This is a genomic window from Mycobacterium shinjukuense (genome assembly GCF_010730055.1).
In the GTDB taxonomy this organism is placed as follows: Bacteria; Actinomycetota; Actinomycetes; order Mycobacteriales; family Mycobacteriaceae; genus Mycobacterium; species Mycobacterium shinjukuense.
The window spans coordinates 1,612,598-1,843,283 of sequence record NZ_AP022575.1 but is presented as its reverse complement, the minus strand read 5'-3'; the positions used below and the strand labels follow the sequence as shown (position 1 = coordinate 1,843,283).

The following is a 230,686-nucleotide window of genomic DNA, read 5'->3' as shown; positions in this document are numbered from 1 at the left end:
CTTTGGTGCGTAATTCGGGGGCCGCGTTCTCGATGGCGACCGGCTACACCTGGGTGTTGACGCTGATCGCCACGGCCGTGGTGGCCGGCATCGTCTGGATGGGACGTCGGCTGGTGTCACCCTGGTGGGCCCTGGGGCTCGGGATGATCCTGGGCGGCGCGCTGGGCAACCTGGTCGATCGTTTCTTCCGGGCGCCGGGGCCGCTGCGCGGGCACGTGGTGGACTTCTTGTCGGTCGGTTGGTGGCCGGTGTTCAACGTGGCCGATCCGTCCGTGGTTGGCGGCGCTGTCCTGCTTGTCGTGCTGTCCATGTTCGGCTTCGATTTCGACACGGTGGGTCGGCGCAAGGCCGACCAACGCTGATGACCGCCGACGACGATGCGGAGCGCAGCGATGCGGTGGGGGCACGCCCACACAACTGGGTGGGGACACGCCCCCACAAGCGGGAGGTACCCCCACCCGATGGCGGGGGAGAGCGGCGCTTGTCGACCGATCGCCTGATGCCCGTGCCGGAGGGTTTGGCGGGCATGCGGGTCGACGCCGGGCTGGCGCGCCTGCTGGGACTGTCCCGCAGCGCCGCGGCGGCCATCGCCGAAGACGGCGGGGTGGTAGTGGACGGCGTGCAGGCGGCAAAGTCCGACCGCCTGAAATCCGGTGCCTGGTTGCAGGTGCGGCTGCCCGAGTCGCCGGCGCCGTTGGAGAACACCCCCGTCGAGATCGAGGGCATGACCATCCTGTATTCCGACGACGACATCGTCGCCGTCGACAAGCCCGCCGCGGTGGCGGCGCACGCGTCGGTGGGCTGGACCGGAACCACGGTGCTGGGTGGCCTGGCGGCGGCCGGGTACCGCATCACCACCTCCGGCGTGCACGAGCGGCAGGGCATCGTCCATCGGCTGGACGTCGGCACCTCCGGGGTGATGGTGGTCGCGATCTCCGAGCGCGCCTATACGGCGCTCAAGCGGGCGTTCAAGCATCGCCTGGTCGACAAGCGGTATCACGCGCTGGTGCAAGGACATCCGGATCCGTCCAGCGGAACAATCGACGCGCCGATCGGCCGGCACCCCGGGCATGAGTGGAAGTTCGCGGTCACCAGGAAGGGCCGACACAGCATCACCCACTACGACACCCTGGAGGCCTTCGTCGCCGCCAGCCTGTTGGACGTTCAACTGGAAACTGGTCGGACACACCAGATCCGGGTGCATTTCGCGGCACTGCGTCACCCGTGCTGTGGGGACTTGGTCTATGGCGCCGACCCGAAGCTAGCGAACAGGCTTGGTCTGGAACATCAATGGCTGCATGCACGTTCGCTGGCGTTCGCGCATCCCGCCGACGGCCGGCGGGTGGAGATCGTCAGCCCTTACCCGCCGGATCTGCGGCACGCCTTGGACGTGTTGCGTGCGGAGGGGTGATGACGGGCTAGCTGCGCCGGTCGGGCTTGCGCGCCTCGACCAGAACCCTGGTGGGGTGAGTGACGAAACGCCCCTCGGCCTCGATGCGTTCATGCAGGTGACGCAACCGCCCGTAGTAGGGCTCGGCGGTGAAATCGGGCACCGTCCAGATCAGCTTGCGCAGAAAGTAGACCACCGCGCCGATGTCGAAGAACTCGGCGGTGAGCCGTTCCATGCGCATGTCGACGATCTGCAACCCGGCGGCTCGCGCCTGCGCGCCTTGGGCGGACAGCTCGAACTGGGCCCACAGCTGCGGCTGGGGCCCGATGACGTGCTCCACGAGCTCGGATACCGTCGCGGGTCCGGGGTGCTGAGCCAGGTAGGTGCCTCCAGGTCGCAATAGTCGGGCAATCTCGTCCCACCACACGGCAATGGGATGGCGGCTGACCACCAGGTCGAACGCCTCATCGGCGAACGGCAGGGGAGGAGCGTCGGGTGCCGCGACGACCACCACGCCACGTGGATGCAATCGCCGGGTGGCCAATGCCGCATTGGGCGGCCACGACTCGGTGGCCGCCATGGTTGGCGGGAACTTGTCCACCCCCGCCAGCACCTCTCCGCCGCCGGTATGGATGTCCAGGGCCGCCGACGCGGCTGCCAGGCGTTGACTCATCAGCCGTTGGTAGCCCCACGACGGGCGTTCCTCGGTCGCGCGGCCGTTGAGCCAGGAGAAATCCCAGCCTTCGACAGGGGCTGCCATGGCTTCGGCTACCAGGTCCTCGAACGCGCGACGCATGACCGTCATTGTCAGCCCGCACGGCGTGTTGCAGACGAACGTGGTGCCGTTGAAGTCGAACCGCACCGTGCCCGATGCCCCCAGCGTCGATGCCTTCACGGCCGTACCGGGCCCCGCTGCCGGACGGTTCGACGACCAGGATCTGCTGTCTGCCCTTCGAGTCGAGAACGGCCGTCTTCGGGTCGAACTGGTGGTAACTGCGCGGTCAAGGGGCTGAACTCGGCCGGGCCTGTGAGGAGGGCCGGGACCGACGGTGGTGGGATCGGTGATGGCCAACTCGACCAGCAGGGTCTGGTAGGCCGCCAGCATGCCGGGTCGTGGATCGGTGTTCTGCGTGCAGGCATCCCGCCGTGTCATCCCGGCGTTCTGGGTGGACCTCAACGCCGCCCAGTCGGCGCCGTCCCGGGCCGCCGCCTGCCGGAGCTGGCCCGCAGCCGCGGTCGAGGCGGTCAGCTGGGGTCATCGCAGACCAACCGATGGACCTTGCCGTCGGTCTGGGCGCAGTTGGCTGACCGACCCCGCGGTCGGCGATGCCTGTGGCGGTGTGTTTCGAGCTACCGGCGCCGAGCACCAGGGTGGCGGCGATGGTGGCGATGGGCCTCACATGTGCTGTTTACCGGCTGCGACCGTGACCGTGGAAGCTTGACACGCCCAGGTACGCCTCACGCTCAGGTACGCCTACGTTCGTGCCGCGCTCAGACTGCGGCCGCGCTGGCTTCGCCGGATGTGACGTCTGCGGCCAACGGGGCGATCACTGCGAGAATGTCGGTGACCGTCTCGGAGGGGACCCCGGCCGCGGTCAGCGCCTCGGTTAAGTGCCCGGCGACCAGGGTGAAGTGGTGCATGGTGATGCCGCGCCCCTGATGCACCTGCTTCATCGACGCACCGGTGTAGGGTTCGGGCCCGCCGAGGGCTGCGGCAAAGAACTCCACCTGCTTGCCTTTGAGTCGGTTCATGTTCGTTCCGCTAAAGAAGCCCGACAGCTGATCGTCGGCAAGAACACGCTCGTAGAAGTCGTTGACGACGGCCTCGATTGCCTCTTGCCCACCGATCTTGTCGTAGATGCTGATCGGCTGGCGTTTGCCGAAGCGCGACGTCAGTGTTTTCGTGAATCCCATCGTGTGAGGCCAACATGCCGACGTTGCCCGGCCATTAGGGTGCGGTCACGCCCCGTTTACCCGCTGTAACAACTCGATTGCGGTGGTGCGCCGCCCACGGTCAGGTAACCGTGTGGCCTGGTCCACATCGCGGCGATCCGTGTCCATTCGTTGACGGATGTCCTAGGTTTGCTTCATGACCTTCAGTCACATCAACCACACCGCCATCAGGAGCGACAACCGATGAACCTTGGTGACCTCACGACGTTCGTCGAGAAACCGTTCGCGGCGGTGTCCAATATCATCAACACCCCCAACTCTGCGGGGCGGTATCGACCGTTTTATTTCCGGAATTTGCTCGACGCGGTGCAGGGTCGCAAACTCAGCGACGCGGTTCAGGGCAAGATCATCCTCATCACCGGCGGGTCGTCGGGTATCGGCGAGGCGGCCGCGAAGAAGATCGCCGAAGCGGGTGGCACGGTAGTCCTGGTGGCGCGCACCCTGGAGAACCTGGAAAGAGTCGCCACCGAAATTCGCGACAACGGCGGGACCGCCCATGTCTACCCGTGCGATCTGTCCGACATGGACGCCATCGCCGCCATGGCCGACCAGGTGCTCGCCGATCTGGGCCGGGTCGACATCCTGATCAATAACGCGGGGCGGTCGATCCGGCGCTCGCTGGAACTGTCCTACAACCGAATCCACGACTACCAGCGCACCATGCAACTGAACTACCTCGGCGCGGTCCAACTCATCCTCAAGTTCATCCCCGGCATGCGGGAACGCCACTTCGGGCACATCATCAACGTCTCCTCGGTGGGTGTGCAGACCCGCGCGCCGCGCTTCGGCGCCTACATCGCCAGCAAGGCCGCGCTGGACAGCCTCTGTGACGCCCTGCAAGCCGAGACGGTGAACGACAACGTCCGATTCACCACCGTGCACATGGCGCTGGTCAGGACGCCGATGATCAGCCCAACCACGCTGTATGACCGGTTCCCGGCGTTGTCGCCGGATCAGGCTGCCGGTGTGATCACCGATGCGATCCTGCACCGCCCCCGGCGGGCCAGCTCACCGTTCGGGCAGTTCGCCGCCGTGGCCGATGCCGTCAACCCGGCGGTGATGGATCGGGTACGCAACCGCGCGTTCACCATGTTCAACGACTCCGCCGCGGCCAAGGGCGGCGAATCCGGCGCCGAAGCACCCGAGCTGGACAAGCGCAGCGAAACGTTCGTGCAGGCGACCCGCGGAATACATTGGTGACGTCATGAGCCTGCCGAAACCGAGCACCACGTCCACCGTCGTCGTCACCGGAGCGTCCTCCGGCATCGGGGTTGAACTGGCAAAAGGCTTGGCCCGCCGCGGTTTCCCGTTGACCCTGGTCGCGCGGCGCCGCGAGCGTCTCGATGAGCTGGCTGACCAGTTGCGCCACGAGCACAAGGTCGGGGTCGAAGTTGTGCCACTCGACCTGGCCGATCCGCATTCGCGGGCTCGGCTGGCCGATCGCCTGCGCAACGACACGATCGCCGGTCTGTGCAACAGCGCGGGATTCGGCACCAGCGGGCGCTTCTATGAGCTGCCGTTCGAACGGGAAAGTGAGCAAGTCACCCTCAACGCGCTGGCGTTGATGGAACTCACCCGCGCGGCCCTGCCCGGCATGGTCGAGCGTGGTGCCGGCGCGGTGCTCAACATCGCGTCGATCGCGGGTTTCCAGCCGATTCCCTACATGGCGGTGTACTCGGCCACCAAGGCGTTCGTACTGACGTTTTCCGAGGCCGTGCAGGAGGAGTTGCACGGCACCGGCGTATCGGTGACAGCCTTGTGTCCGGGCCCGGTGCCCACCGAGTGGGCCGAGATCGCCAGCGCCGAGCGGTTCAGCATCCCGATCGCGCAGGTTTCGCCGCACGACGTCGCCGAAGCCGCGATCGCGGGGATGCTCGCCGGCAAGCGCAGCGTGGTGCCCGGCGTGGTGCCCAAGGTCATCAGCACCGGCGGCAGGCTGGCGCCGCGCAGCCTGCTGCTGCCCGCGATCCGGATCGGCAACCGGCTGCGCGGCGGCCCCAGCCGTTGATGTGACGGCCGGTGCCGAAACTGTAGTTAGCGCGCAAAAGTGCGAGTGACGAGCACGACAACCACAGGCTCGACGGAGACAGCCGGCGCGGGGCTCGATGGCACCGCTCCTCAGCGGGTCGCTTGCCGCGGCCCGCATCGTCGCCGGCGCGGGGCTTGATGGCACCGCTCCTCAGCGGGTCGCTTGCCGCGGCCCGCATCGTCGCCGGCGCTAGGCTCATCCGATGGCTTCAGTTGAGATGACCGCCGACATGCCGATGAGCCCGCAGGACATGTGGGACCACGTGTCGGATCTGTCAAGGTTGGGCGATTGGCTGGTGATTCACGAGGGGTGGCGCAGCGAGTTGCCTGACCAATTGAGCGAAGGCGTCCAGATCGTTGGTGTCGCCCGTGCCAAGGGCATGCGCAACCGGGTGACGTGGACGGTGACGAAGTGGGACCCGCCGCATGAGGTGGTCATGTCCGGGGCCGGGAAGGGCGGAGCAAAGTACGGGGTCACCCTTACCGTCACGCCCAGCCGGGACGGCTCCACCCTCGGTCTACGCCTTGAGCTGGGCGGGCGCGCGTTGTTCGGCCCGGTGGGGTCGGCCGCCGCCCGTGCCGTCAAGGGAGATGTGGAGAAGTCGCTAAAGCAGTTCGTCGAGCTGTACGGCTGACCGGCCGCACGACACACTTCGCGACACGCCCGCACGCCGTCGGTGGTCGGTCATAGACTGGCGTCCCTATGACAGGTCCGTCTGCTCGTCGCGCCAGCGTCCCCCGCAACCGGGTGGGGGTACCGCCCACTTGTGGGGGAGTGCCCCCACATCGCGCGTCCTTCGTGCACCTGCACAACCACACCGAGTATTCGATGTTGGACGGTGCCGCGAAGATCACTCCCATGTTGGCCGAGGTGGAGCGGCTGGGAATGACCGCGGTGGGGATGACGGATCACGGAAACATGTTCGGCGCCAGCGAGTTCTACAACTCGGCGACCAAGGCGGGAATCAAGCCGATCATCGGCGTGGAGGCGTATGTCGCGCCCGGCTCACGCTTTGACACCCGGCGCATTTCCTGGGGCGACCCCAGTCAGAAGGGCGACGACGTCTCGGGCGGCGGGGCCTACACACACCTGACGATGATGGCCGAGAACGCGACGGGTCTGCGCAACCTGTTCAAGCTGTCCTCGCTGGCTTCGTTTGAGGGCCAGCTGAGCAAGTGGTCGCGCATGGATGCCGAGCTCATCGCCGAACACGCCGATGGGATCATCATCACCACCGGCTGCCCGTCCGGGGAGGTGCAGACCCGCCTCAGGCTTGGCCAGCACCGGGAGGCGCTGGAGGCGGCCGCCAAGTGGCGCGAGATCGTGGGTCCGGACAACTACTTCCTAGAGCTGATGGATCACGGGCTGACCATCGAACGCCGCGTTCGTGAGGGCCTGCTCGAGATCGGTCGCACGCTGGGCATTCCGCCGCTGGCCACCAACGACTGCCATTACGTCACCCGCGACGCCGCCCACAACCACGAGGCGCTGTTGTGCGTGCAGACCGGCAAGACCCTGTCCGATCCCAACCGGTTCAAGTTCGACGGCGACGGCTACTACCTCAAGTCGGCCGCCGAAATGCGCGAGATCTGGGATGACGAAGTGCCCGGCGCGTGCGACGCCACGTTGCTGATCGCCGAGCGGGTGCAGTCGTACGCCGAGGTGTGGACACCGCGCAACCGGATGCCGGTTTTTCCCGTGCCCGCGGGGCACGACCAGGGGTCCTGGCTGCGCCGTGAGGTGGACGCCGGGCTGGCCCGGCGATTCCCCGACGGTCCGCCGCAGAACTACCTCGCGCGGGCGGCCTACGAGATCGACGTCATCTGTGCGAAGGGTTTTCCGTCGTACTTCCTGATCGTGGCCGACCTGATCAACCATGCGCGCTCGGTGGGCATCCGGGTCGGCCCCGGTCGTGGCTCGGCGGCGGGCTCATTGGTCGCCTACGCCCTCGGCATCACCGATATCGACCCGATCCCACACGGCCTGCTGTTCGAGCGGTTCCTCAACCCCGAGCGCACGTCGATGCCCGACATCGACATCGACTTCGACGACCGCCGCCGCGGTGAAATGGTGCGCTATGCCGCTGACAAGTGGGGCCACGACCGGGTCGCCCAGGTCATCACCTTCGGCACCATCAAAACCAAAGCGGCGCTGAAAGATTCGGCGCGCATCCACTACGGGCAGCCCGGGTTCGCGATCGCCGACCGGATCACCAAGGCGCTGCCGCCGGCGATCATGGCCAAAGACATTCCGCTGTCGGGCATCACCGATCCGGCCCACGAGCGCTACAAGGAAGCCGCTGAGGTGCGTGGTCTGATCGAAACCGACCCGGACGTACGCACCATCTACCAGACGGCACGCGGCCTGGAAGGCCTGATCCGCAACGCCGGCGTGCACGCCTGTGCGGTGATCATGAGCAGCGAACCGCTGACCGAGGCCATCCCGCTGTGGAAGCGTCCGCAGGACGGGGCGATCATTACCGGTTGGGACTACCCGGCGTGCGAGGCCATCGGCCTGCTGAAGATGGACTTTTTGGGGCTGCGCAACCTGACCATCATCGGCGACGCGATCGACAACATCAAGGCCAACAGGGGAATCGACCTCGATCTGGAATCGGTGCCGCTGGACGACAAGCCCACCTACGATCTGCTGGGCCGCGGCGACACCCTGGGCGTGTTCCAGCTCGACGGTGGCCCGATGCGCGACCTGCTGCGTCGCATGCAACCCACCGGTTTCCAGGATGTCGTCGCCGTCATCGCGCTGTACCGGCCCGGCCCGATGGGCCAAAATGCCCACAACGACTACGCGGATCGCAAGAACGGCCGTCAGGAGATCCGGCCCATCCACCCCGAGCTGGCCGAACCGCTGGAGGAGATCCTGGCCGAAACCTACGGTCTGATCGTCTATCAAGAGCAGATCATGCGCATTGCGCAGAAGGTGGCCGGCTACTCGCTGGCCCGCGCCGACATCCTGCGCAAGGCGATGGGCAAGAAGAAGCGCGAGGTGCTCGACAAGGAGTACGAAGGGTTCGCGGACGGAATGAAGGCCAACGGATTTTCCGCCGGCGCCATCAAGGCGCTGTGGGACACCGTCCTGCCGTTCGCCGACTACGCGTTCAACAAGTCACACGCCGCCGGCTACGGCATGGTGTCCTACTGGACCGCCTACCTCAAGGCCAACTACCCCGCCGAGTACATGGCCGGCCTGTTGACCTCCGTCGGCGACGACAAGGACAAGGCGGCCGTTTACCTGGCCGACTGCCGCAAGCTGGGCATCACCGTGCTGCCACCCGACGTCAACGAGTCCGGCCTGAACTTCGCGTCGGTGGGCACCGACATCCGCTATGGCCTGGGCGCTGTGCGCAACGTCGGCGCCAACGTGGTGGCGTCGTTGATCAACACCCGCAGCGACAAAGGCAAGTTCACCGACTTCTCGGACTACCTGAACAAGATCGACATCTCGGCGTGCAACAAGAAGGTCACCGAGTCGTTGATCAAGGCGGGCGCGTTCGATTCGCTCGGGCATGCGCGCAAGGGTCTGTTCCTGGTCCACTCCGACGCCGTGGACTCGGTGCTGGGCACCAAGAAGGCCGAGGCGATGGGCCAGTTCGACCTGTTCGGCGGTACCGATGCCGGCACCGACGCGGTATTCACCATCAAGGTCCCCGACGACGAATGGGAGGACAAGCACAAACTTGCCCTGGAACGGGAGATGCTGGGACTGTACGTGTCCGGGCATCCGCTCAACAGGGTGGCACACCTGTTGTCCACCCAGGTCGACACCGCCATCCCGGCGGTCCTCGACGGTGATGTCCCCAACGACGCCCAAGTGCGGGTGGGCGGCATCCTGGCCTCGGTGAACCGGCGGGTCAACAAGAACGGAATGCCTTGGGCATCAGCACAATTGGAGGATCTGACCGGCAGCATCGAGGTGATGTTCTTCCCGCACACCTATTCCAGCTACGGCGCCGACATCGCCGACGACGCGGTGGTGCTGATCAACGCCAAGGTGGCGATCCGCGACGACCGTATCGCGTTGATCGCCAACGACCTTGTGGTGCCGGACTTTTCCAACGCTGCGGCGGATCGGCCGCTGGCCGTTAGCCTGCCCACCCGCCAGTGCACCTTCGACAAGGTGAGCGCGCTCAAGCAGGTGCTGGCACGCCATCCCGGCACCTCCCAGGTGCATCTGCGGCTCATCAGCGGAGACCGGATCACCACGCTGCAGCTGGATCAGTCGCTGCGGGTGACGCCGTCGCCGGCGCTGATGGGGGATCTGAAGGAGCTGTTGGGTCCGGGGTGTCTGGGCGGCTAGCAGGGCCGGCCTCGTCTGGACGAAAGAACAACACTCAATACCAGGGCATCACAAGTCGAAGAATCCCGACTCGTTGTTACCCGTGTTGAAGCCTCCCGAACTGTTCATCCCAGAGTTGGCCACGCCCGAGTTTAAGCTGCCCGAGTGGGCCACACCCGTGTTGTCCATGCCCGTGTTGAAGATGCCCACGTTGAAGTTGCCTGAGTTATTGATACCCTGGTTAGAGTTGGCCGAGTTATTAATACCCTGGTTAAAGTTGCCCGAGTTATTGATACCCCGGTTGGCGTCGCCCGAGTTATTGATGCCCGCGTTGAAGTCGCCCGGGTTATTGATGCCCGCGTTGCCGCTGCCTTGGTTCTGGAAGCCGGCGTTAGAGTTGCCCGAGTTAAAGAATCCCGAGTTACCGGTGCCCGTGTTGCCGAAGCCCGAGTTCGCGACCGTCTGGTTGACCGGGCTGCCGATGCCCGTGTTTAGGTCGCCCGAGTTGAACAGGCCCGTGTTGGTGGCGCCCGAGTTACCCCATCCCGTGTTATGGAAACCCGAGTTGAAGTCGCCAAAATTGCGGAAGCCCGAGTTGAAGCTACCCATGTTGCCGAAGCCCGAGTTGAAGCTACCCATGTTGTTGAAGCCCGAGTTGAAGCTACCCAGGTTGTTGAAGCTCGAGTTGAAGCTACCCATGTTGTTGAAGCCCGAGTTCCCGTCGCCCATGTTGTTGAAGCCGGAGTTCCCGGTGCCCATGTTGTCGAAGCCCGAGTTCCCGAAACCGAAGTTCCTGAAGCCAGCGTTCCCTAAGCCGGTGTTGGTGAAGCCCGCGTTCCAGAAGCCCGTGTTGGTGTCACCGGAGTTCGAGAAACCGAAGTTACCATCTGCCGAGTTAAAGAAACCCACATTGTTGTTGCCGGAGTTAAAGAAACCGATGTTGTTGTTGCCCGAGTTCCCGAAGCCGATGTTCCCGATGCCCGAGTTCAGCGCTCCGATGCCCACCAGGTTGTTGCCGGTGAGCCCGAAGCCAATGTTGTTGCTGCCGTTATTCCCAAAGCCCAGGTTGTTGCTGCCTTGATTCCCAAAGCCCACGTTAGACGAGCCGAGGTTTCCGCTACCCACGTTGAAGTTGCCGAGATTTCCGCTGCCGAAGTTGGTGTTGCCGCTGTTTCCGCTGCCCAAGTTGAAATCGCCTTGATTTCCGTTGCCGAAGTTTGCGTCGCCGATGTTCCCTAGGCCCCAGTTCCCGTTCCCCTGGTTGCCACTGCCCCAGTTTGCGTCGCCGAAGTTCCCGAAGCCCCAGTTTGCGTCACCTTGGTTTCCGCTGCCTAAGTTCAAGAATCCTAGGTTTCCGAAGCCGAAGTTCGTGTTGCCGGTGTTTCCGCTGCCCAAGTTGAAGAAGCCCTGGTTTCCGCTGCCCAGGTTGGCGTTGCCGGCGCTATTCCCGCTGCCCAGGTTGGCGTTGCCGGTGTTCCCGTTGCCCAAGTTCCACAAGCCGGTGTTTCCGTTGCCCAGGTTGTAGTCGCCGATGTTGCCGATCCCCAAGTTCCCGACACCGGTGTTCCCGATACCGAGGGCCGGGATGGCGAGCGCAGCCGGGCTGGCCACCGGCGCCGCAAGTGCGGCGGGCACCGGGCTCATCGCAGCCACGCCGGGCACCCGCGCGGCCGCCGCAGCCACCCGTGCCACCGCCGGGGTACCGGCAGCCAGGTCGGCTACCCGCGTGGCCGCTGCGGCGACTCGTGGCGTCGCCGGGCTAGCCGCGGTGCAGGGCAGGGCACGTATCACCTGCTGCCACGGCGCCAACTGTGACGCCACCGCCGAGGCCCCGCCGTGATAGCCCACCATCGCCGCCACATCCTCGGCCCACAACGCCTCGTAGGCGGCCTCGGTCGCAGCGATCGCCGGAGCATTCTGGCCAAGCAGGTTCGAGATCACCAGTGACACCAACCGATGGCGATTAGCCGCAACCAACACCGGATGCACCGTGGCCGCTCGCGCGGCCTCATAGACGGCAACGACCGCCTTGGCCTGAGCGGCCGCACCCTCGGCCCGGGCCGCCGCCGCACTCAGCCAGCTCGCATACGGCGCGGCCGAGGCCGCCATCGCCATCGCCGTCGGACCCTGCCACGCCGAACCCAGCAGCCCTGAGGTCACCGACGCGAACGAGGACGCCGCGGAACCCAACTCGGCGGCCAACCCATCCCAGGCCGCCGACGCCGCCAGCATCGGAGCCGATCCCGCACCGGCATACATCCGCGCCGAATTCACCTCCGGAGGCAACACCATAAAATTCATCACGCCCATCCCTTCTCAGCCGGTTTGGCATAGCGAGCGAAGATCACTGCAGGGGCCCCGGTAATCAGCCATCGCCGGCTACTCACTCACAGCCCTGCACATGTCCGCCAAGCGACGCCACGACCCACGTCCACGCAGTATCAGCGGCCGCCAGTTTCCGCATGACCGCAGCCACCATGGCGCGCCTCCCATCACCAACACTTGGGCCGATCGCTCGGTAACTCGAGCACCTTGGCAGTAAAAACTGTATGCCCATCGCGGCCCGATATCGGTGCTTTCACCAAACCCATGTCACCAGCTCGCACAGGGTCTCAAAACTCACACCCAACCAACAACCCGATCGGGCGGCCAGCTCCCTCAGAACCTCTTAACCACCTTCTCCTGGTGGCGGGCGACACTGGATTGGCGTAGGCAAACACCGGCCTCGGGAAGCCGCTTCCCGCTGGGCGCGGTCTCGCCGGCGAAATCTTCCGCTACGATCTGGCCGAGCTGCACCACCACCGGAAGTCGGCAGGGGAGCAGTCGAAGGCGTCGCCGAACTCGATCAGCATGTTCAGCGACATCATCAGCCAGGCCGGCGAAATCCGCGCCGTCGCGGACTACTGGCGCGCCGCCACCGGCGCAGATCCGAACTCGCCGATTCACCTTTCCACTCCAACCCCAGCCGGGGCGCAGAACCTTAACCCAATTACCACACCGGGAACCGCCGTTAGTGAATCCAACCCGACACTTGACTGTCTCCGTTGAGGTACCCCGAGGCCTCGTCGTCGAAGTTGGCGAAGCCCGACATGAAATGGCCGAAGTTGAAGAAGCCCGAGACTGACGTTCCCACGTTGACGAAGCCCGAGTTGGCGCCGGTGCCGGTGATCGTGGGCACCGAATTTCTAAAACCAGAGATATAGTCGCCGACGTTGATGATACCCGCGTTGAAGTTGCCGACGTTAGCCAGGCCCGAATTACCAGTGACGAATGCAGCGTGCTCGTCGCGGGCGTTGTTATCGGAGCCCGAGTTGAAGGTGCCGGCGTTTGCGTAGCCCGAGTTATTGGTGCCCGCGTGGTTCCAACCTGAGTTCGCCACGGGTTGGTTGACCGAGTTGAATAATCCGGTGTTGAGATTGCCAGAATTGACGAAGCCGGTGTTGATGTTGCCCGAGTTGAAATAGCCGGTGTTCACGTTGCCCGAGTTGAAGTCACCGGTGTTGGAGTTACCCGCATTAAAGCTGCCGGTGTTTGTGTGACCCGAGTTGAACGCGCCGAAGCTGCCGCTGACCAAGTCTCCGCCGGAGTTTCCAATTCCCGTGTTGGTGGTGCCCGAGTTGAACCACCCCGTGTTGGTGGTGCCCGAGTTGAACCACCCCGTGCTGGTGGCGGCCGAGTTGAACCAACCTGTGCTGATCTCGCCAGAGTTGCCAATACCGGTGCTCAGCCGGCCTGAGTTGCCAAAGCCCGAGCTGCGGTCGGCTGAACTGCCGAACTCCACGCTCAAGGCTCCGACCCCATTGCCGGAGTTCCCCATACCGATGTTGTCGTTGCCCGAGTTGAAGAAACCGACGTTACCGTTGCCCGAGTTACCGAAGCCAATGTTCCCGACGCCCGAATTGAGGGCGCCGACACCAATCTGATTATCGCCGGTGAGGCCGAAGCCGATGTTATTGTTGCCGGTATTCCCGAACCCGATGTTGTTATTGCCAGTGTTGCCGAAGCCGAAGTTTGCGCTACCAAGGTTCCCGCTGCCGATGTTCGCATCGCCGGTGTTGCCGTTACCGAAGTTGCCATGGCCGGTATTCCCAAACCCGACGTTTGAATTGCCGGTGTTGCCGCCGCCCAGGTTCAGGTTGCCGATATTTCCGCTGCCAAAGTTGCTGTCGCCGGTATTCCCGCTACCCAGGTTATTGCTGCCGACGTTGCCGCCGCCGAGGTTATTGCTGCCGAGGTTGCCGATACCCAAGTTCAGCGCGCCGGTGTTTCCGCTGCCGGGGTTGAAGTTCCCGGTGTTGCCGCCGCCCAGGTTGAAGCTGCCGATGTTGCCGCTGCCCAGGTTGAGATCGCCGATGTTGGCGTGGCCGACGTTGGCGTTGCCGATGTTGGCGCTACCCAGGTTGAAGGTGCCCAGGTTGGCGATGCCCAGGTTGCCGCTGCCGAGGTGGTAGCCGCCGATGGTGATGTTGCTCAAGTCGAGCGGCGGAAACGCCGCGGCGAGCGCGGGCGGGGTGCTCGACGCCGCACCGCTGGCCACCGGCGGCGCGAACGGCGTCAACGCCGAGGCGGCCGCCGACACCTCGCCGTGGTAGCCCAGCATGGCCACCACGTCCTGGGCCCACATCTGGTCGTATGCGGCCTCGACGGCGGCGATTGCCGGGGCGTTTTGCCCCAGCAGGTTCGCCGTCACCAGCGACACCAACTGACTCCGGTTGGCCGTCACCGCGGCCGGATGCACCGTCGCGGCCAACGCCGCCTCAAACGCGGATGCCACCGCCCGGGCCTGGCCCGCCGCCTGCTCGGCCTGGGCCGCCGCTGTGCTCAGCCACCCGGCGTAGGAGCCCGCCACGCCCGTCATCGCGGCCGACGCGGGACCCTGCCAGGCCTCGCCGGCCAGCTGTGAGGTCACCGCCGAAAACGAGGACGCCGCCGCACCCAGGTCGCCGGCCAGCCCATCCCAAGCCAACGCCGCTCGCAGCATCGGCCCCGACCCCGCACCAGCGAACATCAGCCCCGAATTGACCTCCGGCGGCAACACCGAAAAATTCATCACAACCATCCCGTCAGCGGGCCGTGCTCACCGGGCCGCAGGACGCGCTCTGGGCCCAACCGCAGCGAAGCCTACGTAACAGGCGACCGTTTCGGACCGCTGCAGGTTAAATCCATGTAACGTGTGCAAAGTGGCCGGCGACTGTGCCTTCGTCGGGCGTCCAGTGGTTGGTCAGTGAGTTCGCTTGGCCGCGAACGGATTTGGCATGAGTGCCACAAGGACCGGTATCGGCACGGCGGCGGGAAATCGGCCGCCGCCGTGATTTCGGCGTCGATCCCCGTAGTTATCCAGATACCCTGGTAACCAACGGAATTCAATCTGGCAATCGATTCCAGATGGCGCCGCGGCTGACCCGCGGCTGCATGCCTGTGGCGCCGGCGTTACCGCGGGGCCGGTGGACCAGCGCCGTGCCTCCGGCGCCCAACGGGTCAACGACGAGATTCGCTCCGGTCAGGACATCTCGCCGACGTCCACACCTGACTCCGATGCCCCAGGGGTATTTCGCGCCTCATGATCGCGGACGTACGCTCACCGATGTGATGTGGGCACAGCTGATCCGGTGTGAAGGAGAACGGTAATGACCACGACCGAGCGCGCGGCCACCATGTGCGAGGCCTTCCAGCGCACCGCGGCGATCGATCCGGACGCCGTCGCTCTGCGGACTCCCGGCGGGGCCCAGACGTTGACGTGGCGCGAGTACGCCGAGCAGGTGCGGCGTGCGGCGGCCGGTATGGCGGGTTTGGGGGTCAAGCGAGGCGACACCGTTTCGCTGATGATGGCCAACCGGGTCGAGTTCTACCCGCTCGAGGTGGGGGCCCAGCACCTTGGGGCCACGTCGTTTTCGGTGTACAACACGCTGCCCGCCGAGCAGCTGACCTACGTGTTCGAGAACGCCGGGACCAAGCTGGTGATCTGCGAGCAGCAATATGTCGACCGCATTCGCGCCAGCGGAGCGGCCATCGAGCACATCGTCTGCATCGACGGCGCGCCCGAGGGGACGCTGTCCGTGGATGAGCTGCACGCGGCCGCCTCCGAGGACTTCGACTTCGAGTCGACCTGGCGCGCGGTGCGGCCCGACGACGTGATCACCCTCATCTACACGTCCGGCACCACGGGCAACCCCAAGGGTGTCGAGATGACCCACACCAACCTGCTGTTCGAGGGATACGCCATCGACGAGGTGCTCGGACTCGAGTTCGGCGATCGGGTGACGTCCTTTCTGCCGACGGCGCACATCGCCGACCGGATGACCGGGCTGTACCTGCAGGAGATGTTCGGTACCCAGGTCACCGCGGTGGCCGATGCGCGTGCGATCGTGGCGGCGTTGCCCGACGTGCGGCCCACCGTGTGGGGCGCGGTGCCCCGAGTCTGGGAAAAGCTCAAGGCCGGAATCGAATTCACCGTCGCCCACGAAACCGACGAGATGAAGCGGCAGGCGTTGGCGTGGGCGATGTCGGTGGCCGCCAAACGCGCCGACGCCCTGCTGGCGGGGCAACCGATGCCGGATCAGGTGGCCGCCGAATGGGCCAAAGCCGACGAGCTTGTGCTGTCCAAGCTGCGCGAGAAGCTGGGCTTCGCAGAGCTGCGGTGGGCGCTGTCGGGAGCGGCGCCGATCCCCAAGGAGACGCTGGCGTTCTTCGCCGGGATCGGCATCCCGATCGCCGAGATCTGGGGAATGTCCGAGCTGAGCTGTGTGGCCACCGCCAGCCATCCCCGCGACGCGCGGCTGGGCAGCGTGGGCAAGCTGCTTCCCGGGCTGGAGGGCAAGATCGCCGAAGACGGTGAGTACCTGGTCCGCGGTCCGCTGGTGATGAAGGGCTACCGCAAGGAACCGGCCAAGACCGCCGAGGCGATCGACGCCGACGGCTGGCTGCACACCGGCGACATCTTCGACGCCGACGCGGACGGCTATCTGCGGGTGGTGGACCGCAAGAAGGAGTTGATCATCAACGCGGCCGGAAAGAACATGTCGCCGGCCAACATTGAGAACACCATCCTGGCGGCCTGTCCCATGATCGGTGTGATGATCGCCATTGGTGACGGGCGCCCGTACAACACCGCGCTGCTGGTTTTCGACGCCGACTCGGTCGGCCCGTACGCGGCCCAGCACGGCCTGGACGCTTCGCCCGCGGCGTTGGCCGCCGACCCGGAGGTGATCGCTCGGATTGCCGCCGGGGTGGCCGAGGGCAACCAGAAACTGTCGCGGGTGGAGCAGATCAAGCGGTTCCGGATACTGCCCACCCTGTGGGAGCCCGGCGGCGATGAGATCACACTGACGATGAAGCTCAAGCGCCGGCCGATCGTCGCCAAGTACGCCGCCGAGATCGAGGAGCTCTATGCCCCCGAGCCCGGGCCTGACGTCCACGAGCCGGCCGCCGCGCCGGCGACCCAACCGGCGTGACGCGAACGCGGCCATGACCGCCCGCGAACTCGGCCGGATCAGGGTGCGAAAGATGTTGCAGCGCACCGGCATCCTCGACGAGTCGACCACGCCGCTGGCCACCGATCCGCCCGAGGTGGCCCAGTTGATGGCGGCCGCCTGGTATGAGGGGCGGCTGCGCGCGCTGGCCGACGAACTCGGGCGTGACCCGGTCAGCGTGCGCGCCGAGGCCGCGGGCTACTTGCGCGAGATGGCGGCCTCGCTGGATGAGCGGGCGGTGCGGGCGTGGCGCGGCTTCAGTCGCTGGCTGATGCGGGCCTACGACGTGCTGGTCGACGAGGACCAGATCGCGTCGCTGCGCAAGCTGGACCGCAAGGCCACGCTGGCGTTCGCCTTCTCGCACCGGTCCTACCTGGACGGGCTGCTGCTGCCGGAGGCGATCCAGGCGAACCGGCTCTCGCCGGCGCTCACCTTCGGCGGGTCGAACATGAACTTCTTCCCGATGGGCGGCTTGGCCAAGCGCACCGGGACGATCTTCATCCGTCGGCAGACCAGGGATATCCCGGTCTACCGGTTCGTGCTGCGCGCCTACACCGCGCAGCTGGTGCAAAACCACGCCAACCTGACCTGGTCGATCGAAGGTGGGCGGACCCGGACCGGCAAGCTACGGCCGCCGGTTTTTGGGATTCTGCGCTACATCACCGACGCCGTCGACGAAATCGACGGTCCCGAGGTGTATTTGGTGCCCACCTCCATCGTCTACGACCAGCTGCACGAGGTGGAGGCCATGACCACCGAGGCCTACGGCGCGGTGAAGCGGCCCGAAGACTTCCGGTTCATGGTCCGGCTGGCCCGGCAGCAGGGTGAGCGGCTGGGCCGCGCCTACCTCGACTTCGGCGAACCGCTGCCGCTGCGTAAACGCCTCGAGGAATTACGCGCCGACCCCTCGGGCGCCGGCACCGAGATCGAACGCATCGCGCTGGATGTGGAACATCGGATCAACCGCGCCACCCCGGTCACCCCGACCGCGGTGGTCAGTCTGGCGCTGCTGGGCGCCGACCGGTCGTTGTCCATCAGCGAGGTGCTGGCCACGGTGCGACCGTTGGCAAGCTACATCGCGGCCCGCAACTGGGTGGTGGCCGGTGCGGCCGACCTCACGAACCGCTCGACGATCCGCTGGACGCTGCACCAGCTGGTGGCCTCCGGTGTGGTCACCGTCTACGACGCAGGCACCGAGGCGGTGTGGGGTATCGGCGACGACCAGCATCTGGTCGCGGCGTTCTACCGCAACACCGCGATCCACATCCTGGTTGATCGCGCCATCGCCGAGCTGGCGTTGCTGGCGGCATCGGAGGTGGCCGAGTCGTCCGGCAGCGGCTCGGTGTCCCCGGCGACCGTGCGTGACGAGGCGCTGCGGCTTCGCGAACTGTTGAAGTTCGAGTTCTTGTTCTCCGCGCGTGCGCAGTTCGAAAAGGACCTCGCCGACGAGGTCCGGCTGATCGGGCCGGTGGCAGACCCCACCAAGTCGGTCGCGGCGGCCGAGGTGCGGAGGTTGCTCCGGTCAGCCGACGTGCTGTTGGCGCATCTGGTGTTGCGACCATTCCTGGACGCGTACCACATCGTCGCCGACCGGCTGGCCGCCCACGAGGACGAGTCGTTCGACGAGGGCGCCTTTCTCACCGAATGTCTCGAGGTGGGTAAGCAGTGGGAGCTGCAGCGCCGCATCGCCAGTGCCGAGTCTAGGTCGATGGAGCTGTTCAAGACGGCGTTGCGGCTGGCTCGGCATCGTGAGCTGGTCGACGGCTCGGACGCCTCGCGGATTGCCAAACGCCGGCGGGAGTTTGCCGACGAGATCGCGACGGCGGCCCGGCGGGTCAACGTGCTCGCGGAACTGGCCAGGACGCGGTGAGCCGGCAGCGGTGGACGCACCGTCTCGGCGGGCATACCCTGAATGTGATCGAGGTCACTTGCCTACCACCTGAGGAGGCGGCGCAATGGTCGCGACCACCACGCACTTCGCGAAGCAAAAGGCACCCTGCGGGCACCTGGCTGACGGCGACCACCACGTCGAACGCGACGACGAAGGCCTCGACTACGACGACTTGACGTTCTCCTGCGGTTGCCGCGAAATCCGGCATTTCTACCACGACGGATCCATGCGGGTACGCACGATTCGACACGACGGCAAGGTGTTGCGGGACGAGCACAGCGGCGATCACGAGGCCTGAGCCACCGCGATGACCGCCACCCATGACGTCGTGGTGATCGGCGGCGGGGGCGCGGGTCTGCGCGCCGCCATCGCGGTGGCCGAAACGAATCCGCGCCTGGACGTGGCGATCGTCTCCAAGGTGTACCCGATGCGCAGCCACACCGTCTCGGCCGAGGGGGGTGCGGCGGCGGTGGCGGGCGACGACGACAGCCTCGAGGAACACGCCTACGACACCGTGTCCGGCGGCGACTGGCTGTGCGACCAGGACGCGGTCGAGGCCTTCGTGGCCGAGGCGCCGCGGGAGCTGTTGCAGCTCGAGCATTGGGGCTGCCCGTGGAGCCGTAAACCGGACGGGCACATCGCCGTTCGCGCGTTCGGCGGAATGAAGAAGCAACGCACCTGGTTCGCCGCCGACAAGACCGGATTTCACCTGCTGCACACGTTGTTCCAACGAGTTCTCGCCTACCCGGACATCGTGCGCTATGACGAGTGGTTTGCGACGTCGTTGCTGGTCGACGACGGCAGGGCATGCGGTCTGGTCGCCATCGAGCTGGCGACCGGGCGCGTCGAGACGATCCTGGCCGACGCGGTGATCGTGTGCACGGGCGGATGCGGGCGGGTGTTTCCCTTCACCACCAACGCAAACACCACGACCGGCGACGGGATGGCCCTTGCGTTTCGGGCCGGCGCGCCGCTGAAGGACATGGAGTTCGTGCAATACCATCCGACCGGGCTGCCGTTCACCGGCATCTTGATCACCGAGGCCGCACGCGCGGAGGGTGGCTGGTTGCTGAACAAGGACGGCTACCGCTACCTGCAGGACTACGACCTGGGCACACCCACGCCGGAGCCGAAGCTGCGCAGCATGGAACTCGGACCCCGCGACCGGGTATCGCAGGCCTTCGTGCGCGAGCACGACAAGGGACGGACCGTCGAGACCGAGTACGGACCGGTCGTCTACCTCGACCTGCGCCACCTCGGCGTCGACCTGATCGACGCGAAGCTGCCCTTCGTGCGGGAGCTCTGTCGCGACTACCAGCACATCGACCCGGTCACCGACCTGATCCCCGTGCAACCCGTGGTGCACTACATGATGGGCGGCGTTCACACCGACATCGATTGCGCCACACCGCTTCCCGGCTTATACGCGGCTGGTGAAACCGCATGCGTCAGCATCAACGGCGCCAACCGGCTGGGGTCGAACTCGCTGCCCGAGTGCCTGGTGTTCGGTGCCCGAGCCGGCCGCGCGGCGGCCGAGTACGCGGCATGCGCGTCGAAGGCCCACGCCGCATCATCGGCCGTGCGCGCCCAGGCCCGTGCCGAGGCCGCCCGGCTGGAACGCGAACTCGCTCGTCACACCGAGGGCAGCGACCGGATCGCCGACATCCGCGCGGACATGCGGGCCACGCTGGAGGCCGCCGCCGGCATCTATCGCGACGGACCCACCCTGACCAAGGCGAGCGAACAGATCAGCGTGCTGCGGGAACGCTTCACCACGGTCGGCATCGACGATCACAGCCGCACCTTCAATACCGAGCTGACGGCGCTGCTGGAGCTGTCCGGGATGCTCGACATCGCGCAGACGATCATCGAATCCGCTGCGCGTCGCGAAGAATCCCGTGGCGCGCACCAGCGGACCGACTTTCCGCACCGCGACGACGAGCATTTCCTGGCGCACACTTTGGTGTATCGCGAACCTGACGGGACGGCGCGGGTCGACTACCTTCCGGTCACGATCACGCGCTGGCCTCCCGGCGAACGCGTCTACGGGAGATAGCGATGGCCGACCAGATCATCATGGAGGTCTTCAGGTATCGACCGGAGCTCGAGTCCGAGCCCGCCCTGCAGGCCTACGAAGTCCCCTTCGGCGGCGAATGGGCGATCCTGGACGGGCTGAACTACATCAAGGATCACCTCGACGGAACGCTGACCTTCCGATGGTCGTGCCGGATGGGCATCTGCGGCAGCTGCGGGATGACGATCAACGGTGACCCCAAACTGTCCTGCGCGACGTTTCTGGCCGACTACCTGCCAGGGCCGGTGCGCGTCGAGCCGTTGCGCAACTTCCCGGTGATCCGCGATCTGGTCGTCGACATCAGCGACTTCATCGCCAAGCTGCCGCGTGTCCAGCCCTGGCTCATCCGGGACACCGAGCTGTCCGTCGACGACGGCGAATACCTGCAGAGCCCAACCGAATTGGACGAATTCAAACAGTTCAGCATGTGCATCAACTGCATGCTGTGCTACTCGGCGTGCCCGGTGTACGCGCTCGACCCGGACTTCCTCGGGCCGGCGGCGATCGCTTTGGGTCAGCGCTACAACCTGGATTCGCGCGATGAGGGTGCGGCCCGCCGCGGCGACGTGCTGGCCGCGGCCGACGGCGCGTGGGCCTGCACCCTGGTGGGCGAATGCTCAACGGCGTGCCCGAAGGGGGTGGATCCGGCCGGCGCGATCCAGCGCTACAAGCTGACCGCGGCGACCCAGTCGGTGAAGAGGTTGCTGTTCCCCAGGGGCCTGCGATGACGGCCGCCTATCGTCAGCCGGTCGACCGGTTTTGGTGGGCGAAGCGGCGGTCGTATTTGCGGTTCATGCTTCGCGAGCTCAGCTGCGTCTTCGTGGCCTGGTTCGTGGGGTATCTGGTGTTGCTGGTGCACGCGGTTGGTAGCGGACAGGATGCCTACCTTCGATTTCTGGACCGCAGCGCTCATCCGGTCGTGGTTGCGCTCAACGTCGTCGCGTTGGTCTTCCTGCTGCTGCACGCGGTCACCTGGTTCGGTTTGGCGCCGCGGGCGATGGTGGTCCACGTTCGTCGCCGCCGCGTCTCCGCTCGCACGGTCCTTGCCGGGCACTACGCGGCATGGCTGGTCGTCTCGGCGGTGGCTGCCTGGTTGGTGATGTCATGAGCGGTCCGGCGCCCCGTCGAAGGTCAGTGGAGCCCTTCCTGTGGCTGCTGTTCAGCGCCGGGGGCATGGCGGCCGCGCTGGTGCTGCCGGTGCTACTGCTGTTGTTCGGATTGGTCTTTCCGCTGGGGTGGCTGGATGCGCCGGATTACCCGCACCTGCTGGCCATCGTGCGCAATCCGCTGACCAAGCTGGCCCTGCTGGGCCTTACCGTGTTGGCCCTGGTCCACGCGGCGCATCGATTCCGGTTCGTGCTCGAGCACGGGCTGCACGTGGGCCGCTTCGACCGCGTGATCGCCCCGTGTTGTTATGGCACGGCCATAGCGGCATCGGCGGCGGCTGGCTGGTTGGTGCTCACCGCGTGATGCCGCAGCGGGACGGCTGCGGTGCCCGCGAGGTGTTCGGTGAGGAGAAGGCCATCTGGTGGCAGCGGGCCCCGGCGGTCTGGCCGGACTACGCCGACTCCCAGAGCAAGACCGAGCGCCAGATTCCGGTGTTCATCTTGACCCCGGTGAGCTGAATTGCCTGAGGGCTGGCATGGCACCATTGACCGGTGTCCGCCGAACTGAGCCAGAGCCCCAGCAGGTCGCCGCTGTCCGCGGTCGACATCGACGGCGCGGCGAAGCGGATCGCTCCGGTGGTCACACCCACGCCGTTGCAGCTGTGCGAGCGGTTGTCGACGATCACCGGTGCCACCGTCTATCTGAAACGGGAAGACCTGCAGGTCGTGCGCTCGTACAAGCTGCGCGGGGCCTACAACCTGCTGGTGCAGCTGTCCGACGAAGAGCTGGCCGCCGGGGTGGTGTGCTCCTCGGCCGGTAACCATGCGCAGGGCTTCGCCTATGCGTGCCGGTCGCTGGGCGTGCACGGCCGGGTTTATGTGCCCGCCAAGACGCCCAAGCAAAAACGCGACCGGATCCGCTACCACGGCGGGGAGTTCATCGAGCTGATCGTGGGCGGATCGACCTACGACCTGGCCGCCGCGGCCGCGCTCGACGACGTTGAACGCACCGGGGCCACGCTGGTGCCGCCGTACGACGACGTGCGCACCATCGCCGGTCAGGGGACCATCGCCGTTGAGTTGCTGGCCCAGCTCGAGGAGGAGCCCGACCTGGTGGTGGTGCCGGTGGGCGGTGGCGGCTGCATCGCCGGGGTCACCACCTACCTGGTCGAGCGCACCACCAACACGGCGGTGCTGGGCATCGAGCCGGCCGGCGCCGCCGCGATGATGGCGGCACTGGCCGCCGGCGGGCCGGTGACCCTCGATCATGTCGACCAGTTTGTCGACGGCGCCGCGGTGAGCCGGGCGGGCACGCTGACCTATGCCGCGCTGGCCGCCGCCGGTGACATGGTGTCGATCACCACCGTCGACGAGGGGGCGGTCTGTACCGCGATGCTTGACCTGTATCAGAACGAGGGCATCATCGCCGAACCGGCGGGCGCGCTCTCGGTCGCCGGCCTGTTGGAGGCGGGTGTCGAACCCGGGTCCACCGTGGTCTGCTTGATCTCGGGCGGCAACAACGACGTGTCCCGCTACGGGGAGGTGTTGGAGCGCTCGCTGGTCCACCTGGGCCTCAAGCATTACTTCCTGGTGGACTTCCCGCAGGAGCCGGGCGCCTTGCGGCGGTTCCTCGACGAGGTGCTCGGCCCCACCGACGACATCACCCTGTTCGAGTACGTCAAGCGCAACAACCGGGAAACCGGTGAGGCGTTGGTGGGTATCGAGCTGGGATCGGCTGCGGATCTGGATGGGCTGCTGGCCCGGATGCGGGAAACCGAGCTGCACATCGAAGCCCTCGAGCCCGGCTCGCCGGCCTACCGCTACCTGTTGTAGCGGGCGAGGTATGACGGCAGCGGGGTAGCGGGGTCGAGATCACCGGCCGGTTGCGGCGTGCCGGGCGTCAGGGCCAACGGCACCACGCCGGCCCAGTGCGGCAGCGCGCTGTCTTGCGGGTCGTCGACGACGCCGCCGTCGCGCACCTTGGCCGAGACCTCGACCAGCTCGACCGCCAGCACCGCCGTGGCCGCGAGCTCCCGCGCGTTCGGGGCCCGGCAGTCGGCGGCGCGTCCCGACCGGATGTGGTCGAGCAGGGCGTGCAGGGCCCGTCGTTTCTCCCCCGGGTCGTCGACCATGCGCGCGGTGCCCACCACGACGACCGACCGGTAGTTCAGCGAATGATGCATCGCCGCCCGCGCCAGCACCAGCCCGTCGACGAGGGTGGCGGTGACGCACACCGGCAGGCCAGACAGCCGGGCGGCGAGCATGGGACCGCTGCCGGTGGAGCCGTGCAAGTACAGGGTTTCGCCGAGACGGGCGTGCGTCGTCGGCAACACCACTGGCCTGCCGCCCCGGACATAGCCGAGATGGCAGATCAGGGCCTCGTCGAGGATGCAATGGACGGTCCGGCGGTCGTAGTGCGCGCGGTCCCGGTAACGGGTGGGGGTGGTCCGTGACGTCGGTTGGTATGCGGCCTTCATCGGCTTGCCTTTAGTTTGTACTAGTACATAATGATTGATGTGCCAGTACAATACAAGATACGGGGCACGGGCGCGCAGTCGATCGCAGCGAGCGTCGAAGAGGCCATCTCTCGGGGCGCGCTGGCACCCGGGGCCACCCTGCCGCCGATCCGGGAAGTCGCCGCGCAACTGGGCGTCAATGTCAATACCGTGGCCGCGGCCTACCGGCTGTTGCGTGATCGCGGGGCCGTCGAAACCGCGGGACGGCGTGGGACCCGGGTGCGAGCCCGGCCCGCGACCACGCCCCGCTCGCTGCGCGGGCTTGACGTTCCCACGGGCGTGCGTGACCTGTCGACCGGAAGCCCTGACCCTGCGCTGCTGCCCATCGCCCAGGCGCACCGGCCGGCGCAGTCGCGGCCGCCGGTGATGTATGGCGAGCCGGCGATGTCATCCGAGCTGGTCGAGCACACCCGCGCCGCCTTGACCGCAGACACCGTCCCGGCCGCCCATCTCGCGGTGACTAGCGGCGCGCTGGACGGCATCGAGCGGGTGCTCACCGCACATCTGCGACCCGGCGACCGTGTTGCTGTCGAAGATCCGGGTTGGGCGAATCTACTCGATCTGCTTGCGGCGCTGGGGCTTTCGGCCGAACCGGTGCGGGTCGACGACGACGGGCCACTGCTGCTGGACATGGCCCGCGCGCTGCGCCGCGGAGTGCGGGCGGTGATCGTCACTAGCCGAGCACAAAACCCGACCGGGGCCGCCTTGTCCGCGGATCGGTGCGGCGCACTGCGCAGCCTGCTGGCCGGCCGGTCCGATGACGTGCTGGTCGTCGAAGACGACCACTGCGCCGGCATCGCCGGCGCGCCACTGCACCCGTTGGCCGGCTCGACACGGCGGTGGGCCTTCGTCCGGTCGGCGTCCAAGGCCTATGGCCCGGACCTGCGGCTGGCCGTGCTGGCCGGGGATCGGCGCACCGTCGAGCGGGTGCACGGACGGCTGCGTCTGGGCCCCGGCTGGGTCAGCCACCTGCTGCAGGACCTCGCCGTATGGCTGTGGTCGGACGAGCACGCCACGCGACTGATCGGCGAGGCCGAACGGCGCTATGCCGGCATCCGTGCGCGGTTGTGCGCGGCGTTGGCCGAGCGCGGCGTTGGTGCCCACGGTCGATCCGGGCTCAACGTCTGGATCCCGGTTCCCGACGAGGCGGTGGCCATCACCCGCCTGCTCGGAGCCGGCTGGGCCGCGGCGCCGGGCACCCGGTTCCGGATCGGCACCCCGCCGGGAATCCGGGTCACCATCGCGGACCTGGCGCCCGATGAGATCGACCCGCTGGCCGACGCGGTCGCCGAGGCGGTGCGCGGCATCGGCCGCCGCAGCGTGTAAGTACGCTGCGCGTGCAGACGCAAAAGACCCCAAAACAAGCGGTTTTGGGGTCTTTTGCGTCTGCTCGCGCGCTATGGGGAGCGCAGGATGGCAAACGAATGCCCGGGTAGCGTGGTGGCCCGGTCGCCGATCTGCGGCGGATCCCAGGCCAGCACCAGCTCGCCGGTGACCGGAACGCGAGTCGGCTTGTCGTCGAGATTGCAGGCAATCACCAACCGGCCCCGGCGTATCACTATCCAATGCCGGACTTCGTCGTAGTCGACAACGAGGTGGTCCAGCCAGGGGTCGGCCAGATCGGCTTCGCTGTGCCGCAGCGCAATCAGATCGCGATACAGCCCGTGCAGCCGGGCATGGTCGCCGGCACCGGCCTCGTCCCAGTCCAGCTTGGAGCGCGCAAATGTCTGCGGGTGCTGCGGGTCGGGGATCTGGTCGGCGGCCCAGCCGTGCTCGGCGAACTCCGCCTTGCGACCTTCCGCGGTGGCGCGCGCCAGCTCGGGCTCGGGATGCGAGCTGAAGAACTGGAACGGGCTCGACGCACCCCATTCTTCGCCCATGAAAAGCATTGCAGTGTAGGGCGATCCGAGCACCAGTACGGCTTTGATCGCCAACTGGCCGGGCGTTAGTTGCCGCGACGGGCGGTCCCCGAGCGCGCGATTGCCCACCTGGTCATGGGTGCAGGTGTAAGCAACCAGCCGGGTGGCCGGAATCCGCGATGTGTCCAATCGGCGCCCGTGGTGCCGCCGCCGAAACGACGAGTAGGTGCCGGCGTGAAAGAAGCCGTGGCGCAACGTGTGCGCCAGCGTAGCCAGTGACCCGAAGTCCGCATAATAGCCCTGGCGTTCGCCGGATACCGCGGTGTGGATGGCGTGATGGATATCGTCGTCCCACTGTGCGGTGATCCCGTAGCCGCCGCGATCGCGCGGGGTGATCAGCCTGGGATCGTTGAGATCGCTTTCGGTGACGAGCGACAACGGACGGCCCAACTGGCGCGACAGCCATCGGGTTTCGGCGGCCAGCTCCTCGAGAATGTGAACGGCGGTGGTGTCCACCAGCGCGTGCACCGCGTCCAGCCGCAGACCGTCGGCGTGGAAATCGCGCATCCAGCGCAACGCGCACCCGATGATATAGCGTCGCACCTCATCGGAGTCGGCGCCGGCGATGTTGATGCCTTCGCCCCACGGGTTGCTCGCCGAAGACAGGTACGGCCCGAACCGCGGCAGGTAGTTGCCCGATGGACCGAAGTGGTTGAACACCGCGTCGATCAGCACACCCAAACCGCGTCGGTGGCACGCGTCGACAAACCTGACCAAACCGTCGGGGCCACCGTAGGGTTCGTGCACGCTGTACCACAGCACGCCGTCGTAGCCCCAACCGTGAGTGCCGGCAAAGGAGTTGACCGGCATCAGCTCGACGAAGTCGATCCCGAGATCGACCAGGTAATCCAGCTTTTCGATGGCCGAATCGAACGTGCCCGCCGCGGTGAAGGTGCCGACGTGCAGCTCGTAGATCACCGCACCGGTAACGGACCGACCGGCCCAGCCGGCGTCGGTCCCGGCGGCCCCGGACGGCCCGGGCGGCTGCCACAGCTGCGAACGTGCATGGACGCCATCGGGTTGGCGGGCCGACCGTGGGTCCGGGAGCACGGTGGGGTCGTCGTCGAGCAGGTATCCGTAGCGGGCATTCGGCGGCGCGGGCACCGCCGCGTGCCACCAGCCGTCGTCGCAGCGCCGCATCGCATGCACCACACCGTCCACGTCGAGGCGTACCAGCTCGGGTTTGGGCGCCCACACCCGGAATTCAGCCACGATCGCGCTCCAAGAGCACCACGGGCAGATCCGCGAAGAGCTCGACGGCCGGTGTGGGACCGCTGGCGACGCATCCGGTGAACGTGTCGGTCCACGAGCCGTCGGGCAATGCCAACGTGGTACGGCCCCAGCCGGTGTGCTCCAGCCGCACCGTCCAGCGGGTCGTGGCCACCAGGACGTGCTCACCGCGGCGGAACGCCACGATGTGGTCGGCCGCCGGGCCACTGGCCAGCAGCGGAACGTAGTCGCCACCGCCGAAGCACTCCGGATGGGTGCGCCGCAACCGGAGTGCGGCGGAAACTACCCGAATTTTGGGATGCCGCAATGCTTTCAGCGCGGCCCGGCGGGCGGCGTAGTCGACCGGGCGGCGGTTGTCCGGGTCGACCAGGCTGTCGTCCCACAGCTCGGTGCCCTGGTAGACATCGGGTATGCCGGGAACGGTCAGCGCCAACAGCTTTTGGCCCAGCGCGTCGCTTTCGGCATGCGGGTTGAGCCGGACGACCAGAGCGGTCAACTCTGTCGCCAGCGGTCCATCCAGCACGGCATCGAGCCAGCGGTGCACCGCGTCCTCGAACGAGCTGTTGGGGTCGTTCCACGAGGTGTGCCAGGCCGCTTCCCGCATCGCCTTCTCGGTGTAGGCGTGCAGCCGGTCGCGCAGCTGGCCATCGACCTGGCCGCTCACCGGCCATACCCCGAAGATGTTCTGCCACAAAAACTGTGCGGTTGCGACATCGGGCGGCGGGGCAATGGTGTGGGCACGGGCGATGAACTCGGCCCACAGCGAGGGCACCTGTGACAGCACCCCGATGCGGGCGCGCACGTCCTCACCGCGTTTGGTGTCGTGGGTGGACAGCGTCGTCATGGTGTGCGGCCACGACCGGGCCCGGATGGCCGCCCGGTGGTGGAACTCGGCTGCGCCGACACCCAATCGGCGCGCATCCCCGCCCACCTCGTTGAGTGACACCAGCCTGGCATCGCGGTAGCACAGGCAATCCTCGACGGCCTTGGCGGTCACCGCGCCGCACAACTGCTGCAGCCGCACGGCCGCTTGCCCGCCGCGGGCCAACGCGGTGGCAATGATCTGCAGGCCGGAACCCAAATGCGGCAATGCCGCTTGGGTTTTCGCCATCGCCTCGGGCAGGATCGCAGCCAGGCCGGGGTAGTCGCAACGATAGACCCCGACGTGGCTGAGGAGCGCGGCCACCGCGGTGGGCACTAGCGGGTGGTCGGCGCCGGCAGTCGCCGCCAGGGCACGTCGCAGCCTGCGCAGCTCGCTGCCCAGGGTGCCGATGGCGGCCCGGATCTTGAGGTCGGCCCGCATGGCCGGCAGGAGATGATAGGCCGCACCGGCGGATTCGGCCAGCTCGGTCAGCGTCGACTCGCCACTGGGATCGATGAAGACACCGCCGATTTCCCGCAGCACGTCGTAGCCAGTGGTGCCGGCCACCGGCAGCGTCGGCTCCAGCGCCTCGTCGACGGCCAAGATTTTTTCGATCACGATCCAGGCAGTCGGACCCAGCAGGTCACGCAGCCAGGCCAAATACCCGCAGGGGTCGGCTAAGCCGTCGGGGTGGTCGACGCGCACGCCGTCGACCAGCCCCTCGCGGAACCAGCGGGCGATTTCGGCGTGGCTGGCGTCGAACACCGCGCGATCTTCCTGGCGCAGGCCGGCCAGCGTGGAGATCGCGAAGAAGCGGCGATACCCGCATGGGCCGCGCCGCCAGCCCACCAACCGGTAGTGCTGGCGATCGTGCACTTGCGCGCCGGTGCCCTCCCCGGTGCCCGGGGCGATTGGCAGCACCAGATCACCCAGCCGCAGCACATTGCCGTCGACGGTCAGGTCGGCGACATCGTCGTCGGAATCCAGCAGGGGCAGGACGATTCGGCCGCCGTCAAGGTCCCAGTCGATATCGAAGTACGTCGCATACTCAGAATTCCGGCCGTATTGCAGGACGTCCCACCACCAGGCGTTCTCTTCGGGCCGGCCGACCCCGACATGGTTGGGCACGATATCGACGACCAGTCCCATGCCGCGGGCCCGCGCGGCCGCGGACAGCCGCGCCAATCCGTCCGGACCGCCGAGCTCGGAGGACACCGTCGTTGGGTCGGTGACGTCGTATCCATGCGACGACCCTTGGGCCGCGGTCAGAATGGGTGAGAGGTACAGATGCGACACCCCGAGATCGTCGAGGTAGTCCAGCAGGTTCTCGGCATCGGCGAAGGTGAATCCGGAACCGCTCGACGGGCCGCACAGCTGTAACCGGTAGGTGGATGATACCGGAACAGTCATGTGTCACAATGTCTTGCGCAGTATGAGCACGGAGCGTGCCGGTAACGAGATCTGCTCGCCGTCCTGGACGACTCGCTGTGCGGCGCCGGTAGGACTGGTGGTGTCTAGTTCCAGGGTCCACTCGTGGGCATAGTCGCCATGGGGCATGACGAAGTTGACCTCATGGTCGTGGGCATTGAAACACAACAGGAACGAGTCGTCGATTACCCGTTCGCCGCGGCGATCGGGCTCGGGCAGGGCCTGGCCGTTGAGGAACACCGCGATGCTCTTGCCGAAGTCGTTGTCCCAGTCCTGGGCGGTCATCTCCTGGCCGGCCGGCGTCAGCCAGGCGATGTCGCGGACTTCGGCACCGCTGCGGATGGGTTGGCCCTTGAGGAAACGGCGGCGGCGAAACACCGGATGTTTTTTACGCAAGGTCGTCACCGTGCGGGTGAAGGTCAGCAGATCCGCATTCTTCTCCACCAAGGACCAGTCCATCCAAGATAGCTCGGAATCTTGGCAATAGGCATTGTTGTTGCCCCGTTGGGTGCGCCCGATCTCGTCGCCGTGCAGGAGCATCGGGGTGCCCTGGCTGACCATGAGGGTGGCCATGATGTTACGCATCTGGCGAAGGCGCAGCGCCACGATGTCCGGGTCATCGGTGGGACCCTCCACGCCGCAGTTCCAAGACCGATTGTGGTTCTCGCCGTCGTTATTGCCCTCGCCGTTGGCCTCGTTGTGTTTTTCGTTGTAGGACACCAGGTCGTTGAGGGTGAACCCGTCGTGGCAGGTGACGAAGTTGATGCTGGCGCTGGGGCGGCGGCCGGTGGCCTCATAGAGGTCTGAGGAGCCGGTAAGCCGGGAGGCGAATTCGCCCAAGGTCGCGGGTTCACCCCGCCAGTAGTCGCGCACCGTATCGCGGTATTTCCCGTTCCATTCGGTCCACAAGCCCGGGAAGTTGCCGACCTGATAGCCACCTTCGCCGACGTCCCACGGCTCGGCGATCAGCTTGACCTGGCTGACCACCGGATCCTGTTGCACGATGTCAAAGAACGCCGACAGTCGGTCGACGTCGTAGAACTCGCGGGCCAGGGTGGCCGCCAGGTCGAAGCGAAAGCCGTCAACGTGCATCTCGAGTATCCAGTAGCGCAGCGAGTCCATGATCAGCTGTAAGGTGTGCGGATGACGGACGTTGAGACTGTTGCCAGTACCGGTGAAATCCTTGTAGTAGCACAAATTTTCGTCGACAAGCCGATAGTAGGCGGCGTTGTCAATGCCGCGGAAGTTGATGGTTGGACCGAGGTGGTCGCCCTCGGCGGTGTGGTTGTAAACCACGTCGAGAATGACCTCGATGCCGGCCTCGTGGAACGTGCGGACCATGGCCTTGAACTCTTGAACGGCGCCGCCGGGTTGCCGGGTCGAAGCGTACTGGTGATGCGGGGCGAAGAAGCCGAATGTGTTGTAACCCCAGTAGTTTCGCAACCCCAGTTCGAGCAGCCGATGGTCATGTAGGAACTGGTGCACCGGCATCAGTTCGATGGCGGTGACGTTCAGTGACTTCAGGTGATCGATGATCGCCGGATGGGCCAGTCCCGCGTAGGTACCGCGCAATTCGTGCGGGATACCAGGATGCGTCCGCGTCATGCCCTTGACGTGGGCCTCGTAGATGATCGTCTCGTGATACGGCGTGCCCGGCGCACGGTCGGATGCCCAGTCGAAGAACGGGTTGATCACCACGCTGGTCATGGTGTGGCCCAACGAGTCCACCATCGGGGGAGTGCCGGTCTGCGATGGGTCCTCGGCCGCGACCGCCAGGTCATAGGAGAACAGGGCCTGTCCGAACGTGAAATCGCCGTCGAACGACTTTCCGTAGGGGTCAAGCAATAGCTTGCTGGGATCGCAGCGATGACCGGCGGCGGGGTCGAACGGCCCGTGCACCCGAAACCCGTAATGCTGCCCCGGCGAGACGGTCGGCAGGTAGCAATGCCAGATGTATCCGTCGACTTCGTCGAGATCGATCCGGGTTTCGGTGCCCGCGTTGTCGATCAAACACAGCTCGACCTTTTCGGCGACTTCGGAAAACAGCGAAAAGTTGGTACCGGCACCGTCATACGTGGCCCCGAGTGGATACGCCGTGCCGGGCCAGACCGTCGCCAGCGAGGGCGCGGTATCGGCGGGGTCGGCAGCGTGCTCGCTCCCTCGCTCGGTCCAAGTCATCACTTGACCTTATCCGCCCGTCGTCACCACCAGCCGGTGTTCGCCGCGATCTGCCGGCCCAGCTCGGGGGCCATGGTCCGCATGTAGGTGGGGGTCAGATGATGAGCGTCGCGGTAGATCAGCACGTTTCCCTCGACCGCGCGACAGTCGTCCGGGCGGCATATCGCGTCGGACATATCGAGCGGCTTGAGCAGTGGGAACTGCGCGACGAAGTCTACGGTCGTGTTGTGATCGGACAGCACGTCGGACCGCTTGACCCCGCACGAGGCTGCGTTGCCGCCCTTGGCCAGACAATCGGCGGGGTTGAACGGTTGTCCGTCCTTGACCAGCCACGGCGTATCCCGGACGGCGAGGATGGGAATGTTGTTGTCGGACAACGCCTGCCAGATTCCGATGTATGTCGCGGGCATCACGTCGCCAGGTTTGATGTTCCACGGGCGAGTCGATGTGGTGAACACGTAGTCGGGACGGTCGGTGACCAGCTTGGCCATGGTCGCTTCCACCCATTCACGGCACTGCGGGTACGGGGCGTTGTTGCCCATGATCAATGGGACCTGCTCGGTGGACAGTGGGCAACCCATCTTGAGGTAGGTCACCACCTTGAAGTGGTGCAGCCGACCGAGCAGGTCCAGCGCGGTCAGCCAGTGTTCGGCGTGTGATCCGCCGGCGAGTGCGATCGTCCGCGGGGCGTCCTCGTCGCCGTAGGTGCAGTTCACCACGGCCGGGTTGACGAAGTCGCTGATGCAGCCGTCCTTGGTCGACGCCGGCAGGTCGTCCTTGACTTCCAACACGGTGGGCCGCATCCGCAGCTTCGGCACCCGCACATGCGCGGTCAGGGCACGTGCACCGGGATAGTCCTGGGCGCTGAGTCCGCTCAGCTCCTTGCCCGCGGCGCGCAGCACGATGACGTGCTCCCGCCAGGTGAACGAGGTGGCGGTCAGCGTGATGCCCAGCAGCACCACCACCGACCCCAGCGCGACGGTGGGGCGTTGCAGCCGTAATCGCCACGGGATCGCCGCGGCCGGCGCGCGGGATGCCGCGCTGGGCGTCCGATACCGCAGCGGATCCTCGACATGCCGCATGGTCAGGTAGGCCAGCAGCCCCGATGCCAGCAGGATCGCCGTGCCCTCGATCAGGTTGGCGTGCCGGTGCCCGGTAAAGCAGAGCCAGAAGATGAGCAGCGGCCAGTGCCACAGGTACAGCGAGTACGCCATGGCGCCCAGCGTCACCAGCGGGCCGAGGCCCAGCAGTCGATTCGGCAGCGGCAGCCGATCGCTGCCGCCCAGGTTGGCCCCGGCCAGGATCAGCAGCACGGTGGCCCCGACCGGCACCAGCGCCCAGGGGCCCGGGAACTCCTTGACACCATCGATCAGGGCACCGCACGACAGGATCGCCGCCAGCGCAACGGTGGCGACGAGGGTGCGTAGCCACCCGGGCCAGCGGATGTGCGGCACCAGCGCGCCGACCAGGGCGCCCAGCAGCAACTCCCACGCCCTCGCGAAGCTGTTGTAGTAGGCGGCCGGCTGGTCGGCCCGATGAGCCACGACCGCGTAGCACAACGATGCCACCGTCAGCGCGCTCAGCAGCACCACGAAGAAGGTCCGCAGGTGGTCGCCGAGCGGGCGCTTCAACAGATAGGCACAGGCGGTGACCAGCAGCAGGAAGGCGAGGGCGAACTGGCCCTGCACCGACATGGACCAGATGTGCTGCAACGGGCTGACGGCTTCGCCGGCGCGCAGGTAGTTCGACGCGGTGTTGGCCAGCTCCCAGTTTTGGTAGTAACCGAGACTGGCCAGACTCTGATCGGCGAACGTCTCCCACCGCGTCTGCGGCTGCACCAGCACGGTCAGCAGCGCACACCCGGCCAGGACCACGACCAGCGCGGGAAACAGGCGCCGGATCAACCGGACCACCTCGGTGACCGGTGACAACGACATGTCGGCGCGGAGCGCGGTGCGAAGCATCTTGCCGCCGAGGAAGAATCCGGACAGCGCCAAGAATACGTCCACTCCGCCGGAGACCCGGCCGAACCAGACGTGGAACATGGCGACCAGTGCGATGGCGATTCCGCGCAAGCCGTCGAGATCGTGTCGATAGAAACCTGTCGCACGGGTTCCCATCGCGACCGGTGTCGCGGTGCCGATCGGTGGGGGAGGCGGTGACAGGCTCTGCATGATCGACCGCTAATTTACCGAAACCCGCCACGTGCTCCCTCGCTGAGCAGCGGGGGAGCACGTGGCGGGTGTTCGGGAACGACGACGGTTACCGCGTGGTACCCGCGGGCGCCTGCTGGACCGGGGCCTGCTGGACCGGGGCCTGCTGGACTGGGGCCTGCTGGACCGGGGCCTGCTGGACTGGGGCCTGCTGGACCGGGGCCTGCTGGACCGGGGCCTGCTGCGGCGGCATCTGCTGGATCGGCGCCTGCTGGGCCGGCGCCTGCTGGGTTCCGAGAATCCGGACCAGGTAGGGCGCCATGCCGGCGGTGCGCACGGGCGACACCTGCACGACGTCGCCCACTTCGAGCATTTGCCCGTTGCCGAGGTACAGCGCGACGCTTTGCGTGCCCTCGGGACCGTAGAAGATCAGGTCGCCCTTGCGTGCCTGCTGCGGCAACACCTTCTGGCCGACCTTGTACATCTGGCCGGAGGAACGTGGCAGCTTGAGCCCGGCGCCGGCGTATGCGTACTGGACCAGGCCCGAGGCGTCGAATCCGACGGTGTTGATGCTGGCGCCGGTGCCCCGAGTGGGGCCGGTGACCCCGCCGCCCGCCCACGAGAACGGCACGCCGCGCTGGGAAAGCCCGCGTGCGATCACGACGTCGGCGGCCTGCTGGTAGTCCACCGGCCGGGTGGCCGGGTCCGCGGCCGCCACGCCGGGGGCGGCCACCAGCGGGGCCACCGTCATCACCAAACCGATGGCGAAGGCGTAGACGCGATTCATGTGGGTTTCCAACCTCCTTGGCCCTGGCGGGTCCTGCGGGCCCCGGCGCGGTGACCGCACACCGTGGCCGACGTTTCATGACGTCCGCGGCGGCCGCCACATCGGGGCCTAACGGTTACACCGCTGTATTCACACCAGTCACTGCAGACACTTTGACAACAGAAAACGGCGGTGTCCATGTTTGCCCGGATCCGCGGAAGATTCTTTGTCGTAACGTGACCGGAAGGTGACTGGCGCGCCCAATGTTGCGTGGGCAGTTGTGATTTCGCTCTCACAGCCCGCCGTCGTGGCCGGCGTCAGTGCCAATACCGTTCGCTGAAGCCGGTCATCGCGTAGCCGGCCACCGAGGTGAGGGTGATGACGCCGATCGCGATGATCGGCCAAAAGGACATGTACCAGCCCCGCACCATGGAAACGAACGGGCCGATGACGGCCGCGGCCACGGCCGCACCGATGCCGCCCCACATCACCGGGTAGATGTAGTAATTGACGCCGAAGGGCACCGGCTGGCACGAATCCGGGGGGCACACGCTTTCGGTGAAGGCGAAAAGCCGCGATGGCCAACTGGTCATCGCGACCATGACCAGCAGCACCCCCAGAATCGCGACCGTACAGACCACGTCCCACGGGGCTATCCGCAGCCTGATCACCCGGGGACCCTCGGAGCCGTCCGGCACCGACGGCGAGGCGGTGCCAGGGTGGGTGTCGTCGGGCTGATTCGTCGGTGCCATGCCATGCATGCTCCCCGATGGCGTGGGTTTCTGCGAGCCGCAGCGGCGAACGGCCTCATGGTAGGGCTGCATTACCCTCGGTCTCCATGGCTGCGGCTGCATCATTGGGGCCGGGGTTGACGCCCCAGCAGATCAGCGCTATCGACGCCGCCCATCTGTGGCACCCCTACAGCACCATCGGCGCCGAATCGGTGCGGCCGGTGGTGGCCGTCGGCGCCCACGGCGCCTGGCTGACGTTGATCCGCGACGGCGTGCCCATCGAGGCCCTCGACGCGATGAGCTCGTGGTGGACCGCGATCCACGGGCACGGCCATCCCGTCCTCGATGCGGCGCTGACCACCCAGCTGCGCGCGATGAACCACGTCATGTTCGGCGGCCTGACCCACGAACCGGCGGCCCGGCTGGCCAGGCTGCTGGTGGACATCACCCCGGCGGGCCTCGACACGGTGTTCTTCAGCGACTCCGGCTCGGTATCGGTGGAAGTCGCGGTGAAGATGGCGCTGCAGTACTGGCGCGGCCGCGGCCTGCCCGGCAAACGGCGGCTCATGACCTGGCGTGGCGGCTATCACGGCGACACGTTCATGGCAATGAGCATCTGCGACCCCGACGGCGGCATGCACTCGCTGTGGACCGACATCCTGGCCGCCCAGGTGTTCGCGCCACAGGTGCCCCGCGACTACGACCCCACCTACAGCGCGGCGTTCGAGGCACAGTTGGCGCGGCACGCCGGCGAGCTGGCCGCGGTGGTCGTCGAGCCGGTCGTGCAGGGTGCCGGCGGCATGCGCTTCCACGACCCGCGCTACCTGGCCGACCTGCGCGATATCTGCCGCCGGCACCAGGTGTTGCTGATCTTCGACGAGATCGCGACCGGCTTCGGCCGCACCGGCGAATTGTTCGCCGCCGACCATGCCGGGGTGAGCCCGGACGTCATGTGCGTCGGCAAGGCGCTCACCGGCGGATACCTCGGCCTGGCCGCCACCTTGTGCACCGCCGACGTCGCGCACACCATCAGCGCCGGTGCGGCCGGCGCGCTGATGCACGGGCCCACATTCATGGCCAATCCGCTGGCCTGTGCGGTGTCGGTGGCCAGCGTCGAAGTGCTGCTTGGCCAGGATTGGCGGTCGCGGATCGCCGAGCTGGCCGCCGGGTTGACCGCCGGCCTGGACGCCGCCCGGGCCCTGCCCGCGGTGACCGACGTCCGGGTGTGCGGAGCCATCGGCGTCATCGAATGTGACCGTCCCGTTGACCTGGCCGTCGCCACCCTGGCGGCGCTAGACCGCGGGGTATGGCTGCGGCCTTTCCGCAACCTGGTTTACGCGATGCCGCCCTACATCTGCTCGCCGGCCGAGATCGCCCAGATCACCTCGGCGATGGTCGAGGTCGCCCGGCTCGTAGGCTGAAGGCCCATGAACGCCCCCCGGCAGGCGCCGACCGACCCGTCACCGTTGGCCTGGCTGGACACGGTGGAACACCGGCGCCGCGAGGCCGGGCTGCGGCGCTGCCTGCGGCCCCGCCCGGCGGTCGCCACCGAGCTGGACCTGGCCTCCAACGACTACCTCGGTTTGTCCCAGCATCCCGGCGTCATCGACGGTGGGGTTCAGGCGCTCCGGGTGTGGGGTGCCGGCGCCACCGGGTCCCGCCTGGTCACCGGGGACACCGAGCTGCATCACGACTTCGAGGCCGAGCTCGCCGACTTCGTCGGCGCATCCTCGGCGCTGCTGTTCTCCTCGGGGTATGCGGCCAACCTGGGGGCGGTCGTCGGCCTGTCCGGCCCGGGTTCGCTGGTGGTGTCCGATGCGCGGTCGCATGCGTCCCTGGTGGATGCCTGCCGGCTATCCCGGGCGCGGGTGGTGGTGACGCCGCACCGCGACGTCGACGCCGTGGATACGGCGCTGCGAACGCGCCACGAGGAGCGCGCCGTCGTCGTCACCGACTCGGTGTTCAGCGCCGACGGCACGCTGGCCCCGGTACGCGACTTGCACGACGTGTGTCGTCGCCATCGCGCGCTGCTCGTCGTGGACGAGGCGCACGGCCTTGGCGTGCGCGGCGGCGGGCGGGGGCTGCTGCACGAAGTCGGGCTGGCGGGGGCACCCGACGTGGTGTTGACCGCGACGTTGTCCAAGGCGCTGGGCAGCCAAGGGGGAGTGGTGGTCGGGCCGGCGCCGGTGCGGGCTCATCTGATCGACGCGGCGCGTCCGTTCATCTTCGACACCGGCCTGGCGCCGGCGGCGGTGGGCGCCGCGCTGGCCGCGCTGCGAATCCTTCGGGCCGAGCCGTGGCGGCCGGAAGCCGCGCTTGGGCATGCGCGCGAACTCGCCAAGATTTGTGACCTGCCCGACGTGCCGGACTCGGCGGTGGTGTCGGTGATTCTTGGAGATCCGCAGGTGGCGCTTGCCGCCGCGGCGGCCTGTCTGGATGCCGGTGTGCGGGTGGGCTGCTTCCGGCCCCCGACGGTGCCCGCCGGGACGTCGCGGCTGCGGCTGACCGCGCGCGCCTCCCTGGATGCCGACGACCTCCAGCTGGCGCGGCGGGTGCTGACCGACGTTCTTGCCGTGGCGCGCCGTTGACCGTCCTGTTCGTCACCGGGACCGGCACCGGGGTCGGCAAGACGATCGCCTGCGCGGCGCTGGCGTCGGCCGCTTGCCAGGCCGGCATCGAGGTGGCGGTGTGCAAACCCGTGCAGACCGGCACCGACCGCGGCGACGACGACCTCGCCGAGGTGGGTCGCCTCTCCGGGGTGACCCGGTTGGCCGGGTTGGCGCGCTATCCGCAACCCCTGGCGCCGGCCGCCGCCGCCGAGCAGGCCGGGACGGCGTTGCCCACCCGCGAGCAGATCCTGCAGGTCATCGCTGGCCTGGACCGTCCCGGGTGGTTGACCCTCGTCGAAGGCGCCGGGGGGCTGCTGGTCGAACTCGCCGACGCGGGTGTCACGCTGCGTGATCTCGCCGTCGATGTGGGTGCCGCCGCGCTGGTCGTAGTCACCGCGGAGCTGGGCACCCTCAACCACACCGCGCTGACGTGCGAGTCGCTTGCCGCACAACGGGTTTCGTGTGCCGGCTTGGTGATCGGCAGCTGGCCGGACCGACCCGGGGTGGTGGAGACCTCGAACCGGGCGGCGCTGGCGCGGTTGGCCGCGGTGCGGGCCGCCCTGCCCGCCGGGGCCGCCTTGTTGGAGGCCGCGGAGTTTGCGGCCATGAGCGCGGCGGCGTTCGACCGCGACTGGGTAACGACGTTGGTCCGCTGATGGTGCATTCGCTCGAGCTGGTCTTCGACCACGAAACCGAGGCGGCGATCCGTCGGATGTGGGCGGACCTGGCCGCCGCCGGCGTACCCAGCCAGGCGCCGGCCAGCCGTCCACACGTGACGCTGGCCGTGGCCGAGCACATCGACGCCGACGTCGACGAGCTGCTGCGCCCGGTGCTGCCGCGGCTCCCGCTGTCCTGTGTGGTCGGTGCGCCGGTGCTGTTCGGCCGGGCGAACGTGGTGTTCGCCCGGCTCGTGGTGCCGACGAATGAGCTGTTGGCCCTGCATGCCGAGGTGCACCGGTTGTGCGGTCCGCATCTGCGGCCGGCGCCGATGGCCAACAGCCTGCCCGGTCAGTGGACCGCGCATGTCACGCTGGCCCGTCGGGTGGGCGGCGGACAGCTGGGCCGCGCGCTGCGCATCGCGGGACGGCCGACGCAGATCGACGGTCAATTCGCCGGCCTGCGTCGCTGGGAGGGCAACACGCGCGCCGAGCATCTGCTGGGGTGACGCGGGAACGCCGGCGACACGCTTACGTTCCGCGTTGTGCCGATTCTTCGACGTGACCGGCGTTGGCTCGCCTGCAGTACGCAGCTAAGGCTAAGGAGGCCGGCCATGTCGTTTGTGATGGCCGCATCGTGTTGGGCCTGCCCGGGGCGACCGGGCAGATGCAACCGCCGGCTCCACCTCACCCACGCGGCGTTTGTGCACGTGCGCACCGCTACCCTAGCCTGAACACCGTTTCATCCAGGCCGCTGGGCGCGGCGGATGGGTTCCGCTTGCCTGGCCATGAGAAGACACGACACGATGCGGGGGTGCCCTGGTGACTCAGGCGACGACTCGACCAATCACCGACAGCTGCACGGACATCCTGGCGGTGGCCCGCCAGCAGGTGCTGCAGCGCGGCGAGGGCCTGAACCAGGACCAGGTGCTGCGGGTGCTGCAGCTACCCGACGACCGGCTCGAGGACATGCTGGCGCTGGCCCACGAGGTGCGGATGCGCTGGTGCGGCCCCGAGGTCGAGGTCGAAGGGATCATCAGCCTGAAAACCGGAGGCTGCCCGGAGGATTGCCATTTCTGCTCGCAGTCGGGGCTCTTCACGTCGCCGGTGCGCAGCGCGTGGCTGGACATTCCCAGCCTGGTCGAGGCGGCCAAACAGACCGCCAAATCCGGTGCCACCGAGTTCTGCATCGTGGCCGCGGTACGCGGACCCGACGACCGATTGATGGCCCAGGTCGCGGCGGGCATCGAGGCGATTCGCAACGAGGTCGAGATCAACGTCGCCTGCTCGCTGGGGATGCTGACCGCCGAGCAAGTGGACCAACTGGCGGCGATGGGGGTGCATCGCTACAACCACAACCTCGAGACGGCGCGCTCGTTTTTCGCCAACGTCGTCACCACGCACACCTGGGAAGAGCGCTGGCAGACGTTGTCGATGGTGCGCGACGCCGGCATCGAGGTGTGCTGTGGCGGCATCCTGGGCATGGGTGAGACGCTGCGGCAGCGCGCGGAGTTCGCCGCCGAGCTGGCCGCGCTGGGCCCCGACGAGGTCCCGCTGAACTTCCTCAACCCGCGGCCCGGCACACCGTTCGCCGACCTCGAGGTGATGCCGGCCGGTGAAGCGCTGAAGGCGGTGGCGGCTTTCCGGCTGGCATTGCCGCGGACCATGCTGCGCTTCGCCGGTGGTCGCGAGATCACCCTGGGCGACCTGGGCGCCAAGCGCGGCATCCTGGGCGGCATCAACGCCGTGATCGTCGGCAACTACCTGACCACCCTCGGCCGCCCCGCGGAAGCCGACCTGGAGCTGCTCGACGAGCTGCAGATGCCGATCAAGGCGCTCAACGCCAGCCTGTAAATAAGGTGGAGACGTGGCTGGAAAACAAGACGCTCCGGTCACTGCCGGCGCGTACAACGTCTATACCGGGGAACTAGCGGGTACGGCCACGCCGACAGCGGCTCGGTTGGGTCTGGAGCCACCCCGGTTCTGTGCGCAGTGCGGTCGTCGGATGGTCGTCCAGGTTCGTCCCGACGGGTGGTGGGCGCGCTGCTCGCGGCACGGACAGGTGGACTCGACCGACCTGCAGGCACAGCGGTGACCGAGCAGCCGGGGCCTGACGGGCCGGTCCCGTCCAGGCCCCAGCCCGCCGGCATCCGCGCCACCTCGCGGACCCGCGCGATCATCGTCGTGGCGTCGGGCTTGTCGGCCACCGGTGTGCTGATTGGCGGGCTGTGGGCGTGGATCGCACCGTCGATCCACGCGGTGGTGGCGATCACCCGCAAGGGCGAGCGGGTGCACGAGTATCTGGGCGGCGAATCGCAGAACTTCTTCGTCGCGCCGTTTCTGATGCTGGGCCTGTTGGGTGTGGTGGCCGTGGTGGTGGCGGTGCTGGCGTGGCAGTGGCACCAACAGCGGGGGCCGGTGATGGTCGTCGGGCTCTCGTTGGGGCTGGTGGCGGCGGCCGCGACCGCGGCGGGAGTGGGGGCGCTGTTGGTTCGGCTGCGCTACGGCGCCCTGGATTTCGACACGGTGCCGCTGGCCGGCGGTGACCACTCGGTGACGTACGTCAGGCAGGCGCCGCCGGTGTTCTTTGGCAACCGGCCGCTGCAGGTGGCCGCCACTCTAATGGCGCCGGCCGCGGTCGCCGCACTGGTGTACGCGCTGCTTGCGGCCGGCAGCGCACGCGACGACCTGGGTGCCAGTGCGGCGACCGAGCAGCCATCGGAGCCGTCGACGGATTCCTCCGAGGCTGCGCTGTCATAGCGGGTCTCAGAGCGGGTGCCGGTGCACCTTCTTGCCGGTGATGACCTTGGCCGCGATCGTGGCCAGCCGCGCCATGCCCGCGTAGGTCATCGGGTTGAACATCGTCGGCCACTTGGTCCGGATGAGATGGTCGGTCAGCGGCCGGCCGGCGAACCGGTCGGTCAACCAGCGCAGTGTCATCGGCGCCGACAGCGGGTGCAGCAGCATGTGTTCGTTGAACGCATCCCGGTGGTAGGTGACGTTGGCACCGCCGGCCGAGTAGGCGGCTGCCAGCGCGTCGATGTCCTGGACGTCGATGAGATAGTCGTGCACGGCCTGCACGATCAACACCGGCGCCGTCGGCACCGCGCGGCCGAGTTTGATGTCGCTGAAGACGTGCGACACCTCCGGAGTCGACAAAATGTCGTCGAGCGGCTGGTCGAGGAAGCTGCCCAGGTCGACGCCCGCCACCTGGATGACCGCACCGGTGGTCGTCATCTTCTCTAGGCGCTTGAGCAGGGCCAGCCCTTCGTCGTTGGTGTGCTCTTTGATCACCCGGTCGAGGTCGGGGTAAGCGTGCGCGAGCGCGGCGACCACCAGCGCCGGCAGGCCGGTAAACAACGTGCCGTTGAGCCGGCGGAAGGTGTGGCCCAGGTCGGCGACCGGCGAACCGAGCACCGCCCCGACGATGTCCAGCTCGGGCGCGTAGGCGCCGCACATCTCGGCGGCCCATGCGGTGGCCAGACCACCGCCGGAGTAGCCCCACAGCCCGACCGGGGCCGACGGCGACACCGCGACGCGGTCCGAGCTCAGAGCGGCCCGAACGCCGTCGAGGATGCGGAAGCCCGGTTCGTACGGCGCCCCCCACAAACCCCGGATCCCTTCGTGGTCGGGCACCGAGACCGCCCACCCCTCGGCGACCGCGGCGGTGAGCAGCAGCAGTTCTAGCTGGGTCAACGACCCGAGGGCCTGCGCCCTGCGCCGCAGCGCATAGGAGGGGAAGCACCGAGCCGACATGGCGTCGATCGCGCATTGGTAGGACAGCAGGGGGCAGGTCTGGCCGGCAGCGTGCTCGGCAGGGACGATCACCGTGGTGACCGTCGCCTCGGGCCTGCCATACATGTCCGTCGTCCGATACAGCAGCTGGGTGGCCGTCATGGATTGCGGGATCAAACCCAGAAACGCCAGCTCGACGTCGCGCGAGCGGAGCACGGTGCCGGGCGCGGCGTGCTGGAACCCCGCAGGTGGGTCATAAAACGGGTCGTCCGACGGCAGCAGCGGGCGCACCTTCCGCCGCAGGTCCTCGTGCTGCGGCCGGCCGATCCAGTTGGCGCCGGTCGCAGTTGCCAGATTGCCGAACTCCACCATCGAGGCTCCCTTCATGGCCGGTCGGCATGTCCGCGCACGAACAATCCCGAGCGGCGGGATGAGAGCGCAGTTAGCCCAGTCGCAGTGGGGCGCCGGCACCTCAACGGCGGCCAGCGCCTCTTAGTCAAATCTCAGATAGCCTTATCTAACTCTTAGACAAACTACCGGCATTGGCGGCCGCTCGGAACAAGCGCGCAACGTGCCGCTCATCACAATTGGGCATCGCGACCCGCTCAGACCGGCCGCTAACTGGGAGGCCGCAATGCGGCGAACTCGTCGGTGACCCTCAGCTGGGAGTCGGTGAACCGGTACAGCGCTGCCGGGCGCCCACCGCTGCGCCCGGACTGGGCGATGGTGCCGGTCTGGGTGATCACCTTGCGACGGGCCAGGACCCGCTGCAGGTTGGTGGCATCGACCTGATAACCCAACGCGGCACCGTAGATGTCGCGCAGCGTTGACAGAGCGAATTCTTGTGGCGCCAAGGCAAATCCAATATTGGTATAGGACATTTTGGCGACCAGTCGGGCGCGGGCGTGGGTCACCATCGGGCCATGGTCGAACGCCATCGGCGGCAGTGAACTCACCGGGTGCCAGCGGGTGTCCGCCGGCAACTCCGGGGTGGCGGGGGAGGGCACCAACCCCAGGAAGGTCGACGCGATCACCCGGGCACCCGGCACCCGATGAGGGTCGGAGAATACCGCGAGCTGTTCCAGATGTGCCAACTCCCGCAGGTCGACCTTCTCGGCCAGTTGGCGTCGGACCGAGGTGGTCATGTCCTCGTCGGTGCGCAGTCGGCCACCCGGCAATGACCAGGTGCCTTTTTGCGGATCCCGGGCACGCTCCCATAACAGCACGTTTAGCTGCGGTTTCTCCGTTCGCGGGCCGGCTGTAACCAGGCGGACCTGAAACACGACCGCCAGCACCTCGTGCGCGGTGCTACCATTGGGCATGTTTTCGATTGTAAGTCGAAAACCTCCTGACTGTGAAAGGAGCCGCCGTGACGGTCTTGACCCGCATGGACACGCTCGTCGATGACCTGACTGAACGCATCGCCAACACCCCAACCGGCTACACCGGGGTCGACGCTGACGAGCAGTGGGCCGCCGAGGTTCGCCGACTGGCGCGATTGCGCGGGGCCACCGTGCTGGCGCACAACTACCAACTACCCGCGATCCAAGACGTCGCCGACCACGTGGGCGATTCGCTGGCGCTGTCCCGGATTGCCGCCGAGGCGCCCGAGGACACCATCGTGTTCTGCGGGGTGCACTTCATGGCGGAAACCGCCAAGATCCTCAGCCCGGACAAGACCGTGCTCATCCCGGATCAGCGGGCCGGCTGCTCGTTGGCCGATTCGATCTCCCCCGAGGAGTTGCGGGCCTGGAAGGACGAGCATCCCGGCGCCGTCGTCGTCTCCTACGTCAACACCACGGCGGCGGTCAAGGCGCTCACCGACATCTGTTGCACGTCGTCGAACGCGGTCGACGTGGTCGCCTCCATCGACCCCGATCGCGAGGTGCTGTTCTGCCCGGACCAATTCCTCGGTGCGCATGTGCGGCGGGTGACCGGCCGCACGAACCTGCACGTCTGGGCCGGCGAATGCCATGTGCACGCCGGTATCAACGGTGAGGAGCTCACCAACCAGGCCCTGGCGAACCCCGATGCCGAACTGTTCGTGCACCCGGAGTGCGGGTGCGCCACCTCGGCGCTCTACCTCGCCGGTGAGGGCGCGTTCCCGTCGGATCGGGTGAAGATCTTGTCCACCGGCGGGATGCTCGAGGCGGCCCACCAGACCAGCGCCCGCAAAGTCTTGGTCGCCACCGAGGTCGGCATGTTGCACCAGCTGCGCCGGGCCGCGCCGGGCGTCGACTTCCGGGCGGTCAACGATCGCGCGTCGTGCAAGTACATGAAGATGATCACCCCCGCGGCGCTGTTGCGGTGTCTGGTGGACGGCGCCGACGAGGTTCATGTCGACCCGACAACCGCCGCAGCGGCACGGCGAAGCGTGCAGCGGATGATCACGATCGGCCAGCCCGGCGGTGGCGAATGAACGCCGGCCCCGCCTGGAAGGACGCGGCCGACGTCGTGGTGATCGGAACCGGTGTCGCCGGCTTGGCCGCCGCGCTGGCCGCCCACCGAGCCGGCCGCGACGTTGTCGTACTCAGCAAGGCGGCCCAGACGTCCGGGGTGACCGCGACACACTACGCGCAAGGCGGCATCGCGGTGGTGCTGCCGAACAGCGCTGATTCGGTCGACGCACACGTCGCCGACACCGTGGCCGCGGGCGCGGGCCTGTGCGATCCCGACGCGGTGTATTCGATCGTCGCCGACGGCTATCGTGCCGTGACCGAGCTGGTCGGTTATGGGGCGCGGTTCGACGAAGCGGCCCCGGGCCGGTGGGCGCTGACCCGCGAAGGCGGACACTCGCGCCGTCGGATCGTGCACGCCGGGGGCGACGCCACCGGGGCCGAGGTCCAGCGCGCGCTCGACCACGCCGCCGGGGCGCTCGACATTCGCACCGGTCAGGTGGCGCTGCGCGTCCTGCGGGACGATGGTGCCGTCACCGGCGTACTGGTGGGCAGCCGCGACGGATTCGGCATCATCAGCGCACCGTCGGTGATCCTGGCCACCGGCGGGCTCGGGCAGCTGTACAACGCGACCACCAACCCCGAGGGCTCCACCGCCGATGGCGTCGCGTTGGCGCTGTGGGCCGGGGTCGCGGTCAGCGACCTGGAGTTCATCCAGTTCCACCCGACGATGCTTTGTGCCCCCGGTCGCGGCAGCGGTGGCCGGCGACCGCTGATCACCGAGGCAGTCCGCGGCGAGGGTGCGATTTTGATTGACCGGCATGGTAATTCGGTGACGGCTGGCTTTCATCCGATGGGCGACCTGGCCCCGCGGGACGTCGTCGCGAGCGCCATCGACGCACGGCTGAAGGACCGCGGCGATCCGTGCGTCTACCTCGATGCCCGCGGCATCGAGGGCTTCGAATGGCGGTTCCCGACCGTTACCGCCGCGTGCCGGGCCGCCGGCATCGACCCCGTCCGTCAGCCCATCCCGGTCGTGCCGGGGGCGCATTACAGCTGCGGTGGCGTCGTCACCGATGTGTCCGGTCAGACCGAGCTGCCCGGATTGTTCGCCGCGGGTGAGGTGGCCCGCACCGGCATGCACGGTGCCAACCGCCTGGCGTCGAACAGCCTGCTGGAAGGCCTGGTGGTGGGCGGCCGCGCCGGAAGGCTGGCGGCCGCACACGCGGTGGCGGCTGGGCGTCCGCAGGCGATGCTGCCCGAGCCGATCGCGCACACCGCGCTGCCACGAGGCGAGCTGCAACGCGCGATGAGCCGCGACGCCTCGGTGGTGCGTACCGCCGACGGGCTATGCCGCCTGTCGGCATCGCTTGCCGGCGCGCATGTTCGCAACGTGGCAAGTCGTCGTGATTTCGAGGATGTGGCGTTGACGCTGGCCGCCCGGACGGTGACCGCCGCCGCCCTGGCCCGCAGCGAAAGCCGCGGATGTCACCACCGCGCGGAGCACTCGTGTGCCGCACCGGACCAGGCGCGCAGCATCCTGGTTCGGCTGGCCGACGATCACAACGAGGTCCGCGTGGAGGCGCTGGCGGCGGTGGGTTGATGCTGTCCGACGGGGAGCGGGCGGCCGTCCATGACACCATTCGGCGCGGTCTCGACGAGGATTTGCGCTACGGGCCGGACGTGACCACGATCGCCACGGTGCCCGCCGATGCGGTGGCCACCGCGGCGATGGTGGCCCGGGAGCCCGGCGTGATCGCCGGGGTAGACGTGGCGTTGTTGGTGCTCGACGAGGTGATCGGGACGGCCGGCTACCAGGTGCTCGACCGTGTCGAGGACGGTGCCCGGGTGCAGCCGGGGCAGTCGCTGTTGACCGCGCGAGCCGAAACCCGCGGCCTGTTGACCGCGGAGCGGACCATGTTGAACCTGGTCTGTCACCTGTCGGGCATCGCCACCGCGACGGCGGCCTGGGTCGAGGCGGTGAACGGCACCAAGGTCAAGATCCGCGATACCCGCAAAACCCTGCCCGGCCTGCGTGCGCTGCAGAAATATGCCGTGCGCGTCGGTGGGGGCGTCAACCACCGGCTGGGACTCGGCGATGCGGCCCTGATCAAGGACAACCACGTCGCCGCCGCGGGATCGGTGGTCGCCGCGCTGCGGGCGGTGCGGGCAGCCGCACCCGATTTGCCCTGCGAGGTTGAAGTGGACTCGCTCGAGCAGTTGGACGCCGTACTGGCCGAAAAGCCCGAACTGATCCTGCTGGACAACTTCTCGGTGTGGCAGACCCAGGTGGCGGTGCAGCGACGGGACGCCCGCGCGCCGGCCGTGTTGCTCGAATCATCCGGCGGGCTCAGCCTGCAGACGGCTGCGACCTACGCCGCAACGGGTGTGGATTACCTCGCGGTGGGTGCGCTGACCCATTCCGCGCGCGCGCTCGACATCGGCCTGGACATGTAGCTACTCGGCCGGTGGATGCTGGGGCGGGGCGGGCGTCCGATTGACCCGCACCCTGATCGTGGGAAAGCGCTTGCCGCGCGAACGCTGGAACGCGTAGTCCCATTCCAATCCCTGCCACAACTGCCAACCACGCCAGCGGGCGAGCAGGCACAGCGCGGCACCAACACAAGTTGCCACCACCGTGCCCGTCGACGCGTTCCCGGTGTAGGTGAACAGCACCACCGTCAGACTGGCCGCCACCGCGCAGGTGGCATAGAGGGTGTTGCCGCCGAAAATCTGTGGGATCCGTCGGACGGTCAGGTCGCGCAACGCCCCGCCGCCGACCGCGGTGATGGTGCCCAACAGCACAGCCGCCAGCCAGCCCAGCCCGACGTCGAGCGTTTTCTGTGCGCCCGCGGCCGCCCAGCAACCCAGGGCCAGCGCATCGACCACCGGGAAGACCAGACTCCAGATCCGGCCATGCACCGGAGCGAGGAAGGCGACGATCGCCCCGGCGCCCGCGGTTATCGCATACAGGTAGTCGGTCAGCGCGATCGGCGGGCCATGCTGCAGCAGGGTGTCCCGGATGATGCCGCCGCCGAGGCCGGACATGATCGCCAGCGCGACGAATCCGACGGGATCCATCCGCAGTTCGCGCGCCACGATTCCACCGAGCACGGCGTTGCCGAAGACGCCGGCGAGGTCGATCACCCGAAGAAATTCACCAACCGTGCCGGCCACAGCACAACGGTAATCACTGCCGCGTTGAACGCGATGACCCGTTGATGACCTGTCCTACCGGTGCAGCCCGATCCAAGCGCCGCGCGGATTCTTCAGGAACATCCCGGGCTTGCCGGTGTGCTCGATGGCGGCGCGCACTCGGTTGTGGACAAGCTGGGGATCCTGGGAATGGCCGTTCCCGGCGTCATGGATGACGCAGACCGATCCGTGTTTTCCGGCGCACGCCCACAGCGCGATCTCATCGAGCCGGTAGGACAGGCCGGAGTCGAGGATTACCAGGTCCGCGGCTGCCATTTGTTCCGCCGTCGGCGTGGGCTCGGGGCGGTAGTCGATGTTTGGGTTGCACCGCCATTCCTCGTCGGATTCGAAGCCGAAATGGAGCGCTTCGCCAAGGCAGAGGAACTGCGTGATACGTCCGATGCCGACGCCGGTTTCCAGGATGACCTGGGGTTGCAGCATCCGCTGCAGTGCCCCGACGAACGTGCAAAACTCCACCTCCGGTGACCAGGCGTTCCACGCGGTCCAGCCGCGCGCAGCGTGGGGGGTGAACTCCTGCTCGTCGTGCGGGGCCGAAGCCAACTCCGGCCGCGCAAGCGAACGCAGAAACGGTGATAGGTCGACAGTCACGTCGACACCTTAGCCAGCCACCATGCGCGCAACCTGGGAGCGCCCAACGGGTTTCCTGGGCGGCACATCACGCTCGCCGATGCGCTCAGCCGATATCGGCGACGAAGACCCCCATCCGACGCAGCTGCACGCGGGCCATGAAGGGCAACCCCTCACCGTCGGCGCCGGCGGGCAGAATCCGGGGATTGGTGAGGTGCAGCCGGCGGCGGGCGACATGCACGTCGGCCTCGCCCGCGGCCAGGACGTTTTTCACCCAGTCTGTTTTGCCGTGTCCCAGGGCGATCGCCAACACGTTGCCCTTGCGGTAGGGGGTCACCAGAGTTTTGTACCGTTTGCCCGACTTACGACCGCGGTGCTCGATGGTCGCGGTCCCGGGCAGATAGCGCGCAATTGGTTTGAGTGCCGGGTTGATGTATTTGATCTGGAAGTTCTCGAACCACGGCGGGTATACCATCGGGACGCCCGGGGCGTTGTTGGGGTGATCCTTTGCCGACATGCTGGCTCCCTTCGATTTACCGCACTGTACCGGTCGGATATGACTTGAGCTGCTCTGGGAGAATGGTCCGCGTGAGTACACCGCCCGCGCTGCTGGCCCGCATTGATTTGCGGGGCGAGGAGTTGACGGCTGCGCGGTTGCGCGCCGCGGTCCCGCGTGGTGATGCCGAGGTGGAGAGTTTCTTGCCCGCGGTGCGGCCGATCGTGGACGCCGTGGCCGCGGGTGGCGTCCGGGCCGCGCTGGACTTCGGGCAGACGTTCGACGGCGTGCGGCCGCCGACCGTCCGGGTGCCGGATGCCGCGCTGCAGGCGGCGCTGGACGACCTGGACGGCGACGTCCGGGACGCGTTGCAGGTGATGATCGAGCGGACCCGCGCGGTGCACGCCGGCCAGCGGCGCAGCGACGTCACGACGGCGCTGGGCCCGGGCGCCACGGTCACCGAGCGGTGGGTCCCGGTCGAGCGGGTGGGCCTCTACGTGCCCGGCGGTAACGCGGTCTACCCGTCCAGCGTGGTGATGAACGTGGTGCCGGCGCAGGTCGCCGGTGTCGATTCGCTGGTGGTTGCCAGCCCGCCGCAGGCGCATTGGGGCGGATGGCCGCACCCGACGATCCTGGCGGCGGCCCGGTTGTTGGGTGTCGACGAGGTCTGGGCCGTCGGAGGGGCGCAGGCGGTGGCTTTGCTGGCCTACGGCGGCACCGACACCGACGGCAGCACAGAACTGGCGCCGGTCGACATGATCACCGGGCCAGGCAACATCTACGTCGCGGCCGCAAAACGGCTGTGCCGCTCCCGGGTGGGCATCGACGCGGAAGCCGGGCCGACCGAGATCGTCATCCTCGCCGATCACACCGCCGATCCGGTGCATGTGGCCGCCGACCTGATCAGCCAGGCCGAACACGACGAGATGGCGGCCAGCGTGCTGGTCACCCCGAGTGCGGAGCTGGCCGACGCCACCGACGCCGAACTGGCCGCGCAGCTGCAAACCACGGTGCACCGCCAGCGGGTGACGGCCGCGCTGAGCGGGCGTCAATCGGCGATCATTCTGGTCGACGACGTGGACGCCGCCGTCTCGGTGGTAAACACCTACGCCGCTGAGCATCTGGAGATCCAGACCGCCGACGCGTCACGGGTTGCCGGTCGGATACGTTCGGCCGGCGCCATTTTCGTCGGCCCGTGGTCACCGGTCAGCCTTGGCGACTACTGCGCGGGGTCCAATCATGTGCTGCCGACCGCGGGTTGCGCTCGACACTCCAGCGGCCTGTCGGTGCAGACTTTCCTGCGCGGCATCCACGTCGTCGACTACACCGAGGCCGCCCTCAAAGACGTCTGCGGACATGTGATCACGCTGGCCAAGGCCGAGGACCTGCCGGCACACGGTGAAGCAGTGCGGCGGAGGTTCGAGCGATGAGCGCAGCGAACCCCGCGCTGGACGACCTGTCGCTGCGCGACGACCTGCGGGGCAAACTACCTTACGGCGCACCGCAATTAGCGGTGCCGGTGCGGTTGAACACCAACGAGAACCCGCACCCGCCCACCCAGGCGCTGGTCGACGACGTGGTGCGGTCGGTTCGGGAGGCGGCCGTCGACCTGCATCGCTACCCCGACCGTGACGCGGTGGCCCTGCGCGCGGATCTGGCCTCCTACGTGACCACCCAGACCGGGACGGCGATCGGCGTCGACAACGTGTGGGCTGCCAACGGTTCCAACGAGATTCTGCAACAGCTGCTACAGGCTTTCGGCGGGCCGGGGCGCACCGCACTCGGTTTCGTGCCGTCCTACTCGATGCACCCGATCATCTGCGACGGCACCCGCACCGAATGGCTCGAAGCGCTTCGCGCCGACGACTTCAGCCTCGACGTCGACGTCGCCGTCGCCGCCGTGGCCGACCGCCGGCCCGATGTGGTCTTCGTCGCCAGCCCCAACAACCCGTCCGGGCAGAGTGTTCCGTTGACGGATCTGCGCAGCCTGCTCGATGTGGTGCCGGGAATCTTGATCGTCGACGAGGCCTATGGTGAGTTTTCTTCGCAGCCCAGCGCGGTGTCGCTGGTCGCGGAGTATCCGACCAGACTGGTCGTCACCCGCACCATGAGCAAGGCGTTCGCCTTCGCCGGCGGCCGGCTGGGCTACCTGGTCGCCACCCCGGCCCTGGTCGAGGCGATGTTGCTGGTTCGGCTGCCCTATCACCTGTCGTCGGTCACCCAGGCCGCGGCACGGGCCGCACTGCGGCACGCCGACGACACCTTGGGCAGCGTCGCCACCTTGATCGCCGAACGTGAACGGGTCGCAACGGCGTTGACCGGCATGGGCTTTCGAGTCATCCCGAGCGATGCCAACTTTGTGCTGTTCGGGGAGTTCGTTGACGCGCCGGCCACTTGGCGGCGTTATCTGGACGCGGGAGTGCTGATCCGCGACGTCGGGATTCCCGGCTATCTGCGCGCCACCACCGGCCTGGCCGACGAGAACGACGCGTTCCTGCAAGCCAGCGCCCGGATCGCCGCCACCGCACTGGTCCCAGCCACCCCCAGCCGCATAGGAGCGCCGTGACAACCACCGTGGACCGCAGCGCGCGCATCGAGCGTCGCACGCGCGAATCCGACATCGTCGTCGAACTTGACCTCGATGGCACCGGTCAGGTCGACATCGACACCGGCGTGCCGTTTTACGACCATATGCTTGCGGCCTTGGGCAGTCACGCCAGCTTCGACCTGATGGTGCGCGCCACGGGCGATGTCGAAATCGAAGCCCATCACACCGTCGAGGACACCGCGATCGCGCTGGGCCAGGCGCTCGGCCAGGCCCTCGGTGACAAGAAGGGCATCCGCCGCTTCGGCGACGCGTTCATCCCGATGGACGAGGCGCTGGCGCACGCCGCCGTCGACGTGTCCGGCCGGCCCTACTGCGTGCACACCGGGGAGCCGGATCACCTTCGGCACACCACCATTGCTGGCAGCTCGGTGCCATACCACACCGTCATCAACCGGCATGTGTTCGAATCCCTGGCGGCCAACGCCCGCATCGCGCTGCACGTGCGAGTCTTGTACGGTCGCGACCCGCACCACGTCACCGAAGCGCAGTACAAGGCCGTCGCCCGTGCGTTGCGGCAGGCGGTCGAGCCCGATCCCCGGGTGTCGGGTGTGCCATCCACCAAAGGTGTTCTGTGACAAAGAAGTTGGTTGTTGTCCTGGACTACGGCTCGGGCAACCTGCGGTCGGCGCAGCGCGCGCTGCAGCGGGTCGGCGCCGAGGTCGAGGTAACCGCCGACGCCACGGCCGCGCTGGCCGCCGACGGGCTGATGGTGCCCGGCGTCGGCGCCTTCGAGGCGTGCATGACCGGTCTGCGCACGATCGGGGGAGAGCACATCATCGCCGAGCGGGTCGCAGCCGGACGCCCGGTGCTGGGCGTCTGTGTGGGCATGCAGATCCTGTTCGCCCGCGGGGTCGAGTTCGGGGTGGAGACCCCAGGCTGTGGGCAGTGGCCGGGTGCGGTCACCCATTTGGATGCCCCCGTGGTCCCGCACATGGGCTGGAACGTGGTCGACGCCGCAGCCGGCAGTGCGCTGTTCAAGGGTTTGCCCGCCGACGCGCGGTTCTATTTCGTGCACTCCTACGCCGCGCAGCGCTGGGAAGGCGCATCCGATGCGCTGCTGACCTGGGCCACACATGGGACACCGTTTTTGGCCGCGGTGGAGCATGGCGCGTTGGCCGCCACCCAGTTTCACCCGGAGAAAAGCGGGGATGCCGGCGCGGCGATGCTGAGCAACTGGGTCGAGGGGCTGTAGATGCCGTTGACCTTGCTACCCGCTGTCGATGTGGTTGGGGGCCGTGCCGTGCGCCTGGTGCAAGGCAAGGCCGGTAGTGAAACCGAGTATGGCTCGGCGGTGGACGCCGCCCTGGGCTGGCAACGTGACGGCGCCGAGTGGATCCACCTGGTCGACCTGGACGCCGCATTTGGCCGCGGTTGCAACCGCGAACTGCTCGCCGAGGTGGTGGGCAAGCTCGACGTGCGGGTCGAACTGTCCGGCGGCATCCGCGACGACGAGTCGCTGAGCGCGGCGCTGGCCACCGGCTGCACTCGGGTCAATCTGGGTACGGCCGCGCTGGAAAACCCGCGGTGGTGTGCGCGGATGATCGCCGCCCACGGCGACAAGGTCGCCGTGGGCCTGGATGTGCAGATCATCGACGGGCAGCATCGGCTGCGCGGTCGTGGTTGGGAAACCGATGGCGGCAACCTCTGGGAAGTGTTGGAACGCCTTGACAGTGAGGGATGTTCGCGCTTCGTCGTCACCGACGTCACCAGGGACGGCACGCTGGGCGGGCCCAATCTGGAACTGCTGTCGCGCGTCGCCGAGGCCACCGACGCCCCGGTGATCGCCTCGGGCGGGGTGTCAAGCCTGGATGACCTCCGTGCCATCGCCGCTCTCACGTCACGAGGGGTGGAGGGGGCCATCGTGGGCAAGGCCCTCTACGCCGGGCGGTTCACCCTGCCGCAGGCGCTGGCCGCGGTTCGGGAGTAGACCGCAATGGATCTGGGCGCGTTGGTGGCCGAGGCGTCAGCCATCCTCGACGCCGCATCGGAGCCGTTTCTGGCCGGCCACCGTGCCGATTCAGCGGTCCGCAAGAAGGGCAACGACTTCGCCACCGAAGTCGATCTGGCGATCGAGCGCCAGGTGGTCGCCGCGCTGACCGCCACCACCGGAATCGGGGTGCACGGCGAGGAATTCGGCGGCACCGACGTCGATTCACCTTGGGTTTGGGTGCTGGACCCGATCGACGGCACGCTCAACTACGCGGCCGGATCACCGATGGCCGCGATCCTGTTGGGCCTGTTACACCACGGCGATCCGGTGGCCGGTCTGACCTGGCTGCCGTTCACCGACCAGCGCTACACCGCGGTGGCAGGCGGTCCACTGATGAAAAACGGTGCGCCGCAACCGTCGCTGGCTTCCCTGGCACTGGCTGATTCCCTGGTGGGGGTGGGCACGTTCAGCGCGGACTCCCGGGGTCGCTACCCGGGACGCTATCGCCTGGCGGTGCTGGAAAACCTCAGCCGGGTGTCGTCACGGCTGCGCATGCACGGCTCCACCGGCATCGATCTCGCCTATGTTGCCGACGGAATCCTCGGTGGAGCCGTGAGTTTCGGCAGCCACGTGTGGGACCATGCCGCAGGGGTCGCGCTGGTGCGCGCCGCGGGCGGTGTCGTGACCGACGTGGCCGGCGAGCCCTGGACGCCCACGTCGCGGTCCGCGTTGGCCGCCGCGCCGGGGGTACACGCCGAAATTCTTGAAATCCTGAGCAGCACAGGGGAGCCGGAGGACTACTGACATGTATGCCGACGGTGACCTTCCGGGCGATGGGGGCCTTGCGGTACGCGTGATCCCGTGTCTGGACGTCGACGACGGGCGGGTGGTCAAGGGTGTCAATTTCGAGAACCTCCGCGACGCGGGTGATCCCGTGGAGCTGGCCGCCGTCTACGACGCCGAGGGGGCCGATGAGCTCACCTTTCTCGACGTGACCGCGTCGTCGTCGGGCAGGGCCACCATGCTGGAGGTGGTGCGCCGCACCGCCGAGCAGGTGTTCATTCCGCTGACGGTGGGCGGTGGCGTGCGCACCGTTGCCGACGTCGACGTATTGCTGCGCGCGGGGGCCGACAAGGTCTCGGTCAACACCGCCGCGATCGCCCGCCCCGACCTGCTGGCCGACATGGCAAGGCAATTCGGCTCCCAGTGCATTGTGCTGTCGGTCGACGCCCGCACGGTGCCCGCCGGCCGCGCGCCGACGCCGTCGGGTTGGGAGGTGACCACCCACGGCGGCCGTCGGGGCACCGGCATCGACGCGGTCCAATGGGCGGTCCGCGGCGCCGATCTCGGGGTGGGGGAGATCCTGCTGAACTCGATGGACGCCGACGGCACCAAAGCCGGTTTCGACCTGCCGATGCTGCGCGCGGTGCGCGCGGCGGTCACGGTGCCGGTCATTGCCAGCGGTGGCGCCGGGGCGGTGGAACACTTCGCGCCCGCGGTGGCCGCGGGGGCAGATGCGGTCCTAGCGGCCAGTGTCTTTCACTTCCGGGAGCTGACGATCGGGCAGGTGAAGGCGGCCCTGGCGGCGGCGGGGATCACGGTACGATGACGCTCGATCCGCAGATCGCCGCTCGCTTGAAGCGCAACGCCGAGGGGTTGTTCACCGCCGTCGTCCAGGAGCGCGGCAGCGGGAAGGTGTTGATGGTCGCCTGGATGGATGACGACGCGTTGGCCCGCACCCTGGAAACCCGTGAGGCCACCTACTATTCGCGATCACGCGGCGGGCAGTGGGTCAAGGGCGCGACGTCCGGCCACACCCAGCACGTGCACTCGGTGCGCCTGGACTGCGATGGGGACGCGGTGTTATTGACGGTCGACCAGGTCGGCGGGGCCTGCCACACCGGAGACCACAGTTGCTTCGACGCCGTCGTGCTCATGGAGCCCGAGGACTAACCGGCGCGGCGAGTCGACGACGCGCGATTCGCCGCGATTCGTGATAGAGTGGGCGCCACTGTGAGCCCCACCGACCGACATAGGCCGACATGGCCACGGTTTGTTCTTGCCCTCATGACAGCGATTTCTGTGCTGGCGGGCGTAATCGGTTATGGATCACTGCTATTCGGCGACAGTGAATCTGTCAGCGCACCTGCTGTGCTGGTCTCGCAGGGTAGCGGCGACGTCGAGCGAACGGATCCGACCCGCGCCGCGTCGCCAGTAGCCGAACAGGGGTCCGCCAGCGTATCGCCGTTCCACGCGCTGCCGCCGCGGGTGCGGGCAGTGCTATTGCAGCGCTGGCCTTCCGCGCCGGCTCTAGCAGCCGCGCCGTGGTGGCACCACGTCGGCGTGGCCGCCGCCTGGGCACCGATCACCCATCTTGCCAATCGGGATCTCCTGACCAAGTTCTGCGTCACCCGCCATTAATCGGCTAGCGCCAGGCTGTTGTGCCGCTATGCGGTGACAGCCGGGGTGCGCAGCGTCCGCCGCTCCTATTGCCCGTTCGGGCTCGCGCGTAGGTATCGCACGCCTGGATCGCGCGGCGGCGGAACACATTTCAAATTCAAATATTTGAATTCTTTAGGAGAACTTCATGCCTGTGGTCGCTATTGACCGCAATTCAAAGGCGGGTAGAGATGGATTTTGGGTCGCTACCGCCTGAAATCAATTCCACCCGCATCTATGCCGGTCCCGGTTCCGGACCGATGCTGGCCGCCGCGGCGGCCTGGGATGTGCTGGCCGCCGAGCTGATCACAGCGGCCTCGGGTTATCAGGCGGTGACCGCGCAGCTGGCCAGCGGACCGTGGCTGGGCGCGGCGTCGGTGTCGATGCTGGGTGCGGCAGGAATCCAAGTCAGCTGGCTACACACGACGGCTACTCACGCTGAGCAGACCGCGACACAAGCCCGGGTCGCTGCGGGCGCATACGAGGTCGCGCGCGCGACGTCGGTGCCCCCGCCGATGGTCTTCGCCAACCGCGCGCTGCTGATGGCGCTGATCGCGACCAACATCCTGGGGCAGAACACCCCGGCGATCGCGGCCACCGAGGCACATTACGGCGAAATGTGGGCCCAGGATGCCACCGCGATGTACGCCTACGCCGCATCGTCGGCGTCGGCCGCGAAGGTGACACCGTTTGCCCCACCCGCTGCAACCACCAACCCGGCCGGTCTGGCCGGCCAAGCCGCCGCGGTCGCTCAAGCCGTCGGCAGCGCGGCCGGGATCCGCGCCCAGGAGACCGTGGCCGCTGGGCAGCAACTGGTGTCGGCGGTGCCGCGGGCCTTGCAGGGACTCGCATCGCCGGGCTCTGGCTCGCGGCTCTCGTCGCTGACCTCGCGCCTGGCCGACCTGGAATCCCTGGCCGGGCCGGGCAGCGACGCGGCGTCAACGGTTGTGGGTGCCATCACGGATGCGCTGAACCTGGCGGGGGCCGCCAACTCGGCCCAAACGGTGGCGGGCGCCGGTGTTCAGGCGGTGGGATCCGGCCTGGGCGCGCTGACGTCGGCCGCACCGTCGGGCCTGGGCGGCGGTCCGGGGGTCACCGCAGGTGTGGCCCGGGCGGCGACGATCGGAGCGCTGTCGGTGCCGCCGAGCTGGGCTTGGGCTGCTACGGGCGGCCCTATCGGTACGGCGCTGTCCAGTACCGGCGGGATCGGCGTCCCGGTTGCGGGGCAGGCGGGCGTGCCCCTCATGCCGGTCGCGGGTCTGCCGACCCGCGGTGCTGGCGCGGACGCGTCTTCCCGATTCACGCTGCGTGCCAACGTTGTTCCGCGCCCACTGGTAGGTGGATGAGTTGCTTTGCTGCGCTGGTGCAGCTAAGCCGATCGAAGAGCGCGCAGCGTCTGGAGAGCCTTGTCGGCGTGCGCATGCATGCTGAATTCGTTGGAGATCACGTTGAGCACCTTGCGGTCGGTGTTGATCACAAAGGTGGCGCGTTTAACCGGCATGAGGTTGCCTAGCAGACCGCGCTTGACTCCGAATTGGGTGGCGACGATGCCTTCGGTGTCGGACAGCAGCGGGTAGTCGAAATGCTGGGTTTCGGCGAACTTGGCCTGCTTTGCCACGGGATCTGCACTGATGCCCACTCGGCTGGCCCCGACCGTGGCGAATTCCTGAGCCAAGTCGCGGAAGTGGCAGGCTTCCTTGGTGCAGCCGGGTGTCATCGCCGCCGGATAAAAGAACAGCACGACGGGTCCGTTGGAAAGCAATTCGCTGAGCTTACGAGGCGTGCCCGTCTGATCGGGGAGCTCGAAGTCGGCCACGGTGTCACCTGTTTTCATGGGCGTCAGGCTACGCCGGATCGGCTGACTCCTCCGCGGGCCGCGCAAGCGGCCCGCATGGGCGTCAGGCTACGCCGGATCGGCTGACTCCTCCGCGGGCCGCGCAAGCGGCCCGCATCGTCGTCAGCGGTGCCGGATCGGCTGACTCCTCCGCGGGCCGCGCAAGCGGCCCGCATCGTCGTCAGCCGTGCCGGATCGGCTGGGCTGTTGTACGCCGAGCCTGTAGTTAGCGCGCAGCGTACTCGTACTTCTGCGCGCCAACTACAGGCTCGCGTCTTTGGCCGCCCGCGCGGCCCGTCTGGGAGGATGATTCGGTGCACGCCAACCTGGAAGCCACAACCACGCGGGGCGATTTCCACGCGCTGGCGGCCGAGCACCGCGTGGTTCCGGTGACTCGCAAGGTCCTGGCCGACAGCGAGACTCCGCTGTCGGCCTACCGCAAGCTCGGCGCCAACCGGCCGGGAACATTCCTGCTCGAGTCGGCCGAGAATGGCCGGTCGTGGTCGCGGTGGTCGTTCATCGGCGCTGGGGCGCCGACGGCTTTGACCGTGCGTGACGGCCAAGCGGTCTGGCTGGGCGCCGTGCCGAAGGATGCGCCAACCGGCGGTGACCCCCTGCATGCGCTGAGGGCGACCCTGGACCTGTTGGCTACCGCGGCCCCCAGCCCGTCCGAGCCGGGGCTTCCGCCGCTATCGGGCGGCATGGTCGGCTTCTTCGCCTACGACATGGTGCGGCGGCTGGAGCGGCTGCCCGAATTGGCCGTCGATGATCTCCATCTCCCGGACATGCTGCTGTTGCTGGCTACCGACCTCGCGGCGGTGGACCACCATGAGGGCACCATCACCCTGATCGCCAACGCCGTGAATTGGAACGGCACCGATGAGCGCGTCGACTGGGCCTACGACGACGCGATCGCGCGGCTGGACGTCATGACCGCCGCCCTCGGGCAGCCACTGCCGTCGACCGTCGCGACCTTCAGCAGACCCGAGCCCCAACACCGCGCGCAGCGCACCGTGGACGAATACGGCAAGATCGTCGAGTACTTGGTGGACCAGATCGCCGCCGGTGAAGCCTTCCAGGTGGTGCCCTCGCAGCGCTTCGAGATGGACACCGACGTGGCTCCCATCGACGTGTATCGAATGCTGCGGGTAACCAACCCAAGCCCTTATATGTACTTGCTTCACGTGCCGAATGGTGCTGGCGCAATTGACTTTTCGATCGTCGGATCCAGTCCGGAGGCGTTGGTCACGGTGCACGACGGACGCGCGACGACGCACCCGATAGCCGGAACCCGGTGGCGGGGGCAAACCGACGACGAGGACCTGGCGCTGGAAAAGGAGCTGTTGGCTGACGACAAAGAGCTTGCCGAGCACCTGATGCTGGTGGACCTCGGGCGCAACGATCTGGGCCGGGTATGCACGCCCGGCACGGTCCACGTCGAGGACTACAGCCACATCGAACGCTACAGCCATGTCATGCACCTGGTATCTACGGTGACCGGGATGCTGGCCGAGGGCCGCACGGCTCTGGACGCGGTGACGGCCTGCTTCCCGGCCGGGACGTTGTCGGGCGCACCGAAGGTGCGGGCCATGGAGCTCATCGAAGAGGTCGAGAAGACCCGCCGCGGTCTGTACGGCGGGGTAGTGGGTTACCTCGACTTCGCCGGTAACGCCGACTTCGCGATCGCCATCCGCACCGCGCTGATGCGTCACGGCACGGCCTACGTGCAGGCCGGGGGTGGGGTCGTGGCCGACTCCAACGGGCCCTACGAATACAACGAGGCGAGGAACAAGGCGCGCGCGGTGCTCAATGCGATCGCCGCCGCCGAGACGCTGACCACGCCGGAGGCGGGCCGCAGTGGCTGACGCTCGGCCTGGCTCAGGTCGGCTGATGATCGGGATGGCCCAGGTGCTGCTGGTGGTTGCCGCCGGGGCGCTGTGGATGGCGGCGAGGCTGCCCTGGGTTGTCGTGCGGTCGTTCGACGGGTTGGGGCCGCCCAGGGAGGTGACGCTGTCCGGAGCGTCGTGGTCCACCGCGCTGCTGCCGTTGGCGATGTTGCTGCTGGCGGCCGCCGTCGCGGGGCTGGCGGTGCGCGGCTGGCCGCTGCGGGTGTTGGCGGCGCTGCTGGGGGCCGCGAGCTTTCTGGTCGGCTACCTGGGCATCAGTTTGTGGGTGATCCCGGACGTGGCGGCGCGCGGCGCCGACCTCGCGCATGTGCCGGTGGTGACGTTGGTCGGAAGCGCGCGCCGGTACGTCGGCGCGGCAGCGGCGGTGCTGGCCGCCGCATGCAGTCTGGCCGCCGCCGTGCTGTTGATGCGCTCGGCAACGCCGGCTCACGCGGGGGCGAGGAAATATGCGGTGCCGACCGTGTGCCGCGAGGCGGCGGCCAACGAGTCGCAGCTATCGGAACGGATGCTGTGGGACGCTCTTGACGACGGCCGCGACCCCACGGATCGGCCGCAGGAGCCGGACACCGAGGGTCGGTGAAGGACCACGCGCCGGCGGTCGCTACCCTTCATGAACGTCGTCGAAATCGGCTGCGGATCGTCGGAAGGGAATCGGTAGGCATGAGTCCGGCAACTGTGCTCGACTCCATCCTCGAGGGGGTCCGGGCCGACGTTGCCGCGCGCGAAGCCATCGTGAGCCTGTCGGAGATCAAGGCGGCCGCCGCGGCGGCGCCGCCACCACTGGACGTGCTGGCCGCCCTGCGTGAGCCGGGCATCGGTGTCATCGCCGAGGTCAAGCGCGCCAGCCCGTCGGCGGGTCCGCTGGCGCCGATCGCCGACCCGGCGGAGCTGGCCCGTGCCTACGAGGATGGCGGCGCCCGGATCATCAGCGTGCTGACCGAGGAGCGACGTTTCCACGGGTCGCTCGACGACCTGGACGCGGTGCGAGCCGCGGTCTCGATTCCGGTATTGCGCAAAGACTTTGTCGTGCAGCCGTATCAGATCCACGAGGCGCGTGCGCATGGCGCTGACATGCTGTTGCTCATCGTCGCCGCCTTGGACCAGTCGGCACTGGTGTCGATGCTGGATCGCACCGAATCACTCGGGATGACCGCGCTCGTTGAGGTGCACACCGAAGAAGAAGCCGACCGGGCGTTGAAGGCCGGGGCCAAGGTAATCGGCGTGAACGCCCGCGATCTGACGACGCTGGAGGTTGACCGGGATTGCTTCGCGCGTATCGCTCCGGGGTTGCCCAGCAATGTGATCAGGATCGCCGAATCCGGTGTGCGGGGCACCGGTGATCTATTGGCATACGCCGGCGCGGGTGCCGATGCTGTCTTGGTCGGTGAGGGTCTGGTCAAGAGTGGTGATCCACGCGCGGCGGTTGCCGATCTGGTCACCGCAGGCACCCATCCGTCCTGTCCGAAACCGGCGCGCTAGCCGTCGATGAGCCGCGCGCATGTCGAGTCCTGGTGATGGCAGATCTAACTCGCCCGGATCTTCCGCGGACCAGTGCTGCCATTGCCGAACGGACCAGCCACGAACCCGATTCGGGTGGTCATTTCGGTGGCCCCAGTGGTTGGGGTGGCCGCTACGTCCCGGAGGCGCTGATGGCGGTGATCGAGGAGGTCACCGTCGCCTATGAGAAGGAACGCGTCAATCAGGATTTCCTGGACACCCTCGACAAGTTGCAGGCACACTATGCCGGCAGACCGTCGCCGCTGTACGAGACAACCCGGCTCGCCGAGCACGCCGGGTCGGCGCGCATCTTCTTGAAGCGAGAAGACCTGAACCACACCGGTTCTCACAAAATCAACAACGTGCTCGGCCAGGCGTTGCTGGCGCGCCGGATGGGCAAGACCCGCGTCATCGCCGAGACGGGCGCCGGCCAGCACGGGGTGGCCACCGCAACCGCGTGCGCGCTGCTTGGCCTGGACTGTGTCATTTATATGGGGGCCGTCGACACCGCGCGTCAGGCGCTGAACGTGGCGCGGATGCGCCTGCTGGGGGCCGAGGTCGTCTCCGTCGACACCGGCTCGAGGACACTCAAAGACGCCATCAATGAGGCGTTCCGGGACTGGGTCAGCAACGCTGACAACACGTATTACTGCTTCGGCACGGCTGCCGGACCGCATCCTTTCCCCACAATGGTGCGTGATTTTCAGCGAATCATTGGCATGGAGGCGCGTGTTCAGATCCAGGATCAAGCGGGCAGGCTGCCGGATGCGGTGGTGGCCTGTGTCGGTGGAGGATCCAATGCCATCGGGATCTTTCACGCGTTCCTCGACGATCCGGGTGTGCGCTTGGTCGGATTCGAGGCGGCGGGCGACGGTGTCGAGACCGGCCGGCATGCGGCCACACTCACCGGTGGTTCTCCCGGTGCATTCCAGGGATCGTTCTCCTACCTGCTGCAGGACGAGGACGGCCAGACCATCGAATCCCACTCGATCTCGGCGGGATTGGATTATCCGGGGGTGGGCCCGGAACACGCGTGGCTCAGCGAGACCGGGCGCGTCCAATACCGGCCGATCACCGATTCCGAGGCGATGGAGGCGTTCCGTCTGCTCTGTCGCGCCGAAGGCATCATCCCGGCCATCGAATCCGCGCATGCGGTGGCGGGCGCCCTCAAGCTGGGTGTTGAATTGGGAAGGGGGGCGGTCATAGTGGTGAATCTGTCGGGCCGGGGTGACAAGGATGTCGAGACGGCCGCCAAGTGGTTCGGCCTGTTGACACCCAACGGCGATGCGGGCGAGTCGGTTTGATGATGACTGTGCAGCAACGCCGGGCGAGTAGGCTGGGACCGCTTTTCGATTCGTGCCGGGCGGATGATCGCTCGGCGCTGATCGGATATCTGCCCACCGGTTACCCCGATGTGCCGACGTCTGTTCGGGCCATGGTCGCGTTAGTCGAATCCGGCTGCGACATCATCGAAGTCGGTGTGCCCTATTCGGATCCGGGTATGGACGGCCCCACCATCCAGCGGGCTACCGAGGCGGCGCTGCGTGGGGGAGTGCGGGTCCGGGATACCTTGGCCGCGGTCGAGGCGATCAGCAAAGCCGGTGGTAGTGCGGTGGTGATGACGTACTGGAATCCGGTGCTGCGCTATGGGGTTGAGGTATTCGCGCGAGATTTGGCGTCGGCGGGTGGGCACGGACTCATCACTCCCGACCTCATTCCCGAGGAGGCGCAACGGTGGCTTGCGGCATCCGACGAGCATCAGTTGGACCGCGTTTTTTTGGTGGCGCCGTCGTCGACGCCCGAACGATTGGCGAAAACCGTCGAGGCTTCACGCGGGTTCGTCTACGCCGCGTCGACAATGGGGGTTACCGGGGCGCGCGATACGGTTTCGCAGGCCGCGCCCACACTGGTGGGGAGGGTAAAGGCGGTGTCTGACATACCTGTCGGGGTCGGCCTGGGTGTGCGGTCGCGCGAGCAGGCTGCGCAGATCGGCAGCTATGCCGACGGGGTGATCGTCGGCTCGGCGCTGGTGTCGGCGTTGGGCGAGGGTTTGGCCAGCTTGCGTGCGCTGGCCGCGGACCTTGCCGCCGGTGTGCGCCAGAGGATGTCCGCGTGACGACGATCTGGCTCGCCTACTTCCCCAGTCCGCCGCGCGGAGTGTGGCACCTTGGGCCGCTGCCGATTCGCGCCTACGCGTTTTTCATCATCGCCGGGATCGTGGTGGCAATGCTGATCGGCGATCGGCGCTTTGTGGCCCGCGGCGGCGAGCGCGGTACGGTTTACGACCTCGCGCTGTGGATGGTGCCCTTCGGTTTGATCGGTGGCCGCCTCTATCACCTGGCTACCGATTGGCGGACATATTTCGGTGAGGGGGGTGCCGGGTTCGGCGCGGCGCTGCGTATCTGGGACGGGGGCTTGGGGATCTGGGGCGCGGTAGCCCTCGGTGCGGTGGGCGGATGGATCGGGTGCCGGCTTCGCGGAATTCCGCTGCCGCCCGTGCTCGACGCGATCGCCCCCGGGGTCATCTTGGCGCAGGCGATAGGTCGGCTCGGAAACTACTTCAACCAGGAGCTGTATGGCCGGGAAACCACGCTGCCGTGGGGCCTGGAGATCTTTTACCGTCGCGATCCCGCCGGATTCGTCGACGTGCATTCCTTGGATGGCGTCTCGACGGGTCAGGTGGCACTCGTCGTGCAGCCGACATTCCTCTACGAATTGCTATGGAACGTCTTGGTATTCGCCGCATTGATCTACTTGGACCGCCGCTTCACCTTCGGTCACGGGCGCCTGTTCGCGCTCTATGTCGCGCTGTACTGTGTCGGCCGATTCGGCGTCGAGTTGCTGCGTGACGACACCGCCACGCACCTCGCCGGCATCCGGATCAATTCGTTCACCTCGACTTTCGTGTTTATCGGGGCCGTGGTCTACGTCATTTTGGCGCCCAAAGGCCGCGAGGATCCGGCGGTCGTGCGCGGCCGGCCCGAGTTTGCCGAAGAGCTTCCGGAGCCCGAGCCCGCGGAGCTTGCCGCTGTTGCCGCGGCCTCGGCCGCGACCGCTGCGGCGCCTGTTGGTTCGGCGAAGGACGCCGAATCGGCTGATTCGGTCGAAACGGTGGCGTCTGCGGCAGCAGCCGAGCCGGAGCACGGGGAGGCCGAGGAGCCCGAGACTGCGACGGCCGAAGTTGCCGAGGCTGACGTGGGAGAGGCCCAGACTCTGCGGGCCGCGGTCGCCGAGCCTGAAGTCGAGGGGCCGCCAGCCGACGAGTCCGAAGCCACAGCGGGGGTTGCGGAGTCCGCGGGTGCGGATGCCGAGATCACCGAGGCTGACGTCGAGAAGCCTGAGACTGCCGAGGTCGAGGCCGAAGAGCCTGAGGCCCAAGCGGCTGAAGCCCAGCCGGAGGCTGAGGCCGAAGAGGCCGAGGCGGCCGAGCGTGACATCGCGGACCTGGCAGCAGCGCCGGAAACCGTTGAGTCCCAAGCCGAAAAACCTGTAGCCGAAGCGGTAACCGAGGAGCCCGAAGTCGCTAGCGCTGCGCTCGCTGAGTCCGAAGGACAGTCCGAGCCGGCGGCGGTGACCGAAGCAGCCGAAGAAGTCACGGCCGTTGTCGAAGCAGCTGAGCCGGTGACGACGACAGAGACCGCGACATCCAGCGAGCAAGAGCCGGCCGGTGACGGCGATAAGCCAGCCGCGAGCCCGACGTCGGAGGCGACTACCACCCGGCGGGGTTGGCGAGTCCGGCTGAGGAATCTGAGGCATCGGTCGGGCAGGTAGCGGCCTCCCAACGTAGGTGGAACATAACCTGGCCGTTTGCATCCTGGTGGTGCCGGTGTCCGTGGCAATGGCGAATCAGGCCCCGCAGCCGACGCGGGCCGCGACCGCGACCATCTGCTGGCATGTGATGCCAATAACGGGTGGTTTTGCTCCGAAGATGATGCGCATGCCAAGTCAACCCCGGGCTGCGTTGAATCTGTCTGCCCGGGCACAGTGCCGCGGTCACGGCGGCGCCGCCGATGACGAGCGGACGTTGCTCACCGGGGCAACCGCTGGGCAATGTCCGCCGCGGTAACTCGGGCGTGAAGGCGGGTGGACATGGCATGCTGAAACGGTGACCGACCAGCCGTGGTCTGGCGCGCCGCCCGGCTCGCCGCAGCAGCCACCGGGATACCCGCCGCCCTTTCCTCCGCAGTATCCGTCATATCCGCAGTACGCGGCGGGCGGCGCCTACGTCGACCCGTCGGCGCCCTTTGGTCGGCACCCCGTGAGCGGGAAGCCATACTCCGACAAATCGAAAACGGTTGCGGGTTTACTGCAGCTGCTTGGACTGATCGGGATCGCCGGTATCGGGCGCATCTACATCGGTCACACCGGGTTGGGTATCGCGCAGCTGCTCGTGGGCTGGCTGACATGCGGAGTGGGCGCGGTCATCTGGGGTCTTATCGACGCATTGCTGATATTGACCGACAATGTGAGCGACCCTTGGGGCCGCCCGTTGCGCGATGGAACCTAGTCTCCGTCGTCTTCGTCGCTGCGGTGCCGCGGGTTCGGCGGTGCTGCTGGCCGGCGCCCTAGGCTACATCGGACTCGTCGACCCGCATGACCCGCATTCGCCGTACCCACGGTGCCCGTTCAAGTTGCTCACCGGCTGGAATTGTCCCGCCTGCGGTGGTCTCCGGATGATGCACGATCTGCTGCACGGTGACCTAGCGGCCAGCATCAACGACAACGTCTTTGCGCTCTTCGGTATCCCGGTGCTAGCGGGTTGGGTTCTGCTGCGCCACCACCGCGGCCAGTCGTTGCGGCCGATACCGGTGATGATCACGGTGGCGGTCGCGATGATCGGGTGGACGGTGCTGCGTAACCTACCCGGCTTCCCCTTGGTACCGACGGTGCTGAGCGGGTAGCCGTCCGCGGTTCGGCCATTTGCGTAGCGTCTTCGAAACACCCCGATGCCAGCGAGCGGGACTATGCTTTGTCGTCGTGACTAGACGCGGAAAAATCGTCTGCACTCTCGGGCCGGCCACCCAACAAGACGACATGGTGATGGCCTTGGTCGAGGCCGGAATGGACGTCGCCCGAATGAACTTTAGTCACGGCAACTACGAGGATCACAAGGCCGCTTACGAGCGGGTCCGGGCGGCCTCCGATGCCACCGGGCGCGCGGTCGGTGTGCTTGCCGACCTGCAGGGCCCGAAGATCAGGTTGGGGCGCTTTGCCACCGGGCCCACCTACTGGGCCGACGGGGAAACCGTCCGAATCACCGTCAGCGACTGCCCAGGCAGCCATGACCGCGTGTCGACCACCTACAAGCGGTTAGCCATGGACGCGGCCGCCGGTGATCGGGTCCTGATCGACGACGGCAAGATCGGGTTGGTGGTCGATGGCGTCGAGGGTGACGATGTGATCTGCACCGTCGTCGAAGGTGGCCCGGTCAGCGACAACAAGGGCATGTCGCTGCCCGGGATGAAGGTGACCGCCCCTGCGCTGTCGGAGAAGGACATCGAGGACCTCACGTTCGCGGTGAACCTCGGCGTCGACATGGTCGCGCTTTCGTTCGTGCGCTCGCCGTCGGATATCGAGCTGGTCCACGAGGTGATGGACCGGATCGGCCGGCGGGTACCGGTGATCGCCAAGCTGGAAAAGCCCGAAGCCATCGACAATCTCGAGGCCATCGTGCTCGCGTTTGACGGCGTCATGGTGGCTCGCGGCGACTTGGGTGTCGAGCTGCCGTTGGAAGAGGTTCCGCTGGTGCAAAAGCGGGCCATCCAGATGGCCCGCGAAAACGCCAAGCCGGTCATCGTGGCGACCCAGATGCTCGATTCGATGATCGAGAACTCACGGCCGACCCGTGCCGAGGCGTCCGACGTCGCCAACGCCGTGCTCGACGGCGCTGACGCACTGATGTTGTCCGGCGAAACGTCGGTCGGGAAATACCCGTTGGCGGCGGTGCGGACCATGTCGAAGATCGTGTGTGCGGTTGAGGAGAATTCGACGGCCGCTCCACCGTTGACGCATGTGCCGCGCACCAAGCGGGGCGTGATCTCCTATGCGGCCCGCGACATCGGCGAGCGACTCGACGCCAAGGCCCTGGTCGCCTTCACGCAATCCGGCGACACCGTGCGGCGCTTGGCCCGCCTGCACACCCCGCTGCCGCTGCTGGCCTTCACCGATCTGCCCGAGGTACGCAGCCAACTGGCCATGACCTGGGGCACCGAAACGTTCATCGTCCCGCACATGAGGTCTACCGACGGGATGATCCGCCAGGTCGACAAGTCGCTGCTCGAGCTGGGCCGCTACAGGCGCGGTGACCTGGTGGTCATCGTCGCCGGCGCCCCTCCGGGCACAGTGGGCTCGACCAACCTGATCCACGTGCACCGGATCGGGGAGGACGACGTCTAATCCCAAAGGAGAGCATGCCCGTGGCGGCTGGCGATGAGCCGAATGCGCGAGAAAAACCGACATCGGATTTCGAGGAACTGCTGTCGGTACTGCATCTCCGCCGGGTCACCGACGACCGGTTCACCGGATCACATCCCAGCAAGAACCCGATGCGAACATTCGGCGGACTTCTCATGGCGCAGTCGTTCGTGGCGGGTAGCCGCACACTACCCCGTGCAGACCTGCCGCCCAGCGCGCTCTCGGTGCATTTCATCAACGGCGGCGACACCGCCAAGGACATCGAATTCCACGTCGTGCGGCTGCGCGATGAGCGCCGTTTCGCCAATCGGCGCGTGGACGCGGTCCAGGACGGAACCCTGTTGTCCTCGGCGATGATCTCCTACATGTCCGGTGGGCGGGGGCTGGAGCACTCCGTCGATCCGCCTCAGGTGGCCGAACCGCACACGCTGCCGACGATTGGCGAGCTGTTGCGCGGCTACGAGGACACCGTGCCGCACTTCGTCAACGCGCTGCGGCCCATCGAGTGGCGATACACCAACGACCCCGCCTGGGTGATGCGGACCAAGGGCGATCGGCTGCCCTACAACCGGGTCTGGCTCAAGGCCCTGGGTGCCATGCCCGACGATCCGGTGCTGCACACCGCGACGATGCTGTATTCCTCCGATACCACCGTGCTGGACCCGGTGATCACCACCCACGGGCTGTCGTGGGGTTTCGACCGCATCTTCGCGGCATCGGCCAACCACTCGGTGTGGTTTCACCGTCAGGTCAATTTCGACGACTGGGTGCTGTATTCCACGTCGTCGCCGGTGGCCGCGGACTCCCGCGGGCTGGGCAGCGGGCACTTCTTCGACCGCTCCGGGCAACTCATCGCCACGGTGGTCCAAGAGGGGGTGTTGAAGTACTTTCCTGCCGCTCCCCGATAGACACATGCGGTGCGTCTGCCGGTTTTGTGCCGAGCACCGCGGTTCTCAGGCGTACCGTTCCTGTTGTTGGCAGCTCATCGGGAGGTGAGGGTGAACGAACCGTCGGTCGATGTGGTACCGAGGGTTCGCGCGCGCGAACGCGTCGTCGTGCACGTCGACTCGCTGCGGGCGCGCTGCCTCGGCGCCGTGGCCCTGTTCTGCGTGGCATGCTGGCTGATCGCACTGCTCGCCCACGACTACCGGCACGCCGATTGGCAGGCCACCGGCCGCTTGAGTTGGTCGCTGACGGTGCTGGCGGCGGTGGCGTTGATCGCCCGGGGCATCTTCCTTGGCCGCCCGGTGACGGCAATGCATGCGGCCGCGGCCGGCGCGTTCCTGGTGGTGGGCCTGGCGGTGCACGTGTTGTTCTTCGACTTGCTCGGCGAGGCGCTGATCGCCAGTTCCGGCCTGGTGTTGATGTGGCCGACGGCCGCCTATCCGCGACCCGAAGATCTGCCCCGGGTGTGGGCTCTGGTCAACGCCACCAAGGCGGACCCGCTGGCGCCGTTCGCCATGCAGGCCGGCAAGTGTTACCACTTCAGCGCGGACGGCGCCGCTGCGCTGGCATACCGGACCCGCATGGGATTCGCGGTGGTCGGTGGGGACCCGATCGGTGACGAGGCGCAGTTTGCTGAGCTGGTCGCCGACTTTGCCGCCATGTGCCACACCCACGGTTGGCGGATCGTGGTGGTGGGCTGCAGCGAGCGCCGGCTGCCGCTGTGGAGCGACGAGGCCGTGATCGGCCAATCGTTGCGTGCGATACCCATCGGTCGCGACGTGGTGGTCGACGCGTCCAGTTTTGACATGGTCGGGCGCAAGTTCCGCAACCTGCGGCAGGCGGTGCAACGCACGCACAACTTCGGCATCACCACCGAGATGGTCGCCGAGCAAGAACTCGACGATAACCAACGGGCGGAGCTGACCGAGGTGCTGTTGGCCTCAGCGAGCGGGGCGCACACCGATCGTGGATTCTGCATGAACCTCGACGGCGTGTTGGCCGGCCGTTACCCGGGAATACAGCTGATCATCGCCAGGGACGCCGAGGGCCGGGTGCAAGGCTTCCATCGGTACGCGACCGCCGGCGCGGGCAGCGACGTGTCCCTCGACGTGCCGTGGCGGCGTCGTGGTGCCCCCAACGGGATCGACGAACGCCTCAGCGTCGACATGATCACCGCCGCCAGAGAAGCTGGGGCGCAACGGGTGTCATTGGCATTTGCGGCATTCCCGGAACTCTTCGCCGACCGCCAGCGCAGCGGGCTTCGGCGCTGCAGCTACGTGTTGGTCCATCTGCTTGACCCGTTGATCGCCCTCGAGTCGCTGTACCGATACCTACGCAAATTCCACGCCTTGGACGGCCGGCGCTACGCGCTGATCTCGATGACTCAGGTATTTCCGTTGGTTTTCGTGTTGCTGTCGCTGGAGTTCATGCCGCGCCGGCGGCACCTTTGAGCGGCAGTTCGGCACAGCCGAGGTCCCCGGGGAGGTGGTGGGTCGCCACCACGACGGTGCGCGCTGGGCCCATCAGCGTGCCGCTGGGGCGCAACAGATCTCGTAGCAGCAGATCGGCGTCGGCAACATCCAGATGTTCGGTGGGTTCGTCGAGCAGCACGATCCGGGCGGGCGAGAGGACCGCCCTGGCCAGCAGCAATCGCCTGCGCTGGCCCGCCGAGACCGCCTGCGCGCCACCGACCAACACCGTCGACAGCCCCTCGGGTAGACCGGCCAGCCATCCGCCCAGGCCGACTGCGGCCAGGGCGGCGGTGAGTTCGTCGTCGCCGCAATCGCCACGGGCAACCAGCAAGTTGTCCCTGACCGTGGTCGCGAAGATGTGGGCGTCTTCAGCGAAATAGACGACGGTGCTGCGTAGTTCGGCTTCATCGATGTCGGTCAGGTCGGTTCCGTCGAGCAGCACCCGGCCGCGCACCGGCGGCAGCAGGCCGGCCAGCGTCATCAGCAGCGCGGTTTTGCCGGAGCCGCTGGGGCCGGTGACGGCAAGCCGGGCCCCCGCCGGTAGGTCGACGGCCACCCCGTGGTACCGCGTTCCGCGGTGACCGCAATCCACGTCGGCCGATAGCCGGCCGGTGACGGCGGGTCGCGGCATCGTGGCGGCGGCCGCCTTGTGAGGACGATCGTGCGCGGTGAGGTCGAGCAGGCGACGTGCGGCCAGTCTGGACCGGGTCAGCTGGACGGCTGCTCCCGGTAGGGCGGTGGTCGCCTCGAACGCCGACAGCGGCAACAGCATCAGCACCGCCAGGGTGGTGGGCGCGACCGTGGGCGCCATGCCGATCCCGGCCACCACCGCGCCGAGCACGCTGGCCCCGATCGCCGCGGTCGGCGTGGCCGCCGCGACGGCGGCCGGCCGGGCGGCGGCGTCCAGAGCGTCCCCCCAGGCCCGTTGTCGCCGCTGCGATTCGGCGATGATCTCCGGAAGGACACCGGCGACACGCAGCTCGGGTGCGTGTTCGAGCGCCAGCATGGCCGACGTGTCGCGTTGGCAATGCTGGTGCCGGGCGACGGCTTCCTGCGTCGCGGCGGCCCTGCCGGCGAGCCGGGGCGCAACCACCCCGGCGATCAGCAGGCACAGCGCCAGCACCGCGGCCGCCGGCGGCGAAATGGCCCCCACGACCGCGGTTGCCGCCAGCGCCAGCACCGCCGCGACCGCTATCGGTACCACGGCGCGCACCAGCACGTCGGCCAACGCATCGACGTCGGCGCCGACCCGGGTCACCAGCTCTCCGCTGTGCAGCCGGACAGCCGCCGCGGCCGGCCCGTTGGCCAGCCGGTGATAGATCCGCACCCGGGCCGCGCCCGCCGCGCGCAGCGCGGTGTCGTGGGTGGCCAATCGTTCGCAATAGTGCAGCAGGCCCCGCGATATCGCGAGCGCCCGGACGGCCGCGACCGCGACGGACAGATCCAGCACCGGCGGCATCTGCCAGGCCCGCGTGATCAGCCACGCCGACACGCCGGCCAGCGCCAGCGCACTGCCCAGCGACAGCACGCTCAGCGCGATCGCCGCCAGGATGCGGGGCAGCCGGGGACGCAAGAGGCCAGCGGCGAGGGCCAGCTGGCGGCGACCCGGGGGCACCACCCGCTTGCGGGGGACCGCGCCCGGCCTCGCCGCGGTTGCGAACTCCGCGGGATCAGACCGGCGCATAACGCACCTCGCTGTCGGAGCTGACCTCGACGACTCGGTCGCCGATCGCGACGACTCGCTCGCGGTGGGCGACGATCACCACGGTGGCCCCGGCGCGGGCGCGCTCGACGATGGCGGCCAGCGCCCGGTCCTCGGTGTCGGCGTCCAGGTGCGCGGTGGGCTCGTCGAGCAGTAACACCGGGGCGGGTGATCCCAGCGCGCGGGCCAGACCCAGCCGTTGCCGTTGCCCCAGCGACAGGCCCACTCCTCCGCGGCCGAGCACGGTATCCCATCCGTCCGGCAGCTCGGCCACCACCGCGTCGAATCCGGTTGCCGCGCAGGCGCGTTCAAGATCATTGGGTGCGCCGAGCAGGGTCAGGTTGGCTCGCACGGTACCCGGGACCAGCACCGGGCGCTGCGGCAGCCAGGACACCTGGCGCCACCAGGCGGCAGGCTCCAGCTCGGTGACGTCGACACCGGCCACCGTAACCCGGCCAGACGACGGGACGGTGAGGCCGGCGATCACCTGCAGCGCGGTGCTTTTGCCGGTGCCGTTTCGTCCGGTGAGCACCGTGACCTGGCCGGGTTCGATCACCGCGGTCAGATCATGCGGTGCGCGGCCGTCGCGGGTTGCGACGCTGAGGTTTTCCAGGCGGATCTGGGCGCCGCGGGCTGGTACCGTCTGTCGGCCCGGGGTCGCGGCGGGCTGACCGATCAGCGCGAAAGCCCGGTCGGCCGCGGCCCTCCCGTCTTGGGCGGCATGAAATTCCACACCGATGCGGCGCAGCGGCCAGTACACATCCGGGGCCAGCAGCAGGACCGTCAAACCGGCGCTCAGGCTCATCGCGCCGAACACCAGGCGCAAGCCGATGCCGACCGCGACCAGCGCCACCCCGAGGGTGGCCAGCAACTCCAGGACCAGCGCCGACAGGAACGCGATCCGCAGCGTCGCCATTGCCGAGCGTCGATGGGCGGCCCCCAGTTCGGCGATGCGGTGTTCCGGATCCCGAGCCCGTCCCAGGGCTCGCAGGGTGGGGATACCGGCGATCAGATCCAGCAGCCGGGCCTGCAGCGTGGTCATGGTGGCCAGGGCAGCGGTCGATCGCTCAGCGGTGGCCAGCCCGATCAACACCATGAACACGGGTATCAGCGGCAGGGTGATCACCACGACGGCAGCCGATTTCGGGTCGTAGACGGCGATCACCGCAACTGTGGCCGGCGTCAGGATCACCGCGAGCAGCAGGGTCGGCAGGTAACCGGTGAAGTAGGGACGCAAACCGTCCAGACCACGGGTAACCACCACGGCCGCGGCGTCCCGCTGTGTCGCCTGCTGACTGGGTTGGCGCGCGGTCACCGCGGCCAGCACCTGCCCGGTGAGCTCGGCGATCACCGCACTGGCCCCGCGCTGGCCCAGACGCGCCTGCAGCCAGCGTGTCATCGTACGAACGGCCCACAACGCAAACAAGATTGATAGCTGTCCAAGCCAGCACCGCAGGCTGCGTGCCGCGGGATCGCTGATGACGTGGGCGACGATGCTCGCCAGCACGATCGCCGAGCCGATTGCGCAGCCGGCGATCGCCACGCCGCAGGCCACCGAGGCAATCAGGTAGCGACGCAAAGCTTCCGATGCCCGCCACAGTCGCGGATCCAGCGGCGCCCGCGAGCCGTGCCCGCTCAGGACGGGCGCCTTGCCAGACCGCTGGGCGGAGGTATCCGATCAGCCGAGATCCGTTGCCGGAAAACCCAATACGTCCACGCCTGGTACGCCACGGTCAGCGGAGCGAAGAACGCCGTCACCCAGGTCATGATTTTCAGCGTGTACGGGGTCGACGAGGCGCTGTAGATTGTCACGTTCCAGTCGCCGTTTAGCGTCGACGGCACCAGGTTCGGGTACAGCGAGCCCAGCACCAGCACCACCACGGCCGCGACGACCACCAGGGTGCACACGAACGCCCACCCGTCGGATACCCGTCGCAACACCAGCAGCACCGCCGCCAACTGGGCGAGCACCGCCACCCCGAGCACCGCCCAGGTCCATTGCTTGCCATGCGCCAGTTGCGTCCAAACTCCAAAGCCCGCAACCAGTCCGGTCACCGGCAGGGTAAGCCAGGCGGCGATCCGGTGGGCGTCGTCGCGGATCGGGCCGGCGGTCTTCAAGGCGAGGAACACCGCGCCGTAGAGCAGGAACAGGCCGGCGGTGGCCAACCCGCCCAATAGCGTGTAGGCGTTGAGCGCATCGGTGATCGTCAGATGCGCCTCACCGGTGCCGTCCACCGGCAGTCCGCGTAGCAGGATGGCGAACGCTACCCCCCACAGCACGGCGGGCAGCCAGGACCCCGCCGCGATGCCGAAATCGGCCCAGCCACGCCACTTCACGTCGTCGACCTTGCCGCGCCACTCGATGGCCACGGCGCGCACGATCATGCCGAACAGGATCACCAGCAGCGGCAGATACAGCGCAGAAAAAACGGTGGCATACCAACCGGGAAACGCCGCGAACATCGCCGCGCCGCCGGTGATCAACCAGACCTCGTTGCCATCCCAAACCGGGCCGATGGTGTTCAGCGCTGTGCGGCGGTGGGTTTCGGGGTCGCCGGAGCCGACGCGGGCCAGCGGCTCCATCAACATGCCGACGCCAAAATCGAACCCTTCGAGGATGAAGAAGCCGACAAACAGCGCCCCGATGATGCCGAACCACAATTCGGAGAGTTCCACCGGTGAGCTCCTTTTCTGGGGTCGGTACGCCTCAATACGCGAAAGACAATGGCGCTACCTCGTCGGCACCGGTTGTGCGTGTCGCCGCCGGTTCGGCGTCGTGTTCCTGCGGTCCCTCGACGACGTAGCGTTTGAGCAGCCAGCACCAGACGACCGCGAGCACGGCGTAGACCAGGGTAAAAGTCACCAGGGATGCGACCACCATGGCGGACGCATGGCTGGAGACGCCCTGCGCGACGGTGAGGCGAACCTGCTGATCCCCGGTCGGGTTGGGGACAACAATCCAGGGCTGACGGCCCATCTCGGTGAATATCCAGCCGGCGCTGTTGGCCAGGAACGGCGTGGGAACGGTCAACAGCGCCAGCCAGGAAAACCACCGCTGATGCGGGATGCGGCCCCCGCGGGTGAGCCACAGCGCCACCAACGCGAACAGCACCGGAATCGCCAGCAAACCGATCATCACCCGGAACGACCAGTACGTGACGAACAGGTTTGGCCGGTAGTCGTTTGGCCCGAAACGCTGTTCGTATTGCTGCTGAATGTCGCGCACGCCCTGCAGCGTGACATTGCTCGTCCTGCCTTCGGCGAGGAACGGCAGCACGTAGGGCACCTCGATGACCCGGGTGAGGCTGTCGCAGTTGTTCTGCCGGCCCACCGTCAGGATGGAGAAGTTCGGATCGGTTTGGGTGTCGCACAACGATTCCGCCGACGCCATTTTCATCGGTTGCTGCTTGAACATCAGCTTGCCCTGGATATCGCCGGTGAAAAACAAGCCGGCGGTGGCCGCCAACGCCACCCAACATCCCAGGATGGTCGCGGGTCGAAACATGGCGCGGGTACCGGGACCGACCGTGGCGGTGCGCGAACGGACCAGCCACCAGGCGCTCACCGCGGCCACGAATGCGCCGGCCGTCAGCAACGAACCGGTGACCGCGTGCAAAAACGCCCACTGTGCGGTGTTATTGGTGAGCAACGCCAAAATGTCGGTCAATTCGGCGCGCCGGGTGTCCGGGTTGTAGTGCGCGCCAACCGGGTGCTGCATAAAGGAGTTCGCCGCGATGATGAAGAACGCGGACACGTTAACCGCAATGGCGACGATCCAGATGCAGGCCAGGTGAATCAGCCGGGGCAGCCGGTTCCAGCCGAAGATCCACAAGCCGATGAAGGTGGACTCAAAGAAGAAGGCGGCCAGGCCCTCCATGGCCAGCGGTGCCCCGAAGATGTCGCCGACGAACCGGGAGTACTGGCTCCAGTTCATCCCGAACTGAAACTCCTGCACGATCCCGGTCGCCACGCCGATGGCGAAGTTGATCAGAAACAACTTGCCGAAGAACTTGGTCAGCCGATACCAGGCGACGTTATCGGTGATGACCCACGCCGTCTGCATGACGGCCAGCAGGGGCGCCAGGCCGATGGTTAGCGGCACGAAGATGAAGTGGTAGACGGTGGTGATACCGAACTGCCACCGCGACATGTCGACGACATTCATCTGTCATCTCCCGAGAATGCGGGGCCTATTCCAGCGGGTACGACGAAGTGTAGTAGAGGGGACGGGCCTACGCTACCGGCAATTTCGGGCGCCCGGTGGCAGACCTATTGGCCGAGCGCTTGTGACGCCTTGCGGATGCCGAACGAGGACACGATCTCGAAGGCGCCGATCACCACAAACCAGGCGCCGACGACGATCGCCAGGGTGATGATCGATTCGAACGGCGCTGCCATCACGATCATGCCGGCGACCAGGCTGATCAAGCCGACGAAAATCGACCACCCTCGTCCCGGCAGCGCCGGATCGCTGATCGCGGAAACCGTTGTGGCAACGCCGCGAAAGATGAACCCGATGCCGATCCAAATGGCCAGCAGCAGAACCGCGTCGCCGAAATGGCGGAACGCCAGCACGGCAAGGATCAGCGAGGCCGCTCCACTGATGAATAACAGGATTCGACTGCCCGCCGCGACATGCAGACCAAACGCGAACACAACCTGCGCGATTCCGGTGATCAGCAGGTAGACGCCGAACGCGATGGCGGCGACCAGGACGGATTTTCCGGGCCAGGCCAGCACCAGGGCGCCAAGGATCAGCGACAGCACCCCCGATACCAGGGTGGATTTCCATAAGTGCGGCAACAAGCTTGGGACAGGCAGCGGTGTAGGGCTCGTTACGGGGCTGGGTTCCATGGCACCAGTGTGACCCATGTGGCGGTTCTGGTACAGGGTGGTTCTGGCACAGCGCGGTGGAGCCTAGACGCGTGCGGTGCGCGGCTCCTCGGCAAGCAGATCGGCGGAATCCGTGGCTGTCTTGCGGCCGATCAGATACCAGGTGCGCATGACGCCTTTGCCTTTGACATGGATGTGGCCGCGTTCGCGCAGCACGAAGTCGTCCTTCAGCCGTTCGTAGACCTCATCTGGCACCTGGATCTGCCCCACCGAGTCGGTGGATTCCATTCGGGACGCCACGTTGACCGCGTCCCCCCACACGTCGTAGAAGAACCGGCGAGAACCCACGACACCCGCGACCACCGGGCCGGTGGCCATGCCCACCCGCAGCGGCACCGCGCGGCCGTGCGGATCTTTGAGTCGCGCCGCCACGGCGACCATGTCGAGCGCGAAGTCGGCCAGCGCCTGCGCGTGGTCGGGCCGCGGCCGGGGCACCCCGCTGACCACCATGTAGGAATCGCCGCTCACCTTGATTTTCTCCAGCCCGTGCTGGTCCACCAGCGCGTCAAAGGCGCTGTAGAGGCGGTCCAGGAACCGGACCAGGTCGACCGGCGCGGTGCCGCTGGCGCGCTCGGTGAACCCCACAATGTCGGCGAACAGCACCGAGGCCTCGTCGTACTTGTCGGCGATGACCTGTCGCACGGGCTCCTTGAGTCGTTCGGCGATGCTGGCCGGCAACATGTTGGCAAGCAGGGCCTCGGAGCGCGCGTACTGGGCTTCCATCATCGCCTCGGCGCGCGAGGTGTCCCGTAGGGCGAACCACACCGTCACTAACACCATCACGCAGGAGGAAAGGGTGGTGATGACGAAACCGGTTGACGTCGCCCAGGCCGGTTGGAGCCCGGTATCGCGCGGGACCAGGAATTCGGTTGCGATGATCAGGGCGGCGGCAACCGCCGCCAGGAAGCTCGCCAGCACGATGTGTTCAATCCCCAGTACCAGCACCACCAGACAGGCCCCGACGAGGAAGAACAGCTGTGCGCCGGAGCCGGTGCCCACGTCCAAGCAGCTGGCGAACACTGTGGTGTAGGCCGCACCGATGAAGGTCAGCGGTGCCACCAATTCCCCGAAGTGGTGCAACATTGGGACGATTGCGAAAACCACCGCGGCCGCAATATTGATCGAGGTCAGCTGCCAGATCCATGCGCCCGTCAGAAGTTGTACGACCACAAAGCTCCCGCTGACCATCACGGCCAGCCAGGCGGTGACGCTGAGGATGCGCTGTCGGCGCGCGACCGTTTCGGCGTGGTGCTGGCTGGGGGCGCGTGCCGCCGAGCGCACGGCCGCAACGCAGTCCGGGCGTTGCGACCAGCCCTCTGACCCTCTGGGTGGGGCGCCGCATGTGTTAGCCGCCACGACTCACAGCGTAACCGCTGAGCTTGATGTTGACCGAGTGCGACGACGTGTGGGGCGCCTCTTGTCGTGCCCTCGGTGGGATTCGAACTCTAATCGCGTGTTGCCGGTTACCTCGGCAAATGGATAAATATGCCGTCTACCTGCGGGTTTGACATTAACGGAGTTGAACCGGGATTAACGGTGATTAACCAAGAATGTAGTCACCGTGTAGCTCAGGTGTTCGGGCATAACAGCTAACCCTTGACAATGTATCGTGTTGGACATTACTCTTGACAACCCGCAAGGGTTAAGGAGACGATGTGAACAGCGCAATCGACAAGGTCGCGAAGTGGGCGCAATCGCAGCAGTGGACGGTTGAGGATGACGCCAACGGATATACCCGCTTCTACGACCCGCGAGGCAACTACATCGTTCGGTTCCCTGCCTCTCCCAGCAACGAATACCGGCGCATGCAGGATCTGTTGGTCGCGCTGAAGAGGGCCGGCCTGCCGTGGCCACCGCCGAGCAAGAAAGAACAACGGGCACAGCGTAGGAAGGAGGCGAGCGATGACAACTGACTGGGTAATTACCCTGCGGTTTGACGCCGACCCCGCGATGGCGACGATGGACGAGTGGGAGACGCAGCTCGAAGACTTCGACGCGACCGTCTCTCGCGTCCCTGGGCGTGGGATTGATGTGACGGTCTATGCACAAGGCCACTTGAGCATGTTTGATGCCCTTCACAAGATGGATGGCGAGATCATGCAGGTAGTCCATGCCGGAACGCCCATTGCCCTGGAGATCGTCAGGGAGGCAGAGCATCGATTGCGTGCCGAAGCGTTCACGACGCCTGAGCTGATGTCTGCGGCCGAGATTGCGGACGAGCTGGGAATTTCACGTCAGAGGGTGCATCAATTGCGGTCGACAGCGGGGTTTCCGGCTCCGTTGGCGGACTTGCGCGGCGGTGCCGTGTGGGATGCAGCGGCGGTGCGCAAGTTTGGTCAGACATGGGAGCGAAAGCCCGGCCGTCCGCATACCGCGACCGCTAAGGGGACCCACGGATGGAAGGCGGGGCCGGCAGTCAGCAGGTCACGTAATGCACCACACGTCAGCTGGCGTATCGAGAACCCAGCAGAGAATCGCTTTGTGTTGCGCAACATCGGCGACGATATCGCCGAAAACGTCGAGCTTGACGTTTCACGAATTGAAGCGATTACCCGGGACCTGCCAAAGTCCGCGGTACTTCACCCCGGAGAGGGCTTCGACATGTGTCTGATACCGGTGTGGGGTGGTCCTCTCCCCAATCAGCTGTACGTCCGGTGGGCTGGACACGAGCGCTGGGTGGCTGTCCCGCTGACGCAGACTCACTAATCGTGAAGGGGGCGAAGGCGATCACTTCCGCCCTTCTATTAATTGCCTTAGTCTCGCAGCATCGTCCCCCGCCTCTTTAATCGCAGCGCTGAAGTGCTTTTGAAGTTCTTGTTTGTGTTTAGGATCGCTCGCTTTATCAATCCACTCCTTCCAGCATCGCTTTACTTCTGCTGTTAAATCGTGCACGTAATCATTCAGGGGACGACCGTTAATCCTATTAGTGACGCCTTTCTGATCGCGAATATGATCGATATGTGTCACATACCTTTCCAACGGCTTTTTGAGCTTCCCGTAAAGTTCAGAGTGGATACCTCGTGGAATATCACCGATTTCAGTTGACAACTGGTTGGTTAATGCATTAAGCAAGTTTCTTGAGTGCAGGTAGATGGAGTCTTTGAAGTAGTTGACAATGTTGCCGAATTTATCTTCATCGCGCACACTTCCGTGATCACGTTCTTCGATGATGGTTATGATTTCGTCGGCTCCGATTAGCAATCGGAGCTCATACTTGAAGTCTTTGAGCTCCGGCGGTCGCGACACCACTTTTTGCGCCTCCTGCAGAAAAAAGAGATTTCAACACTATGTCTTCACCTCCGGGTGGAAATAATCGGCGCCCGAAAACCGATGACGGTCAGGTTTGTACTGCATGATTAACCACGACGCGGCCCACTTCGGGGGCTTCCATTCGTCCGCGTTCCCTTCGTCGAAAATGCGCCGTGAGTGTAAGGCATACTCGCAGCCTGCAGCCCGTCCACGCGGTGCGGCCCGCAGCCAAGCCACCGCCCCCACGACGACAGCTGCCGCCGCGGTTTGCGGGAGGCTGCGGCGCGCTGGCTAGCGGGCATCCCGCGTCGCAGCTCCCCGCAAACCGCGGCGTTGATGGTCATGTAGTCAGAATGTAGTCACGGGCCACCAGGCGCGCCCTGCACAGTGGTTGGTATAAGCCTCTGAGCTGCAAGAACACTCGCGTTCACCGTCGTGCCCTCGGTGGGATTCGAACCCACACTGGACGGGTTTTGAGTCCGTTTCCTCTGCCAGTTGGGATACGAGGGCGTGCTTGCGTCGTGGCTTGTTTGCGGGCCCGCTTTCCTAACCTTAAAGGAACCCGATCTCGACTGACCGCCCCCCAAGGTGCCCGGCTGCGACCGCCCACGACACAATGTCGGTCATGACCGGCCCCACCACCGACGCCGCCGCCGCCACGCCACGCCGGGTCCTGATCGCGGAAGACGAAGCCCTCATCCGCATGGACCTGGCCGAGATGCTGCGAGAGGAGGGATACGACATCGTCGGGGAGGCCGGCGACGGCCAGGAAGCCGTCGAACTGGCCGAGCAACATAAGCCCGATCTGGTGATCATGGATGTGAAAATGCCGCGTCGCGACGGGATCGATGCCGCGTCGGAGATCGCCAGCAAGCGCATCGCCCCCATCGTGGTGCTGACCGCGTTCAGCCAGCGCGACCTGGTCGAACGTGCCCGTGATGCCGGGGCCATGGCCTACCTGGTCAAGCCCTTCACCATCAGCGATCTGATCCCGGCCATTGAATTGGCGGTCAGCCGGTTCAGCGAGATCACCGCGCTGGAAAAGGAAGTCGCGACGCTGGCTGACCGGCTGGAAACCCGCAAGCTCGTCGAACGTGCCAAGGGCCTGCTGCAGGCCAAGCAGGGCATGACCGAGCCGGAGGCGTTCAAGTGGATTCAGCGGGCCGCCATGGACCGACGCACCACCATGAAGCGGGTGGCCGAAGTCATCCTGGAAACCCTGGATACCCCTAGAGACACCTAGCGCGAGCAGACGCAAAATCGCCCTTTTTGTGCCCGAATTGGGCGATTTTGCGTCTGCTCGGCAAGGCCGCTACCGGGCCACGATCACCGACGAGCCGTGCCCGAACAGGCCCTGGTTGGCGGTGATGCCGACCTTGGCGTTGTCCACCTGGCGGCCGGTGGCCTGACCGCGCAGCTGCCAGGTCAGCTCGCAGACCTGAGCGATCGCCTGGGCCGGAATGGCCTCACCGAAGCACGCCAGCCCGCCCGACGGGTTGACCGGGACCTTGCCGCCGATGGTGGTCGCGCCGCTGCGCAGCAGCGCCTCGGCATCCCCTTTGGGGCATAGCCCCAGGTGTTCGTACCAGTCGAGCTCCAACGCGGTGGACAGGTCGTAGACCTCGGCCAGGCCCAGATCCTGGGGCCCGATGCCGGCCTCGGCGTAGGCCGCGTCGATGATCTGATCCTTGAACACCCGCTCCGGCGCGGGCACTGCCGCGGTCGAGTCGGTTGCGATATCCGGCAATTCGGGCAGGTGCTGCGGATAGCGCGGGGTGACGGTGCTGACCGCGCGCACCGACGGCACCCCGTCCAGCGAACCGAGGTGTTCGCGGGCGAACCCGGCGCTGGCCACAACCAGCGCCGCCGCCCCGTCGGAGGTGGCGCACACGTCCAGCAGCCGCAACGGATCGGCCACCATCGGGCTGGCCAGCACGTCGTCCACCGATGTCTCCTTGCGGAACCGGGCGTTGGGGTTGTGCAGGCCGTGCCGCGAGTTTTTGACCTTCACCCGCGCGAAGTCCTCGACCGTGGCGCCGTAGAGGTCCATGCGGCGCCGCGCCAAAAGCGCGAAGTACACCGGGTTGGTGGCCCCGATCAGATGGAACCGCTGCCAGTCGGGATCGTTGCGGCGCTCGCCGCCCACCGGCGCGAAAAAGCCCTTCGGGGTGGTGTCGGCGCCGATGACCAACGCCACGTCGCAGAAACCGGCCAGGATCTGGGCACGGGCGCTCTGCAGCGCCTGGGCACCGCTGGCACACGCGGCGTAGCTGGAGCTCACCGGCACGCCGTTCCAGCCGAGCTTCTGGGCGAACGTGGCGCCTGCCACGAAGCCCGGATACCCGTTGCGGATGGTGTCCGCCCCGGCCACCAGCTGGATCTGACGCCAGTCCAGGCCGGCGTCGCGCAGGGCGGCGCGGGCGGCGACCACGCCGTACTCGGTGAAGTCGTTGCCCCATTTGCCCCACGGGTGCATTCCGGCGCCCAGGATGTAGACAGGTTCGGGCGTACTCATGCTCGGGCGATCCTCCACGCGTGCACGATGCGCCGCACACCGTCGTCGCCGGTGAACAGCGGCATGGTCGTCAGCTCCATGTCCATGCCGACCCGCAAGTCGGCGGCCAGCGTGCCCTCGACCACCTTGCCCAGCACGATCAACCCCTCGTCGGCCAGCGCGACCGCGGCGATCGCGAACGGCTCAAAGGGGTCCGACGCGGGATAGGGCGGCGGTGGCGCGTACCGGTTTTCGGTGTAGCTCCAGAGCTTTCCGCGGCTCGACAATGCGACGGGCTCTAGTGTGTCGCCCGCACAGGCCGGGTTGGGGCAGTTGTTGTCTCGGGGCGGGAACACGTAGGTGCCGCACTCGGGGCATTTGCTGCCGATCAGATGCGGGTTGCCGGCGTCATCGGTGGCGAACCATCCCTCGATTGCCGGTTGTTGGCTGGTGACCTTTGGCACCGGGCCAGCCTACCCAGCCGAAGGAGGAAACTGAAACGTGTTGCAGTTCGGCCCGCGTGTGGTCGGGTCCGCGTCGCACGTCACACCGGATGCCTAGAGTGTGAGCCGTGAGCGTCGAGACGTCCGCCAGCAAGGCCGGCGAGAATCAAGCCAGGCCGACGCTGATGTTGCTTGATGGGAATTCGCTGGCGTTTCGGGCGTTCTACGCGTTGCCCGCGGAGAACTTCAAGACCCGGGGCGGGCTGACCACCAACGCCGTCTACGGTTTCACGGCCATGCTGATCAACCTGCTGCGAGATGAGGCTCCCACCCACATCGCGGCGGCCTTCGACGTGTCCCGGCAGACCTTCCGCTCCGAGCGCTACCCGGAGTACAAGGCCACCCGGTCGTCAACTCCCGACGAGTTCGGTGGCCAGATCGACATCACCAAGGAGGTCCTGAACGCACTGGGCATCACGGTGCTCGCCGAGCCGGGATTCGAGGCCGACGACATCATCGCGACGCTGGCCACCCAGGCCGAGAAGGAGGGCTACCGGGTCCTGGTGGTCACCGGTGACCGCGACTCGCTGCAGCTGGTCAGCGACGACGTGACGGTGCTCTACCCGCGCAAGGGTGTCAGCGAGCTCACCCGCTTCACCCCCGAGGCGGTGGTCGAGAAGTACGGGCTCACTCCCCAGCAGTACCCGGACTTCGCCGCGCTGCGCGGTGACCCCAGCGACAACCTGCCCGGCATTCCCGGGGTGGGGGAGAAGACCGCCGCCAAGTGGATCGCCGAGTACGGTTCGCTGCGGTCACTGGTGGACAACGTCGACTCGGTGCGCGGCAAGGTTGGCGATGCGCTGCGGGCGAACCTGGCCAGCGTGGTGCGCAACCGCGAGCTCACCGACCTGGTTCGCGACGTGCCGCTGGCCCAGACCCCGGACACGCTGCGGCTGCAACCCTGGGATCGCGACCACATTCACCGGCTCTTCGACGACCTCGAGTTCCGGGTGTTGCGCGACCGGCTGTTCGACACGCTGGCCGCCGTGGAGCCCGAGGTCGACGAGGGGTTCGACGTGCGTGGCGGCGCGCTGGAGCCGGGCACGGTGGGGCGGTGGCTGGCCGGGCACGCCAGCGACGGGCGCCGGTCCGGCCTGACGGTGGTGGGCACCCACCTGCCGTACGGCGGGGACGCCACCGGGTTGGCCATCGCCGCCGCCGACGGGGAGGGCGCCTACATCGACACCGCCACGGTGACCCCCGAGGACGACGCGGCGCTGGCGGCTTGGCTGGCCGATCCCGCCAAACCCAAAGCCCTGCACGAGGCGAAGCTGGCCATCCACGATCTGGCCGGTCGGGGCTGGACACTGAACGGCGTCACCTCCGATACCGCGCTGGCGGCCTACCTGGTGCGGCCGGGCCAGCGCAGCTTCACCCTCGACGACCTCTCGCTGCGTTACCTGCGTCGTGAGCTGCGCGCGGAAACACCGGAGCAGCAACAACTTTCGCTGCTCGACGAGGACACCGACGTCCAGGCTGTCAACACCGCGATCCTGCGGGCGCGGGCCGTGGTGGACCTGGCCGACGCGCTGGATGAGGAGCTGGCCCGCATCGACTCCACCGCGCTGCTGGGCGAGATGGAGCTGCCGGTTCAGCGGGTGCTGGCGGAGATGGAGAGCGCCGGCATCGCGGTCGATCTGGGCAAACTGGCCGAGCTGCAAAGCCAGTTCGGCGACCAGATCCGCGACGCCGCGGAGGCCGCCTACGCCGTGATCGGCAAGCAGATCAACCTGGGCTCGCCCAAGCAGCTGCAGGTGGTGCTGTTCGACGAACTGGGCATGCCCAAGACCAAGCGGACCAAGACCGGCTACACCACCGATGCCGACGCGCTGCAGTCGTTGTTCGACAAGACCGGGCACCCGTTTCTGCAGCATCTGCTCGCCCACCGCGACGTCACCCGGCTCAAGGTCACCGTCGACGGGTTGCTCCAAGCGGTGGCCGCCGACGGCCGCATCCACACCACGTTCAACCAGACGATCGCCGCGACCGGCCGGCTCTCCTCGACCGAACCCAACCTGCAGAACATCCCGATCCGCACCGACGCGGGCCGGCGCATCCGGGACGCGTTCGTGGTCGGGGGCGGCTACGCCGAGTTGATGACGGCCGACTACAGCCAGATCGAGATGCGGATCATGGCGCACCTGTCCGGGGACGAGGGCCTCATCGAGGCGTTCAACACCGGGGAGGACCTGCATTCGTTCGTCGCGTCCCGGGCGTTCGGCGTGCCCATCGACGAGGTCACCGGCGAGCTGCGGCGCCGGGTGAAGGCGATGTCCTACGGGTTGGCCTACGGGTTGAGCGCCTACGGCCTGTCGCAGCAGTTGAAAATCTCCACCGAGGAAGCCAACGAGCAGATGGACGCGTATTTCGCCCGGTTCGGCGGGGTGCGGGACTACCTGCGCGCCGTGGTCGAGCGGGCCCGCAAGGACGGCTACACCTCGACGGTATTGGGCCGCCGGCGCTACCTGCCCGAGCTGGACAGCAGCAACCGCCAGGTGCGGGAGGCCGCCGAGCGGGCGGCGCTGAACGCCCCGATCCAGGGCAGCGCCGCCGACATCATCAAGGTGGCCATGATCCAGGTCGACCAGGCGCTCAAGGAGGCCGGGCTGGCGTCGCGCATGCTGCTGCAGGTGCACGACGAGCTGCTGTTCGAAATCGCCCCAGGTGAACGCGAGCGGGTCGAGGCCCTGGTGCGCGAGAAGATGGGCGGCGCCTACCCGCTCGACGTCCCGCTGGAGGTATCGGTTGGCTACGGCCGCAGCTGGGACGCGGCGGCCCACTGAGCGCCGAGCGTGAATCTGGGGCGGGAATTCGGCGATTTTTCCGCCCTGAGTACACGCTCGGCGCAATCGGGACTGAGTTTGTCCAGCGTGTGCCCCGTCGAGTAGCCTCGACGGGTAAACCCCAACCTGTCCCTACGACCCAACCTGTCCGGAGCAACCCAACAAGATGCCGAGTCCCGCCGTCACCTCGCCGCAAGTAGCCGTCAACGACATAGGCTCGAGCGAGGACTTTCTCGCCGCAATAGACAAAACGATCAAGTACTTCAACGATGGCGACATCGTCGAAGGCACCATCGTCAAAGTGGACCGGGACGAGGTGCTCCTCGACATCGGCTACAAGACCGAAGGCGTGATCCCCGCCCGCGAACTGTCCATCAAGCACGACGTTGACCCCAACGAGGTCGTTTCCGTCGGTGACGAGGTCGAAGCCCTGGTGCTCACCAAGGAGGACAAAGAGGGCCGGCTCATCCTCTCTAAGAAGCGCGCGCAATACGAACGCGCCTGGGGCACCATCGAGGCGCTCAAGGAGAAAGACGAGGCCGTCAAGGGCACGGTGATCGAGGTGGTCAAGGGTGGCCTGATCCTCGACATCGGGCTGCGTGGCTTCCTGCCCGCCTCGCTGGTCGAGATGCGCCGGGTGCGCGATCTGCAGCCCTACATCGGCAAGGAGATCGAGGCCAAGATCATCGAGCTGGACAAGAACCGCAACAACGTGGTGCTGTCGCGGCGGGCCTGGCTGGAGCAGACCCAGTCCGAGGTGCGTAGCGAATTCCTCAACCAGCTGCAGAAGGGCGCCATCCGCAAGGGAGTGGTGTCCTCCATCGTCAACTTCGGTGCGTTCGTCGATCTGGGCGGCGTGGACGGCCTGGTGCACGTCTCGGAGTTGTCCTGGAAGCACATCGACCACCCGTCGGAGGTGGTCCAGGTGGGCGACGAGGTCACCGTCGAGGTGCTCGACGTGGACATGGACCGCGAACGGGTTTCGTTGTCGCTCAAGGCAACCCAGGAAGACCCGTGGCGCCATTTCGCCCGCACGCACGCCATCGGGCAGATCGTGCCGGGCAAGGTCACCAAGCTCGTTCCGTTCGGTGCGTTCGTGCGGGTGGAGGAGGGCATCGAAGGTTTGGTGCACATCTCGGAGTTGGCCGAACGCCACGTCGAGGTGCCCGACCAGGTGGTCGCCGTCGGCGACGACGCGATGGTCAAGGTCATCGACATCGACCTGGAGCGACGGCGGATCTCGTTGTCGCTCAAGCAGGCCAACGAGGACTACACCGAGGAGTTCGACCCGGCGAAGTACGGCATGGCCGACAGCTACGACGAGCAGGGCAACTACATCTTCCCGGAGGGCTTCGACCCGGAAACCAACGAGTGGCTGGAAGGATTCGACGCCCAGCGCGCCGAATGGGAGGCCCGTTACGCCGAGGCCGAGCGCCGGCACAAGATGCACACCGCGCAGATGGAGAAGTTCGCGGCGGCCGAGGCGGCCGGACACGGCGGTGGTGATCAGTCGCCGCGCGAAAGCGCGCCACCGACGAAGACCGCGGGTGGATCACTGGCCAGCGACGCCCAGCTGGCGGCGCTGCGGGAAAAGCTCGCCGGCAGCGCTTGATCTTGCAGCTGATCGCGTTCACGTAATGCTGCGCATCGGGCTGACCGGCGGCATTGGCGCCGGGAAGTCGTTGCTGTCCACGACGTTTTCGCGATGCGGGGGCATCATCGTCGACGGGGACATGCTGGCCCGTGAGGTGGTCCAGCCGGGCAGCGAAGGGCTCGCGTCGCTGGTCGACGCGTTCGGTCGCGACATCTTGCTCCCGGACGGCGCGCTCGATCGGCAGGCATTGGCGGCCAAGGCGTTTCGCGATGAGGCGGCGCGCGGTGTGCTCAACGGGATCGTGCACCCGCTGGTGGCCCGGCGGCGCTCCGAGATCCTCGCGGCGGTGGCTGGGGATTCCGGGGATGCGGTTGTGGTCGAAGACATTCCGCTGCTGGTGGAATCCGGGATGGCGCCGTTGTTCCCGCTGGTGGTGGTGGTGCACGCCGACGTTGAGGTACGGGTACGACGGCTGGTCGAGCAACGCGGCATGGCCGAGCAGGACGCCCGGGCCCGGATCGCCGCGCAAGCGACCGACGAGCAGCGTCGTGCCGTCGCCGACGTGTGGCTGGACAACTCGGGCAGCCCGGAGGCTTTCGTGCAGCGAGCCCGCGACGTGTGGCACCACCGGATCGAGCCGTTCGCTCGCAATCTGAGTCAGCGCCGGAGCGCGCGCGCTCCGGCGCGGCTGATGCCGGCCGACCCGAGCTGGCCCGACCAGGCCCGGCGCATCGTCGCCCGGTTGCAGACGGCGTGCGGCCACCGAGCGTTGCGGGTCGACCACATCGGCTCGACCGCGCTGCCGGCGTACCCCGATTTTCACGCCAAGGACGTCATCGACATTCAGATCACCGTCGAATCACTGCACGTGGCCGACGAACTGGCCGAGCCGTTGCTGTCCGCCGGCTACCCGCGGCTCGAGCACATCACCCAGGACACCGCCAAAGCCGACGCCCGCAGCACCGTCGGCCGCTACGACCACACCGACAGTGCCGCTCTGTGGCACAAGCGCGTGCACGCCTCGGCGGATCCCGGTCGGCCGACCAACGTGCACCTGCGGGTGCACGGCTGGCCCAACCAGCAGTTCGCCCTGCTGTTCGTCGACTGGCTGGCGGCCAACCCCGGTGTGCGTGCCGAGTATCTGGCCCTCAAGCGCGACGCCGAAAAGCGTTGCGGCGGAGACATTGCACATTATGTCGCCGCCAAGGAGCCGTGGTTCCTCGGTGCCTACCGGCGGGCCTGGGAGTGGGCAGACTCGGTCAATTGGCGCCGCGCCAGCTGAGCATCATCCCTTCGTCAGCCAGCCAGCGGTCGAGGTCATAGCCATTGCGGGCCAGCTCGTCGACGGCGTGCACGGCGCGGAGGATCGCCCGCTCGGCGACCTCCCGGGTCAATAGACCGTGGCGTACGGCGTCCAGCAGCTCGCCGACGTCGGCGAGCTGCGCCCCACGTCCGGTTCGGACCTCGATGTCAAGATAGTGGTCTTCGGAGCGCCACACCGCCGGGCCGGGAGTGTATTCACCCACGTCAAGATAGTAATCGTGGTCGCGTTCATGGCCTGCGTTGAAGTGAAACACCGTGGCGCGCAACCCCAGCGACGGTAACAGCCAGGATTCGAGGTAATGGAACTGGGCCCGGCCGGGGGTGGGACGGGCCAGGTAGAGCCCCCAGGGACGCACCGTGTACTCGTCCACGGCCCGCACGATGCCTTTCGGGTCGGTGTTGGTGCGGGCCAGGAGGTCGAACGTTTCGTGCTTCGGTGGGTGGATGACGCCACCATACCGTCAGCACCGTCAGCGGCGTGGCCGCAGTTTCCACCGCACAAGGCCGGCGTAGCAACACCGACAGCGCGACCAGCGGCCCATGTCGAACAGCCAGACGTTGGGCGTGCGCTGCCAGGCAGGTCGAGCGTCGTCTTCATCAATCCAGCATGCATTCATGTTGATATTGCACTTTGCGGCCGATGCGGGGCGGACCGGCCAACGTGGCTCACGGCCTGGTCCTTTGACCGGCGATCGGCGCCCGCACCCCTCGATGTCGGTGGCCGGTTTTACTCTGGTCGGTATGGCCTTCGCCACCGAGCACCCCGTCGTCGCGCATTCGGAATACCGTGCCGTCGAGGAGATCGTGCGCAGCGGTGCCCGCTTCGAGGTGGTCAGCCCGCACGCACCCGCCGGTGACCAGCCGGCCGCCATCGACGAGTTGGAGCGGCGCCTCAAAGCGGGGGAGCGCGACGTGGTGCTGCTCGGGGCCACCGGCACCGGCAAGTCGGCGACCACCGCGTGGCTGATCGAGCGCCTGCAGCGGCCCACCCTGGTGATGGAGCCGAACAAGACGCTGGCCGCCCAGATGGCGAACGAGCTACGAGAAATGTTGCCGCACAACGCGGTTGAGTACTTCGTGTCGTACTACGACTACTACCAGCCGGAGGCGTACATCGCGCAGACCGACACCTACATCGAAAAGGACAGCTCCATCAACGACGACGTGGAGCGGCTGCGGCACTCGGCGACGTCGGCGTTGCTGTCCCGGCGCGACGTGGTGGTGGTGGCCTCGGTGTCCTGCATCTACGGCCTGGGAACCCCGCAGTCCTACCTGGACCGCTCCGTCGAGCTGCGGGTCGGCACCGAGGTGCCGCGCGACGGGCTGCTGCGGCTGCTGGTCGACGTGCAGTACACCCGCAACGACATGTCCTTCACCCGCGGTTCGTTCCGGGTGCGTGGCGATACCGTCGAGATCATCCCCTCCTACGAAGAGCTGGCGGTTCGCATCGAGTTCTTCGGCGACGAGATCGAGGCGCTCTATTACCTGCACCCGCTGACCGGCGAGGTGATCCGCCAGGTCGACTCGCTGCGGATCTTCCCGGCGACCCACTACGTGGCCGGTCCCGAGCGCATGGCGCACGCGATCTCCACCATCGAGGTGGAACTGGCCGAGCGCCTGGCCGAACTCGAGGGCCAGGGCAAGCTGCTGGAGGCGCAGCGGCTGCGGATGCGCACCAACTACGACATCGAGATGATGCGCCAGGTCGGGTTCTGCTCGGGCATCGAGAACTACTCGCGCCACATCGACTGCCGGGGTCCCGGAACGCCACCGGCCACGCTGCTCGACTACTTCCCGGAGGATTTCCTGCTGGTCATCGACGAGTCGCACGTCACCGTGCCGCAGATCGGGGGCATGTACGAAGGCGACATCTCGCGCAAGCGCAATCTTGTCGAGTACGGATTCCGGTTGCCGTCGGCGTGCGACAACCGCCCGCTGACCTGGGAGGAGTTCGCCAACCGGATCGGGCAGACGGTGTACTTGTCGGCCACTCCCGGACCGTACGAACTCAGCCAGACCGGTGGCGAGTTCGTCGAGCAGGTGATCCGGCCGACCGGCCTGGTGGATCCGAAAGTGGTGGTCAAGCCGACCAAGGGGCAGATCGACGATCTGATCGGCGAGATCCGAAAGCGCGCCGAGGCCGACCAGCGGGTGCTGGTGACGACGCTGACCAAGAAGATGGCCGAAGACCTCACCGACTACCTGCTCGAAATGGGCATCCGGGTGCGCTACCTGCACTCCGAGGTCGACACCCTGCGCCGGGTGGAGCTGCTGCGCCAGCTTCGGCTCGGTGACTACGACGTGCTGGTCGGCATCAACCTGCTGCGCGAGGGCCTGGACCTGCCCGAGGTGTCGCTGGTGGCGATCCTGGACGCCGACAAGGAGGGGTTCCTGCGGTCGTCGCGCAGCCTCATCCAGACCATCGGCCGCGCGGCCCGCAACGTCTCCGGCGAAGTGCACATGTACGCCGACACAATCACCGACTCGATGAAAGAAGCCATCGACGAGACCGAACGGCGCCGGGCCAAGCAGATCGCCTACAACGAAGCCAACGGGATCGACCCGCAGCCGCTGCGCAAAAAGATCGCCGACATCCTTGACCAGGTCTATCGCGAGGCCGACGATACCGAGGCCGGCCACCCCATCCCGGTGGGCGGGTCCGGCCGCAATGCGTCCCGCGGTCGGCGCGCCCAGGGTGAGCCCGGTCGCGCGGTCAGCGCCGGCATTTTCGAGGGTCGCGACACCTCCGCCATGCCGCGCGCCGAGTTGGCCGACCTGATTAAAGACCTCACCGAGCAGATGATGGCCGCGGCTCGTGACCTGCAATTCGAGCTGGCCGCCCGGTTCCGTGACGAGATCGCCGACCTCAAGAAGGAACTGCGCGCGATGGACGTCGCCGGCCTGAAGTGACCGAGACCGCGAGCGAGACCGGCAGTTGGCGTGAGCTGCTGGGCGGGCACCTGCGCACGTCCACCGTGCTCGCCGGCGGGGTTGCGATATACGCCACCAACGAATTCCTGACCATCAGCCTGCTGCCCAGCACCATCGCCGAGATCGGCGGCTCCCGGCTGTACGCCTGGGCGACCACCCTGTATCTGGTCGGGTCGGTGGTGGCGGCGACCACGGTCAACTCGATGCTGCAGCGGGTGGGGGCACGCTCGTCGTATCTGATGGGGTTGACCGTGTTCGGCGTGGCCAGCGCGCTGTGCGCGGCCGCGCCCAACATGGAGGTTCTGGTCGCCGGACGCACCCTGCAGGGGGTGGCCGGCGGTTTGCTGGCTGGCCTGGGCTACGCGCTCATCAACACCGCGCTGCCCCATTCGCTCTGGACCCGCGGCTCGGCGCTGGTATCGGCGATGTGGGGGGTGGCGACGTTGGTCGGGCCGACGTCCGGTGGGCTGTTCGCCCAATTCGGGCTGTGGCGCTGGGCGTTTGGATCGATGGCGATGCTGGCCGCGCTGATGGCCATGTTGGTACTGGCCGTGCTGGCGGTGAGCCCCGCCGATTCGAGTGCCCCGAAACCGGCGCACAAGGTGCCGGTCTGGTCGGTGCTGTTGATCGGGGCGGCCGCGCTGGCGGTCAGCGTCGCCGAGTTGCCGCGCTACCTGGTGCAGACCGCGGGACTGCTCACCGCCGGCGCGCTGCTGGTCGGGGTGTTCGTCATCGTCGACTGCCGCATGCACGCGGCGGTGTTGCCGCGCTGCGTTTTCGGCGCCGGGCCGTTGAAATGGATCTACTTGACCATGGCGGTGTTGATGATGGCGGTGATGGTCAACACCTACGTGCCGCTGTTCGGCCAGCGGCTGGGCCATCTGACGCCGGTGGCGGCCGGCTTCCTGGGCGCGGCGATATCGATGGGCTGGACATCCGGCGAGATCGTCAGCGCATCGCTGAGCAAGCCGAGGCTTGTCGGGCGTGTGGTCGCCGCCGCACCGTTGGTGATGGCGTCGGGTCTGGCCCTGGACGCGGTGACCCAACGGGCCAACGCGACGAGTGGGACCGTCATGCTCTGGGCGCTGGGGCTGCTGATCACCGGGACCGGGATCGGCATCGCCTGGCCGCATCTGACGGTGCGCGCGATGAACTGTGTCGACGATCCGGCCGATAGCAGCACCGCCGCCGCGGCGGTCAACACCATTCAGCTGGTCTCCGGAGCCTTCGGTGCCGGACTGGCCGGCTTGGTGGTAAACACCGCCACCGGCGGCGACGTCGTGGGGGCCCGTTGGCTGTTCGCGGTGTTTACCGCGTTGGCAGGCATCGGTTTCGCCGCGTCCCACCGGGCGACGCATAGTGATCGCCGCTCACCGCGTTGACTTGACCACTTGCGAATAGTGGAACTGCCACCGCTCGACAATGCGGAAACCAAGGTAGCTCGGAAACCGGTACGCCGGAGCACGCCCGAAACTCCCCGGTGGCAACGATCGACCGGCTTGGTGATCGGGCAGCGACGGGTCTCGGTTGGTGATCGTCCACAACGCGGGACACGCATCGATCTTGGCCGTCGTCAACCACACGGCGACATGACCATCCCACAACGCGCCGACCTGGGGGCCGTAGGAGCCGCGCCCCACGTCGATCAACGAGCGGAACGCCGCGGGCCGCGCGGCCAGCAGCGCGCGTATCGGCCCGGGCCGCCACGGCACGGTGTTGTCCACCAGCAGACAATCCCCGGCCGCGGCGTGCGCGCCGATGACGTCGGCGACCTGGCTGTAGTCCCAGCCCTCTTTGGCATACGGCCCGCGCTGGGTGAAGTAATAATTCGGAAACGCGGCGACGGCGAAGCCCACGAGGACACCGGCGATGAGCCAGGGCTTGCGGGTGATCGTGACGATGCAGACCGCAAGGACGACGGCCGCCCCCGGAGCGGTGAGAATCAGGTAGCGCGGGTAGTAGATCGGTTCGACGGTCGCCGAGTAGCTGAGGACCACGGCGGTGGGCAGAACGATCCACGTGGCGCCGGCAACCAGCAGGCCGGCGTCACCCCCGAACTCCCGCGCGCCGACCAGTCGAGCCGTCACGGCTGCAAGGACGACAACGCCGGCCAGGATGGCGAACGCAACGCTGTGGTCGAAGTACTGCCGATGGACCACGTCGAGGAAAAGGTTCCTGTTCAGGCCCGCAATCCAGCCGACCTGCCAGACCTGGCCGTGGGCGAACATCACGAACGGCGTCACGGCTCCCAGCGCTGCCGCCGACGTGGCCGTCCACCAGATGACGGCAGATTTCCGAGATTGTCCGGGGATCACCAGCGCCAGCATGGCGGCATAGACCGGCACCAACAGCACCAGGTTCATGCTGACCAGAATCGATACCAGCAACATTAGCGCGTACGTCAGCCATAGCCACGGTCTGTTGCGTCGTGCCGAGGCGACCATCAACACGGTCAGCCACACCGCGGCAGCCACCGACAACGCCGAGGAGCGGGCCTCGATCCCGGCCCAGGTCACGCGCGGCAAGATGGCGAACACCGCACCCGCGCACAACGCGACGGACCGGTTGCCAGGCGCCAACTGCATGCTGAACACCACCACACCCGCGGCGGCGGCCCCAACCGCCAGGGCGCTGGGAACCCGCGACCAGAACTCGGTTGGCGGGAATATCGCGAACCAGCCGTGCATCAACAGGTAGTACAGGCCGTGCACGGCGTCGATATGACCCAGCAACTTCCACAGCTCAGGCAATGTCCGGCTGGCCGCAGCCGAAATCGTCGCCCCCTCGTCGAACCACAGCGATGGCCTGCTCGCCCACGCGCCGCTGATGACCGTGGCCAGCACGGCAATCGCCACAGGGTCGCACAGCCTGCCGCGCGGCCGGGGGCGCGCCGACTTGGCGACGGTGGCCGATGAAGGGGCCGCCGAGGGCTGCTCGACGGTCGAGGCAGACATGATGTGTGTCACTGTAGGGTCCGCGCGATGATCCTGGTCACCGGCGGCTTCCGGGGCCAACCGCCCAGCGGCCCACGGATCGCCGGGACGACGCGCCTGCGGTTCCCGAAAACCCTTGCACAGCAAAGCGTTCCGTTGTGTTCAGGAGCGTCCGATGGTGGTGTCACCGGCACCATTGTCGGTTGGTTAGCCATTGCCGGGCAAATGAGGGTTGCGCCACGCCGTTGCGGTGTGGTTAATCTGACCCATCCGCGTCCGGCAACAAGCTACTGTCTTGGGTTGGCTGAGCAACCGACACTGGGAGGGTAAATGAGCGCCTATCAAACCGTGCTGGTAGGGACGGACGGCTCGGATTCGTCGATGCGCGCGGTAGATCGGGCGGCACAGATCGCGGGTGCAGACGCCAAGCTGATCATTGCCTCGGCGTACCTGCCCCACCATGAGGACGCCCGGGCCGCCGACATCCTCAAAGACGAGAGCTACAAGGTGACGGGTACCGGCCCGATCTATGAGATCCTGCACGACGCAAAGGAGCGGGCGCACAACGCCGGCGCAAAGAACGTCGAAGAACGGGCGATCGAAGGCGCCCCTGTCGACGCGTTGGTGAACCTGGCCGAAGAGGCCAAGGCGGACCTGTTGGTCGTGGGCAACGTCGGTCTGAGCACCATCGCGGGCCGGCTACTGGGATCCGTGCCGGCCAACGTCTCCCGCAAGGCCAAGGTCGACGTGCTGATCGTGCACACCACCTGAGCGGACCGCGCTACCAACCTCGCTCGCGCCACTCACCCAGATGAGGGCGTTCGGCACCCAATACGGTGTCGTCGCCGTGGCCGGGGTAGATGACGGTGGAGTCGTCGTACACGTCGAACACCCGAGTGACGACGTCGTCGAGCAGTTGGCTGAAATCACCGGGCTGCCAGGTCTTACCGACGCCGCCGGGGAACAGGCAGTCGCCGGTGAACAGCTGGGTGACGCCTCCGGTTGTGGGGCCGCCGAGGGCGAGCGCGATCGATCCGGGGGTGTGTCCACGCAAGTGGATGACGTCGAAGGCCAGCTCGCCGATCTGGACGGTGTCGCCGCCCGCCAGCAAACGGTCGGGTTTAACCGGCAGGGGTGCGGCGTCGATCTCGTGGGCGGCCGTCGGCGCGCCGGTGGCCCTGGCCACCGCTTCCAGCGCCTGCCAATGATCGAAGTGCTGGTGGCTGGTGACGATCAGCGACAACGTCGGGGCGTACCGTCGGACCAGGTCGATGAGGACCTCGGCGTCATTGGCGGCGTCGATCAGCAGCGTTTCTCCAGTCGCCGAACACGTCACCAGGTAGGCGTTGTTGTCCATCGGGCCCACCGACGCCTTCACGATGGTGGCGCCGGGCAGGGTGCGGCGGGCCGCGGTTCCCGGTTCCACGTGTCCGGTGTAGTTGTCATCGACGGTGGTCATGTTCCGCACTCCTCCATCCTGGCTGCGCCGGCATCATCGTCGTCGGCCGTTGTCCATTGCGCCACTCTCCCCCGCAAGCGGGTGGTACCCCCACCATCCCGGCCGCGCCGGCGTCATCGTCGTCGGCGCGGGCTTAGCGGTCAGATTACTGCTCGGCGTTGGCTTGTCGGTATGGCCACCTAGCATGAGTACGTACCGCGTCCGCTGAAAGGGGAAGCGTGGCCGACCGTCTGATCGTCAAGGGTGCGCGTGAGCACAATCTGCGCAGCGTCGACCTTGACCTGCCCCGCGACTCGTTGATCGTGTTCACCGGGCTCTCCGGGTCGGGCAAGTCGTCGCTGGCGTTCGACACCATCTTCGCCGAGGGGCAGCGCCGCTACGTCGAGTCGCTCTCGGCCTACGCGCGCCAGTTCCTAGGACAGATGGACAAGCCCGACGTCGACTTCATCGAGGGTCTGTCCCCGGCGGTGTCCATCGACCAGAAGTCGACCAACCGTAACCCGCGGTCGACGGTCGGAACCATCACCGAGGTATACGACTACCTGCGGCTGTTGTACGCGCGCGCGGGCACGCCGCACTGCCCGATCTGCGGTGAGCGAATCGCGCGCCAAACCCCGCAACAAATCGTCGATCAGGTGCTGGCGATGCCGGAGGGCACCCGATTCCTGGTGCTGGCCCCCGTGGTGCGCACCCGCAAAGGCGAGTTCGCCGACCTGTTCGACAAGCTCAACGCCCAGGGCTACAGCCGGGTGCGGGTCGACGGTGTGGTGCATCCGCTGACCGATCCGCCGAAGCTGAAAAAACAGGAAAAACACGACATCGAGGTGGTGGTGGATCGCCTCACCGTCAAGGCCGCCGCCAAGCAGCGGCTGACCGATTCGGTGGAAACCGCGCTGAACCTCGCCGACGGCATTGTGGTGCTGGAGTTCCCCGACGATCGCGCCCACGACCACGATCGGGCTCGTGAGCAGCGGTTCTCCGAGAGACTGGCCTGCCCCAACGGACATGCCCTGGCCGTGGACGACCTGGAACCGCGGTCGTTTTCGTTCAACTCGCCCTACGGCGCCTGCCCCGAATGCACCGGCCTGGGCATCCGCAAGGAGGTCGACCCCGACCTGGTGGTGCCCGACCCGGACCGCACCCTGGCCGAGGGCGCGGTGGCGCCCTGGTCGACGGGCCACACCGCGGAGTACTTCATCCGGATGATGGCCGGGCTGGGTGAGGCGCTCGGGTTCGACGTCGACACGCCGTGGCGCAAGCTGCCGGCCAAGGCCCGCAAGGCGATTCTGGAAGGCTCCGATGAGCAGGTGCACGTGCGCTACCGCAACCGGTATGGCCGTACCCGGTCCTACTACGCCGATTTCGAGGGTGTGCTGGCGTTCCTGCAGCGCAAGATGGCGCAAACCGAATCCGAGCAGATGAAGGAACGCTACGAGGGCTTCATGCGGGACGTACCCTGCCCGGTGTGTCGGGGCACCCGGCTCAAGCCGGAGATTCTGGCGGTGACGCTGGCCGCGGGGGAGCACGGCGCCAAGTCCATCGCCGAGGTCTGCGAGCTGTCCATAGCAGACTGCGCCGACTTCCTGACCGCGCTCACGCTGGGGCCCCGCGAGCAGGCGATCGCCGGGCAGGTGCTCAAGGAGATCCAGTCGCGGCTGGGCTTTTTGCTCGACGTCGGGCTGGAGTACCTGTCGCTGTCGCGGGCGGCGGCCACGCTGTCCGGCGGTGAGGCCCAACGCATCCGGCTGGCCACCCAGATCGGCTCCGGGTTGGTGGGGGTGCTGTATGTGCTCGACGAGCCGTCCATCGGGCTGCACCAGCGTGACAACCGCCGGCTCATCGAAACCCTCACCCGGTTAAGGGATTTGGGCAACACGCTGATCGTGGTCGAGCACGACGAGGACACCATCGAGCACGCCGACTGGATCGTCGACATCGGCCCGGGGGCCGGCGAGCACGGCGGCCGCATCGTGCACAGCGGGCCGTACGACGAGCTGCTGCGCAACCAGGATTCGATCACCGGTGCCTACCTGTCGGGCCGGGAGAGCATCGAGATACCGGCGATCCGGCGCCCCGTCGACCCGCGTCGTCAGCTCACCGTCATCGGGGCCCGCGAGCACAACCTGCGCGGGATCGACGTGGCTTTCCCGCTTGGTGTGCTGACCTCGGTGACCGGGGTGTCGGGTTCCGGCAAGTCGACGTTGGTCAACGACATCCTGGCCGCGGTGCTGGCCAACCGGCTCAACGGGGCCCGCCAGGTCCCGGGCCGGCACACCCGGGTCACCGGGCTGGATCACCTGGACAAGCTGGTGCGGGTCGACCAGTCGCCGATCGGCCGCACGCCGCGATCCAACCCGGCCACCTACACCGGGGTGTTCGACAAGATCCGCACCCTGTTCGCCGCCACCACCGAGGCCAAGGTTCGTGGCTATCAACCCGGTCGATTCTCGTTCAACGTCAAAGGCGGTCGCTGCGAGGCCTGCACCGGCGACGGCACCATCAAGATCGAGATGAACTTCCTGCCCGACGTGTACGTGCCCTGCGAGGTGTGCCAGGGTGCCCGGTACAACCGGGAAACCCTGGAGGTGCACTACAAGGGCAAGACCATTGCCGAGGTGCTGGACATGTCGATCGAGGAAGCGGCGACGTTCTTCGAGCTGATCCCCGGCATTCACCGCTACCTGTGCACCTTGGTCGACGTCGGCCTGGGATATGTGCGGCTCGGCCAGCCCGCACCCACACTGTCCGGTGGTGAGGCGCAACGCGTCAAGCTGGCCTCTGAGTTGCAGAAGCGCTCGACCGGCCGCACCATCTACATCCTCGACGAGCCCACCACCGGACTGCATTTCGACGACATCCGAAAGTTGTTGAACGTCATCAGCGGACTTGTCGACAAGGGCAACACCGTGATCGTCATCGAACACAACCTCGACGTCATCAAGACATCCGACTGGATCATCGACCTGGGTCCGGAAGGCGGCGCCGACGGCGGAACCGTTGTCGCCCAAGGCACTCCAGAGGACGTCGCCATGGTGCCCGAAAGCTACACCGGGAAGTTCCTCGCTGAGGTCGTCGGTCGCAACGGCGCATCCGCTGACCCGCCGCGACGGTTGGGCCGGCGGTCAAAGGTCAGCGCCTAAGCGGCGGCGCGGCACTGAATTCCCGGGTGCCTCGCCAGGGGGGCACCTTGGCGGCCCCGAACTGGGCGCGGTGTCACTCATCGGTGCGCATCGACTCACGGATCTGGGCCAGCCGTTCGGCCGCCGCGCGTTGGCGCTGCTCGTATTGTTCCTCGACAGCCCGGCCATCGGCCGTCTCGGTGTCGAGTTCGCTGGCACCCAATGCCGTCGCGTGCCGGCGCTCGATCTTCTCGCGGAGGAATTCCCAGGTCGGCACACCGCCGCTGTCATACCCGGGATCGGGCTGGGCGTCCGGGGTTTCGGGGGCTTCGTCGGGCATGCCACAAACGTTACTGCGGATCCGGACCGGGGTGCCCGGCGGCAACGGCCGGCCATCTCCCGACGCGAACGAGCCGTGCCCCGACACCCGCCCCCGGGCGCCAATGTGCGCGGCCTTAGTGCGGCTTGGCCAGTGGAAACGGCAGCGTTTCGCGAATGCTGCGCCCGGTGATCAGCATGATGACCCGGTCGATGCCCATTCCCAAGCCGCCGGTGGGCGGCATCGCGTACTCCATGGCCTGCAAGAAATCCTCGTCGAGCTGCATCGCCTCCGGATCTCCACCGGCTGCCAGCAGAGATTGCTCATGCAGCCGCTGCCGCTGCTCCACCGGGTCGGTGAGTTCGCTGTAGGCGGTGCCCAGCTCCAGGCCCCACGCCACCAGATCCCAGCGTTCGGCGACACCGTGTTTGCTGCGGTGCGGCCGGGCGAGTGGCGACACCGAGGTGGGGAAGTCGATGTAGAACGTGGGTTGCTTGGTGCGGCTCTCGACCAGATGCTCGTACAGCTCCAGCACCACCGCGCCGGCGTCCCACTGCTCCCGATAGGGAATGCGGGCGGCGTCGGCCAGCTTGCGCAACGCCGCCAGGCCGGTGTCGGCGTCGATGTGCTCACCGAGGGCTTCGGAAACCGCGTCATGAACGGTCCTGACCGGCCACACCCCGGAGATGTCCACGGGCTCGAAGCGGCCGTCGCCGCTGGGCCGCAGCACAGCGGGAGCGCCGTTGGCGGCCTGGGCGGCGTTTTGGATGAGCTCGCGGCAGCCGTCGACCCACACCATGTAGTCGGCGTGCGCTTGATAGGCCTCCAGCAGGGTGAACTCGGGGTTGTGGCTGAAGTCGACACCCTCGTTGCGAAACGCCCGGCCGAGTTCGAATACGCGTTCCACACCGCCGACGCACAGCCGCTTCAGATACAGCTCCGGCGCGATGCGCAAGTATAGGTCCAGGGAGTAGGCGTTGATGTGGGTGACGAACGGTCGGGCCGTGGCTCCGCCATGTATCTGCTGCAGGATCGGGGTCTCGACTTCGATAAAGCCCTTGGCGAACAGTGTGTCTCGAACGGCGCGCAATACCGCGCTGCGGGCGGTGATCAGCTCGCGTGTCTCGACGTTGACCGCCAGGTCGACATAGCGGGCCCGCACTCGGGCCTCGGGGTCGGTCAGCCCCTTCCATTTATTCGGCAACGGCCGCAAGCATTTACCGATCAGACGCCAGCTGCGCACTATCAACGACCGAGTTCCGGTCTTGCTGGACCCCATGTTCCCGGTCATCTCCACCAGGTCACCAAGATCGATCGCGGCGTTGAAATCCGCGGCACGGCCCTGCTCTAAGCGCGAATTATCCAGCAGCACTTGCATTTCGCCCGTCCAGTCGCGCAGGTGGGCAAACAGGACGCCGCCGTAGTTGCGGACCCGCAAGATCCGTCCGCACACCGATACCGTGGCGTGGTCGTCCGCATCCATCGCCTGTGCAACCGTGTGGCTGGGCGGGGCGCCCACCGGGTAGACGTCAATTCCATTGCCCTGCAGCTGCTTTAACTTTGTCAGTCGGACCCGCACCTGCTCGGGCAGGCGACGCCGAATTTCCTCGCCGTCGTCGAGGTCGGCTTGTTGCAGCCCGCGCAAGTCCGGCGCCGAGCCGTCGTGATGCAACAGGCCGGTGGCCGCCAGCCGCTCGGGCACCGCGGGATGGTGGCCGGTGTGCACCTTGTTGCGTCGGCTGAACGGCAACACCAGGAAGCCCTCGGCGATCACCGAGGCCACGCCCACCTTGGGCATCACGCGGGCGTCGTCGTAGCAGGCGTAGCGCGGCACCCATTCGGGTTGGTATTTCTGGTTGGACCGGTACAGTGTCTCGAGCTGCCACCACCGCGAGAAGAAAACAAGCAGCCACCGCCACAATCGGGCAACCGGGCCGGCGCCGAGTTGGGCGCCCTGCTCGAAGGCGGCCCGAAATACCGCGAAGTTTAGCGAAATACGGTTGATGCCAAGGCTTTCCGCGTGCAGGGCGAGCTCTGTGACCATGAGTTCGATGGTGCCGTTGGGCGATTGCGGAGATCGGCGCATCACGTCCAGGGAGACGCCGGTGGTGCCCCACGGCACCAGCGACAGCAGCGCCACCACCTCGTTGTCCGGGGTGACCGCCTCCACCAGCAGGCAGTCGGAGTCCGCCGGGTCCCCGAGGCGGCCCAGCGCCATCGAGAACCCGCGCTCGGACTCGGTGTCGCGCCAGGCGTCGGCGCGCTGGATCGTGCGCACCATCTCGTCCTCGGAAACGTCGCGGTGTCGGCGGATGCGCACCGTCAGCCCCGCCCTGCGGGCCCGGGTGACGGCCTGGCGTACCCCACGCATCTCCGGGCCGGACAACCTGAAATCGGCCGGCCGCAGGATGGCCTCATCACCGAGTTCCAGGGCGTTCAGGCCGGCCTGGCGATAGGCCTGGGCGCCCTGGGAACTGGCGCCCATGACACCGGGCGACCAGCCATAGGCCTGGCACAGCCGCAGCCAGGCGTCCACGGCCTGCGGCCACGCCCGCGGGTCACCCACCGGGTCGCCGCTGGCCAGGCAGACACCGATCTCGACACGGTAGGTGATGGCCGCGCGGCCGCTGGGTGCGAACACCACCGACTTGTCGCGGCGGGTGGCGAAATAGCCCAGCGAGTCGTTCTTCCCGTACAGCTCCAGCAGCCCTCGAATAGCGGATTCATCCTCACCGGTCAACGCGTTGTCGGCGCGCTGGGATTGGAACAACACGACCGTCGCCGCGATCAGGGCCAAGGCCCCGAACAACCCGAAAATCGCATTAAGGAAAACGTGCGGTCGGCCGGTGAACAGGTCGGGATCGGCGAAGGCAAATCCGACCACCCGGTTGGCCACATACGGCAGCCGGTCTTGCGACGCAAGCGATCCCGGGAACAGTTCGACCAGACCCCAGGACGCCAGGATTCCGATGGCGTCGCCGGCAACCAGCACCGCGGCCGCCTTGAACAGCGCGCCTCGGCGAACCTTGGCCCAGAACTCCCGGTAGCCGAGCACCAGCAGGACAGCCGCCACCACGTGGAACGCGAATCCGAGGTTCTCGCCGAAGTTTTCCGCCGCGGTGTTGCCGCCGGCGGCGATATCGGCGGCATTGAAAACGGCGGCCAGGACCATGTTTGCCAGCAACAGCAACCAGGCGATCCGTTTGCGCGCGGTCAATGCGCCGGCCAGCAGTGCCAGCACGAAAGACCACGCGAAGCTGGTATCAGGGAAGTTGAACAGGTAGCTGTTGATGAATTCGCGGGGAACCTTGATGATCCACCGGATCAGCGGCGACATGCTGGCAAGCAGCGACAGGGTGGCGATCACGCCGACGGTCCAGCCGGCCGCCGCCGGAACCCAGTGAAACCGGGAGACGGGCCTGCTCTCCATCGAGCGAGGCGTTGTGAGGGTCACAGACGGCGAGGATATTCGTTATCCCCGGGAAATTCCCGGCGAAGCCGCCGCGTGGTCGGGCCGGAGCCGTTGGCTCGAAGTTCGGTCGTCGCCGGCGGTCTTGCGTCGCCGAGATGACGCGCCATGGCTGCTAGACTAGCCATTGCGACCATCCCGGCGAAGGCCAGGAACAGAAAAGTGGAGTCCCACTCCCACCGCTAGCCACGAGAAGGTTTCACGGCCTTGTCACGGCCATGCGGTCCGGTCACGGGCATCTCAGAGTGCCTGTTCTGCGCGTGGCGCAGGCGGCTTGAGTGGCTTCAAGCCGCGATCGGTCGGCATTGGGCCCTGCTTGTGCAGGGCCTTTTTGCTGATGGCTTGGTGTTTCCACCGCTGATTCCGGCCCGCTGCCGGCGCCGGTTGTAACGGAAACGACGAGCCAACGAGGGAGGCCCCATCAGCACTGAGACCCGCGTCAACGAACGCATCCGCGTACCTGAAGTTCGATTGATCGGCCCAGGGGGGGAGCAGGTAGGCATCGTGCGTATCGAAGACGCACTCCGCGTCGCCGCGGACGCCGATCTCGACCTTGTCGAAGTCGCCCCGAACGCCAGACCGCCAGTCTGCAAGATCATGGACTACGGCAAGTACAAATACGAGGCGGCGCAGAAGGCGCGCGAATCCCGCCGCAACCAGCAGCAGACCGTCGTCAAAGAACAAAAGCTGCGACCGAAGATCGACGATCACGACTACGAAACCAAGAAGGGGCACGTGGTCCGCTTCCTGGAGGCGGGATCAAAGGTCAAAGTCACCATCATGTTTCGCGGACGTGAGCAGTCGCGGCCCGAGTTGGGCTATCGATTGCTGCAGCGGCTGGGCGCCGACGTCGCCGACTACGGATTCGTCGAAACGTCGGCCAAGCAAGACGGGCGCAACATGACGATGGTGTTGGCACCGCACCGCGGAGCAAAGACCCGTGCGCGGGCGCGGCATCCGGGTGAGTCCGGTGCCCGGCCGGCGCAGCCCCCCAATGCGGGCGGCGACACGAAACCGTCAGCGAACTAACTCGCCGGCAACACGGAAGAACTGAGGAAACATGCCCAAGGCCAAAACCCACAGCGGGGCCGCGAAGCGGTTCCGGCGCACCGGCACCGGCAAAATCGTCCGGCAAAAGGCCGGGCGCCGGCATCTGCTCGAGCACAAGCCCAGCAGGCGCACCAGGCGGCTGGACGGCCGCACGGCGGTCGCGGCCAACGACACCAAGCGGGTCAACGCGCTGCTGAACGGCTGACCGACGCGGGGCTGCGCCAGCCCCTGACCGAGTACGTCCACAGGAGAGTAGGAACACCCATGGCACGCGTGAAGCGGGCAGTCAATGCCCATAAGAAGCGGCGCACCGTCCTGAAGGCCTCGAAGGGCTATCGTGGCCAGCGATCCCGGCTGTACCGAAAGGCCAAAGAGCAGCAGCTGCACTCGTTGAACTATGCCTACCGCGACCGTCGCGCGCGCAAAGGCGAGTTCCGCAAGCTGTGGATCTCGCGGATCAACGCGGCCGCGCGCGCCAACGACATCACCTATAACCGGCTGATCCAAGGCCTGAAGGCCGCGGGCGTCGAGGTGGACCGCAAGAACCTCGCCGACATCGCCGTCACCGATCCGGCGGCGTTCACCGCCCTTGTCGGTGTCGCCCGGGCGGCCCTGCCCGACGACGTCAACGCCCCGTCCGGAGAGGCGGCCTGAGTTCGGGGCCTTCCGCTGCTCACCGAACGCTCGGCCCGGGTGGTTGCGGCGGTCAAGCTTCACCGTCAGGTCGGCCGGCGCCGCTCGAGACGATTTCTTGCCGAAGGCCCGCACCTGGTCGAGGCCGCCTCGGCGCGGGGTCTGGTGCGGGACATCTTCGTCACCGAATCCGCCGCCCGACGTCACGAATCCTTGCTGGCCAGGCAGGAGTCGTCGGTCCACGTGGTGACCGAACGTGCCGCAAAGGCGCTATCCGACACGGTGACCCCGACGGGATTGGTCGCGGTGTGCGACATGCCGGCCAACCGGCTGCAGGATGTGCTGGCTGGCTCGCCTCAGCTGATCGCGGCCGCCGTCGGGATCGGGGAGCCCGGTAACGCCGGCACGCTCATTCGCATTGCCGACGCCATGGGTTGTGCCGCGGTCATCCTGGCCGGGCACGCCGTCGACCCATACAACGGCAAGTGCCTGCGCGCCTCTGCCGGCAGCATCTTCTCGATCCCGGTCGTCATTGCACCCGATGTGCACGCCGCGCTCACCGCCGTCCGCGCGGCCGGCTTGCAACTGCTGGCTACCACGGTGGACGGGGAGACGTCTCTGGACGCTGCCGATCCGTTGCTCGCCAACCCGACGGCATGGTTGTTCGGGGCCGAAGCACACGGATTATCGGCCGACATCGCGGCGCGGGCGGACCACCGGGTGCGCATCCCGATGTTCGGCAGGGTGCAGAGCCTCAATGTCGCGGCCGCCGCGGCGATCTGTCTGTACCAGAGCGCCCGGTCGTTGGGTGTTGTCCAGCGGCCCTAGGTTTATGCGGCCTTTCGGTGGCCCCTCGCCGGTCGCAGGCCTGCCAGCGAAAGCGTGTTGTGCACCAGCGATCCGGCCCGTTCCATGATGAGCCGGGCGGGGTCCAGCGGCGAGGGCAGCCGCAACGGGCGGGTGCGGGGCGGGAAGTAGTGCATCGGCAACCCCCGGCGGTCGCGGGGCGGCGCCATGAACCGCGGTGCCTCGACCAACGGGGCATCGTTGGGAATACGTCCCTGCGCCCGGCGGTAGGCGGCCAGCGCGCGTGGGTGCAGCCGAATTTCGTCGGGCACAGCCACGAATGCCAGCTCCACCAGTTTGCCGAACAACCGCAGCAACACCTCATCGCCCGGTGTCCAGTGCATGCCCGCCTTCTCCCGGACGACCGGATCGAACAACCCGGCGGCAATCCAACGCTGACCGGCCACCAGCGGCCTGAACAACTGATCCCAGATCGGTGTGGGCAGCAGAACGAATTTGGGCTTGGGAATGCGCATGTGGAAGATGTCCACGGTCGCCTGGTTGATCTCCAGCTTGTCGCGGCAGACTCGATGCCAGTATTCCTGGAAGTCTTCCCACGATGTGGGCACCGGCCGCATGCTCATCCCGTACATCCGATACCACCGCACGTGCTCGTCGAACAGCTGGCGCTTCTCGGCCTCGGTCAAGCCCCCGCAAAAGTACTCGGCGACGTTGATGACGAGCATGAAGAAGGTCGCGTGCGCCCAATAGAACGTCTCCGGGTTCAGCGCGTGATAGCGACGACCCTCGGCGTCGACTCCCTTGATGGTGTGGTGGTAGCCCTTGATCTGCTGCCCGGTCTGGGGCGCCCGATCCCCGTCATAGACCACGCCCATGATCGGGTACACCGACCGGGCCACCCGCTGCAATGGTTCCCGCAGCAGGATTGAATGCTCCTCCACGCCCGCGCCCAGATCCGGATACATGTTCTGGATCGCGCCGATCCAGACGCCCATCATTGCGGTGCGCAAGTCTCCGAAATACTTCCAAGTCAGCGAGTCGGGACCAAGCGGGTCAGCCGATGTCGTCGAGGTGGCAGTCATCACGGCCTCCGTGCACTGTAATTGCGCTCACGATAAGCGTTGACAACGCGCGTTGTCTATGATTTGGGCGGCTACGGCCGCATGGTGTTATCGGGTGTCCATATCCCCGAGGCGGCGGCGTGATGAGGCCTTTTGTCAGCAGATGCGGGTGGTGAACGGGTCGACGCACATCCTGGCGGTGCGCCCGCGGGCCCGGCAGGACAAGAAGCGATTGCAGCCGGATCGCCCGGGGCTACACTGTATCTCTCGGCGATTTCGTGATGAGGTCTGCTGGGCAGTCAAAAGGAGACGGGCTATGGCGTTTGTCAGCGTAGCGCCGGATATGGTCGCGGCCGCGGCCGGGAACTTGGAATCTATTGGCGCCGCGCTGAGCCAGGCGAATGCGGCGGCAGCGTCCCCGACGGTTGGGCTGGCGGCCCCGGCCGCGGATCAGGTGTCGGCGGCCGTCGCGGCGATGTTCGGGACGCACGCGCAGGAATTTCAAAGCATCAGCGCCCAGATGGCGGCGGTTCACGACCAGATCGTGGGCACGTTGAAGAGCGGCGCGGCCGCGTATGCCGGCGCCGAGGCCGCCAACGTGCAACAGATTTTGTCAAACGCCGTGACTGCGCCCGCGCAGGCACTGCTGGGGCAGCCGTTGGCGAGGACTGGCGCCGCCGCGGCCGTCGACTACGGGTTCACCGGCGGTGCTGCCATGATGCCGATCGGCGGTGGCGGCGCCGTGTTGAGCGGAGCCGGTCTTCCGATCAGCGTTCCCGTTGTGAACACGAACACCCCGTTCGGCCCCTTGGTCCTGACGCTGAACGGGCAAATCACGCCGACGGGGCCGATGTTCGACTCGGGATCACTGGTCGCGCCCGCGCCGCTCGTGTTGGGCGTCAACGCGGTCGGTCCGGCCATCACCACGATGTCCGCGTTGCACAATAGCCACACGGCATTTGCCAACGCGGTGCACACCGGGAACCCGCTGGCGGCCGCCGGCGCACTCCTTACCGCCCCCGGCAACGCCGTGCAGGGCTTCCTCTTCGGCCAAACAGCGATATCACAGTCGATACCGCTGTCATCGGACACGGGATACACCTCGGCGGGGATCAGTGTCCCGGTCGGCGGCCTGCTCGCCCCGGTTCAGCCCGTGACGGTCACGCTGACCCCCACCGCTGGGACGCCAACCGTCATATCGTTGAGCGGTCCCAAGTTCGGCGGTCTGATTCCCGCCCTGCTCGCAGGCGTATAGTCCCCGGCGTCCAGCCGTCGACTGACAGTTCCCGGCCGGGGCCACCCACCCGTTACGAACCTGCGACGTCGGTTGCGAGTTGTGACACAAACGCCGCGACCCGTCGTTGCCTGCGTCGGTCCACACCACCTACCCTTGCCAGGTGGAGGTCGGGCCTGGCGATTCGGAGTCCGGCGTGCCCGAAGCGGCGGCAACCGGGGTGGCACCGCTAGCGCCCAAGCCACGCTTTTCGGCAGAGTGGCTGCGCAGGGCCAACCGCAGCCCCGCCCTGGTGTCGTTCATCCGGCGGACGCGACGGCTGTTGCCCGGCGATCCCGAGTTCGGTGACCCGCTGTCCACCGCCGGTGAGGGCGGCCCTCGTGCCGCGGCACGCGCCGCCGACCGGCTGCTGGGCGATCGCGACGTGGCGTCACGCGAAATCAGCCTGAGCGTGTTGCAAGTGTGGCAGGCGCTGACCGAGGCCATGTCGCGGCGTCCGGCTAACCCCGAGGTGACGCTGGTGTTCACCGACTTGGTGGGCTTCTCGACGTGGTCGTTGCAGGCCGGTGACCGTGCGGCGCTGACCCTGCTGCGACAGGTGGCGCGGGCTGTCGAGCCGCCCCTCCTGGACGCCGGCGGGCACATCGTCAAGCGGCTGGGCGACGGAATCATGGCGGTGTTCCGCAATCCCACGGTTGCCGTGCGGGCCGTGCTTGCTGCCGAGGAGGCGATGAAATCGGTTGAGGTGCAGGGCTATACACCGCGAATGCGGGTGGGTATCCACACCGGCAGGCCGCAGCGGCTGGCCAACGATTGGCTCGGCGTCGACGTCAACATCGCCGCCCGGGTCATGGAACGCGCCACCAAAGGTGGCATCATGATCTCCAGCTCGACCTTGGACCGGATTCCGCAAGGCGAGTTGGACGCGCTGGGCGTCGTCGTCAAGCGGGCCCGCCGCCCGATTTTCGCTAGCAAACTCACCGGTATCCCCCCGGACCTCGCGATCCATCGGCTCAAGGCTGGTAGGGAGTTGACAGCCAACGATGACCCCGAGGTGACAAGTTCGGATGCATAGCTCTGATGGCTCCTCAGCCAGCGGCGAGCGCCTGAGTGCCACGCTACGGCGGGTGCCCAACGGGGAGCACTGAAACCAGTGGGCCGATGGCCTATGATCGGCACTTGCGTCATACCCGTGCCGTGCAGCCGCCCGGCCACGATGCGGGCCGCGCTGGTAGCCTGCCCGCTCGCGCCGGGGGACGGACCGAAGTGGGTATCTCCCTTGCCGGTTGGGGCAGCGGCCGCGTGCGGGGAAGCCGGGTAGTCCTCTTGGGCTCGTCAGCAAGGAGAGTGTCGCCGCGTGGGTGATCAACCCGTCGACCTGTCGCCGGAGGCCCTGACCAAGGCCGTCAACGCCGCCCAGCAGGCCATCGCGCTGGCGGACAATCTGGACGCGCTGGCGCGCGTCAAAATCGAGCATCTCGGTGACCGCTCGCCGCTGGCGCTGGCACGACAGGCGCTGGCAACCCTGCCGAAGGAGGACCGTGCCGACGCCGGCAGGCTCGTCAACACCGCCCGCGCCGACGCCCAACGCAGTTACGACGAGCGGTTGGCGACGCTGCGCGCCGAGCGGGACGCGGCCGTGCTGGTCGCCGAACGGGTCGACGTCACGTTGCCGTCGACACGGCAGCCGACCGGTGCCCGGCATCCGATCACGATACTGGCCGAGCACATTGCCGACACCTTCATCGCGATGGGATGGGAGCTGGCCGAGGGGCCAGAGGTGGAGACCGAGCAGTTCAACTTCGACGCGCTGAACTTCCCGGCCGACCACCCCGCGCGCAGTGAGCAGGACACCTTCTACATCGCGCCGGAGGATTCCCGGCAGTTGCTGCGCACGCACACCTCGCCGGTGCAGGTGCGCACCCTGCTTCAGCGCGAGCTGCCGGTCTACATCATCTCGATCGGCCGCACCTTCCGCACCGACGAACTCGACGCCACCCACACCCCGGTTTTCCATCAGGTGGAGGGCCTGGCGGTGGATCGCGGGCTGACGATGGCGCATCTGCGCGGGACGCTGGACGCCTTCGCGCGCGCCGAGTTCGGGCCGTTGGCGCGCACCCGAATCCGGCCACACTTCTTCCCGTTCACCGAACCGTCCGCCGAGGTCGATGTGTGGTTCGCCAACAGGAAGGGCGGTGCCGACTGGGTGGAGTGGGGCGGATGCGGCATGGTGCACCCAAACGTGTTGCGGGCCGCTGGAATTGACCCCGATGTCTACTCCGGCTTCGCGTTCGGAATGGGGTTGGAACGCACCCTGCAGTTCCGCAACGGCATTCCGGATATGCGCGACATGGTCGAGGGGGACGTGCGCTTCTCGTTGCCGTTCGGGGTGGGCGCCTGATGCGAGTTCCGCACAGCTGGCTGCGCGAGGTGGTGGCGGTCGGCTCGCCAGGCTGGGACGTGTCGCCGCGCGAGCTCGAACAGACCTTGCTGCGCATCGGCCACGAGGTCGAGGAGGTCATCACGCTTGGTCCGGTCGATGGCCCGCTGACCGTGGGGCGGGTGGTCGACATCGAAGAGCTGACCGGTTTCAAGAAGCCGATCCGGGCCTGCCTGGTGGACATCGGTGACGGTCGTCAGCACGAAATTGTTTGCGGCGCAACGAATTTTTCTATAGACGATCTGGTTGTGGTGGCTCTACCCGGCACCACGCTGCCGGGCGGCTTCACCATCACGGCCCGCAAGACCTACGGCCGGGACTCCGCCGGAATGATCTGCTCGGCGGCCGAACTCCGGTTGGGTGCAGATCATTCCGGGATCCTGGTGCTACCGCCGGGAACCGCCGAGCCCGGAGCCGACGGCGCGGCGGTCCTCGGATTAGACGATGCGGTCTTCCACCTGGCCATCACCCCCGACCGCGGCTACTGCATGTCGGTGCGGGGCCTGGCCCGTGAGATCGCGTGCGCCTACGAGCTCGACTTCGTCGACCCGGCCAGCAACCAGGCGGTGCCGCCGTTGCCGGTCGAGGGGCAGGCGTGGCCGCTGACGGTGCAGCCCGAAACCGGGGTGCGCCGCTTTGCGTTGCGCCCGGTCACCGGGATGGATCGCGCCGCGGTGTCACCCTGGTGGCTGCAGCGCCGGCTGCTGTTGTGCGGCATCCGGGCCACCTCGCCCGCGGTCGACGTGACCAACTACGTGATGCTCGAGCTGGGGCACCCGATGCACGCCCATGACCGCGACAGGATCACCGGCGGCTTCGGCGTGCGATTCGCCCGTCCCGGCGAGACCGTCGTCACCCTCGACGACGTCGAGCGCACGCTCGATCCGGCCGACGTCCTGATCGTCGACGACGTCGCGACCGCGGCGATCGGCGGCGTCATGGGGGCGGCCAGCACCGAGGTGCACGCCGATTCCACCGACGTCCTGCTGGAGGCCGCGGTGTGGGACGCGGCGGCGGTATCGCGCACCCAGCGGCGGCTGCACCTGCCCAGCGAGGCCGCCCGTCGTTACGAACGCGAGGTGGACCCGGCCATCTCGGTGGCCGCCTTGGATCGGTGCGCCGCGCTGCTGGCCGATATCACCGGGGGAGTGGTTGTCCCGACGCTCACCGATTGGCGCGGAGACCCGCCCCGCGACGACTGGTCACTGCCGCCGATCCGGATCGGGGCCGACCTACCGGACCGCTTGGCCGGGGTGGGCTTTCCCCGGGGCACGACCGCGCGGCGACTGACCCAAATCGGGGCCCGGGTGACCCGGGACGACGGCGACGTGCTGACCGTGACGCCGCCCAGTTGGCGGCCCGATCTGCGGCAGCCCGCCGACCTGGTGGAGGAGGTGCTGCGGCTGGAGGGGCTGGAGGTCATTCCGTCGGTGCTGCCGTCGGCGCCCGCGGGCGGGGGTCTGACCCGCGCGCAGAAGCGCCGCCGGGCGATCGGTAGGTCCCTGGCTCTGTCCGGCTACGTCGAGATCCTGCCGACGCCATTTCTGCCTGCCGGGGTGTTCGACCAGTGGGGGCTGCCGGTCGATGACCCGCGACGCAACACGACGGCCGTGCTGAACCCGCTGGAGGCTGACCGTCCGCAGCTGGCCACCACGCTGCTGCCTGCTCTGCTGGAAGCGTTGGGGCGCAACGTATCTCGAGGTATCGTCGACGTTGCGTTGTTCGCCGTCGCCCAGGTGGTCCAGCCGACCGAGCAGACCCGCGGCGTCGAGCCGATCCCGGTGCACCGCCGACCGACCGACGAAGAGATAGCCATGCTGGACGCCTCCCTGCCCCGTCAGCCCCAGCACGTCGCCGCGGTGCTGGCCGGGCTGCGGGAGCCGCGGGGCCCCTGGGGTCCGGGCCGCCCGGTGGAGGCGGCCGATGCTTTCGAGGCGGTGCGCATCATCGCGCGCGCCAGCGGGGTCGACGTGAGTCTCCGGCAGGCCCAGTGCCTGCCGTGGCACCCGGGCCGGTGCGCGGAAGTGATTGTCGGGCAAACCTCCGTCGGTCACGCCGGGCAGTTGCATCCCGCCGTGATCGAGCGCTCGGGCCTGCCGAACGGCACCTGCGCGATCGAACTCGACCTGGATGCGATACCTCTGGTCGAATCGTCGCCGGCGCCGAAGGTGTCACCGTACCCGGCGGTGTTTCAGGACGTCAGCCTGGTGGTGCCGGTCGACGTCCCAGCCCAGACGGTGGCGGACGCCGTTCGCGACGGGGCCGGCGAATTGCTCGAGCACATCCAGCTTTTCGACGTCTTCGTCGGACCGCAGATAGGCGAGGGCCGTAAGTCGCTGACATTCGCGCTGCGCTTCCGCGCGCCGGATCGCACACTGACCGAAGACGACGCCAGCGCGGCCCGCGATGCCGCCGTGCGGTGCGCCGCTGAGCGGGTGGGCGCTGTACTGCGCGGTTGAGGTAGGCCGGGCGATCACCCCGGCCTGGTCGTGCTGACGCGGCCAAGCGTCGAGTTGTGGCGCCGCCCGAGGCCAGGACCGCCGGACGGTCGAACGGCGGCCCGCAGACCTCCTCGGCGTTGGGCCTGCCACCGCCCTGGACCTTCCGTTGGCGGGAATCCCCGGTGATCCGGGGCCCACGGCGGGGACGTCGCGTCCGCCACAATACTTTCGGTGCGGTCCGGAGCGGCCAGCCATACCGGGCAGCTGCCTGTAGCATGGATTTGCAAACTCATGCATAACCATGCAGAATCCTCCAGATGGCCGATGCGATCAGGGTGGCGGTTGCCGGTGCCAGCGGTTACGCCGGCGGTGAGATCCTGCGGCTGTTGCTTGGACATCCCGCATGCTGTGCGGGCCGGCTGACGATCGGTGCGCTGACCGCCGCGGCAAGTGCTGGCACCACGCTTGGCGAACACCATCCGCACCTGACGCCGCTGGCCCATCGGATGGTCGAGCCCACTGAGCCGACGGTGCTGCGAGACCATCAGGTAGTCTTCCTGGCCTTGCCGCATGGACATTCGGCGGCGCTGGCCAAACAACTCGGCCCACAGACGCTCATCATCGACTGCGGGGCGGACTTCCGCCTCACCGATGCCGCCGCCTGGGAGCGGTTCTACGGCTGCACGCACGCCGGCAGCTGGCCGTATGGGCTGCCCGAGATACCCGGTGCTCGTGAGCGACTGAAAAGCGCGCGGCGCATCGCGGTCCCCGGTTGCTATCCGACCGCGGCGCTGCTGGCCCTGCTGCCCGCCATGGCCGAGGACCTCATCGAGCCCGCGGTCACCGTGGTCGCCGTCAGCGGAACCTCCGGGGCCGGACGGGCGGCCAAGACCGACTTGCTCGGCTCGGAGGTCATCGGCTCGGCGCGGGCCTACAACATCGCCGGCGCCCACCGGCACACCCCCGAGATCGCGCAGGGGTTGCGGGCCGTCACCGATCGCGACGTCAGGGTCTCGTTTACCCCCGTGCTCATCCCGACCACCCGTGGCATCCTGGCCACCTGCACCGCACGCACGCGCTCGACCCTGTCACAACTGCGGGCGGCCTACGAAAAGGCTTATCACGGGGAGCCGTTCATCTACCTGCTGCCCGAGGGGCAACTGCCCCGAACCGCCGCGGTGATCGGCAGCAACGCGGCGCACATCGCCCTCGCCGTGGACGAGGACGCCGAGACGTTCGTGGCGCTCGCCGCGATCGACAACCTGGTCAAGGGCACCGCCGGAGCCGCGGTGCAGTCGATGAACCTGGCGTTGGGCTGGCCGGAGACCGACGGTCTTTCGGTGGTCGGGGTGGCGCCGTGACCGGCACCTCCCGGTTGCTACGCACCCAAGGGGTCACCGCTCCGGCGGGCTTTCGGGCCGCCGGCATCGCGGCCGGGATCAAGGCATCGGGTGCCCGCGACCTCGCGCTGGTGTTCAACGAAGGCCCGGACTACGCGGCGGCGGGAGTCTTCACCCGCAACAAGGTCAAGGCCGCGCCGGTGCTGTGGACCCAGCAGGCGCTGACCACCGGGCAGCTGCGCGCGGTCATCGTCAACTCCGGCGGCGCCAACGCCTGCACCGGGCCCGCGGGCTTTCAGGACGCCCACGCCACCGCGGAGGCCGTGGCCGCGGCGTTGTCGGACTGGGGAACCGAAACCGGGGCCATCGAGGTCGCCGTGTGCTCCACCGGCCTGATCGGGGACCGGCTGCCGATGGACAAGGTACTGGCCGGCGTCGGCGACATCGTGCACGAGATGCACGGTGGGCTAACCGGTGGGGATGATGCCGCGCATGCCATCATGACCACCGACACCGTGCCCAAGCAGGTTGCGCTACATCATCAAAACAAGTGGACCCTCGGCGGGATGGCCAAAGGCGCCGGCATGCTGGCGCCGTCGCTGGCCACCATGCTGTGTGTGCTCACCACCGACGCGGTCGCCGGGCCAGCGGCACTCGACCGGGCACTGCGCCGCGCCGCCGCCGGCACGTTCGACCGGCTCGACATCGACGGCAGCTGTTCGACCAACGACACGGTGCTGTTGTTGGCATCCGGTGCCAGTGAAATCTCCCCTCCCCAGGCCGATCTCGACGACGCCGTGCTGCGGGTCTGCGACGACCTGTGCGTTCAGCTGCAAGCCGACGCCGAGGGCGTCACCAAGCGCCTCACCGTCAGGGTGACCGGTGCCGTCACCGAGGACGAAGCGCTGACCGCCGCCCGGGTGATTGCCCGCGATAGCTTGGTCAAGACCGCGATGTTCGGATCCGACCCGAACTGGGGTCGGGTGCTCGCGGCGGTCGGCATGGCGCCGGTCACCCTCGACCCGAATCGAATCAGTGTGTCGTTCAACGGATCCGTGGTGTGCGTCGACGGAGTTGGGGCACCGGGTGCGCGCGCGGTGGATCTGTCAGCGGCCGATGTCGATATCACCGTCCACCTCGGCGTCGGCGATGGCACCGCCGCCATCCGGACCACCGACCTCTCGCACGCCTACGTCGAAGAGAACTCGGCTTACAGCTCGTGAGCACGCCATGAACGTCCAAGCATTGCCCACCCAGGTCAAGGCCCAGGTGCTCGCCGAGGCCCTGCCCTGGCTCAAGCAATTGCACGGCAAGGTCGTCGTCGTCAAATACGGCGGCAACGCCATGACCGACGACTCGCTGCGACAAGCATTCGCTGCCGACATGGCGTTCCTGCGCAATTGCGGCATCCATCCCGTCGTGGTCCACGGCGGCGGGCCACAGATCACGGCCATGCTGCGGCGGCTGGGCATCGGGGGTGACTTCAAGGGTGGATTCCGGGTCACCACACCCGAAGTGCTCGACGTGGCGCGCATGGTGTTGTTCGGGCAGGTAGGCCGCGAGCTGGTCAACCTGATCAACGCGCACGGACCCTACGCCGTCGGCATCACCGGGGAGGATGCGCAACTGTTCACCGCCGTACGGCGCAGCGTCACCGTCGACGGCGTGGCCACCGACATCGGCCTGGTCGGCGACGTCGCCCAGGTCAACACCGCGGCGCTACTGGATCTCATTGCGGCAGGCCGGATTCCGGTGGTGTCCACGCTGGCACCGGACGCCGACGGCGTGGTGCATAACATCAACGCCGACACCGCCGCGGCGGCACTGGCCGAAGCGTTGAAAGCCGAGAAACTGCTGATGCTCACCGACGTCGCAGGCCTGTACACCAGCTGGCCGGACCCAGACTCGTTGGTCAGCGAAATCGACACCGGCACACTGGCACAACTGCTGCCGACGCTGGAGTCGGGCATGGTTCCCAAGGTTGAGGCGTGCCTGCGGGCGGTCATCGGTGGGGTGCCCAGCGCGCACGTCATCGACGGCCGAGTCGAACATTGTGTGTTGGTGGAGCTGTTCACCGACGCCGGCACCGGCACCAAGGTGGTACGTGGATGACCCACACTCGGACCAACACGGCGACCATGCGGGCCAGGTGGGAGGCCGTGATGATGAACAACTATGGCACCCCCCCGATAGCGCTGGCCTACGGTGACGGTGCCGTGGTCACCGATGTGGACGGCAAGGCTTACGTCGACCTGCTCGGCGGCATCGCGGTCAACGTGCTCGGCCATCGCCATCCCGCGATCATCGAGGCCGTGACACAGCAGATGTCGACGCTGGGGCACACCTCCAATCTGTATGCCACCGAACCGGGCATCGCGCTAGCCGAGGAGCTGGTGGCGCTGCTGGCCGCCCAAACCCAGGCACGGGTGTTCTTGTGCAACTCCGGCGCCGAGGCCAACGAGGCAGCGTTCAAGCTGTCACGGCTCACAGGTCGCACGAAACTGGTTGCGGCACAAGAAGGTTTCCACGGGCGTACGATGGGATCGCTGGCGCTCACCGGTCAGCCGGCCAAGCAGGCGCCGTTCGCGCCGTTGCCCGGCGACGTCGCGCACGTCCCCTACGGCGATGTCGATGCCCTGGCCGCCGCCGTCGACGACAACACCGCGGCGGTGTTTCTGGAACCCGTCATGGGGGAAAGCGGCGTGGTCGTCCCGCCCGAGGGCTACCTGGCGGCCGCCCGGGACATCACCGCGCGACACCGCGCTCTGTTGGTGCTCGACGAGGTGCAAACCGGAATGGGCCGCACCGGAACCTTTTACGCCCACCAGCAGGACGGCATCACCCCGGACGTGGTGACCCTGGCCAAGGGGCTCGGCGGCGGGCTGCCGATCGGCGCCTGCCTGGCCGTCGGGCCGGCCGCCGAGCTGCTGACCCCGGGACTGCACGGCAGCACCTTCGGTGGTAACCCGGTGTGCGCCGCCGCCGCGCTGGCGGTGCTGCGGGTATTGGCGGCCGACGATCTGGTGCGCCGCGCCGGGGTGCTCGGCACATCGCTAAAGCACGCCATCGCCGCGCTCGGTCACCCGGCGATCGACCATGTCCGGGGCAGGGGACTGCTGCTGGGCATCGTGCTGACGGTCCCGCACGCCAAGGACGCCGAGGTGGCCGCCCGCGAGGCGGGCTACCTCGTCAATGCCGCCGCACCCCAGGTCATCCGGCTGGCGCCGCCGTTGATCGTCACCGAAGCCCAGCTGGACGGCTTCGTCGCCGCCTTGCCGGGCATCCTCGAGCGGATTGGCGGCGCACATGACTAGGCATTTTCTGCGTGACGACGACCTGTCCCCCGCCGAACAGGCCGAGATCCTCGAGTTGGCCGCCGAACTGAAGAAAGACCCGTTCGGTCGTCGGCCGCTCGACGGGCCGCGCGGGGTCGCGGTCATCTTCGACAAGAACTCCACCCGCACCCGGTTCTCCTTCGAGATCGGCATCGCCCAGCTCGGCGGGCACGCCGTCGTCGTCGAAAGTCGCAGCACCCAGTTGGGCCGTGACGAAACACTGCAGGACACCGCGAGAGTGTTGTCGCGCTACGTCGACGCCATCGTCTGGCGGACCTTCAGCCAGGACCGGTTGACCGCCATGGCCTCGACGGCGACGGTGCCGGTCATCAACGCGCTCTCCGACGAGTTCCACCCCTGCCAGGTGCTGGCGGATCTGCAGACCATCGCCGAACGCAAGGGGTCACTCTGCGGCCTACGGCTGTCCTACTTCGGGGACGGCGCCAACAACATGGCCCACTCGCTGATGCTGGGCGGGGTCACCGCGGGAATCCACGTCACCATCGCGTCGCCACCGGGCTTCAGACCCGACCCGAGCGTGCTGGCCGCGGCCGGGGGGCGCGCCCAGGCAACGGGCGCCTCGGTCACCGTCACCGGTGACGCGGACGCGGCCGCCGCCGGCGCCGACGTCCTGGTGACCGACACCTGGACCTCGATGGGCCAGGAGGACGACGGGCTGGACCGCGTCAAACCGTTCCGTCCGTTCCAGGTCAACGCCGGGTTGCTGGCCCTGGCCGATCCGGAAGCCATGGTGTTGCACTGTCTTCCGGCGCATCGCGGAGACGAGATCACCGACGAGGTGATGGACGGACCGGCCAGCGCGGTGTGGGACGAGGCCGAAAACCGGCTGCATGCGCAGAAGGCGCTGCTGGTGTGGCTGCTGGAGCGGTCGCGATGACTGGCCAACGAGCCAAGCCGCAACCCGAGGTCAGTGTCAACCGCGCCGGTCGCCAGGCCCGCATCGTCGCGATCCTGTCCGCGGCCGAGGTGCGCAGCCAAAGCGAGCTGGCCGCGCTGCTGGCCGCCGAAGGCATCGAGGTCACCCAGGCCACCCTGTCGCGTGATCTCGAGGAACTTGGCGCGGTGAAGCTGCGCGGCGCGGACGGCGGCACCGGGGTCTACGTGGTGCCCGAGGACGGCAGCCCCGTCCGGGGCGTGTCCGGCGGCACCGACCGGATGGCGCGCCTGCTCAGCGAGCTGCTGGTGTCGACCGACGCGAGCGGCAACCTGGCGGTGTTGCGCACGCCGCCGGGTGCGGCACACTACCTGGCCAGCGCCATCGACCGGGCGGCGCTGCCCCAGGTCGTCGGCACCGTCGCCGGGGATGACACCATCCTTGTGGTCGCCCGTGAGCCGATGACCGGTGCGGAACTCGCCGGCGTGTTCGAGAACATTCAGTAAGGAGCGTCATGTCAGAGCGCGTCATCCTGGCGTATTCCGGCGGCCTGGACACCTCGGTGGCCATCGGCTGGATAGGCAAGGAGACCGGCCGGGAGGTCGTGGCGGTGGCGATCGACCTCGGCCAGGGCGGCGAAGACATGGAGGTCATTCGCCGGCGGGCGCTGGACTGCGGCGCCGTCGAGGCCGTCGTCGTCGATGCCCGCGACGAATTCGCCGAGGGCTACTGCCTGCCCACCGTGTTGAACAACGCGCTGTACATGGACCGCTACCCGTTGGTGTCGGCGATCAGCCGGCCGCTGATCGTCAAGCACCTGGTGGCGGCGGCGCGCGAGCACGGCGGCGGCATCGTCGCGCACGGCTGCACCGGCAAGGGCAACGACCAGGTCCGCTTCGAAGTCGGGTTCGCCTCGCTGGCACCGGATCTGCAGGTGCTGGCGCCGGTGCGCGACTATGCGTGGACGCGGGAGAAGGCGATCGCGTTCGCCGAGGAGAACGCCATCCCGATCAGCGTCAGCAAACGCTCGCCGTTCTCGATCGATCAGAACGTCTGGGGCCGCGCGGTGGAAACCGGTTTCCTGGAACACCTGTGGAACGCCCCCACCAAGGACGTCTACGCCTACACCGAAGACCCCACGGTCAACTGGGGGGTCCCCGACGAGGTGATCGTCGGGTTCGACCGCGGGGTGCCGGTGTCCATCGACGGCAAGGCCGTGTCGATGCTGGCTGCCATCGAGGAACTCAACCGCCGCGCCGGCGCGCAGGGGGTCGGGCGCCTCGACGTCGTCGAGGACCGGCTGGTGGGCATCAAGAGCCGCGAGATCTACGAGGCGCCGGGCGCGATGGTGCTCATCACCGCCCACACCGAACTGGAACACGTCACGCTGGAACGCGAACTGGGCCGGTTCAAGCGTCTGACCGATCAGCGCTGGGCCGAGCTGGTGTACGACGGCCTGTGGTTTTCGCCGCTGAAGGCCGCGCTGGAGAGTTTCGTCGCCAAGACCCAAGAACACGTCACCGGCGAGATCCGGATGGTGTTGCACGGCGGCCACATCGCGGTCAACGGCCGGCGCAGCGCCGAATCGCTCTACGACTTCAACCTGGCCACCTACGACGAGGGCGACAGCTTCGACCAGTCCGCCGCCCGCGGCTTCGTCTACGTGCACGGGCTGTCCTCCACGCTCGCCGCCCGCCGGGATCTGCGGTGACGTTCCCCCGGCGAGCAGACGCAAAAGCCCCCGACACGCCGGGCGCGTGGGGGCTTTTGCGTCTGCTCGCCGCACAACAGTGAGCACCAACGAGGGGGCGCTGTGGGGCGGGCGGTTCGCCGGCGGCCCGTCCGACGCGCTGGCCGCGCTGAGCAAATCGACCCACTTCGACTGGGTGCTGGCGCCCTACGACATCACCGCGTCCCGGGCCCACACGATCGTGCTGTTCCGGGCCGGGCTGCTCACCGAGGAGCAGCGTGACGGGCTGTTGGCCGGCCTGGACAGCCTCGCCGAAGACGTCGCCGACGGGAGCTTCGGCCCGCTGGTCACCGACGAGGACGTACACGCCGCGCTGGAGCGGGGCCTGATCGACCGGGTGGGACCCGACTTGGGCGGCCGGCTACGGGCGGGCCGGTCGCGCAACGACCAGGTAGCCACGCTGTTTCGGATGTGGTTGCGGGACGCCATGCGCCGGGTCGCCGCGGGTGTGCTCGACGTGGTCGCGGCGCTGGCCGATCAGGCCGCCGCGCACCCGAGCGCCATCATGGCCGGCAAGACCCACCTGCAGTCCGCGCAGCCGATCCTGCTGGCGCACCATCTGCTCGCGCACGCCCACCCCCTGCTACGCGATGTCGACCGCATCGTCGACTGTGACAAGCGCGCGGCGGTGTCGCCGTACGGCTCGGGCGCGCTGGCCGGCTCGTCGCTGGGACTGGATCCGGACGCGATCGCGGCGGACCTGGGATTTGCGGCGGCCGCCGAGAACTCCATCGACGCCACCGCCGCCCGGGACTTTGCTGCCGAGGCGGCGTTCGTGTTCGCGATGATCGGCGTCGACCTGTCCCGGCTCGCCGAGGACATCATCCTGTGGAGCTCGACGGAATTCGGCTACGTCACGTTGCACGACTCGTGGTCCACCGGTAGCTCGATCATGCCGCAGAAGAAGAATCCCGACATCGCCGAGCTGGCCCGCGGCAAGTCCGGTCGGTTGATCGGCAACCTGGCCGGGCTGCTGGCGACGCTGAAGGCCCAGCCGCTGGCCTACAACCGCGACCTGCAGGAAGACAAGGAGCCGGTGTTCGACTCGGTGGCCCAGCTGGAGCTGGTGCTGCCGGCGATGGCGGGCCTGGTGGGCAGCCTGACGTTCCATGTCGAGCGGATGGCGGCCCTTGCGCCGGCCGGCTACACGCTGGCCACCGACATTGCAGAATGGCTTGTGCGGCAAGGTGTTCCGTTCAAATCCGCGCACGAAGCCGCCGGCGCGGCGGTCCGGGCCGCCGAGGAGCGCGGCGTCGGGCTGCAGGAGCTGACCGATGACGAGCTGGCCGCCATCAGCTCGGAGTTGACCCCGGAGGTCCGCGAGGTGCTGACCATCGAAGGCTCGGTATCGTCCCGCGATGCCCGGGGGGGAACGGCACCCAACCAAGTCGCCAAGCAATTGGATTCGGTCTTGGCGACCGCCGCCCGCCTGCGGCAGCGGCTGGTGCGCTGAGCCCGGCCGGTTCCTTTGCCGGTCCGTCCCGGGCCGACTAAACTTCCGGCTCTAAGCGACCCGGTTGAACCGTTCGACCAAAATGTTCGTGTCAAAGGGGTGGGACCAATGAGCGTCATCGCAGGCGTGTTCGGTGCTTTGCCCCCGTATCGCTATTCCCAGAAAGAACTGACCGAGTCGTTTGTCAGCATTCCGGATTTCGAGGGTTACGAAGACATCGTTCGGCAGCTGCACGCCAGCGCCAAGGTCAACAGTCGCCACCTGGTCTTGCCGCTGGAGACCTACCCCAGGCTGACCGACTTCGGCGAAGCGAACAAGATCTTCCTCGAAAAGGCCGTTGACCTGGGCGTTGAGGCCCTGTCCGGGGCGCTGGAGGAGGCCGGCCTGCACCCTTGGGACCTCGATGCGCTGATCACGACGACGGTGACCGGTCTTGCGGTGCCGTCGCTGGATGCCCGCATCGCCGGCCGGCTGGGGCTGCGCGCCGACGTGCGGCGGGTGCCGCTGTTCGGCCTGGGTTGTGTGGCAGGGGCGGCCGGGGTGGCCCGCCTGCACGACTATCTGCGGGGCGCCCCCGACGGCGTTGCGGCCCTGGTCTCGGTTGAGCTCTGTTCACTGACCTATCCCGGATACAAGCCCACGCTGGCGGGTCTGGTCGGCAGTGCGCTGTTTGCTGACGGGGCCGGCGCGGTGATCGCCGTCGGCGAGCGTCGCGCCGACGAGGTGGGCGCCGGGGGCCCGGACATCCTCGATTCCCGCAGCCACCTTTACCCCGACTCGCTACGCACGATGGGCTACGACGTCGGCGCCGCCGGATTCGAGCTCGTGCTGTCGAAGGACCTGGCGGCCGTTGTCGAGCGGTACCTGGGCGAGGATGTCACCACGTTCCTGGCCGCACACGGCCTGCGCACCGCCGACATCGGCGCCTGGGTGACCCACCCCGGTGGTCCCAAGATCATCACCGCGATCACCGAGAGCCTAGACCTGCCGGCGGAGGCTCTGGAGCTGACCTGGCGCTCGCTGGGCGAGATCGGCAACCTGTCGTCGGCGTCGGTGCTGCATGTGCTGCGTGACACCATCGCCAAACCGCCGCCCAGCGGAAGCCCCGGGTTGATGATCGCGATGGGTCCGGGCTTCTGTTCCGAACTGGTGCTGCTGCGCTGGCACTGAGTCGCCGTGGACGTTCCCTCGCACCGATCGCCGTGAGGCAGTGACCACGATGGGACCCCGGCCGCGAAAGGCGGGCGCTATGGACAGCACTCACGAAGAGCTCGTCGAGGCCCTGCGCGCCGCGCTGAAGGACAACCAGCGGCTGAAACGGGAAAACCGCGACTATTTGGCCCTGATCGGTGAGCCGGTCGCGGTGGTGGGGATGGCCTGCCGGTATCCGGGTGGTGTGGATTCGCCGGAGGCGTTGTGGCAGCTGGTGGCGCAAGGCCGGGATGTGGTGTCGGAGTTCCCGGCCGACCGCGGCTGGGATCTGGCGGGGTTGTTCGACCCGGATCCGGATGCGGTGGGCAAGTCCTACACCCGATGCGGTGGGTTCCTGGCCGATGTCGCCGACTTTGATGCCGAGTTTTTCGCGATCGCGCCCAGCGAGGCGCTGGCGATGGATCCGCAGCAGCGGCTGTTGCTGGAGGTGTCGTGGGAAGCGTTGGAGCGCACCGGGATTGACCCGTTGCGGCTGCGGGGTTCGGCGACGGGTGTGTTCGCCGGGGTGTTCCACGGCTCCTATGGCGGCCAGGGCCGCGTGCCCGGCGAGCTAGAGAGGTATGGGCTGCGCGGCTCGACGTTGAGCGTCGCCTCGGGGCGGGTGTCGTATGCGCTGGGTTTGGAAGGCCCCGCGGTGTCGGTGGACACCGCGTGTTCGTCGTCACTGGTCGCGGTGCATTTGGCGGTGCAGTCGCTGCGGTTGGGGGAGTGTGATCTGGCACTGGCCGGTGGGGTGACCGTGATGGCCACCCCGGCGATGTTCATCGAGTTCAGCCGGCAACGCGCGCTGTCGGCCGATGGCCGATGCAAGGCCTACGCGGGCGCCGCCGACGGGACGGCGTTCTCCGAGGGCGCCGGCGCGCTGGTGTTGGAGCGGTTGACCGATGCGCACCGGTTGGGCCATCCGGTGCTGGCGGTGGTGCGCGGGTCGGCGGTGAATCAGGATGGCGCCTCCAACGGGCTGGCCACGCCGAACGGGCCGGCGCAGCAGCGGGTGATTCGGGCGGCGTTGGCCAATGCGCGGCTCGGCGCCGCCGATGTGGACGTGGTCGAGGGCCACGGGACGGGCACCACACTGGGGGATCCCATTGAGGCACAGGCGATCCTGGCGACCTACGGGCAGCATAGGCCGGCGGATCGGCCGCTGTGGTTGGGATCGATCAAATCCAACATGGGTCATACGTCGGCCGCCGCGGGGGTGGCCGGGGTGATCAAGATGGTGCAGGCGATGCGCCACGGCGTGCTGCCGAAGACGTTGCACGTGGATGTGCCCACGCCGCATGTGGATTGGTCGACGGGGGCAGTATCGTTGTTGACCGAATCCCGGCCGTGGCAGGTGCACGGCCGGCCCCGGCGGGCCGGGGTGTCGTCGTTCGGAATTAGCGGCACCAATGCGCACGTGATCCTAGAGCAGGCTCCGTCCGCCGAGGAACCCGTTGCCGCAGTACATGATAGCCATTCGGCGGCCGTGCCGTGGCTGGTGTCGGCGCGGTCGGCGCGGGCGTTGGTCAACCAGGCGCAACGGTTGCTGGCGTGGGTGGGTGCCGACGAGAATGTGCGCGCGCTCGATGTCGGGTGGTCGCTGGTCAACACACGGTCGACGTTCCAGCATCGGGCCGTGGTGGTGGGTGCCGATCGCACCCAGTTGATGGACAGGCTGGCGGGTCTGGCGTCCGGTGAGCCGGGTACCGGTGTGGTGGTGGGCCGGGCCAGGTCGGTGGGCAAGACGGTGTTTGTGTTTCCGGGGCAGGGATCGCAATGGCCAGGCATGGGCGCCCAGTTACTTGACGAGTCACCGGTGTTCGCCGAGCAGATGCACCGCTGCGACAAGGCGCTCGGTGAGCAGGTGGAGTGGTCGCTGCTCGACGTCGTGCGGGCGGCGCCGGGCGCGCCGGGGCTGGATCGGGTGGACGTGCTGCAACCGGCGCTGTGGGCGGTCATGGTGTCACTGGCCGAGGTGTGGCGGTCGGTGGGCGTGGTTGCCGACGCGGTGATCGGGCATTCCCAGGGCGAGATCGCCGCCGCCTGTGTGGCCGGTGCGCTCTCGCTTGAGGACGCCGCACGGGTGGTGGCGCTGCGCAGCCGACTGTTGATGCGGTTGTCGGGTGCGGGGGGCATGGTTTCGTTGGCATGTGGTCTCCCGCGGGCCCGGGAGCTGGTGGCTTCCTGGGGTGCCCGACTGAATATCGCTGCGGTCAACGGTGTTTCGGCGGTCGCGGTCGCCGGTGACGTCGACGCCCTGGAGGAGTTGCTCAGTCGGTGCGCGGCCGACAACATTCGCGCCCGCAGGATCGACGTCGACTACGCGTCGCACTCGGCCCAGGTGGGCGCGATCCGCGACGATCTCGCCGCGGCGCTGCACGGCATCGAGTCGCGGTCGTCGCCGGTCGCGTTCTTCTCCACGGTCACCGGCGAACTGATGGACACCGCCGGTTTGACCGCCGACTACTGGTACCGCAGCATCCGGCAGACGGTGCAGTTTGAGCGGGCCGTCCGTGGCGCCGCCGAGGACGGATACCGGGTGTTCATCGAAGCCAGCCCACATCCGGTGTTGATCACCGCTGTCGAGGAGACCTTGGCCGACGCCGATCCCGGTGCTTCCGCTGAGTCGATCGTCATCCCGACCCTGGGCCGCGACGACGGTGGGCTCGACCGGTTCTGGTTGTCGGTCGCGCAAGCCCATGTGCACGGTGTCGCCGTGGGTTGGGATCGGGTTTTTGCCCGGTTGGGCGGTCGGCGGGTGGAGCTGCCGACGTATGGGTTTGCGCGGCGACGGTTCTGGTTGGCGGAGTCGGGCGCTCGGGACGTGGGCGGTGCGGGCCTGGTCGGGCTCGGGCATCCACTGCTGGGCGCGGCGGTACAGCGGCCCGACGTGGGTGGGGTGGTGTTGACGGGTCGGTTGTCCCTCGGTGTGCAGGGGTGGCTGGCCGATCACGCGGTCGCCGGGGTGGTGTTGTTCCCCGGGGCGGGGTTTGTGGAGTTGGTGCTGCGGGCCGGGGACGAGGCGGGTTGCCCGGTGGTGCAGGAGCTGACGTTGTTGACCCCGTTGGCGCTGCCGGCGGCCGGCGGGGTGCGGGTGCAGGTGATCGTGGGCTCCGCGGGGGCAACCGGCTCCCGCGAAGTGTGGGTGTATTCGACTGGTGGACAATCGGGTTCGGATTCGGCGTGGGTGTTGCACGCGCAGGGCGTGCTGACGGCCGGGCCGGTGCGGCCGCGGACCGATCTGTCGATCTGGCCGCCGGTGGGGGCGCGGCCGCTGGCCGTCGGCGATGGATATGACGCATTGGCCCGGCGCGGATACGGGTATGGGCCCGCGTTTCGGGGGTTGCGGGCGCTCTGGCGTCGGGGGCGCGAGGTTTTCGCCGAGGTTGCGGCTCCGGAGGGTGTGCGGGTGGACGGGTTTGGGATTCATCCGGCGGTGTTGGATGCGGTCCTGCACGCGTGGGGGGTTGCCGAGGGCCCGGACCAGACGGTGCTGCCGTTTTCGTGGCAGGGGGTGGGTCTGCACGCGGCGGGCGCCTCGCGGGTGCGGGCCAAGATAGCGCCGGCGGGTGCTGGTGCGGTGTCGGTGGAGCTGGCCGATTCGGCGGGGTTGCCGGTGTTTTCGGCGCGCCAGTTGCTGCTTCGACCGGTGTCGGCGGCTGCCTTGTCGGCGACGATGACGGGGACCTCGGCCGCCGGTGGTGCGGGCTTGCACGAAGTGGTGTGGTCGCCGGTGCCGTTGGCGGGCAACGGCATTGGAGACTCGGCCGTATGGGAGCCGGGTGCTGGCGCCGACACCGTGGCCTCGGTGCATCGTGCTGTGCACGAGGCGGTGGCGGTGGTGCGGTCATGGCTGACCGCGGATCGGACCGGCGTCCTGGTGGTGCTGACGCACGGCGCGGTGGGCCTGACGGGTGAGGATGTCACCGATCTGGCGGGCGCCGCGGTGTGGGGGTTGGTGCGCTCGGCTCAGGCCGAGCATCCCGGACGGCTGGTGTTGGTGGATTCCGACGGATCGGTGGACGTTGGGGACGTGGTGGGTTGCGGCGAGCCGCAGTTGGTGGTTCGTGGGGGTGTGGTGCATGCGGCCCGGTTGGCGCCGCTGGCGGCCGGCTCGGTGTTGACGCTGGGGCCCGGGGCGTGGCGGCTGACCACCGGCGGTGGCAGGACGCTAGAGGATGTGGTGGTCGCGCCGACCGGCCGGGTGGGGCTGGCGGCGGGGCAGGTGCGGGTGGCGGTGGCCGCGGTGGGGGTGAATTTCCGGGATGTGTTGGTGGCGTTGGGGATGTATCCCGGCGGCGGGGAGTTGGGTGTCGACGGGGCCGGGGTGATCGTCGAAATCGGTTCGGGGGTAACTAATTTGGCCGTTGGTGATCGGGTGATGGGGCTGTTGGGGGTGGTGGGGTCCGAGGCGGTGGTGGATGCGCGATTGGTGACGGCGGTGCCGCCGGGATGGTCGTTGGTGGCGGCCGCCGGGGTGCCGGCGGTGTTTCTCACCGCCCTCTACGGGTTGTCGGTGTTGGCCGGGGTGTCGGCCGGACAGAAGGTGTTGGTGCATGCCGGCGCCGGTGGGGTAGGCATGGCCGCGGTGGCGTTGGCCCGGCACTGGGGTGCGGAGGTCTTTGTCACCGCGAGTCGGGCAAAGTGGGATACCTTGCGGGCGATGGGTTTTGACGACGACCACCTCGCCGATTCGCGGACGCTGGAGTTCGCGGAGAAGTTCCTGGCGGTCACCGGCGGCCGCGGGGTGGATGTGGTGCTCAACTCCCTGGCGGGTGAGTTTGTGGACGCGTCGCTGCGGTTGGTGACCCGCGGTGGGCACTTCATCGAGATGGGCAAGACGGACGTTCGCGACGCACAGACGCTGGCCCAGCGGCATCCTGGGGTGCGGTATCGGGCGTTCGATCTTCTCGAGGCCGGCCCCGATGGTATCGCGGCGATGTTCGGCCAGTTACTGCCATTGTTCGACGCCGGTGTGTTGGCACCGTTGCCGGTCAAGGCTTTTGACGTGCGGCGCGCCCCGGCGGCATATCGGTTTGTCAGTCACGCCCGCCACGTCGGCAAAGTGGTGTTGACCATCCCCGACGGTCCCGACGGATATTCGGAGTTGTCGGGGGGCACGGTGCTGATCACGGGTGGCACCGGGATGGCCGGCTCGGCGGTGGCTGCCCATCTGGTCCGGCGCCATGGGGTGGCCAACGTTGTGCTGGTCAGCCGCGGCGGCGGGCGGGCCGAGGGCGCGGCGGAGCTGGTCGCTCGATTGCGCGACGATGGGGCCCGGGTGCGCGTGGTGGCCTGCGACGTGGCCGATCGTGCAGAGGTGGCCGCACTGTTGGCCGGCCTGGATCCACGCTATCCCCTCAAGGGGGTGTTTCATGCCGCCGGTGTTCTCGACGACGCGGTGATCACCAGCTTGACCCCGGAGCGGGTGGATGCGGTGTTGCGGGCCAAGGTCGACGGCGCCTGGAATCTGCACGAGCTCACCCGAGGCATGGATTTGGCTGCGTTTGTGCTGTTTTCGTCGATGGCGGGAATCGTGGGCACCCCGGGTCAGGGCAACTACGCGGCGGCCAATGCCTTCTTGGACGGCCTGGCGACCCATCGGCGCGCGCGCGGGCTGGCCGGGGTGTCGGTGGCCTGGGGGTTGTGGGAACGGGCCTCGGCGATGACTCGTCACCTCAGGGAGCGGGATCTGGCCCGGGTGCGTCAGGTCGGGCTGGCCGCGCTGACCACCGAACGGGCGTTGGCGCTGCTGGATACCGCGCTGCTCGCCGACCGCGCGACGGTGGTGGCCGCCGAGTTCAACACCGCGGCGCTGGCCGCCGGCGGGGCGACGGTGGCGCCGCTGTGGCGTGAGTTCATCACCCGCCCGGCACGCCGGGTCCTCGACGCGACCGATGCCGCGGCCTCGGTGTCGGATTTGGTCACCCGCCTGCACGCCTTGGCACCCGAGCAGCGTCACCGCGAACTGGTGGAGTTGGTGTCGCACAGCGCCGCAACGGTGTTGGGACGGTCCAGCACCGGGGATATCGACAGCCACAAATCCTTCCAAGACCTCGGGTTTGACTCGTTGACCGCGGTGGAGCTGCGCAACCGCCTTAACACCGCGACCGGACTCACCCTGTCGCCGACCCTGATCTTCGACTACCCCACCCCCAACATCCTGGCCCAGCACCTCGACGGCCAACTCAAAGCCACCGCCGTCACCGCCAACGAACCACACCTGGTGGCCCGCATCGATGACCTCATCGGCGAGCTGCAAACACTGCTCGCTCAACCCGAGCTGAGCCCCGATGACAAGGCCCGCCTAGCCGACCGCGTGCGATCCCTGCTGGCCAACCCGAAACCCGAAGACCACGACATCACCACCGCCACCGAAAGCCAACTCTTCGCCATCATCGACGAAGAGCTGGGCTCCTAGACCACCCCGCAAGGAGCAAGGATGCCGGGCACCACCAAGCATGTTGATTACTTGCGACGCCTGACGACGGATCTGCGACGCACCCGAAGACGCCTGGCCGATCTGGAAGCCACGTTGACCCAACCGGTGGCGGTGGTCGGAATGGGTTGCCGGTATCCGGGCGGGGTGGATTCGCCGGAGGCGTTGTGGGAGATGGTGGCGCAGGGCCGTGATGCGGTATCGGATTTTCCGGCGGATCGCGGTTGGGATGTGGACGGGTTGTATGACCCGGACCCGGACGCCCCCGGGAAGATGTACACCCGCCGGGGCGAGTTCCTACAGGATGCCGGCGATTTCGACGCCGGATTTTTCGGAATCGGACCCAGCGAAGCGCTGGCGATGGATCCCCAGCAGCGGATGATGCTGGAGGTTTCCTGGGAAGCTTTGGAACGCGCGGGAATTGACCCGGCCACGTTGCGGGGGTCGGCGACCGGCGTGTTCGCCGGGGTCATCCATGCCGGCTACGGGGGCCAGGTGGCGGGAGAGCTGGAGGGCTACGGGTTAACGGGTTCGACGTCAAGCGTGGCCTCGGGGCGGGTGTCGTATGTGCTGGGTTTGGAAGGCCCGGCGGTGTCGGTGGATACCGCATGCTCGTCGTCGTTGGTGGCGTTGCATCTGGCGGTGCAGTCACTGCGCTCGGGGGAGTGCGATTTGGCGTTGGTCGGTGGGGTGACGGTGATGGCCACCCCGGCCGCGTTCGTGGAGTTCAGTCGGCAGCGGGCGCTTGCCGCTGACGGTCGATGCAAGGTGTACGCCGGCGCCGCCGATGGAACCGCGTGGTCGGAGGGGGCCGGGGTGCTGGTGGTGGAGCGACTGGCCGATGCGCACCGGTTGGGGCATCCGGTGCTGGCCTTGGTGCGTGGGTCGGCGGTGAATCAAGATGGCGCCTCTAACGGGTTGACCGCACCCAACGGGCCGGCACAACAGCGGGTGATCCGTGCGGCGCTGGCCAGCGCGCGCTTGGCCGCGGCCGACGTGGACGCGGTGGAAGGGCACGGGACCGGGACCGTGCTGGGGGACCCTATCGAGGTTCAGGCGCTGCTAGCGACATATGGACAACAGCGGCCGGCGGATCGACCGTTGTGGTTGGGGTCGATCAAATCCAATATCGGTCATACGTCCGCGGCCGCCGGCGTGGCCGGCGTGATCAAGATGGTGCAGGCGATGCGCCATGGCGTGCTGCCCAAGACCTTGCACGTGGATGTGCCCACGCCGCACGTGGATTGGTCGGCGGGGGCGGTGGCGCTGTTGACCGAGTCCCGGCCATGGCCGGCGCGGGACCGGCCGCGGCGGGCGGGGGTGTCGTCGTTCGGGATCAGCGGTACCAACGCCCATGTCATTCTCGAGCAGGCTCCCCTCGCGGCGGAAGGTGTTGCCGCCGAGCGCGATAACGACATGGCCGTCATACCGTGGGTGGTGTCGGCGCGGTCCGGTGCGGCGCTGGCCGCCCAGGCACGGCGGTTGCTGGACTATGCCGAGGCCGACCAGGGCGTGGAACCGGCGGATGTCGGATGGTCGTTGGTCACCACCCGCTCGCTGTTCGAGCATCGTGCGGTGGTGCTCGGCGGCGATCGGGCGACCCTGCTGGCAGGGCTGTCCGGATTGGCCGCCGGCGAACCGGGTGCCGGTGTGGTGGTGGGCCGGGCGCGCCCGGTGGCCAAGACGGTCTTCGTGTTTCCCGGGCAGGGCTCGCAATGGGTCGGTATGGGCGCGCAGCTGTATCAGCGGGTGCCGGTGTTCGCCCAGGCATTTGACACGGTGGCTCATGCGTTGGACCAGCACCTGCGGCTGCCGTTGCGAAAAGTGCTCTGGGACAGCCTCGGTGACGGCGACGTGGCGCTGTTGACCAGCACCGAGTTCGCCCAGCCGGCGTTGTTCGCGGTCGAGGTGGCGTTGGCAACGCTGTTGCGGCGCTGGGGTATTGAGCCGGATTTCCTGATCGGCCATTCGGTGGGCGAGATCGCCGCGGCCCATGTGGCGGGGGTGTTGTCGCTGCCCGATGCGGCGACCTTGGTGGCCGCCCGGGCACGATTGATGGCGGCCCTGCCGGACGGTGGCGCGATGGTGGCGGTTGCTGCCAGTGCCGCAGAAGTGTTGCCGTTGTTGGTCGATGGCGTGGACCTGGCGGCGGTCAACGCGCCCGGGTCGGTGGTGATTTCCGGCAGTGCGGCGGCGGTGAGCGCCATTGCGGATCGGTTCGAGTGCCAGGGTCGGCGAGTGCAGCGGCTGGCCGTGTCGCATGCGTTTCACTCGTCGTTGATGGAACCGATGCTTGACGAGTTCGCCCGGATCGCCACCGGGGTGTCGGTGTGTGCCCCGCAGATTCCGTTGGTCTCCAACGTGACCGGGCAACTGGCCGCGGCGGGTTACGGATCGGGGCGGTACTGGGTCGAGCATGTGCGGCGGGCGGTGCGGTTCGCTGACGGGGTGCAATCCTTGGAAGCGCTGGGGGCCAACGGGTTCCTCGAGGTGGGCCCCGCTGGTGGTTTGACGGCGCTGGTGGAACAGTCGCTGTCAGCCGGCGAACCGGTGCTGGCGACGGCGTTGCACAGGGATCGCCCGGAAGTGCCGTCGGTGCTGGATGCGCTGGCGCGGTTGTTCACCGCGGGTATCACGGTGGATTGGCCGGCGGTGTTCGGGGGACAGGGTCGACGGGTCGAATTGCCGACGTATGCGTTTCAGCGGCGGCGGTTTTGGCTGCCGGGCGGGTCGGCGGGCCAAGGCGATGTCAGCCGGGTGGGTCTGGTGGGGGCCCATCATGGTTTGTTGGGCGCGGTCGTGGAGCAACCGGATTCGGGTGGGGTGGTGTTGACCGGCCGGTTGTCGGTGGGCGATCAGCGGTGGTTGGCCGATCACGTGGTTGGGGGGGTGGTGTTGCTGGCGGGAGCGGGGTTTGTGGAGTTGGCGCTGCGGGCCGCCGACGAAGTGGGTTGCCGGCTGGTGGAGGAACTGACGGTGCTGGCACCGTTGGTATTGCCGACGACGGGTGGGGTGCGGCTGCGGGTGGTGGTGGGCACCGTCGACGAGTTGCAAAAGCGGGCATTGTCGATCTATTCGCGCACCGCGGAAGCGGATTGCGGGTGGGTGCTGAACGCGCAGGGCCTGTTGGGACCGACCGCGGCAACGCCGGCGGCGGATTTGTCGGCGTGGCCGCCGGTGGGTGCCACGGCGGTGCCGGTCGGCGATGCCTATGAAAGGCTGGCCACGCGGGGCTACGAGTATGGCCGCGCATTCCAGGGTTTGACGGCGATGTGGCGGCGAGGATCGGAGATTTACGCCGAGGTGGGGCTGCCCGAGGACGCCGGAGTGACGTTGACCGGGTTCGGAATTCACCCGGTGGTGTTGGACTCGGCGTTGCACGCCATGGGACTCGTCGGCGAGCAGCAGTCCCAGCCGGGTGAGACGCCGTTGCCGTTCGCCTGGCAGGGGGTCTCGCTGCATGCGGCGGGTGCGTCGCGGGTTCGGGTGCGGATAGCGCCGGCTGGTGATGGGGCGGTGTCGGTGGAGTTGGCGGATGGGGCGGGATCGCCGGTGCTGTCGGTGCGTGCACTGGTAACCCGGGTGGTGTCAGCGCAGCAGCTGGCGGCCGCCGTCGCCGGTGCCGGCACCGCGCGTCGTGGGCTGTTGGAGCTGGTGTGGTCGCCGGTGGCACTGGCCGGTTCCGAGGCCGACAGCGAGGCCGGTGCCGCCGCGGACGCGGTGCTCTGGGAGTCGGAGTCGGGAGCGTGCGATGTGGGGCAGGTGCATACGGCCACCCATCGGGTGTTGGGGGTGTTGCAGTCCTGGTTGGCCGAGGAGCGGGCCGGCAAGTTGGTGGTGGTGACCCGCGGAGCCGTCGGGCTGCCCGGAGAGGATGTCACGGACCTGGCCGGAGCCGCGGTGTGGGGGCTGGTGCGGTCGGCCCAAGCCGAGCATCCGGATCGCGTCGTGCTGGTCGATACCGACGGATCGCTGGATGTTGTGAAGGTACTCGGTTGTGGCGAGCCGCAATTGGTGATCCGGGCCGGCACAGCGCATGCCGCGCGGCTGGCGCCGCTACACCCGCAACCGATCTTGTCGTTGCCCGATGCCCGATCGGGATGGCGGTTGGTCACCGGCGGCGCGGGGACGCTGCAGGATCTGGCGTTGACGTCGTGTCCCGAGGTCGAGTTGGCGCCGGGACAGGTGCGGATAGCCCTGCAGGCGGTGGGGGTTAACTTTCGCGACGTGCTGGTGGCGCTGGGGATGTATCCCGGCGCGGCGCAGCTGGGGGCCGAAGGGGCGGGGGTGGTCGCCGACGTCGGCCCGGGAGTGACCCATTTGGCCGTTGGCGACCGGGTGATGGGGCTCGTGGGGGTGGCAGGCTCGCAGGCGGTGGTGGACGCGCGGTTGGTGACCAAGGTTCCGGCGGCATGGTCACCGATCGAGGCCGCCGGTATGCCGGTGGTGTTTCTGACGGCGTACTATGCGCTGCACGACTTGGCGAAGGTGCGGCAGGGGGAGTCGGTGCTGGTGCATGCCGCCACGGGTGGGGTGGGCATGGCGGCGGTGCAGCTGGCTCGGTTGTGGGGGCTGGAGGTTTTCGCCACCGCCAGTCGCGGCAAGTGGGACACCTTGCGGGCAATGGGCTTTGACGATTCGCACATCGCCGACTCACGCACGCCGGCGTTCGAGGACAAGTTCTGGTTGGCCTCGCAGGGCCGCGGTGTCGACGTGGTGCTCAACTCGTTGGCCGGCGAGTTCATCGATGCGTCGTTGCGATTGCTGCCGCGCGGCGGGCGCTTTGTCGAGATGGGCAAGACCGACATCCGGGATCCGCGAACCATCGCGCAAGCCCATCCGGGTGTGGTGTATCGCGCCTTCGACCTCATGGAGGCCGGCCCGCGGCGCATCGAGCAGATGTTGACCGACTTGGTCACATTGTTCAACGCTGCAGCGCTGCAGCGGCTTCCGGTCAAATCCTGGGACGTGCGATGCGCCCCGGAGGCCTACCGCCATCTGAGCCATGCCCGCCACGTCGGCAAGGTGGTGCTGACCATGCCGGACGCCTGGGCGGCGGGCACCGTGCTGATCACCGGCGGCACCGGGATGGCCGGTTCGACGCTGGCACGTCATCTGGTGCGCCGCTACGGAGTGCGACACCTGGTGCTGGCCAGTCGGTCCGGCCAGCGCGCCGAGGGTATGGCCGGCTTGGTCGCGGAGTTGACCGAGACCGGAGCCCGGGTCCAGGTGGTGGCCTGTGACGTGGCCGATCGTGCGGCGGCAGCGGCATTGGTGGCGGAGTTGCCGGGGCTCACCGCGGTGTTCCACGCCGCGGGGGTGCTCGACGATGCGGTGATCGCCGGGTTGACGGCCGAACGGCTGGATGCGGTCCTTCGGGCCAAGGTCGACGGGGCCTGGAACCTGCATGAGCTCACCCGCGACATGAATGTGGCTGCGTTTGTGATGTTTTCGTCGTTGGCCGGGATCGCGGGCGCCCCCGGTCAGGGTAACTATGCGGCGGCCAACGCGTTCCTGGACGGTTTGGCGGCCCATCGGCGTGAGCGTGGGTTGCCGGGTTTGTCGGTGGCCTGGGGCCTATGGGAGCAGGGGTCGGCGATGACCGCGCACTTGGCGGAACGGGATCGGGCCCGGATGAATCGGGCCGGGCTGGCACCGATGCCCGGCGCGCAGGCGGTGGGTTTCCTCGACGCCGCGCTGTTGGTGGATCGGTCCGTGGTGGTCGCTGCCCGGCTGGATCACGCCGCGCTCGCCGGTGCCGCGGCACCCCCGCTGTTTCGCCAATTGGTCACGCACCGGCGGATTCTCGCCGGTGCCGATACCGTGAACTCGACATCCGGATTGGTGTCCCGGCTCCGCGGGCTGAGCCCCGAGCGGCGCCACCACGAGTTGGTGGAGTTGGTGTGCAGCAATGCCGCGACCGTGTTGGGTCGCGCCAGCGGCGACGTCGACGCCCGCCAGGCCTTCCAAGACCTGGGGTTTGATTCGTTGACCGCCGTGGAATTGCGCAACCGGCTCAAAACGGCGACCGGGCTCACCTTATCGCCCACCCTGATCTTCGACCACCGCACCCCGGCCGACCTGGCCGAACACCTCAACGCCCAACTCGGGACCGCCGCCGATGCCGTCGGCAACGAACCAAACCTGTTGGCCCGCTTCAACGAGATCGCTGGTGAATTACAAACACTGCTCGACCAACCCGGCTGGAAGCCCGACGACAAGAAACACCTCACCACCCGCCTGCACGCCATGCTGACCAGCCTCACCGCACCCGCCGTCGCCGCACCCGAGGAACCCTTCGACGACGACATCACGACCGCCACCGAAAGCCAACTCTTCGCCATCCTCGACGAAGAAGTCGGCCCCTGAAGGGGAGGGTGGCATGCAACCCAGCGACGTGGCGATCATCGGGCTCGCCTGCAGGTTCCCGGCTGCCGCCAACCCACGCGAGTTCTGGCACCTGCTGCGCGATGGGCGCGAGGCCACCGAATCCCTTGCCGGCGTGGCGGACTTCGATGCCGGGTTCTTCCACCTGTCACCGCGTGAGGCGGCCTCGATGGACCCCCGGCAGCGATTGGCGCTAGAGCTGACCTGGGAACTGTTCGAAGACGCCTTCGTGGTGCCGGAAACCATGCGCGGACAAGAGGTCGCGGTCTACCTCGGAGCGATGAACGACGATTACGCGTTGCTGACGCTGGCTGCGAACACCATCGATCATCACTCCTTCGCCGGCACCAGCCGGGGAATGATCGCCAACAGGGTCTCGTATGTCTTCGGGATGCGCGGTCCGAGCATGACCGTCGATTCCGGTCAATCGTCATCCCTGGTGGCGGTGCATCTCGCGTGCGAAACCCTGCGCGCCGAGACGGCACCACTGGCGATCGCCGGTGGCATCCACCTCAACCTGGCGCCCGAAACCGCCAAGCTGGAAACAGAATTCGGGGCGATGTCGGCTTCGGGACATACCTATGCGTTTGACGCACGCGCCGACGGCTACGTCCGGGGCGAAGGTGGTGCCCTCGTGCTGCTCAAGCCGCTGCACGCCGCCCTCGATGACGGAAATCGAATCCACGCAGTCATCGCGGGCAGCGCCGTCGGCAATGCCGGGCACGGCGCCGCTGGGCTGACGGTGCCCTCGGTTTCCGGACAGGCCGACGTGATCCGGCGTGCGCTGGCCAGCGCAGGCCTGGACCGCACCCAGGTCGACTACGTCGAAGCGCACGGAGCCGGCACCGAAATCGGCGACCCGATCGAGGCACAGGCGCTGGGCGAGATATTCGCCCAACGTCAACATCGTCCGGTCAGTATCGGGTCGGTGAAGACCAACATCGGCCACACCGGGGGAGCCGCCGGAATCGCCGGGCTGCTCAAGGCGGTGCTGGCGATCGAAAACGGTGTGCTGCCAGCGAGTCTCAACTATGTCGGCGCCAAAACCGGGATCGACCTGAAACGGCTGGGCCTGCGGGTGAACACCGAGCTGACGCCGTGGGCCGAGCCGCGTCGCGCCGGGGTGTCGTCGTTTGGCATGGGCGGCACGAATGCCCACGTGATCGTGCAGCAGGCCCCAGCCGTTTCGGAACACGATGCCGCTGAACGGGAAACCGGCACCCCAGACGTTGCGTGGGTGCTATCCGCGCGATCGGCCCCGGCGTTGGCGAATCAGGCCGGGCGGCTGCTGGCGTGGGTGGGTGCCGACCAGAGTTTGAGCGCGCTCGACGTGGGCTGGTCATTGGTGAGCACCCGCTCGGTGTTCGAGCATCGGGCCGTGGTGGTGGGCACCGATCGCGCGCAGTTGATGGCCGGGCTGGCGGGTTTGGCCGCCGGTGAGCCGGGTTCGGGTGCGGTGGTGGGTCGCGCCCGATCGGCGGTCAAGACGGCGTTCGTGTTTCCCGGGCAGGGGTCGCAGTGGCTGGGGATGGGCCGGGAGCTGTATGGCCGATTTGCGGTGTTCGCCCGGGCACTGGATGACGCCGTGGAGGCGCTGGACGCGCACACGCGGTTGTCCGTGCGACAGGTGATGTGGGGCAGCGACGCGGCGTTGCTGCAGAGCACCGAGTTCGCGCAGCCGGCGTTGTTCGCCGTGGAGGTGGCGTTGGCGGCGTTGCTGCAGGACTGCGGCGTGCTGCCGGATTTCGTGATGGGCCATTCGGTGGGGGAGATCACCGCGGCATACGTGGCGGGGGTGTTGTCGCTGGCCGATGCCGCGCGGATGGTGGCAGCCCGGGGCCGGTTGATGACCGGGCTGCCGGGCGGCGGGGCGATGGTCGCGGTGGCCGCGCCCGAGCAGGAGGTTGCAGACCTGTTGGCGGATGGCGTGGAGATTGCCGCGGTGAATGCGGCTGATTCGGTGGTGATTTCGGGCGAGGAAGCCGCGGTGGGTGCGGTGGTGGATCGGTTGCGCAGCCGGGGCCGACGGGTACATCGGCTGGCGGTGTCGCACGCGTTTCATTCGGTGTTGATGGAGCCGATGCTGGCAGAATTTTCCGCGGTGCTGGCCCAGGTGTCGGTCAAGCGGCCGCGGATTAGCTTGGTGTCCAACGTGACTGGGCAGCTGGCCGGACCCGGGTACGGGTCGGCGGGGTACTGGGTTGAGCATGTGCGCAAGCCGGTGCGGTTCGCCGACGGTGTGGCATTGGCGGAATCGCTGGGCGCCGGGATATTCGTCGAGGTGGGTCCCGGCGCCGGGTTGACGGCATCGGTGCCGCTGTTGGCCAAGGATCGCCCAGAAGGCGTCTCGCTGCTCACTGGGCTCGGCCGGTTGTTCACCGCGGGTGTGGGTGTGGGCTGGGGTGCGCTGCTCAGCGGCGGGCGACGGGTGGAGTTGCCCACGTATGGGTTTGCGCGGCAGCGGTTTTGGTTGGCAGGCGGTGCCGGTCACCCGGCGGATCGCACCGGCGAAAGCGGCGCCATTGACCGGGCATCCACCGAACAGCACCGCGAGTTGGTGGAATTGGTGTGCGCGCATGCGGCAGTCGTTTTGGGTCACTCGAGCGGCCATGACATCGAACCCGAACGGGCTTTCCAAGACCTCGGCTTTGACTCAATGACCGGGGTGGAACTGCGCGACCGGTTGACTGCGGCCACCGGTTTGGCACTGCCGCGCACCCTGATCTTCGACCATCCCACTCCCACAGCCCTGGCCGATCACCTTGTTCGACAACTGTCTGACAGCCATCCCAAAGAGCCCGACGACGAGAAGATTTGGCTGCTGGCCGGTCAGCCGCACAGGTCCGTGCCAATCATCAGCGACGACGTCATCGACTCGTTAACCCCCGACGCTCTCATCGCGATGGCGCTCAACCCAGAGGATGAGAACGGCGTTCAATAAAGCATTGCGCCAACGTATTACGTCCACGTCGCCGCGTGTGAATGCGACAGATGTTGAATACGGCCGTATTTTGCACGACCGCGCATCGGGCGATTAAACTTCGGATATTGAGGGGAGTCCTGGACGGGCGGGTAAGCAACAAACGAGGGCAGATGCATGAGCGTCATCGCGGGCGTGTTCGGTGCGTTGCCACCGCACCGCTATAGCCAGGGTGAGATCACCGACACATGTGTTGAGTTCCCCGGTCTCAAGGCGCACGAGGAGATCGTTCGGCGTCTGCACGCTGCCGCCAAAGTCAACAGTCGCCATTTGGTGCTGCCGCTGGAGCAATACCCGGCGCTGACCGACTTTGGGGATGCGAACGAGATCTTTCTCGACAAGGCGGTCGATCTCGGCATCGAGGCCCTGATGGGCGCGCTCGATGAGGCCGGCCTGCAACCCGAAGACATCGACATGATCGCCACCACGACGGTCACCGGCGTTGCGGTGCCGTCATTGGATGCCCGGATCGCCGGCCGAATTGGCCTGCGCCCCGACGTACGCCGGATGCCGCTATTCGGCCTGGGCTGTGTGGCCGGGGCGGCGGGAGTGGCCCGCTTGCACGACTATCTGCGCGGTGCGCCCGACGGCGTCGCGGTCCTGATCTCGGTTGAGCTATGCTCGCTGACTTACCCGGCGGTCAAACCGACGGTGTCGGGCCTGGTGGGGACCGCCCTGTTCGGTGACGGCGCGGCCGCGGTGGTCGCCGTCGGCGAACGACGTGCCGCGAAGATCGGTGCCCGGGGTCCACACATCCTGGATTCGCGCAGCTGTCTCTACCCCAAGTCGCTGCACATCATGGGGTGGGACGTCGGTTCCCACGGCCTACAGCTACGGCTTTCTCCCGACCTGACGACCCTTATCGAGCGGTACCTACCCGACGACGTCAACGGCTTCCTGGGCGCGCATCGGCTGACCAAGGAGGACATCGGCGCCTGGGTGAGCCATCCCGGCGGTCCCAAGGTCATCGACGCGGTCACCACCAGCCTCGAGCTGCCTCCGGAGGCGCTCGAGCTGACCTGGCGATCGCTGAGTGAAATTGGCAACCTGTCGTCGGCCTCGGTGCTGCATATCCTGCGCGACACCATCGCCAAACCGCCGCCCAGCGGCAGCCCCGGGCTGATGCTGGCGATGGGTCCCGGATTCTGCGCGGAACTCGTGCTATTGCGCTGGCACTGAGCCGGCGATGTCGACGATCAGGCCAGGCCGCGGGCATAGGGCGGCAAGGTGGCCCGCGCGGACCCGCTGAGCCGGCAACCGAAGGGTGGTCCTGGCGACCAGGCGGGCGAGCATCACCGTCATCTCGGTGGTCGCCATGACCGCCCCGATGCACCGATGTAACCCGCCGCTGAACGGGATGAACTCGTGCGGCGCGGGCTTGCGGTAGTCCGGTGCCGCGGGGTCCCACCGTTGCGGCCGAAATTCGGTTGGGGCGGGCCATAATTCGGGCAGCCGGTGGGTGACGTAGGCGCTGAAGATCAGCAACCTGCCCGCCCGGATGCGGTGCCCGTCGAAGGCGAGGTCCCGCATCACCCGGCGGGCCGAGACGACTCCGGGCGAGTACAGCCGAAGCGTCTCGTGGACAACGCCGTTGAGGTAGGTGAGTTCGCCCAGGTTCCCCGGGGTGGGTGGTCGGCCGGCCAGCACGCGATCCACCTCGTCGGCGGCGCTCTCCCAGGCACCCGGCAGAGTCAGCAGCGTGTAGACCGCCCAGGCCAGCGCGCCGCTGGTGGTCTCGTACCCGGCGGCGATCAGCGAGACGATGGAATCGCGGATCTCGTTGTCGCTCAACGCTGGGCCCTCTTCGGAGCGGCCGGTGATCAACGTGGTCAGCAGGTGGTCGTCGGGTCTCGGTTGAGTGCGCGCATCGGCGACTTGGGCGTCGATGAGGTCATCGATGCGTTTGCGCGCGGCCATCGCCCGCCGCCAGCCGGGCGAGTTGAGCCGTTGCTGTAGCCGCATGATCTGCGGCGGCCGGTGGGTCAGGTCCAGCAGGGGCTGCAGTTGTGCACCGAGGAAGTCGGAGTGGATGGCCAGCCGCTGGCCAAACAGGCTCTCGGCGGTGCTGCGCCGCACCGCGGAACGGAACTCTTGGTAGAGGTCCAGCCGCTGTCCGGGATGCCAGCCGTCGATGACGGAGTCGACGGCGGACACCATAGTCTGCACGTAGTCCTGGATCTGCCGGTGCCGCAGCCCGGGGGCTACGACGCTGCGGCGGCGTCGGTGATCTTCCCCGTCGCTGACGATCAGCGCGGTCGGCCCGTCGACCGGAATCAGGCTTTCGAAGGTCTGCCGCCAGCTGAACGCATCGGCATTGGCGAACACGAACTTATTCGCCTCGGCGCCCAGCAGATAGGTGTAGCCGTGCATGCCGATTCCGGAGTTGATCACCGGGCCGCGGCGTCGATACAGCGCCAGCAGCGCTTCGCCGGGCCAATACGGCACCGTCCGATACCCATTCACTCGAGTGCCTCCGAGAGCTCTAATTAGCGCACCGACCCGCAAGCCGCCGCGGCGGGTGACTCGGTACCGTAGTCTGGTTGCAGTTGGCCGGTGAGCAGGTTTAGCAGGCTGGATTTGCCGTCGCCGTTTCGTCCCACGATGCCGATGCGCGCGCCGTCGTTCACCCCGAGTGTGACCGACTCGAATACCACCTGAGCGGGATATGCCAGTTGTACGGCCTCGGCTCTGAGCAGGTGCGCCACGGGGCCGACGCTACCGGTCTGGCGACGATGCGGGCCGGGACGGGCCGCTGAGGAGCCGTGCCATCGAACCCAACCGATCTCGCCAGCCGTGCACTTGTCGGGGGGTTCCGGTAGACTCGCACACGTGTTCGATAAACGGTTGCATGACTACTTCGAGCCTTCCGATACCCCGACGTCGCGGGGGTTGATCGAGCGGATGCGCGCCGCCGGGTGTGCCGAGGCGCAGGCGGCGGCGGCGCGGTTGGCGTTGATCGGGGAGTTGTTCGAGCTGCGCCGGGTCGAGCGCGGGGAGTGCGCGGATTGGGCGGTGGATACCTGGGCGGCGGTGGCCGCCGAGGTGGCCGCGGCGTTTCGGACGAGTTTGGCCCTGGCCGGCAGCTACCTGCACTATGCGCGGGCGATGCGGGAGCGGCTGCCCAAAGTCGGGCAGGTGTTTGTCGCCGGGGAGATCGATTACCGGATGTTTCAGACGTTGGTGTATCGCACCGATTTGATCACCGACCCCGAGATACTGGCGCGGGTGGATGCCGAGTTGGCGCTGCGGGTGGGCCGCTGGCCGTCGATGACCCAGGGCAAGCTGGCCGCGGCCATCGATCGGGTGGTGGCGGTGGCCGACCCGGATGCGGTGCGCCGCGCGCGTGAGCAGATCCGCGATCGGGAGGTGTCGATCTGGAATTCCGCGGACGGGATGGCCGACGTGCACGCTCGGCTGTATGCCACCGATGGCCAGGCACTGGATGCGCGGCTGAACGCCTTGGTGGCCACGGTGTGTGCCGGTGATCCGCGCAGCACAGATCAGCGCCGCGCCGACGCGCTGGGGGCGTTGGCCGCCGGGGCGGATCGGCTGGCCTGCCGCTGCGGTAGCACCGACTGTGCCGCCGAGGGGCGCCCGGTGTCGGCGGTGGTGGTTCATGTGGTGGCCGAGCAGGCCAGCCTGGAGGGCCGCGGCCAGACACCGGCAGCGCTGCTGGGCGGCGACGGGTTGATCCCGGCCGAGTTGGTGGCCGAGTTGGCCGCAACCGCCCGGCTGCAGCCGATCCTGGTCCCGGCCGGGCCGGAGTCGGGTTATCGGCCCTCGGCCAAGCTGGCGGCGTTCGTGCGGGCCCGGGATCTGACCTGTCGGGCGCCGGGTTGTGATCGGCCGGCCACCCACTGCGACCTGGATCACACCATCGCGTTCGCCGATGGCGGGGCCACCCATGCGTCAAATGTCAAGTGTCTGTGCAGATTTCATCATTTGATGAAGACTTTTTGGGGCTGGCAGGACAAACAACTGCCCGACGGCACCATCATCTGGACGCTGCCGGGTGACCAGACCTATGTCACCACCCCGGGCAGCGCGCTGTTGTTCCCGAGCCTGTGTACCCCCACCGGTGACCCGCCCGCACCCGAGCAGGCCCGGGCCGACCGCTGCGCGGAGCCCACCGCGATGATGCCGCGACGGGCCGGCACCCGGGCGCAAAACCGCGCCCACTACATCACCACCGAACGCCACCGCAACCGTGACGAGCGCATGGCTAGTCACCTTGTGGAAGCACCGGCCTGTGCAACACCCGTCGGCGACCCCGAGGAGCCACCGCCCTTTTAGCTGGCGCCGTCCCCAGGTCTAAGGCCTCGGCATGGGCGCTCGCACGCGGGTCATGTCTTCTCGGCGATGATCAGCGCGTATCCGATCTGTCCGGCTTCCACCGCGGTACGCGCCAGCCGGGTGTAGGTCAGCACGAGGTCGGGCTGGACACCATTGTCGACAAGCATGGTGGGCGCGGCGATGCGCAGCGCGGTAATGCGGGCCTCGATGCGGTCGATCATCCGCAGCAGGCTGACGTCATGGGATTCGCTGTGCCGCGTGCGCAATCCGGCCCCGGCGAGGATGCGGGTGTAGTCGGTCAGCGGGCGCGCGTCGGCGATGCAGGCCACCCACGCCGTGAGTGTGGTCAGCTCTGCCGGTAGGCCGGAGTCGGTGACGGTGACGTCGGTGATGCCGACCAGCCCGCCCGGACGCAGAATCCGCGCGAACTCGTGGGCGGCGGCGCTCTTGTCGGGGAAGGTGCATAGTGCGCATTCGCACACCAGCACGTCGAAGGTGTCGTCGGGCAGCGGGAGTTCTTCGGCGTCCCCATGGTGGAAGCGCACCCGCTCGGCCAGCCCGGCTTGGGCGACAGCGGCTCGTGCCCGATTGACGTTGACCTCGCTGAGGTCAACCCCATCGACGGTGACCGCCGGGTATTCGCTGGCCAGGAGCCGGGCGGTGGCGCCGCGCCCGCACGCGACGTCGGCCACTCGCCGCTTGCCGCAACCCAGTCCGAGCGCCTCGGCGAGCACGCGAGTCAGGGCCGCCCCGCCCGGATGGTAGGACTGCCCGAGCAGCAACGCGACGAGGTCGCTGGAATATGCTTGGGCACAACACATCTTGATGCCATGCTGCGTCATGGTCATCGGGGCACCGCTTTGGAGCCGGTGTTGGTGGCGTCGCGCGCGGCGCCGCTGCGCGGGACGCCGTTGCGGTTCGCCACTTTGGATCCGTGCGGGGAGTCGGCCAGCATCCCGGCGAGGGGGACGGCGTTGGGCACGATGTCAGGCACCGCAACCCCGGTGAGCCGTTCGCGGATCTGCTCGCGGTAGCCGACCGAGTTGTAGGCGCAGAACGGGATCAGCCGCCCGTCCGGGGTGATCTGTTGCACGCAGCATTTCATCAGCTGCTTGACGTTGAGGGTGTACGGATCCTGGAAGTCCTGGATGACGATCGCGAAAATCCGGTCGGTGAGATGGGCGATGGCGTCGGGCAGGTTGATTCCGCAGGCGTCTGCGCAATCCAACGCGCGGACAGCTGTGTGCAACTGTTCGATGGTGATGTCGGTGCCCAGCACCGCCGACGCCGACCACAGGCTCTCCAGCGCCTGTCGGATCGCCAGATCGGGGATCACCCGGTTGGAGATGTAGTCGAGGTAGTCCTCGACCTCCAGCAGCCGTGGAATCGGGACGACGTGTTCGCCGTCGGTGAGCAGGTAGGTGATCGATCGGCAGCTGGGAAAACAGCACGGCACCGAAAAGAAGTCGCCGGCCTGAAACCATTCGGGCAGCTGCGCGGTGATGCCATGGATGATGTCGGAGTTGGTCAGCCGGGTCAGCGGGTCGAACTGCACATGCCGGCCGGCGTGGGTGACCGGCTGAAATACCACCGATTGCACCGCGGGCTGCGCCATGCCGTGGCGGATGACCGCGCCCAGCTCGTGCTCGTTGAGGCCGCGTTCCACCGCGGCGACCAGGCTGACCGTCAGGCCCACCTCGGCGCAGTTGTCCAGGGCCCGCTGTTTGACCTCGCGCAGATCACGGCCTCGTAGGGCGCGATGGGTGTCTTCGTCCAGCCCGTCGAACTGCAGGTAAACATGCACCGGACGGCCGGGGCGGTTGCGGTCGGCCAGCCCGGCGACGAAGTGGCGGTCGGATGCCAACCGGATGCCGTTGGTGTTGATGATGACGGTCCTGATCGGCCGGGCCTGGGCGGCGTCGACGAAATCGAGAAGCCGCTTATGGATCGTCGGTTCGCCGCCGGAGAACATCACGACTTCGGGTTCACCCTCGGCGGCCACGAGCGCGTCGAGCATGCGCTCACACTGCGCCAGCGTGAGGGCGTAGCCGTCGAGCTGGTGGCCGGAGTCGGCGAAACAGATCGGGCAGTCCAGGTTGCAGCCAGTGTTGACCTCGATCAACCCCAGGCAGGCGTGTTGTTTGTGGTCCGGACACAGCCCGCAGTCGCTGGGGCAGCCGTCGCGCACCTCGGTCTGAAACTGCAACGGAATGGTGCCGGGCTTGTTGAACCGAGCCGACTCCACATACATCTGCGCGTCCCCGTACACCAGGGCCTCGAAACCGCCATGCTCGCGGCAACGCTTGCGTAGGTACACCTTGTCGTCGCGGATGTTGACCTGCGCGTCCACCACCACCTTGCACACCGGGCAGATGCTCTTGGTGTACTCGATGAACACCTCGTCACGATCCCTCTTCACCACGGTCCCACCAGATCACCCCATATCCGTGCGCGGTAGGCAAGCGTCAGCAGCCGAACAATCCGCCGGTGACCCGATCGATCGTGTCACCTCGATGACAGTTCGACTGCGCACCGCGCCCTGAGCGCGTGCACTATCGACAGTGACACATGCAGCAGTTAGTGAGGAGGCCGATGCCATGATCCGCGCTGTGTGGAACGGGACAGTGCTCGCGGAGGCGCCGCGAACCGTGCGGGTGGAGGGCAATCACTACTTTCCGCCCGAGTCGCTGCAGCGCGAGCATCTGATCGAAAGCCCCACCACGTCGATATGCCCGTGGAAGGGTCTGGCCCACTACTACAACGTCATCGTGGACGGCCCCGATGGTCCCGTCAACCCGGAGGCCGCCTGGTATTACCGCCGCCCCAGTCCACTGGCCCGCCGGATCACGTCGCGTTCTGGAAGGGTGTGACCGTCGAAGGCGAACCCGAGGGTGACCGGCATGACTGGGTGAATAAGGGAGCACGATGCGACGTGACCGAGAACCTCGCGAAAAAGCCGGACCACCGCGACGCGGCCGCGAATCGGCTGCCGATATGGCGTATCGGCATCACCGGCGGGGTGGTCGGCATGCTGTGTTGTGTCGGGCCCACCATTCTAGCGCTGCTCGGGATCGTGACCGCGGCAACGGCTTTCGCGTGGGCTAACGACCTCTACGACAACTATGCGTGGTGGTTCCGCGCCGGTGGCCTCGCGGTGCTCGCGTTGCTGGTGTGGATGGTGTTGCGGCGACGAAACCAGTGCAGCATCAACGCGATCCGGCGATTGCGCTGGCGGCTAGTGACAGTGCTGGCAATAGCGGTTGGTACCTACGGCGTGCTGTACGCCGTGACGACGTGGTTGGGGACCTTCGCATAGTCGCTGTCAGGTCAGACGAACGGGGGCGCCGGCGATGCCATCCGGTCAGTGTGGCGCAGTAGCAGGCCGCACCCCGCCGCGGCAGCCAGTGCGGCGGCGACGGCGAGCAAAGCGACATGGTAGGTGCCGGTGGCGTCCTTGAGATAGCCGGTGGCGTAGGGTCCGGCGAAGCTCGCCAGGCTGGCCGCGGTATTTACTGCCGCGATGGCCACGGCGACCCGGGGACCGGCCAGCGCTGCGGTACAGCGGCTCCAGAAGGCGGGCATGGCCGCCAGGATTCCGGCGATGGCGATCGTCAGCCAACCCAGCGTCACCATCGGTGACATCGGGCTGAAGGCCGCACCGAACGCGGCGGCGGCCGCGGCCAATGTGGGCACCGTGATATGGCCAATTCGGGCGCCGGCGCGGTCGATGCTGCGGCGGCTCCAGGCCAGCATGGCCAGCGCGGCGACACCGTACGGCAGGGCCGAGAGGGTGGCAGCGGTCAGGGTGGCAGTGTCGCGTGCGAGCGAGGCGACCAGCTGGGGGAGGAAGAATTGCAACGCATAGAGGGCGAAATACAGTCCCCCATAGGTCACGGCGAATAGGACGAGCCGCCCACCGGTTCCGCTCGAGCGATCGGCCGGGGCCAGGGTGTCCTCGGCCAGCCGGGCCGACAGCTCTGCGCGCTCCTCGGCGGTGAGCCAGCTTGCCCGTTGAGGGCTGTCCGGCAACAGCCGGCGAAGAAGCGGCGCCAGCACCAGTGCCGGCAGCGCCTCGATCACAAACATCGCCCGCCAGCCGGGTAGCCCGGCCATCTGCACGTGGCCGACGATCAGCCCAGACAGCGGCAAGCCGACCGTGTTGGCGACCGGAATGGCCAGCAGAAAGGTGGCCACGGCGCGGGCTCGCTGCGCGCAGGGAAACCACACGGTCAGGTACGCGATGACGCCGGGGAAGAAGCCGGCCTCGGCGACGCCGAGGGCCAACCGCGCCAGATACAAGGTGTGAGCGCTGGTGACAAAGGCCGTGGCCGTCGAGCACACGCCCCAAGCCAGGACAACCGCGCTGAGCGTGCGACCGGCGCCGAAGCGCGCCAGCGCCGCGTTGGCGGGAACCTGGAATAAGACGTAGCCGAGGAAGAAGACGCCGGCGGCGGTACCGTATGCGGTGGCGCTCAGGCGCAGATCGGCGTTCATCGCCAGGGCGGCGACCGAGATGTTGGCACGATCGACGAAGTTGATCACATACAACACGAACAGCAGGGGCAGCAGCCGGCGCGCAGCCTTGCGCAGGGCATTGTGCGTGGGGCTTGCCGCGATGGTCGCCACCTGCGGCTCCTTCCTCAGTCGATCAATTCAGCCGTGTGACCCGTTATATCATTGCGGTGAAACGGATTTGGCGCTGCGGCGGGTGGGATTTGCCGTCAACCTCGGCGTAGGGGCCGGCGAAGAACAGGCTCCGGCCCGCTCGCTGCGGCGGGGCCAGCAGGATGTCGCGGCCGATCGACCAGGCGATGTGGTTGGCCGCCAAGTTCGCAAACAGGCCGTGGGTACCGTACTTCGTCGCGCAGGAGGCATCCGCGGGTAGCCAACCGAGGCCGGCGACAAAGAACTCCGCCCAGCAGTGGTAGCCGCACACCTCGCAATCCTGCACACCGGGCTGCGGTTGCTCCAGAGCCTGACCGAGCACGAATCGCGCCGGAATGTTGACCGACCTGCACAGCGAGACAAACAACGCGTGGATGTCGTTGCAGTTGCCCACCGAGCAGGTCAGGGCATGCTCGGTGCTGCCCAGGAACGACTGTTTGGTCGCGTCGTACTCCATTGCGCCGGTGACGTAGTCGTAGATGCGACGGGCTTGCTCGAGCGGGTTGGTTTCGGGGCCGACGACGTCATGGGCCAGCGTGCGGGTGCGCCCGTCCACATCGACATGTGCCTCTGGTGTCAAGGCGCGGGCGAACAATTGCGCCGTTGCCAAGGGGCGGGCCCGCGTCGGGTCCGGGGCATGCCCGATCGTCCGGCGTTCCACGACATAGCGGATGGACCAACTCCCCGCTTTCGCCGAGCGCACACGGCTGTACAAGATCAGGTTTCCGAATTCTGTTTCACGCGTGAGGTCGTAGGGATCCTCACTGGTCACCTCGATGTCCAGCACGCGCTGAAACGCGCTGTCACCGATGACGGGGCACCACATGTCGACGGTCCGGGCGCCTTGCGTGGCGTCGATCGTGATGTGATCGGTGATTTCGAACAGGCCGATCGCGGCATCCTCTTGTGCGGACACCGCGGGGTCGATGACGGTCATCTGATAGCTCCTGTCCGTTGGGAATGCTTGGTGCTTTGCCTGTCTACGATCGAACGACCGGCAGGTCGGTGGCCAGCCATTCGGAGAACCCGCCGTCGAGGCGGCGGGCGGCAAAACCGCGGGGGCGCAGCAGTTCCAGCGCGTCGTAGGAATACACGCAATACGGTCCTCGGCAGCAGGTGACGATATCCATGCCAGACGGAAGTTCGTCTAGCCGCTCGGCCAGTTCGTCGAGGGGAATGCTCACCGCGCCCGGCAGATGCCCGGCGGCGTATTCCTCGGCCGGCCGCGTCGAGAACCAACACCGACCCGGCGGCCACCCGGGCCCGCAACTCGTCTCGGCTGACCGGTTCCAGGCTGTCTCTGTCGGTGTAGTACTGCCGCACCAGGTGATCGACCTCGGCGAGATTGCGCTCGGCCGCCCCGCGCACCGCGCGCACCAGGTCCCACACCTGCGGGTCCGATAGCGCATAGATCACGCGTTTGCCGTCCCGGCGGCTGGTCACCATGCCGGCGCGCCGTAGCTGCGCCAAGTGCTGCGAGGCATTGGCCAACGTCAGCCCCGCTGCCCGAGCCAGTGCGTCCACACTGCATTCACCCTGCACCAGCAGATCCAGCAGCTCCAACCGATGACCGTTGGACAGCGCTTGCCCGACCAGCGCGAACTGCTCGAAGATCAGCTTCTTTGCCCCGTGCACGCCACAGCTCCATTCTTTGATCCAGACCGTCGGATGTTCAATTGATTGTTTGGTCATGTCAACCCGACACGCTGTCGCCATCGGCAAGTCGTTGACGCCGACACCACGCTGCGTGCCAACACCGCGGGCAGTTGTGCTGGTCCGCCCGGCCGTTGTGGCGAAAAGTGTTGATAGGCAAGCTGATCGAGTTTGGGCCCGGGGCCACACAGCCGATCCATTGGGGGACGTTTGTCGTGGCATGATCCCGACACGGTGGGCGTACGGGCCGCCACGGTGTCGAACTGGACGACCAGGCTGGCCGGTGCGCATCTGCGGCCCAGCCGCCCGGGTCCGGATAGCGGCCGATGAGTCGAGGGCTCTTAGCAGCAGCCGCGCGGTCCGTTGTCAACGAGCATGGCCTCAGCGAACGGCCGGATGATCGAGGTGTAGGCCTCCGCCACCGGAAGGACCCGCATGCCGGGGTGGCGGGACTGCCAGTCTCGGGCGGCATCTGCCGTGGCGAAGAAGCGTTGCGGGTCGCACAGGGACGCGCGCACCGCGTGAGTGTCGATGTCGCCCGGGTCGACAATTGACACGACCGCCGTCGACGGGTCGAGTGCAGTGATGCCGGCGTCGGGGTCGACGGTGAGCCTGATGATGGTTCGCGTTGTCGGGCAAGGTGATTCGATATCAGCGGCGTGTCCGATGACGGTCGGGAAGATGAGGGTGTCAGGGGCACACCAGGTGTAGAGCTGTTTGCCGTTGACGGTGAATCTGTGTGGCGTGGGGACTGCTGTCAGGCCCCAGCCGACGATGCGGCCCTGGTCGTCGTATTCGATATCTGTACTGGCGGTGGCGTTTTCAAGCTCGGTTTTACAGACGCCTGCGGTGGCCGCGAGGTGGGCCGGGCTGATGGGCTCGCCGTTGGCGAGCAGCCGCAGCGCGACCCTCAACAGGTGCGATCGGGTGCCAGCACCGACGGTGTTGGGGGCGCCGAAGAGCTTTTCGCACAGGTTGGCGGCGACGGTGTTGTCGGCCGTGGGGTTGTTCATGGCGTTCCTCGTCACGCGCAACACGACAGTTTCGTGACGTCGCGGGTGAACGTCTGCGAGGCAAGCTTGAGGCCCTCGGCCATGGTCAGATACGGGCTCCACTGCTCGGCCAGTTGCGCGATGGTGGCCCCGCTGGCAAGCGCGGACACCGCGGCGACGATTACGTCGCCGGCGCCGTCGGCGATCACGTGCGCACCGAGCAGCCGACCGGAGCCGCGTTCGGCGACGAGTTTGATCAGCCCGCGGGTGTCCCGATTGATGATCGCGCGGGGAACGTACTCCAGTGGCAGCACCCGGCATTCACACTCGTAACCGGCGTCGAGCGCCTGGTGTTCGGTGAGTCCGGCCGCGGCGATGGCGGGGCTGGTGAAGGTCACCCGCGGCAACGCGGAGTAGTCCGGGCTGCGCTGGGCGGCGTCGAATGCGTTGTCGACGACCAGCGTCCCGTGCGCGGCGGCGACGTAGACGAACTGCGGCGCGCCGGTGACATCGCCGGCGGCCCAGATTCGCCGGTTGTTGGTGCGCAGATACTCGTCGACCAGGACCTGCCCCGCGGTGCCGGTTTTCACGCCGACCGCGGAAAGGTTCAGCGCCTCGGTGACCGGTCGGCGCCCGGTCGCCACGAGCAATTGCTCGGCGCGCAGCTCGCCCGCGGCCCTGGTTGCGCCGGTGTAGGTGATTCGGTAACCACGGTGATCACGCCTGACCCGTGTTACGGCCGCGCCTGTGAGCACGCCGACGCCTTCGCCGCCGAGCGCTTCTTCGATCATGGTGGAAATCTCGGGCTCCTCGAACGGCGCGAGCCGGTCGAGCACCTCCACCACGGTGACGTCGACGCCGAGCCGCGCCCACAGCTGGGCCTGCTCGAGGCCGACCGCATTGCCGCCCAGGACGACCATCGATGACGGCAGCGCATCGAGGTCCATTGCCGTGGTTGAGGTCAAGTACCCGGCCTCGGCCAGGCCGTCGACCGGCGGCGCCCACGGTGCTGCGCCGGTCGCAATCACGTAGTGCTGAGCTTCCAGGCGCTCCGTGCCACCGGCGCTAAGCGCGACATCAAGCATGGGTCCGTCGACGAAGCGTGCAGTGCCGGCCACCATGTTCCAGCCGTACGCGGCGGCGACATCGCGGTACCTCACGGCCCGCAGCGCGGCCACCAGCTCGTCCTTGCCGCCGATCAGCCTCCGCGGGTCGACACCGAACGGGGCCGATGTGATCCCCGGGAACCGCGCTTCCTGGCTGACGTGGCGGGCTTCGGCGGCCGCCAGCAGCGCCTTTGACGGCACGCAACCGGTGTTCACGCACGTCCCGCCGACGGTGCCGCGCTCGACCATCACCACGCTGCGGCCTTTGGTGCGGGCCGCGATCGCCGCGGCAAAGCCCGCACCCCCCGAGCCGATGATCGCCAGGTCATACCGCACGCTTCCTCCAACCGTCGCAATATATCCTCATATACGGATGACACAATGGTAGAGTAGAGTCTATCCTCTGATCCGAATATGACAACATTTATGGGGTGACCACGCGATGACCGATGCGGCCGGACGTGCGGCGATCGTGCTGTTGCCGAGCGAACCCAACGGCGTGGAGATGGTGGCGAAGTTCTTCCGAGCCCTCGGCGATCCGGTCCGGCTGCGGCTGCTGGAGTTCCTGCTGCACGAGGAGCACAACGTCACTGAATGCGTTGCACACGTGGGCGTGTCGCAGGGCCGGGTGTCGACGCACCTGGCGTGTCTTTCCGACTGCGGTTACGTGCAGGTGCGCCGCGAGGGCCGATTCTCCCGTTACCAGGTCACCGACCCGCGCGTTGGCGACCTGGTGCTGCTGGCCAGGTCTTTGGCCGCGGACAACGCCGCCGCCCTGGCCGCCTGTATGCGCATCAGCCACCAACCCTGACGCGATAACCGGACCGGCCCTGGTCGCCGCTGGCGCGCTGACCGGCCTGGGTGGGCTGCTGTCGAATCCGTGGCCGATCGCTGCCGGTTTGGTGGCCTTGGTCGCAGCCGTCGTCTACCCGCTGCGGCGGCGTGCACGAGGCAGGCGGAGGGTGCGGCGTTGCGGTTACTTCTTCTGCATGGTCTTCCCGCAGCAGCACGTGGGGTTCTGGGTGCCTGGACAGTCCGGCGGCGCCGGTTTGGTGACGGTCAGTTCGCAGCCGCACTTCGGATCCGGGCACATGTATACCTCACCATGACGCAACGGCATCGTTACCAGCTCCTTGCAGGATCGTTCGGTATCGCCGACGGTAGAACCCGTCCCCAGGGGAAAGGTCAAGGCAGCGCAGCAAGGGAGACGACAACCATGAGCGACGGCCACTTGAGCATCGGGGAGCTCGCCGCGTCGACTGGGGTGAGCCGAAAGGCCCTCCGCGTCTACGAAGAGCGAGGACTAATAGACCCGCCGGCCCGATCCGCCAACGGGTATCGGCATTATGATCCGGCGGTGGCGGTGCGGGTCGTGTTCATCCGTCGAGCCCGTGCGCTGGGACTGCGACTGAATGAGATTCGCCAAGTCCTGGCGGTGCACAGCGCAGGCGCCGAGCCGTGCGCCGCTGTGATCGCGGCGCTGACGCAGCGTATCACCGAAATCGACCGAGTGACAGCCGAACTCGCGAGTCTACGTGCCGACCTGGTGGAGTCCATCGATCATGCGCGACGGGCACGTAAGACAACTGACGCTACGGTGTGCCCGATCATCGAGACCGCCAAGACCTCGGGCGTTCGCTCAACAACTGCGCCGTCCGATTCGGGTTACTCAGCGGGGTGGCTCACGTGTGACCGCGACCCAGCGTCGTCAGTGTGACCCCGTCGGCTGGTCACCAACCGGCGCGCCGCAGCTGCAGCAGACGCTGCGAGGCATTGGCCAACGTCGGACCGCTGGACACCGCATGCCACCTGGCCGAACGTTCGGGGCTGCTAGCGGCAACCGTCATTGCGCTCGTACCCGCAGCCCAGTGAGGTCGGTGATCTCGATAACCGCGTACCCAATACTGATCAGCTGGTCATGCTCGAACTCCTTGAGGATCTTGTTGATCGACGGTCGCTGCGCTCCGAGCATGGCCGCCAGGGTGCGCTGGGCCAGTTCGACACGGGAATCGACGGCCTCGTCGAGCAGGAGCTGCGCCACCTGCGCGGGCAGCGAGCGGCCCAGCATGCCCATCAGCCTGATCTGCCCCGCCGACACCCGTTGCGCCACGCTCGATAGCCACCGCCGCGCGATAGCCGGGTGGGTAGCCAGCAGCCGCTCGAACGCCAGCCGGTCCAGGAACAGGCACGTCGCTTGAGTCAAAGCGCGCGCCGTGTAAGCCATCGGCATCTCCAGCAGCAGCGAGATGTCGCCGTCCACATCGCCGGGATGAAGGATATTCACCACGGCACGCCGCCGTCCGGAGCCGAGTGCGAGCTCGATCTGGCCCTGCCGCACAATCCACACCCCGTCCGCGGGCTGATCGGCGTGGAAAACCACTGCCCCGGGGGCAAACTCCTTGGCCTGCAAGGTCTCCGCCAGCGCCGACAGGTCGTCGCGGTGCAGTGGCGCCGAGGCGCCGCGGCCGACGCAGCGCGCAATCCAGGCTGCCTGTCGGACCTGCGCCTCGGAAGCCGACTCGCCGCCGGTCAGCGACTGCACGATATGCCGGAGTGGGCCCACCGGCCGGTCTGACATCGTCCCTCCTCGACAGCAAGCCGATGCTGTCATCGCGCTGACAATTGTGCTTGAGCGTGGATCGTGTGCGGCTTGGCTTGCCCTGAATAGGTAATCAAGTCGATCGAAAGGAGCAAGCAATGATCATCGCACGCGGTTCGCAAGCGGCAGCGAGGGTCACCGCCCGAGAGCTCAGCACGGCAGCCGGATGGGGTGCCGGCGCAGGCTTGGTCGCCTCGGTCTTCATGGCGATGTACGCGATGTTCGCGGCGGCCAGTTACCAGCACACGGGGTTCTTCACGCCGGTGTATCACATCGCGTCGGCCGTCCTCGCGCCCGACACCATGATGGCGTCAATGGTGCAGGCGACGGCCGGTCATCCGGTCACATTCGTCCTGGGGCCAGCCGTAGTCGGAGCGCTCATCCACATGATGGTCGGCGCGATCTACGGAGCGGTATTCGGGGTTCTCATTCGGCTTGTCCGCGCCCACGGGTTGATAGTGCCGATAGCGGGACTGGTGTGGGGCGCGATCGTCTTCGCCGTCAGCGCGTGGATTGGATTGCCCATCGCCGCAGCAGTACTGGGCGCCGGCAATCCGATCCGGAACATGGCTGCCTTGGTGGGCTATCCTACGTTCATCATCGAACACCTGATATTCGGCGCCACGTTGGGCGTGCTGCTGATGCGAGCCCGTTTTGCGCGGCACTGATCGCAGCAACCGGTGGTAACCAGAGATGCCTCGACACCTACACGCGACGTGGTCGCGCCCCAGCCAGGCAGCGGCGATGTTCCTGCGCGGCTACACCGTTCGCGCCGCGTCACCGATCGCACTCGTCGTCGGCACGTTGCTCTCAGCGGTCAATCAGGGGCCCGTCATCGCCGGGGGTCGAGCCGACATGGTCACTTGGTTACAGGTGGCTTTCAACTACGCGGTGCCGTTCGTGGTGGCCAGCCTCGGCTACCTGTCCGCCCGACGCAGCCACGGTGACGAGACGGGCGACGTCGGCCAGGAGCGATCGACGGGAGGGGCACTGTCAGCGAGCTGACAAACCGATTCTTATGGGGCGCCCCCAATCTGTATGGTGCTGGGATGCCTAGTCGATTGTCGAGCGGCGCAGCCGTTCCGAGCTGCCGCCTGCAGGATATCAACGGCCAGGCGGTGGACGTGCCGGCGGCGACGGGAAGGACACACCTGCAGTTTCGGCGGTTCGCGGCCTGTCCGATCTGCCACCTGCATCTGCGCAGTTTCGCCAACCGGCATCAGGAGGTCGCGGACAGCGGAATCACCGAAGTGGTGTTCTTTCACTCGCCGGTCGAAGCGCTGCGCGGCTACCAGTCTTTGCTGCCGTTCACCGTGATCGCCGACCCCGACCGGCTGCTCTATCGCGAGTTCGGAGTTGAGACAAGCCTGCGCGCGGTCACTCATCCGCGGGCATGGTGGGCGGCCTTGCGCGGGGCGGCAGCGATGTTGCATCGCAACGATCCTGAACGGGCGGGCGTCGGACTCGGTGCCGGCACAACGCATCTGGGATTGCCCGCCGACTTCCTCATCGATCCCGACGGAACCGTTGTCGCTGTGCACTACGGACGTCACGCCGATGACCAATGGTCGGTGGATCAACTACTCGACATCGACCGCTCGCTCGGACGTAAGGACACCCGGTGAATGGTGCCCGTCACCGTAGGAGGTCACGTAGAGTCCAATTGTCCCGCGTCCAGAGACCACCGCAGCGCGGTCCGCGAACGCGCCCACTGGCCAGGCCGGGTATCGCTCAATCCGTGGTCGGTGCGGCCGCATCGCGCGCCAAGGCCGGATGTCTCCGAGACGGCTCGCCGTGTCGGACCAGCGCTACCCACGATCTTCTCTCGCGTGTGATACTGCCCGAATGACGACGGCCCGAGTTCGACGCGGCACGGATTTGTTGTTCTCGCCCGCGGCGCCGCCGGAAACCGGTGGTCTGATCGCGTTGACCGGTCTTCGGCTGCTGGCCGGGCTGATCTGGCTGTACAACGTGGTCTGGAAGGTACCGCCGGACTTCGGGGAGCGCAGCCAGGGAGGGCTGTACCACTTCACCCATCTGGCGATCGAACATCCGGTGTTCAAACCGTTCAGCTGGGTGATCGAGCATGCCGTGCTGCCGTACTTCACCGCGTTCGGGTGGGGTGTGTTGTTCGCCGAGTCCGCGCTGGCGGTGCTGCTGCTGACGGGGACGGCCGTCCGGCTGGCCGCGTTGATTGGCATCGTTCAGGCGACCGCGATCGGGCTGTCGGTGGCCGAGTCGCCCGGGGAGTGGCCGTGGGCGTACGCGATGCTGCTCGGCATTCATGTCGTCTTACTCTTGGCCCCCTCGACCCGGTACGCCGCCGTCGACGCCGTTCGCGCGGCGACCACGCCAGCGGCCGCCCGGTCGATGGCGGGACGGCTGCTCGGCGGTTGGGGAGCCGTGCTTGGGTTGATCGGCCTTGTCGCGGTACTGCGTGGCGCGGGCGCCGGTCGACCCGCCTACGTTGGGATTCGGCCGTTGGAATTCTCGCTCGGCGAATACAACCTCCGTGGCGCGGTGTTGTTGATCGCGATCGCGCTGGCCATGTTGGCGGCCGCCAAATTCGGTTGGCGCGCGGTCGCCTTCGTCGTCGCGGCGGCCGCGGTGGCCGCCGCGGCCTCCATCTACTTGCAAGTCGGCAGGACCGGGGTGTGGCTCGGCGGGACAAACACCACCGCAGCCGTTTTCGTGTGCGCCGCGGTGGTGAGTCTGGCGACAGGATTGAGGATCGGACGGGTGGAAGGGGCGTGATGGCCGCACCGGAGGTTTTGCAGGAAGTCGTGTCCGTCGCTGCAGAACACGCCGAGCGGGTCGACGCGGACTGTGCCTTCCCCGCCGAGGCGGTGGCCGCGCTGCGGACATCGGGTCTGCTTGGGCTGGTGCTGCCCTCCGAGGTCGGCGGAATGGGCGCTGGCCCAGTGGAATTCACCGACGTGGTCGCCCAACTCTCGGCCGCGTGCGGATCGACCGCGATGATCTACCTGATGCACGTGGCCGCCGCCGTCGCCGTCGCGGCGGCACCCCCGCCGGGTCTACCGAATCTGTTGGCGGACATGGCCTCCGGGAAACAACTCGGCACGCTGGCGTTCAGCGAGAAGGGCTCCCGCTCACACTTCTGGGCCCCGGTGTCCACGTCATCGGTGGAGGGTGACGACGTCGCTGTGCGGGCCGACAAGAGCTGGGTGACCTCGGCGGGGTTCGCCGACGTCTATGTCGTCTCGGCCGGTTCGGCCAACGGAGCCGCGGGGGACGTTGACCTCTACGCCGTTCCGGCGGACACACCGGGCCTGCGAGTGTCGGGCACCTTCACCGGAATGGGCCTGCGAGGCAATGCCTCCGCGCCGATGTCGGTGGACATCCGCATCCCGGGCTCGTATCGCCTGGGCGCGGTGGGCGGTGGATTCGGCATCATGATGGAGACGGTGCTGCCGTGGTTCAATCTCGGAAACGCAGCCGTCTCACTGGGTCTGGCGACCGCCGCCACCGGTGCCGCGGTCAAACACGTCGGCAGCGCCCGGCTGGAGCATCTCGGTGGCAGCCTGGCCGAGCTGCCGACGATCCGCGCGCAGATCGCCCGGATGGGCACCGCACTGGCCGCACAAAAGGCGTACCTCGAGGTGGCGGCCAACAGCGTGAGCTCGCCCGATGACACCACGTTGACCCACGTGCTGGGCGTCAAGGCGTCGGTCAACGACGCGGCGCTCACCATCACCGAGTCGGCGATGCGAGTGTGCGGCGGGGCGGCGTTCTCCAAGCATCTGCCCATCGAACGCGCCTTCCGGGACGCTCGGGCAGGGTCAGTGATGGCGCCCACCGCAGACGCACTGTACGACTTCTACGGTAGGGCCGTCACCGGGCTGCCGCTGTTCTAGGAGGGCATATGTCAGGCGATCCGCTCATCGTCGGGGCAGTCGCATACACACCCAACGTGGTCCCGATTTGGGAAGGCATCCGAAGCTACTTCCAGGACACCGAAAGCCCGGATGCCCACATGGATTTCGTGCTCTACTCGAACTACGGGCGGCTGGTCGACTCGCTGATCGCCGGCCACATCGACATTGCCTGGAACACCAACCTGGCCTATGTGCGCACCGTGCTGCAAACCGACGGGCACTGCACGGCATTGGCTCAACGCGACACCGACGTGGGCTACAGCACCGTGTTCGTCGCACGTGCCGGCAGCGGGTTGCGCGGACCTCAAGACATCGCCGGCAAACGCCTTGCGCTCGGGTCCGCGGACTCCGCGCATGCGGCGATCTTGCCGCTCTACTACCTGCGCCGGGCCGGGATAGCCGAATCCGAGCTGCAGCTCATCCGCTTCAACACCGACATCGGTAAACACGGCGATACGGGTCGCAGCGAGCTCGACGCGGTGGACGCCGTGCTGGCCGGTGAGGCCGACGTGGCGGCGATCGGCAGCTCGACGTGGACGGGTATGGGCGCCGCGGAGCTGATGGGGGAGTCGTTGGCCGAGGTGTGGCGCACCGATGGCTACTGCCACTGCATGTTCACCGCACTGGACACGCTGCCCGCCGACCGCTACCAGCCGTGGCTCGACCGGTTGTTGGCGATGAGCTGGGATGACCCCGAGCAGCGAAAGATCCTGGAACTTGAGGGTTTACGACGGTGGGTGTCTCCCCACCTGGATGGGTATAAGCCGTTGTTCGAGGCTGTGCGGGAGCAGGGCATCGACCCACGATGGTGATCCTGGATCTGATGCGCCGAGTGGGCGGTCTCGCGCAGGGAGCCACCGCCGAGGTTCCCGTCTGCTGCCACCGAGATCGTGAACTCGCCGAACGGTGGTGTGCGCGAACCGGAAACACCCTGGTGCGTGCCGACGTGGACCAGGCCGGCGTCGGCACCGTGGTGGTGCGCCGCGGCCATCCGCCCGATCCGGCAAGCGTTCTGGGCGCCGACCGGTTGCCCGGGGTGCGGCTGTGGCTGTACACCAACTTCCACTGCAACCTGTCCTGCGACTACTGCTGTGTCTCGTCGTCACCGACCGCCCCGCGTCGAGAGCTGGGCGCGGAACGTATCGCCCGAATCGTCCGCGAGGCGGCGAACTGGGGGGTGCGTGAGTTGTTCCTCACCGGCGGTGAGCCGTTCCTGCTGCCCGACATCGACACCATCATCGGAAGCTGTGTCGACACGCTGCCCACCACCGTGCTCACCAACGGCATGGTGTTCAAGGGCCGGGCGCGGCAGGCGCTCGAGTCCCTGCCCCGCGACGGGCTTGTCCTGCAGATCAGCCTGGACTCGGCCACCCCGGAGCTGCACGACTCGCACCGCGGCGCCGGAACGTGGGCCAAGGCCGTCGCCGGAATCCGGTTGGCGCTCTCGCTGGGCTTCCGGGTACGAGTGGCGGCGACGGTTGCCTCCCCGGGACCCGGCGAGCTGGCGGCGTTTCACGACTTCCTCGATCAGCTCGGCATCGCACGCCCGGATCAGCTGGTCCGGCCGATCGCGTTGGAGGGCGTCGCGTCGCAGGGGGTGGCGCTCACCCGGGAGTCGCTGGTTCCGGAGGTGACCGTCACCGCCGACGGCGTGTACTGGCACCCGGTGGCCGCCATCGACGAACGGGCCCTGGTCTCCCGCACCGTCGAGCCACTGACCCCGGCGCTGGACACCATCAGCAAGCTGTTTGCCGAGCAGTGGGCACAAGCCGCGGAAGCCGCCGCGCTGTTTCCGTGCGCGTAGCGCCCGGCGTGGGCGACGCCGGAACTGGGCGGTGAGCCAGCCGCGTTGAGCCAGCAGAACTTCGCCGGACGGTCCTTACTCTGCCGAGCCCCGTGACGCCCAAGCGTTCACGTCACGGTTTGATCGTCTCTACTCGCGGCTGGCCCGCCCCTACGACCTGGCCGTGAAGGCACTGCCAGTGTGGCGGCGCTGGATCGGTTCGGCCCTTCCGCACATCCGGGGCCCGCGTGTCCTCGAGGTCTCGTTCGGCACCGGCTGGTTGCTAACGCGCTATGCCGGCAACTTCGAAGCCCACGGCGTGGACCTCAACGAGCGCATGGTGGCGATTTCGCGGCGCAATCTGCGACGGGCGGGCGTGACCGCCGATTTGCGGCAAGCCAACGTCGAGGCGCTTCCTTATCCCGACGGCCACTTCGACACCGTCGTCAACACCATGGCCTTCAGTGGCTACCCCAACGGTCGGCAAGCGATGTCCGAACTGCGCCGCGTGCTGCGCCCAGGTGGGCGGCTGGTGTTGATCGACGTTGGCTACCCGCACGATGGGAGCCGGCTGGGCCGCGCGCTGGTCGGCGTCTGGAAGCGGTCCGGTGATGTGATCCGTGACATGTCATCACTGTTCGAGAGCTTCGGGTTCGATGTCTACCACGAGCAAGTCGGGGGTTTTGGCAGCGTGCATCTCCACGTCGCGACCAAACAGGGTAACTAGGGACTCACATCAGAACGGCGGCGGATCGTCGTCTGCCTCGGGTGGGGCAGGGCCAATGTTGGCCTGACGCTGCGGCTGCGCGGTGGTGCGGGCATGGGCGCGGGCGTTGTGGTTTTGCCGGCGTTCGGTGGCCACCCGCTGGGCGCGGTCTTGGGCGCGGGTGCGGCGCCGCCTGGGCATCATCGCGGTCCGGTCGGCGCAGTAGTCGTGCGCCAGGTCGGCTTCGGGTGCCGGGAAACCGCCGGTGGAGCGGCACAGGCTGGGGAACAGCAGCGCGCTGCCCGGGGTGGTGACATACGTCTGCCCGGACGGCGAGGTGAAAATCAGTGTCCCGTCGGGTAGCTGTTGTTCCCGCCAGCCCCAGAAGGTCTTGACCAAATGATGGGTTCTGCAAAGGGATTTCAGATTCGACGCATGCGTGGGCCCGCCCTGGGCATGCGGGATCGTATGATCCACGTCGCAATTGACCGCGGGTCGGTCGCAGCCGGGCCAGCGGCACGTCAGATCCCGGCAGCGTACGAAGTCGGCCAGCGTCTTGGAGGGCACGTACCCCGGCTCGGGCGCGGCGTCGGCGGGGTGGACCAGCGCCACCAGCTTGGCCGATTTGGCCAGGTCGGCCACCAGCTCGGCGGGGATGAGCCCATCGGCACCCACCTGGGATGCCGGTGTGGCGCTGCTGCCGTCGATGGTGGCCTGCTCGGCGATCACATGGATCACCACCGGCGATGCCGCGGGCTGGGTGCCGGCCGCGCAGTCGCGGCGCCCGCAGCGACACCCCAGCCGATTAGCCCCGGCCGCCAACGCCCCGAGCGCGTCGGCGCGGCGCTGCTGGCGGCTGCGCGGATCGTGGGCACACACCGTGGCCGCCAGTGCGCTCAGCCGCGTGTCGAGCGCGCGGGCATCGGGGGTGAACAGGGCGCCGCCGATCTCGCAGAGGCCGTCGTGGCTGTGCCCGATCCAGATCTCGCGGTCGGCCTGATTCTTCGTGCGTCGGCGCACCGCATCCGCATCGGCGCGCGCCACGATCCGATCGACCAGCCCGCCCAGCCGGCCCCGGCTCATCGACGGCCAGCGTCCCACTTTGGCGGCCAGCTCGGCGTCCACGGCTGCCAGCACATCGGGGTCGGTGATCAAATCGGTGCGATACACCAGCGTGGCAAACATCGGAAAGTCGATATCACCGGCCTTGAACACCTCGGCCACCTTCGGCAGCCGCTCGCGCATGGCCCGGGCATAGCGTAGCCGGCTGGCCGCCAGCGATTGGCTGATCCGCAACGCCGCGCCCACCTCCGCGGCCACCGCCTCCATGGTGTCGACCGCCCAGTCCTCGGTGTCCGAGCAGCGCGAGAGCCGGTAGCAAAACAACTCCCCGATGGCGACCAGCTGCGCGGCCGCGGCCCGGTTCTCCACCCGGGTGAACGCACAGATTCCCGCCACCAGCTCCGCGGACTGCGCCGTGGTCGACGGATAGCACCGCTCGAAGAGCTCATCGAAGTGGGCGATCACCTCCGCCCGCGACCCCGGACCCATTGCGTCGAACATACATTCGATACTATCAGAACCCGCCGACACCGACTGGGCCAGACCCGGCAAACGTCGAGACTGATTCACCTCCGCGGCGGCTCGCAGGCCTACCTGGCCGCCCGGTGCTTAAGCCGGAACAGACCAAAAGCCGCGCCGCCCGCCCATGTGCCATGATGTCCACGCTGGTCAAGACCAACGTCAGGGAGCACTCAGGAGCAGCGGTGGATCTGAATTTGTCGATGGTCACACGCCCGGTCGAGCGGCTGGTGGCCACCGCCCAGAACGGTCTGGAAGTGCTGCGACTCGGGGGCCTGGAGACCGGCAGCGTCCCGTCGCCGTCTCAGATCGTCGAGAGCGTGCCGATGTACAAGCTGCGACGGTATTTCCCGCCGGACAACCGGCCGGGTCAGCCGCCGGTGGGCCCGCCGGTGCTGATGGTGCATCCGATGATGATGTCGGCGGACATGTGGGACGTCACCCGCGAGGACGGCGCGGTGGGCATCCTGCACGCCCGCGGGCTGGACCCCTGGGTCATCGATTTCGGCTCACCGGACAAGGTCGAGGGCGGCATGCGCCGCAACCTGGCCGACCACATCGTGGCGCTCAGTCAGGCCATCGAGACGGTCAAGGACGCCACCGGCCAAGATGTGCACATCGTCGGCTATTCGCAGGGCGGGATGTTCTGCTATCAGGCCGCGGCGTATCGGCGTTCGAAGGACATCGCCAGCGTGGTGGCGTTCGGTTCCCCGGTGGACACGCTGGCGGCATTGCCGATGGGCATCCCGGCGAACTTCGGCGCAGCCGCCGCCAACTTCATGGCTGATCACGTGTTCAACCGGCTGGCCATCCCAAGCTGGTTGGCGCGCACCGGTTTTCAGATGATGGACCCACTCAAAACCGCCAAGGCCCGCGTCGACTTCCTGCGTCAGCTGCACGATCGGGAAGCCTTGTTGCCGCGAGAACAGCAGCGCAGATTCCTTGAATCCGAAGGCTGGATCGCCTGGTCCGGCCCGGCGATCTCGGAACTGCTCAAGCAGTTCATCGCCCATAACCGAATGATGACCGGCGGTTTCGCCATCAGCGGCCAGATGGTGACGCTCACCGATATCACCTGCCCGATATTGGCGTTCGTCGGAGAGGTCGACGACATCGGGCAGCCGGCCTCGGTGCGCGGCATCCGGCGAGCCGCGCCCAACACCGAGGTCTACGAGTGTCTGATCCGGACAGGCCATTTCGGTCTGGTCGTGGGATCCCGAGCGGCACACCAGAGCTGGCCGACGGTGGCCGAGTGGGTGCAGTGGATCTCCAGCGGTGGCGACCAGCCCGCCAACATCGGCCCGATGGTCGAGCAGCCGGCCGAACACACCGACAGCGGTGTGGCATTCAGCTCCCGCGTCGCGCACGGCATCGGCGAGGTGTCCGAGGCGGCGCTGGCCTTGGCTCGCGGTGCCGCCGACGCCGTCGTCGCGGCCAACAGATCCGTGCGCACCCTGGCCATAGAAACCGTGCGCACGTTGCCACGCCTGGCCCGATTGGGTCAACTCAACGACCACACCCGGGTCTCTCTGGGCCGCATTATCGACGAGCAGGCCCACGACGCCCCGCAGGGCGAATTCCTGTTGTTCGACGGGCGCGTGCACACCTACGAGGCGGTGAACCGACGGATCAACAACGTCGTTCGTGGCCTGATCGAGGTCGGGGTTCGCCAGGGCGACCGGGTGGGCGTGCTGATGGAGACGCGGCCCAGCGCGCTGGTCGCGATCGCCGCGCTGTCCCGCCTGGGCGCGGTGGCCGTGGTGATGCGCCAAGACGTCGATCTGGCCGCGCAGGTTCGGCTGGGGCGGGTGACGGAAATCATGACCGACCCCACCAACCTCGATGCCGCCCGCCACCTGCCCGGACAGGTCCTGGTTCTGGGCGGCGGCGAATCGCGCGATCTGCATCTGCCGGAGGACGCCGCTGACCAGGGCCAAGTCATCGACATGGAGCAGATCGACCCGGACGCCGTCGAGCTGCCCGCCTGGTATCGGCCCAACCCGGCATTGGCCCGGGATCTGGCCTTCATCGCGTTCAGCGCGGTCGGCGGCGAGCTGGTCGCCAAGCAGATCACCAACTACCGCTGGGCGGTGTCGGCATTCGGAACGGCCTCCACGGCCGCCCTGGACCGCAAGGACACCGTGTACTGCCTGACCCCGTTGCACCACGAGTCGGCACTGCTGGTCAGCCTGGGCGGGGCGGTCGTCGGCGGAACCCGCATCGGATTGTCTCGCGGACTAAGGCCTGACCGGTTCGTCTCCGAGGTTCGGCAATACGGCGTCACCGTCGTGTCCTACACCTGGGCCATGCTGCGCGAGGTGGTCGACGATCCGAATTTCGCGCTGCACGGCAACCATCCGGTGCGGCTGTTCATCGGCTCTGGGATGCCGACCGGACTCTGGCAGCGGGTTGTCGACGCCTTCGCGCCCGCCCACGTCGTCGAGTTCTTCGCCACCACCGACGGACAGGCGGTGCTGGCCAACGTGTCCGGCGCCAAGATCGGCAGCAAGGGCCGTCCGTTACCCGGCGCCGGACGCGTCGAGCTGGCCGCCTACGACGCCGAACATGACCTGATCCTGGAAGACGACCGCGGCTTCGTCCAGGTCGCCGACGTCAACCAGATCGGGGTGCTGCTCGCCCAGTCCAGGGGCCCGATCGATCCCACCGCAGCGGTCAAGCGCGGCGTCTTCGCCCCCGCCGACACCTGGATCTCCACCGAGTACCTGTTCCGCCGCGACGACGACGGCGATTTCTGGCTTGCCGGCAGGCGCGGCTCGGAGGTCCGCAGCACGCGCGGGATGGTCTATGCCGAGCCGGTGAACGACGCGCTTGGCCTGATCACCGGCGTCGACCTCGCGGTGACCTACGGCGTCTCGGTCCGAGGTCAGCAGCTGGCGGTGTCGGCGGTGACGCTGCGGCCGGGAGCGACGATCACCGCGGCCGACCTGACCGAAGCCGTTGCGGGCATGCCGGTGGGGCTGGGGCCCGACATCGTGCATGTGGTACCGGAGATGACGCTCAGCGCGACCTACCGGCCCACCGTCGGCACCCTGCGGGCCGCCGGACTCCCCAGGGCGGGGCGGCAGGCATGGTATTTCGACTCCGCCAACCACGAGTTCCGGCGGTTGACCCCGGCGGTCCGCGCCGAGCTGACCGGAAAGCGCGCCCACCCCAATGGTTGACGAGTCATTGCTGCGCATCCTGGTGTGCCCGGCCGATCGGGGGCCGCTGCTGCTGGTGGGCGACGGGGCCGACGAGTTGCTCTACAACCCGCGGCTGCGACGGGCCTACCGCATCGAGGACGGCATCCCGGTGCTGCTGGTCGACGAGGCGCGCGACGTCGACGAGGACGAGCACGCCCGGCTCATGGCACGAGGCCGTCCGGCAGCTCCCCGGTGAGGTAGCGCTGCAGGTTCGGCGCGATGGTTTGCACGATCTGTTCGGCGGGCAGCGACGCGAACGGCTCCACCTTGACGATGTAGCGCGCCATTACCACGCCCATCAACTGCGACGCGACGAACTGCGTGCGGATCTTGCCGGTTCCCGGCGGGTTGTCGACGCGCGAACCCACTTCCACAGAGAGCACCTCCTGGAGGTAGGAGCGTGCCAAGCTGACGTCGGCACCGGAGACTATCGATCGTATGGTCGCGATGAGCCCTGCGCCCAACTCGGAGTCCCAAATTGGCATCAGCACCGATAGCAGCTTCTGTCCGAGTTCCTCGACGGGTGCTTCCCGCATCGGCCCGAGCACTACCATCGGGTCGATCGGAACATTGATCGCAGCGGCGAAAAGCTGCATTTTGGTACCGAAATAGTGGTGCACCAGCGCGGCATCCACTCCCGCCGCTGCGGCCACAGCCCTTACCGACGTTCTGTCAATGCCGTTGCGTGCAAACAATTCCCGAGCGCTGGCCAGGATGCGATCCCGAGCGTCAGAGCTTCCGGCTGGCCGCCCGCGCTGCTTACGTTTTGCGTTGTCGGGCAACGTATTATGGCGTTCTTCTCCGCAGGGTCGCCGCGGCCAGGCACAACGCCGCGATCGCGAAACCCAGCACCACGAACATGTCGCGTACCGCGATGCTAGTGAGTTCGGTATGCGCGCCAACCTGCTGGAGGGCTTCCAACGCGTAGCTAGCCGGCATCACATTGCTGAACCACTGCAGCCAGTCCGACATCAACGATCGTGGGACGATGATGCCGGCCAGGAGCAGTTGTGGCACCATCACCAGCGGTATGAACTGCACTGCCTGGAACTCCGTGCGGGCGAACGCACTACACAGCAGACCCAGACCGACGCCCAGCACGGCGTTGATGATCGCGATCACGAACACCCATAGCGGGCTGCCCGCGGTGTCGAAGTCGAGGAACCAAAACGCCACGATGCATGTCAGAACGGCTTGTGCCGCTGCGGCGATGGAGAACGCGGTCCCATAGGCGATCAGCAGGTCGAGCCGGCGCAGCGGTGTCGTCAGTATGCGCTCCAACGTTCCAGAGGCCCGTTCCCGCTGCATCGTGATCGACGTGATGATGAACATCAAGAAGAGTGGGAACAGACCTATCAGGATCAGGCAGGCGTTGTTGAACGGCGATGGGGTACCGGGTCGGTGCGGGGCATTTTGGAACATGTAGTACATCAGCACCATGACCAGAACCGGCACCAACAAGATCATCGCGACGCTGCGGTGATCAACGGCTAGCTGGCGCAGGATCCGTAGCGTGGTGGCCGCGTAGGCCTTCAGCCCTATCCGGCTTGGCGCGCGGTGGTGCGTTTGATGATGGACAGGAACGCTTCCTCCAGCGCTGTGCATCCGGTGTCCTCTCTGAGTTGGGTCGGGGTGGTGTGCGCGACCAAGCAGCCTTCGCGCATCAGCAGCAGGTCACCGCAATGGTCGGCTTCGTCCATCACGTGACTGGAGACCAGCAGCGTGGTCCCGGCGCGGGCGAGTTCGGTGAACTGCTCCCAAAGATCCACTCGCAGGACGGGATCCAGGCCCACCGTGGGTTCGTCGAGGAGGAGCAGATCAGGCTGGCAGACCAACGCACACGCCAGCGACACCCGGGTGCGCTGGCCACCGGAGAGGTTGCCGCAGAAGGCGGTGCGGTGATCGTTAAGCCCTACCCGCTCGATCGCGACATTGGCGGCCTGGACATCGAAGCCATACAGCGCCGCGACGTAGCGGACGTTGTCGATGACCCGCAAGTCGTCATAAATGGTTGGGGCCTGAGGCAGGTATCCGACTCGCCGTCGCATTGCCGCACACCCTGCCGGCTGGCCCAGCACAGTGACCGTGCCCGACGCCACGATCTGCGTGCCGACGATGCAGCGGATCAGCGTGGTCTTGCCGCAGCCGGATGGGCCGAGCAGACCGGTGATGGTGCCGCGGGCGATCTGCACCGAGAAATCGTGCAGCACCGGGCGTTTGCCACGAATCACATGCAGGTGCTCGATCCTGACGGCCGGCCCGGTATGATTCAGCGGCAATTCATCGCTCGATGAGCTAATCATGCGATGAATGCTCGGCCACCGTCGCACCGTTGTCAAGGGCCGGGCACAATCTTCTCCAATGAGCGCTGAGGAACTGGTCGTGGAGCCGGTCGCGGCCGCCCGTCGGCTGCTCGGCGCAACCATCGCGGCACGCGGCGTGCGCGCCGTCATCGTCGAGGTCGAAGCGTACGGCGGGGTGCCCGACGGCCCCTGGCCGGACGCCGCGGCGCACTCCTACCGCGGCCGCAATGGCCGCAACGCCGTCATGTTCGGGCCGCCGGGGCGGCTGTACGCGTACCGCAGCCACGGGATCCACGTCTGCGCCAACGTGGCATGCGGTCCCGACGGCACCGCCGCCGCGGTGTTGCTGCGGGCCGGCGCCATCGAGGACGGCATCGACCTGGCCCGCTCCCGGCGCGGGAGGTCGGTCGCCCCCGCGGCCCTGGCCCGTGGTCCGGGCAACCTGTGCTCGGCATTGGGAATCACTCTGGCCGACAACGGGATTGACCTGTTCGATGCAGACAGCCCGGTGCGGCTGACGCTGAACGTGCCGCTGACGGCGGTGTCGGGGCCGCGGGTTGGGATCAGCCAGGCGGCCGACCGTCCGTGGCGATTGTGGCTTGCCGGCCGACCGGAGGTGTCGGCCTACCGGCGCAGCCCGCGAGCGCCCGCCCCCGGCGGCAGCGACTAAGCCTGGAAGACTCTTCCCATGATCCTCGACGAGCTGGGCTGGCGCGGGTTGATCGCGCAGTCCACGGACCTGGGTGCACTGGCCGCCGAAGCCCGGCGCGGGCCGATGACGGTCTACGCCGGCTTCGACCCCACCGCGCCCAGCTTGCATGCCGGACATCTGGTGCCGCTGCTGGCGTTGCGGCGCTTTCAGCGCGCGGGTCATCGTCCCATCGTGCTGGCGGGCGGGGCCACCGGCCTCATCGGTGACCCGCGTGACGTCGGGGAGCGCGGCCTCACCCCGGCCGACACCGTCGCCGAATGGACCGAACGGATCCGCGGCCAGCTGCAGCGCTTCGTCGACTTCGACGACTCACCGACGGGCGCGATCGTGGAGAACAACCTCGAATGGATCGGCGCACTGTCGGCGATTGAGTTCCTGCGTGACATCGGCAAGCACTTTTCGGTCAACGTGATGCTGGACCGCGACACCATCCGGCGGCGGCTGGCGGGGGAGGGGATCTCCTACACCGAATTCAGCTACCTGCTGCTGCAGGCCAACGATTACGTCGAACTGCACCGGCGCCATGGCTGCGTGCTGCAGATCGGCGGTTCGGATCAATGGGGCAACATCATCGCCGGGGTTCGGCTGGTGCGCCAAAAGCTCGGTGCCACGGTGCATGCGCTCACGGTTCCGTTGGTGACCGCCGCCGATGGCACCAAGTTCGGCAAGTCCACCGGCGGCGGCAGTCTGTGGCTGGATCCACAGCTGACCAGCCCCTATGCCTGGTACCAGCACTTTGTCAACACCGCTGACGCCGATGTCATCCGCTACCTGCGGTGGTTTACCTTCTTGACGGCCGACGAGCTGGCCCAACTGGAACAGGAGACGACCGAGCGTCCGCAGCTGCGCGCCGCCCAGCGCCGGCTCGCGTTCGAACTCACCGGGTTGGTGCACGGTAGGACGGCAGCCGACGCGGTCGAGCACGCCAGCCGGGCGCTCTTCGGTCACGGCGAGCTGGCTCGCCTCGACGAGGCGACCTTGGCCGCGGCGTTGCGCGAGACACCGGTCGCCGAGCTCAAGCCGGGCAGTCCCGACGGGATCGTGGACCTGCTAGTGGCCACCGGCCTGTCGGCCAGCAAGGCCGCGGCGCGGCGCACGATCAGCGAGGGTGGGGTGTCGGTCAACAACATTCGCATCGATAGCGACGAATGGGTGCCGCAGACATCGGATTTCCTCTACGGCCGCTTCCTGGTGCTGCGCCGCGGCAAGCGGACCATCGCCGGGATCGAACGGGTCGGATAGGGCCGGGGGACCCAGGGTGCCGACCGTGATGGACGGCAACCGGTCGTCGGCGGCGGCCACCGCGAACAAGGTGCCCGCGGTGTAGAAGGCATCGTCGGTCATCAGGCCGCGCATGGCCAATTCGACGCGGTCCACCGGGGTGCCCCACCGCTTGCCGAACAACACCTTGAGCTGTGCCGGATCCGGTCGGCGCAGATTCAGCTGTGGCTTCCGGCGGGCCAGGCCGTCACGCAGCGCCAGGGCCCGTGCCGCCAGCGCGCGCCATTCGGGCAGCCGGGGGTCGGCACGCAAGAGGTCGAGGAAGTGCTGGATGGCTGGCAGCGATCGGGCGAAGAAGAGTGTGCGCGTGGTCAGCCGCGCCGAGACCGCAATCGGATCGTCGCACAGGGTTCGGTTTTCCTCGGCGGTGAGCCAGTACGATCGGACCGATTCGGGAAAGCCCGATTCGTCAATGATCCCGGTCGCCAAAGCGAAGCGGTGGGCCACCAATTCCAGAGCCCGTTGGTAGGACTCGGCGGGCATCGCTGCCGCCGCTGCGGTGGCACGCTCACGCACGCTGCCGTCCAGGTCGGGACGCATCGAGGTGCAGTACCAGGCAGCCACTTGCTCCAGCGCGGGCAGGTATGCCCATCGATCGGTCGCGCACAGGCTCAGCAATGCAAGCACATCGACATCCGGGACGTCGATGACCGACTCGCCACTCTCGGTGGTCACCGCCACCGGCGTCGGTGGCGCCCACCGTTGCCGCCAGCGCTGTGACCACACGGTCGGCGGCGGCGCCGGCCGGACAGCGACATCTCTTCGGGCCCGACCGATCTCGTTGAGCGCGAGCACCGCATCGGCATGTTTGACGTCGACCCGTATCGACCGCAACCGGCGCGCAAGACTACGGCTCTCGGGGGCATCGACCGCGTCCAGCAGGCGATCCCAGGTGCGCAGGGTAAACGGCGTGCTGCGGGCCGTGGCGATCAGCCGGTCAGCCAATGACGCCGATAATATCCCGAATTCGACAGCGCGCGAGACGGTTTGACGAATGTTGACCAGCGCATCGACGAACACCGGATAACCGTCCTCGGGATCACCGTGCACCATGCCCACTTCGTCGTCGGCCTCCAGCAGACCGTCCCGGTAGCCCTCGAAGACCCAGCCGTAGCCCTCCATGCCCCACGGATGCAGCTCCGCCGCGCGCAATGCGCCCATGCTGGAGGACCCGGCGACCCGGACACCGTCATCGAGCAGGGCCAGCAATTCCTTGTGCCGCACTGACGCATGCTGGAAGAAGAGTCCGTCGACAATCAGCAGCGTGTCGCCCGGCCGCAGCCCGTATCCGAACGCCTGACCGAACGAAATCGGTGGCACTACTTCGGCATTGGGAACCACAGCGCGGATCTCGTCGGCAGTGATCGTCGGTCCCGCGGTGACCACGAGCCGCCCGCCGGTGGTCATGCGCACCCCTGCAAGGGGGTACGCATGGGCGAACGTATCGACGACGACAACCCGGGGGCGATGACCTTTACGACGGGAACGCAGGCGTCGGCGAAGTCGCATACGACCGCAAGCGGCTCGATTCCGGTCCGGGTGACGATCGCGGTTGCCGCCGAAGCCAGCAGGTCCACCAGCGAGTCGGTGCAGTCGATGTGCCACGGCGTTGGCTCCGCCTCGGGCATCGACTGCATCGACCGGCGGGCCGGTGCGTAGCTGTGCACCCGGGCGAACCTCTGATAGATCGCCGCCGGCAGGTCCTCGCGGGCCCCGCTGATGGCCGTCAGGCGCGACTGCGCCGCTTCGGTGATGGCGCGCGCGAGCGCCACATTGGGGTCGTGATGAAGTCCGCTGCCGCTGAAAGGCACGCCCATCATCGGTGAGGTCAGCTCGGCGGCGAAGCAGGAGAAACCGTCCCAGCAATCGATGCGGGCAACGTGCAGCTGGCTGCCCGCTCGGTGCACCGTGTCGATCAGCTCGGCGCACTCCGAGCGTGCGATGTCGTCGAGTGGCACCCCGAACGAGGTGGAGCCCGGCTGGGCCACGGCCAGCGCGTGACGCTCCATGACCTCGTAGAGCGCGTGCAGGCTGGCTTCGTGATAGCTGTTGCCCGAAGCCAATCCGGTGGTGTCCATGGCGAACATCGGAGGTCCCCAGCAATCGCTGACCGCCACGTTCACCACGGCGGCGAGCCACGGTACCCAGGTTTGGCGGCCGGTCAGCAATGTCGTCGCTATCACCCAGTCGAGTTTGGCGTCGGGGTGGTAGAAGCTGCCGGCCGGGCGGTTGAGGTCAGCCGGGTCATAGGTCAGAGTCGCGACCAGATCCGTTGTAGCCGTGGATAGCAAGTCGGGTGTGAGGTTCTCGACATGCCAGTTTTCCAAGGATTCCATGACGGCCGAGACTTGGGCGGCCCGGTATGTGGTGGCCTTGCCCTGACTGACCGACAAGGTCAGCGAGGCGGGGCGCACCGCCTGGACGGTGGGGATTCCGAGATCGTCTAGCCACGTCAAGTCGGCGACGCGGGTAATGCCGGCCGGTTCCAGCAGCGGTTGGACGGCCAGCCAGGTTTGCTCGGGTGAGATGATGCGGTGGGTGCCTGCCCGATGCCCGATCATGGTGGGGTCGGCCTGGCCCAACACCCGTGCCGGCCAATGCGACCAATCCGGGCCCACCGGTGCTGTCGCTGGTCGGCCAGCGCCGACCCGGGGCAGTTCGGACATCGCTGCACGCTGTTTCGTTCGGGCGCTGACGGTGCGCAGGGGAGGTTCGGCGGGGATCTCGGACTTGGGGGGATGGGAGGCGATGAGACCCCCGCCGAAGGTCTTACCGGCCGGCGTCGTCGGCGTGGAACGCCGGGGCCGTGTAAGCGATCTCGCTTTCGCAGAACAGGATTTCGTGGGCCATGGGATTACCTCCTCCTCACTTCCGTGCGGTAGCCGGAGCGGAAGTGTCGTGCTTTGCCTGAAGACCCATTCTCGGAGACCTTGGAGCTCGCTGCCATCCCACGAATAGTCGTTGGCGAGAGGAAAATTGGATCCTCCAATGGCATGATCGCGGTGTCCACCGATCGGCGGACAGCCCGCCCGGCGGACGGCCGTCGGCCACGAAACGCGTTAGTGGGCGAACCTTTACCCCATTGTGCTGCGAATGTGACTCTTGTTGAGCACTGTTGTCACGGTGATTGACCTGGCACAGGCGCAATAGCTGACGGTGAGAAACGGAAGATGACGGCACAGCCAGACTGCGGGGCACGGACCCGGCGAGCGGGTCGGCAGGCGACGGCTCTGCTGGTGCTGACCGCCGGGGTGTTCGGCGCCGGCGCCGGTTGCGCGGCGCCAATCCAGGCCGACATGATGGGCAACGCGTTTCTCACCGCGCTCAACAACGCGGGCATCCCCTACAGTCAGCCGGCCAACACGATGGCGCTGGGCCGGTCGGTCTGCCCCATGGCGGTTCAGCCGGGCGGGACATTCGACGCCATTGCGTCCACACTGGCCGACAACAACGGCATGTCCCGCGATGCCGCGAGCGCGTTCACCATCGTCGCGGTGGCCACTTTTTGCCCGGCGCTGATCTCCCCGCTGCTGCCCCACCGGCTGCAGGCCTAGCCCCGCGCCCGGTGTTTGTGAGCGCCTCGAAGGTGGTCGTAACCTCTACCAAGTGGTCGACGACAGGCATGGTCGCGGCGGTGCGCGTCGGTCGAGATCGGGATCCGCGGACGAGCATCGCGGTGCATGGCGTGGCCGTGACGGCTCCCGGTCGGGTCCGGGCCGGGCGCGTTCAGCGCGTTCCGCCCAGCCCCGGCCGATGTCCGCCGACGGCGATCGGGCAGTCGAGGACGGGCCCACGATCCCGCCGGGGATCGACGCCCGGCAACTGTCGCCCGAGATCCGTCGCGAGCTGAGCACCCTGGACCGGGCCACCGCCGACGCGGTGGCACGCCACCTGGTCGCCGCCGGTGAATTGCTCGACGAGGACCCCCAAGCCGCCCTAAGTCACGCGCGTGCGGCCCGGGCCCGATCCAGCCGGATCGCCGCCATCCGTGAAGCCGTCGGCATCGCCGCCTATCACTGCGGCGATTGGGCCCAGGCGCTGGCCGAACTGCGGGCCGCGCGGCGGATGGGCAGCAAGTCCTCGTTGCTTGCGCTCATCGCCGATTGCGAACGCGGTCTTGGCCGACCACAGCGGGCCATCGAACTGGCGCGCGGACCCGAGGCGGCCCAGCTCAGTGGCGACGACGCCGACGAGCTGCGCATCGTCGCCGCCGGCGCGCGCGCCGATCTCGGGCAGCTGGAGCAGGCGCTGGTCGTGCTGTCGACGCCGCATCTCGACCCCGCCCGCACCGGTTCGACGGCGGCGCGGCTGTTCTACGCCTACGCCGAAACCCTGCTGGCGCTGGGTCGCGGCGATGAGGCGCTGCAATGGTTCCTGCGGTCTGCGGCGGCAGATACCGAAGGCGTGACCGACGCCGAAGACCGGGTCAGCGAGCTTGGCTGAAGTGAAAAGCATTGCGCAGGAACATGATTGCCTGCTGATCGATCTGGACGGAACGGTCTTTCGCGGCCGTCAGCCCACCGTGGGCGCGGTCCAGTCGTTGGCCGGGGTTGCCAGCCGCAAGCTGTTCATCACCAACAACGCGTCGCGCAGCGCCGAGGAGGTCGCCGCGCACCTGCGCGAGCTCGGCTTCACCGTCACCGCCGAGGACGTCGTCACCAGCGCCCAAAGCGCCGCCCACCTGCTGGCCCGGCAGCTGTCGCCGGGTGCTCGGGTGCTGATCGTCGGGACCGAGGCGCTGGCCGACGAAATCACCGCCGTGGGGCTGTGTCCGGTGCGACGCTTCGACGACCGCCCCGTCGCCGTGGTGCAAGGCCTGTCGATGACCATCGGCTGGCCGGACCTCGCCGAGGCGGCGCTGGCCATCCGCGCGGGCGCGGTGTGGGTGGCGGCCAATGTCGATCCGACGTTGCCCACCGAGCGGGGCCTGCTGCCCGGTAACGGGGCCATGGTGGCCGCGCTGCGCACCGCCACGGGCGCGGAGCCCCGGGTGGCGGGCAAACCGGCGCCACAGTTGATGACCGAGGCGGTGGGCCGGGGAGATTTCCGCTCGCCGCTGGTGGTCGGCGACCGGCTGGACACCGACATCGAGGGCGCCAACGCCGCGGGGCTGCCCAGCCTGCTGGTGCTCACCGGGGTCAACACCGCGCGGGACGCGGTGTTTGCCCAGCCGATCCGGCGGCCCACCTACATCGGCCACGATCTGCGCTGCTTGCACCAGGACGGCACACTGCTCGCGGTCGGACCCCAGCCGGGTTGGCGGGTCGAGGTCGACGCCGGCACGGTAACGGTCACCGCCAATCGCGACCAGCCGGGCGATGACCTGTCCATCGTGCGCGCCGTCGCCACCGCGGTCTGGGACGCGCACCGGCCCCCGAGCATCGAGGCCGGCGACCACCAAGCACGTCAGGCCCTGCAACGCTGGTCCCTGATGCGCAGCGACTAGTCGGCAACTAGCGTAGGGAGCGCAATGACCATCGATCCTGACCAGATTCGCGCGGAAATCGAAGCCCTACTCGCCGAGCTGCCCGACCCTGCAACTCTGCAAGCCGACGCCGAAAACGGGCCGTCGCTCGCCGAGCTGGAAGACATCGCACGACGGCTATCCGAGGCGCACGACGTGCTGTTGGCGGCCCTGGAGTCAGTGGAGAAGGGCTGAGTGCAGGGTGGCACGACGCGCCCGCGTTGACGCCGAGCTGGTCCGGCGTGGGCTCGCGCGATCCCGTCAGCATGCCGCGGAGTTGATCGGCGCCGGCAAGGTGCGCATCGACGGCCTGCCGGCCGTCAAGCCCGCGACGACGGTCGCGGCCACGGCGGCGGTGACCGTCGCGGCCGACGCCGAACGCCGCTGGGTGTCGCGCGGCGCCCACAAACTCATCGGTGCGCTGGACACCTTCGAGATTGCTGTGGCTGGCCGGCGCTGCCTGGACGCGGGCGCGTCCACGGGAGGGTTCACCGAAGTTCTGCTGGACCGTGGCGCCGCCCAAGTGGTCGCCGCCGATGTCGGTTACGGCCAGCTGGCCTGGTCGCTGCGCAGCGATCCGCGCGTGGTGGTCGTCGAACGGACCAACGTTCGCGACCTGGCGCCCGCGGCCATCGGCGGGCTCGTCGACCTGGTGGTGGCCGACCTGTCGTTCATCTCGCTGGCCACCGTGCTGCCGGCGCTGATTGGCTGCGCTTCGCCGGGCGCCGATATCGTTCCTTTGGTGAAACCGCAGTTCGAGGTGGGCAAGGGCGAGGTCGGCACCGGCGGGGTGGTCCGTGACCCCCGGCTGCGTGTGGCGTCGGTGCTCGCCGTGGCGCGCCGTGCCGGCGAGCTGGGTTGGCGCACCGTCGGCGTCACCGCCAGCCCGCTACCAGGACCGTCGGGCAACGTCGAATACTTTCTGTGGTTGCGCGCGCAGACCGATCGCTGGCTGGTGGGCGATGCGCTGGCCACCGCGGTCCGGCGCGCCATCGAGGGGGGGCCACGGTGACGGCTCGACGCACGGTTCTGCTGGTCGTCCACACCGGGCGAGACGAAGCGACCGAAACGGCGCGGCGTGTCGAGAAAGTCCTGGGCGACAATGGGATTGCGCTTCGCGTGCTGTCCGCGGAGGCGGTCGACCGGGGCTCGCTGCACCTTGCTCCCGACGACATGCGCGCCATGGGAGTCGAGATCGAGGTGGTCAACGCGGACTCGCATGCGGCCGATGGCTGCGAACTGGTGCTGGTGCTCGGCGGCGACGGCACCTTCCTGCGGGCCGCCGAGCTGGCGCGCAACGCCAGCATCCCGGTGCTGGGCGTCAACCTGGGCCGGATCGGTTTTCTGGCTGAGGCCGAGGCCGAGTCCATCGACGCGGTGCTGGAGCACGTGGTCGCCCGGGATTATCGAGTGGAGGAGCGGCTGACGTTGGATGTGGTGGTGCGCCAGCAGGGCCGTGTCATCAGGCAGGGATGGGCGCTCAACGAGGCCAGCCTGGAAAAGGTGCCGCGGCTCGGCGTGCTCGGCGTGGTCATCGAAATCGACGGCAGGCCGGTGTCGACGTTCGGCTGCGACGGCGTGCTGGTGTCGACGCCCACCGGGTCCACCGCCTATGCGTTCTCCGCGGGCGGTCCGGTGCTGTGGCCCGACCTGGAAGCGATCCTGGTGGTGCCCAACAACGCGCACGCCCTGTTCGGCCGGCCGATGGTCACCAGCCCGAATGCCACCATCGCGATCGAGATCGAGGCGGATGGTCATGATGCCCTGGTGTTTTGTGACGGCCGCCGCGAAATGCTGATACCGGCCGGCAGCCGAATCGAGGTGACGCGCTGCGCTACCCCGGTGAAGTGGGCGCGGCTGGACAGCGCGCCGTTCACCGACCGGCTGGTGCGTAAGTTCCGGTTGCCGGTCACCGGCTGGCGTGGACAGTGACGGCGCTGCGGGTGCTTACCGAAATACGAATCGAGTCGTTGGGCGCGATCAGCGCCGCGACCGCCGAATTCGGTCGCGGCCTGACCGTCTTGACCGGCGAGACCGGCGCCGGCAAGACCATGGTGGTGACCGGGCTGCACTTGCTCGGCGGGGCCCGCGCCGACGCCACCCGCGTCCGGTCGGACGCCGATCGCGCGGTCGTTGAAGGTCGTTTCACCACAACCGATCTCGACGACGCGACGGCCGCGCGGCTGGATGCGATGCTGGACTCGTCGGGAGCCGAACGCGACGAAGACGGCAGCGTGATCGCGTTGCGCTCGGTCAGCCGTGACGGACCGTCCCGCGCCTACCTCGGGGGTCGCAGCGTGCCCGCCAAGGCGTTAACCGGTTTCACTAACGGGCTGCTGACGCTGCATGGGCAGAACGACCAGCTGCGGTTGATGCGGCCCGAGGAGCAGCGCGGCGCGCTGGATCGCTTCGCGGCCGCGAGCCCGGCGCTGGAGCATTACCGCAGGCTGCGCGATGCGTGGCTGTCGGCGCGCCGCGACCTGCGCGACCGCCGCAACCGGGCCCGCGAACTCGCCCAGGAGGCGGACCGGCTGAAGTTCGCGCTGCACGAGATCGACGCCGTCGACCCGCAACCGGGTGAGGACGATGCGCTGGTCGCCGACATCATTCGGCTCTCCGAACTGGACACCCTGCGCGAAGCCGCGGCCGGTGCCCGCGCCGAGTTGTCCGGGATCGCCGAGGACTACTCCGCGCAATCGGCCACCGAGCGCCTGGCCCGGGCGAAAGCCGCCCTGGCAGCGACAGACGACGCCCGGTTGCGGGCGGTGGCAGCCCAGCTGGACGAGGCGCTCGCGGTGGTGGTCGATGCGGGCCGCGAACTCGGCGACTACCTCGAGCAGCTGCCCGCCGATGCCAGCGCGCTAGACGCCAAGCTGGCCCGCCAGGCGCAACTGCGCACGCTGACCCGCAAGTACGCCGCCGACATCGACGGGGTGCTGCGGTGGGCGCAGGAATCCCGACAACGGCTGGCGCAACTCGATGTCTCCGAGGAGGGGTTGGCGTCGCTGGAACGTCGTGCGGATGAGCTGGCACGCCAATTAGCAAACGCCGCAGTCAATCTCAGCACGATCCGCCGCGATGCGGCCAACCGGCTGGCCGAAGCCGTCACCGCGGAGCTGTCCGCCCTGGCGATGGCCGACGCCGAGTTCACCATCGGCGTCACCACCGATAGGGCCGAGCACGGCGACGCCGCCGCGCTGCGGTTGCCCTCCGGCGAGCTGGCCCGAGCCGGCAGCGACGGCATCGACCTGGTCGAATTCGGGTTCGCGGCACACCGTGGGATGACGGTGCTGCCGCTGGCCAAGAGCGCGTCCGGCGGCGAGCTGTCCCGGGTGATGCTCGCCCTGGAGGTGGTGCTGGCGACATCGCGGAAGGAGGCGGCCGGCGCGACGATGGTGTTCGACGAGGTCGACGCCGGCGTGGGCGGGCGGGCGGCGGTGCAGATCGGACGGCGGCTGGCCCGGCTGGCCCGCACCCACCAGGTCATCGTCGTCACCCACCTGCCGCAGGTCGCCGCGTACGCCGACGTGCACCTGGTGGTGCACAGCCGCGACGGCGCCAGCGGTGTGCGCCGGCTCAGCGGCGACGACCGGGTGGCCGAGCTGGCCCGGATGTTGGCCGGGCTCGGCGAGTCCGACAGTGGCCGCGCGCATGCCCGCGAACTGCTCGACGCCGCGCAGAACGACGAGATCTGAGTGCGAGGGCGCATGTTTATACGGCGACACGCCGCATAACCCGTACAACTGGGGACGCTCGCGCGGCGGCCGCTGCATGAATGTGTTACAGATGTGATGCCATTTAACTTATGGGGCTAATGTTACGGCGCGCCTCCCCGCTGGAGGCGCGCTTCACCGACAGAATCGCCCCATGAAGATGTCCGCGCTGCTGTCCCGTAACACCGCCCGGCCGGGTCTGGTCGGCACCGCACGCGTCGACCGGAACATCGACCGGCTGCTGCGCAGGGTCTGCCCGGGAGACATCGTGGTGCTCGACATCCTGGACCTGGATCGGATCACCGCCGACGCGCTGGTGGAGGCCGACGTCGCCGCGGTGGTCAACGCGTCGCCGTCGGTCTCGGGCCGCTACCCCAACCTGGGCCCGGAAGTGTTGGTCAACAACGGTGTCACCCTGATCGACGAAACCGGCCCGGAGATTTTTAAGAAGGTCAAAGACGGCGCCAAGATTCGGTTGCACGAGGGCAGCGTGTACTGCGGAGACCGTCGCCTGATTCGCGGTACCGAACGCACCGACCACGACATCGCCGACCTCATGCGCGAGGCCAAGAGTGGATTGGCGGCACATCTGGAGGCGTTCGCCGGCAACACAATTGAGTTCATCCGCAGCGAGAGCCCACTGTTGATCGACGGAATCGGCATCCCCGACATCGATGTCGACATGCGCGGCCGCCATGTGGTGATCGTCGCCGAGGAGCCCGGTGCCGCGGATGACCTGAAATCCCTCAAACCGTTCATCAAGGAGTACCAGCCGGTGCTGGTCGGTGTCGGCACCGGCGCGGACGTGTTGCGCAAGGCCGGATATCGCCCACAACTCATCGTGGGCGACCCCGACCAGATCAGCACCGAAGTGCTCAAGTGCGGTGCGCAGGTCGTGCTGCCGGCCGATGCCGACGGTCATGCGCCCGGCCTGGAACGGATTCAGGATCTTGGCGTCGGGGCGATGACGTTCCCCGCCGCCGGCTCGGCAACCGATCTTGCGCTGCTGCTGGCCGACCATCACGGCGCCGCGCTGCTCGTCACGGCCGGCAACACCGCCAACATCGAGACGTTCTTCGACCGCACCCGGGTGCACAGCAACCCGTCGACCTTCCTTACCCGGCTGCGGGTGGGGGAGAAGCTGGTGGACGCCAAGGCCGTCGCCACCTTGTACCGCAACCACGTCTCGGGTGGGGCCATAGCGCTGTTGGCGCTGACCATGTTGATCGCCATCATCGTCGCCCTGTGGGTGTCGCGCACCGACGGCGTGGTGCTGCATTGGATCGGCGACTACTGGAACCGCTTCACACTCTGGGTGCAAAACCTGGTCTCCTAGAACGGCGTGCTCATGATCTCGCTTCGCCACCACGCGATTTCGCTGGCCGCGGTCTTTCTCGCCTTAGCCGTGGGAGTTGTGCTGGGTTCCGGCTTTTTCTCGGACACCGTGCTGTCCACCCTGCGCAACGAGAAGGGCGACCTGGCAGCCCAGATCAACAAGCTCAACGACCAGAGAAACTCGCTGAACGAGAAGCTCAGCGCGGCAAGCAATTTCGATATGCAGGTGGCTGGCCGGATCGTGCACGACGCGCTGGCCGGCAAGGCGGTCGTCGTCTTCCGAACCCCCGACTCCACCGACGATGATGTCGCCGCGGTGTCCAAAATCGTCGGGCAGGCCGGGGGTTCGGTGACCGCGACGGTATCGCTGACCCAGGAGTTTGTCGAAGCCAACTCCGCGGAGAAACTTCGTTCGGTGGTGAACTCCTCGATTCTGCCGGCTGGTACGCAGTTGAGCGGCAAGTTCGTCGATCAGAGCTCGCAGGCCGGCGATCTGCTCGGCATCGCCCTGCTCAGCAACCCGTCGACGCCGGCCGCCGCGGGAGTCGACGCCGCCCAGCGCGACACCGTGCTGGCGGCACTGCGCGAAACCGGGTTCATCACCTACCGACCCGGCGACCAGGTCGAGGCGGCCAACGCCGCCATCGTCATCACCGGCGGAGCGCTCCCCACCGACGCCGGCAACCAGGGAGTCAGCGTGGCGCGCTTCGCGGCCGCGCTGGCACCGCACGGCGCCGGCACCGTGCTCGCCGGCCGGGACGGTTGTGCGACGGGGAACGCCGCGGTCGCCGTGGCCCGCGCCGACGCCGGGATGGCGGCGGCGATCAGCACCGTCGACGATATCGACGCCGAACCCGGACGCATCACGGCGATCCTGGGCCTGCACGACCTTGTCACCGGCGGTCATCCGGGCCACTACGGCAGCGGTCACGCAGCGACGTCGGTCACCGTCCCCCAATAGGGTCCCGGTAGGGCGTGTTCCCGGCGCCGCGGCATCGCGGATGTTAGGGTGGGTTTCCGTGGGTCGGCAGGCCCAACCCAAGCCCTGCCCGTCTTCACGGAGGTCGCCAGTGCGTAGGCACCCGCACACCGCCACCAAGCACCTCTTCGTCAGCGGTGGCGTGGCTTCCTCGCTCGGTAAAGGGCTGACCGCAAGTAGCCTTGGACAGCTGCTGACCGCCCGCGGCTTGCATGTCACCATGCAGAAGCTCGATCCCTATCTCAACGTCGACCCGGGAACCATGAACCCGTTCCAGCACGGTGAAGTCTTCGTCACCGAGGACGGCGCCGAGACCGACCTCGATGTCGGGCACTACGAGCGGTTCCTCGATCGCGATCTGTCCGGTTCGGCGAATGTGACTACCGGGCAGGTGTATTCGACGGTCATCGCCAAGGAGCGCCGCGGTGAATACCTGGGCGACACGGTGCAGGTGATCCCGCACATCACCGACGAAATCAAGCGGCGAATCCTGGCGATGGCCGAACCCGACGCCAACGGCAACCGCCCAGACGTGGTCATCACCGAAATCGGCGGCACCGTCGGCGATATCGAATCGCAGCCGTTTCTGGAGGCGGCACGCCAAGTCCGGCACTATCTGGGCCGGGAGGACGTGTTCTTCCTGCACGTGTCGCTGGTTCCCTACCTGGCGCCATCTGGCGAACTGAAGACCAAGCCGACACAGCATTCGGTGGCGGCGTTGCGCAGCATCGGTATCACTCCGGACGCGCTGATATTGCGCTGCGACCGCGATGTTCCCGAAGCGCTGAAGAACAAGATCGCGCTGATGTGCGACGTGGACATCGACGGCGTCATCTCCACTCCCGATGCACCCTCGATCTACGACATCCCCAAGGTGCTGCATCGTGAGGAACTCGACGCGTTTGTGGTGCGCAGGCTCAACCTGCCGTTCCGCGACGTCGACTGGACCGAATGGGACGACCTGTTGCGCAGGGTTCATGAGCCGCAGGAGACGGTACGAATTGCCTTGGTGGGCAAGTATGTTGAACTGTCCGATGCGTACTTGTCGGTGATCGAGGCGTTGCGCGCCGGTGGCTTCAAGCACCGCGCCAAGGTCGAAATCCGCTGGGTGGCATCCGACGATTGCGGGACCCCCAGCGGCGCGGCGGCGGCGCTGGGCGATGTCCACGGGGTGCTGATTCCCGGTGGTTTCGGCATCCGGGGTATCGAGGGCAAGATCGGTGCCATCCGCTATGCCCGAGCCCGCGGGTTACCGCTGCTGGGGTTGTGCCTGGGTCTGCAATGCATCGTGATCGAGGCGGCGCGCTCGGTCGGTCTCACCGAGGCCAACTCGGCCGAATTCGAGCCGGACACACCGCATCCGGTTATCTCCACGATGGCCGATCAGGAACAGATCGTGGCCGGCCAGGCAGATCTGGGTGGCACCATGCGGCTCGGCTCCTATCCGGCCGTGCTGGAGCCGAATTCGATTGTGGCACAGGCATATCAGTCGACTCGGGTATCCGAACGGCATCGCCACCGCTACGAGGTCAACAATGCTTACCGGGACAAGCTTGCCGAAAGCGGCCTACGAATTTCGGGTACGTCCCCCGACGGACACTTGGTGGAGTTCGTCGAATACCCGCCGGATCAGCACCCGTTCATCGTGGGCACCCAGGCCCACCCCGAGTTGAAGAGTCGGCCCACCCGGCCGCACCCATTGTTTGTCGCATTCGTCGGAGCGGCCCTGGAGTACAAAGCGGCCGAGCTGCTGCCGGTGGAGATCCCCGAGCGAGTGCCCAACGGCAGCCAGCACCGCGACGGCGTCGCCCAGCAGCTACCCGAACCCGTGACTCGTGGCTGACCACGTTTTCAAGCGGGTATCGTCTGAAACCCTTTATCAGGGAGCCATTTTTGCGCTGCGGCGCGACCAGGTGCAGATGCCCGGCGGCAGCATCGCCACCCGTGAAGTCGTCGAGCACTACGGTGCGGTGGCCATTGTGGCGATGAACGACGACAACCACATCCCGTTGGTCTACCAATACCGTCACACGTTTCAGCGGCGGCTCTGGGAACTGCCGGCTGGGCTGCTGGACGTCGCCGGGGAGCCACCCCATCTGACCGCCGTGCGGGAACTCCGGGAGGAGGTCGGGCTGCACGCCGGCACCTGGCGGGTGCTGGTCGACCTCAACACCGCTCCCGGCTTCAGCGACGAATCGGTGCGGGTCTTTCTGGCTACCGACCTCAGCGCGGTCGACCGGCCCGAAGCCCATCACGAAGAGGCCGACATGACGATGCGCTGGTTTCCCATTGCGCAGGCGGCCCAGCTGGTGCTGACCGGTGAAATCGTCAATTCCATTGCCGTTGCCGGGATTTTGGCCGCCCACGCGGTCACCACCGGCTTCGCCCAGCCGCGCCCCCTGGACACCGCGTGGATTGACCAGCCGAAGGCGTTCGCCGCGCGCAAGGCCATGCGATGACAGCGGTTGACCTGCAGACGCAATTACAGGGTTACCTTGACCATCTGACCATCGAGCGGGGCGTTGCGGCAAACACGTTGAGCTCCTACCGGCGCGACCTGCGCCGCTATCTGCGGCACCTGGCGGAGCGGGGAATCAACGATCTGGCCAAGGTCGGCGAGGACGACGTCAGCGAATTCCTGGTGGCGCTGCGGCGCGGCGTTCCCGAATGCGGGGCGCCGGCACTGTCTGCGGTGTCAGCCGCACGCGCGCTCATCGCGGTGCGCGGGTTGCACCGGTTCGCCGCCGCCGAGGGGCTGGCCGAACGGGACGTGGCGCGGGCGGTGCGGCCACCGACACCGGGCCGGCGGTTGCCCAAGAGCCTGACGATCGACGAGGTGCTGGCGCTGCTGGAGGGCGCCGGCGGCGACAGCCCCGCCGACGGACCCCTGACCCTGCGCAACCGGGCGCTGCTGGAACTGTTGTACTCCACCGGTTCGCGGATCTCGGAGGCCGTCGGTCTGGACATCGATGACATCGACACCGCGTCCCGGTCGGTGTTGTTGCGCGGCAAGGGCGGTAAGCAGCGGCTGGTGCCGGTGGGGCGCCCGGCGGTGTACGCGTTGGACGCCTATCTGGTGCGTGGACGTGCGGACCTGGCTCGCCGCGGTCGCGGCACCCCGGCCATCTTTCTCAACGTCCGCGGCGGCCGGCTGTCGCGGCAAAGCGCGTGGCAGGTGTTGCGGGACGCCGCCGAGCGGGCCGGCATCACCTCGGGTGTGTCGCCCCACATGCTGCGCCATTCGTTCGCCACCCACCTGCTCGAGGGCGGTGCCGATGTCCGGGTGGTGCAGGAGCTGCTGGGTCACGCCTCGGTGACCACGACGCAGATCTACACCCTGGTCACCGTCCACGCGCTGCGCGACGTGTGGGCCGAAGCCCATCCCCGGGCGCGTTAGCGTTGCCGCTCACGAGGAAGGATCTCATGTGCACCAACTGCCAGCTCATGGCGGCGTTTGAGGAAAACACGGTGTCGAGCATCGGTGAGTTGGGCGGGGCCGGATCGGCGGCGCGAGCCGACGGCCGCACCGGACCGGCCGACTCGGCGTCGGCCTCCGACGGCGTGGCAACAGTCGTTTTCCGCCGCGGCGCCGTCTACACGCTCGACCCGTCGTCGCCGTGGGCAGAGGCCGTCGCGGTGCGCGGCCGCCACATCGTGGCCGTCGGCTCGAACGCCGAGGTCTCGGCACGGATCGGGCCGGCGACCCGAGTCGTCGAGCTTGACGGGCGGATGCTGCTGCCCGGGTTCGTCGAAGCGCACATCCATCCGATTGTCGGTGCCTTCTTCACGCCGGGCGTCGATCTGCAGTTGCCGTCCCGATCCGACGCGCTCGCCGCGATCTCCGCGTATGCGCGCGACAATCCATCGGGCACGGTAAGGGGATTCGGATGGCGCGTCGACATGTTCCCGCCCGACGGGCCCAGCCGCAACGACCTGGACCGCATCGTGCCCGACCGGCCGGCGGTGTTGTTCTCCATCGACGCCCACAGTGCGTGGGTGAACAGCATGGCACTCGAGATAGCGGGCGTCACCAGCGAAACCCCAGACCCCGTGCCTGGATTCAGCTTCTATCAACGCGATCCCGCCGGCCACCCTACCGGCTATGTGCTGGAGTTACCGGCCGTGCTTGGGATCGTCGGCGCAATCGAGCCGGTCACCAAAGCCGCGATGACGACGCTGCTCGCCGATTGGGCGCCCAGGGCCGCGGCCGCCGGGATCACCGCGGTGTTCGACGCCGGGATGCCGCCGGAGGGTAACGACCCCGACGGGTTGGCCACCGTCTACACAGACCTGGAACGGCAAGGGCGGCTGCCGTTCCGGGTGGTGGTATCGCACATCGTCAAGGCGCCACCGATCGACGACGCGGTGGCGCGGACGGTTGCGTTGCGCCAACGCTTCGCCACCGAGCTGGTCAGGGGTGGCGTGCTCAAGATCATCGGCGACGGCACCGCCGAGGGGCACACGGCATATCTGCTGGCGCCGTACGCCGACAAGCCGGATTCGATTGGTCAGTCACCGTTCTCGGAGGACGACTGGCGGCGGCTGGTCGTTGATGCCGATGCGGCGGACATTGACGTGCACGTGCATGCGATCGGCGACCGCACGGTGCGCGTTGCGCTCGACGCGATCGAGGCGGCGATCAAGACAAACCCGCCGCGCGAGCGCCGGCACTCGATCGCGCACCTGGTCTACGTCGACGACACCGATGTGCCGCGATTTGGGGAGCTCGGTGTGATCGCCCAATTCTCCGGCAACTGGATGTCCGCCGACCCGAGCACGGTCGATATCGCGCTCGAACGCTACGGGCCGCGCCGACAGCAGCGGTTCTTCCGGCCCCGCGCGGTGCTCGAGACCGGTGCCACGATTGCGTTTGGGACCGACTGGCCGGCCGCAGGGTACTTCTCGACCTACAAGCCGCTTGACGCGGTGCAGATCGCGGTGACGCGTCAACTCATCGGACGACCCGATGCGCCCATCCTGGAGCCGGCCGACCAGCGGCTTGATCTGGCGCAGGCCCTGCACGCCGCCACGCTGGGTGCCGCCCGCCAGCTACGCCTGGACGGCGCGGTGGGATCGGTACAGGCTGGCAAGCTTGCGGATCTTGTGGTGTTGCGCCGCAACCTCTTCGACGTATCCGCTACCGATATCGCATCGACGCCCGTCGACATGACCATGATGAACGGAACCTTCACACACGGTGCCTGACGCTCGGCGGCAACGCTGAACGCACCGACGTCGGGAGGAAACGGGAACGCGATGACGAGTGCTCGGCTGCCGAGGCTCCTGCCCTGCAAGATTGGGACGCTCTCCCCGCGTTGCACCTCACAGGTGAGTTCGGTTACCCGGAATCACCTGTGGTACCGGCACATTCACCACCGCCGTTCCGATTCCCCTGGCGACTGAACCTCGACGCATGGGGCGCGCCCTAGCCTCCGCTCAGGCGAGCAGTCCGCGGATATCGTCGGCGGTGAGCGCGGAACCGAAGGCGTTGCCGTCGTCGATGACGCTGGCGAACAGCTTGGCCTTACGGGCGCTGAGGGCGATGACCTTCTCTTCGATGGTGTCGCGGGCGATCAGCCGGTAGACCATGACGTTGCGGGTTTGGCCGATCCGGTGGGTGCGGTCGATCGCCTGGGTCTCGGTGGCCGGGTTCCACCACGGGTCCAGCAGGAAGCAATAGTCGGCCTCGGTGAGGTTCAACCCAAACCCGCCGGCCTTCAAGCTGATCAGGAAAACCGGCGCTCCCCCCTCCTTGAACCGCTGGATCACCTTGGGACGGTTGCGGGTGCGCCCATCCAGGTAGCAGTAGTCGACGCCCTCGGCGTCGAGGCGATCACCCACCCGGCGCAGGAAGCGGGTGAACTGGCTGAACACCAGCGCGCGGTGACCGCCGTCGGCGACGTCGCGCAGCTGCTCGGTGAGCACGTCGACCTTCGCGCTGGCCAGGGTGTCGTGCGCGGGGTCGACCAGCCCGGGGTGCAACGCCATCTGGCGCAGCACGGTCAGGGATTTCAGGATGGTGAAGCGGTTGCGCTCGATGTCATCGAGCAGGCCGAGCACCTTCTGGCGTTCCCGTTGCAGCCGCTTGTCGTAGAGTGTGCGGTGCCGGGCAGGCAGTTCGATGTCGAGGACCTGCTCTTGCTTGGCGGGCAGCTCGGCGGCCACCAGCTCCTTGGTGCGGCGCTTCACCAGCGGTTTGATCCGGCGGCGAAACAGGGCGAGGAGCTCTGGGTCTCCGGTCCGTTCGATGGGCTTGGCGAAGTAGTCGGCGAACGTGACCGGGTTGGGAAACAACCCCGGCGCGGTGATCGACAGCAGCGACCACAGCTCCATGAGGTTGTTCTCCATCGGTGTGCCGGTGATCGCGATCTTGACGGGCGCGAGCAGCCGGCGGGCGCACTGATAGGTCTTGGCGTGCCGGTTCTTCACATACTGGGCTTCGTCGAGGATCAGCCCGGACCAGGATCGGGCGGCGTAGGCGTCGAACTCGAGCCGGAACAGGGTATATGAGGTGATAACGATGTCGGCACCCGCGGCCAGCTCCCGCAGGTCGGCACCGGCGCGACGGAGGGTATCGGTGATCGCGACCGCCGACAGTTTCGGCGCGAACCGCGCAGCCTCGGCGGCCCAGTTCGCCAGCACGCTCGACGGCGCTACCACCAGGAAGGGATCTGGACACGAATTCCGTTGTCGGACATGGCAGATCAGGGCTAATGATTGCACGGTCTTGCCGAGACCCATGTCGTCGGCCAAGATCCCGCCGAGCCCATGGGTGTACAGCGTCGCCAGCCAGGAGAACCCGTCGGCCTGATAGGGCCGCAGCTGGGCGCGCAGGCCACGCGGCACCGGAACGGGCGCCACACCCTGCAGAGCGCGCAGCCCGTCGACCTGGCGTCGCCATTCCTCGGCCTGGCGGGTGACCACGCCGAGTTCGGCGAGTTCGTCGAAGAGCCCGACCTGAAACCGGCTGATCCGGGGCGGCCCCTGCTCGGCGTCGGTGAGTGCGCGGGCCTCCTCGATCAGCCGGCGCAGCTTGACCAGTTCCGGCTTGTCCAGCGCGAAGTAGGCGCCGTCGGCAAGCAGCAGGTGCGACTGCCCGGACGCCAGCGCGGTGAACACGGTGACGAACGGAACCTGTTTGCCCTCAACGCTGATCGTCACGCCCAGATCGAACCAGTCGGTCTCGCCGGGGACCGCGTCGGTGGTCACCGCGATCACCAGCGAGCCCCCGGCCTCCCGATAGTCGACGGGGGTGCCGGTCACCTCCAGCGCGACGTCGGGCAGCGCGGCCAGCAGCGGCCGCAGCTCGGTGGCGAAACGCATCGTCTCCAGACCCGACAGCCGCGTGCCGCCGATGAGAGCGCCGTCGGCGGCGCGTAGCCCGAACCGCTCCAGCGGGGCGTCGATGCTCAACGCAACCTGGTGCTCGGCGTCGCGGTCGCGGTAGCCCGCATCGCGCGGTGAATCCACACGCACGCGAAAGTCGCTGTCGCCCACCCGATACGCCCACTCCCACGTCAACTCCAGCTGGTGCTCATCCCGGTAGTCGGCGCACAGCACCAGCGTCGGCCCGGTGATCGTCGGCGGCGCGAACGACTCGTCCGACGACGTGATCGCCGCGATGTGCCGCAGCCCGGGGTAGTACTCGGTGGCGAAGCGCGCGGCTTCGTTGGCGGGAATCACCAGGGATTGACCGCCGAGCGCCCGGCGTTGCAACGCCGGCGGGGCCGGGGCGTCCAGCCGCGCCAGCCGCAGCCCGCCGTCGGTGTAGACCACACCGTGGCCCGACGACCCGATGAATGCGATCGGCCGTGCCGGCGCGTCGCCGACCTGAAGCACGGGGGCGACCGTGAGGTCGCCGGACTCGTCGGTGGTGACGTCGAGGCACAGCCTGGCCGTGGAATACGCCGGCACCTCGTGGTGCGCTCCAGCCTGCAGCAGCCGCACCCCGATGCGGCGCGCCTCGTCCAGCAGCGGCCACAACTGGGGCGACTCAAACTTCAGCAGCGAGATCGCTTTGACATCCGGGTACGAATAGCCGTAGTAGCCAGTCGAATTCGTCGCCGATGCCCGGTAGGCCGCGTAGAACTCGTGCACGAGGTGAAGATGAGCGTCGGGATAGCCGCAGTGGCGCAGCGCGGCTACCCGACTCCAGCTCAGATCGGCGGCTACCCAGCCGCCACGTTTGCCCGGACGTACCAGCCGGGCGTCCAGACCGTTCGCCGACCGGCTGAGCTCGATAGCCAGCGGTATGCCGACGGGGCTGCCGGGCGCAGATCTCGGTAACAGCTCGTCTAGCGACGCGCGCCAGGTCGGAGGGCTCGGCGGCGCGCCAGCCATCGCGCCTTTGGCGGGCGTTGCGGTGATGCCGGTGGCCGCGATGAGGATCGCCGCCACATGCTTGCAATCGAACCGCATGGGGCAGGTGCACAGCCCGAGGGTGACCCGCCGGGTGTCGGCGCGGTCCGCCGACAGATGCACGGTGGTGGTGTAGCTGCGGCCCCGGTTACCGCGAACGCTGCCGACCAGGGCGTCATCGTCCGGATCCCACAGGCAACGCACCACCCGTCCCTCGCGGGCATACGCCCTCCCGCGGCGATAGGTGTCGGCGCCTAGCCGTGCGTGGGCATCGTCAAGGTCGATCGACGGATACATCGATGAGTGCACGCCCGCACCGTATCGACCCGGCCCGACAGAACCGCCCAACCACGCCGCCGGAGGCGCGAAAGTGGTGCAGATGAGGTTGGGGATTCTGCTGTGACGATCAGCCCAAGTACTCGGACTCCAGCACCAGATCCGGCACCAAGGTCTGATATTCCAGGTGCGTCTCGTGCTCGACGGTGTCCCATAGCCGGCCCTGTTGGCGACGCATGTATGCCCGGTACTTCGGCGCGCCCGGCACCTTGACGTTATCGGCGACCACGATGGAGCCGGCATGCAGCCAACCGCGGTCCAGGATGGCCTGCAGGTCGTCCAGGTAGGCCTTCTTGTCGTGATCGAGGAACACGAAATCGAGTGTGCCAGTGCTGAATCCGTGCTCCATCGCCAGCGCGTCGAGGGTGCGTCCGCCGTCGCCGATGGTGCCCACCACGCAGGTCACCCGGTCGGCAACGCCGGCATGAGCCCAGATCTGGCGGGCGTTGACGGCGTTGGCTTGGGCAAGCTCGACGGAGTACACCTTGGCCGTGGGAGCGGCCCGCGCGATCCGCATTGCGCCGTAGCCGCAGTAGGTGCCCAACTCCAACGCCAGTGCCGGATTGGCCCGGCGCACCGCGTCGTCCAGCAGCCGACCCTTCTCGTCGCCGACGTTGATCAGGATCGACTTTTCGTAGGCGAATTTGTCGATGGTGGCCAGCATGTCGTCGATGTCTCCGGCCCGCGCGTGCCGCAGGACATACTCGACGGCCGCCGCTTCCCGGCCGTCTCCGATCTGGCCCGTCGTGGTGATGTTGCGAATACCGGGTAGCAACCGCCACACCGACCAGCGCAGCGGAGCGATGCGTGCTTTGAAGTTCATCAGTTGCCAGCGTACGGGTTGCGCGGTGTTAGCATCATTTGCTGAGAAAAGCTAGTCCGACACGCTCGATTCACCAGGTTTTCACGACGTTTCTGCACCAGGGAGCGCCCGATGGACCACCAGGGCACCACATCCGAGGTGCCCGCACGGCCGGAGCCGGAGAAACGTTGCGGTCTCTGGCTTACCGGTGCGCGGGGGTCGGTGGCGACCACCTCCATCGTGGGCTTGTACGCGCTCAGCGCGGGCCTGATACCGGACACCGGCTGCGTCACGGCCACCGAAGACTTTGCCGACGCCCCGCTGCCGCGGCCTTCAGATTTCGTGGTGGCCGGGCGCGACGTCTCCACCACCCCGTTGGTCAAGCGCGCGGAGACACTCGTCGAGGCGGGGCTGTTGCCGCCTCGCATAGTCGCCGCGGTGGCCGATCGACTTGCGGCCACCGACGACGAGATTGTCGGACGGTCCTGCATGGCCACGGCGGATCCGGCGACGGCTGGGGCCACCAGTCAAGCCGAACTTGTTGACCGGCTCAGCGGCGCGATGGCCTCGTTCGTCGCGCGGCATTCACTGGATGTGTTCGTCGTGATCGACGTGGCGTCCACGCAACCACCGGTGGTGGACTTACCCGAGTACCACGATCCCGATCTGCTGCTGGCGGCGCTGACCCAGAAGAACCGCATCGTGCTGCCGGCGAGCGGGCTGACCGCCCTTGCCGCGATACGCACCGGTGCCGCGTACTCCTGCTTCACCCCGTCGCCGACCCTGGGCCTGCCCGCGCTACGTAACCTGGCCGACGACGCGGGCATGCTCTACGCCGGCCAGGACGCCAAGACCGGCCAAACCCTGCTGCGAACGGTGCTGGCGCCGATGTTCGCCAGCCGCGCGATGGCCGTTCAATCGTGGTCCGGGACGAACCTGCTGGGCGGCGGCGACGGCGCCACGCTGGCCGATCCGGTTGCCGCCGCGTCCAAGCTCGCCAGCAAGCAGCGCGGCATCCGGCAGCTGCTGGGCGGGGCAGTGACCGCTCCGCTGCACATCGACTACGTGCCCGACCTCGGCGAAACCAAGGTCGCGTGGGATTACATCCATGCCACCGGATTTCTCGGTGGTCAGATCACCCTGCAAACGATCTGGTCCGCACCGGACTCCGCGCTGGCCGCGCCGCTGGTTCTCGATGTCGCGCGACTGTTGGCGATGGCTCGTGTTCGCGGCGCGCACGGTGTCGTCGGACCATTGGGTTTCTTCTTCAAGGAGCCATGGGGTGCTGCGACGCATTCACTTGCGGCGCAATACGACACGTTGCTGCGGTGGACCAAGTCGTTCTCGGCGTCGGCCGGCCGGTGAAGGTCAAGGCGTACCTCGACCTGATGAGGGCGCCCGCCGCCCTCACGGTTCTCGGTGACACCGCCGTGGGCGGTATCTGGTCGGGGCGTCCGCTGGCGGGACGGCGCCTGGCGCTGCCGCCGGCGTCGGCCCTGTTGTATTGGAGCGGCATGGTGCTCAACGACTGGGCCGACCGGGAGCGAGACGCCGTCGAGCGCCCCGAGCGGCCCATTCCGTCCGGTCAGGTGTCGCCCGGCTCGGCATTGTCGGTCGCCGCGGCCTTGGCCGCCGCGGGCGTCGTGACGGCAACCGCGGTCGCCGGGCGGCACGGATTGGCCGCCGCGAGTCGGATCATGCTGTGTGTCGCGGCCTATGACCTCGCCGCCAAGGACACCGCCGCCGGACCCTTGGTCATGTCGGGCTGCCGGTTCCTCGACGTCATGCTCGGCGCCAGCCCAAATTATCGAGCCGCGCTGGTACCGGCCTCGGTGGTCGGCCTGCACACCACCGCCGTCACCGTGTTATCCCGTTGCGAGGTAACGGGTTCCGAGCGCAGCCTGCCCGCGATCGTCGGCGCACTGGCCGGCGCGGTCGCGACCTCGGCGATGCTCGCCGGCGCGGGGTATCGCGCGGCGCCGGCGGGGGCGGTGTACCTGTGGTCGTTTGGCCCCGGCCTGTGGAAGGCGTGGCGGCAGCCCACCGCCGCGGTGATCCGTGCCGCGGTGCGCGACGGCATCGCATCCACGATCGCGGTGCAGGCGATGTTGGCCGCGCGGGCGCCACGGTCACACACCATGCTCGCGCTGTGCGGGCTGGCGATCGGCTTGCGATTGAAGGTGTCCGCGCCCAAACCCACCGAGGTGACCTGATGCACGTTGGGTACAACACCAATAGCCTAGCTGACCATCCGCTGTCAGATGCGCTCGCCTTGATCGCCGACGAGGGGTACACCGCCGTCGCGCTGACCATCGGACATCCCCATGTACGACCATTCGACTCCGATCTCGGCTCGCAGGTTAGTGCTCTGCGGGCACTGCTGGACACCCATGGCTTGCGGGTGGCCATCGAAACCGGAGCGCGCTACCTGCTGGATCCACGCAACAAGCACAAACCGTCGTTGGTCGACGTTGCCGCCGAGCCCCGCATCGAATTCCTGCGGCGCGCCATCGATATCGCCGCTGACCTGGGGGCCACCTGCGTCTCGCTCTGGTCGGGCTACGCCGGCGGTCACACCGACCCCGACACCACCCGCGATCTGCTGTTGAGCAGGCTCGCGCACCTGGTGGAATACGCCGACCGCAAGGTGGTCACCTTGGGATTCGAGCCAGAACCCGGAATGTTCGTCGAAACCGTGCACCAAGCGCGCGAGCTGTGCCGGGCGCTCGATGACCCTCCGCGGCTTGGCATCACGCTCGACGTCGGCCACTGTGTGATGACCGAGCCGGCCGGCGCGCAGACGGCGATCGCCGAACTGGGCGACAAACTGGTCAATGTACATCTCGACGACATGACGCCGCAGCGCCACGAGCACCTCGAATTCGGCGACGGCAGCGTCGACTTGGGCGCTGTAATGGATGCCTTGCACGACAGCGGGTTTGGCGGCATTGCCTCGGTGGAGCTGCCGCGTCACTCACACGACGCGCCGAATGTATTGCGCCGCAGCATGCAGGCGATCAAGCTGGCCAGGCTGCCGATCGGGGCCCGATGGTGGATCGATACGGCTATGGCCGAGATTGCTAGCAGCCCCGACAAGATTCTGGAACTCTTCCCCGGCGCGGAGCGCGGGACATCACCGGCTTCCAGTGGTGCGGCCCTGCTGGCCCGAGTGCGGCTGCTGGTTGGTCTGGTCACCGAAAGTCCCGATGCCATCGCCGGTCCGCTCATCGACAAGCTCTATCGATGGGGGGACACCGACGAACGCCTGGCCGTGCTTCGCGGATTGGAGACGTTGGCGCTGGATGACAAACTCGGCCCCGTCGTGACCACCACCGGAGTCGGGCTGGCCGAGGATGCGTTGCGGTGCAACGATCCCCGGCTGGTCACCGCCGCGCTCGGCGGATTCGGTGCCCGCTTCCTGGCCCAACATGCCTGGCGACACGGCGTGATGAAGCTCATCTTCATGGATGTCCCGTTGCGGGGCATATCCGGTTTGGTTACCCGCGTCGACGCCGAATTGGGCCGCATGGCCGCCGATTACATCAGCGAACGCCGCGCCGCCGAGCGCTCGGTGTCGGCCGATGTGGAGATGCTGCTGCGCCTGACAGCCACGGCGACGGAGGTTGCGAAGTGAGGATCTTCGACCCCCACATTCACATGACCTCGCGCACCACCGACGACTACGAGGCGATGTACGCGGCCGGTGTGCGCGCCGTGGTCGAGCCGGCCTTCTGGCTGGGCCAGCCCCGGACCAACGCCGCAACGTTCATCGACTATTTCGACAGCCTCATCGGCTGGGAGCGTTACCGAGCTTCACAGTTCGGCATCGCACACAATTGCACGATCGCGCTAAATCCCAAGGAAGCCAACGACAGCCGCTGCCGGCCGATACTCGATCATGTCCCTCGTTATCTCTCGAAGACCGGTGTCGTTGCAGTCGGTGAGATCGGCTATGACTGCATGACCGCCGAGGAAACCGAGGCCTTCGAGATACAGCTGGAAATGGCCGCCGAACGCGGGCTTCCCGCGCTTGTCCACACCCCGCACCGTGACAAGCTCAGCGGCACGCTGGCCAGCATCGATGTGGTACATCGGGTGGGAATCGACCCCGGGTTGGTGCTGCTGGACCATCTCAACGAAGTGACGATCCAGCCCGCGGTGGAAAGCGGCTGTTGGGCCGGCTTTTCGATCTATCCCGACACCAAGATGGACGAGGCACGAATGGTCGCCTTGATGCAGCGCTACGGCCTGGAACGGATCCTCGTCAACTCCGCCGCCGATTGGGGCCGGTCTGATCCGCTCAAGACCGCCAAGACCGCACGGGCAATGCTGGCGGCTTCCTTCACCGAAGACGACGTCGACCGGGTGATGTGGCGCAATCCCGTCGAGTTCTACGGACAAAGCGGGCAACTGCGGCTCATGAGCGAGGACACCGCGGGCGCCTTCGCCGGCAATACGATCCACCGCGGGGAGCGGCGATGATGCTGTCTTACTGCAGCAACGTGGTTCCCGCCCACACACTACTGGAGCTGGAGCGACAGTTGCGGTCCGTGTTCGGTCCGGCGCGCGAGCGCGCCGGCCTCGACCAACTCGGCGTCGGACTGTGGTTGCCGGCTCACACCATGGCACAACTGTCCGGCGATCCTCGAGCACGTCACCGCTTGGCCAGAGTTCTCCAGGATAGCGGCCTGGGCGTGGTCACCATGAATGCCTTTCCGTACGGAACCTTCCACGGTAGTTCGGTCAAGCACGCCGTGTACCAACCAGACTGGACCACACCGCAGCGGCTGAGCTATACCAGGCACTGCGCCGAGGTGCTCGGTGGGCTGTTGGCCGACACCGACCATGGCAGCATCTCCACGCTGCCGCTGGCCTGGGGTGATCCCTGGGATCAGGTGGCCGACGGGCAGGCGCGGGACAACCTGTGCCGGCTCTGCCACGATCTGCAACGCATCGAAGACCGCTCGGGTCACCGGGTCAGATTGGCCATCGAACCCGAACCCGGCTGCGTCATCGGGTCCTGTCACGATGCCATCGGCTGGTTGAACCGGGCCGTCCAGGCCGGTGACGTGGACCCGCGGTATGTGGGTGTGTGCCTGGATACCTGCCACCTGGCGGTGATGCACGAAGATCCGGCCGAGGTGCTGGCCGGGCTTTCCGCAGTGGGAATGGAGGTGGTAAAAATTCAGGCCTCCAACGCAATTGAGATCGAGAACCTGAGCGCCGAAGGGGTTGCCGAAGCCTTCACCGAATTCGCCAACTCCCCGTATTTGCACCAGGTCAACGGTTTCGACGCGGACGGCCGCCGGTGGTTCCGAGATGACCTCTCGTTCGAGGATCCCGCCATACCGAGGTCGGGCAGCGCGCGCGTGCACTACCACGTGCCCTTGCATACCAGTCCGCCGGCACCCCTCGGCAACACGTCACACGTGCTGACCGATGTCCTGGCGATCCTTTCTGACAGATGGCTGACCGGGTCCATCGACGTCGAAATCGAGACGTACACCTGGGAGGTGCTGCCGCGGTCGCTGCGCACCGGCAGCCTGGCCGAAGACATCGCCGCCGAGATCCGATGGCTTGACGAACTGCTCTGTGCGCGGGACCCGGTATGACGCACCGTGTTCTGCTGATCGACGTCGTCGGGTTGACCCGGCCGCTGCTACGGCACATGCCGAACCTTTCCGCGCTGGCCGCCCAAGGCGCCCTGACCCAGCTCGCCCCGGTTTTCCCGGCGGTCACCTGCCCAGTGCAGTCGTCGATGGTCACCGGCCTGATGCCCAACCAACACGGAATCGTCGGCAACGGATGGTATTTCCGCGACCTCGGCGAAGTGCTGCTGTGGCGCCAAAGCAACAAACTGGTCGCAGGGGAGAAGGTCTGGGAGACCGCAGCCGGCCGCTTCGACGGATACCGCTCGGCCAACGTCGGTTGGTGGTACGCGATGAACGCCAGCAACGACGTGATCGTCACGCCACGGCCGGTGTATCACCAAGACGGACGCAAATCGCCCGACTGCTACACGGTTCCAGCGGATCTGCATGACATCCTGACCGAAAAGCTGGGCACGTTCCCGTTGTTCCAATATTGGGGACCAACGGCCAACATCACGTCGTCGCGCTGGCTGGTGGACGCGTCAATCGAAATACTGCAGCGTTATTCGCCCACATTGCTGACCACCTATATACCGCACCTGGACTATGACTTTCAGCGCTACGGCCCGCATTCACCGCTGGCGATCACCGCGGCCACCGATGTCGACGCGGCGCTGGGCCCCTTGCTGACGTGTGCCGCCGAGCACGAGATGACGACCATCGTCGTCTCCGAATACGGGATCGCGTCAGCCGACACCCCGGTGGACATCAACCGTTTGCTCCGGCGCGAAAGTTACCTCAACGTCTACACGCAGCAGGGCCGGGAATACCTGGACCCGTGGACATCCCGGGCGTTCGCCGTCGCCGACCATCAAGTCGCCCACGTGTACGTGCGCGACGACACCGACATCGCCCGGGTCGCGAGCCTGTTGACGGGATTGCACGGCGTCGATGAGGTGCTCGACCGCAACAAGCAGCGCACCTTGGCGATCGACCACCCCAGATCGGGTGAGCTGGTCGCGATCGCCAAGCCCGGAGCCTGGTTCACCTACTATTACTGGCTCGACGACGACCGTGCCCCGGAGTTCGCCCCGTGCGTCGACATTCATCGCAAGCCCGGCTATGACCCGGCCGAGCTGCTAATGAACCCCGGTGATCGTGCGGTCAAGGTCAAAGCGGCTGCGGCCCTGGTGAAGAAGGCCGTGGGTCTGCGATACACCATGGGGGTCGTCGCGCTCAACGGCGCGTCCGTCGGTGGGACACACGGGCGACTTCCCGACTCGGAGGAGGACGCCCCGGTCGTCATCACCTCGTCACCCGAACTGCTGTCGGATGCGCCAGCGCGGATGCCGGTCACCGACGTGCGGGACTTGGTGCTGGATGCACATGCACGTAAGAGATGAGGTCGGCCATGTGTCCGAGCGTGTTTGAAGCGAACCTACCGCAGCTGACCTACGTGGACGCACCCACCCCGGAGGAGGCGCACCGGCGTATCCGGCAAGCCCGTGAGCGCGGGGCGATCGCCATGGGCCTGCTCGGTCCAGAGATCCTGAGCTACGAGTTGGTGCGCGGTGTGTTGCTCGATAGCCGCTTCGGCATGCCCAAGGGTTCCTTTCTTGCCGCGCAAGGCATTACGTCTGGGCCGTTGACGCAACGGTTCGGGAATAGCCTGCCCAGCCTAGAGGGGACCGAACACGCCCGATTACGTCGGCTGGTAGCCCAGGCGTTCACCCCACGCGCTACGGCGCGGCTGCACACCATGATGACCGAACTGATCACCTCGATCGTGGAGCCGCTGACCGCGGTAGGCAGCTGCGATGTCGTTGTCGACATCGCCCAGCGATATCCGATCCCAGTCATCTGCGCGTTGCTGGGTGCCCCCGCACGGGACTGGCGGCTCTTCTCGGGCTGGGCTGACACCATTTTCAAGATCTTCACCTGGAGCGCCGCGGGCAACGAGGACATCATCGTGAAGGCCTACGGCGAACTCGACGCCTACATCGACAACATGGTCGCCCAGCGACGCGAAAACCTCACCGACGACTTGATTTCCGAGTTGCTCCGCGCCGAGGACGACGGTGATCGACTCACCCGCGACGAGCTGTGCAAGTTGGTGGCAGTGCTTCTCACGGCCGGGACTGACACCACCCGCCATCAGCTGGCGGCCGCAGTGCAGGTGCTGTGCGACCACCCGGAACAATGGGCACTGCTGGCCGAACAGCCCGACCTGGCGCCGCAGGCGGTCGCGGAGGTCGTGCGGCACACCCCGGTTGCATTCTTCGTTGTCCGGGAGGCCTACGAGGATGTTGAGCTCGCCGGCGTGGTGATTCCGGCCGACACCAAAGTCGCCGTCAACATCGCCGCGGCCAACCGCGACCCCAGGGTGTATGACGATCCCGATCGCTTCGACATCACGCGTGCAGACCCCTCGCCGAGGCTGGCGTTCGGTACCGGCATCCACGTCTGCCTGGGTGCGCATCTGGCCAGGGCCGAACTCACGCATGCGTTGGCCGTCCTGCCACGGCGCATGCCCAACCTGCGGCGCACCGGCGCCGCGCCGTGGAAGCCGTTTACGTCACTGACAGGACCGCTCACACTGCCGGTCGAATTCGATACCGCAGCAGCGTAAGGCTACTGCGGGCCGGACGGCTTTTTCGGAAGAAACGCCACCGGGATGAACGTCAACGCCACCAGCACCACCGCCACCACGAAAACGACTGTATAGGCGCGCGAGAGGTCGTGCAGCAGGTTGACCGCGAAGTCAGGGGTGCGGGCCTGTCCCGGCATCTGCGATACGTCAACCGGCACCCCACGGCGGGCCGCGTCGGCGCGCAGGATTTCGACCTCGTGTGCCGCGGAAACGTTTGCGCTGCGGTTGAATTGACTGGTGAGGATGACCGACATCAGTGCGGTCCCGATCGAGGACGCCACCTGTTGATTGACGTTGACCAGCGTCGAACCGCGCGAGATCTGATGCGGGGCCAGGGTCTGGACCGCGGCGGCGGAAAGCGGCATCATGGTGGCGCCCATGCCCAGGCCCATGATTGTCAGCCCGGTGACCAGAGTCGGCGAGTAGTCAGCCTGTAACGCGACCCCGTAAGCGAAAATGCCCATGCCCGTGGTGATCAGGGTGATGCCGACCAACAGGATCTTGCCCGGTCCGCGTTTGTCCATCAGCGATCCGGCTACCGGCATGGTCAGCATGGCGCCGATTCCCCGGGGGACCATGCTCAACCCAGCTTGCAGCGGCGTCTGCTGCAGCAGCTGCTGGAAATAGCTCGGGAAGAGCAGCCCGGCGCCGAAAAAGGAAGTGGCGAACAGAAACATTGCCGCGTTGGCCAGCGTAATCACCCGATTCGTGAACAGCCGCAGATCGATCAGCGGATGATCGGCGCGGGAGAGCGCGTGAAAGGCGAACCCAGTGACCAACACCAGGCCGATGGCCACCGGTATCCACACCTGGCGATCGGCCGCCGTACCGCGGCCGGGGATCACTGACACGCCGTACAGGAATGTCGCCAGGCCGGGCGACAGCAGCAGCATGCCGACGAAGTCGAAGGTTTCCGACGGCGTCGAGCGGTCCTTCGGGAAGACGATCGCCGCACCGACGATCGCGATCAGACCGAACGGCAGGTTGATCCAGAAGATCCACTGCCAGCTGAAGCTGTCGATCAGCCAGCCACCGAGGACCGGTCCGAAGACCGGGCCCAGCAGCATCGGGATGCCTAGGACCGCCAGCACCCGGCCGAGCCGCTTCGGGCCCGCCTCGCGGGTCAAGATCGTAAGGACCAGCGGCATCAGCATGCCCCCGCCGAGACCCTGCGTCACCCGAAATACGATGAGCGAGGTAATATTTGGCGCTATTGCGCACAACAGCGACCCCATCGTGAAGGCCGCCAGCGAGCCCATGAAGAGTCGCTTGGTGCCGAACCGATCGGCGGCCCAGCCGGCCATCGGGATTACCGCGGCCATTGCAAGGGTGTAGCCGGTCATCGTCCAGGCGACGACGGCCTGGGTGGAGTCGAACTCGGTGATGAAGGTGCGCTGCGCGACGGTGACCACGGTGGTGTCGACGATCGCCATCATCGAACCTAGGACGCAGACGCCGGCGATCCGGAGCAGCCTCGCGTCGAGTTGATTGGAATCGTTGGGACCGGCGGTGGGCACCACAACCATCAGCCTCTGACGGGATCCACGGCCATGCCGGTCAGCATCTCATACCGTCGGCCAACGGCATACCGTGTTCATTCCCCGCGGGCCCGGCAACACAACCGCCCGGCTCATCGATCATGTGATGAGCCAGAGTTTTCAGTGCCCGCGTCGGCGGCTGCCGCTGGGCGGTGCTGCGGGCAGCATCTGGGGGTTGCGTCTTACCCGGTCCATACGGCATGTTTACAGCGGGGAGTGCCGGTAAGTCTGGTCGGCGGCTCGGCCCGCAGCGGGTCGGGTTAGGTTGCAATCGCTTGAAGGTGCTCGCCTAGTGGTCCGACGAATCGCACGAGAACTCCTGTCGGGAGTGACCGTTGCAATCGTTGCGCTGCCGCTAGCGATCGCGTTCGGCATCACCGCGACCGGAAGTTCCCAGGGCGCTCTGGTCGGGCTCTACGGCGCCATCTTCGCCGGATTCTTCGCCGCGGTGTTCGGCGGGACACCCGGCCAGGTCACCGGCCCCACCGGCCCGATCACCGTTGTCGCCGCGGCCACCATCGGTGCCCACGGGCTCGAGGCCGCCTTCGTCGCGTTCATCCTGGCCGGCGCCTTACAAATCCTGTTCGGACTTTGCCGGCTCGGTTCGCTCATCCGCTACATTCCGCACCCCGTGATCTCGGGATTCATGGGTGGCATAGCGATCATCATCATCGTCAGTCAGTCGCACCAGATGCGCAGCAGCTTCCTGCTCGTGGTGGTGACGATCGTCCTGCTGCTGGGTTCCGGCAGGCTCACCAAAGCGATCCCCCCGAGCCTGATAGTCCTGGTGCTGATCACGTCGACGTTGCCGCTGGTTGCACCGTGGCTGCGCGACCTCAGCATCGGGCCGGTCCCGATCAACCGCACGGTCGAATACATCGGGGAGATCCCGGAGGCCATGCCGTCGCTCAATGTTCCGCAGTTCAGCGGTCCACTGGTGCTGCAAGTGCTGTCGTCGGCCCTGGCCATCGCGCTGCTGGGATCCCTCGACTCGCTGCTGACGTCGCTGGTGATGGACAACATCACCGGCACCCGGCATCGCAGCAACAAGGAACTGATCGGCCAGGGGATCGGCAACATCGCCAGCGGCTTGTTCGGCGGGCTGGCCAGCGCGGGCGCGACTGTCCGGTCCGTGGTGAACAACCGAAACGGTGGGCGCACCGCGCTGTCGGCGGCCACCCACAGCGTCGTGTTGTTCGCGTTCGTCGCCGGGCTCGGCGCGGTCGTGCAATTCATCCCGCTCGCGGTGCTGTCGGGAATCCTGATACTCACCGCGGTCGGCATGTTCGACTGGAAGGCCATGCGCAAAGCTCACGTGTCGCCCAAGGGCGACGTCATCGTGCTGTTCACGACGATGGTCGTCACCGTCGTCGTCGACCTCACCGTCGCGGTGCTGATGGGAGTCACCCTCGCGCTGCTCGTCCACGCGTTGCGATCCCGGCAGCGCAAGGCCAACGTCACCCAGGACGACGACGGCACCTACTTCATCGACGGCCCCCTGTCGTTCCTGTCCGTCGACGGCGTGCTCAGGCCCCTGCGGGAGGGCCGCACCGATGTGACGCTGAACCTGCAGAACGTCAGCTACCTCGACACCTCCGGCGCCTGGGCCCTGCTGTATTTCCTGGACCACTGCCAGCGGGACGGTCACGAGGTCAGCATCGCCACGATGCCCCCACACGTCGCGGACCAACTCATCGCCCTCGCCGACGACGAGCAACGGGCAAAGCTGGAAGCCGCCCTCGAAGCCTGACCCGCCCCGCGGGTGGGCGCCGACCCGCTCCCGCGGCAAGCATCGACCGGTTCTTTGCCCGCGGATCTCCCGGCGCAGGAGGACGTTGCCGTTAGACTTTCCTGCGATGTCCACCCCGACGCCCGTCAGCAGGAGCCGAGACCGGGCATGATCGACCACCCCGACAGCGGCACCGAAATCGGCCTGACCGGCCGGCCACCGCGGTCGACCCCTGACCCCACCCCCCGCGGCTCGCACGGCCCGGCCAAGGTCGTCGCCATGTGCAACCAGAAGGGCGGCGTCGGGAAAACCACCTCGACCATCAACCTGGGCGCCGCGCTGGCCGAGTACGGCCGGCGGGTGCTGCTGGTGGACATGGACCCGCAGGGCGCCCTGTCCGCGGGCCTGGGCGTGCCGCACTACGAGCTGGACAAGACCATCCACAACGTGCTGGTGGAGTCGCGGGTGTCGATCGACGACGTGCTGATCCATACCCGGGTCAAGCACATGGATCTGGTTCCCAGCAACATCGATCTGTCCGCGGCCGAGATCCAACTGGTCAACGAGGTGGGTCGCGAGCAGACCCTGGCCCGGGCGCTGTACCCGGTGCTGGACCGCTACGACTATGTGCTGATCGACTGTCAGCCGTCGCTGGGCCTGCTCACCGTCAACGGGCTGGCCTGCGCCGATGGCGTGGTCATCCCGACCGAGTGCGAGTTCTTCTCGCTGCGCGGCCTGGCGCTGCTTACCGATACCGTTGACAAGGTGCGCGACCGGCTCAACCCGAAGCTGGACATCAGCGGAATCCTGATCACCCGCTACGACCCGCGGACCGTCAACTCGCGCGAGGTCATGGCCCGGGTCGTGGAGCGGTTCGGTGACCTAGTGTTCGACACCGTGATCACCCGCACCGTCCGCTTCCCGGAGACCAGTGTCGCCGGTGAACCCATTACCACCTGGGCCCCCAAGTCGGGAGGTGCCCTGGCCTACCGCGCGCTGGCTCGCGAGTTCATCGACCGATTCGGCGTGTGAACGCCAACGCGAGCGGTCAGGCGGCACCCCAGAACGGCTTCCAGGTTCGGCTGACCAATTTCGAGGGGCCTTTCGACCTGCTGCTGCAGCTGATCTTCGCGCACCGTCTGGACGTCACCGAGGTGGCGTTGCACCAGGTCACCGACGATTTTATCGGCTACACCAAAGCGATCGGTGCACAGCTGGAACTCGAGGAAGCCACGGCGTTCCTGGTGATCGCCGCGACCTTGCTCGATCTGAAAGCGGCCCGGCTGCTGCCCGCCGGCGAGGTCGACGACGAGGAAGATCTCGCCCTGCTGGAGGTGCGCGACCTGCTGTTTGCCCGGCTGCTGCAATATCGGGCGTTCAAGCACGTCGCGGAGATGTTCGCGGAGTTGGAGGCCACAGCGCTGCGCAGTTATCCACGCGCGGTGTCGTTGGAAGACCGGTTCGCCAGCTTGCTCCCCGAGGTGATGCTCGGCGTCGACGCCGAGCGGTTCGCCGAGATCGCCGCGGTCGCATTCACCCCGCGGCCGGCACCGACGGTGGCTACCGAACATCTGCACGAGCCGAAGATCTCGGTTGTCGAGCAGGCCAGACTTGTGTTGACGATGCTGGAAGCCAGGGGCAGCGGGCAGTGGGCCTCGTTTTCGGAACTGGTTGCCGATTGTCGGGCGCCCGTCGAGATCGTGGGGCGCTTCCTGGCGCTGCTCGAACTGTATCGGTCCCGGGCGGTAGCATTCGACCAGCCAGAGCCCCTTGGCGTGCTGCAGGTTTCGTGGACCGGGGTTCGGCCGGCCAGCACCGGCGACGATGCAGAGGGGGCAGCGCCCGCTTGCGGGGGACGAAGCGATGAGGAGGAGCCGCGCCATGAGCCCCGAATCGCCCGACGACGCGCTGGGCAGTGACATCCCGGACATCGCTGAGCCCGCGGAGCTCGATCCCGAAGAGCTTGGCCGCGTGCTGGAGGCAATGCTGTTGGTGGTGGACACCCCGGTGACGGCCGAGGCGCTGGCCGCGGCCACCGAGCAACCCGTCTACCGGGTCGCCGCGAAGCTGCGGTTGATGGCCGACGAACTCACCGCACGCGACAGCGGCATCGATCTGCGGCGCACCGGCGAGGGCTGGCGGTTGTACACCCGCTCACGGTTCGCCCCCTACGTCGAGAAGCTATTGCTGGACGGCGCGCGCACCAAGCTCACCCGCGCCGCGTTGGAAACCCTTGCGGTGGTGGCCTACCGCCAGCCGGTGACGCGTGCGCGGGTGAGCGCGGTGCGCGGTGTCAATGCGGACGCCGTGATGCGCACGCTGTTGGCGCGGGGCCTGATCACCGAGGTTGGTCCCGACCCCGATAGCGGCGCGATGACGTTCGCCACCACCGAGCTGTTTCTGGAACGCTTGGGGTTGAATTCGCTGGCCGACCTTCCCGATATCGCACCGCTGCTGCCCGATGTCGACGCGATCGAAGACCTCAGCGAATCCCTGGACCGCGAACCACGTTTCATCAGATTCTCCGGCGGCCAGTCACGCGAGCAGACGTGGGCGTTCGACGTGGACCGTGAATGATGATCGAACCCGCAGAGCCGAGAAGCATTCGCCTGCAGAAAGTGTTGTCGCAGGCCGGAATTGCCTCCCGGCGGACCGCCGAGAAGTTGATTATGGACGGGCGCGTCGAAGTGGACGGACAGGTGGTGACCGAGTTGGGCACCCGAGTAAACCCGGACGTCTCGGTGATCCGTGTCGACGGGGCCCGGGTGGTCGTCGACGACTCGCTGGTGTATCTGGCGCTGAACAAACCGCGTGGCATGTACTCGACCATGTCCGACGACCGCGGCCGGCCGTGCATCGGCGACGTGATCGAACGAAAGGTTCGGGGCACCAAGAGGTTGTTTCATGTCGGGCGGTTGGACGCTGACACCGAAGGGCTGATCTTGCTGACCAATGATGGCGAGCTGGCACACCGGTTGATGCATCCTTCTCATCAAGTGCCTAAAACGTATCTTGCGACCGTGACGGGCTCGGTGCCGCGCGGGCTAGGTAGGAAGTTGCGGGCGGGGATCGAGCTGGACGACGGACCGGTGCGTGTTGACGATTTCGCCGTGGTGGACGCGATTCCCGGCAAGACGTTGGTGCGGGTGACCCTGCACGAAGGACGCAATCGCATTGTGCGCCGGTTGCTTTCGGCCGTGGGGCTTCCGGTGGAAGCATTGGTGCGCACGGATATTGGTGCGGTGTCGTTGGGCAAGCAGCGCCCGGGCAGCGTTCGGGCGCTGCGCGCAGACGAGATTGGCAAGCTATACAAAGCGGTGGGCCTGTGAGCGGAACGAGCACAGTGAGTGACAGCAACGAGACGAACCATACGGCCCCAGCGAGTGACGGGAGTGCAGCTAGCCATCGGGGCATGAGCGGACTGGTGGTCGCGATCGACGGTCCGGCGGGAACCGGAAAATCATCTGTTTCAAGGGGATTGGCGCGCGGATTGGGTGCGCGGTTTCTGGACACCGGGGCCATGTACCGAATGGTGACACTGGCGGTGCTGCGCGCCGGAATCGACCCCTCAGACACTGAGGCGGTCGCGGAATGCGCGGCGACGGCGCAGTTGTCGGTGGGCTACGACCCGGACCAGAGCAGCTTCTACCTGGCCGGCGTAGATGTCTCGTCAGCAATCCGCGGTGACGATGTCACCCAGGCGGTTTCGGCGGTATCGGCGATACCATCGGTGCGGGCACGACTGGTCGCATTGCAGCGCGCGATGGCCGAAGGCTCGGGCAGCATCGTCGTGGAAGGCCGGGACATTGGAACCGTGGTATTTCCGGATGCACCGGTGAAAATCTTCCTGACCGCCACGGCCGAAACCCGGGCCCGACGTCGCAACGCCCAGAATGTCGCCGCGGGTCTGACCGACGACTACGACGCCGTGTTAGCCGACGTGCTCCGGCGCGATCATCTCGATTCCACCCGGACCGTGGCGCCGCTGCGCGCGGCCGCTGATGCGATCGTCGTCGACACCAGCAACATGACCGAGGCCGAGGTGATTGCCCGGCTGCAGGAGTTGGTGACGCAGCGAAGCGAGGCGCTGTCGTGAGCCTGGACGGCACCTGGACCGACGAAAGCGACTGGGAGATCGAAGCTTCCGCGGAAGCTGACACCGGGCCCGCGCCGGTGGTGGCGATCGTGGGCCGGCCCAATGTCGGCAAGTCGACACTGGTCAACCGGATACTGGGCCGCCGCGTTGCGGTGGTACAAGACGTTCCCGGCGTGACGCGCGACCGGGTCTGCTACGACGCGCTGTGGACCGGACGCCGTTTTGTGGTGCAAGACACCGGGGGATGGGAGCCGGGCGCCAAGGGCCTGCAGCAGCTGGTGGCCGAGCAGGCGTCGGTGGCCATGCGCACCGCCGATGCGGTGATCCTGGTGGTCGATGCCAGTGTCGGTGCCACCACCGCCGATGAGGCCGCGGCCGGCATCCTGTTGCGTTCGGGCAAGCCAGTCTTTTTGGCCGCCAACAAGGTTGACAGCGACAAGGGTGAATCCGACGTCGCGGCATTGTGGTCGCTGGGATTGGGTGAGCCGCATGCGATCAGCGCGATGCATGGTCGTGGCGTGGCCGACCTACTCGACCGGGTGCTCGCTGCGTTGCCCGAGGTGGGGGAGCCGGGATCGGCGGGCGGGGGCCCGCGGCGGGTGGCCCTGGTCGGCAAGCCCAACGTGGGCAAGAGTTCCCTGCTGAATAGGCTGGCGGGTGATCAGCGGTCGGTGGTACACGAGGCCGCCGGCACGACCGTCGACCCGGTGGACTCGCTGATCGAGTTGGGCGGCAAGGTCTGGCGGTTCGTCGATACCGCGGGTCTGCGTCGCAAGGTCGGCCAGGCCAGCGGGCACGAGTTCTACGCTTCGGTGCGCACCCACGCGGCCATCGCCTCGGCCGAAGTGGCCATCGTGCTGATCGACGCGTCGCAGCCGCTCACCGAGCAGGATTTGCGGGTGATATCGATGGTCATCGAGGCCGGTCGGGCGTTGGTGCTGGCCTACAACAAGTGGGATCTGGTCGACGAGGACCGGCGCGAGCTGTTGGACCGCGAGATCGACCGAGAGTTGGTGCAGGTGCGCTGGGCGCAACGGGTCAACATCTCCGCCAAGACGGGCCGGGCGGTGCGCAAGCTGGTGCCGGCGATGGAGAGTGCGCTGGCGTCGTGGGATACCAGGATCGCGACCGGCCCGTTGAACACCTGGATCACAGAGGTGGTGGCGGCCACGCCGCCGCCGGTGCGCGGCGGCAAGCAGCCCCGCATCCTGTTCGCCACCCAGGCCAGCGCGCGCCCGCCGACGTTCGTGCTGTTCACCACGGGTTTTCTGGAGGCCGGATATCGGCGGTTCCTGGAGCGACGGCTGCGCGAGACGTTCGGGTTCGAGGGTAGCCCGATTCGGATCGACATACGGGTGCGCGAAAAGCGGGCAGCCAAGCGCCGCTGAACGCGCTTCGAACGTGTAACCAGGGCGGGATTTCGGGCAATTTTCCGCCCTGAGTGCACACTCGACGAACACCTCCTCCTGCAAATCCCACTCTCCGTTGACATCGGGAGCGCGTCCAACTTACGATCTCCCGTATAACGGGTGATATATCTTGTATTGCGGGAGTAGAGAGATGATGGCGATACAGCAGGTGCCGAACCTGGGTCTGACGCGGTTCAGCGTGCGGAACAAGTCGATCCTGATCACGGGCGCAACGGGCTCGCTAGGCAGCGTGGCCGCCCGGTCGTTGGCCGAGGCCGGGGCTCACCTGACGCTGGCCGGCGGCGACGCCGCCGGCCTTGCCGAGCTGGTGGATGAGGCCGGCATCGAGGACCCCGCGGTGGTCACCCGCAGGCCGGAAACCCCGGCCGATGCGCAGGCGATTGTCGAGGCCGCCGTCGCCCGGCACGGCCGGCTGGACGGCGTCGTGGTGGCTTCCGGCATGAACCACGTTGCGCCCATCACCGAGATGGCCGTCGAGGACTTCGACCGGGTGATGGACGCCAACGTGCGGGGCGCCTGGCTGGTGTGCCAGGCGGCCGGACGGGTTCTGCTTGAGCAGGGTCACGGCGGCAGCATCGTGCTCGTCTCCTCCGTGCGCGGCGCGCTGGGCCATGCCGCCGGTTACAGCGCCTACTGCCCGTCGAAAGCGGGCACCGACCTGCTGGCCAAGACCTTGGCAGCGGAGTGGGGCAGTCACGGTATTCGGGTAAACGCGCTTGCCCCAACGGTTTTCCGATCAGAGTTGACCGAGTGGATGTACGCCGACGACGAGAAGGGCCGGGCCACCCGGGAGGCGATGTTCGCCCGAATCCCGTTGCGCCGCTTCGCCGAACCCGAAGATTTCGTCGGCGCCCTGATCTATCTGCTCAGCGACGCGTCGAGCTTCTACACCGGCCAGGTGATGTATCTGGACGGCGGGTACACGGCATGCTGACGTCTCACGGCTTTGCCCGCGCCGCCGTGGTCGGCGCCGGCCTGATGGGGCGCCGGATCGCCGGCGTCCTGGCGTCGGCGGGCCTCGAGGTCGTCATCACCGACACCAACACCGAAATCCTGGACGCGGCAGCTATGGAGGCCGGCCAGGTGACCGGTGCCGGTCTCGGCTCGGTGACCGCGGTCGCCGACCTGGCGGCCGCGGTGCAGAATGCCGGCCTGGTCGTCGAGGCCATTATCGAAAACCTCGCCATCAAACAGGAACTCTTCCAACGTCTCGCGGCATTGGCGCCCGATGCGGTGCTGGCAACCAACACTTCGGTGCTGCCCATCGGCGCCGTCACCGAGCGGGTCGGCGACGGCAGCCGGGTGATCGGGACGCACTTTTGGAACCCGCCAGATCTCATCCCGGTCGTCGAGGTTGTGCCCAGCGCACGGACCGCCTCGGAAACGGCCGACCGCGTCGTGGCGCTGCTCACCGACGCAGGCAAGTTGCCGGTGCTCGTCGGGCGCGACGTGCCTGGCTTTATTGGCAACCGGCTGCAGCACGCGCTGTGGCGTGAGGCGATCGCGCTGGTCGCCGAAGGTGTCTGCGACGCGCAGACCGTTGACCTGGTGGTACGCAACACCATTGGGTTGCGGCTGGCCACGCTAGGCCCCCTGGAAAACGCCGACTACATCGGGCTGGACCTCACCCTGGCCATTCACGATGCGGTGCTCCCAAGCCTCAACAGCGACCCGCACCCCAGCCCGCTGTTGCGTGAGCTGGTCGCCGCCGGGCAGCTCGGTGCCCGCACCGGTCAGGGGTTCCTCGACTGGCCCGCCGGGGCCCGCGAGGCCACCGCGACCCGACTTGCCCGGCACATCGCCAAGCAACCTGACAGAGAAGGGAACCAATAACCATGAGGGTCACGTGGCCCCTTGGTGAGGCCGAGTCACGGTTGGAGTTCTACGACCTGTCCCACCCGTGGGGGCACGGCGTGCCGGCCTGGCCGTACTTCGAGGACGTCAAGGTCGAACGCTTGCACACCATGGCCAGAAGCCGTGTGCTGACCCAAAAGATCACCACCGTCATGCATTCCGGCACTCACATCGACGCACCTGCGCACGTCATCGAGAACACACCCTTCCTGCACGAGATCCCGCTGAGCGCGTTCTTCGGTACCGGGGTCGTCGTCTCGATCCCGAAGAACAAATGGGGGGTCGTCACCGCCGAGGACCTGCAGAATGCCACGCCGCAGATCCGGCCGGGCGACATCGTCATCGTCGACACGGGCTGGCACCACAAATACGCCGACAGCGCGGAGTACTACGCCTACTCTCCGGGCTTCTCCAAGGAAGCCGGCGAGTGGTTTGCGGCCAAGGGCGTCAAGGCGGTCGGCACCGACACCCAGGCCCTGGACCATCCGCTGGCCACCGCGATCGCTCCGCACGGCCCAGCGGAGGCGCAGGGCGGCCTATTACCTTGGGCCGTCCGTGAATACGAGGAAGAGACCGGTCACAAGGTGCTCGACGACTTCCCCGAGTGGGAACCGTGCCACCGGGCGATCCTGTCCAAAGGCATCTACGGCTTTGAAAATGTCGGCGGCGACTTGGACAAGGTCACCGGCAAGCGCGTCACCTTCGCCGCATTCCCGTGGCGCTGGGTGGGCGGAGATGGCTGCATCATCCGTCTGGTGGCGATCGTCGATCCCACCGGCACCTATCGCATCGAAACGGGATCCTGATGAACCTCACCCGGGCATCCGAGGCACCGGAATACAGCGCGCCGCTGCACCACGACGTATGCACGTTGCGACTGCAGGGCCACGAGGCCGGGCCCACCGAACGATTCTGGGTCGGCCTCTCGACCTATCGCCCGGGCGGGATCGCCCAAAAGGCAGCGGCCCGTGAGGAAACCGTTTATGTCGTTCTCGATGGTGAACTGGTTGTCACCGCCGAGGGAACCGAAACGGTTCTAGGCCGGCTCGACAGCGTACATTTCGCCAAGGGCGAGCTGCGATCGATCGAAAACCGGTCGGACCGTGAAGCCGTACTGCTGGTGACCATCGCCCACCCGGAGGCGTCATGAGCGTCGTCATCACCGTCGCCGCCACCGGGCCCATCGCGACCAAGGCCGATAACCCGGCGTTGCCGACGACGCCCGAGGAAATCGCAACCGCAGTCGAGCAGGCCTACTACGCGGGTGCCGCGGTGGCGCATATTCATCTGCGTGATGAAAACGAAAGGCCTACAGCGGATCTGAACATCGCGCGTCGGACCATGGATCTCATTGGCCAGCGGTGCCCAATCCTGATCCAGATGTCCACCGGGGTCGGCTTGACGGTTCCGTTCCAGGAACGCGAAAAGTTGGTCGAGCTGCGACCGCGGATGGCCACGCTGAACCCGTGTTCGATGAGCTTCGGCGCCGGCGAGTTTCGCAACCCACCGGATGCCGTCCGCCGGTTGGCCGGACGGATGCGGGAGCTGGACATCAAACCGGAGCTGGAAATCTATGACAGCGGGCATGTGGAGGCGTGCCTGCGGCTGTGGGAGGAAGGCCTACTGGCCGAACCAATGCAGTTCAGCATCGTGCTCGGTGTGCGCGGCGGCATGGCAGCTACCGCCGATAATCTGCTCACGATGGTGCGCCGGCTTCCCCCCGGGGCGATCTGGCAAGTCATCGCGATCGGCCGGGCCAACCTGTCACTGACCGCCGTGGGCCTAGCGCTGGGCGGCAATGCCCGAGTGGGCCTGGAGGACACCCTGTACCTGCGCAAGGGGGAGCTGGCACCGGACAACCTGGCGCTGGTGTCGCGCACGATACGTCTCGCCAAGGCCCTGGACCTGCCGATCGCCTCCGTCGAAGAAGCCGAAGCGCTGCTGCAGTTGCCCGGCAGATCTTGAGAGGAGTTCGACGGTGAGCGTCGACGACCCAGAGGGCCGCAGCGGCGGCATCCAGGTGATCGCCCGTGCGGCCGAGATGCTGCGGGTGCTGCAGGCTCACCCCGAGGGCCTAAGCCAAGCCGAGATCGGAGAGCGGGTGGGTGTGGCGCGGTCCACGGTCAGCCGCATCCTCAACGCCCTGGAAGACGAGGGGCTGGTGGCCTCGCGCGGGACCCGAGGGCCCTACCGGCTGGGCCCGGAGATCGCGCGCATGGCCAGCACGGTGCGGCTCGGCGTCGTGACCGACATGCACCCGTTCTTGACGGAGTTGTCGCGCGAGCTGGACGAGACGGTGGACCTGTCGATCCTGAACGGGGATCGGGCGGACTTCATCGACCAGGTGGTACCGCCGCGCCGGCTGCGTGCCGTAAGCGCGGTGGGGGAGTCGTTTCCGCTGTACTGCTGCGCCAACGGCAAAGCGCTGCTGGCGGCGCTGCCGCCCGAGCGGCAATCCCAGGCGCTGCCCAGTCGGCTGGTGCCGCTGACCGCCAACACGATCACCGACCGCGCGGCGCTGCGTGCCGAGCTCGCACGCGTCCAGGCCGAGGGCGTCGCCTACGACCGCGAGGAGCAGACCGATGGCATCTGTGCGGTGGGGGTTGCGCTGTCAGGGATAACCGATCAGTTGGTGGCCGTCAGCGTGCCGGTTCCGGCGCAGCGGTTCTACGGCCGCGAAGACCAGTTGGCCCGAGCCCTGCTGGCTTGGGTGGCGAACGTAACGGCGTCGTCGCCGAGCACGGAAGGATTGAAGTGACAGAATCATTGCGCGACAAGCTCATTGGAACCTGAGAACTGGTGTGCTAGCTGGAGCGCGACAGCCCCGACGCTCGGGGCAGATATCCCCACGGTGCGGATGCGCAGGGCCTGATCATGTACACCCCCGCTGGGTACATGCCGGCGCAGATCCAATCGGCGGGCCGGCCGAAATACGACCGGCCGGTGGCCAGCGGCGGCACCATCGACCAGGCCGCGGTCGCGGCGTTGGGGTATCTGATCTGCGCCACGGCGACCTCGACGGTGACCGGTTGACGCTGTCGTCGGAGTTGACCCAGCCCGACGGGCGAACGGTGTACTCGTCGCTGACATGGGCCCGGGCTACGGCGCCGGCTCCCCCGTCGCGTAGGCCTTCGCGGGGTTAGGTTCATCTGCGGTAGGCTTTCGACCTGCCGCCGATGATCGAAGGCGGCACCGGGCTGTGGCGCAGTTTGGTAGCGCACTTGACTGGGGGTCAAGTGGTCGCAGGTTCAAATCCTGTCAGCCCGACAGGTTGACCAGCGCAGACCGTTATCGGCCATTCACTGCGGCCTGAGATCCGTGTTCGCCCAGCTAGCTATCTCGACGGCGGTGGCGCCGCGGCGAGGCGGGACGCCTTGGGTGCGTAAGTAACCGGCTGTGCCGCCGCGCCACGTCAGGCGGGTCCGCATTCTCGCTCGGGGCGACTGCCTCGGAACGGATTTTCTACCCGTACGCCGGCGTAGTCTTCGCCGTCGGTGAGGTCCTCGGATAGGACGACATCACAGCCAAGAGCGCGCGCGGCCTCGAGGACCGCGGCATCCCAGTACGACAGGAAGAAGCGCCGACATGTAGTCATGGCAGCCAGCATTAGCTCGGCTGTGATGGGGGCGACGGGAAATCGCATAAACGATTCCACCAGGTCGGCGGCATGCTCGTGGCTGATCGGATCTGGCCGGCTGCGGCGCGTTGCCTGGACATAGAACTCCTGAAGGACCTGAACAGACACCGCCAGATCGCGGGCGGCCAGTATTTCGTTTGCACGCCTCGCCTTGTCCCGTTCTTCTGGATCGCCTGAGATCGCGTAGAGCAGGACATTGGTGTCAACGAACCGCACGGTCGTGGAGTTCGTCTCGGCTAAGGCGGTCGGACGCGCGAAATTGACGGATTTCACCCTGAACCCTGTGCTGCTTGGCCTCGAGTCGGGCAAATTCGGCCGCGCGCTCGGACAGTGAATCCAGATACTCAGCGACCAGGGCGCTTACGGATTTGCCTAGCTCAGCGGCCCGAATCCGCGCTGCACGGTAGACGTCGTCGGAAACCGAGACGGTAATATTTTTCACAGTTTCACTGTATCACAGTTCATGTGACAGCTGGCGTTGATCAGCCCCCGATCCCCCCGCGCCGCCGTGGCGGCCGACCCGATTTGGTCGAGGTCCTGGGCTGGAACATCTCGGATCCAGGGTTAAGCACGGCAGTATTAGCCCCGCTTCCGATGGTCTACCAGCAAAAATATGATTCATCCCAGTTTTCCATACGACGCTGGCGCACCTCGTCGAGTTTGTGGTCAAGTGCTGTCTGCTCAGTTGCGATGGCGCGACCGGCATTTCGCACCGAGTCGTAGACGGCATCGTCCAGTTTGCACAGGTCCTCTGCGGACACGTCGGTGGATACGAAAATGGAGAAACGAATGCAGTCGTCAACCAGCGAGATGTCGATCTTTGGTGACGGGCTGAGTCGGCGGTGGAAGTGATGGGCCAATGCCTGGATCCAATACTTTGGCCAAAGCGGAACGGGCCTCAGGTCGTAGACGATGATTGCCTGTTGGCCGTTGTAGACGCCGATGGGCGCCGCGGCTCGGCTGAAGCACGGTCGCCGTGATGTCCGTTGGTCGGGGAGTTCGGCCTTTTCACTACCCACAATTGGCCTCCACCTCTGGTCTACCACCACGTGGGGCACCGCGTTGCCGAACAGCGTCGGCGACCACGGCCCGAACATCGGCGACCGCCAGGCACGGCCGGCCCCATCCCGGCCGAATGCAGTGGCTCCTACCTACGGGGGTCACGGGGACACCGGCTCAACCCGGTCGGCCCGCCCAGACGGAAGAGCAGTCCACGGCCGGCGCCGCCACGTCCAGCGGCAAGTACTCACTTCGGCGCTGGACTCATCGAGCCGATGTAGTAGGTTTCCCGCCCGGTCGGGTATCCACCGCCATCGGTGGCGATGTGAACGTGGTCGTAGTGGTTGAGCGTTTCCGAGCCATAATCCGCCGTCCAACTCGGCGCGCCGATGCCCGGGTAGTACCGCTGCCGCCAGATCACGTGCAGCACTCCCCATCGTCTCGCGTTCGCCAAGGCATACCCGGCGATCTGGTTGCCGAGCTCGATACCCTCGTCGGTGTTGTGGTTCGGGATCATCACGTCGATGGCCAACCCGTTGGGATGCCACTTCAAGGGGTCTTGGCGGAACCCGTAGATGTTGGTGATCTGTGGAAACATCACGCTGATCGCACGGGCCGCCCAGATCGTCTTGACCTGCAACCCCTGCTCCGGCGCGATGCCGGTGGGCAACGCGAACTGGAAGTCCTGGGCTGCGACGGGCGCGTTCGCCGCCAAGAGTTCCGCCTCCGCCGCACTGGCCGTACGTGGCGCGCTGACCGGCGCGGATCCCGAGACCGTCGGGGTTGCCGCCGGGGTCTTTGCGCAGCATGGCGGCTTGGCGCCTTGGGCATGAAGCATGGCGGCCGAGATGAGGAGCGAGGCCGCGAAGGCCAACCAGCGGCCCCGGCCGTTGGCCAACACGTCTCTGCCCACGAACAAGCAGCATAGTGTCGCATGTGACGCGTGTGGCAGTCCCTGTTATCGATTGGCTGTCGGCTTCCGCGGGAGCGAGGCCGCCCGGCGTCCCCGGCATGCGCTGCGCTACCTGCCGGTGCGCTCGCGATGCTTGCATCCCGGCCAGCAGCAGGGCCGGCGCAGGCCATCTGCCAGCTCCTCCTGGGTGCGGCGAATGCGGCGCTTGCGGGTCGTCTCTTGCTTGGCGTCCTCGACCCAGCAGATGAACTCGTTGCGCGCCAACGGCGTGATGTCCTTCCACGCGGCCAGCGCTGTGGCATGGGCGATCAGGGCCTGACGCAGGTCCGCCGGCAGCCGGTGCACCACCCCGCCGGGCACGGGCTCGTCGCTCACGGGGACCAGGGTAACCTGGTTCGGCCCGGCCCGGCTCGGACCTGGCCGGTCAGAGTTAACGGGCCGATATGCGCTGTGCCACTTGGCCATATCGCTGGAAGCGCTCCGGATCGCCGAGTGCGTTGTACAGCACGATGCGAGTAGCGATTCCTTCGTACCTGGCAATGAGTGCCTCCGCCAACCCATCCCACGTGGACTCGGTGGCAAAGGTGGCGATGTGATCGTCGGTGATCTGGGCCGTCATCCCGGTGAAGTCACCGGCCTTTTGCTTCTCGCGGATACGGGCGGTTGTGCCCTCGAATCCGGCCTCGTCGAAAATAAAGGCGTAGTTGGGCGTACTCGCATAGAAGCTGAGGCTGGCCCGGACGAATTCGCGCTCGTTACGCCGTTCCTCTTCGGTCTCGCCGACGATGGTCATGACCGGCACGATCACCGCAATCTCGGACGGTGAGCGCTGTGACTTCGCTGCCCCCTCGGCGATATTGGGCATGACGTGGCGTGCGAGATATCCGGGTTCACCGATGGGATGGACATGAACTCCATCGGCCACCTCACCCGCCATGCGCAGCATCCACGGATTCACCGCGGCGATGTCGACCTTGGGATCGGGTGCCTCGATGGGGCCCGGGCTCCACTGCGGAGTGATGAAATCCAGCTTGTAGAACTGCCCGTGGTGATCGAGGGCCCCGGTTCGAAACGCGGCGAAACAGGCCTTCACGGCCAGCACGTAATCACGCAGGCGTGGCCCGGGCGGATCAAAGGGCATCCCGTAGCGCCGCTCGACATGCCTGCGCACTTGCGTGCCGAGACCGAGCCGGAATTTGCCGTCGGTCGCCTCCTGGAGTTCCCACGCCGTGGCCGCCGCGACGAACGGACTGCGCGGAAAGGCGACGGCGATGCCCGTCGACAGTTCCAGACCGGGCGCGGCCTGAGATGCCACCGCGGCGCTGAGAAAGGCGGTGCGGCCGGCTTCAGTAAACAGAAGACCGTCGAACCCCGCGGCCTGGGTACGCCGGGCGAGGTCGCCGATCTTCCCAAGGGGCTGCGGAATGACCATCACATCGACGTGCACTGTCGCACGGTACACCGTTCGGGCCAGGCTGGGAGCGCACGGCCGCTGCCGCACATTGTTGATCGGTTCGGGCGATGATCGATCAGAAACTCGCGTCGGGACCGCACGCAGTGCCTCACGGATCGGCCGACCAGGTGGTCGGCGTCATCGGAACGCTCGGTCCGCCGCCAAACGAATCACCGGCAAGTGTGGTCAGGCCGGCCATCACGCGCACGGTGGATTTCGTTGCGGTGCCGGAGAATCCGAGAGCGCCGACGCCGGTGGTCGATGCGGTGGCCTCGGCAGGCTGGTCCCGCTGCTCTGACCAGTCCGGGCTGTCGTCGATGATCAGGAACTCGTCGCGATAGCCGCGGCTCTTGACGTCGCCGCCGCGGCGCCGGCGCGCCCGATCTGTGCCGCGGGAGGCCGCCACCGCGGTCGTGGCGCCCCAGGCGGTGTCCGGTACCGTCACCGTCGCAACCGCGTTGGTGCGCAGTGCGGGGCCGAACCCGGAGTCCGGCCCGGGGCCGCCGACAAGATAGCCGAAGCCTTCCGTGCCGGCGGCTACCGGATTCGCGGTCGCGGTGACAGCAGTTGCCGGCACCTGCGGCGCCGGAGTCGGCGCGGGTGCTACGCCCGCGGTCGACACCGTGTGGGCGATGCTCGCCGCGGGCCAAACCCGCGGCTCGGCAGGGGTGTCCGGCAGCTCGGCCACGAGCTCGGCCGCCGGAAGCTGGGCGAGTCCCGACAGCCCGGCCAGCCCGAGCGCCAGCGGGATGGCGCCCAGGGCGAGGTTGGGCGCCGCAATGGCGTTATAGATGGGTGTACCCATCAGCGCGAACGTCGCCGCGTAGGCGAACACGTACAGCAGGGGAGTCCAGGTAACAATCGCCGTGGACGGGCTGGTGGCGAAGTCGATCAGGATCTGCCACATGGTGCCGATCGGGTTGAACACAAGCCCCTTGAGTGCCGCGTACATGCTGCTGAAGTGCTTGGAACCGGAGACCAGGTCGGCAATCGGGTCGGGGAATGTCAACGCCGGCCCGACCTGAATCGACGCCGCCATGGACTCCCGGGCTTCCCCGTGACCGGGCGTTACGATCGGCGGCGATGGATCGCTGGGCGATGCCGACGCCAACGCCGCAGTCGAGATCGCTTGGTAGGCACTCATCGTGGTGGCGGCCAGAATCCACATCCGGGCGTAGTCGGCCTCGTTCACGGCGATCGGAATCGTGTTGATGCCAAAGAAGTTGGTTGCGATCAGCGTGCCGTGGGCGGCGCGATTGGCCGCCAGTTCGGCAAGCGTTGGCATGGCCGCGAGCGCCGAGGAATAGGCGGCAGCGGCCGTTTCGTGCCGCGCGGCGACACCGGCGCTCACGGTGCTGGCCTGTGTTAGCCAGGCCACGAAAGGTACATGCGCCGCGATGTAGCGCTCGGCGCCCGGCCCCTCCCAGGACCCGGCCTGCACCGTGCCCAGCAGCGCGGACAACTCGGCCGCCGCCGCCGAGTACTCGACGCTGAGCGAGGACCACGCCGAAGCGACAGCCAACAGGGCGCCAGGCCCCGGACCGCTGCTCAAGAGGCTGGCGTGCACCTCGGGCGGCATGGCCATCCACACAGGATTGATCACCGCCGCCCCCGAACCGTCATGGAAGCGGCCAGGGTGGGTGTGTTGGCCGTGGAACCCTCGGCGCGCTGGCCAGAGGATGGGCCCCGACAAGCAGAAACTCCGTTGGTCATGGTGTCCGTGCGGAGGCGGCCCGGCGCCCCGATCTCCTCACTAACTTTGGTTACCCTAACCTTAATGAACAGCAAGTTAGTATTGCATAACCTAAGTCCATATGTCGGGGTTTTGCGCCCAGCGTGGCGCGCCTCCGCACGGGTCCCCGACCAGCCAGGACCCGGCACCGGGTGTGGCAGAAGTTGCACTACCACGATCAGGGCGCGGTCGACCCTTCGGGATGGTGCACCCGGGCTACCGGTCGGTGTCGAAAGGCCCGGCGAATCGGACCGATAGTCTGATGCCCACACGCCGCGCTTCGTCGAGAGGTCACCCTTATGCCCGCACCATCAGCCGAGGTCTTCGACCGCTTGCGCAATCTGGCCGCCATCCAGGACGCCACCGAACGTCCAACCAGCACGATCGATGAGGTCTTTACCGGCAAGCCGCTGACCACGATCCCCATCGGTACGGCCGCCGATGTCGAAGCGGCATTCGCCAAAGCTCGTGCGGCGCAGCCTGAGTGGGCGAAGCGTCCGGTCGCCGAACGGACCGCGGTCATCCGCCGTTACCGCGATCTGGTGATCAAGAACCGCGAGTTCCTCATGGATCTCCTGCAGGCCGAGGCCGGCAAGGCCCGCTGGGCGGCGCAGGAGGAAATCGTCGACCTGATTGCCAACGCGAATTACTACGCACGCGTCTCCGCGGACCTGCTACGGCCTCGCAGCGTGCAAGCGCTGCTGCCCGCGATCGGTAAGACCACGGTCGGCTATCAACCCAAGGGCGTGGTCGGGGTGATTTCGCCGTGGAACTACCCGATGACGCTCACGGCGTCAGACTCGGTGCCCGCGCTTATCGCCGGCAACGCGGTGGTGCTCAAGCCGGATAGCCAAACGCCCTATTGCGCCCTCGCGTGCGCCGAGCTGTTGTATCAGGCCGGCCTGCCGCGAGCGCTGTACGCGATCGTGCCCGGTCCGGGCTCGGTGGTCGGCACCGCCATCACCGACAACTGCGACTACCTCATGTTCACTGGTTCCTCCGCGACCGGCAGCCGGCTCGCCGAGCACGCGGGCCGTCGGCTCATCGGATTCTCGGCCGAACTTGGCGGCAAGAACGCCATGATCGTGGCGCGGGGCGCCAACCTCGACAAGGTCGCCAAGGCGGCCACCCGCGCATGCTTCTCGAACGCGGGCCAGCTGTGCATCTCCATCGAGCGGATCTACGTCGAAAAGGACATCGCCGACGAGTTCACCCGCAAGTTCGGCGACGCGGTGCGAAACATGAAGCTCGGCACCGCGTATGACTTCTCGGTCGACATGGGTAGCTTGATCTCCGAGGGTCAGTTGAAGACGGTGTCGGGTCACGTGGAGGACGCGACGGCCAAGGGCGCCACGGTGATTGCGGGCGGCAAGGCCCGACCCGACATCGGGCCGTTGTTCTACGAGCCGACGGTGCTGACCGATGTCACACCCGAAATGGAGTGCGCGGCCAACGAGACGTTTGGGCCGCTCGTCTCGGTCTACCCGGTCGCCGACGTGGATGAAGCCGTCGAGAAGGCCAACGACACCGACTACGGGCTGAACGCCAGCGTGTGGGCCCGCACCGCCGCCGAGGGCCAGAAGATCGCCGCCCGGTTGCGATCGGGGACGGTCAACGTCGACGAGGGCTATGCGTTCGCGTGGGGCAGCCTCAGCGCGCCGATGGGCGGGATGGGACTGTCCGGCGTCGGCCGCCGGCACGGTCCCGAAGGGCTGCTGAAATACACCGAGCCGCAGACGATCGCGACCGCCCGCGTGTTCAATCTCGATCCGCCCTTTGGCCTTCCGCCGACCCTTTGGCAGAAGTCGCTGTTACCCATCGTGCGCACGGTGATGAAGCTTCCCGGCCGCAGGTGACGGCCCGGCTTAGCGCCACTTGATGCCGCACCCGATCGACGGTCGCTGGTCGGGGTCGACCGGCCGCCCGGCGAGCACGGCGTCGACCGCGGCCCGAACGTCGGCGGCCGTCACCGGCCGGCCGTTCCCAGGGCGGGAGTCGTCGAGCTGACCGCGGTAGACGAGTCGACGTTCCCCATCGAAGACGAACGTGTCGGGAGTGCACGCCGCGGAGAAGGCACGGGCGACGTCCTGGGTTTCGTCGTAAAGATACGGGAATGTCCAGCCGTGGCGGCGGGCCTCGGCGACCATCCGATCGGGTCCGTCCTGCGGGTAGGTGACGACGTCATTGCTGCAGATGCCGACCATCGGGACGCCCCGATCGGCGAGGTCTCGCCCGAGCGTGGCCAGTCCGGCGGCGACGTGCTGGACATACGGGCAGTGGTTGCAGATGAAGGTGACAACGAGGGCGGGACCCGTCAGCTCGTCGAGGCTGACCGTGGCGCCGCTGGCTGGCTCGGGCAGCGAGAACGGCGGCGCGGGGGTGCCGAGGGCGAGCATGCTGGACTCGACGGCCATACGCTCCAGAATAGGGCCCCGCGCACGGATTCGGCCTGTGGCCGTCGAGGTGCCTCATCGCAGATCACACCGCCCCAAATTCACCAACCGATCATCATCAGCACCACTGTCCGCCCACGTGGGCGGATAACCCCAGCGGCGAAAGTCCTGCGATCAGGGGAACCAGTCCTCAAACTTGCCGAGCAGCACCGACCACGGTGGACCGCAACCGCGGCGCTAGCGCCGATTGAACGCCTCCACCGCGGTCGGCAGTGTCGGGAAGATGCGCTCCTCGCCGATCTTGTCGAGCAGACCGGCGGCTCTCAGTGACTCGCGCAAGTCATGTTTGACCCTGGCCATGGCGAACACTATTCCCCGGCCGCACAACTCGGTGCGAAGTTGGTCGAGCGCATCCAGCGCCGTCAAGTCGACCTCCACGTTGGACTCGGCGTTGAGCACGAACCACTCGACCGGGTCCGGATTCTTATCGACCACGGTCAGGGCACGCGTGCGGAAATCTTCCGCGTTCGCGAAGCACAGCGGCGCGTCATAGCGGTACACCACCAGCCCGGGCACGCGCTTGGCTTGCGGGTAGTCATCAACGTCGTGCATGCCGGCGATGCCGGGGACGAACCCAAGAACGCTGTCGTGCGCATGTGCGACCCGGCGAAGCAGTTCGAGGATGGATAGGGCCACCGCGGCGAGGACGCCGTAGAGCACCCCAAGACCCAACACCGCGGCCGTGCTGGCCAGTGCCAGCATGACCTCACTGCGCCGAAACCGCGCGAGTCGGTGAAATTCCGACACATCGATCAAACGCAACGCGGCGTACACCACCAGGGCGCCCAGGGCAGCGGTCGGAAACATCGCCAGCAGCCCGCCGGCGAACAGCATCACGATCACGACGACCACCAATGCGATCAGCGAGTAAAGCTGGGTGCGTCCGCCTACGACGTCGGCGAGGGCGCTCCGGCTGCCGCTGGAGCTGACCGGAAACCCGTGTGTCAGGCCGGCGGTGATGTTGCATGCCCCGACGGCGCGCAGCTCCGCGTTCGCGTCCACCGTCTGGCCCCTGCGAGTGGCGAACGCTCGTGCGTTCAATATGCTGTCGGAAAACGCGACTATCGCGATCCCCGCAGCCGGAATGATCAGGGCCCCAAGGTCTTTCACTGCGACAATGGGAGCACCCGGTGTCGGCAGACCCGAAGGTATCCGCCCGACAACCGCAACGCCTTTGGCATCCAACGACATAGCGCCCACCAATGTCGTCGCTGCCAGCACCGCAATGATCGGTCCGGGGGCACGCGGCGCCCACCACTGCAGCACAACCAACAGCGCTAACACCGACATCGCCAACCCGAATGTCAGCCACTGCACCCGCGTGCAGTTGGCCGCGAAAGACCTTACCTGGTCGATGAATTCGTCACCCTTGACCGAGGTTCCGGTGATCGTGCCGAGTTGGCTGGAAATCATGACCATCGCGATACCACCCATGTATCCGACCAGGACCGGCCGCGACAGCAGGTTGGCCAGGAACCCCAGACGCGCGATGCCGCCGAACAGACAGATCAGGCCGACCAGCAACCCCAGGATCGCCGCCAGCGCGGCATAGCGTCGCACGTCTCCGTCGGCCACCGGTGCCAGCGCGGCGGCGGTCATCAGAGCGGTCGCCGATTCCGGGCCGACGGAGAGCTGCCGGGACGATCCGAGCACCGCGTAGACGGCAAGCGGCGCGATGGTCGCCCACAACCCGGTCGCCGGCGGCAGACCAGCCACGGTCGCATACGCCATCACCTGCGGGACCAGGTAGGCCGCCACGGTGACGCCGGCCACGACATCACCGCGCAGCCAGCGCCGATGGTATTCGCGGAACTGCACCACCCCCGGTGCCCACCTGGCCCAGGTCATCGCGTCAATCGTTTCCCTCGGGTGGAGCGCAGCGACCGAGCATCTAGAATATAGGCCGCACAGCGGCGGCGGATCGCGGCCAGCTCCTCGCGAGACGGGACGCAGCAGGTCCAGCGATGCTCAGCGATGAGCCCGAAGCGGAACGGTTCGAGGCGGCGGTGGCGGCAGACCAGGTTCGGTTGATGTCGACGGCGTCGTACCTGGAGACCGCCATCGTGATCGAAACGCGCTTCGGTGAACCGGGAGGCCGCGAGCTAGATCTGTGGCTGCATCGCGCCGCGGTAGACCTTGTGGGCGTCGATGCCGACCAGGCGGATACCGCTCGGGTCGCCTATCGCACGTATGGCCGCGGACGACATCGCGCCAGCCTCAACTGCGGCGATTGTCTCTCCTACGCGCTCGCCAAGGTCAGCGGCCAGCCGCTGCTCTTCAAGGGGGACGACTTCGCACGCACCGACATTCGCGTGGTTCTCGATGGGTGACGGGTCGTTATGAGCGCCCTGCTGCAGGAGGTGCTGGACGCCCACGGAGGGCTGGCGCGCTGGCGGGCCGCCGCAACGATTCATGCGCGCGTGCGCGCCGGAGGGCTGCTCATCCGAACCCGGGTGCCGGGCAACCGTTTCGCCGACTACCAAATCACGGTGCACGTGCAGCAGGCCCGGACGGTGTTGGACCCGTTCCCGCGTGACGGGCAGCGCGGGGTGTACGAGGGCGGAGCGGTGCGGATCGAGAGTCACGACGGTCAGGTCATCGGCTCGCGAGCGAACCCCCGTGGGGCTTTCGTCGGCCTCTCGGGACTGCGCCGGAACGTCCGCTGGGACCCGCTGGACTCCGTCTACTTCGCCGGCTACGCCATGTGGAACTACCTCACCATGCCGTTCCTGCTGACGCGCGAGGGAGTCGAGGTAACCGAGGGCGCCACCTGGCAGGAGGCCGGAGAGACATGGCGGCGCCTCAACGTGAGGTTCCCGCCGGCTCTCGACACCCACTCGCCCGAGCAGACCTTCTACTTCGACAGCGCTGGGCACCTGCGCCGCCACGATTACGTCGCTGAGGTGATTGGCCATTGGGCACGGGCAGCTCACTATTGCACCGACCCGGATCACGCCGGCGGGCTGATGTTTCCCACTCGCCGGTGGGTGCGCCCGATCGGTCCCGGTAATCGCTCGCTGCCCTTCCCGACGTTGGTGTCCATCCGGCTGGGCGAGCTGCGGGTGAAAACCGGGTAGGCTTTGCCGGCTGGATCACAACCGGCCGCTGCCTGCCGGCGTTCTCCGTATCCCCCGCGCCCCGCGGCCGCCGAAGCGATTAGCCTTATGCCGGGCATGCCACCGCGTGCCGGCGACCGGCGCAGGTGATCGCCGGGGAGCGAAGGCGCTGCTAGTCGGTTTGCTGTGTGGGGTTGGCGGGATGAGGAGTCGAGGCGATGGGTGACACCGCGGAATCGCGGGAGGGTTCGCGATTCGGGCCGTATCTGCTGCGGCGCCTGGTGGGTCGTGGCGCAATGGGCGATGTGTACGAGGCCGAAGACACGGTGCGGGAGCGGACCGTGGCGCTGAAGCTGATGTCACCGACGCTGTCCAGCGATCCGGTCTTCCGCACGCGCATGCAGCGCGAGGCCCGCACCGCGGGGCGGCTGCAGGAGCCGCACGTCGTGCCGATTCACGATTACGGCGAGATCGACGGGCAGCTCTACGTCGACATGCGGCTGATCGACGGCAAGGACCTGGCCGCCATGTTGAAGCGCTACGGGCCGCTGGCCCCGCCGCGTGCGGTGGCAATCGTGCGCCAGATCGGCTCGGCGCTCGACGCCGCGCACGCCGCCGGGGTCACCCACCGCGACGTGAAACCGGAGAACATCCTGGTCAGCGCCGACGACTTCGCCTACCTCGTCGATTTCGGGATCGCCAGCGCCACCACTGACGAAAAGCTCACCCAGCTCGGCAGCACCGTGGGCACCCTCTACTACATGGCCCCCGAGCGGTTCAGCGAATCCGAGGTGACCTATCGTGCCGACATCTATGCGTTGGCCTGCGTGCTGTACGAGTGCTTGACCGGTTCCCCGCCATACCGCGGCGACCAGCTCAGCGTGATGGGCGCACACCTGAATCAGCCGATCCCACGGCCGAGCGCCGCCCGGCCCGGCATTCCGGTCGCCTTCGACTCGGTCATCGCCCGCGGTATGGCCAAAGATCCAGCGGACCGCTACGCCACCTGCGCGGACCTGGCAGCGGCCGGCTACGCGGCGCTGGCCACCCGCGATCAGGACCGTGCGTCCGACATCTTGCGGCGCAGCCAGGTCGCGCAGCTGCCGACCGGATTTGCCCAACCGCAAAGCGGTTTCGCGCCCACGCCGTCGGGCCAAGGCGTGCCAGCGGGCCCCACGTGGTCGGCCGCCTCGCCGCCCGGGTCGCCGAGCGTTCCGGGCGCACCGCTGCAACAGCCGACGGTATGGGCCGGTGCTGCTGGCTGGGGCACGGGTCAAGTCGGTGGCGTCGGCGCGCCGCCGTGGGGTCAACCATCGCCTCGGCGGGGCGGAGCAAAACCCTGGATATGGGTTGGCGCTGCGGTGGCCGTGGTGCTGGCCATCGCGGGCGTGCTGGGCGTTGTTGCCGTCCATCCGTGGCGATCGGCGGTGCCGTCGTCGCGGCCGGCCTCGCCGGCGCCGCAGGCCGATGCGGTCGAGCTTCGGGTCCTCAATGACGGCGTATTTGTCGGCAGCTCGGCGGCATCGGCAACAATCGACATCTTCAACGAACCCATCTGCCCGCCATGCGGCGCGTTCATCAGGTCGTACGCAAGCGATATCGACGCGGCGGTGGCCAACAAAAGGCTCGCGGTGCGCTATCACCTGCTCAACTTCCTCGACGAGCAGTCGCACAGCAGGAGTTATTCGACCCGCGCGGTGGCGGCTTCGTACTGCGTTGCGAGGCAGAACGACCCGAAGATCTACACGAACTTCTATTCCGCCCTGTTCGGCAGCGACTTTCAGCCTCAGGAGGGTGCGCCGGCCGATCGCACCGATGCCGAACTGGCCCATCTGGCGCAAACCGTCGGCGCCAACACCACCGTGATCAGCTGCATCAAGTCAGGAGCCGACCTCGGCACCGCCCAGACCAAGGCCAGCAACGCCGACGCGACGCTGGCCGGGTTCAGCGCCAGTGGCACGCCGTTCGTGTGGGACGGCACCAAGTCGGTGGATCTGCAGAATCCCAGCTGGCTTACCCGGCTGATTGGGTGAACCGAGGCCGTTCGTTGCAGCCTCGGGTCGGTTCAACGCGGGCGCACGGTGCGCGGGCTTGCGTCGGGTGCGTGGCTGTTCCTGGCGCCCTTGACATTGCGTAGCCCCGAGCAATTCACGCAGCCGATGCATCCCACACAGTCGGTGCAGCGCACGCACCCGATACAGGCCACGCACCGCCTGCAGGCGATGCATGCCAGGCATGCCACACAGTCCCGGGCGGCTACACACAACACGGTCAGCAGGCCGCCGAAGATTCCGACGCTGCCGGCAGTGGCTGCCGACCCGGCGACCGCCACGCTGCCCGCCGTCGCCACCGATCCCGCGACCGCCACGCTGGCTGCCGTCGCCACCGATCCCGCGACCGCCACGCTGGCTGCCGTCGCCACCGATCCCGCGACCGCCACGCTGGCTGCCGTCGCCACCGATCCCGCGGCCCGACCGCAAGCGGCCCCGGCGATCGAGCCCACAACGGGGCCTCGATCGACACCAACCGCTGAGTCCCGCGTGATGGTCATGGGCTCACACCTCAGCGAGCCCGGGCAACCCGCCGGCAGCTCGGTTGATGTCACCGTCCCCTCCTGTCCGGCACGTTTCTCGAAGACGCGGCGTACCTGCCGGTTCATAGCAGTTTCTCGACCGTAATGGGCAAATCGGTGACACGTTTGCCGGTGGCGTTGAACACCGCGTTGGCTATCGCTGCGGGCACTCCGACAATCACCAATTCGCCGAGCCCCTTGACGCCGATCGGATCGGCGATCATGTCTTCGGCAGGCAGAAAGGTCGCGTCGAGCGCCGGGACGTCGGCGTTGGACGGAACCAGGTAATCCGACATGTTGGCGTTGACAATTCGGCCGTCGCGGTGATCCAGTTCGGTGCTTTCCAGCAGCGCCATCCCAATCCCTCCGACCATGCCGCCGATCGCTTGACTGTGCGCCAGCTTGGGATTGATCACCCGCCCCGCATCGTAGCAGGCATGGATGCGGCGGACCCGTACCGTGGCAAGCAATGCATCTACAGCGACTTCTGCGAATACAGCTCCGTAGGCGTAGATCGAGTATCGGTTGTCGGAATCGTCGGGCGTCCAGGTCTGTTCAGACTCCAGACTGGGCCAGCCACGCCGGCGCAACAGCTCCTGGTAAGACTCGCCGCGCTCGGGTCCGGAGATCGCGAACATGCGACCATCGGTAACCGCCACATCCCCCGGGCGCAGGCCGTTCAACGGCGATCCCGGATCGACCACCGCTACGCGAATAAGCTTGTCGCGCAGCATGTTCGCAGCGGTGAAAACCGCCGAGCCCACACTGGCCATAGTCCGAGAGGCCGAGTGCGGCGGCGCCGGTGGAAACCTGCTATCGCCCAGGGCGAATCGCACCCGGCTTAGAGGCATCCCAAGGGCATCGGCGGCGACCTGTGTCATCGAGGTATACGTTCCGGGTCCCATGTCGCTGGTTCCACTTTGCACCTCGGCGGTGCCGTCGGCTAAAACCCTTGCAATGGCTGAACATTGGCTGCGATACGTGCGATAGGCTACCGCGGCCACTCCGAGCCCGACGAGCTGATCGCCGTCGCGAGTGGCTCCGGGCGTCGGATTCCGCCGGTACCACCCGAAGGCAGCTGCGCCTTGCCGGAGGCAATCGGTGACTCGTCTGGTGGAAAACGGCAGCCCGTTGGTCTGGTCGATATCGGGTTCGTTGCGTACGCGCAACTCGATCGGGTCAATGCCCAGGCGGTGGGCGAGATCGTCCATGCTGCACTCGAGCGCAAATGTTCCGGTGACCGCACCCGGCCCTCTCATGAACCACGGCAGGTTGATGTCCAGCGGCACAACGCGATACGTTGAACGCATATTGGGGACGGCGAACACAGGTCGGAGGACTGCGCGCCGAGGCTCCACCCCATACCGCCGATCGCCGCGGGCAGGTCATGTTGTAGTGCGGGTAGGTCGGCGAACACGGCCCTTGTGCATAGTCGAATGTATGCCCGGGTCAACTGTGGCCGACGCCAGTAGCGGACATCGACCAGCGAAGCGCCGTGGGCCGCCGCCTCGGATGTGGTGGCGATCACCACGGCGACCGGCTGACCGAAGAAGGAAACCTGGTGGGTGTCAAACGGCAGTTTCACCCCGGCGAAGTCGGTCAGCACTGCGAGCACATCGCGTTGCCGTAGCGCCACACGGCTGTCCACGCGGTCGACGCCGCCGCACGCCACCGTGCTGCAGACCAGCGCGGCGTAGGCCATTCCGGGAAGCTTGTGGTCGGCCGCGTAGCGGGCCTTACCGGTCACCTTCAGCGGGCCGTCGACCCGGGCGATCGGCTGGCCACAGACGCCCTGCGCGGTAGACAATGCGTGCGTCATGGCAGTGCCGCCACGGTGACCAGTTCTCTCTCGACGGTGCGCTTGAGCAATTCGACCTTGAAACCGTTTTCGTGCAGCGGCTTTGCACCGTCGACGGCCAAGGCGGCCGCACCGCGGAAGAGGTCGGCATTGGGTGGCCGGCCCTGGAGCGCTGTTTCAACGGCCGGCAAGCGCCACGGCACGGTGCCGACCCCGCCGACGGCCACCCTGGCGCTGCGTATTGTGCCTGCGACGATGTCGAGCGCCACGGCCGCCGAGGCCAGTGCGAACTGGTACGACTCGCGGTCACGCACCTTCAGATAGCCGGACCGACGGGCCTCCGGCCCGACGGGCACCTCGATGGCGACGATCAGCTCACCCGGGTGCAGGTTGTGCTCCAGGTGAGGTGAGTCGCCTGGCTGCCGGTAGAGCTCGGCAAGCGGGATTCGCCGTTCCCCAGAAGTTTGCCGGGCCACCACGACGGCGTCCAACGCCAGCAGTGCAACCGCGAGGTCTGACGGGTGGGTTGCGATGCAGTGCTGGCTGGTGCCAAATATTGCGGTTGTACGGTTACGCCCCGCGATCGCCGAGCAGCCGGTGCCAGGGGTGCGCCGGTTGCAGGCGGCCGACACGTCTCGGAAATACAGGCACCGCGGGCGTTGCAGGAGATTGCCGCCTATCGACGCCATGTTGCGCAGCTGAGCGGAGGCACTGAGCTCGAGGGCCTGACTGATCATGGGAACTTGTTGGCGGACAAGAGGATGCGCGGCAAGGTCGGACATTCGCACCAGGGATCCGACGCGAATTACCCCCGGCCGCACGTCGATCGCCGTGTAGGGCAGGGCATTGATGTCGACCAGCGAGTCGGGCCGTTCGACCGTTTCCCGCATCAGGTCGACCAGCGTGGTACCACCGGCCAGGTAGCGGCCGCCGGCCGCCCCCGCCCGCAACGCCGACTGTTCGTCAGTGACCTTGGTGTAGCGAAACGGGAACACGAATCTAGAGGGTCCGCGCCGCGGCCGCGATGGCGGCGACGATGTTGGGGTAGGCTCCGCAGCGACAGATGTTGCCGCTCATCCACTCTCGTATTTCCGCCGCCGAGCCCGTGTGTCCTTCCGCGATACAGCCGACCCCGGACATGATCTGGCCGGGCGTGCAGTAGCCGCACTGGAAGGCGTCCTCATCGATGAACGCCTGTTGCAGCGGATGGAGACTGCCGTGTGCCGCCAAACCCTCAATGGTGGTGATCTTCGCGCCGTCGTGCATGACCGCCAGCGTCAGGCACGAGATGATCCGGCGACCGTCGACCAGCACTGTGCATGCGCCGCACGCGCCGTGGTCGCAGCCCTTCTTCGTTCCGGGCAGTCCCGCGCGCTCGCGCAGCATGTCCAGCAGCGACGTGCGGTTGTCGACGGCAATTTCTCGATGCTCACCGTTGATCTCGGCTCGCACCACGGCGGTGCAACTTTCGTCGTGGCCGGTGCGCTCAGATCCGGCAACGGTAGTGACGGCGGCGACGGCGCCGCCCAGGGCGACCGAGGTGCCCACGAAGGTCCGGCGGTTGAGCTGCAAACCGCGGGTGTCGCTGGCGCTCACGGTGCGGATCCAGGCTTAGATGCACCCGGTGACGGTGATACACCGTCCAAGATTCGGGCAAACGCTGACATTTGGCAGCGCAGGAGACGGATAGTCCTCGGGCAAGGGGGCGTAGTCGGCCGGCGGCGGGGCATTGGGACCGATCGCCAGGGCAGCCGACGGTTGTTTGCAAGGACTCATCGCGATCTCCTCACCGTCGCCTGGGCTGGCAACGAATTATATCCGCGCCCATCGCGACAGTGAGCCGGCCAACTCTGATTTTCGACCTCGACCAGGCTCAGCGGCTACGATGCGGTCCATGCCGCTCGCGGAAGGTGCGACGTTCGCCGGCTATACCATCGTCCGACAGCTGGGATCCGGCGGGATGGGCGAGGTTTACCTGGCCCGGCACCCGAGGCTGCCCAGGGAAGATGTGCTCAAGGTGCTCAAGGCCGAGGTGTCAGCCGATCGTGAGTATCGGGAACGGTTCCACCGCGAGGCCAACGCCGCCGCCTCGTTGTGGCACCCGCACATCGTCGCCGTGCACGATCGCGGCGAGACGGACGGCCAGCTGTGGATCGACATGGACTTCGTCGATGGCACCGACGCCGGAAGGTTACTGCGGGACCGTTATCCCGACGGGATGCCCGGTCCCGAGGTCATTGCGATCATCACCGCGGTCGCCGAAGCGCTGGATTACGCCCACGAACACAAGCTGCTGCACCGCGACGTCAAACCGGCCAATATCCTGATTGCCCAACCCGAATCCCCGGATCGTCGAGTGCTGTTGGCCGACTTCGGGATCGCGGGCTGGGTGGGTGAAGCCAGCGGATTGACCGCCACCAACATGACGGTGGGAACCGTGGCCTACGCGGCTCCCGAACAGCTGATGGGCAGCGACCTCGACGGGCGGGCCGACCAATACGCGCTG

The 230,686-nt window shown here is 67.3% G+C and carries 192 protein-coding genes, 2 tRNA genes and 9 pseudogenes (2 of these 203 cut by a window edge); 136 read left to right on the top strand and 67 right to left on the bottom strand.

Annotated features, from left to right (window positions below; genetic code table 11):
* Together lspA and G6N20_RS08165 are read left to right on the top strand one after the other, a co-directional pair.
* Positions 1-362: the 3' portion of a signal peptidase II gene (gene lspA, locus G6N20_RS08170; protein WP_083046096.1), read on the top strand. Its footprint begins 229 nt before the window's first position; 362 of the gene's 591 nt are visible here — the last part of the coding sequence; its start codon lies off the left edge, out of view; its stop codon occupies positions 360-362.
* 137 nt (positions 363-499) lie between these two features.
* Positions 500-1,411 (top strand): RluA family pseudouridine synthase, encoded by a 912-nt coding sequence (locus tag G6N20_RS08165; protein ID WP_083046097.1) that lies wholly within the window; start codon positions 500-502, stop codon positions 1,409-1,411.
* A gap of 7 nt (positions 1,412-1,418) precedes the next feature.
* Here the strand turns inward: G6N20_RS08165 and G6N20_RS08160 are convergent, their stop codons facing one another.
* Positions 1,419-2,186, bottom strand: coding sequence for a class I SAM-dependent methyltransferase (locus G6N20_RS08160; RefSeq protein WP_083046098.1), 768 nt, complete (start codon positions 2,184-2,186; stop codon positions 1,419-1,421).
* Between G6N20_RS08160 and G6N20_RS21110 the strand changes: the two genes are divergently transcribed.
* On the top strand, positions 2,185-2,403 hold the full coding sequence (locus G6N20_RS21110) for a hypothetical protein (protein WP_232065465.1): 219 nt from the start codon (positions 2,185-2,187) through the stop codon (positions 2,401-2,403). The two genes, G6N20_RS08160 and G6N20_RS21110, sit on opposite strands and share 2 nt — an antisense overlap.
* A 478-nt stretch (positions 2,404-2,881) precedes the next feature.
* Here the strand turns inward: G6N20_RS21110 and G6N20_RS08150 are convergent, their stop codons facing one another.
* The gene (locus G6N20_RS08150; RefSeq protein ID WP_083046000.1) at positions 2,882-3,304 is read right to left on the bottom strand and encodes a group I truncated hemoglobin; all 423 of its coding nucleotides are present in this window, start codon (positions 3,302-3,304) and stop codon (positions 2,882-2,884) included.
* 222 nt (positions 3,305-3,526) lie between these two features.
* Between G6N20_RS08150 and G6N20_RS08145 the strand changes: the two genes are divergently transcribed.
* The 4 genes from G6N20_RS08145 to dnaE all read left to right on the top strand — a co-directional run bounded on the left by G6N20_RS08145 (position 3,527) and on the right by dnaE (position 9,686).
* Positions 3,527-4,543, top strand: coding sequence for an SDR family NAD(P)-dependent oxidoreductase (locus G6N20_RS08145; RefSeq protein ID WP_083046001.1), 1,017 nt, complete (start codon positions 3,527-3,529; stop codon positions 4,541-4,543).
* A 4-nt stretch (positions 4,544-4,547) separates the two neighbouring features.
* The gene (locus G6N20_RS08140; RefSeq protein WP_083046002.1) at positions 4,548-5,351 is read left to right on the top strand and encodes an SDR family NAD(P)-dependent oxidoreductase; all 804 of its coding nucleotides are present in this window, start codon (positions 4,548-4,550) and stop codon (positions 5,349-5,351) included.
* 223 nt (positions 5,352-5,574) lie between these two features.
* Positions 5,575-6,006, top strand: coding sequence for a type II toxin-antitoxin system Rv0910 family toxin (locus G6N20_RS08135; RefSeq protein ID WP_083046003.1), 432 nt, complete (start codon positions 5,575-5,577; stop codon positions 6,004-6,006).
* A gap of 194 nt (positions 6,007-6,200) precedes the next feature.
* The gene (dnaE, locus tag G6N20_RS08130; RefSeq protein WP_232065512.1) at positions 6,201-9,686 is read left to right on the top strand and encodes a DNA polymerase III subunit alpha; all 3,486 of its coding nucleotides are present in this window, start codon (positions 6,201-6,203) and stop codon (positions 9,684-9,686) included.
* Between the two features lie 48 nt (positions 9,687-9,734).
* Here dnaE and G6N20_RS08125 read toward each other — a convergent pair whose 3' ends face one another.
* The 4 genes and pseudogenes from G6N20_RS08125 to G6N20_RS08120 form a co-directional block, all read right to left on the bottom strand.
* Positions 9,735-11,309, bottom strand: coding sequence for a beta strand repeat-containing protein (locus G6N20_RS08125; RefSeq protein WP_372516347.1), 1,575 nt, complete (start codon positions 11,307-11,309; stop codon positions 9,735-9,737).
* A 129-nt stretch (positions 11,310-11,438) separates the two neighbouring features.
* Positions 11,439-11,966: pseudogene (locus G6N20_RS22160) on the bottom strand (PPE family protein); the annotation flags it as partial.
* A 482-nt stretch (positions 11,967-12,448) separates the two neighbouring features.
* Positions 12,449-12,535 (bottom strand): annotated as a pseudogene (locus G6N20_RS21105) (hypothetical protein); the annotation flags it as partial.
* Positions 12,536-12,675: 140 nt separating this feature from the next.
* Positions 12,676-14,715, bottom strand: coding sequence for a PPE family protein (locus G6N20_RS08120; RefSeq protein WP_142271832.1), 2,040 nt, complete (start codon positions 14,713-14,715; stop codon positions 12,676-12,678).
* A 577-nt stretch (positions 14,716-15,292) separates the two neighbouring features.
* Here G6N20_RS08120 and fadD11 point away from each other — a divergent pair.
* The 9 genes and pseudogenes from fadD11 (at position 15,293) to ilvA (ending at position 24,038) form a co-directional block, all read left to right on the top strand.
* Entirely contained in the window at positions 15,293-17,116 is a 1,824-nt protein-coding gene (fadD11, locus tag G6N20_RS08115) for a fatty acid--CoA ligase FadD11 (RefSeq protein ID WP_083046006.1), read from the top strand.
* A gap of 13 nt (positions 17,117-17,129) precedes the next feature.
* On the top strand, positions 17,130-19,004 hold the full coding sequence (locus G6N20_RS08110) for a lysophospholipid acyltransferase (protein WP_083046100.1): 1,875 nt from the start codon (positions 17,130-17,132) through the stop codon (positions 19,002-19,004).
* Between the two features lie 85 nt (positions 19,005-19,089).
* A complete protein-coding gene (locus G6N20_RS08105; RefSeq protein ID WP_083046007.1) occupies positions 19,090-19,323 on the top strand; it encodes a hypothetical protein in 234 nt (77 codons plus the stop codon).
* Between the two features lie 9 nt (positions 19,324-19,332).
* Positions 19,333-21,081 carry a fumarate reductase (quinol) flavoprotein subunit gene (gene frdA / locus G6N20_RS08100; protein ID WP_083046008.1) on the top strand — a complete coding sequence of 583 codons (1,749 nt, stop codon included), beginning with the start codon at positions 19,333-19,335 and terminating at the stop codon, positions 21,079-21,081.
* 2 nt (positions 21,082-21,083) lie between these two features.
* Complete coding sequence (gene sdhB / locus G6N20_RS08095) at positions 21,084-21,827, top strand: succinate dehydrogenase iron-sulfur subunit (RefSeq protein WP_083046009.1); 744 nt, start codon at positions 21,084-21,086, stop codon at positions 21,825-21,827.
* The gene (locus tag G6N20_RS08090) at positions 21,824-22,207 is read left to right on the top strand and encodes a fumarate reductase subunit C (RefSeq protein ID WP_083046010.1); all 384 of its coding nucleotides are present in this window, start codon (positions 21,824-21,826) and stop codon (positions 22,205-22,207) included. Before sdhB ends, G6N20_RS08090 begins: the two co-directional genes overlap by 4 nt.
* Positions 22,204-22,569 (top strand): fumarate reductase subunit FrdD, encoded by a 366-nt coding sequence (gene frdD, locus G6N20_RS08085; RefSeq protein WP_083046011.1) that lies wholly within the window; start codon positions 22,204-22,206, stop codon positions 22,567-22,569. The genes G6N20_RS08090 and frdD overlap by 4 nt, the downstream gene beginning before the upstream one ends.
* A 23-nt stretch (positions 22,570-22,592) precedes the next feature.
* Positions 22,593-22,724: pseudogene (locus G6N20_RS08080) on the top strand (nitroreductase/quinone reductase family protein); the annotation flags it as partial.
* A gap of 33 nt (positions 22,725-22,757) precedes the next feature.
* Positions 22,758-24,038: a threonine ammonia-lyase gene (ilvA, locus tag G6N20_RS08075; RefSeq protein ID WP_083046013.1), complete on the top strand. Its 1,281-nt coding sequence runs from the start codon at positions 22,758-22,760 to the stop codon at positions 24,036-24,038.
* Here the strand turns inward: ilvA and G6N20_RS08070 are convergent.
* Positions 24,026-24,682 (bottom strand): pyridoxamine 5'-phosphate oxidase family protein, encoded by a 657-nt coding sequence (locus G6N20_RS08070; protein ID WP_083046014.1) that lies wholly within the window; start codon positions 24,680-24,682, stop codon positions 24,026-24,028. The two genes, ilvA and G6N20_RS08070, sit on opposite strands and share 13 nt — an antisense overlap.
* Before the next feature lie 39 nt (positions 24,683-24,721).
* Here G6N20_RS08070 and G6N20_RS08065 point away from each other — a divergent pair, with 39 nt between their 5' ends.
* Positions 24,722-26,047 carry an aminotransferase class I/II-fold pyridoxal phosphate-dependent enzyme gene (locus G6N20_RS08065; protein WP_083046101.1) on the top strand — a complete coding sequence of 442 codons (1,326 nt, stop codon included), beginning with the start codon at positions 24,722-24,724 and terminating at the stop codon, positions 26,045-26,047.
* Between the two features lie 71 nt (positions 26,048-26,118).
* On the opposite strand, the gene treZ is transcribed toward G6N20_RS08065, so the two are convergent.
* The 6 genes from treZ to G6N20_RS08035 all read right to left on the bottom strand — a co-directional run bounded on the left by treZ (position 26,119) and on the right by G6N20_RS08035 (position 36,009).
* A complete protein-coding gene (gene treZ, locus G6N20_RS08060) occupies positions 26,119-27,852 on the bottom strand; it encodes a malto-oligosyltrehalose trehalohydrolase (protein ID WP_083046015.1) in 1,734 nt (577 codons plus the stop codon).
* The gene (gene treY, locus G6N20_RS08055; RefSeq protein ID WP_083046016.1) at positions 27,845-30,142 is read right to left on the bottom strand and encodes a malto-oligosyltrehalose synthase; all 2,298 of its coding nucleotides are present in this window, start codon (positions 30,140-30,142) and stop codon (positions 27,845-27,847) included. Before treY ends, treZ begins: the two co-directional genes overlap by 8 nt.
* A 3-nt stretch (positions 30,143-30,145) precedes the next feature.
* On the bottom strand, positions 30,146-32,338 hold the full coding sequence (glgX, locus tag G6N20_RS08050; protein WP_083046017.1) for a glycogen debranching protein GlgX: 2,193 nt from the start codon (positions 32,336-32,338) through the stop codon (positions 30,146-30,148).
* 23 nt (positions 32,339-32,361) lie between these two features.
* Positions 32,362-34,512, bottom strand: coding sequence for an acyltransferase family protein (locus G6N20_RS08045; protein WP_083046018.1), 2,151 nt, complete (start codon positions 34,510-34,512; stop codon positions 32,362-32,364).
* Positions 34,513-34,600: 88 nt separating this feature from the next.
* Positions 34,601-35,278 (bottom strand): NlpC/P60 family peptidoglycan-binding protein RipD, encoded by a 678-nt coding sequence (ripD, locus tag G6N20_RS08040; RefSeq protein ID WP_083046019.1) that lies wholly within the window; start codon positions 35,276-35,278, stop codon positions 34,601-34,603.
* A 296-nt stretch (positions 35,279-35,574) separates the two neighbouring features.
* The gene (locus G6N20_RS08035) at positions 35,575-36,009 is read right to left on the bottom strand and encodes a hypothetical protein (protein ID WP_179961524.1); all 435 of its coding nucleotides are present in this window, start codon (positions 36,007-36,009) and stop codon (positions 35,575-35,577) included.
* Positions 36,010-36,095: 86 nt separating this feature from the next.
* Between G6N20_RS08035 and G6N20_RS08030 the strand changes: the two genes are divergently transcribed.
* The 7 genes from G6N20_RS08030 (at position 36,096) to G6N20_RS08000 (ending at position 42,013) form a co-directional block, all read left to right on the top strand.
* A complete protein-coding gene (locus tag G6N20_RS08030; RefSeq protein ID WP_083046020.1) occupies positions 36,096-37,409 on the top strand; it encodes an adenosylmethionine--8-amino-7-oxononanoate transaminase in 1,314 nt (437 codons plus the stop codon).
* Between the two features lie 6 nt (positions 37,410-37,415).
* Positions 37,416-38,576 carry an 8-amino-7-oxononanoate synthase gene (locus G6N20_RS08025; protein ID WP_083046021.1) on the top strand — a complete coding sequence of 387 codons (1,161 nt, stop codon included), beginning with the start codon at positions 37,416-37,418 and terminating at the stop codon, positions 38,574-38,576.
* On the top strand, positions 38,573-39,253 hold the full coding sequence (bioD, locus tag G6N20_RS08020; protein WP_083046022.1) for a dethiobiotin synthase: 681 nt from the start codon (positions 38,573-38,575) through the stop codon (positions 39,251-39,253). The genes G6N20_RS08025 and bioD overlap by 4 nt, the downstream gene beginning before the upstream one ends.
* On the top strand, positions 39,253-39,762 hold the full coding sequence (locus G6N20_RS08015; RefSeq protein ID WP_083046023.1) for a 2'-5' RNA ligase family protein: 510 nt from the start codon (positions 39,253-39,255) through the stop codon (positions 39,760-39,762). Before bioD ends, G6N20_RS08015 begins: the two co-directional genes overlap by 1 nt.
* Before the next feature lie 313 nt (positions 39,763-40,075).
* Positions 40,076-41,107 (top strand): biotin synthase BioB, encoded by a 1,032-nt coding sequence (bioB, locus tag G6N20_RS08010; protein ID WP_083046024.1) that lies wholly within the window; start codon positions 40,076-40,078, stop codon positions 41,105-41,107.
* A gap of 13 nt (positions 41,108-41,120) precedes the next feature.
* Complete coding sequence (gene bsaP / locus G6N20_RS08005) at positions 41,121-41,348, top strand: biotin synthase auxiliary protein BsaP (RefSeq protein ID WP_083046025.1); 228 nt, start codon at positions 41,121-41,123, stop codon at positions 41,346-41,348.
* Entirely contained in the window at positions 41,345-42,013 is a 669-nt protein-coding gene (locus tag G6N20_RS08000) for a DUF2567 domain-containing protein (RefSeq protein WP_083046026.1), read from the top strand. The genes bsaP and G6N20_RS08000 overlap by 4 nt, the downstream gene beginning before the upstream one ends.
* 6 nt (positions 42,014-42,019) lie before the next feature.
* On the opposite strand, the gene G6N20_RS07995 is transcribed toward G6N20_RS08000, so the two are convergent.
* Both G6N20_RS07995 and G6N20_RS07990 read right to left on the bottom strand, forming a co-directional pair.
* Positions 42,020-43,360 (bottom strand): lipase family protein, encoded by a 1,341-nt coding sequence (locus G6N20_RS07995; protein WP_083046103.1) that lies wholly within the window; start codon positions 43,358-43,360, stop codon positions 42,020-42,022.
* Between the two features lie 245 nt (positions 43,361-43,605).
* Positions 43,606-44,310, bottom strand: a complete 705-nt coding sequence (locus G6N20_RS07990; RefSeq protein ID WP_083046027.1) for an NUDIX hydrolase — start codon at positions 44,308-44,310, stop codon at positions 43,606-43,608.
* A 47-nt stretch (positions 44,311-44,357) separates the two neighbouring features.
* On the opposite strand from G6N20_RS07990, the gene nadA reads away from it, so the two are divergent.
* Genes nadA through nadC form a run of 3 tightly spaced genes read left to right on the top strand, consistent with a single transcriptional unit; the run spans position 44,358 to position 47,841 of the window.
* Entirely contained in the window at positions 44,358-45,407 is a 1,050-nt protein-coding gene (gene nadA / locus G6N20_RS07985) for a quinolinate synthase NadA (RefSeq protein ID WP_083046104.1), read from the top strand.
* The gene (locus G6N20_RS07980; protein WP_083046028.1) at positions 45,404-46,987 is read left to right on the top strand and encodes an L-aspartate oxidase; all 1,584 of its coding nucleotides are present in this window, start codon (positions 45,404-45,406) and stop codon (positions 46,985-46,987) included. Before nadA ends, G6N20_RS07980 begins: the two co-directional genes overlap by 4 nt.
* Positions 46,984-47,841, top strand: a complete 858-nt coding sequence (gene nadC / locus G6N20_RS07975; protein WP_142271834.1) for a carboxylating nicotinate-nucleotide diphosphorylase — start codon at positions 46,984-46,986, stop codon at positions 47,839-47,841. Before G6N20_RS07980 ends, nadC begins: the two co-directional genes overlap by 4 nt.
* On the opposite strand, the gene G6N20_RS07970 is transcribed toward nadC, so the two are convergent.
* The 3 genes from G6N20_RS07970 to G6N20_RS07960 all read right to left on the bottom strand — a co-directional run bounded on the left by G6N20_RS07970 (position 47,842) and on the right by G6N20_RS07960 (position 49,684).
* Entirely contained in the window at positions 47,842-48,561 is a 720-nt protein-coding gene (locus tag G6N20_RS07970) for a trimeric intracellular cation channel family protein (RefSeq protein WP_083046030.1), read from the bottom strand.
* Between the two features lie 54 nt (positions 48,562-48,615).
* Complete coding sequence (locus G6N20_RS07965; RefSeq protein ID WP_083046031.1) at positions 48,616-49,188, bottom strand: hypothetical protein; 573 nt, start codon at positions 49,186-49,188, stop codon at positions 48,616-48,618.
* An 85-nt stretch (positions 49,189-49,273) separates the two neighbouring features.
* A complete protein-coding gene (locus G6N20_RS07960) occupies positions 49,274-49,684 on the bottom strand; it encodes a nitroreductase family deazaflavin-dependent oxidoreductase (RefSeq protein WP_083046032.1) in 411 nt (136 codons plus the stop codon).
* A gap of 89 nt (positions 49,685-49,773) precedes the next feature.
* On the opposite strand from G6N20_RS07960, the gene hisD reads away from it, so the two are divergent.
* From hisD to G6N20_RS07910, 10 genes are all read left to right on the top strand, one after another.
* On the top strand, positions 49,774-51,093 hold the full coding sequence (hisD, locus tag G6N20_RS07955; RefSeq protein WP_142271840.1) for a histidinol dehydrogenase: 1,320 nt from the start codon (positions 49,774-49,776) through the stop codon (positions 51,091-51,093).
* Positions 51,090-52,229, top strand: a complete 1,140-nt coding sequence (locus G6N20_RS07950) for a histidinol-phosphate transaminase (protein ID WP_083046034.1) — start codon at positions 51,090-51,092, stop codon at positions 52,227-52,229. Before hisD ends, G6N20_RS07950 begins: the two co-directional genes overlap by 4 nt.
* A complete protein-coding gene (gene hisB, locus G6N20_RS07945) occupies positions 52,226-52,846 on the top strand; it encodes an imidazoleglycerol-phosphate dehydratase HisB (RefSeq protein ID WP_083046035.1) in 621 nt (206 codons plus the stop codon). The genes G6N20_RS07950 and hisB overlap by 4 nt, the downstream gene beginning before the upstream one ends.
* Complete coding sequence (gene hisH / locus G6N20_RS07940) at positions 52,843-53,463, top strand: imidazole glycerol phosphate synthase subunit HisH (RefSeq protein ID WP_083046036.1); 621 nt, start codon at positions 52,843-52,845, stop codon at positions 53,461-53,463. The genes hisB and hisH overlap by 4 nt, the downstream gene beginning before the upstream one ends.
* On the top strand, positions 53,464-54,198 hold the full coding sequence (gene priA, locus G6N20_RS07935; RefSeq protein WP_083046037.1) for a bifunctional 1-(5-phosphoribosyl)-5-((5-phosphoribosylamino)methylideneamino)imidazole-4-carboxamide isomerase/phosphoribosylanthranilate isomerase PriA: 735 nt from the start codon (positions 53,464-53,466) through the stop codon (positions 54,196-54,198). It abuts the gene before it with no gap.
* Positions 54,199-54,204: 6 nt separating this feature from the next.
* The gene (locus G6N20_RS07930) at positions 54,205-55,005 is read left to right on the top strand and encodes an inositol monophosphatase family protein (protein ID WP_083046038.1); all 801 of its coding nucleotides are present in this window, start codon (positions 54,205-54,207) and stop codon (positions 55,003-55,005) included.
* Position 55,006: 1 nt separating this feature from the next.
* Complete coding sequence (gene hisF, locus G6N20_RS07925) at positions 55,007-55,810, top strand: imidazole glycerol phosphate synthase subunit HisF (protein WP_083046039.1); 804 nt, start codon at positions 55,007-55,009, stop codon at positions 55,808-55,810.
* Positions 55,807-56,154 carry a phosphoribosyl-AMP cyclohydrolase gene (gene hisI, locus G6N20_RS07920; protein ID WP_083046040.1) on the top strand — a complete coding sequence of 116 codons (348 nt, stop codon included), beginning with the start codon at positions 55,807-55,809 and terminating at the stop codon, positions 56,152-56,154. Before hisF ends, hisI begins: the two co-directional genes overlap by 4 nt.
* 114 nt (positions 56,155-56,268) lie before the next feature.
* Positions 56,269-56,622 (top strand): hypothetical protein, encoded by a 354-nt coding sequence (locus G6N20_RS07915; RefSeq protein ID WP_083046041.1) that lies wholly within the window; start codon positions 56,269-56,271, stop codon positions 56,620-56,622.
* Between the two features lie 209 nt (positions 56,623-56,831).
* Positions 56,832-57,986, top strand: coding sequence for a PPE family protein (locus G6N20_RS07910; protein WP_083046042.1), 1,155 nt, complete (start codon positions 56,832-56,834; stop codon positions 57,984-57,986).
* A gap of 23 nt (positions 57,987-58,009) precedes the next feature.
* On the opposite strand, the gene G6N20_RS07905 is transcribed toward G6N20_RS07910, so the two are convergent.
* Positions 58,010-58,474 (bottom strand): peroxiredoxin, encoded by a 465-nt coding sequence (locus G6N20_RS07905; RefSeq protein WP_083046043.1) that lies wholly within the window; start codon positions 58,472-58,474, stop codon positions 58,010-58,012.
* A 314-nt stretch (positions 58,475-58,788) separates the two neighbouring features.
* On the opposite strand from G6N20_RS07905, the gene G6N20_RS07900 reads away from it, so the two are divergent.
* From G6N20_RS07900 to G6N20_RS07850, 11 genes are all read left to right on the top strand, one after another.
* Positions 58,789-60,339 carry an anthranilate synthase component I gene (locus G6N20_RS07900; RefSeq protein ID WP_083046044.1) on the top strand — a complete coding sequence of 517 codons (1,551 nt, stop codon included), beginning with the start codon at positions 58,789-58,791 and terminating at the stop codon, positions 60,337-60,339.
* Positions 60,340-60,364: 25 nt separating this feature from the next.
* Complete coding sequence (locus G6N20_RS07895) at positions 60,365-60,961, top strand: TIGR02234 family membrane protein (protein ID WP_083046045.1); 597 nt, start codon at positions 60,365-60,367, stop codon at positions 60,959-60,961.
* A gap of 80 nt (positions 60,962-61,041) precedes the next feature.
* A complete protein-coding gene (gene trpC, locus G6N20_RS07890; RefSeq protein ID WP_083046046.1) occupies positions 61,042-61,860 on the top strand; it encodes an indole-3-glycerol phosphate synthase TrpC in 819 nt (272 codons plus the stop codon).
* A gap of 35 nt (positions 61,861-61,895) precedes the next feature.
* Positions 61,896-63,182 (top strand): tryptophan synthase subunit beta, encoded by a 1,287-nt coding sequence (trpB, locus tag G6N20_RS07885; RefSeq protein ID WP_083046047.1) that lies wholly within the window; start codon positions 61,896-61,898, stop codon positions 63,180-63,182.
* Positions 63,183-63,184: 2 nt separating this feature from the next.
* Positions 63,185-63,994, top strand: coding sequence for a tryptophan synthase subunit alpha (gene trpA, locus G6N20_RS07880; RefSeq protein ID WP_083046105.1), 810 nt, complete (start codon positions 63,185-63,187; stop codon positions 63,992-63,994).
* A gap of 5 nt (positions 63,995-63,999) precedes the next feature.
* Complete coding sequence (locus tag G6N20_RS07875; RefSeq protein ID WP_372516346.1) at positions 64,000-65,649, top strand: prolipoprotein diacylglyceryl transferase; 1,650 nt, start codon at positions 64,000-64,002, stop codon at positions 65,647-65,649.
* A 334-nt stretch (positions 65,650-65,983) separates the two neighbouring features.
* Positions 65,984-66,385, top strand: coding sequence for an NINE protein (locus G6N20_RS07870; RefSeq protein WP_083046049.1), 402 nt, complete (start codon positions 65,984-65,986; stop codon positions 66,383-66,385).
* Complete coding sequence (locus G6N20_RS07865) at positions 66,375-66,779, top strand: DUF2752 domain-containing protein (protein ID WP_083046050.1); 405 nt, start codon at positions 66,375-66,377, stop codon at positions 66,777-66,779. The genes G6N20_RS07870 and G6N20_RS07865 overlap by 11 nt, the downstream gene beginning before the upstream one ends.
* A 76-nt stretch (positions 66,780-66,855) precedes the next feature.
* The gene (gene pyk, locus G6N20_RS07860) at positions 66,856-68,274 is read left to right on the top strand and encodes a pyruvate kinase (RefSeq protein ID WP_083046051.1); all 1,419 of its coding nucleotides are present in this window, start codon (positions 66,856-66,858) and stop codon (positions 68,272-68,274) included.
* A gap of 14 nt (positions 68,275-68,288) precedes the next feature.
* Complete coding sequence (locus tag G6N20_RS07855) at positions 68,289-69,200, top strand: acyl-CoA thioesterase II (protein WP_083046052.1); 912 nt, start codon at positions 68,289-68,291, stop codon at positions 69,198-69,200.
* 60 nt (positions 69,201-69,260) lie between these two features.
* The gene (locus tag G6N20_RS07850; RefSeq protein ID WP_232065511.1) at positions 69,261-70,688 is read left to right on the top strand and encodes a bifunctional lysylphosphatidylglycerol flippase/synthetase MprF; all 1,428 of its coding nucleotides are present in this window, start codon (positions 69,261-69,263) and stop codon (positions 70,686-70,688) included.
* On the opposite strand, the pseudogene cydC reads toward G6N20_RS07850, so the two are convergent.
* From cydC to G6N20_RS07820, 6 genes and pseudogenes are all read right to left on the bottom strand, one after another.
* Positions 70,622-72,393, bottom strand: a pseudogene (gene cydC / locus G6N20_RS07845) (thiol reductant ABC exporter subunit CydC). The gene G6N20_RS07850 and the pseudogene cydC sit on opposite strands and share 67 nt — an antisense overlap.
* Positions 72,380-73,933, bottom strand: a complete 1,554-nt coding sequence (gene cydD / locus G6N20_RS07840; protein ID WP_232065510.1) for a thiol reductant ABC exporter subunit CydD — start codon at positions 73,931-73,933, stop codon at positions 72,380-72,382. The pseudogene cydC and the gene cydD overlap by 14 nt, the downstream one beginning before the upstream one ends.
* Positions 73,934-74,046: 113 nt before the next feature.
* Positions 74,047-75,087 (bottom strand): cytochrome d ubiquinol oxidase subunit II, encoded by a 1,041-nt coding sequence (gene cydB / locus G6N20_RS07835; protein ID WP_083046056.1) that lies wholly within the window; start codon positions 75,085-75,087, stop codon positions 74,047-74,049.
* 31 nt (positions 75,088-75,118) lie between these two features.
* The gene (locus tag G6N20_RS07830; protein WP_083046057.1) at positions 75,119-76,576 is read right to left on the bottom strand and encodes a cytochrome ubiquinol oxidase subunit I; all 1,458 of its coding nucleotides are present in this window, start codon (positions 76,574-76,576) and stop codon (positions 75,119-75,121) included.
* A 104-nt stretch (positions 76,577-76,680) separates the two neighbouring features.
* Entirely contained in the window at positions 76,681-77,283 is a 603-nt protein-coding gene (locus G6N20_RS07825; protein WP_142271836.1) for an HdeD family acid-resistance protein, read from the bottom strand.
* A gap of 45 nt (positions 77,284-77,328) precedes the next feature.
* Positions 77,329-78,660 (bottom strand): adenylate/guanylate cyclase domain-containing protein, encoded by a 1,332-nt coding sequence (locus G6N20_RS07820; protein ID WP_083046059.1) that lies wholly within the window; start codon positions 78,658-78,660, stop codon positions 77,329-77,331.
* A 299-nt stretch (positions 78,661-78,959) separates the two neighbouring features.
* On the opposite strand from G6N20_RS07820, the gene G6N20_RS07815 reads away from it, so the two are divergent.
* Both G6N20_RS07815 and G6N20_RS07810 read left to right on the top strand, forming a co-directional pair.
* Entirely contained in the window at positions 78,960-79,217 is a 258-nt protein-coding gene (locus tag G6N20_RS07815; RefSeq protein WP_083046060.1) for a hypothetical protein, read from the top strand.
* Entirely contained in the window at positions 79,207-80,010 is an 804-nt protein-coding gene (locus G6N20_RS07810; protein WP_083046061.1) for a hypothetical protein, read from the top strand. Before G6N20_RS07815 ends, G6N20_RS07810 begins: the two co-directional genes overlap by 11 nt.
* A gap of 21 nt (positions 80,011-80,031) precedes the next feature.
* Here the strand turns inward: G6N20_RS07810 and G6N20_RS07805 are convergent, their stop codons facing one another.
* A complete protein-coding gene (locus G6N20_RS07805) occupies positions 80,032-80,550 on the bottom strand; it encodes a hypothetical protein (protein WP_142271837.1) in 519 nt (172 codons plus the stop codon).
* Between the two features lie 439 nt (positions 80,551-80,989).
* Positions 80,990-81,063, bottom strand: a tRNA-Leu gene (locus G6N20_RS07800).
* 115 nt (positions 81,064-81,178) lie between these two features.
* On the opposite strand from G6N20_RS07800, the gene G6N20_RS07795 reads away from it, so the two are divergent.
* A complete protein-coding gene (locus G6N20_RS07795) occupies positions 81,179-81,796 on the top strand; it encodes an ANTAR domain-containing response regulator (RefSeq protein ID WP_083046106.1) in 618 nt (205 codons plus the stop codon).
* A 69-nt stretch (positions 81,797-81,865) separates the two neighbouring features.
* Here the strand turns inward: G6N20_RS07795 and G6N20_RS07790 are convergent, their stop codons facing one another.
* Positions 81,866-83,068: a lipid-transfer protein gene (locus G6N20_RS07790; RefSeq protein ID WP_083046062.1), complete on the bottom strand. Its 1,203-nt coding sequence runs from the start codon at positions 83,066-83,068 to the stop codon at positions 81,866-81,868.
* The gene (locus G6N20_RS07785) at positions 83,065-83,511 is read right to left on the bottom strand and encodes a Zn-ribbon domain-containing OB-fold protein (protein ID WP_083046063.1); all 447 of its coding nucleotides are present in this window, start codon (positions 83,509-83,511) and stop codon (positions 83,065-83,067) included. Before G6N20_RS07785 ends, G6N20_RS07790 begins: the two co-directional genes overlap by 4 nt.
* A gap of 164 nt (positions 83,512-83,675) precedes the next feature.
* Between G6N20_RS07785 and polA the strand changes: the two genes are divergently transcribed.
* The 3 genes from polA to coaE all read left to right on the top strand — a co-directional run bounded on the left by polA (position 83,676) and on the right by coaE (position 89,209).
* Positions 83,676-86,333 carry a DNA polymerase I gene (gene polA / locus G6N20_RS07780; RefSeq protein ID WP_083046107.1) on the top strand — a complete coding sequence of 886 codons (2,658 nt, stop codon included), beginning with the start codon at positions 83,676-83,678 and terminating at the stop codon, positions 86,331-86,333.
* Between the two features lie 166 nt (positions 86,334-86,499).
* Complete coding sequence (gene rpsA, locus G6N20_RS07775) at positions 86,500-87,945, top strand: 30S ribosomal protein S1 (protein ID WP_083046064.1); 1,446 nt, start codon at positions 86,500-86,502, stop codon at positions 87,943-87,945.
* 25 nt (positions 87,946-87,970) lie between these two features.
* Entirely contained in the window at positions 87,971-89,209 is a 1,239-nt protein-coding gene (gene coaE / locus G6N20_RS07770; protein ID WP_083046065.1) for a dephospho-CoA kinase, read from the top strand.
* On the opposite strand, the gene G6N20_RS07765 is transcribed toward coaE, so the two are convergent.
* On the bottom strand, positions 89,187-89,630 hold the full coding sequence (locus G6N20_RS07765) for a DUF402 domain-containing protein (protein ID WP_142271838.1): 444 nt from the start codon (positions 89,628-89,630) through the stop codon (positions 89,187-89,189). The genes coaE and G6N20_RS07765 overlap by 23 nt on opposite strands.
* A gap of 361 nt (positions 89,631-89,991) precedes the next feature.
* On the opposite strand from G6N20_RS07765, the gene uvrB reads away from it, so the two are divergent.
* Both uvrB and G6N20_RS07755 read left to right on the top strand, forming a co-directional pair.
* Positions 89,992-92,160 (top strand): excinuclease ABC subunit UvrB, encoded by a 2,169-nt coding sequence (uvrB, locus tag G6N20_RS07760; protein ID WP_083046108.1) that lies wholly within the window; start codon positions 89,992-89,994, stop codon positions 92,158-92,160.
* Positions 92,157-93,563 (top strand): MFS transporter, encoded by a 1,407-nt coding sequence (locus tag G6N20_RS07755; RefSeq protein WP_083046067.1) that lies wholly within the window; start codon positions 92,157-92,159, stop codon positions 93,561-93,563. Before uvrB ends, G6N20_RS07755 begins: the two co-directional genes overlap by 4 nt.
* Here the strand turns inward: G6N20_RS07755 and G6N20_RS07750 are convergent.
* Positions 93,552-95,135 (bottom strand): mannosyltransferase, encoded by a 1,584-nt coding sequence (locus tag G6N20_RS07750; RefSeq protein ID WP_083046068.1) that lies wholly within the window; start codon positions 95,133-95,135, stop codon positions 93,552-93,554. The genes G6N20_RS07755 and G6N20_RS07750 overlap by 12 nt on opposite strands.
* Before the next feature lie 309 nt (positions 95,136-95,444).
* Here G6N20_RS07750 and G6N20_RS07745 point away from each other — a divergent pair, with 309 nt between their 5' ends.
* Positions 95,445-95,885 (top strand): universal stress protein, encoded by a 441-nt coding sequence (locus G6N20_RS07745; protein WP_083046070.1) that lies wholly within the window; start codon positions 95,445-95,447, stop codon positions 95,883-95,885.
* Between the two features lie 10 nt (positions 95,886-95,895).
* On the opposite strand, the gene G6N20_RS07740 is transcribed toward G6N20_RS07745, so the two are convergent.
* Positions 95,896-96,573 carry an MBL fold metallo-hydrolase gene (locus G6N20_RS07740; RefSeq protein ID WP_083046071.1) on the bottom strand — a complete coding sequence of 226 codons (678 nt, stop codon included), beginning with the start codon at positions 96,571-96,573 and terminating at the stop codon, positions 95,896-95,898.
* 218 nt (positions 96,574-96,791) lie between these two features.
* Here G6N20_RS07740 and uvrA point away from each other — a divergent pair, with 218 nt between their 5' ends.
* On the top strand, positions 96,792-99,713 hold the full coding sequence (gene uvrA / locus G6N20_RS07735; RefSeq protein ID WP_083046072.1) for an excinuclease ABC subunit UvrA: 2,922 nt from the start codon (positions 96,792-96,794) through the stop codon (positions 99,711-99,713).
* 73 nt (positions 99,714-99,786) lie between these two features.
* On the opposite strand, the gene G6N20_RS07730 is transcribed toward uvrA, so the two are convergent.
* Positions 99,787-100,032 carry a hypothetical protein gene (locus tag G6N20_RS07730; RefSeq protein ID WP_083046073.1) on the bottom strand — a complete coding sequence of 82 codons (246 nt, stop codon included), beginning with the start codon at positions 100,030-100,032 and terminating at the stop codon, positions 99,787-99,789.
* 115 nt (positions 100,033-100,147) lie between these two features.
* Positions 100,148-103,441 carry a bifunctional lysylphosphatidylglycerol synthetase/lysine--tRNA ligase LysX gene (gene lysX, locus G6N20_RS07725; protein WP_179961546.1) on the bottom strand — a complete coding sequence of 1,098 codons (3,294 nt, stop codon included), beginning with the start codon at positions 103,439-103,441 and terminating at the stop codon, positions 100,148-100,150.
* Positions 103,442-103,900: 459 nt separating this feature from the next.
* On the opposite strand from lysX, the gene infC reads away from it, so the two are divergent.
* The 4 genes from infC to G6N20_RS07705 are packed head-to-tail and all read left to right on the top strand — an operon-like array spanning position 103,901 to position 105,991.
* Entirely contained in the window at positions 103,901-104,509 is a 609-nt protein-coding gene (gene infC / locus G6N20_RS07720; RefSeq protein ID WP_083046075.1) for a translation initiation factor IF-3, read from the top strand.
* A gap of 31 nt (positions 104,510-104,540) precedes the next feature.
* Positions 104,541-104,735, top strand: coding sequence for a 50S ribosomal protein L35 (gene rpmI / locus G6N20_RS07715; RefSeq protein ID WP_083046076.1), 195 nt, complete (start codon positions 104,541-104,543; stop codon positions 104,733-104,735).
* A gap of 59 nt (positions 104,736-104,794) precedes the next feature.
* A complete protein-coding gene (gene rplT, locus G6N20_RS07710; protein WP_083046077.1) occupies positions 104,795-105,184 on the top strand; it encodes a 50S ribosomal protein L20 in 390 nt (129 codons plus the stop codon).
* Positions 105,185-105,199: 15 nt separating this feature from the next.
* Positions 105,200-105,991 carry a TrmH family RNA methyltransferase gene (locus G6N20_RS07705; RefSeq protein WP_083046078.1) on the top strand — a complete coding sequence of 264 codons (792 nt, stop codon included), beginning with the start codon at positions 105,200-105,202 and terminating at the stop codon, positions 105,989-105,991.
* Positions 105,992-105,993: 2 nt separating this feature from the next.
* Here G6N20_RS07705 and G6N20_RS07700 read toward each other — a convergent pair whose 3' ends face one another.
* Positions 105,994-107,052: an oxygenase MpaB family protein gene (locus G6N20_RS07700; RefSeq protein WP_083046109.1), complete on the bottom strand. Its 1,059-nt coding sequence runs from the start codon at positions 107,050-107,052 to the stop codon at positions 105,994-105,996.
* A 295-nt stretch (positions 107,053-107,347) separates the two neighbouring features.
* Here G6N20_RS07700 and G6N20_RS07695 point away from each other — a divergent pair, with 295 nt between their 5' ends.
* From G6N20_RS07695 to G6N20_RS07615, 17 genes are all read left to right on the top strand, one after another.
* Entirely contained in the window at positions 107,348-108,286 is a 939-nt protein-coding gene (locus G6N20_RS07695; RefSeq protein ID WP_083046079.1) for a PE family protein, read from the top strand.
* Between the two features lie 199 nt (positions 108,287-108,485).
* The gene (locus G6N20_RS07690) at positions 108,486-109,340 is read left to right on the top strand and encodes an adenylate/guanylate cyclase domain-containing protein (protein WP_269474196.1); all 855 of its coding nucleotides are present in this window, start codon (positions 108,486-108,488) and stop codon (positions 109,338-109,340) included.
* 282 nt (positions 109,341-109,622) lie between these two features.
* Complete coding sequence (gene pheS, locus G6N20_RS07685) at positions 109,623-110,666, top strand: phenylalanine--tRNA ligase subunit alpha (protein WP_083046081.1); 1,044 nt, start codon at positions 109,623-109,625, stop codon at positions 110,664-110,666.
* Positions 110,666-113,164, top strand: coding sequence for a phenylalanine--tRNA ligase subunit beta (gene pheT / locus G6N20_RS07680; protein WP_083046082.1), 2,499 nt, complete (start codon positions 110,666-110,668; stop codon positions 113,162-113,164). Before pheS ends, pheT begins: the two co-directional genes overlap by 1 nt.
* A 299-nt stretch (positions 113,165-113,463) precedes the next feature.
* Entirely contained in the window at positions 113,464-114,507 is a 1,044-nt protein-coding gene (gene argC, locus G6N20_RS07675; RefSeq protein WP_083046083.1) for an N-acetyl-gamma-glutamyl-phosphate reductase, read from the top strand.
* Positions 114,504-115,709, top strand: coding sequence for a bifunctional glutamate N-acetyltransferase/amino-acid acetyltransferase ArgJ (argJ, locus tag G6N20_RS07670; RefSeq protein WP_083046084.1), 1,206 nt, complete (start codon positions 114,504-114,506; stop codon positions 115,707-115,709). The genes argC and argJ overlap by 4 nt, the downstream gene beginning before the upstream one ends.
* A gap of 7 nt (positions 115,710-115,716) precedes the next feature.
* A complete protein-coding gene (gene argB, locus G6N20_RS07665; RefSeq protein WP_083046085.1) occupies positions 115,717-116,598 on the top strand; it encodes an acetylglutamate kinase in 882 nt (293 codons plus the stop codon).
* Positions 116,595-117,800, top strand: coding sequence for an acetylornithine transaminase (locus tag G6N20_RS07660; protein ID WP_083046086.1), 1,206 nt, complete (start codon positions 116,595-116,597; stop codon positions 117,798-117,800). Before argB ends, G6N20_RS07660 begins: the two co-directional genes overlap by 4 nt.
* Complete coding sequence (gene argF / locus G6N20_RS07655; RefSeq protein WP_083046087.1) at positions 117,793-118,719, top strand: ornithine carbamoyltransferase; 927 nt, start codon at positions 117,793-117,795, stop codon at positions 118,717-118,719. Before G6N20_RS07660 ends, argF begins: the two co-directional genes overlap by 8 nt.
* The gene (locus tag G6N20_RS07650) at positions 118,716-119,222 is read left to right on the top strand and encodes an arginine repressor (RefSeq protein WP_083046088.1); all 507 of its coding nucleotides are present in this window, start codon (positions 118,716-118,718) and stop codon (positions 119,220-119,222) included. Before argF ends, G6N20_RS07650 begins: the two co-directional genes overlap by 4 nt.
* An 8-nt stretch (positions 119,223-119,230) precedes the next feature.
* On the top strand, positions 119,231-120,427 hold the full coding sequence (locus G6N20_RS07645) for an argininosuccinate synthase (protein WP_163662880.1): 1,197 nt from the start codon (positions 119,231-119,233) through the stop codon (positions 120,425-120,427).
* A gap of 79 nt (positions 120,428-120,506) precedes the next feature.
* Positions 120,507-121,919 (top strand): argininosuccinate lyase, encoded by a 1,413-nt coding sequence (gene argH, locus G6N20_RS07640; protein ID WP_083046090.1) that lies wholly within the window; start codon positions 120,507-120,509, stop codon positions 121,917-121,919.
* Between the two features lie 108 nt (positions 121,920-122,027).
* Complete coding sequence (locus G6N20_RS07635) at positions 122,028-123,089, top strand: type III polyketide synthase (RefSeq protein WP_083046091.1); 1,062 nt, start codon at positions 122,028-122,030, stop codon at positions 123,087-123,089.
* A 79-nt stretch (positions 123,090-123,168) separates the two neighbouring features.
* Positions 123,169-129,534, top strand: a complete 6,366-nt coding sequence (locus G6N20_RS07630; protein WP_163662877.1) for a type I polyketide synthase — start codon at positions 123,169-123,171, stop codon at positions 129,532-129,534.
* Positions 129,535-129,555: 21 nt separating this feature from the next.
* Positions 129,556-135,921, top strand: a complete 6,366-nt coding sequence (locus G6N20_RS07625) for a type I polyketide synthase (protein ID WP_163662875.1) — start codon at positions 129,556-129,558, stop codon at positions 135,919-135,921.
* Positions 135,922-135,934: 13 nt separating this feature from the next.
* On the top strand, positions 135,935-138,880 hold the full coding sequence (locus tag G6N20_RS07620) for a type I polyketide synthase (RefSeq protein WP_083052201.1): 2,946 nt from the start codon (positions 135,935-135,937) through the stop codon (positions 138,878-138,880).
* Between the two features lie 156 nt (positions 138,881-139,036).
* Positions 139,037-140,098 (top strand): type III polyketide synthase, encoded by a 1,062-nt coding sequence (locus G6N20_RS07615; RefSeq protein ID WP_083052198.1) that lies wholly within the window; start codon positions 139,037-139,039, stop codon positions 140,096-140,098.
* Here G6N20_RS07615 and G6N20_RS07610 read toward each other — a convergent pair.
* Together G6N20_RS07610 and G6N20_RS07605 are read right to left on the bottom strand one after the other, a co-directional pair.
* The gene (locus G6N20_RS07610; protein ID WP_142272215.1) at positions 140,081-141,364 is read right to left on the bottom strand and encodes a cytochrome P450; all 1,284 of its coding nucleotides are present in this window, start codon (positions 141,362-141,364) and stop codon (positions 140,081-140,083) included. The two genes, G6N20_RS07615 and G6N20_RS07610, sit on opposite strands and share 18 nt — an antisense overlap.
* Before the next feature lie 42 nt (positions 141,365-141,406).
* Positions 141,407-141,624: pseudogene (locus G6N20_RS07605) on the bottom strand (ATP-binding cassette domain-containing protein); the annotation flags it as partial.
* A 196-nt stretch (positions 141,625-141,820) separates the two neighbouring features.
* Between G6N20_RS07605 and G6N20_RS07600 the strand changes: the two are divergent.
* Positions 141,821-143,212 carry an HNH endonuclease signature motif containing protein gene (locus tag G6N20_RS07600; protein WP_163663224.1) on the top strand — a complete coding sequence of 464 codons (1,392 nt, stop codon included), beginning with the start codon at positions 141,821-141,823 and terminating at the stop codon, positions 143,210-143,212.
* Positions 143,213-143,262: 50 nt separating this feature from the next.
* On the opposite strand, the gene G6N20_RS21095 is transcribed toward G6N20_RS07600, so the two are convergent.
* On the bottom strand, positions 143,263-144,060 hold the full coding sequence (locus G6N20_RS21095) for a class I SAM-dependent methyltransferase (protein ID WP_232065464.1): 798 nt from the start codon (positions 144,058-144,060) through the stop codon (positions 143,263-143,265).
* Positions 144,057-145,634 (bottom strand): radical SAM protein, encoded by a 1,578-nt coding sequence (locus tag G6N20_RS07590; RefSeq protein WP_232065463.1) that lies wholly within the window; start codon positions 145,632-145,634, stop codon positions 144,057-144,059. The genes G6N20_RS21095 and G6N20_RS07590 overlap by 4 nt, the downstream gene beginning before the upstream one ends.
* 175 nt (positions 145,635-145,809) lie before the next feature.
* Here G6N20_RS07590 and G6N20_RS07585 point away from each other — a divergent pair.
* A pseudogene (locus G6N20_RS07585) lies at positions 145,810-146,114 on the top strand (DUF427 domain-containing protein); the annotation flags it as partial.
* Between the two features lie 30 nt (positions 146,115-146,144).
* Positions 146,145-146,528: a hypothetical protein gene (locus G6N20_RS07580; protein ID WP_083046472.1), complete on the top strand. Its 384-nt coding sequence runs from the start codon at positions 146,145-146,147 to the stop codon at positions 146,526-146,528.
* A gap of 11 nt (positions 146,529-146,539) precedes the next feature.
* Here G6N20_RS07580 and G6N20_RS07575 read toward each other — a convergent pair whose 3' ends face one another.
* From G6N20_RS07575 to merA, 5 genes and pseudogenes are all read right to left on the bottom strand, one after another.
* The gene (locus G6N20_RS07575; protein ID WP_083046435.1) at positions 146,540-147,838 is read right to left on the bottom strand and encodes an MFS transporter; all 1,299 of its coding nucleotides are present in this window, start codon (positions 147,836-147,838) and stop codon (positions 146,540-146,542) included.
* Positions 147,839-147,881: 43 nt separating this feature from the next.
* Positions 147,882-148,814 (bottom strand): transglutaminase-like domain-containing protein, encoded by a 933-nt coding sequence (locus G6N20_RS07570; protein ID WP_083046434.1) that lies wholly within the window; start codon positions 148,812-148,814, stop codon positions 147,882-147,884.
* A gap of 43 nt (positions 148,815-148,857) precedes the next feature.
* Positions 148,858-149,512, bottom strand: a pseudogene (locus G6N20_RS07565) (ArsR/SmtB family transcription factor).
* 359 nt (positions 149,513-149,871) lie between these two features.
* Positions 149,872-150,543: an organomercurial lyase MerB gene (merB, locus tag G6N20_RS07560; protein WP_083046433.1), complete on the bottom strand. Its 672-nt coding sequence runs from the start codon at positions 150,541-150,543 to the stop codon at positions 149,872-149,874.
* A gap of 11 nt (positions 150,544-150,554) precedes the next feature.
* Complete coding sequence (merA, locus tag G6N20_RS07555; RefSeq protein ID WP_083046432.1) at positions 150,555-151,964, bottom strand: mercury(II) reductase; 1,410 nt, start codon at positions 151,962-151,964, stop codon at positions 150,555-150,557.
* Positions 151,965-152,070: 106 nt separating this feature from the next.
* Here merA and G6N20_RS07550 point away from each other — a divergent pair, with 106 nt between their 5' ends.
* Positions 152,071-152,439 carry an ArsR/SmtB family transcription factor gene (locus G6N20_RS07550; protein ID WP_083046431.1) on the top strand — a complete coding sequence of 123 codons (369 nt, stop codon included), beginning with the start codon at positions 152,071-152,073 and terminating at the stop codon, positions 152,437-152,439.
* A gap of 294 nt (positions 152,440-152,733) precedes the next feature.
* Positions 152,734-153,345: a heavy metal-responsive transcriptional regulator gene (locus G6N20_RS07545; protein ID WP_083046430.1), complete on the top strand. Its 612-nt coding sequence runs from the start codon at positions 152,734-152,736 to the stop codon at positions 153,343-153,345.
* Between the two features lie 126 nt (positions 153,346-153,471).
* Here the strand turns inward: G6N20_RS07545 and G6N20_RS07540 are convergent, their stop codons facing one another.
* Entirely contained in the window at positions 153,472-154,206 is a 735-nt protein-coding gene (locus G6N20_RS07540; RefSeq protein ID WP_083046429.1) for a Crp/Fnr family transcriptional regulator, read from the bottom strand.
* Positions 154,207-154,445: 239 nt separating this feature from the next.
* On the opposite strand from G6N20_RS07540, the gene G6N20_RS07535 reads away from it, so the two are divergent.
* The 8 genes from G6N20_RS07535 to G6N20_RS07500 all read left to right on the top strand — a co-directional run bounded on the left by G6N20_RS07535 (position 154,446) and on the right by G6N20_RS07500 (position 160,633).
* On the top strand, positions 154,446-154,895 hold the full coding sequence (locus tag G6N20_RS07535; RefSeq protein WP_232065462.1) for a hypothetical protein: 450 nt from the start codon (positions 154,446-154,448) through the stop codon (positions 154,893-154,895).
* A 25-nt stretch (positions 154,896-154,920) separates the two neighbouring features.
* Positions 154,921-155,232 (top strand): nitrate/nitrite transporter NrtS, encoded by a 312-nt coding sequence (gene nrtS, locus G6N20_RS07530; protein WP_169715448.1) that lies wholly within the window; start codon positions 154,921-154,923, stop codon positions 155,230-155,232.
* Positions 155,233-155,276: 44 nt separating this feature from the next.
* The gene (locus tag G6N20_RS07525; protein ID WP_232065461.1) at positions 155,277-155,852 is read left to right on the top strand and encodes a peroxiredoxin-like family protein; all 576 of its coding nucleotides are present in this window, start codon (positions 155,277-155,279) and stop codon (positions 155,850-155,852) included.
* 220 nt (positions 155,853-156,072) lie between these two features.
* Positions 156,073-156,981, top strand: a complete 909-nt coding sequence (locus G6N20_RS07520) for an Rv1678 family membrane protein (protein WP_083046427.1) — start codon at positions 156,073-156,075, stop codon at positions 156,979-156,981.
* Positions 156,981-158,102 (top strand): Rv1679 family acyl-CoA dehydrogenase, encoded by a 1,122-nt coding sequence (gene fadE16, locus G6N20_RS07515; RefSeq protein ID WP_083046426.1) that lies wholly within the window; start codon positions 156,981-156,983, stop codon positions 158,100-158,102. The genes G6N20_RS07520 and fadE16 overlap by 1 nt, the downstream gene beginning before the upstream one ends.
* 8 nt (positions 158,103-158,110) lie before the next feature.
* A complete protein-coding gene (locus G6N20_RS07510; RefSeq protein WP_083046425.1) occupies positions 158,111-158,935 on the top strand; it encodes an Rv1680 family SBP-like protein in 825 nt (274 codons plus the stop codon).
* Positions 158,932-159,927 (top strand): Rv1681 family radical SAM protein, encoded by a 996-nt coding sequence (locus G6N20_RS07505; RefSeq protein ID WP_142271874.1) that lies wholly within the window; start codon positions 158,932-158,934, stop codon positions 159,925-159,927. Before G6N20_RS07510 ends, G6N20_RS07505 begins: the two co-directional genes overlap by 4 nt.
* Before the next feature lie 163 nt (positions 159,928-160,090).
* On the top strand, positions 160,091-160,633 hold the full coding sequence (locus tag G6N20_RS07500; RefSeq protein ID WP_232065460.1) for a class I SAM-dependent methyltransferase: 543 nt from the start codon (positions 160,091-160,093) through the stop codon (positions 160,631-160,633).
* Positions 160,634-160,642: 9 nt separating this feature from the next.
* Here the strand turns inward: G6N20_RS07500 and G6N20_RS07495 are convergent, their stop codons facing one another.
* The gene (locus G6N20_RS07495; RefSeq protein ID WP_083046422.1) at positions 160,643-162,175 is read right to left on the bottom strand and encodes an HNH endonuclease signature motif containing protein; all 1,533 of its coding nucleotides are present in this window, start codon (positions 162,173-162,175) and stop codon (positions 160,643-160,645) included.
* A 155-nt stretch (positions 162,176-162,330) separates the two neighbouring features.
* Here G6N20_RS07495 and G6N20_RS07490 point away from each other — a divergent pair, with 155 nt between their 5' ends.
* Positions 162,331-165,375, top strand: coding sequence for an acyl-CoA synthetase (locus G6N20_RS07490; RefSeq protein ID WP_142271870.1), 3,045 nt, complete (start codon positions 162,331-162,333; stop codon positions 165,373-165,375).
* Positions 165,368-165,592, top strand: coding sequence for a Trm112 family protein (locus G6N20_RS07485; RefSeq protein ID WP_083046421.1), 225 nt, complete (start codon positions 165,368-165,370; stop codon positions 165,590-165,592). Before G6N20_RS07490 ends, G6N20_RS07485 begins: the two co-directional genes overlap by 8 nt.
* Here G6N20_RS07485 and G6N20_RS07480 read toward each other — a convergent pair.
* The 3 genes from G6N20_RS07480 to G6N20_RS07470 are packed head-to-tail and all read right to left on the bottom strand — an operon-like array spanning position 165,558 to position 167,699.
* Entirely contained in the window at positions 165,558-166,178 is a 621-nt protein-coding gene (locus G6N20_RS07480; RefSeq protein WP_083046420.1) for a TetR/AcrR family transcriptional regulator, read from the bottom strand. The two genes, G6N20_RS07485 and G6N20_RS07480, sit on opposite strands and share 35 nt — an antisense overlap.
* 4 nt (positions 166,179-166,182) lie before the next feature.
* Entirely contained in the window at positions 166,183-166,932 is a 750-nt protein-coding gene (locus tag G6N20_RS07475; RefSeq protein ID WP_232065508.1) for an ABC transporter permease, read from the bottom strand.
* Between the two features lie 2 nt (positions 166,933-166,934).
* The gene (locus tag G6N20_RS07470) at positions 166,935-167,699 is read right to left on the bottom strand and encodes an ABC transporter ATP-binding protein (RefSeq protein ID WP_083046418.1); all 765 of its coding nucleotides are present in this window, start codon (positions 167,697-167,699) and stop codon (positions 166,935-166,937) included.
* 58 nt (positions 167,700-167,757) lie between these two features.
* On the opposite strand from G6N20_RS07470, the gene G6N20_RS07465 reads away from it, so the two are divergent.
* Positions 167,758-168,369, top strand: a complete 612-nt coding sequence (locus G6N20_RS07465; protein ID WP_083046417.1) for a DNA-3-methyladenine glycosylase — start codon at positions 167,758-167,760, stop codon at positions 168,367-168,369.
* Positions 168,370-168,387: 18 nt separating this feature from the next.
* Positions 168,388-169,653 carry a tyrosine--tRNA ligase gene (gene tyrS, locus G6N20_RS07460; RefSeq protein WP_083046416.1) on the top strand — a complete coding sequence of 422 codons (1,266 nt, stop codon included), beginning with the start codon at positions 168,388-168,390 and terminating at the stop codon, positions 169,651-169,653.
* On the opposite strand, the pseudogene G6N20_RS21935 reads toward tyrS, so the two are convergent.
* Positions 169,648-171,099 (bottom strand): annotated as a pseudogene (locus tag G6N20_RS21935) (TfuA-like protein); the annotation flags it as partial. The gene tyrS and the pseudogene G6N20_RS21935 overlap by 6 nt on opposite strands.
* Entirely contained in the window at positions 171,096-172,358 is a 1,263-nt protein-coding gene (locus tag G6N20_RS07450) for a YcaO-like family protein (protein ID WP_083046415.1), read from the bottom strand. The gene G6N20_RS07450 and the pseudogene G6N20_RS21935, both read right to left, overlap by 4 nt.
* Before the next feature lie 504 nt (positions 172,359-172,862).
* Here G6N20_RS07450 and G6N20_RS07445 point away from each other — a divergent pair.
* From G6N20_RS07445 to G6N20_RS07385, 13 genes are all read left to right on the top strand, one after another.
* Positions 172,863-173,246: a DUF732 domain-containing protein gene (locus tag G6N20_RS07445; RefSeq protein WP_083046414.1), complete on the top strand. Its 384-nt coding sequence runs from the start codon at positions 172,863-172,865 to the stop codon at positions 173,244-173,246.
* Positions 173,247-173,298: 52 nt separating this feature from the next.
* Positions 173,299-174,135 carry a tetratricopeptide repeat protein gene (locus G6N20_RS07440; protein ID WP_179961523.1) on the top strand — a complete coding sequence of 279 codons (837 nt, stop codon included), beginning with the start codon at positions 173,299-173,301 and terminating at the stop codon, positions 174,133-174,135.
* A 1-nt stretch (position 174,136) separates the two neighbouring features.
* Positions 174,137-175,138 carry an HAD-IIA family hydrolase gene (locus G6N20_RS07435; protein ID WP_083046413.1) on the top strand — a complete coding sequence of 334 codons (1,002 nt, stop codon included), beginning with the start codon at positions 174,137-174,139 and terminating at the stop codon, positions 175,136-175,138.
* A 24-nt stretch (positions 175,139-175,162) separates the two neighbouring features.
* The gene (locus tag G6N20_RS07430) at positions 175,163-175,351 is read left to right on the top strand and encodes a hypothetical protein (RefSeq protein ID WP_083046412.1); all 189 of its coding nucleotides are present in this window, start codon (positions 175,163-175,165) and stop codon (positions 175,349-175,351) included.
* Between the two features lie 7 nt (positions 175,352-175,358).
* Complete coding sequence (locus G6N20_RS07425; RefSeq protein WP_083046411.1) at positions 175,359-176,168, top strand: TlyA family RNA methyltransferase; 810 nt, start codon at positions 175,359-175,361, stop codon at positions 176,166-176,168.
* Positions 176,165-177,088, top strand: a complete 924-nt coding sequence (locus tag G6N20_RS07420; RefSeq protein ID WP_083046410.1) for an NAD kinase — start codon at positions 176,165-176,167, stop codon at positions 177,086-177,088. Before G6N20_RS07425 ends, G6N20_RS07420 begins: the two co-directional genes overlap by 4 nt.
* A gap of 11 nt (positions 177,089-177,099) precedes the next feature.
* A complete protein-coding gene (gene recN, locus G6N20_RS07415; RefSeq protein ID WP_083046468.1) occupies positions 177,100-178,851 on the top strand; it encodes a DNA repair protein RecN in 1,752 nt (583 codons plus the stop codon).
* A gap of 172 nt (positions 178,852-179,023) precedes the next feature.
* Positions 179,024-180,205 carry a putative cytokinetic ring protein SteA gene (steA, locus tag G6N20_RS07410; protein WP_083046409.1) on the top strand — a complete coding sequence of 394 codons (1,182 nt, stop codon included), beginning with the start codon at positions 179,024-179,026 and terminating at the stop codon, positions 180,203-180,205.
* Between the two features lie 12 nt (positions 180,206-180,217).
* Positions 180,218-181,165, top strand: coding sequence for a copper transporter (locus G6N20_RS07405; RefSeq protein WP_083046408.1), 948 nt, complete (start codon positions 180,218-180,220; stop codon positions 181,163-181,165).
* 109 nt (positions 181,166-181,274) lie between these two features.
* Positions 181,275-183,026 (top strand): CTP synthase, encoded by a 1,752-nt coding sequence (locus G6N20_RS07400; protein WP_083046407.1) that lies wholly within the window; start codon positions 181,275-181,277, stop codon positions 183,024-183,026.
* Positions 183,019-183,642, top strand: a complete 624-nt coding sequence (locus G6N20_RS07395; protein ID WP_083046406.1) for an NUDIX domain-containing protein — start codon at positions 183,019-183,021, stop codon at positions 183,640-183,642. Before G6N20_RS07400 ends, G6N20_RS07395 begins: the two co-directional genes overlap by 8 nt.
* Entirely contained in the window at positions 183,639-184,580 is a 942-nt protein-coding gene (gene xerD / locus G6N20_RS07390) for a site-specific tyrosine recombinase XerD (protein WP_083046405.1), read from the top strand. The genes G6N20_RS07395 and xerD overlap by 4 nt, the downstream gene beginning before the upstream one ends.
* A gap of 26 nt (positions 184,581-184,606) precedes the next feature.
* A complete protein-coding gene (locus G6N20_RS07385) occupies positions 184,607-186,388 on the top strand; it encodes an amidohydrolase (protein WP_083046404.1) in 1,782 nt (593 codons plus the stop codon).
* Positions 186,389-186,619: 231 nt separating this feature from the next.
* Here G6N20_RS07385 and G6N20_RS07380 read toward each other — a convergent pair whose 3' ends face one another.
* Together G6N20_RS07380 and G6N20_RS07375 are read right to left on the bottom strand one after the other, a co-directional pair.
* Positions 186,620-189,850, bottom strand: coding sequence for a DEAD/DEAH box helicase (locus G6N20_RS07380; RefSeq protein ID WP_408632558.1), 3,231 nt, complete (start codon positions 189,848-189,850; stop codon positions 186,620-186,622).
* Between the two features lie 97 nt (positions 189,851-189,947).
* A complete protein-coding gene (locus tag G6N20_RS07375; RefSeq protein ID WP_083046402.1) occupies positions 189,948-190,700 on the bottom strand; it encodes an O-methyltransferase in 753 nt (250 codons plus the stop codon).
* 111 nt (positions 190,701-190,811) lie between these two features.
* On the opposite strand from G6N20_RS07375, the gene G6N20_RS07370 reads away from it, so the two are divergent.
* Genes G6N20_RS07370 through G6N20_RS07340 form a run of 7 tightly spaced genes read left to right on the top strand, consistent with a single transcriptional unit; the run spans position 190,812 to position 198,899 of the window.
* Positions 190,812-192,044, top strand: coding sequence for an inositol-3-phosphate synthase (locus G6N20_RS07370; RefSeq protein ID WP_083046401.1), 1,233 nt, complete (start codon positions 190,812-190,814; stop codon positions 192,042-192,044).
* Complete coding sequence (locus G6N20_RS07365; RefSeq protein WP_232065458.1) at positions 192,008-192,892, top strand: SCO3242 family prenyltransferase; 885 nt, start codon at positions 192,008-192,010, stop codon at positions 192,890-192,892. Before G6N20_RS07370 ends, G6N20_RS07365 begins: the two co-directional genes overlap by 37 nt.
* The gene (locus G6N20_RS07360) at positions 192,892-194,313 is read left to right on the top strand and encodes a TIM barrel protein (RefSeq protein ID WP_083046400.1); all 1,422 of its coding nucleotides are present in this window, start codon (positions 192,892-192,894) and stop codon (positions 194,311-194,313) included. Before G6N20_RS07365 ends, G6N20_RS07360 begins: the two co-directional genes overlap by 1 nt.
* Positions 194,310-195,161 carry a TatD family hydrolase gene (locus G6N20_RS07355; RefSeq protein WP_083046399.1) on the top strand — a complete coding sequence of 284 codons (852 nt, stop codon included), beginning with the start codon at positions 194,310-194,312 and terminating at the stop codon, positions 195,159-195,161. The genes G6N20_RS07360 and G6N20_RS07355 overlap by 4 nt, the downstream gene beginning before the upstream one ends.
* Positions 195,158-196,291, top strand: coding sequence for a metabolite traffic protein EboE (gene eboE / locus G6N20_RS07350; RefSeq protein WP_232065457.1), 1,134 nt, complete (start codon positions 195,158-195,160; stop codon positions 196,289-196,291). The genes G6N20_RS07355 and eboE overlap by 4 nt, the downstream gene beginning before the upstream one ends.
* Positions 196,288-197,673, top strand: coding sequence for a nucleotide pyrophosphatase/phosphodiesterase family protein (locus tag G6N20_RS07345; protein WP_083046398.1), 1,386 nt, complete (start codon positions 196,288-196,290; stop codon positions 197,671-197,673). Before eboE ends, G6N20_RS07345 begins: the two co-directional genes overlap by 4 nt.
* Positions 197,670-198,899 (top strand): cytochrome P450, encoded by a 1,230-nt coding sequence (locus G6N20_RS07340; RefSeq protein ID WP_083046397.1) that lies wholly within the window; start codon positions 197,670-197,672, stop codon positions 198,897-198,899. Before G6N20_RS07345 ends, G6N20_RS07340 begins: the two co-directional genes overlap by 4 nt.
* A 2-nt stretch (positions 198,900-198,901) precedes the next feature.
* Here G6N20_RS07340 and G6N20_RS07335 read toward each other — a convergent pair whose 3' ends face one another.
* Positions 198,902-200,446 (bottom strand): DHA2 family efflux MFS transporter permease subunit, encoded by a 1,545-nt coding sequence (locus G6N20_RS07335; RefSeq protein WP_083046396.1) that lies wholly within the window; start codon positions 200,444-200,446, stop codon positions 198,902-198,904.
* Positions 200,447-200,750: 304 nt separating this feature from the next.
* Between G6N20_RS07335 and G6N20_RS07330 the strand changes: the two genes are divergently transcribed.
* From G6N20_RS07330 to G6N20_RS07260, 15 genes are all read left to right on the top strand, one after another.
* Positions 200,751-202,208 (top strand): SulP family inorganic anion transporter, encoded by a 1,458-nt coding sequence (locus tag G6N20_RS07330; RefSeq protein ID WP_083046395.1) that lies wholly within the window; start codon positions 200,751-200,753, stop codon positions 202,206-202,208.
* Between the two features lie 147 nt (positions 202,209-202,355).
* Entirely contained in the window at positions 202,356-203,219 is an 864-nt protein-coding gene (locus tag G6N20_RS07325) for a ParA family protein (protein WP_083046394.1), read from the top strand.
* Positions 203,216-204,106 (top strand): segregation/condensation protein A, encoded by an 891-nt coding sequence (locus G6N20_RS07320; protein WP_083046393.1) that lies wholly within the window; start codon positions 203,216-203,218, stop codon positions 204,104-204,106. The genes G6N20_RS07325 and G6N20_RS07320 overlap by 4 nt, the downstream gene beginning before the upstream one ends.
* A complete protein-coding gene (scpB, locus tag G6N20_RS07315) occupies positions 204,069-204,764 on the top strand; it encodes an SMC-Scp complex subunit ScpB (protein ID WP_083046392.1) in 696 nt (231 codons plus the stop codon). The genes G6N20_RS07320 and scpB overlap by 38 nt, the downstream gene beginning before the upstream one ends.
* Positions 204,764-205,516 carry a pseudouridine synthase gene (locus tag G6N20_RS07310; protein ID WP_372516395.1) on the top strand — a complete coding sequence of 251 codons (753 nt, stop codon included), beginning with the start codon at positions 204,764-204,766 and terminating at the stop codon, positions 205,514-205,516. The genes scpB and G6N20_RS07310 overlap by 1 nt, the downstream gene beginning before the upstream one ends.
* A gap of 83 nt (positions 205,517-205,599) precedes the next feature.
* Positions 205,600-206,283, top strand: coding sequence for a (d)CMP kinase (gene cmk, locus G6N20_RS07305; RefSeq protein WP_083046390.1), 684 nt, complete (start codon positions 205,600-205,602; stop codon positions 206,281-206,283).
* Entirely contained in the window at positions 206,280-207,671 is a 1,392-nt protein-coding gene (gene der / locus G6N20_RS07300; protein ID WP_083046389.1) for a ribosome biogenesis GTPase Der, read from the top strand. Before cmk ends, der begins: the two co-directional genes overlap by 4 nt.
* Before the next feature lie 172 nt (positions 207,672-207,843).
* On the top strand, positions 207,844-208,647 hold the full coding sequence (locus G6N20_RS07295) for an SDR family NAD(P)-dependent oxidoreductase (RefSeq protein ID WP_083046388.1): 804 nt from the start codon (positions 207,844-207,846) through the stop codon (positions 208,645-208,647).
* Positions 208,641-209,546 carry a 3-hydroxyacyl-CoA dehydrogenase family protein gene (locus G6N20_RS07290; protein ID WP_083046387.1) on the top strand — a complete coding sequence of 302 codons (906 nt, stop codon included), beginning with the start codon at positions 208,641-208,643 and terminating at the stop codon, positions 209,544-209,546. Before G6N20_RS07295 ends, G6N20_RS07290 begins: the two co-directional genes overlap by 7 nt.
* Positions 209,547-209,548: 2 nt before the next feature.
* Complete coding sequence (locus tag G6N20_RS07285; protein ID WP_083046386.1) at positions 209,549-210,373, top strand: cyclase family protein; 825 nt, start codon at positions 209,549-209,551, stop codon at positions 210,371-210,373.
* The gene (locus G6N20_RS07280; RefSeq protein WP_083046385.1) at positions 210,373-210,717 is read left to right on the top strand and encodes a beta-D-galactosidase; all 345 of its coding nucleotides are present in this window, start codon (positions 210,373-210,375) and stop codon (positions 210,715-210,717) included. Before G6N20_RS07285 ends, G6N20_RS07280 begins: the two co-directional genes overlap by 1 nt.
* The gene (locus G6N20_RS07275; RefSeq protein WP_083046384.1) at positions 210,714-211,532 is read left to right on the top strand and encodes a BKACE family enzyme; all 819 of its coding nucleotides are present in this window, start codon (positions 210,714-210,716) and stop codon (positions 211,530-211,532) included. The genes G6N20_RS07280 and G6N20_RS07275 overlap by 4 nt, the downstream gene beginning before the upstream one ends.
* 76 nt (positions 211,533-211,608) lie before the next feature.
* Complete coding sequence (locus tag G6N20_RS07270) at positions 211,609-212,325, top strand: IclR family transcriptional regulator (protein WP_408632560.1); 717 nt, start codon at positions 211,609-211,611, stop codon at positions 212,323-212,325.
* A 116-nt stretch (positions 212,326-212,441) separates the two neighbouring features.
* Positions 212,442-212,600 (top strand): lipocalin-like domain-containing protein, encoded by a 159-nt coding sequence (locus tag G6N20_RS07265; RefSeq protein WP_232065456.1) that lies wholly within the window; start codon positions 212,442-212,444, stop codon positions 212,598-212,600.
* A 160-nt stretch (positions 212,601-212,760) separates the two neighbouring features.
* Positions 212,761-212,834 (top strand) — tRNA-Pro (locus G6N20_RS07260).
* Between the two features lie 145 nt (positions 212,835-212,979).
* On the opposite strand, the gene G6N20_RS07255 is transcribed toward G6N20_RS07260, so the two are convergent.
* From G6N20_RS07255 to G6N20_RS07230, 6 genes and pseudogenes are all read right to left on the bottom strand, one after another.
* A complete protein-coding gene (locus tag G6N20_RS07255) occupies positions 212,980-213,477 on the bottom strand; it encodes a PIN domain-containing protein (RefSeq protein ID WP_158084741.1) in 498 nt (165 codons plus the stop codon).
* A 326-nt stretch (positions 213,478-213,803) separates the two neighbouring features.
* The gene (locus G6N20_RS07250; protein ID WP_083046465.1) at positions 213,804-214,226 is read right to left on the bottom strand and encodes a hypothetical protein; all 423 of its coding nucleotides are present in this window, start codon (positions 214,224-214,226) and stop codon (positions 213,804-213,806) included.
* Between the two features lie 224 nt (positions 214,227-214,450).
* A pseudogene (locus G6N20_RS07245) lies at positions 214,451-215,139 on the bottom strand (glycoside hydrolase).
* An 85-nt stretch (positions 215,140-215,224) separates the two neighbouring features.
* Positions 215,225-215,491 (bottom strand): YdeI/OmpD-associated family protein, encoded by a 267-nt coding sequence (locus G6N20_RS07240; RefSeq protein WP_083046379.1) that lies wholly within the window; start codon positions 215,489-215,491, stop codon positions 215,225-215,227.
* Positions 215,492-215,546: 55 nt separating this feature from the next.
* Entirely contained in the window at positions 215,547-216,563 is a 1,017-nt protein-coding gene (locus G6N20_RS07235) for a TIGR03617 family F420-dependent LLM class oxidoreductase (protein WP_083046464.1), read from the bottom strand.
* 115 nt (positions 216,564-216,678) lie between these two features.
* Positions 216,679-218,154: a PPE family protein gene (locus G6N20_RS07230; RefSeq protein ID WP_083046463.1), complete on the bottom strand. Its 1,476-nt coding sequence runs from the start codon at positions 218,152-218,154 to the stop codon at positions 216,679-216,681.
* A 446-nt stretch (positions 218,155-218,600) separates the two neighbouring features.
* Between G6N20_RS07230 and G6N20_RS07225 the strand changes: the two genes are divergently transcribed.
* Positions 218,601-220,157: a succinic semialdehyde dehydrogenase gene (locus G6N20_RS07225; RefSeq protein ID WP_083046378.1), complete on the top strand. Its 1,557-nt coding sequence runs from the start codon at positions 218,601-218,603 to the stop codon at positions 220,155-220,157.
* Between the two features lie 9 nt (positions 220,158-220,166).
* Here the strand turns inward: G6N20_RS07225 and G6N20_RS07220 are convergent, their stop codons facing one another.
* Positions 220,167-220,715, bottom strand: a complete 549-nt coding sequence (locus G6N20_RS07220; protein ID WP_083046377.1) for a thioredoxin family protein — start codon at positions 220,713-220,715, stop codon at positions 220,167-220,169.
* Positions 220,716-220,931: 216 nt separating this feature from the next.
* The gene (locus G6N20_RS07215; RefSeq protein ID WP_083046376.1) at positions 220,932-222,602 is read right to left on the bottom strand and encodes a SulP family inorganic anion transporter; all 1,671 of its coding nucleotides are present in this window, start codon (positions 222,600-222,602) and stop codon (positions 220,932-220,934) included.
* 116 nt (positions 222,603-222,718) lie between these two features.
* Between G6N20_RS07215 and G6N20_RS07210 the strand changes: the two genes are divergently transcribed.
* The 3 genes from G6N20_RS07210 (at position 222,719) to G6N20_RS07200 (ending at position 225,843) form a co-directional block, all read left to right on the top strand.
* Positions 222,719-223,084, top strand: coding sequence for a type II toxin-antitoxin system VapC family toxin (locus tag G6N20_RS07210; protein WP_083046375.1), 366 nt, complete (start codon positions 222,719-222,721; stop codon positions 223,082-223,084).
* Between the two features lie 9 nt (positions 223,085-223,093).
* Complete coding sequence (locus tag G6N20_RS07205; protein WP_083046374.1) at positions 223,094-223,831, top strand: hypothetical protein; 738 nt, start codon at positions 223,094-223,096, stop codon at positions 223,829-223,831.
* Between the two features lie 197 nt (positions 223,832-224,028).
* Positions 224,029-225,843 (top strand): serine/threonine protein kinase PknE, encoded by a 1,815-nt coding sequence (locus G6N20_RS07200; RefSeq protein ID WP_083046373.1) that lies wholly within the window; start codon positions 224,029-224,031, stop codon positions 225,841-225,843.
* A gap of 32 nt (positions 225,844-225,875) precedes the next feature.
* Here G6N20_RS07200 and G6N20_RS07195 read toward each other — a convergent pair whose 3' ends face one another.
* From G6N20_RS07195 to G6N20_RS07175, 5 genes are all read right to left on the bottom strand, one after another.
* Entirely contained in the window at positions 225,876-226,361 is a 486-nt protein-coding gene (locus G6N20_RS07195; RefSeq protein WP_232065455.1) for a hypothetical protein, read from the bottom strand.
* Positions 226,362-226,465: 104 nt separating this feature from the next.
* Positions 226,466-227,671, bottom strand: coding sequence for a xanthine dehydrogenase family protein molybdopterin-binding subunit (locus G6N20_RS07190; protein ID WP_232065454.1), 1,206 nt, complete (start codon positions 227,669-227,671; stop codon positions 226,466-226,468).
* Entirely contained in the window at positions 227,638-228,201 is a 564-nt protein-coding gene (locus G6N20_RS22155; protein ID WP_163662866.1) for a hypothetical protein, read from the bottom strand. Before G6N20_RS22155 ends, G6N20_RS07190 begins: the two co-directional genes overlap by 34 nt.
* Complete coding sequence (locus tag G6N20_RS07180) at positions 228,198-229,175, bottom strand: FAD binding domain-containing protein (protein ID WP_083046371.1); 978 nt, start codon at positions 229,173-229,175, stop codon at positions 228,198-228,200. The genes G6N20_RS22155 and G6N20_RS07180 overlap by 4 nt, the downstream gene beginning before the upstream one ends.
* A 4-nt stretch (positions 229,176-229,179) precedes the next feature.
* Positions 229,180-229,776 (bottom strand): (2Fe-2S)-binding protein, encoded by a 597-nt coding sequence (locus G6N20_RS07175; RefSeq protein WP_179961522.1) that lies wholly within the window; start codon positions 229,774-229,776, stop codon positions 229,180-229,182.
* 298 nt (positions 229,777-230,074) lie between these two features.
* Between G6N20_RS07175 and G6N20_RS07170 the strand changes: the two genes are divergently transcribed.
* On the top strand, positions 230,075-230,686 hold the 5' end (the start) of the coding sequence (locus G6N20_RS07170) for a serine/threonine-protein kinase (protein WP_083046460.1). Its footprint extends 822 nt past the window's final position; 612 of the gene's 1,434 nt are visible here — the first part of the coding sequence; its start codon is at positions 230,075-230,077; its stop codon lies beyond the right edge, outside the window.

Bases quoted from the DNA above. Each gene is read 5' to 3' on its own strand.
- G6N20_RS07905 (WP_083046043.1), bottom strand. From the start codon at position 58,474: ATGAAAACAGGTGACACCGTGGCCGACTTCGAGCTCCCCGATCAGACG.
- treY (WP_083046016.1), bottom strand. From the start codon at position 30,142: ATGACTGTTCCGGTATCATCCACCTACCGGTTACAGCTGTGCGGCCCG.
- G6N20_RS07275 (WP_083046384.1), top strand. From the start codon at position 210,714: ATGAGCGTCGTCATCACCGTCGCCGCCACCGGGCCCATCGCGACCAAG.
- G6N20_RS07220 (WP_083046377.1), bottom strand. From the start codon at position 220,715: ATGGCCGTCGAGTCCAGCATGCTCGCCCTCGGCACCCCCGCGCCGCCG.
- rplT (WP_083046077.1), top strand. From the start codon at position 104,795: ATGGCACGCGTGAAGCGGGCAGTCAATGCCCATAAGAAGCGGCGCACC.
- glgX (WP_083046017.1), bottom strand. From the start codon at position 32,338: ATGACTTGGACCGAGCGAGGGAGCGAGCACGCTGCCGACCCCGCCGAT.
- G6N20_RS07740 (WP_083046071.1), bottom strand. From the start codon at position 96,573: ATGACCACCGTCGATGACAACTACACCGGACACGTGGAACCGGGAACC.
- G6N20_RS07490 (WP_142271870.1), top strand. From the start codon at position 162,331: ATGTCCACGCTGGTCAAGACCAACGTCAGGGAGCACTCAGGAGCAGCG.
- G6N20_RS07470 (WP_083046418.1), bottom strand. From the start codon at position 167,699: ATGATTAGCTCATCGAGCGATGAATTGCCGCTGAATCATACCGGGCCG.
- G6N20_RS07525 (WP_232065461.1), top strand. From the start codon at position 155,277: ATGCCTAGTCGATTGTCGAGCGGCGCAGCCGTTCCGAGCTGCCGCCTG.
- G6N20_RS07335 (WP_083046396.1), bottom strand. From the start codon at position 200,446: ATGGTTGTGGTGCCCACCGCCGGTCCCAACGATTCCAATCAACTCGAC.
- G6N20_RS07995 (WP_083046103.1), bottom strand. From the start codon at position 43,360: ATGGTGGAGTTCGGCAATCTGGCAACTGCGACCGGCGCCAACTGGATC.
- G6N20_RS07265 (WP_232065456.1), top strand. From the start codon at position 212,442: ATGTACACCCCCGCTGGGTACATGCCGGCGCAGATCCAATCGGCGGGC.
- G6N20_RS07865 (WP_083046050.1), top strand. From the start codon at position 66,375: ATGGAACCTAGTCTCCGTCGTCTTCGTCGCTGCGGTGCCGCGGGTTCG.
- G6N20_RS07230 (WP_083046463.1), bottom strand. From the start codon at position 218,154: ATGGCCATGCCGCCCGAGGTGCACGCCAGCCTCTTGAGCAGCGGTCCG.
- G6N20_RS08140 (WP_083046002.1), top strand. From the start codon at position 4,548: ATGAGCCTGCCGAAACCGAGCACCACGTCCACCGTCGTCGTCACCGGA.
- G6N20_RS07310 (WP_372516395.1), top strand. From the start codon at position 204,764: ATGATCGAACCCGCAGAGCCGAGAAGCATTCGCCTGCAGAAAGTGTTG.
- G6N20_RS07205 (WP_083046374.1), top strand. From the start codon at position 223,094: ATGAGCGCCCTGCTGCAGGAGGTGCTGGACGCCCACGGAGGGCTGGCG.
- G6N20_RS07550 (WP_083046431.1), top strand. From the start codon at position 152,071: ATGACCGATGCGGCCGGACGTGCGGCGATCGTGCTGTTGCCGAGCGAA.
- G6N20_RS07615 (WP_083052198.1), top strand. From the start codon at position 139,037: ATGAGCGTCATCGCGGGCGTGTTCGGTGCGTTGCCACCGCACCGCTAT.
- merB (WP_083046433.1), bottom strand. From the start codon at position 150,543: ATGAACAACCCCACGGCCGACAACACCGTCGCCGCCAACCTGTGCGAA.
- G6N20_RS08070 (WP_083046014.1), bottom strand. From the start codon at position 24,682: ATGAAGGCCGCATACCAACCGACGTCACGGACCACCCCCACCCGTTAC.
- trpB (WP_083046047.1), top strand. From the start codon at position 61,896: ATGGCAGATCTAACTCGCCCGGATCTTCCGCGGACCAGTGCTGCCATT.
- polA (WP_083046107.1), top strand. From the start codon at position 83,676: ATGTTGCTTGATGGGAATTCGCTGGCGTTTCGGGCGTTCTACGCGTTG.
- G6N20_RS07495 (WP_083046422.1), bottom strand. From the start codon at position 162,175: ATGTTCGACGCAATGGGTCCGGGGTCGCGGGCGGAGGTGATCGCCCAC.
- G6N20_RS08125 (WP_372516347.1), bottom strand. From the start codon at position 11,309: ATGAGCCCGGTGCCCGCCGCACTTGCGGCGCCGGTGGCCAGCCCGGCT.
- G6N20_RS07990 (WP_083046027.1), bottom strand. From the start codon at position 44,310: ATGCCCAATGGTAGCACCGCGCACGAGGTGCTGGCGGTCGTGTTTCAG.
- rpmI (WP_083046076.1), top strand. From the start codon at position 104,541: ATGCCCAAGGCCAAAACCCACAGCGGGGCCGCGAAGCGGTTCCGGCGC.
- G6N20_RS07750 (WP_083046068.1), bottom strand. From the start codon at position 95,135: ATGTCTGCCTCGACCGTCGAGCAGCCCTCGGCGGCCCCTTCATCGGCC.
- G6N20_RS07200 (WP_083046373.1), top strand. From the start codon at position 224,029: ATGGGTGACACCGCGGAATCGCGGGAGGGTTCGCGATTCGGGCCGTAT.
- G6N20_RS07625 (WP_163662875.1), top strand. From the start codon at position 129,556: ATGCCGGGCACCACCAAGCATGTTGATTACTTGCGACGCCTGACGACG.
- G6N20_RS07510 (WP_083046425.1), top strand. From the start codon at position 158,111: ATGTCAGGCGATCCGCTCATCGTCGGGGCAGTCGCATACACACCCAAC.
- G6N20_RS21110 (WP_232065465.1), top strand. From the start codon at position 2,185: ATGACCGTCATTGTCAGCCCGCACGGCGTGTTGCAGACGAACGTGGTG.
- G6N20_RS07345 (WP_083046398.1), top strand. From the start codon at position 196,288: ATGACGCACCGTGTTCTGCTGATCGACGTCGTCGGGTTGACCCGGCCG.
- G6N20_RS07830 (WP_083046057.1), bottom strand. From the start codon at position 76,576: ATGAATGTCGTCGACATGTCGCGGTGGCAGTTCGGTATCACCACCGTC.
- G6N20_RS07385 (WP_083046404.1), top strand. From the start codon at position 184,607: ATGTGCACCAACTGCCAGCTCATGGCGGCGTTTGAGGAAAACACGGTG.
- lysX (WP_179961546.1), bottom strand. From the start codon at position 103,441: ATGGAGAGCAGGCCCGTCTCCCGGTTTCACTGGGTTCCGGCGGCGGCC.
- G6N20_RS07485 (WP_083046421.1), top strand. From the start codon at position 165,368: ATGGTTGACGAGTCATTGCTGCGCATCCTGGTGTGCCCGGCCGATCGG.
- coaE (WP_083046065.1), top strand. From the start codon at position 87,971: ATGCTGCGCATCGGGCTGACCGGCGGCATTGGCGCCGGGAAGTCGTTG.
- G6N20_RS07195 (WP_232065455.1), bottom strand. From the start codon at position 226,361: ATGACCATCACGCGGGACTCAGCGGTTGGTGTCGATCGAGGCCCCGTT.
- G6N20_RS07810 (WP_083046061.1), top strand. From the start codon at position 79,207: ATGACAACTGACTGGGTAATTACCCTGCGGTTTGACGCCGACCCCGCG.
- G6N20_RS07695 (WP_083046079.1), top strand. From the start codon at position 107,348: ATGGCGTTTGTCAGCGTAGCGCCGGATATGGTCGCGGCCGCGGCCGGG.
- trpC (WP_083046046.1), top strand. From the start codon at position 61,042: ATGAGTCCGGCAACTGTGCTCGACTCCATCCTCGAGGGGGTCCGGGCC.
- G6N20_RS07285 (WP_083046386.1), top strand. From the start codon at position 209,549: ATGAGGGTCACGTGGCCCCTTGGTGAGGCCGAGTCACGGTTGGAGTTC.
- G6N20_RS07535 (WP_232065462.1), top strand. From the start codon at position 154,446: ATGTTCGCGGCGGCCAGTTACCAGCACACGGGGTTCTTCACGCCGGTG.
- G6N20_RS08035 (WP_179961524.1), bottom strand. From the start codon at position 36,009: ATGGCACCGACGAATCAGCCCGACGACACCCACCCTGGCACCGCCTCG.
- priA (WP_083046037.1), top strand. From the start codon at position 53,464: ATGCCGTTGACCTTGCTACCCGCTGTCGATGTGGTTGGGGGCCGTGCC.
- G6N20_RS07915 (WP_083046041.1), top strand. From the start codon at position 56,269: ATGACAGCGATTTCTGTGCTGGCGGGCGTAATCGGTTATGGATCACTG.
- G6N20_RS07215 (WP_083046376.1), bottom strand. From the start codon at position 222,602: ATGACCTGGGCCAGGTGGGCACCGGGGGTGGTGCAGTTCCGCGAATAC.
- G6N20_RS08015 (WP_083046023.1), top strand. From the start codon at position 39,253: ATGGTGCATTCGCTCGAGCTGGTCTTCGACCACGAAACCGAGGCGGCG.
- G6N20_RS07600 (WP_163663224.1), top strand. From the start codon at position 141,821: ATGCGCGCCGCCGGGTGTGCCGAGGCGCAGGCGGCGGCGGCGCGGTTG.
- G6N20_RS07465 (WP_083046417.1), top strand. From the start codon at position 167,758: ATGAGCGCTGAGGAACTGGTCGTGGAGCCGGTCGCGGCCGCCCGTCGG.
- G6N20_RS07645 (WP_163662880.1), top strand. From the start codon at position 119,231: ATGTCAGAGCGCGTCATCCTGGCGTATTCCGGCGGCCTGGACACCTCG.
- G6N20_RS07375 (WP_083046402.1), bottom strand. From the start codon at position 190,700: ATGAACTTCAAAGCACGCATCGCTCCGCTGCGCTGGTCGGTGTGGCGG.
- G6N20_RS07450 (WP_083046415.1), bottom strand. From the start codon at position 172,358: ATGTCCGAACTGCCCCGGGTCGGCGCTGGCCGACCAGCGACAGCACCG.
- G6N20_RS07960 (WP_083046032.1), bottom strand. From the start codon at position 49,684: ATGTCGGCAAAGGATCACCCCAACAACGCCCCGGGCGTCCCGATGGTA.
- pheT (WP_083046082.1), top strand. From the start codon at position 110,666: ATGCGAGTTCCGCACAGCTGGCTGCGCGAGGTGGTGGCGGTCGGCTCG.
- G6N20_RS07430 (WP_083046412.1), top strand. From the start codon at position 175,163: ATGACCATCGATCCTGACCAGATTCGCGCGGAAATCGAAGCCCTACTC.
- G6N20_RS08135 (WP_083046003.1), top strand. From the start codon at position 5,575: ATGGCTTCAGTTGAGATGACCGCCGACATGCCGATGAGCCCGCAGGAC.
- G6N20_RS07730 (WP_083046073.1), bottom strand. From the start codon at position 100,032: ATGCCCGACGAAGCCCCCGAAACCCCGGACGCCCAGCCCGATCCCGGG.
- argF (WP_083046087.1), top strand. From the start codon at position 117,793: ATGACTAGGCATTTTCTGCGTGACGACGACCTGTCCCCCGCCGAACAG.
- G6N20_RS07930 (WP_083046038.1), top strand. From the start codon at position 54,205: ATGGATCTGGGCGCGTTGGTGGCCGAGGCGTCAGCCATCCTCGACGCC.
- fadE16 (WP_083046426.1), top strand. From the start codon at position 156,981: ATGGCCGCACCGGAGGTTTTGCAGGAAGTCGTGTCCGTCGCTGCAGAA.
- G6N20_RS22155 (WP_163662866.1), bottom strand. From the start codon at position 228,201: ATGACGCACGCATTGTCTACCGCGCAGGGCGTCTGTGGCCAGCCGATC.
- G6N20_RS07325 (WP_083046394.1), top strand. From the start codon at position 202,356: ATGATCGACCACCCCGACAGCGGCACCGAAATCGGCCTGACCGGCCGG.
- G6N20_RS07295 (WP_083046388.1), top strand. From the start codon at position 207,844: ATGATGGCGATACAGCAGGTGCCGAACCTGGGTCTGACGCGGTTCAGC.
- G6N20_RS08090 (WP_083046010.1), top strand. From the start codon at position 21,824: ATGACGGCCGCCTATCGTCAGCCGGTCGACCGGTTTTGGTGGGCGAAG.
- ripD (WP_083046019.1), bottom strand. From the start codon at position 35,278: ATGAATCGCGTCTACGCCTTCGCCATCGGTTTGGTGATGACGGTGGCC.
- G6N20_RS07630 (WP_163662877.1), top strand. From the start codon at position 123,169: ATGGACAGCACTCACGAAGAGCTCGTCGAGGCCCTGCGCGCCGCGCTG.
- G6N20_RS07210 (WP_083046375.1), top strand. From the start codon at position 222,719: ATGCTCAGCGATGAGCCCGAAGCGGAACGGTTCGAGGCGGCGGTGGCG.
- G6N20_RS07445 (WP_083046414.1), top strand. From the start codon at position 172,863: ATGACGGCACAGCCAGACTGCGGGGCACGGACCCGGCGAGCGGGTCGG.
- dnaE (WP_232065512.1), top strand. From the start codon at position 6,201: ATGTTGGACGGTGCCGCGAAGATCACTCCCATGTTGGCCGAGGTGGAG.
- hisF (WP_083046039.1), top strand. From the start codon at position 55,007: ATGTATGCCGACGGTGACCTTCCGGGCGATGGGGGCCTTGCGGTACGC.
- G6N20_RS07280 (WP_083046385.1), top strand. From the start codon at position 210,373: ATGAACCTCACCCGGGCATCCGAGGCACCGGAATACAGCGCGCCGCTG.
- G6N20_RS07855 (WP_083046052.1), top strand. From the start codon at position 68,289: ATGCCCGTGGCGGCTGGCGATGAGCCGAATGCGCGAGAAAAACCGACA.
- G6N20_RS07290 (WP_083046387.1), top strand. From the start codon at position 208,641: ATGCTGACGTCTCACGGCTTTGCCCGCGCCGCCGTGGTCGGCGCCGGC.
- G6N20_RS07700 (WP_083046109.1), bottom strand. From the start codon at position 107,052: ATGACTGCCACCTCGACGACATCGGCTGACCCGCTTGGTCCCGACTCG.
- G6N20_RS08150 (WP_083046000.1), bottom strand. From the start codon at position 3,304: ATGGGATTCACGAAAACACTGACGTCGCGCTTCGGCAAACGCCAGCCG.
- G6N20_RS07225 (WP_083046378.1), top strand. From the start codon at position 218,601: ATGCCCGCACCATCAGCCGAGGTCTTCGACCGCTTGCGCAATCTGGCC.
- G6N20_RS07980 (WP_083046028.1), top strand. From the start codon at position 45,404: ATGAACGCCGGCCCCGCCTGGAAGGACGCGGCCGACGTCGTGGTGATC.
- sdhB (WP_083046009.1), top strand. From the start codon at position 21,084: ATGGCCGACCAGATCATCATGGAGGTCTTCAGGTATCGACCGGAGCTC.
- G6N20_RS07340 (WP_083046397.1), top strand. From the start codon at position 197,670: ATGAGGTCGGCCATGTGTCCGAGCGTGTTTGAAGCGAACCTACCGCAG.
- G6N20_RS07745 (WP_083046070.1), top strand. From the start codon at position 95,445: ATGAGCGCCTATCAAACCGTGCTGGTAGGGACGGACGGCTCGGATTCG.
- G6N20_RS07795 (WP_083046106.1), top strand. From the start codon at position 81,179: ATGACCGGCCCCACCACCGACGCCGCCGCCGCCACGCCACGCCGGGTC.
- frdA (WP_083046008.1), top strand. From the start codon at position 19,333: ATGACCGCCACCCATGACGTCGTGGTGATCGGCGGCGGGGGCGCGGGT.
- G6N20_RS07950 (WP_083046034.1), top strand. From the start codon at position 51,090: ATGAGCGCAGCGAACCCCGCGCTGGACGACCTGTCGCTGCGCGACGAC.
- uvrB (WP_083046108.1), top strand. From the start codon at position 89,992: ATGGCCTTCGCCACCGAGCACCCCGTCGTCGCGCATTCGGAATACCGT.
- G6N20_RS07635 (WP_083046091.1), top strand. From the start codon at position 122,028: ATGAGCGTCATCGCAGGCGTGTTCGGTGCTTTGCCCCCGTATCGCTAT.
- G6N20_RS07790 (WP_083046062.1), bottom strand. From the start codon at position 83,068: ATGAGTACGCCCGAACCTGTCTACATCCTGGGCGCCGGAATGCACCCG.
- steA (WP_083046409.1), top strand. From the start codon at position 179,024: ATGAAGATGTCCGCGCTGCTGTCCCGTAACACCGCCCGGCCGGGTCTG.
- G6N20_RS07895 (WP_083046045.1), top strand. From the start codon at position 60,365: ATGATCGGGATGGCCCAGGTGCTGCTGGTGGTTGCCGCCGGGGCGCTG.
- G6N20_RS07825 (WP_142271836.1), bottom strand. From the start codon at position 77,283: ATGGGTCACACTGGTGCCATGGAACCCAGCCCCGTAACGAGCCCTACA.
- G6N20_RS07405 (WP_083046408.1), top strand. From the start codon at position 180,218: ATGATCTCGCTTCGCCACCACGCGATTTCGCTGGCCGCGGTCTTTCTC.
- G6N20_RS08045 (WP_083046018.1), bottom strand. From the start codon at position 34,512: ATGCAGAGCCTGTCACCGCCTCCCCCACCGATCGGCACCGCGACACCG.
- eboE (WP_232065457.1), top strand. From the start codon at position 195,158: ATGATGCTGTCTTACTGCAGCAACGTGGTTCCCGCCCACACACTACTG.
- G6N20_RS21095 (WP_232065464.1), bottom strand. From the start codon at position 144,060: ATGACCATGACGCAGCATGGCATCAAGATGTGTTGTGCCCAAGCATAT.
- G6N20_RS07545 (WP_083046430.1), top strand. From the start codon at position 152,734: ATGACGCAACGGCATCGTTACCAGCTCCTTGCAGGATCGTTCGGTATC.
- fadD11 (WP_083046006.1), top strand. From the start codon at position 15,293: ATGACCACGACCGAGCGCGCGGCCACCATGTGCGAGGCCTTCCAGCGC.
- argC (WP_083046083.1), top strand. From the start codon at position 113,464: ATGGCCGATGCGATCAGGGTGGCGGTTGCCGGTGCCAGCGGTTACGCC.
- G6N20_RS07570 (WP_083046434.1), bottom strand. From the start codon at position 148,814: ATGACCGTCATCGACCCCGCGGTGTCCGCACAAGAGGATGCCGCGATC.
- G6N20_RS07620 (WP_083052201.1), top strand. From the start codon at position 135,935: ATGCAACCCAGCGACGTGGCGATCATCGGGCTCGCCTGCAGGTTCCCG.
- xerD (WP_083046405.1), top strand. From the start codon at position 183,639: ATGACAGCGGTTGACCTGCAGACGCAATTACAGGGTTACCTTGACCAT.
- rpsA (WP_083046064.1), top strand. From the start codon at position 86,500: ATGCCGAGTCCCGCCGTCACCTCGCCGCAAGTAGCCGTCAACGACATA.
- cmk (WP_083046390.1), top strand. From the start codon at position 205,600: ATGAGCGGACTGGTGGTCGCGATCGACGGTCCGGCGGGAACCGGAAAA.
- tyrS (WP_083046416.1), top strand. From the start codon at position 168,388: ATGATCCTCGACGAGCTGGGCTGGCGCGGGTTGATCGCGCAGTCCACG.
- G6N20_RS07660 (WP_083046086.1), top strand. From the start codon at position 116,595: ATGACCCACACTCGGACCAACACGGCGACCATGCGGGCCAGGTGGGAG.
- G6N20_RS07370 (WP_083046401.1), top strand. From the start codon at position 190,812: ATGGACCACCAGGGCACCACATCCGAGGTGCCCGCACGGCCGGAGCCG.
- G6N20_RS07540 (WP_083046429.1), bottom strand. From the start codon at position 154,206: ATGTCAGACCGGCCGGTGGGCCCACTCCGGCATATCGTGCAGTCGCTG.
- G6N20_RS07270 (WP_408632560.1), top strand. From the start codon at position 211,609: ATGCTGCGGGTGCTGCAGGCTCACCCCGAGGGCCTAAGCCAAGCCGAG.
- frdD (WP_083046011.1), top strand. From the start codon at position 22,204: ATGAGCGGTCCGGCGCCCCGTCGAAGGTCAGTGGAGCCCTTCCTGTGG.
- G6N20_RS07520 (WP_083046427.1), top strand. From the start codon at position 156,073: ATGACGACGGCCCGAGTTCGACGCGGCACGGATTTGTTGTTCTCGCCC.
- G6N20_RS08145 (WP_083046001.1), top strand. From the start codon at position 3,527: ATGAACCTTGGTGACCTCACGACGTTCGTCGAGAAACCGTTCGCGGCG.
- argB (WP_083046085.1), top strand. From the start codon at position 115,717: ATGAACGTCCAAGCATTGCCCACCCAGGTCAAGGCCCAGGTGCTCGCC.
- G6N20_RS07650 (WP_083046088.1), top strand. From the start codon at position 118,716: ATGACTGGCCAACGAGCCAAGCCGCAACCCGAGGTCAGTGTCAACCGC.
- nrtS (WP_169715448.1), top strand. From the start codon at position 154,921: ATGCCTCGACACCTACACGCGACGTGGTCGCGCCCCAGCCAGGCAGCG.
- G6N20_RS07360 (WP_083046400.1), top strand. From the start codon at position 192,892: ATGCACGTTGGGTACAACACCAATAGCCTAGCTGACCATCCGCTGTCA.
- G6N20_RS08160 (WP_083046098.1), bottom strand. From the start codon at position 2,186: ATGCGTCGCGCGTTCGAGGACCTGGTAGCCGAAGCCATGGCAGCCCCT.
- G6N20_RS08030 (WP_083046020.1), top strand. From the start codon at position 36,096: ATGGCTGCGGCTGCATCATTGGGGCCGGGGTTGACGCCCCAGCAGATC.
- scpB (WP_083046392.1), top strand. From the start codon at position 204,069: ATGAGCCCCGAATCGCCCGACGACGCGCTGGGCAGTGACATCCCGGAC.
- G6N20_RS08120 (WP_142271832.1), bottom strand. From the start codon at position 14,715: ATGAATTTTTCGGTGTTGCCGCCGGAGGTCAATTCGGGGCTGATGTTC.
- hisI (WP_083046040.1), top strand. From the start codon at position 55,807: ATGACGCTCGATCCGCAGATCGCCGCTCGCTTGAAGCGCAACGCCGAG.
- G6N20_RS08025 (WP_083046021.1), top strand. From the start codon at position 37,416: ATGAACGCCCCCCGGCAGGCGCCGACCGACCCGTCACCGTTGGCCTGG.
- G6N20_RS08110 (WP_083046100.1), top strand. From the start codon at position 17,130: ATGACCGCCCGCGAACTCGGCCGGATCAGGGTGCGAAAGATGTTGCAG.
- G6N20_RS07910 (WP_083046042.1), top strand. From the start codon at position 56,832: ATGGATTTTGGGTCGCTACCGCCTGAAATCAATTCCACCCGCATCTAT.
- G6N20_RS08105 (WP_083046007.1), top strand. From the start codon at position 19,090: ATGGTCGCGACCACCACGCACTTCGCGAAGCAAAAGGCACCCTGCGGG.
- trpA (WP_083046105.1), top strand. From the start codon at position 63,185: ATGACTGTGCAGCAACGCCGGGCGAGTAGGCTGGGACCGCTTTTCGAT.
- G6N20_RS08165 (WP_083046097.1), top strand. From the start codon at position 500: ATGCCCGTGCCGGAGGGTTTGGCGGGCATGCGGGTCGACGCCGGGCTG.